Source organism: Streptomyces sp. NPDC007863 (assembly GCF_040633895.1).
Lineage (GTDB): Bacteria > Actinomycetota > Actinomycetes > Streptomycetales > Streptomycetaceae > Streptomyces.
Genome location: NZ_JBEYEI010000018.1, coordinates 56113 through 221421, shown reverse-complemented (window position 1 = coordinate 221421; position 165309 = coordinate 56113). Strand labels below are relative to the sequence as shown.

Sequence of the window (165309 nt, the reverse complement as noted above, 5' to 3'; positions counted from 1 at the left end):
GAGAACCAGCGCGTCTCCGTCGCCGTCGTCGACCGCAACGGCAACACGATCGTCACCCTCCGCGGCGACGGCGCCGGCCCGCAGTCCTACGAGTCCGCCGAGAAGAAGGCCTACACCGCCGTCTCCTGGAACGCCCCCACCACCGAGCTGGTCAAGCGCCTGGAGCAGGCCCCCAACCTCAAGGACATCCCCGGCACCCTCTTCCTCGGCGGCGGCGCCCCCGTCACGAGCAAGAACGCCCCCATCGCCGGCATCGGCGTCGCCGGCGCCCCCTCCGGCGACCTCGACCAGAAGTTCGCCCAGGCCGGCGTCGACGCCCTCGCCAAGTAACACCACCGGGCCACCGATGCGCACCCCCACCCCCGCACGGCCCCCGCTGCTCGACCCCGCCCGGCTCCGTGCCGGGGTCCGGGCCGGGTTCGCGGTGGCCGTGCGGACGGGCATCAGGACCGCCGCGCACGCGCTGCGCCGCCCGCCCTTCCCGAGGAGGAACCCCATGACCGCCGCCGACCTCGCCCTCCGGGCCGCCGTACGCGCCGACGACGCCGACGCCGTGCGCGAGGCGCTCGCCGGCGGCGCGGGGATCGAGCACCGCGACGAGCACGACCGCACCGCGCTGCTGCTCGCCGCGGCCGAGGACCGGGTCACGGCCGCCGCGGCGCTGGTCGCCGCCGGCGCCGACCCGAACGCCCGGGACGACCGCGAGGACACCCCGTGGCTGGTCACCGGCGTCACCGGAAGCGTCCCGATGATGCGGGTGCTGCTCACGGCCCGCCCCGCCCCCGACGTCACGCTCACCAACCGCTTCGGCGGCACCAGCCTCATCCCGGCCGCCGAACGCGGCCACGTCGACTACGTACGGGCCGTGCTCCGCGCCACCGACACCGACGTCGACCACGTCAACAGGCTCGGCTGGACCGCCCTGTTGGAGGCGGTGATCCTCGGCGACGGCGGCCCCGCGCACCAGGAGATCGTGGAGCTGCTGATCAGCGCGGGGGCCGCCCCGCACCTCCCGGACCACGACGGCGTCACCCCGCTGCGGCACGCCGAGCGGCGCGGCTTCGCGGAGATCGCCGGGCTGCTCGCCGCCGTCCGCTGAGCCCGCGCCTGCGGCCGGTCCGGCCGGCCGGTCAGGCCGGCCGGTCCAGGACGCCGGTCACGACGGCGTGCAGATGGCGGCGGAAGCGGTCGAGCGTGGGCAGGTCGTGGGCGCCCCGGCGGCGGCCCGAGGCGTCGAGGACGCCGGCCTGGCCGAAGGAGTGCGCGGTCCACACGACGGTGAAGACCAGCAGCTCGACGTCGGCTCCCGCGCCGAGACCGGCGCGGTCGAGGACCGTGCGGACGGCGGCGGCGACCTCGGCCACCAGCGGGCCGGCGAACTCGGTCTCGATCTCGGCGAGTTCGCCGCCCTCCGCGAGCCAGCGGCGCGTCCACAGGGCCGGGACCTCGGGGTGGTCGAGACAGAAGGACAGGTAGGAGTCGACGAAGCCGAGGAGCGCCGCGCGGGTCTCCTCCGGCGTCGGGCCGCACGCGGACAGCCGGTGCAGGGCTGCTGTGACGGCCTCCCGCTGGGCCAGGTGGGCGCGGCGCATCACGGCCCGGTACAGCTCGGGCTTGGCGCCGACGTGGTAGGCGACCGTGGCGATGTTGAGGCCGACGGCCTCGCCGATCGCGCGCGTGCTGGTGGCGTCGTAACCGCGCTCGGCGAACAGCCGGGTGGCGGCCGCCAGGATGCGTTCGCGGCTGTGGCCGTCGTCGGGCTGGCTGCTCATGCGCCCGAGGCTACCGTACGTGTCCGCAGCCGTTCAATCAGCTGTTGGAGAAGAAAAGAGCAGGTCAGAGACGATTGCGCGGCTCTCCATCATTCGATTGAATGAGCGCCCTCGAAGGAAGGGAGGGCGCTCTCATGGGCATGTCCATGGGCAGGGGAGGAAGCACCGGTACGGGCGGCGGCTCGACGAGGGTGGCCGTCGTCGGCGCCGGGGCGGCGGGACTCGCCGCGGCCAAGGCGCTGCTCGACGAGGGGCTGGACGTCACCGTACTGGAGCGGGGCTCGCGCCCCGGCGGCCTGTGGGCGGGCGACGGCGCGGGGGCCGGCGGGTCCCCCGCGTACGACAGCCTGCACCTCAACACCAGCAAGGGCCGGACCCAGTTCGCCGACTTCCCCATGCCGGAGCGGTGGCCGGACTACCCGTCGGCCGCGCTCGTCGCGGAATACCTCGCCGAGTACGCCGACACGTTCGGGGTCACGGCCCGCACCCGGTTCGGCGCCGAGGTCACCTCCGTGCGGCGGGCGGGGGCGCACTGGGAGGTGACCGCCGGCGGTGTCACGGAGGCGTACGACGCCGTGGTCGTCGCCAACGGCCACAACCGGGACCCGAAGTGGCCCTCGCCCGCCTACCCCGGGTCCTTCGACGGGGTCCAGATGCACGCGCACGACTACCGGAGCCCCGAGGTCTTCGCCGGGCGGCGGGTGCTCGTCGTCGGCATGGGCAACTCGGCCATGGACCTCGCCGTCGACGCCTCGTACGTCTCCGAGGGGCCGGTGCTGCTGTCGGCCCGGCGCGGCACCCACATCGTCCCCAAGTACCTCTTCGGACGGCCCGCCGACGCGACCGGCGGCGCGCTCGCCGTGCTGCCCTGGCGGCTGCGGCAGACCGTCGCGCAGACGGTGCTGCGGCTCGCGGTGGGCACGCCCGAGCGGTACGGGCTGCCGCGCCCCGCCGAGGGGCTCTTCCAGGACCATCCGACGATCAGCGACACGATCCTGCACCGGCTCACCCACGGCGAGGTCGTCGCCCGGCCGGGCGTCGAACGGCTCGACGGCGGCCGGGTGGTCTTCACCGACGGCTCCGCCGAGCCCGTCGACACCGTCGTGTGGGCGACCGGCTACCGCGTCACCCTCCCCTTCCTCGGCCCCGAGTGGACCGGCGACGACCCCGAGGAACTCCCCCTCTACCAGCGGGTCTTCCACCTCGACGAGCCGACGCTCGCGTTCGTCGGACTGATGCAGTCCACCGGCGCGGCGCTGCCCGTCGTCGAGGCGCAGGCCAGGCTCGCCGCCGCCTGCCTCGGCGGCCGGTACGCCCTGCCGTCGCCCGCGGAGCGGCGGGCGGCCGTCGCGCGCGCCCGCGCCGCCGCCGTGCGGCGGTGGGGGAACCGGCGGCCGATGATGCGGGTCGACTTCGACCGGTACGTCGCCGCGCTGCCCCGCGAGCTCCGGGCGGGGGTCCGCCGGGCCGCCCGCGGCGCCGCCGTCCACACCCCGGCCACGAAGGCGCAGGCTTCCGCATGACCTCCCTCTCCCTTCCCCGCGGGCTCCACTCGCCGCGCGGCCGGCGCGTCCTCGTCACCGGCGCCTCGGGCACCATCGGGCGCGCGCTCGGCGAGCGGCTCGTCCGGGCCGGTGCGCGGGTCGTCGGGCTCGATCTGCGGCCGACGGGTGACGAGCCGTTCCCGGTGATCGGCTGCGACGTCACCGACGACGCCTCGGTGGCGTCGGCCGTCGCCGAGGCGCTGGAGCTCCTCGGCGGGCTCGACGTGCTGGTGAACAACGCCGGGACCGGCGGGCCCGCGCCCGCCGAGTACGCGCCCGGGGACGAGGTCCGGCGCCAGCTGGAGCTCAATCTGCTCGGCACCTGGCGGGTGACGGCGGCGTGCGTCGGTGCGCTGGTCGCGGCGCGCGGCCGGGTCGTGATGGTGGCCTCCCGGATGGCGGTGATGCAGCTGCCGCTGGCCGCCGCGTACGGCGCGTCGAAGCGGGCGATGGTGGCCTACGCCGACGCGCTGCGCCTGGAGCTCGGCACGCACGTGTCGGTCAGCTGTGTGTACCCGTCCGCGGTGCGCAGCCCCATCCACGACTCGACGCGGGCGGCGGGGCTCTCGCTGGAGGGGATGAGCGTGTACGAGCCGCTGGAGGGCGTGGTCGACGCGCTGGAGCGGACGGTCCTGGCGGTGCGGGCGCGGCGGGACGTGACGACGACGCGGAAGGGCGCGGTGGAGTTCTTCCTCGCCCGGCACCTGCCGTCGCTCACCGACCGGATCGTGGCGCGGACGCTGGCCGCGCGGGCGGCGGGCGGCGCCTTCGCGGGCGCGGCGCTCGCGGCGGGAGTGGTGGAGCGGCACGGGGGCCGGCCGTGACCGCCCCGGCCGGGTCCCCGCCCCTGGCGCGCGCCGGCCGGGGGACGCTCGCGCTGTACGCCTCCGGATCGGTCGGCATGGGCGTGTGGGTGACCGTGCCCGGTCTGCTGCTGCTCTACTTCCTCACCGACGTCCTCGGGGTGCCGGCCTTCCTGGCGGGTCTGACGCTGCTGCTGCCGAAGGTGGTGGACGTCGTCGTGCATCCGCTGCTGGGTTCGCGGTCCGACCGGGAGGCGCGGCGTCTCGGGCACCGCCGCCGGATGATGCGCGCCGGGCTGCTGCTCGGGATGGCGATGGCGGCGATGTTCAGCGTGCCGGCGGCGCTGTCCGGGGCGCCGGCGGCGCTCTGGGTGGGCGGCTGGTTCATGGTGGGGAACCTGCTCTTCGCGGGTTTCCAGGTGCCGTATCTGACGACCCCTTCGGATCTGCGGGTCGGCTATCACGAGCGGACCCGGGTCTTCATGTTCCGGATGGTGCTGCTGACGCTGGGGCTGCTGGGGGCCGGGGTGGCCGCGCCCGCCCTGGTCGCGGCCGGCGGGCGGGGCGACTACGCGCGAATGGCGCTGCCGCTCGCGGCGGTGATGGGGGTGTCGGCCGCGGTGGCGCTGGTCGGGGTGCGGCGCCTCACCGGGGCGTGCGGCTTCCGGGTGCCGGACGGGCGGGCCGGGCACGCGGCCCTGGCGGACCTGCGGGTGGCGTGGCGGGACCGGGACTACCGGGCGCTGGTGGTGTCGTACCTCTTCACCGGCACGACGACGCACCTGTTCCTGGCGGCGCTGCCGTACATGACGGCGTACGTCTTCGACGACACCCGGCTGACGGCGCTGTTCATGGGGCTGTTCCTCGCTCCGGCGCTGTTCGCGAGCCCGCTGTGGACGGCGTGGTCGCGGCGGTTCGGGAAGCAGCGCGGGCTGCTGCTGTCGCAGGCGGTGTTCGCGGCGGGCTCGTTGGCGCTGCTGCCGGGGGCCTCGCTCGGCGGGACGGCCGGTGTCATCCTGACGGCCGTGGTGGTGATGGTGATGGGCGTGGCCTTCGCGGGGCTCCAGCTCTTCGCGTTCTCGATGGTGCCAGACGCGGTCGCGGCGGCGGAGGCGGCGGGTTCGTCGAAGGCGGGGGCGTACACCGGGGTGTGGACGGCGACGGAGGCGACGGGCACGGCGGTCGGGCCGTACCTGTACTCGGCGGTGCTGGCGCTCGGCGGTTTCGCGGCGAGCACGGAGGCCGAGCCGGTCGCGCAGTCCGGTACGGCGCTGGGCGCGCAGCTCGCCGGCTTCACCGTGCTGCCGGCGGTGCTGATGGCGGTGGCCCTCCGGTTCCAGCGGCGCTACACCCTGGACCCCGCCGCGTGACCGGGATGGAGGTGCTCGCGGTCGCGGCCGTGGCGGTGGGCGCGTTCGCGCAGGCGGCGACCGGGATGGGGTTCTCGCTGGTGGCGGCCCCGGCGCTGGTGGCGCTCCTCGGGCCGCAGCGGGGCGTCCCGACGGTGCTGCTGCTCGCCGTGCTCGCCTCGCTGCTGCCGCTGTCCCGGGGCCGGCGGCACGCCCGCCTCCGGGACGCCGGGCGGCTGCTCGTCCCGGCGCTGCTCGGGATGCCGGTGGCGGCGTGGCTGCTGCGCGGAGTGGACACCCGGGTCCTGGCGGTCGCCACCGGCTGCGCGGTCCTCGTCGGGGTGGCGCTGCTGGCCCGGGGCGTGCGCTCGCCGTTCCTGCGGCGGCCGGCGGGCGCGTGGTGCGCCGGGCTGGCGAGCGCCGGGCTCAACGTGCTCGGCGGGGTCGGCGGCCCGCCGATCGGCCTCTACGCGGCGAACGCGGGCTGGCCCGGGCACGAGTCCCGGGCCACCCTGCACGCCTTCTTCCTCATCCAGAACGTGGCCACCGCCGCCGTCCTCGGATTCGTCCCGCCGTCCTGGCCGGCCGTGGCGGCGCTCGTCTGCGGCGCGGCCGCCGGGATGGCGCTGGCCCCCCGGATCGCGCCGGCCGCCGCCCGCACGGGTGTCCTCGCGGTGTCAGGGGCCGGGGCGCTCGCCCTGATCGGCGGCGCGCTGGGCTGACGGGGAGCCGACCGGCCCGCCGGAGGCCCCGGGGTGTCCGGTTCGTGATGCGCGGGGGTCTGTCGCCCGGAGCTACCCGACGGTAACGTGCGGGGCCGTCCACAGCCTTGGGGGAAACACATGGGTGTCGTCACGACGTTCGATCCGGTGGCCGAGCACGAGCGGACGCGGGCCGCGCTGGAGGGCGCGGTCGGGCGCCTCGTGGACCTGGCCGACGGGATCGAGGCCTGGGAGGTGCCGTCCGGGGTGCCGGTGTGGTCCGTGGGGGACGTCGGCGCGCACCTCGCCGCCGTGTACCTCGCGTACCGCTCCGCCGTCACCGACGACGGGGGTATCGACTGGGACGGGCTGCTCACGGGCCGGGAGGGGGCGACGTTCGGGGAGCGGATCGCCGCCGTGAACGCGCTGTCCATCGGGCTCATCGCCGGGGAGGAGCGCAAGCGCCTGGGCGCGATCCTCGCCGAGCGGAGCGCCGCCTACCTGCGGGACTCGGCGGGGCTCGCGCCCGACACGCCGGTCCCCGCGCCCTGGTACGGGCCGGGGCGGACCGTCCCGCTCGCGGCGGCGACCGGGCTGATGCTCAGCGAGACGCTCGTGCACGGGCTCGACATCGCCCGGGGCGCGCGCCGGCCGTGGACGATCTCCCCGGCGGAGGCCTCGCTGGTGATCGGGCAGGCGATGGTGACGATGATGCCGCTCGCGCTCGACCCGGAGCGGGCGAAGGACGCGCGGATCGCCTTCGACCTGGTCCTCAAGGGCGGTCCGCGGCTCGCCGTCGACGTGCGGGACGGGGCGGCCACCGTCACCCGGGACGCGGGGCCGCGCGCGTACGACTGCCGGATCGTGGCGTCGCCGACGGCGTTCCTGCTCGTCTCCTTCGGCCGGCTGCCGATCTGGAAGGCGATCGCGCTGGGCCGGATGCGGGCCGGCGGACCCCGGCCGTGGCTCGCGACGCGGCTGAGCCGGCTGATCACCGCCCCCTGACAGCGCGTCAGGCGCCGGTTCCGGTCCGGGTTCCGGCGCCGGGCCCCGTTCCGGTGAACGGCCAGGACTCGATGTCCCGGTAGCGGACCGGGGCGGGCCCGCGGGCGTCGTCGCTGCCGACGAGGTGGAGCCGCGCGGTCGGCCACGCGCGGCCCTCGAAGCCGTCGAGCACCCCGGCCGCCTCCGGCACGCCGGCGAGGTCGCCGCGACGGGCCCGGGCCAGCGTCAGGTGCGGCCGCAGCGGACGTCCCTCGTAGGCGATCCCGGCCTCCTTGACGAGTCCCCGCACGTCGTCGGCGAGCCGGTGCAGGCCGGGGACGTCGCCCGCGATCCCGCTCCACAGGACGCGGGAGTCGAACTGCCCGCCCCCGCGGAGCGAGAGCTCCAGCGGCCCGCGCTCCGCCGCGAGCTCCGCGAGCGGAGCGCGCAGCCGGGGCACGACCGTCACCGGCAGCTCGCCGAGGAAGGCGAGGGTGATGTGCCAGTCCTCGATCCGGTTCCAGCGCATCCCGGGGTGCGCCGCGTAGGCCGGCGCCAGCGCCCGGGCGAGCTCGTCCTTGGCGTCGTCGGGCGGCGCCAGGGCGATGAAGACGCGGATGGCGGCGGGGGCGGCGGCGGGGCGGGACGTGTCGTTCACGGAACGATTCGTACCGTGCCGGGCCCGGGGCCGTGCGGGCGGGTCCCGTTACGCGGCGGCCGGCGCGGCCGTCCCGTGCCGGGGCCCGCCCGGCGGGTTCACCAGTCGCCGTCGGCGACCGGGGCGCCCGGCGGGGGCGGCGGCGGGCCGAGCGGCTTGACCTGCCACGGGGCCGGCGGGGTCCACGGGTCGAGGTCGTCGCCCAGCCACTCGCCCACCGGCTTCACGTCGGCGAGGGTGCCGGACGGAGCGAGGTCGGTGCCGTCGGGGTCGTCGTAGTCGTACCAGGGGAGGCCCGCGCGGGTGTAGGCGGCGCGGTCGGCGGGCGACGGCGGGGGCTCCTCGCCGGTGATGCGGCGCCACTCGGGGGGCGTCACCAGGTGGACGAAGACGCGGGCCTCGGGGGTGTCCGACCAGTCGCGGGAGGCGCGGTCGTCCTTGTAGACCTCCTGCCGCATGGTGCCGCCGGCGCCGATGCCCATGGCCGCGCCGGCGGGCGGCGGGCCCGCGGGGGCGGCCATCGGCATCGGCGGCGGGCCGCCGTAGCCGCCGTACGACGGCGGGGACGGGGGCGAGGCCGCGAGCCGGCGGGCCCGCTCCTCGGCGAGGCGCCGCTGCTCCGCGCGCCAGGCGGCGCGGAGCTCCGGGTTGAGCGGGAAGGCCTGGAGCTGGAGGCCGCCGACGGTCTCCTCGCCGGTGACCTGGCCCTCGACGGTCGCGCCCATGCCGAGCGGAACCGCGACGAACTGGCGCACCGTGCCCTTGCCGGAGTTGATGCCGTCGAGCCACGGCTGGCGGGGCAGCACCACGTAGTTCTGCGGGCGGCGGGAGAGCTTGCCGGTCCACTTCTCGCCGGAGACGGCGCAGACCTTGCCGACGCCGATCTGGAGCGCGGTGGGCTCCGGGCTGCCGGCGAAACTCAGCCACATCGCCTCGCGGAGGTAGACCGGCAGCATCACGCCGCCCTTGGCCAGCCACTGCTCGGGCACGGTGTCGGGGTAGTCCTCGACCCGGCGTAGCGGAAAGGTGCCGAGGCCCGGCGGCAGCCGGTGGGTGCCGTTCTCCGGGAGCCGCAGCGTCCGCACGAAGCGGACCCGCACCCCGTCCCCCAGCACCAGTGTGTCCCCGTCGATCCTGGTCGCGTTCGCGGTCACCACGTCTCCCCTCGTCTCGGCGCCGTCCCCCGTAACACGTCCGGCCGGAGCGGCCGGTTCCCGTCGGGTGGTGGCTTGTCGGCGACGCCTCGCGGCAGTATCTTGCATTGCATGGTTCCTGGTAACGCAAAGAACGACGACGCCGGGGGGAGGGTCCCCAGCCAGCTCCGCAAGGGCGTGCTCGAGCACTGCGTCCTCGCGCTGCTCAGGGACGAGCCGAAGTACGGGGTCGAACTCCTCGCCGAGCTCGCCTCGGTCAGCGTGATGACCACCAGCCAGGGCACGATCTACCCCCTCCTCTCGCGGCTGCGGCGGGAGGGTTTCGTCGACACCGAGCTGCGCGAGTCCCCCAGCGGGCCGCCGCGCCGCTACTACGCGCTGACGGCCCTCGGCCGGACCGCGCTCGCCGAGTTCGCCGGGGCGTGGCCGCACTTCCGGGACGCCGTCGACCATTTCCTCAACGACCCGCAGGGGGACACCACATGAACGCCATCGACCACCCGCTCGTCGCGGCCTACCTCGACGCCGTGGCCCGCGAGACCGCCGGACTCCCCGCCGAGCGCCGGGCCGAACTCCTGGCGGACCTCCGCGAGCACATCGAGGTGAGCGAGGCCCACGACGACGACGCGGTCCGCGCCGTCCTCGCCGGACTGGGCGAGCCCCGCACGGTCGCCGCCTCCGCGCTCGCCGAGGAGGGGACCCCGGCCCCCGCGGCCACCGCCGCGCAGGCCGGGCCGCTCGCCGGCCGTCAGGCCGCCCGGATCATCGCGGCCCTGCCCGCCCTCGGCGGGCTGCTGATCCTGGGCTCCCCCTACGCGGGCACCCTGGTCCTCGCGATCGGGCTCGCGCTGCTGTGGAAGACGCCGCTGTGGGACGCCCGACACAAGCGGATCGGTACGGCCACGGCCGTGGCCGTACCGGTGCTGCTGCTCCTCGGCGGGCTGTTCCTCGCCGGCGGCGGGATCGGCCCGGTGGAACTCCTGGTGATCGGCGTGTTCTCGATCGGCGTGCCGGTCTCCGGCGCGCTCGTCCTGACGCGGGCGCTGCGCGCCTGACTCCCCGCGCCGCTACTCCTCGCGGGCGGCCTCGGCCACGGCGCGTTCCTCGTCGAGGTCGGCCTGGGCGTGGGTGTAGAGGTCGCGGACGAACGACCTGGCGTCCTCCGCGGAGATCCCGGCACCGAGGCCGAGCAGTCGTGCGGTCCAGGCGGCGAGCGGGTCGCCCTGCTCTTCGGCCATGACGTCACTCCTTCAGCCCCCTGCCCCCATCGTCCGCCCCGCCGTGACCGCCCGCAATTCCGCTCCGGGCGTGCCGCGCACCCGGCGGGCCGTGTCGCGCAGCCAGTGGGCGCTGCGCTTGGGCGTGCGCGTCTGGGTCGGGTAGTCGACGCGGACGAGTCCGAAGCGCTGGGCGTAGCCGTACGCCCACTCGAAGTTGTCGAGGAGCGACCAGGCGAGGTAGCCGCGGACGTCGGCGCCGGCCTCGCGGGCGCGGGCGACGGCGGCCAGGTGGGCGGAGAGGTAGGCGGTGCGGTCGCGGTCGTCGACGTGTCCGTCGGCGTCGGGGACGTCGTCGTAGGCGGCGCCGTTCTCGGTGACGACCATGGGGGTGCCGGGGTAGTCGCGGGCGATCCGCAGCAGCAGGGCGGTGAGGTCGTGGGGCATGACCTCCCAGCCGAGCCCGGTGACGGGCAGCCCGCCGTGCGGGAGGCCCCGGGTGACGGGGCGGCCCTGGGCGTCGGTGCCGGCGCCGTGCTCGTCGGTTCCCGAACTCCGCATCGAGCGGTAGTAGTTGACGCCCAGGGTGTCGATGGGGGTGGCGATGGCGGCGAGGTCGCCGTCGCGGACCGGGATCTCGACGCCGTGCGCCGCGAGGTCGGCGATCAGGTCGTCGGGGTAGCGGCCCCGCAGGATCGGGTCGAGGTAGAAGCGGAAGCCGAAGGCGTCGGCGCGGCGGGCGGCCTCATGGTCGGCGGGGCCGTCGCCGGCGGGGGCGCTGGTGCCGAGCAGGTGGGTGACGGCGAGGTCGAGCGGGTGCCGGGCGTCGGCGCGCAGTCTCCGGGCGGCGAGGCCGTGGGCGAGGTGCAGGTGGTGCACGGCGGCGACGCCGTCGGCGAGGGAGCGTCCGCCGGGCGCGTGGACGCCCTCGACGTGCCCGAGGACCGCCGAGCAGAACGGCTCGTTGAGGGTGGTCCAGTGGGTGACGCGGTCGCCGAGCCGGTCGTGGACGAGCGCGGCGTAGTCGGCGAAGCGGTGGGCGGTGTCGCGGGCGGGCCAGCCGCCGGCGTCCTGGAGCTCCTGGGGCAGGTCCCAGTGGTAGAGAGTGAGCCAGGGGGTGATGCCCCGGCCGAGGAGTTCGTCGACGAGCCGGTCGTAGAAGGCGAGTCCCTTCGCGTTGGCCGGGCCGCGCCCGCCGGGCTGGACGCGCGGCCAGGAGACGGAGAAGCGGTACGTGTCGAGTCCGAGGTCCGCCATGAGCGCGACGTCCTCGGGCATGCGGTGGTAGTGGTCGCAGGCGGTGTCGCCGGTGTCGCCGTTGTCGATCGCGCCGGGCACGCGGCAGAAGGTGTCCCAGATGGAGGGGGTCCGGCCGTCCTCGGCCACCGCGCCCTCGATCTGGTAGGCGGAGGTGGCGGCGCCGATGCGGAAGCCGGGCGGGAGGCGGGCGATCAGGGCGTCGTCGGCGGGGAAGCGGGCGTCGGCGGTCATGGGCGTGCTCTCCGGTGGCAGGGGTACGGGGGCGGCCCGGGCGCCGCGACGGGCGTCCGGGCCGCCCCGTACGGGGTGGAAGGGGGTCAGGGCAGGACGTGGTCGGCGTTCAGCACCGTGCCGCGCTCGGGGCGGTACAGGTCGAAGCCCCGGGTGTCGCACTGGAGACCGCCGTTGATGCAGTGGTCGACCAGGGCCTTGAGGGTGCGCTCCTCCCACGCGTTGAAGAAGTCGTAGTGGAAGGAGTAGCCGCGGCCGCTGGCCAGGCGGACCTGGCTCATGTCGCCGTTCACCGGCCAGGCCATCTTGAACTCGATCATCGGCAGGGCGACCGGGTGGGACGCAGGGCACATGTTGTCGTTGGTGCCGGGCTTCACGACGGGGTACGCCATGTGGCTCTGGTGGTCGGGGGTGTCGAGGTGCAGGCCGTTCCAGCAGCTGGGGGCCTGCATGCGGAGGTTGAGCTGCACGTCGGGCCGGGCCGGGCAGTTCGCCGGGATGTCGGTGTTGAAGAAGCTGTCACCGCATTCCCAGCCCTCGACGAAGCCCTTGTGGGCGCGGAACTCCTGCTCGGTCTGGGTCGGCTTGCCGACGACGAACCGCAGCCCCTTGGGGAAGGGACGCACGCTGCGGTAGTCGGTGACGCCGGCCTTGTAGTAGATGACCTGCGGGCCGACGGGCAGGATCTTCTGGTCGCCCTTGTACAGCGAGGGCATCCAGTACGCCGAGGCGTCCGCCGGCGCCTTGCAGGTGGTGGCGCCTCCGTAGAGGGAGGCGGTGGTGCTGGCGGCGTTCGTCGAGGTGTTGCCCATGAACGTGTGGTCGTGGGACTTGCCGAACTGGCCGGGGTAGACGATCGGGTCGTCCGGCGCGGTGTGGGTGACGGAGCAGCCGGCCTGGAACTCGTGGTGGTAGGCCGGGGGCGGGGTGTCCGTGGACGGGGTGACGCCGGTGACCGGCGGGACGGCGGGGATGTATCCGTCCCCGTCGGCGTCGTCGCCCGACGCCTGGGTGGAGGCGGCCATCTGGTGCCCGACGTGGTTCTCGGCCGCGGCGACGGCGGGCGGGATGCCGACGGCCGGGTCGGTGGCCTGGGCCATCGTGCCGATGCCGAGGGCGCCGGCGATGAGGGCCGTACTGACGAGGAGTACGGAGAGCCGCTTCGGACTCGATCTCATGGGGATCTCCTCAGTGGGGTGGGAGGAAGGGGTGGTGCGGGCCGGTCAGCTGTAGACGCCGAACTCGTGGAGGGAGTAGCCCCAGCCGGTGCCGCGTGCGGTCAGGTGCAGGCGGACGTGGCGGGCGGTGGCCGCTGCCTCGATGGTGTCGATGTCACCGTTGCCGGCGGTCTGGGTGTGGATCGTGCGCCAGTTCTGGCCGTCGTCGGAGACCTGGACCTCGTAGGCGCGGGCGTAGGCCGGGTCCCAGACGAGCTGGAGGCGGGAGAAGGCGCGGACGGAGCCGAGGTCGACCTGGATCCACTGGGGGTCGGCCCAGTCGCTGGCCCAGCGGGTGTTCGGGTTGCCGTCGGTGGCGTTGCCGGCCGGGCAGGGGCAGTCGCCGTAGGACGCCTGGAAGGAGGAGGCGGTGGCGGGCCGGCCCTGGGCGATGTTCGTGCCGCTGACGGGCGGGGCGACGACCTTCATCGACTTCGTCTCGATGCCGGCGTTGCCGCGGCCGTCCTCGGCCTGGACGTACACCTTCCACACGCCGAGCTTCTCGGGGGCGGTGACGGTGAGGGAGCCGTCGGCGTTGCGGCGGTGGGGTGTTTCGAGGAGCCGCTTGTCGCCGTTGGCGTAGTTGCCGCTGAGGAAGACCTTGGTGGTGACGGCGTCGCCGTCGGGGTCGCGGACGTCGGCGCGGATCGTGAACTCGCCGCCGGCCGGGGCGGATCCGGACGGGGTGACGGTCATGTTCGAGATGACGGGCGGGGTGTTGTCGCCGGCGGTGCTGCCCGTGTACGCCTTCTTGAGGGCGTAGTAGGAGAGCCGCTTGAGGCCGTCGGGCAGGAGGTTGAACCAGACGCCGCCGAAGTCGTGCTCGGTGCCGTAGTGGAAGACCGTGGCGCCGAGCGCGACGCCCTGGTGGCCGGTGACGCAGTTCCAGGCGCGGGTGTAGCCCTCGGCCTTCTGCACGTCGGTGGGCTCGTCGGCGACGCCGTTGGCGTCCTTCGGGGTCTCCCACTCCCCCGCCGGGCCGGTCTCGGTGATGAGGTACGGCTTGGTGTAGCCGCCCTGCTCCCAGTCCTCGCGGACGCCGCACATGTCGCCGTAGGCGTTCATCGAGTACAGGTCGAGGTCGGGGGCGTTGCGCTTGTAGTAGGGCCAGGCGCCGGTCCACGCGTCGGTGGAGGTGACGGGGTGGTCGGGGTCGATGGTGTGGATCTTCTTGGCGACGTCGTTGACGAAGCTCGTGTAGGCGTTGCGCTGGTCTTCGAGCTGGGTGCCGGAGTAGCAGTTCTGGAGGCCGAGGACGGATTCGTTGCCGACGTTCCACATGAGGGTGGCGGGGTGGGACTTGTACTCCTGGACCCACTTGGCGAACTCGTTCAGCATGTTCGTCTTGTACGTCGTGTCGTTGACGTAGTCGGCGCAGCCGCCGGAGCCGGGGCCGCCGCCGGGCTGGAGCCAGAAGCCGTTCATGACGCGGATGCCCTGGGCGGCGGCCGCGTCGAGGAGCGGCTTGGTGGAGCCGTCGGTGCCCCAGGTGCGGATGGTGTTGACGCCCAGCGACTTCACGTCGGGCATGTAGCGCCCGGCGTCGGCGACGGCCGGGCCCCAGGTGACGCCCTTCACGGTGTAGGGCTGTCCGCCGACGGTCAGCTGCCAGTTCCCCTGGCTTCCGGTGACGCGGACGGCGCCGCCGGACTGGGGCGGGGTGCCGCCCTCCTCGCCGTACACCTTGAACTCCCAGAGGGAGAGGCCGTATCCGCCGGCGCGGGTGACGCCCTGGAGGCGGACGTGGCGACCGGTGCCGGAGACGGCGATCTCGTCGGTGCCGCCGTCGGAGCCGGTCACGGACTTCACGGTCCGCCAGTCCGTGCCGTCGTCGGAGAGCTGGATGTCGTACGCGGTGGCGTGGGCGGCCTCCCAGTTCAGCACGATCCGGCTGACGGTGGCGGTGCGGCCGAGGTCGACCTGGATCCACTGGCCGTCGGTCCACTGGCTGGCCCAGCGGGTGCCGGGGTCGCCGTCGACGGCGGCGGAGGCGGGGAAGCCGGCGCCCTCGGTGGAGGAGGCGGTGGCCGTCCTGCCCTGGGAGAGCAGGGCCTCGGCGGCGGAGGCGGGGGCGGCGGTGAGCGCGGTCAGCGAGCCGGCGAGCAGGGCGCCGAGCGAGACGATCGAGGCGGCGGTGCGGGTGTGGGGGCGGATCGGCCGGACGGGTCCGGCGGTGGTGTGCGCGGGCATGACGGCTCCCTTACGGGCGCGAGGGGGGGAAGAGGATGTGCCTTCCGGGCGGCGCAGCGGGACGGATCGCCGCCCGGAAGGGGCGGGAGGGCCGGGGCGCGGCGGCGGGCGCCGCACCCCGGCGGGTCGTCACGGGAAGCTGACGACGGTGGAGGGCACGGTCGAGGTGCCGGCGGGGATGGTGGAGGCCCCGGTGTCGTTGATGACGTGGTTGTAGTGGCCCATGCCGCCGAGGGACACCACCAGGAGGCTGTGGAACTTCACCCCGGGCTTGACGGGCGCCTTGAAGCCGTGGTCCTGGACGATGGTCGGGTCCACGTTGTAGTTGCAGTAGCTGCCGAGTCCCCACGCCTCGTGGGTGTTCACCGAGTCGTCGACGCGGTAGGCGGCGTAGCCCTTGGTGGCGCCGTTCTGGATGGCGGCCTGGTTCGGGGCGTCGTACGCCTTCTCGTTCTGGTAGAAGATGGTGCGGCCGCGCTCGCCGTACCACTCGACGTCGTACTTGTTGAAGTGCTCGACGAAGAGGCCGGTGGCGAGGACGTCGTCGCCGTACACGCGGACGCCGTAGTCGGCGCGGTTGGTCTCCCAGCCGACCCCGTCACCGTGGTCGGCGCGCCAGACCCAGGTGTGGTCGACGACGACGTCGTCGCTGTGGACGGCCATGCTGGTGGTGGCCTTGCCGGGGCCGGCGCCGCCGACGCGGATGTAGACGTCCTGGACGGTCGTCGGGTTGGCGGCGTGGTCGGCGGCGGAGTTCTGCGGGCCGAGCTCCAGGAGGACCGGCGAGTTGACCGGGCCCGCGTCGATGAGGAAGCCGGCGAGGCGGACGCCGTCGACGTCGGCGACCTTCATGGCGGCGACGCCGTTGTCCGGGATGACCGTGGCGAGGCCGAGGCCGAGGACGATCGTGTTGGCGCGGTTGATCTCGATCGGCCGGTCGACGTGGTAGACGCCGGGCGTGAAGAGCAGGTGCAGGCCCTGCTGGACGGCCTGGTTCATGGTCGCGGCGGTGGTGCCGGGCTTGACGACGTAGAACTGGCTCAGCGGGATCTTCTCGCCCTGCGGGGTGCCGTTGGCCCAGGTGGTGCCGCGGGCGTTGGTCCGCTTGGCCGGGGAGAAGACCTTGTACTGGTTGTCCTCCCAGATCAGGTACGGCTTCTCGCGCGAGATCGGGGTGGTGTCCAGGGTGGTGTAGCGCGGCTCGGGGAAGGAGGTCGCGGGCGCGCCCTCGGTGCCGGAGAAGGTCTGGTTCCAGACGCTGTTGGACCAGCCGCCGATCGTGCTGTCGCGGGTGTACCACTGCTGCTGCGAGTAGTTGCCGACCTGGCCGTCGATCTTTGAGTCGGCGATGTAGCCGCCGGAGGCCCAGCCGTAGCCGTTCGGGGCGAGGTTGAGGTTGCCCTTGACGTGCATGCGGCGGAAGGAGGAGGCCTGGGAGACGGCCCAGCGGTCGGTGCCGTTGACCGGGTTGAGGGTGAGGCCCTCGGCTCCGCGCCAGAAGTTCTGGGTGGCGTTGCCGTTGAACCAGCCGGCGTCGACGGTGACGTCGCCGTTGATGCTGGTGTCGCCGGGACGGACGCCGAGGCCGGCGATCTGAGTGTAGAAGCCGAGCTGGGCGTTGAGGCCGTCGTACGTGCCGGGCTTGAGGAGGAAGGCGTGGCGGCCCGCGCCGAACTGGGCGGACTCCTGCTCCTGGAAGACGGCGTCCAGCTTGGCCTGGAGGCCGGGCGTGGAGGGGTCGTAGACGTGCACGTTGGGGCCGAGGTCGCCGCCGCCGGGCAGCGTCGGGCCGGTGCCGTCGGTGGAGCCGTACACCTGGAACTCCCAGAGGGAGTAGCCGTATCCGGTGGCGCGGGTCAGGCCGTTCAGGCGGACGTAGCGCCCGGAGCCGGAGAGGGCGACCTCGTCGGTGCCGCCGTCGCCGGCGGAGACGGCGGTGACGGTGCGCCAGTCGGTGCCGTTGTCGGAGGCCTGGATCTCGTAGCTCTTGCCGTAGGCGGCCTCCCAGGTGAGGACGGCCCGGCTGAGCTGCCGGCTGGTGCCGAGGTCGACCTGGAGCCACTGGGGGTCCTGCCACTGGCTGGCCCAGCGGGTGCCGAGGTCGCCGTCGACGGCGGCGGAGGCGGGGAAGACGGCCCCTTCGAGGGAGGAGGCGGTGGCCGTCTTCCCCTGGGAGAGGAGGGCCTCGGCGGCCTGGGCCGCGGTCGTGGGGACGACCGCGAGCAGGGTGCCGGCCAGGGCGGCGACGAGGGCGCCGGCCGTGGAGCGGCGGAGTGTGGGGGTGGGGCGCCGGCGAGCCGGCGGGGACCCAACGGAGGACATAAGTCTCCTCGGTGATACATGGCGGACACGTGGGAGAGCGCTCTCCCGAAACCTTGCACGGCCCCGGAGTTGACGGTCAAGCCATACGACACGACTTTTCTTTTGACTTGCATTAAGCATCGATCGCCGAGGGGGGCCGGGGAGCGCCTCCGTGCCGACCACCGGACGGACCGCACCGATAAAGTGCGTGGATGGGGAATCGAGGACCCACCCTTGAGGACGTCGCGCGCGAGGCGGGGGTGTCGCGCGCGACCGTGTCCCGGGTGGTCAACGGCGTGCGGAACGTGGCTCCGGAGATCCAGCGGGCGGTACGCGAGGCCATCGACCGCACCGGATACACGCCGAACCAGGCCGCCCGCTCCCTGGTGACCCGGCGCACCGGCGCCGTCGCCCTGGTGCTGTCGGCGACGGGCGGCTCGTTCACCGCCCGGCTCTTCTCCGACCCCTTCTTCGGACGGGTCGTCGACGGCGTCCTCCCCGTGCTCCGCGAGCGCGCCGTGCAACCCGTGCTGCTGGTCGCGGAGTCCGAGCCGGCCCGGGCGCAGCTGGTCGACTACCTGCGGCGCGGCGGGGCCGACGGCGCCCTGGTGGTGCCGCTCGACGAGGACGACCCGCTGCCCGGGATGCTCGTCGCGGCCGGACTCCCGACGGTGCTCTTCGGCAGCCCCGGCGCCGGCGTCGGCTACGGCTGGGTGGACCTGGACAACGCGGCGGGCGCCCGGCTGGCCGCCGAGCGCCTGTGGACGTCCGGGCGGCGGCGCCCCGCGACGATCGCGGCGCCCGTGACGGCCCCGGCCGCGCGCGCACGGCTCGACGGCTTCACGGCGGCGCTCACGGCCCGGGGCGTGACGGACGTGCCGGTCGAGCACGGGCTCTTCACCGAGGAGAGCGGCCGGGAGGCGATGGCCCGGCTGTGGCGGCGCGACCCGGGGATCGACGGGGTCTTCGCGGCGAACGACCTCATGGCGCGGGGCGCCTGCCGCTTCCTCGCGGAGCGGGGCGTGGCGGTCCCCGACCGGGTGGCGGTGATCGGCTTCGACGACTCGGTGGCGGCGCGGGCGGCCGCTCCCCCGCTGACGACCGTGCGGCAGCCGGTGGAGGAGATGGCCTCGGCGATGACCCGGCTGCTCCTGGCCCGCCTGGACGCGGGCACGCCGGAGACCGGTTCGAGGGTCTTCGAACCGGTCCTGGTCGTACGGGAGTCGGCCTGACCCCGGAGGGCCGGGCCGGCCCGGAAGACCGCCCCCCTGACGGCAGGGGCGGCCTTCCGGGCGGTCGGTGGTGGGTCAGCCTCGCAGGTCGCGGTGGGCGCGGATGAGTTCGGCGTAGCGGCGGCCGCTGGTCTTCACGGTGCGCTTCTGGGTGGCGTAGTCGACGTGGACGAGGCCGAAGCGCTTGTCGTAGCCGTAGGCCCACTCGAAATTGTCCAGGAGCGACCAGGCGTAGTAGCCGGCGAGCGGGGCGCCCTTGCGGACGGCGCTCGCGCAGGCCGCGAGGTGCTGCTCCAGGTAGCGGGTGCGGTCGGGGTCGTGGACGGCGCCGTCGGGGCCGGTGGCGTCCGGGAAGGCGGAGCCGTTCTCGGTGACGTACAGCTCGCGGACGCCGTACTCCTCGGTGAGCCGCAGCAGCAGGCTCTCCAGGCCCGCCGCCTCGATCTGCCAGTCCATGCCGGTGCGGGGCACCTCGGGGAGGCGGACCTCGCGGGCGTACGGGACGGGGCCCTCGGGGTCGTCGGCGACGGTCACCGGGAAGTAGTAGTTGAGGCCGTGCCAGTCGAGGGGGGCGGCGATGGTCTCCAGGTCGCCGGGCCGCTCGGGGAGTTCGACGCCGTACAGCTCGCGCATGTCGGCGGGGAAGCCGCGCCCGTACACCGGGTCGAGCCACCAGCGGTTGCTGTGTCCGTCCATGCGGGCGGCGGCGGCGAGGTCCTCGGGGCGTCCGGAGGCGGGCGTGACCGTGGAGTGGTTGGTGACCAGGCCGACGCGGGCGCCGGGCGCGGCGGCCCGGATCGCGGCCGTGGTGAGGCCGTGGCCGAGGAGGAGGTGGTACGAGGCGCGGACGGCGGCCGTCAGGTCGGTGAGGCCCGGCGCCATCCGGCCCTCCAGGTGGCCGATCCAGCCGGAGCAGAGGGGTTCGTTGAGGGTGGCCCAGCGGGTGACGCGGTCGCCGAGCCGGTCCGCGACGACGGAGGCGTAGGCGGCGAGGTGTTCGGCGGTCTCGCGGGAGGTCCAGCCGCCCCGGTCCTGGAGGGCCTGCGGCAGGTCCCAGTGGTAGAGGGTGACGGAGGGGGTGATGCCGGCGTCGAGGAGGCCGTCGACGAGCCGGTCGTAGAAGTCGAGTCCGGCGGCGTTGACGGGCCCGTCGCCGCCGGGGACGACGCGGGGCCAGGCGATCGACATCCGGTAGGCGTCGGTGCCGAGCTCCTTCATCAGGGCGATGTCCTCGGGCCAGCGGTGGTAGTGGTCGCAGGCCGTGTCGCCGTTGTCGCCGTTGTCGATCGCGCCGGGGACGCGGGAGAAGGTGTCCCAGATGGAGGGGGCGCGGCCGTCCTCGGCGACGGCTCCCTCGATCTGGTAGGCGGAGGTGGCCGTGCCCCAGGCGAAGGAGGGCGGGAAGGCCGCCAGGTCGAGGGGCGCGTCGATGGGGTCGGACACGGGGTGCCTTTCTGCGGTACGGGGCTGGGAGGACGTCACTTGACCGCACCCGCGGTGAGGCCGGCGACGAGGTAGCGCTGGAGGAGGAGGAACCCGACGACGACGGGGACGCTCACCACGAGGGAGGCGGCCATCACCTGGTTCCAGTAGACGTCGTTGAGGGTCGCGTAGCCCTGGAGGCCGACGGCGAGCGTGCGGGTGGTGTCGTTGGTCATGACGGAGGCGAAGAGGACCTCGCCCCAGGCCGTCATGAAGGCGTAGATCGCGACGGCGACGATGCCGGGGCGGGCGGCGGGCACGATCACCCGGAACAGCGCCTTGACCGGGCCGCAGCCGTCGACCTTGGCCGCCTCGTCCAGCTCGCGCGGGATCGAGTCGAAGTATCCGGTGAGCATCCAGATGGAGAACGGCAGCGAGAAGGTCAGATAGGTGAGGATCAGACCCTCGCGGGAGCCGAACAGCGCGATGCCGGTGGCGTTGCCGAGGTTGACGTAGATGAGGAAGAGCGGCAGCAGGAAGAGGATGCCGGGGAACATCTGCGTCGACAGGACGGTGACGGTGAAGACCCGCTTGCCGCGGAAGGTGTAGCGGCTGACGGCGTAGGCGGCGAAGATCGCGACGATCACCGACAGGACCGTGGCCCCTCCCGCGACCACGATCGAGTTCACGAAGTAGTCGGCGAGGGGAACCGTCTCCCAGATGTCGAAGTAGGGCGCGACGGTGAGCCCGGAAGGGATCCACTCGAACGTGCCCGACACGTCCTCCAGCGGCTTCAGGGAGCTGGAGACCATCACGTACACCGGCAGCAGGACGAAGCCGGTGAGGAGGGTGAGGACGATCCGCCGGGTCCAGAGGAAGGAGCGGGGCGGGGCCATCGGGGAGCGCGGCCGGGCCGTGCGGGCGTGGGCGGCGTCAGACATCGGAGGTCTTCCTTCCGCGGGTGGTGAGCAGGAGGTAGACGCCCGTGACGAGGAGGAGGAAGAGCAGCAGGAGCACGGACATGGCCGAGCCGGTGCCGAAGTTCCACGTCTGGAAGGACGACTGGTAGATGTGGAGCGAGATGAGGTCCGCGGCTTCCGGTGCCGCCTCGCCGAAGAGGACGAACGGCGTGTTGAAGTCGTTGAAGGTCCACAGGAAGAGGACCAGGACGAGGACCTGGTTGACGGAGCGCAGGGACGGCAGGGTGATGTGCCGGATCTGCTTCCAGACGCCGGCCCCGTCGAGGGAGGCGGCCTCGTACATCTCCCGGGGGATGTTCTGGAGGCCGGCCATCACGGTGAGGAAGGCGAAGGGCCAGCCCTTCCAGACGGAGACGACGAGCAGGGCCCAGAAGCTGTTGTCCCCGATGAGCCAGAAGGCGGGGCTGTCGCCGATGCCGAGCTGGTCGTGGAGGAGGTGGTTGATGACGCCGTTGTCGCGCTGGAACATGAACGCCCAGGTGATGACGGCGGCGTAGACCGGCAGGGCGTACGGCACGAGGAAGAGGGTGCGCAGGACGCCCCGGCCGCGGAACTTCTCCTGGAGGAGGACCGCGGCGGCCGTGCCGAGGAGCCAGCACAGGCCGACGGAGAGCACGGTGAACTGGCAGGTCGTCAGGAAGGACTTCAGGAGCGACTTCCCGACGGCCGCGTCGAAGTCGAGCGCGACCGAGAAGTTGTCCGGTCCCGACCAGGGAGCGGTGGCCCAGTCGCGGATGTAGAACTGCGTGAGTTCCTTGAAGCTCATGGCGATGCCCATGAGCATCGGCACGAGGTGCACCAGGAGTTCGAGGAGCAGGGCGGGCAGGAGCAGCAGGTAGGGCAGTGCGAGACGGCGACGCCCGGAGCGGCGTGCGGTGCGCGCCCCTCCGGGTGTGGCCTTGCGCACCGCCGGCTCCCGTGCGGGGGTGACGGCGGTCTGGGTCATGGTACCGGCGCCTACTTCTTCGGCATCTGCTGCTGGGCCTTGTCGAGCCTGGCCTTGACGGACTCGGTGGTGACCGGCCGGCCGGCGGCGGCGTCGGCGAAGAGCTCCTTGACGGCGGTGCCGACGACGGTCTCGAACTGCGACTCCTCCGGGACCTGCGGGAGGGCGGCGGCGCTGGTGGCGAGGGTGTCGCGGATGACGGCGAGGGACGGGCCGGAGAAGGCCTTGTCCTTCTGGGCGGTCTTGACCGGCGGCACGGAGCCGTAGGTCTTGTTGAGGGCGATCTGCTCCTCGTCGCTGGTCATGAACTTCACGAACTTCAGGGCGCCGTCGAGGTTCTTGGTGTTCTTGAAGACGGCCATGTTGATGCCGGCGACCATCGAGTTGGTGGCGGTGCCGGTGCCCGGCTTGCCCGAGGGGACGGGGGCGGGGACGACGCCCCACTCGTCCTCGCTCATGCCCTGGGAGGCGAAGGTCTGCGACGGGGTCTGCCAGAGGACCATGCCCGTCTTGTCCTTGGCGAAGTCGCTCAGGGACTGGTTCTGGGCGTACTCGGCGTTGCCCGGGGCGACGATCTTGTGGGTGGCCATGAGGTCGACGTACTGCTTGACGGCGGCGACGGCTCCGTCGGAGGTGAAGTCGGGCTTGCCGTCGGCGGTGAAGAAGTCGGCGCCGTGCTGCTTGCCGAGGACGAAGACCTGGTGGATGTTGTTGGAGAGGTTGGAGCCCTCGACGCCGATGCCGTTCTTGCCCTTCTCGCCGAGCTTCTTGCCCGCGGCGACCACCTCGTCCCAGGTCGTCGGCGGCTTGGCTATGCCGGCGTCCTTGAACAGCTGCTTGTTGTAGTAGAGGGCGTAGGCCATCGAGTAGAGCGGGACGGCGGCCGGGTCCTGGCCGGGCACGCCGGTGGAGCCGAGGGCGGAGTCGACGAAGCGGTCCTTGCCGCCGATGGCGTCGAGGTTCTCGGCGTCCCAGGGGAGGAGGGCGCCGGTGGCCTGGAGGGAGGCGCTCCAGGTGTTGCCGATGTTGAGGACGTCCGGGCCCTGGCCGGAGGTGGTGGCCGTGAGGATCCGGTTGAGGAGGTCGGACCACGGGATCACCTCCAGCTTCACCGTGATGCCGGTGCGCCGCTCGAACTCGTCCAGCTCGGGCTGGAGGACCTTCTTGTCGACCTCCAGGCTGGAGCCCTGGTTGGAGGCCCAGTAGGTGAGGGTCTTCGTCGCCTGGCCGCCGCCGTCCTCCCCGCCGCCGCCACAGGCGGTCGCGGTGAGCACGAGGGAGAGGGTGACGGCACCCGTGACGGCGGCTCTGATTCTGCGCATGGCTCCTGGTCCCTTTCAGGGAAGGCGGGAGGACCGACAGGGGGAGCGCCCGGACCGCTCTCCGCCGCGTCGGCTTAATTTAGGATGTGAGTTAAACCCCATGAGAAGGTCGCGTCAAGGCTTGTCGTGCGGGTATGTTGCAGCGGACGACTACGAGGGGCGGGGACGAGAGTGCACGCGAAGAGTGGCCGCACGGTGCGCGACCTGCGGCGCGAGAACCGGGCCGCGGTGCTGCGGAGGCTCTACTTCGACGGGCCGATGAGCCGGCTGATGCTGGGCCCCGCGACCGGCCTCTCCTCCGGCTCGATCAGCAACGTGGTCGCGGAGCTGGTCGCCGAGGGGCTCGTCGAGGAGGCCGGCAGCGTCGACTCCGCGGGCGGACGCCCCCGCACCCTGCTGCGGATCGCCCCGGGCAGCGGCTGCATGATCGGCGTCGACATCGGCGAGACGCGGGTCCGCATCGAGCTGTTCGACCTCGCGCTCACGGAACTGGCGCGCACGGAACGCCCGTTGGCGACGTCGGGACCACGGACGGGGCGGTACGAGGTCGGGGTCGTCGTCTCCCACCTCCGGGACGGCATCGCGGAGGTCCTGCGCGCGGCGGAGGTCCCCGCGGAGCGGCTGCTCGGGGTCGGGATCGGCGTCCCCGGCATCGTCGAGCACACCGACGCGGACGGGGCGGTCGTGCACGGCCAGACCATCGGGTGGGACGCCATCCCGCTGGAACGGCTGCTGCGCGAGGCGGTCGACCTGCCGCCGGAGGTCCCGTACCGCATCGACAACGGCGCCAAGACCCTCGGCCAGGCCGAGATGTGGTTCGGCGCCGGCCGGGGCGCCCGCAGCGCCGTCGTCGTCCTCTTCGGCTCCGGCGTCGGCGCCTGCGTCGTCACGGACCCGCTGGGGCCCGGACGCGCCCTGGAATGGGGCCACCTCACGGTCCGCGTACGCGGCCGGCGCTGCCGCTGCGGCGCGCAGGGCTGCCTGGAGGCGTACGCGGGCGCCGAAGCACTCCTCGAACGCTGGCGCGAGGCCGGCGGCCGGCCACCGGCGGGCGCGGACGAGGAGACGGCACTGACGGCGATGCTCGCGGCGGCGTATCCGGCACCTGCCGGACCCCACCGGGCCGCCGGCGGGGCGGAGCCGGCCGGGGCCGGGACCGGTGCGGCCGGAGTCGGGGCGGGGCCCGATGCGGCGGCGGTGGTCGTGCTCGACGAGACCGCCGAGTATCTCGGGGCCGGGCTGGCCGATCTGATCAACCTGTTCCAGCCCGAGCGGATCCTCGTGGGTGGCTGGGCCGGGCTCCAGCTCGGGTCGCGGTTCCTCGCGGCCGTGTCCTCGTACGCCCGCGCGTACGCGCTGCGGCACCCCGGCGGACGGACGGAGATCGCGCTCGGCACGCTCGGGCCCGAGGCGGTGACGGTCGGGGCCGGGCTCCTGCCGCTGGTCGACTTCTTCGCCCAGGGCGGGCGCCGCCCCGAGCGGGCGCCGAGCATCCCGGCGCCCGCCTGGCAGACCGCGCTGCGGGACCGCGTCTCCACCTGAGAGACGCCCCCGCACCGGCTACGCGTAGGGGTCGAAGGCGATGCCGGCCGGCTTCGCCTTGGCCAGGTGGTCGGCGAAGCTGCCGTCCTTCAGGCCGAAGTGGGCGCTGCCGAAGTCCGCCTGGCTGAGCTTCTCGCGGATGCCGGCCGGGTAGCCGTCCCAGCCGACGAGCGCGGGGAACTGCCAGGTGCCCTGGTGGTTCTCCGGCGGCTCGTCGTTGCCGTTGGCGGCGCGGAAGCAGTGCGTGCCGATGCCGTCCTTGTGGTAGACGACCTTCGGGTGGGTGCCGTCCCAGCGGATGGCGTCACGGCCGTGGACGGTGAAGGACCCGTGGTTCGAGGTCGACACGTACTGCGCCTGTCCGTTCTGGATCCAGACGACGACGTGCTCCCAGTCGTGGCGGTGACCGCCGAGGCCGCTGCCCCAGACCGCCTGGTCCTTCTCGAAGTACAGGCCGTAGAGGACCGCGCACCAGCCGTTGTCGCACCGGGCGCGGGAGTAGCCGTTGGTGTTGGTGAGGTCCCAGGAGTCCCTGCACTGGCTGTTGACCGTGCCGGAGGGGTTGAGCCCGGGGTTGAGGGTGCCGTCCGGGCCGATGGCGGCCGTCGAGTAGCAGCCGTCGGTGTCGTAGTCGTACGCCGGCTGGTAGGTCTGCTCCAGGGCGGACGCGTTCGCGGGCAGCGCCGGCGGCGGGGCGGCGAGGGCGGTGCCCGGGACCGCGAGGAGGAGGGCGAGGGCGCTGCCGAGGACGGCGGCCCCCTTCGTGACGCGACGCGAGGTCTTCAACTCCGGCTCCCTGGTGGGGTCGAGGTGATGGGGGGTGAGGGGTCGCACCGTGTGCCGGACGGTGGACCGGAGGATCGCGCGCTGACATGCCCACTCCAAGTCGCCCTCAAACGGCCCGCAACCGCCCGACCGTCGGAAACGTCCTGATCAGAGGTGCCGGGGGAAGACCGGGGAAAGGACGGATGGCGGTGGCGGGGCGGACAGGGAAACCGAGGGCGCGATGGCCGCGGCGGAAGCCGGGGGGCGAGCCCCGGCCCGGCCGGCTGCTCGCCGCTCTCGGCGTGGCGACCGCCGCGCTGCTCGCGCTGCACCGCCACGTGCCGAACACCCCGGGGCGGCTGGGCAGTCTGCTGGAGACCTTCCTGTTCTGGCTCGGCCCGCTCACCGCGCTGCTCCTCCTCGCCGCGGCGGTGCGGCGCGCCCGCACGGCCCTGGTCGTCCTGCTCCTGCCGGCCGTGGTCTGGGCCGCCGTCTTCGGTCCGCGGCTGCTGCCCGCGGGGCCGCCCGGTCCGCGCGAGCTGACCGTCGTCCAGCACAACGTCGCCGACGACAACGCGGATCCGGCCGCTACGGCCCGGGCGCTGGCGGACTCCGGCGCCGACCTGATCGCCCTCCAGGAGCTGGTCGACCCGGCCCTGGCGGTCTACCGCCGGGAGCTCGCGCCCCGCTACCCGTACCACTCCGTGCGGGGCACGGTCGGCCTCTGGTCCCGCCACCCGCTCGGCGCCGCCCGGGCGCTGGACATCAGACCGCGGGACATCACGGAGCCCTGGCAGCGGGCGCTGCGGGCCGAGGTGCGCACACCGTACGGAGAGGTGGCGGCGTACGTCGTCCACCTGCCGTCCGTACGCCTCGGGGCCACCGGCCTCGCGTCGGCCCGGCGCGACGAGAGCGCCGCCCGCCTGGGACGGATCCTGGCGACGGAGCGCTCCGCGCGGGTGATCCTGGCCGGCGACCTCAACGGCACCGTCGACGACCGCGGCCTGGCCCCGCTGACCTCACGCCTCGACGCCCCCGAGCGGGGCCTCGCCCTGAGCTACCCCGCCGCCCTCCCGGCGGCCCGGATCGACCAGGTCCTCGCGCGCGGTGGACGCGTGCCCGCGATCCGCGCCCTCCCTGCCACCGGAAGCGACCACCTGCCGGTGCTGGCCCGCGTCGCACTGGACGCGGACGCGTAGCCGATCCGCGCGGTCCGGGCGGGCCGGGCGGTCCGGCGGTCCCGGCTCATGCGGCGGCGTGGTGGACGGCGTCGAGGGCGGCCAGTCCGTCCTCGGAGAGGCGCAGCGCGCCGGCCGCCACGTTCTCCTCCAAGTGGCCGAGGTCGCCGGTGCCGGGAATGGCCAGGACGTGGGGGCCGCGGTGCAGCGTCCACGCCAGCCGGACCTGGGCGGTGCTCACCCCGTGGGCGCGGGCGACGGCCTCCACCGTGCCGTGGTCGCGCGCGGGTGCGCCGGCCTCCCGTCCGTCGCCGGCGATCGAGTAGAACGGCACGAAGGCGATGCCCTGTTCGCCGCAGAGCCGCAGGAGCGCGTCCCGGTCGGGCGAGAAGCCGATGCCGTGGACGTTCTGGACGCAGACGACCGGTGCGATGGCCTGGGCCTCGGCGAGGTGGTGCGGGTGGATGTTGGACAGTCCCAGGTGACGGATGAGACCGGCGTCGCGGAGTTCGGCGAGCGCGCCGAAGCGGTCGGCGATCGAGTCGGTGCCGACGATGCGGAGGTTGACGACGTCGAGGTGGTCGCGGCCGAGCCGGCGCAGGTTCTCCTCGACCTGGCCGCGCAGCTGCCCGGGGGTGGCGTGCGGCAGCCAGTGGCCCGAGGGATCGCGGCCCGGTCCGACCTTGGTGGCGATGACGAGGTCGTCCGGGTAGGGCGCGAGGGCGTGGTTGATCAGCTCGTTGGCGCAGCGCAGCGACGAGAAGTAGAAGGCGGCGGTGTCGAGGTGGTTCACGCCGAGGTCGACCGCCCGGCGCAGTACCGCGATCGCCTGGTCGCGGTCGCGCGGGAGGGAGCCGGGGGCGAACGCCGCGCCGTGCTGCGGCAGGCGCATCGTGCCGAATCCGATGCGGCGGACCGTGCGGTCGCCGAGCTGCCAGGTGCCCGACGCGGACGCGTCGGTCGTCTGTGAGGTCATGGCGGGATGATCCACGCGCGGTAGCCTGTCAGGCCATTGATTCACGCATGTCCGAATCCACAGGGGGGCCGTGTGGCGGAGCTGGCGTTCTCGGCGAACGACCTCGCGCAGGTGCGGTTCGCCGTCTCGCCGATGTGGGAGGTCGCGCCCAGCTTCCGGCTGCTCGCGTCCGACACGGCGCATCCGGTCCACCGCGCCTGGGCCGAGCAGGTGCGTCCCCGGGTCGTGGCCGCCGGGCTGGACCGGGGGTGGCTGGCCGAGCTGATCGGCCCGTCCGGCTACGTGCCCGACTTCCTCAACCCGGCCCCCTCGGGGCCCGCGCCCACCGCGGCGGACGAGTGGGACGCGATCTCGGCGACGCCCGTCGACCGCGTGCGCCAGGACCTCGACCACCTCGCCCGCCACCAGGGGCGGCTCGGCCCCCGGCTTTCCGGCCTGCACGCCGATCCGGCCGCCCGGCTGCCCCGGCTCGCCCAGGAGCTCGCGACGTACTGGGACCTGGCACTCGCCCCCTACTGGGCCCGGATCAGGGCGGTCCTGGACGCCGACGTGTTCCACCGGGCCCGCACCCTCGCCGAGCACGGCGCCGGCCGGCTCTTCAACGACCTGCACGCCTCGGTGAGCTGGGACGACAACGCGCTCACGCTGACCCGCCGCAAGCGCGGCATGCCCCGTCGGTCCGCGGGCGCGGGCCTGCTGCTGCTCCCCTCCGCGTTCACCGGCCCCGGTCTGCGCACCCGGGTGCGGCCGCCGGACCCGCCGCAGCTCGCCTATCCGGCGCGGGGTGTCGGCGCCCTGTGGGAGACGCGGCCCGCGACCGGTGCCCGCGCGCTCGACGCGGTCCTCGGCCGCTCACGGACGCTGCTGCTGACCGAACTGGGGTCGCCGGCCTCCACCACCGAACTGGCCCGCCGCACCGGACTCTCGCCGGCCGGGGTGTCCCAGTGCCTGACCGCCCTGCGCGACGCCGGCCTGGTCAGCGCGCACCGCGCCGGCCGCTCCGTCCTCTACGCCCGCACCGCCGCCGCCGAAACCCTCCTCCAGGCCGCCTCCGGCTGAGGCGGTGCCCCCGAGGAGGATCCGGGGGCGGCCGTCCGGGCCGGGGCGGGCGGTGGCGGTGAGGGTGGCGGGCCGGCCGAGGGAGTCGCCCATGTCGACGGTGAGGGCGATCCGGCGGCCCGGCCCGGCGAGATGGGCGGCGAGGCAGGCCGTGCCGTTGGCGTTCGCGATGTCCTCGTCCACGCCGATCGAGGGGGCGAACATCCGGGCGGCGACGGCGCCTTCGCGCGTCGGCGCGGAGTAGGCGTACACGCCGAGCAGCCCGAGCCGGTCGCAGACGGCCCGGAGGTGCCCGAAGTCGGGGGCGAGCGCGGCGAGTTCGGCTCGGTCCGCCACCGGGAGCAGCAGCCGCGGGCGCCCGACGGAGGCGACGCGGCCCGGACCGGCGGGACGGCGGCCGAGACCCAGGGCGGGCAGGAGGAGGGCGTACGCGGCGGGGTCCGGCTCCCGCAGCTCCACGGGTCCGGGGTCGAAGGCGGCGTGGACCAGCCCGTCGGCCCGGCGCCGGGCCCCCGCGGCGAAGACCCGCCCGGCGGCGCGCAGGAGTCCGTCGAACTCCCCGGTGCGGCCGGCGATACGGGCGAGGGCGGCGATGGTTCCGTGCCCGCAGGCGGGAAGCTCCCCCGCGGAGGTGAAGAACCGCAGGGCGTGGGCCGGCGTGCCGGGCGGGCCGGGCGGCAGCGGCGTGACGAAGACGGCGTGCGAGGCCCCGGTGAGCCCGGGGATCCGCCGCCGCTCGTCGTCGTCCGGCGGCGTCACCGGACCCCGCCCGATCGGCACCGGACCCCGCCCGCCCGGGACCGGGCGGCCCTCCGCGCCCCGGGCCGGGGCTCGGCCGTCACCGTCGGCTCCGGGGCCCGGGGGGCCGGTGGCGCCGGGGCCCGAGCGGCGTTCGGCTCCGGAGCTTGATGGGCCGCCGACTCCAGGGCCCGAGGGGCCGCCGACTCCGGGGCCCGAGCGGCCGTCGGCTCCGGGTTCTTCGACGACGGCCGTGGGGCTGCCGCCCCCGTCGCCGCGCAGGCAGGCTCGGACGATCGTCGTGGATCGGGTCACCCGGCCACCGTAACCTCCCGAACGCGCCCGGCCCCATGGGCCGTTGTACGAGCCGTCAGGGCGGGCGGCCGCTTCGGGAGTTGGAGGCGGGAGGGGTTGACGGGGGCTCGGCGCCTCCATAAGTTCACAGCTTGATAAAAGGCTTGCCGCCTTGTGGGACACGTGTGGACTCGGGCGGGCCGGGTCCGTACGGCAGCGCGGCACCGCCTCGACGAAAGGGTTGTCAGGTGCAACTCAAGCTTCTACGGGGTGCACGTCCCCGGTCCCTCGCCGCCCTCCTCACCGGCGCCCTCGTGGCGACGGGCCTGGTCCTCACCGCGCCCGGCACCGCGCAGGCGGCCGGCGAGCGGGTGGACGTCTGGCTGACCACCACCTCCGACGCCGGAGGCCGTACGGTCACGCGGGGACTCGCCCCGCAGGCCCCGCTCGCCTTCGGACCGGCCGGCGGCGGCGCGAGCCACACCATCACCGTCGACGAGTCCACCACCTACCAGCAGTTCGAGGGCGGCGGCGCCTCGATCACCGACACCACCGCCCACCTCTTCCGCGGCGGGGCGATCAGCGCCGCCACCCGCGACGAGGTGATGCGCAAGCTCTTCTCCCCCACCGACGGCATCGGGCTCTCCTTCGTCCGCAACCCCATCGGCGCCTCGGACCTCTCCCGGCCGGGGAACGTCTCCCTCGACGACACCTGCTGCGACCTGAACGACTTCGGCGCCAACGGCTACGACACGAACGTGCGGCTGCTGACCGCGCAGGCCAAGCAGCTGAACCCGGCGCTGCGGGTCAAGGGCGTGCCGTGGAGCGCGCCGGGCTGGATGAAGGACAACGGCCGGATGGACCAGATGGGCTGGCTGAAGTGGGAGCACTACCCCACGTACGCCCAGTACCTGGTCAAGTACATCCAGAGTTACCAGGCGGCCGGCGTCAAGGTCGACTACCTCTCGGTGCAGAACGAGCCGAACTGCTGCCAGGCCGGCAACCCCACCGCCATGAACTACCCGGGCATGAGCTGGAACCCGTCCGGGCTCGTCGAGTTCACCAAGAACCACGTCTACCCGGCCTTCCGGGCCGCCGGGATCACGACCAAGGTCCTGGTCCACGACTGGAACTACGGCGACTACGCGAACTTCGGCGCGGCGGTCCTCGGTGACGCGGGCGTCCGGAACGACCCGCTCTTCGGCGGCATCGCCTGGCACGGCTACTTCGGCGACCCCGCCGTCGGCAGCCAGGTCCACGACCAGTACCCGGCCGTGCGGCAGTTCAGCACCGAGCACTCCGGCGGCACCTGGATCGGGAACCAGCACAACGAGGACCTCAAGGACATCGTCTCCTACGCCCGCAACTGGAGCAGCAGCCTGGTCAAGTGGAGCCTGGCGCTCAACCAGGACATGGGCCCGCACAACGGCGGCTGCGGCACCTGCACCGGTCTGGTCACCGTGCAGGAGGGCGGCGCCCGGGCCGGGCAGGTCGACTACACGGTCGAGTACTACACGACCGGTCACCTCACCAAGTTCGTGAAGCCGGGGGCGTACCGGATCGCCTCGACCGACAACGCGACCGTGCAGAACGTCGCCTGGCGCAACCCCGACGGTTCCAAGGCGCTGATCGCGCACAACGGCGGCGGCTCCGCGCAGTCCGTCCGCGTCGACTGGGGCGGCCAGTCCTTCACGTACACCCTGCCCGCCCGCACCACCGCCACCTTCACCTGGGCGGGGACGCCGGGGGCGGGCGCGCCGGCCGGGGCGCTGACCGGGCTCGCGGGCAAGTGCCTGGACGTGGCCGGCGCGTCGAGCGCCGACGGCACCGCCGTCCAGCTGTACACCTGCAACGGCACGTCCGCCCAGCGGTGGACGCTCGCCGCGGACGGCACGGTCCGCGCGCTCGGCAAGTGCCTCGACGTCACGGGCGGCGCCACCGCCGACGGGACCAAGGTGCAGCTGTACACGTGCAACGGAACCGGTGCCCAGCGGTGGAGCTACGACCCCACCACCCACGACGTGGTGAACACCGCCGCCGACAAGTGCCTGGACGTCACGGGCAACACCTCGGCCGACGGCACGCGGGCGCAGATCTGGTCCTGCACCGGCGCCGCCAACCAGAAGTGGACCCACCAGCCGTCCTGACCGCCTCCCCTTCCCCCCGTCCTCAGGAGGACCCATGCCGCACCAGCACCACCGGCGCAGAGCGCGCCGCCACCGCACCCTGGCCGCCACCGCCGTCACCGCCCTGATCGCCGGGCTCGTCGGGGCCGTCCCCAGCGCCGCCGCGCCCGTCGCCGACGAGCCGGCCCCCCGGGCCGTCGACCGCTTCGAGGGCGAGGTGCCCTTCGCGAACCCGCCCGCCGAGGGGATCTTCACCTGGGGCAGCGACACCGACGACCATCCGGCGCTCACGCTCGCCGCGCGGGCCGACGCCCCCGAGGGGAGCAAGGTCCTCGAAGGCCGCTACGACATCAGCGGCTGGGGCGGCTTCACCCATGACTTCGCCTTCGACCAGCCGGCCCAGGACTGGACCGCCCACGGCGGCATCCGCTTCTGGTGGTACGGGCAGAACACCGCGCCGCTGCCGCCCGGTTCGGGCAAGCGGATCGCCTTCGAGCTGAAGGACGGCGGTGCGAACGGCGAGGCGTCCGAGCTGTGGACGACCTCCTTCACCGACGACTGGGAGGGCTGGCACCTCGTCGAACTCCCCTTCTCGTCCTTCCGGTACCGCGCCGACTACCAGCCGGTCGGCGGCATCGACCAGATCCTCGGCCTCGACCGGATGTGGGGGTACGCGCTGACGCTGCCGACGGGCGCGCCGGGCTCCTTCGCGCTCGACGGGGTGGAGCTGTACGGGAAGGCCGAACCGGCGCTGACCACCCAGGTGGTCACGGGGGCGGCCGTGCACCCGGTGGCGGAGGGCTCCGCCGCCCGGATCGACGTCACCGTGAACACGACCGGGGCGGTGCCCACCGGCGAGCCGGTCACCGTCACGTACGCGACGGACGACTCCGGTCCGGCCGCGGCGGGGAAGGACTACCGGCCGGTGGCCGGCAGCTTCGTCCTGCCGGCCGGGACACCCTCCGGCACCACCCGCTCGATCACCGTGGAGACGCTGAAGGACCGCGCCGGCGAGGCCGCCGAGACCATCCCGGTGAAGCTCACGGTCGAGGGCGCCAAGGCGCCCGCCGAGGACCCGGTCGTCGTGGTGGACGCGCACGGCCTTCCGTACCTCGACAAGCGGCTCCCGGTGGAGCGGCGGGTCGCGGACCTGCTGTCCCGGATGACGCTCGCGGAAAAGGCCGGACAGATGACCCAGGCCGAGCGGAACGCGCTGCGGGCCCCTGGCGACATCGCCGGGTACGCGCTCGGCTCGCTGCTCTCCGGCGGCGGCTCGGTGCCCACCCCGAACACGCCGGAGGCGTGGGCGCGGATGGTCGACGGCTACCAGCTGCGCACCCGCGCGACCCGGCTCCAGATCCCGCTGGTCTACGGCGTGGACGCGGTGCACGGGCACAACAACGTCGCCGGGGCGACGGTCATGCCGCACAACATCGGGCTCGGTGCCTCCCGCGACCCCGCGCTCGCCGCGCGGACCGGCGCGGTCACCGCGAAGGAGGTGCGGGCGACCGGCGTCCCGTGGGACTTCGCGCCGTGCCTCTGCGTGACCCGGGACGAGCGCTGGGGGCGGTCGTACGAGGCCTTCGGCGAGGACCCGGCCCTGGTGACCGCGATGGAGACGGTCATCGACGGCATGCAGGGCGCGGCCGACGGGCGCGACCTGGACCGCAACGACAAGGTGCTCACCAGCGCCAAGCACTTCGTGGGCGACGGCGGCACGGAGTTCGGGTCGTCAACGACGGGCTCGTACACGATCGACCAGGGCGTCACCCGGGTCACCCGTGAGGAGCTGGAGGCGGTGCACCTGGCGCCGTTCGCGGAGGCGGTGAAGCGCGGCGCGGGCACGGTCATGCCCTCGTACTCCTCGGTCGACATCATCGGGGACGGCCTCGGCCCGGTGAAGATGCACGCCCACGCCGAGCTGATCAACGGGGTCCTGAAGGACCGGATGGGGTTCGAGGGCTTCGTCATCAGCGACTGGCAGGCCATCGACCAGATCCCCGGCGACTACCCCAGCGACGTGCGGACCTCGGTCAACGCGGGCCTCGACATGATCATGGTGCCGACGAACTACCAGGAGTTCACCCGGACCCTGGTCGCCGAGGTCGAGGCGGGCCGGATCCCGGTCTCCCGGATCGACGACGCGGTGGCCCGGATCCTCACCCAGAAGTTCCGGCTCGGGCTGTTCGAGAAGCCGTACGCGGACACCACCCACCTCCCCTCGGTCGGCTCGGCCGAGCACCGCGCGGTGGCCCGCGAGGCGGCGGCCGCCTCCCAGGTGCTGCTGAAGAACGACGGCGGAGTGCTGCCGCTGAAGGCGGAGCAGAAGGTGTACGTGGCCGGCTCCAACGCCGACGACCTGGGCAACCAGACCGGCGGCTGGACGATCAGCTGGCAGGGCTCCTCCGGGAAGCGGACCACCGGCACGACGATCCTCGAAGGGATGCGGAAGGCCGCGCCCGGGCTGACGTACTCCCAGGACGCCACCGCGCCGGTGGAGGGGTACGACGCCGGGGTCGTGGTGGTCGGCGAGACGCCGTACGCGGAGGGCGTCGGGGACGTCGGCAACGGCCACGACCTGGAGCTGAGCGCCGCCGACCGGGCGGCGGTCGACCGGGTGTGCGCGGCGATGCCGTGCGCGGTGCTCGTCGTCTCCGGGCGGCCGCAGCTGATCGGCGACCGGCTGCCGGGCATCGACGCCCTGGTGGCGTCCTGGCTGCCGGGCACCGAGGGCGACGGCGTCGCCGACGTGCTCTTCGGCCGGAAGCCGTTCACCGGGCAGCTGCCGGTGACCTGGCCCCGCTCGGAGGCGCAGCTGCCGATCAACGTCGGCGACTCCTCGTACGACCCGCAGTTCCCGTACGGCTGGGGGCTCACCACCCTGACGGCGGCGCCGAAGGGCGGCGAGACCGCGCTGAAGGCGCTCGGGCTCACGGCCCGGGTGCTCCAGGCGGCCGGCCGGGGCGATTCACCCGAGGCGCGGCGTCTGGTGGCCCGGGCCCGGCTGCTGGTGCAGGATCGCATCGGGCAGCGGGTCACGGCGGCGGTGGCGAAGCCCTTCGCCGAGGCCGACCACCGGCTGCTCTCCGGTGACCCGGCGGGCGCGGTGGCGAAGCTGACCGCGGCCTACCGCGCGGCCGGCTGAGCGCGGGGCCCGGTGGACCGGCCTCGCGCGAGGCCGGTCCACCGGGCCCGTCCCGGGCCGCCGCGGTCCGTCACCGAGGCCGTCACCGAAGCCCTGCATTGCATAGCCATGCGGATTCATGCATACTATTGCCATGTCCAAGGTTCTCACCTCCCTTCCCGTCGGCGAGCGCGTCGGCATCGCCTTCTCCGGTGGTCTCGACACCTCCGTCGCGGTCGCGTGGATGCGTGACAAGGGCGCGGTGCCCTGCACGTACACCGCCGACATCGGCCAGTACGACGAGCCCGACATCGCCTCGGTGCCCGGGCGCGCCAAGACCTACGGCGCCGAGGTGGCCCGCCTGGTCGACTGCCGCGCCGCGCTGGTCGAGGAGGGGCTCGCCGCCCTCACCTGCGGCGCCTTCCACATCCGCTCCGGCGGCCGCGCCTACTTCAACACCACCCCCCTGGGCCGTGCCGTCACCGGCACCCTCCTGGTGCGGGCGATGATGGAGGACGACGTCCAGATCTGGGGCGACGGCTCGACCTTCAAGGGCAACGACATCGAGCGGTTCTACCGCTACGGCCTGTTGGCCAACCCGCACCTGCGGATCTACAAGCCGTGGCTGGACGCCGACTTCGTCACCGAGCTCGGCGGCCGCAAGGAGATGTCGGAGTGGCTCGTCGCCCACGACCTCCCCTACCGGGACTCCACCGAGAAGGCGTACTCCACCGACGCCAACATCTGGGGCGCCACGCACGAGGCGAAGACCCTGGAGCACCTGGACACCGGCGTCGAGACCGTCGACCCGATCATGGGCGTGCGGTTCTGGGACCCGTCGGTCGAGATCGCCCCCGAGGACGTCACGATCGGCTTCGAGCAGGGCCGCCCGGTCACCATCAACGGCAAGGAGTTCGCCTCCGCCGTCGACCTGGTCATGGAGGCCAACGCCATCGGCGGCCGCCACGGCCTGGGCATGTCCGACCAGATCGAGAACCGGATCATCGAGGCCAAGAGCCGCGGCATCTACGAGGCCCCCGGCATGGCGCTGCTGCACGCCGCCTACGAGCGCCTCGTCAACGCCATCCACAACGAGGACACCCTCGCCCAGTACCACAACGAGGGCCGCCGGCTCGGCCGCCTCATGTACGAGGGCCGCTGGCTGGACCCGCAGGCGCTGATGATCCGCGAGTCGCTCCAGCGCTGGGTCGGCGCCGCCGTCACCGGCGAGGTCACCCTGCGGCTGCGGCGCGGCGAGGACTACTCGATCCTCGACACCACCGGCCCCGCCTTCAGCTACCACCCGGACAAGCTGTCCATGGAGCGCACCGAGGACTCCGCCTTCGGCCCGCTGGACCGGATCGGCCAGCTGACCATGCGGAACCTCGACATCGCCGACTCCCGCGCCAAGCTGGAGCAGTACGCCGGCATCGGCCTCATCGGCACCGGCGGCCCCGCCATCGGCGCCGCGCAGGCCGCCGCCACGGGCCTCATCGGCTCGATGCCCGAGGGCGGCGCCGAGGTCATCGCCTCGCGCGGCGAGACCCCCGACAACGAGGAGAAGGCGCTCGACCGCGCCGCCATGGAGACCGGCACCGACTAGTCCCCGGCACTCCGAGCACCACCCGAGGAGGGGCGGCCCCAGGCCGCCCCTCCTCCGCGTGCACCGCCGCCCCCTTCCTCCGCGCCCCCTCCTCCGCGCCGCCCCCTCGGCGCCGCACTTCCCGGTCAGCGGGAAACGGCTCCTGCGCCCGGCCGCCCCGCCTGCGAGGCTCCCCTCCGTCGTGGATCCACGCAACGAGGACGGGACGGATCATGAGGGGCGCCGAGACTCTGGCCAGGCTCGCGGACTGGGCGGCGGAGAGGTACGGGGACGAGGAGGCCCTCGTCTCCGGCGGGGACCGCTGGACCTTCCGGGAACTGCGCGACCGCGTCGACGAGGCGGCGCGCGCGGTGATCGCGCGGGGCGTGGGCCCCGGCGACGCGGTCGCCGTGTGGGCGCCGAACAGCGCCCGCTGGGTGGTGGCCGCGCTCGGCGCGGTGGCCGCCGGGGCCGTCCTCGTCCCCGTCAACACCCGCTACCGGGCCACCGAGACCGCCGACATCCTGCGCCGCTCCCGCACCCGGCTGCTCTTCACCGAACACGACTTCCTGGGCACCGACTACCGCGCGCTGCTCGCCGGCTCGGGCGAGGAACTCCCGCTCCTGGAGCGGACGGTGGCCCTGCACTCCGACGACTGGCCGGAGTTCCTGGCGGCCGCCGGACGGGTCACCCCCGCCGAGCGCCTCGCCCGCTCGGCCGCCGTCCGCCCCGGCGACCCCGCCGACGTCCTCTTCACCTCCGGGACCACCGGCCGCCCCAAGGGCGTCCCCACCACCCACGGACAGAACCTGCGGGTGTACGACGCCTGGGCCCGCACGGTCACCCTGCGGCGCGGCGACCGCTACCTCCTGGTCAACCCCTTCTTCCACACCTTCGGCTACAAGGCGGGCGTCCTCGCCTGTCTGCTGCGCGGGGCCACGATCGTCCCGGAGCCGGTCTTCGACGCGGCGACGGTCCTGCGCCGGATGCGGGACGAGCGGATCTCCGTCCTCACCGGGGCCCCCACCGTCTTCACCTCGCTCCTCCACCACCCCGACCGCGCCGCGTACGACCTCGGCGCGATGCGCATGGCGGTCACCGGCGCGGCGAACATCCCGACCGCGCTCATCGAGCAGATCAGGAACCTCCTCGGCGCCCGGTCCGTCTCCACCGCCTACGGCCTGACGGAGGCGACCGGCGTGGTCGCGATCTGCCCGCCGCACGAGTCGCCCGAGACCCTCGCCCACACCTCCGGCACCGCCCTGGAGGGCACCGAGCTGCGCGTCGACGCCCCGCCCGGCGAGCCCGGCGAGATCCTCACCCGCGGCTTCCACGTGATGAGCGGCTACCTCGACGACCCCGGGGCCACCGCCGAGACGGTCGACGCGGACGGCTGGCTGCGCACCGGCGACGTCGGCGTGCTCGACGCCCGCGGCTTCCTGCGGATCACCGACCGGCTGAAGGACATGTTCGTGGTCGGCGGGTTCAACGTGTACCCGGCGGAGGTCGAGCAGGTCCTGCGGAGCCATCCGGCCGTGCTCGACGCGGCCGTCGTCGGGGCGCCCGACGGACGGCTCGGCGAGGTCGGCGTCGCGTACTGCGTGCCCGCCGCCGGCGCCCGGATCGACGCCGCCGAACTGACCTCGTACACCCGTGAGCGCCTGGCCAACTTCAAGGCCCCGCGCGCCTTCCACACGCTCCCGGCCCTCCCCCACAACGCGGCGGGGAAGGTCGACAAGGGCGCCCTGCGACGGCTGGCGGGGAACCCCGCCGGCGGATGAGGAGCACGCACGTGAACGACAGCACCACCACCCCCACCGACGTCGACGCGGTCGTCGTCGGAGCCGGCGTCACCGGCCTGTACGCCGTGCACCGGCTGCGCGGCCTCGGCCTCCGGGTGCGCGGCTTCGAGCGCGGCGACGACGTCGGCGGCGTCTGGTACTGGAACCGCTACCCCGGCGCCCGCTGCGACGTGGAGTCCGTGGACTACTCGTACTCCTTCGACGAGGAGCTCCAGCAGGAGTGGGACTGGAGCGAGAAGTACGCCACCCAGCCCGAGATCATGCGCTACCTCGGCCACGTCGCCGACCGCTTCGACCTGCGCCGCTCCTACGCCTTCGGCACCTCGGTCGTCTCGGCGGAGCTCGACGAGGCGACGCTGACGTGGACGGTCACCACCGACCGGGGCGAGACGGTGACGGCCCGGTTCTGCGTCTTCGCCGTCGGCTGCCTCTCGGCCACCCACCACCCGTCCCTCCCCGGGGCGGAGCTGTTCGCCGGGCGGACCCTCCACACCGGGGCGTGGCCGCACGAGGGCGTCGACTTCACCGGCCTGCGGGTCGGCGTCATCGGCACCGGCTCCTCCGGCATCCAGGCCGTGCCGCTCGTCGCCGAGCAGGCGGCGCACCTGACGGTCTTCCAGCGCAGCGCCAACTACAGCGTCCCGGCGGGCAACCGCCCGCTGGACGGGGCGACGCGCGCCGCGCAGAAGGCCGGGTACGCCGAGCGGCGGCGGCTCTCGCGGCTGAGCGGCGGCGGCTCCCCGCACCAGGCCCACCCGGCGGGGACCTTCGAGGTGTCCGAGGAGGAGCGGCGGGCGGCGTACGAGGAGCGGTGGCGGCTGGGCGGGGTGCTGTACTCCAAGACCTTCCCCGACCAGCTCACCGATCCGGCGGCCAACGACGCGGCGCGCGCCTTCTGGGAGGAGAAGGTCCGGGGCATGGTCGAGGACCCGGCCGTCGCCGACCTGCTGATCCCCACCGACCATCCGATCGGCACCAAGCGGATCGTCACCGACTCCGACTACTACACGACCTTCAACCGTCCCGACGTGCGGCTCGTCGGCCTGCGCGGGAACCCGATCGAACGGATCGAGAGCCGCGGCGTGGTGCTCGCCGACCGCACCCTCGTGGAGCTGGACGCGCTGGTGTTCGCCACCGGCTTCGACGCGATGACGGGGGCGCTGGACCGGATCGAGATCCGGGGGCGCGGCGGGCGGCTGCTGCGGGACGACTGGGCCGCGGGGCCCCGGACGTACCTGGGGCTCGGGGTGGACGGCTTCCCGAACCTGTTCGGTCTGACCGGGGCCGGCAGTCCGTCCGTGATGGCCAACGTGGTGCTCTGCGCCGAGCAGCACGTGGACTGGCTGGTGGAGTGCCTGCGCCACCTCGACGCGCACGGGCACCGGGCGATCGAGGCCCGCGCCGAGGCCGTCGAGAAGTGGGTGGCGGAGTGCCGCGACCGGGCGGCGGCCACCCTGTTCATGGCGGCGGACTCCTGGTACCTGGGTGCCAACATCCCCGGGAAGCCCCGGGTGTTCATGCCGTTCATCGGCGGCTTCGGGGTGTACGGGGAGATCATCGCCGGGGTCGCTGCCAACGGCTACGAGGGGTTCGACCTCATCGGCCCGTGAGGCCGCCGGGCCGCGGGTTCCCCGGGCCTCCGGGGCCCCGCGGCCCTCTAGGCCCGGGAGGCGTCGAGCGCGGCGCGCAGGACCGCGAACGCCGTCTCCCGGGCCGCGGCGCCCTCGGGCAGGGCGCCCGCCATGGAGAGGAAGCCGTGGAACATGCCCGGGTAGTGGTGGGTCTCCACGGGCACCCCGGCGGCGGCGAGCGCCTCGGCGTAGGCGATCCCCTCGTCGCGCAGCGGGTCGAGGCCGGCGGTGACGACGTGCGCGGGCGGCAGGCCCGCGAGGTCGGCGTGGGCGAGCGGCGCGGCGTGGGGGTGGACGCGGTCGGCGGGGTCGGGGAGGTAGGCGTCCCAGTACCAGCGCAGGTGGTCGGCGGTGAGGAAGTACCCCTGGGCGTTCTCCCGGTGCGAGGGGCGCGAGCGGGTGGGGTCCAGCATCGGGTAGTAGAGCGCCTGGAAGGCGAGGCGGGGACCGCCGCGGTCCCGGGCGAGCAGGGCGGTGACCGTGGCGAGGTGGGCGCCCGCGCTGTCCCCGGCGACGGCGATCCGCCGCCCGGGGCGGGTCCTGGCGGTCCACAGGAGTGCGGTGTAGGCGTCCTCGGGGGCGGCGGGGAAGGGGTGCTCGGGGGCGCGCCGGTAGTCGGCCGCGACGACGGTGGCGCCGGTGGCGCCGGCGAGGGCCCGGCAGAAGGCGTCGTGGCTGTCGAGGTCGCAGAGGACGAAGCCGCCGCCGTGGCAGAAGAGGATCACGGGCGCGTCCGGGCGGTCGTCGGGCTCGTAGACGCGGACGGGCACGCCGTCGGCGTCCGCGTCGGTGACCCGGGCGACCGGGAGCGGCGGGACCGCGGGCCGGGGGCGGGCGGCGAAGAAGGCACGCACCTCGGCGATGTCGGTCATGGTGGTGCCCAGCGGCGGGAACTGCGCGGCGGCCAGGTCGATGAGGGCCCGGACCTCGGGCTCCGGGAGGGTCACGCGTCGGTCTCCTTCGCGGTCAGGAGGGGCATCCGGCCGGCCGACGCGCCGCCGTCCACGGCGAGTTCGGCCCCGGTGAGGTACGAGGAGTCGTCGGAGGCGAGGAAGGCGACGAGCCGGGCGACCTCGTCCGGCCGTCCCACCCGTCCGAGGGGCGCGGCGGGGTGGGAGCCGGTGCCGAGGTGGGCGGTCATGGCGGTGGCGATGGCGCCGGGGTGGACGGAGTTGACGCGGATGGCGTCCGGGCCGAGTTCGAGGGCGGCGGTCTTCGTCAGTCCGCGCAGCCCCCACTTGGCGGCGCCGTAGGCGCCGTGGCCCCAGATGCCCTGGAGGCCGGCCTGCGAGGAGATGTTGACGATGGATCCGCCGCCGCTCGCGCGCAGCGCCGGAGCGGCGGCGCGGATGCCGAGGAAGGGTCCGACGAGGTTGACCCGGAGGAGGGCGTCGAGGCGGGCCGGGTCCTCGTCCTCGATGGGGGACGTGGAGTAGATCGCGGCGTTGTTGACGAGGACGTCGAGGCGGCCGTGGGCGTCGAGGGCGGCGGCCACGGCGGTGTTCCAGGAGGCCTCGTCGGTGACGTCGTGGGGGACGAAGCGGGCGGCGGGGCCGAGCGAGGCGGCGGTCTCCTCGCCCTCGGCCTCGCGCACGTCGGTGAGGACGACGCGGGCGCCGAGCGCGGTGAAGAGGCGGGCCTCGGCCTCGCCCATGCCGCGCGCGGCGCCGGTGATCAGCGCGACCTTGCCGGTCAGGTCGACGGGCATCAGCGGTCCTCCTGTCGGGGGTTCCTGGGGGCGGGTCCTGCGGTCCAGCCGCCGTCGACGGCCAGTTCGGCCCCGGTGACGTACGCGGCGGCGGCGGAGAGCAGGAAGACGACCGCGTCGGCGATCTCCCGGGGTGCGCCGACGCGTCCCATGGGGGTGTCCGGGTAGCCGCCCTCGCCGTCGGGGATGCCGAGGTGGGCGGTCATCGGGGTGTGGATCATGCCGGGGTGGACGGAGTTGACCCGGACGCGGTCGGCGGCGAGCTCCACGGCGGCGATCTTGGTGAGGCCGCGGACGCCCCACTTCGCCGCCCCGTATCCGGCGGTTCCGGCCAGGCCCATGAGGCCGGCGGCGGAGGAGACGTTGACGATCGAGCCGCCGCCGTTCCCGCGCAGCGCCGGGACGACGGTCCGCAGGCCGAGGAAGACACCGGTGAGGTCGATGTCGACGACCCGGCGGAAGTCCGCCGCGGTCTGCTCCGTCACGGCGTGCGAGCCGCCCGAGATCCCGGCGTTGTTGACCAGGCCGTCGACCCGCCCGAAGGCGGCGGTCGCGTGCGCCACGACCGCCCGCCAGTCGTCCTCGGAGGTGACGTCGTGGCGGAGGAAGCGGGCGCGGTCGCCGATCCGCCCGGCGACCGCGCGGCCCTCCTCCTCCAGGAGGTCGGTGAGCAGGACGCGGGCGCCGGCCGCGGCGGCCGCGTGGGCGGCCGCCGCGCCGAGTCCCCGGGCCCCGCCGGTGACGATCACCGCGCGGTCGCGCAGCACCGCGTCCGGGGGCGGGACGGGGGCGGGGGCGGTCACGCGCGGGCCTCGGCGATGGCGTTGACGGCGAGCCAGCTGAAGGTCATGGCGGGGCCGATGGTGGCGCCGGGCCCCGGGTAGGTCTCGCCCATGACGGCGGAGGAGACGTTGCCGGAGGCGTACAGGCCGGGGATGGCGGTGCCGTCCTCGCGCAGCACCCGGGCGGTGGCGTCGGTGAGGAGGCCGCCCTTGGTGCCGATGTCGCCGGGGTGCACCGGGATCGCGTGGAAGGGGCCCTTCTCCAGCGGCGCCAGGTTGGGGTTGGGCAGGGTCGGGTCGCCGTAGTAGCGGTCGTAGACGCTGTCGCCCCGGTGGAAGTCCTCGTCCCTGCCCGCCCGTGCGAAGCCGTTGAAGCGGTCCACCGTGGCGCGCAGCCGCTCCGGGGCGGCGCCGATGAGACCGGCGAGCTCCTCGACGGTCGCGGCCTGCTTGACGAAGCCGCTCTCCCGCCACGGCCGGGGGAAGGCCTGGCCGGGGAAGAGTCCCATGAAGAGGTAGCGGGACTTCGCGGTGGCGTCGAGGATCAGCCAGGACGGTACGGCGGTGGCGCCGCCGCGCGCCTGGTGCGCGTACATGGCGTCGACGAACTCGTGGTAGGGCGCGGCCTCGTTGGCGTACCGCTCCCCCGCCGAGTCGACGATCACCATGCCGGGGATGCCCCGGTCGGCGACGAGGAAGAACGGCTTGGCGTCGGGGGGTACGACGGTGGGGGCGCCCCACACCTTGTCCATGAGGTCGACGGCGGCGCCGAGCGCGAGGGCGGGTTCCAGGGCGTCGCCGGTCTGGCCCTCGGCGGCGGCGCTCCAGTGGGTGGAGGTGGGGCCGGGGAGGTGCTTCTCGCGCAGGGCCTGGTCGTGGGAGAAGCCCCCGGAGGCGAGGACCACGCCGCCGGTGGCCCGGACGGCGAGGTCGCGGCCGTCCTTGCGGATCCGGATGCCGGTGACCCGGCCGTCCTCCTCGACCAGCGCGGTCATCGGCGCGGAGAGCCAGAGGTCGCCGCCGAGCCGGTCCAGGGAGTACCGCATGCGGGCGATCAGGGCCTCGCCGAGGGAGAGCGGCTTCCGGCGGGTGAGCAGGGCCTTCGCGGCCCGGGCGCCGACCTTGACCGCCGTGCGCCGGCCCGCCCAGGTGCGGCCGACCATGTTGAGGTCGCGGAAGTCCTTGGAGGTGATGGTGAGGCCGTACGTGGGGAGGCCGGCGCGGCGCATGGTGGCGCGGCGCTCGGGGGCGAGCCTGCCGAAGTCGAAGACCCGCGGTTCGATGGAGCGGCCCTGCGGGTAGCCGCCGAGGCGCTCCGGGTAGTAGTCGGAGTAGCCGGGGGTGTACATGAAGCGGACGTCGGTCCGGTCGTGGAACTCCCGGACCATGCGCGGCCCGTGGGCGAGGTACGCGTCCTTGCGGTCGCCGGTGACGCGGTCGCCGACGGTGGCGTCGAGGTAGGCGCGGGCCTTCTCGGGGGTGTCGCCGAGCCCGGCCTCGTCGAGGTGGAAGTTGTTCGGCACCCAGATGGCGCCGCCGGACAGGGCGGTCGAGCCGCCGTAGGCGTCGGTCTTCTCGACGACGAGGGCGGTCAGTCCGCGCAGCCGGGCGGTGAGCGCGGCGGCGAGGCCGGCGGAGCCGGAGCCGACCACGACCACGTCGTAGGTGTGGTCCCACGTGGTGTCCAACGCTTGCTCCTTCGAGGGGTGGGTCAGCGGCCCGTGACGAGGGCGTCGGTGAGGACGGGCGCGTCGTCGCGGTCCGCGGCGGTGGCGGTCAGCAGAGGGCCGTCGTCGGTGTGCCAGATCCGCAGCCGGAGCGTCTCGCCGGGGAAGAAGACCCCGGCGAAGCGGGTGCGGCAGCCGGTGACCGCGGCGGCGTCGCCGTCGTACAGCCGGTCGGTGACGGCCTTGACGGCCATGCCGAAGGTGCACAGTCCGTGCAGGACCGGCCGGTCGTAGCCGGCCTCGCGGGCGGTCGCCGGGTCGGCGTGCAGCGGGTTCCAGTCGCCGGTGAGCCGGTAGAGCAGGGCCTGCTGGCGGAGGGTGGGGAGCTCGACGACCAGGTCGGGCGCCCGTTCGGGGGCGGGCGGGCGGCGGGAGGGGCCGCGGTCGCCGCCGAAGCCGCCCTCGCCGCGGACGAAGATCTCGTTGCGCTGGGTGAGGAGGGGCGCGCCGTCCTCGCCGAGGAGGGTGGACTCCTGGACGAGGACGGCGGCCCGCCCCTTGTCGTACACGTCGGTCACGCGGGTGACGGCGGTGGCGCGGGCGGCGGCGGGCAGGGGGCGGTGGACGGTGATCTCCTGGCCGCCGTGGAGGACGGCGGCCAGGTCGATGTCGATCCCCGGGTGGTCGAAGACCTGGAAGCCGACGCCTCCGGTGCCGCCGGCGACGACGCCGAAGGTGGGCAGGGGCCGCAGGCCGTCCTCGTGGCCCTCGTACACGTAGCGCAGTTCGCGCGGGTCGGTCTCGGGGACGCCCGCGCCGAGCGCCAGGTGGTAGAGGCGCACGGCGTGGGAGTCCCAGGAGACCTCGGTCCGCACCGGCGGGGCGGCCTTCGCCTTCTCGGGGTCGAGGGGCATCAGAAGGCCCCCACGGCGTAGCGGCTGCGGTAGTAGAGCAGTGGCCTGCCGTCCTCGCCGGCGTCGAGGGCGACGACGTGGGCGGTGACGAGGTGGTGGTCGCCGGCCTCGTACACCTCGTGCAGCTCGCACTCGATGTGGGCGAGGGCGCCGTCGATCCGGACGGTGCCGTGGTCGCCGGCCCGCCAGGGCACGCCGGCGAACTTGTCGGCGCCGCCGCGGCCGAGGGCGGCGCAGGTGGTGCGCTGGTCCTCGGCGAGGACGTTGACGCAGAAGCGGCCGGCCCGCCGGATCCTCGGCCAGCTGGTGGAGGAACGCCCGACGGCGAGCATCACCAGCGGGGGGTCGAGGGAGAGCGAGGCGAAGGACTGGCAGGCGAAGCCGACGGGTTCGCCGTCGTCCTGGGCGGCCACCACCGTGATGCCGCTGGCGAAGCGGCCGAGGACGTCCCGGAAGCGCGCCGGGTCGATCAGCCGTTCCACTGGTGGCCCCAGACGCTGTCGGCGGTGATCTCCTTGGCGACCCAGGTGGCCGGGTCGACGACCAGGCCGTCCCAGCCGTACTCGACCTGGAAGCCGCCGGGGGCCTGGGCGTAGAAGGAGACCATGCGGTCGTTGGTGTGCCGGCCGAGGCTGGAGGCGATGGGGATGCCGGCGGCCTGCATGCGGTCGAGGCCGAGGCCGACGTCGTCGAGGGTCTCCAGCTCCACCATGAAGTGGACGATGCCTGGCGGCAGGGCACCGGGGTAGAGGCCGAGGCTGTGGTGGCGGCGGTTGGGGCTGAGGAAGTGCATCCAGTGGAAGTCGCGCTGCTCGGCGGCGGTGGGCACGGCCTGCGGCGGCAGTTTCATGGAGTCGCGGAGCTGGAAGCCGAGGAGGTCCTCGTAGAAGCCGAGGGCGGCCTCGATGTCGGGGGCGGGCAGGACGACGTGGCCGAGGCCGAGGTCGCCGGTGACGAAGCGGTTGCCGTAGGGGGTGGCGAGCGGGGTGTGGTCCTGGGCCTGGCCCCAGTAGAGCTCCAGCGGGTTGCCGCAGGGGTCGGTGACGTGGAGCAGGCCCTGGACGCGGCGTTCGTCGAGTTCGGCGGCGTCGGCGGTCTTGACGGCGACTCCGGCCGCCTCCAGTGCGGCGGCGGCCTCGGCGAGGGCGGTGGCGTTCGCCACCTCCCAGCCGGCGGCGAGGAGCCGGTCGCTCTCGCCGGCCTGGAGGGCGATGCGGTGGGCGCGGTCGTCGAGGCGCAGCAGGAGGGTGGTGTCGGTGGAGCCGGGGGCTTCCGCCATGCCGAGGATGTCGAGGGTGTAGCGGCGCCACTCGTCGAGGCGGGTGGTCTCCAGGCGCAGGTAGCCGAGAGCGCGGATGTCCATGGTGTGCACCTCTTCGGTGAAGGTTCGCGGTGGGTCTCAGTGGGAGAAGAAGTCGACGGCGAGGCGGTTGAACTCGTCGGCCCGCTCGGTCTGGGCCCAGTGGCCGCAGTGCGGGAAGACGTGCAGGCGCGCGTCGGGGATGGTCTTGAGGGCGACGAGCGCGCCGTCGAGGGGGTTGACGCGGTCCTCGCGGCCCCAGGTGAGGAGCACCGGCTGGGTGATCCGGTGGGCCTCGCGCCAGAGCATGGTGGCCTCGGCCCAGGCGGGGTTCGCGAAGGAGGCCCCCATGCGGGCGCTGCCGAGCCGGGTGTCCGGGTCGGTGGCGGAGGCCCAGCGTTCCTCGACGAGTTCGTCGGTGACGATCGCGGGGTCGTACGCCATGGCGCCGAGGAAGGCGCGGAGCTGCTCCCGGGTGGGCTCGGGCGAGGCGTTGAACGCGAAGAGCCGCTTGATGCCCTCGGTCGGGTCGGGTGCGAAGAGGTTGACGGAGACGCCGCCGGGACCCATCAGGAGGAGCTTGCCGGCCCTGTCCGGGTGGTCGAGGGCGATCCGGACGGCGGTGCCGCCGCCGAGCGAGTTGCCGACGAAGTGGGCGCGCTCGATGCCGAGTTCGTCCATGAGGGCGGTGACGGCACGGGCGCTGTAGCTGAAGTAGTCGCGGTCGGGCTCGGGCTTGTCCGAGCGGCCGAAGCACGGCTGGTCGACGAGGAGGGTGCGGAACTCCCTGGCGAAGAAGGGGAGGTTGCCGCCGAAGTTGCTCCAGCCGGAGGCGCCGGGCCCGCCGCCGTGCAGCATGATCACGACGGGGGCGTCGGGCCGGTCGGCGGGACCGGCCTCGTGGTAGTGGAGGGTGAGGCCGGCGGCCTTGGCGGTGCGGGAGGTGGAGGCGTGGGTGAGCTCGGTCATCTGCGGCTGCCTCTCAGGCCATGGTGTCTTGGATGTCGATGCCGAGGGCGCACTGCCCGTACATGACGAGGGCGCGCTCGGGGTCGTTGGCGGCGTGGCCGCGCCCGGTGTGGGCGTCGCGCCAGGCGCGCTGGACGGCGTGGGTGCCGGTGCGCATGGCGTTGCCGCCGGCGTTCTCCATGAGCAGGTCGACCGCGGCCACCGAGCGTTCGGTGGCGAGCACCTGGTCGCGGCGGGTGCGGGTGCGCAGCTCCATGGGGATCTCCTCGCCGCGCTCGGCGAGGGCGTACATGGCGCCGATGTTGCGGGAGAGCTGGAGCCAGGCGGCGTCGATGTCGCCGGCGGCGCGGGCGATGCGGACCTGGGCGAAGGGGTCCTCGGCGACCTGCTGGCCGTAGGAGACGCGGAACCGCTTCCGGGTGGCCTCGGTGTAGGCCTCGTAGGCGCCCTCGGCGATGCCGACGATCGGGGTGGCGATGGTGGTGGTGAAGACGCCGGCGTACGGCAGCCGGTAGACGGGCTCGGGGTTGAGCGCGTGGCCGGGCACGTCGAGGGCGGTGACGGGGCCGAAGCTGAGGGCCCGGTGGTCGGGGACGAAGACGTCGTCGACGACGACGTCGTTGCTGCCGGTGCCGCGCAGGCCGACGGTGTCCCAGACGTCGTCGACGCGGTACTCGGCGCGGGGCACGAGGAAGGTGCGCATGTCGACCGGGTTGCCCTCGGCGTCGGTGACGAGGCAGCCGAGGAGGGCCCAGCGGGCGTGGTCGCAGCCGGAGGAGAAGTGCCAGCGGCCGGAGAGCCGGAACCCGCCGTCGACGGCGGCGGCCTTGCCGGTGGGGGCGTACGAGGAGGCGATGCGGGTCCTGGGGTCGGTGCCCCAGACCTCCTGCTGGGCGCGGGGGTCGAAGAGGGCGACGTGCCAGGGGTGGACGCCGACCACGGAGGCGACCCAGCCGGTCGACCCGCAGGCCTTGGCGATCTCCTTGACGGCCGTGTAGAAGACGACCGGATCGGCGGCGGCGCCGCCGAAGGCCTTCGGCTGGAGCAGCTGGAAGAAGCCGGTGTCCTCCAGTTCCTTGACGGAGGCGTCGGGCACGCGGCGCGACTCCTCGGCCTCGGCGGCGCGTTCGCGCAGCACGGGTGCGAGGTCGCGGACGGCTGCCAGGACGTCGTCGGCCATGGGGCATCCCCTTTCGGGTCGTGGTGGGGGAATGCCAGGACGGTACGGCGAGCCGTACGGCCGGGAGAACGCGTCGCTCCCACTGAGCGGGAAGGCGGTCGCGGAGGCCGGGACGCGCGGCGCCCGCGGTCAGAGCATGGGGTCGTGGACGTCGAGGCCGACGGCGTCCCGGCCGAAGAGGAGGAGGGCCCGCTCGACGTCGTTGGCGGCCTGGCCGCGTCCGGTGTGGAGGTCGCGCCAGGCCCGGTCGAGGACGTCGTCGCCGCCGCGCAGGGGGCTGCCGCCGGTGTTCTCGCGGAGCAGGTCGACGGCGGTGAGGGCGCGTTCGGTGGCGAGGGCCTGGTCGCGGCGGGCGCGGGCGCGCAGCGCGCGGGTGGGTTCGCCGCCGGCCACGGCCGTCGCGTACAGCTCGGCGGTGGTGCGGGCGAGCTGGAGGCGGGCGGCGTCGATCTCCCCGGCGGCGCGGGCGATGCGGACCTGGGCGAAGGGGTCCTCGGCGGCGCGCCGCCCGGGTGCGAGGGCGGGGTGGGCGCGGGCGGAGTCGACGTGGTGCTCGTAGGCGCCCTCGGCGATGCCGACCATGACGGTGGAGATGGTGGTGGTGAAGAGGGCGGCGTACGGCAGCCGGTAGACGGGTTCGGGGTTCGTCTCGTGGCCGGGGCAGCGGAGCGCGGTGACGGGGCCGTAGCCGAGGGAGCGGTGGGCGGGGACGAACGCGTCGTCGACGACGATGTCGTTGGCGCCGGTGCCGCGCAGCCCGACGGTGTCCCACACGTCGTCCACCCGGTAGTCGGTCCGGGGCACGAGGAAGGTGCGCATGTCCTGGGGGCGGCCTTCGGCGTCGGCGACGAGGCCGCCGAGCAGGGCCCAGCGGGCGTGGTCGGCGCCTGCGGCGTGGTGCCAGCGGCCGGAGAGCCGGTGGCCGCCGTCGACCGGGGTGACGGTGCCGGTGGGGGCGTGCGAGGAGCAGATCGGGGCGGTGGGGTCCGCGCCCCAGACGTCCTGCTGGGCGCGGGGGTCGAGCTGGGCGACGTACCAGGGGTGGACGCCGAGGAGGGCGGCCGTCCAGCCGGTGGAGCCGCAGGCCCGGGCGATCTCGTGGACGGCGGCGTGGAAGACGTCGGGGGCGGCGGCGAGTCCGCCGTGCGCCCGGGGGCGCAGCAGCCGGAGGAAGCCGGCGTCGTCCAGTGCGGCCAGGGAGGCCTCGGGCACCCGGCGCAGCTCCTCGGTCCCGGCGGCGCGCTCGCGCAGGGCGGGGGCGAGGGCGCGGACGGCGGTGAGGACGTCGTGGTCGCGCATGGGGTGCCTCTCGGATCCGGGCCCGGATCATGGCATCCTCCGGGGTGACCCGAGGCAACCTACGCGTTACCGTTCCGAGACGGAACACCCCCTTCCCGGATCCCGACCCCTCTGGCACTCTCCACGCAATACCGGAGATTACGGACGCGGCTGGGCTCTCGCCCGTCGCGCCGTCCGTGGGGGAGGTGTCGATGACGACCCATGCCGCCGAGCTGACCGGGGCCGAGGCCGCGGCCGCTCCGCTGTCGCTGCTGGAGAAGGCGGCGAAGGTGCTCGCCGCGTTCCAGAGCGGCGGACCGCGCCTGACGCTCACCGAGGTCGTGCAGCGGTCGGGGATCCGGCGCTCCTCCGCCCACCGCATCCTGGACCAGCTGGTGCAGCTGCGCTGGCTGGAGCGGGAGGGCCGCGACTACCGGCTGGGCATGGGCATGCTGGAGCTCGGCGCGATGGCCTCGCACCACAACCGGCTGCGCCGGGCCGCCCTGCCGCATCTGCACGCCCTGCACGAGGCGACCGGCCATCTGGTGCACCTCACCGTCCTCGACGGCCCCGAGGTGGTCTATCTGGAGCGCATCGGCGGCTCCGACGACTCCGCGGTGCCGTCGCGGACGGGCGGCCGGCAGCCCGCGTACTGCACCGCGTCCGGCAAGGCGATCCTGGCGTTCAGCGACGCAGCCGTGGTGGAGCAGGTGATACGCGGCGGGCTGCGGCCCCGCACGCCGCGGACGATCACCCGCCCCGACCCCTTCCGCGCCGAGCTGGCCCTGGTCCGCGAGCGCGGGGTCGCCTTCGACCAGGAGGAGGGGTTCCGGGGCGTCTTCTGCGTCGCGGCCCCGCTGCGCGGCGCGGGCCGGGCCGTCGCGGCGGTCTCGGTCTGCGGTCACGGCGTCCACCGGGAGATGGAACGGATCGCGCCGGTGGTGCGCGGCTGCGCCCGCGCGGTGTGGCAGTCCATGTTCGGCCCCGGCCGGCTGGCCGAGCAGCGCGCGCAGCCGCCGGCGGCGGCCGCGGCGCCCGGGGTGCCGCAGCCGTCGATGGACAACATGATGACCTGGCTGCGGTTCAGCGAGTGGATGTGAGCCGTTCCGCCAGGGCCCGCAGGCCGGTGGCGTAGACGCCGTCGCCGAACCGGGCCTCGACCTGGGCCGCCACCTCGTCCGTGGCCCGGTAGGCGGCGGACCAGCGGACCTCGGCGCCGTCGGGGTGCGGATGGACGGCGAGGGTGGCGACGTACTCGTCCACGGGCAGCGCGAGCGGTTCGAGGAGCGTGTAGCGGTAGCGGCGCGCGGCGGGTTCGTGGGCGAGCAGCAGCTCGCGGGCCACGACCGCGCCGTCCACGGCGAAGACCCGGACGGCGCCCGGCACTTCGGGGTCGGCGCCGTCCTCCAGGCCGGCCGGCGGAAGGTGCGGGTGCCAGTCGGCGAGGCCGGCGAAGCCGCCGGCGATCGCCCACACGGCCTCCGGGTCCGCGGCGATGACGAGGGAGCGTTCGAGGGTGCGCGGGCGCATCGGGGCCTCCGGGGGCGGGGTCCGGCGTCACCAGGTGCGGTCGCCGCGCAGGACGGCGTCGGCGCCGCCGTCCGCGAAGACGACCTGTCCGGTGACGAGGGTGTTCTCGGGCGAGGTGAGCCAGGCGATCAGCGGGACGAGCTGCTCGGGCCGGGAGTGGCCGTGCAGCGGCATGGGGACGGCCCGTTCGACGAGGGCCCGGGTGACGGGGTCGTCGAGGAGGGGCCGGGTCAGCGGGGTGAGGACCACGCCCGGGGCGACGGCGTTGAGCGGGATGCCCGCGCCGGCCCAGGCGGGCTCGGGGGCGGCGCGGCGGACCCAGCGGGAGACCGCCGCCTTGGAGGAGGAGTAGACGAGGTGTCCCTCGCCCCGGTCGGCGGCGGCCTGGGCGGCGGTCACCGCGGCGGCCTCGTCGTCCGCGTCGGCCGCCGCCAGGATCTCCGGGTCGGTGGGGTGCACGGCGTCGACGGAGCCGACGACCAGGGCCCTCGGGTGGGTGCCGGCGGCGAGGAGCGGGCGCAGGCCCTCCAGGGTGGCCACGGCGCCGAAGTGGTTGACGCGGATCGTGACCGGGTCGAAGCGGGCGACGCCCGCGCAGGCGACGACGGCGTCGAGCCGGCCGCCGGTGAGCTCGCGGGCGCGGGCCGCGAGGGCGGCCCGGCCCGCCGGGGCGGACAGGTCGGCGGCGATGTCGCCGCCCTCCAGGTCCGCGGTGAGGACCGTGTGGCCCTGCTCCCGGAGGAGGGCGGTGGCGGCCGCGCCGATGCCGGACGCGGCGCCGGTGACCAGGTACGTACGGGGCATGGGGAGGCTCCTCGGGAGGGTCGGGGTCCGGGCCGGTCAGCTGTACGTGATCCCGACGCGGTCGGTGAGCGGCAGGGCCTGGCAGGCGAGGACGTAGCCGTCGGCGACGTCCCGGTCGTCCAGGACCTCGTTGCGGGCCATCCGCACCTCGCCGGTGACGACCCGGCAGGTGCAGGCGCTGCACGCGCCCTCGCGGCAGGAGTACGGGGCGTCCACCCCGGCCGCGAGGAGCGCGTCGAGCAGCGGCGCGCCCGGCGGCCAGGGGACCGTACGGGTCTCGCCGTCGAGGTCCACGGTCACGGCGGCGCCCTCCCCCTCGGCCGCCGTCTCCGGGCCGGGCGCGCCGAAGACGTCCCCGGAGAGGGAGAAGAACCGCTCGCGGTGGATGCGGTCGCCCGGTGCGCCGAGGGTGCGCAGCGCCTGCTCGACGGCGTCCATGAGCGGGCCGGGGCCGCAGACGAAGGCCTCGCGGCCGGCGTACGGCGCGAGCGCGGCGGCGAGCCGGTCCGGGGCCGGCAGGCCCTGGAGCGTCTCCAGCCAGTGGACGACCAGGAGCCGTCCGGGGTGGGCGGCGGTCAGGGCGCGCAGCTCGTCGCGGAAGATGACCGAGCGCTCGTCGCGGTTGGCGTACAGCAGCGTGATCCGGCCGCGGCCCGCCGCGAGGACGGACTTGGCGATGGAGAGGACCGGGGTGATGCCGCTGCCGCCGGCGACGAGCAGCAGGTCCTCGTCGAGGGAGTCCGGGGTGAAGGTGCCGGCCGGGGGCAGCGCCTCCAGCTCGTCGCCCGCGGCCAGGTGGTCGCAGACCCAGTTGGAGCCGTACCCGCCGGCGACCCGCTTGACGGTGACCTTCAGGGGTTCGCCGGTGTGCGGCGAGCTCGCCAGCGAGTAGCAGCGGGCGACGGGGACGCCGTCCGGTCCGGGCAGCCTCAGGGTGAGGAACTGTCCCGGCCGGTGGGCGAAGCGGGCCGCGCTCTCCGGGGCGGGCCGCAGGACCAGGCTGCGGGCGTCGGGCGTCTCGGTGACGACCTCGACGATCCGCAGCCGGTGGGTACGGCTCCCGGCGGGGGCCGCCGCCGGCTCAGACGTCGACACGGACATCGCCGACCTCCAGGGTGCCGTCGGCGACCGCCCGCTCGATGCCGGCCCGCAGCGACCGGCAGGTCCGTATCCGGGCGCTGCTCGCGCCCCGGCCGGCCTGTTCGCGGAACTCGGCGCAGGCGACGGCCGCGTCGGCGGTCCACTGCACGGAGGTGTGGGCCGGGGAGAACTTCTCGCAGAGGACCTGGTTTCCGCAGGCCGGGCACTGGACCGGTCGCATGTCAGGGGGCTCCGGCTTCCGTCGCGGCCGCCGCGCGGCGGGCGAGGTTCTCGTCGACCTCGGCGCGCCAGGCGGTGTTGGCCCGCTGGGTGTCGATCTCGAACTCGAAGCGCCGGGTCATCTCGTCCTTGACGTCGGCGGCGTCGACGTAGAACTGCTCGTACCAGCGCCGCAGTTGGTAGACGGGGCCGTCCTCCTCGGTGAGCAGGGGGTTGTCGATGCGGGTCTTGTTCCGCCAGATCTCGACGTCCTGCTCGAAACCGACGGTGGCGCCCTCGGCGGTCGCCGCGGCGGCCTCGGCGGCCTGCTCGTCGGTCATGCCGGGGAGCCGCCTGACGATGGCGCCGTACTGGAGCACGAAGCTGTCGGCGTCCACCGGGTAGTGGCAGTTGATGAGGACGATCTCCAGCTCCAGGCCGCCGCCGACGTCGCTGTAGAGGTGGTCGATCATGTAGGAGGGGCCGTAGTAGGAGGCGTCGGAGCGGAGGTTGCCGGAGCTGAGGGTGCCGAGCTCCATGTCGCCGCGGGGGCTGCTCTCCATGTACTGGGTGGCGACGTGGCCCTCGAAGACGTTCTTGAAGTACTCGGGGAAGGCGTAGTGGACGTAGTAGAAGTGCGCCATATCGACGACGTTGTCGACGATCTCGCGGCAGTTGGCGCCCTCGACGCGCAGCGTCTTCCAGTTCCAGTCGCTCCACTCGCCGGCGTCGGGGCCGTGGATCCCGGCGATCTCGGGGACGGTGACCTCGGGGGGCGGCGGGTTGCCCTCGGGGTCGTGCCAGACGAAGAGCTGCCGGTTGCGCTCCAGGGTCAGCCAGCTGCGGGTGCGGGCGCGGGGCGGAACGCGGCGGGCGTACGGGATGCCGGCGCAGCGGCCGTCGCCCGACCAGCGCCAGTCGTGGAAGGGGCAGGCGACGGCGTCGCCCTTGACGGTGCCGTGGGCGAGGTTGCCGCCCATGTGGGGACAGTAGGCGTTGAGGACGTGGAGCGCGCCGTCGTCCTCGCCCTGGAAGACCACGAGCTTGGTGCCGAAGGCCTCGATCTCGTGGGGCGCGCCGTCCTTGAAGGCGTCGGCGAGGCCGAGGCAGTGCCAGCCGCGGGCGAAGCGGGTGGGCGGGCGGCCGGCTTCGATGACCCGGGCCTCGTCGTCGAGAGCAGTCATCACGTTCTCCTCGGGTGTGGTGGGTTCAGTTCCGGGCGGCGGCGAGTTCGAGGGCGATGTCGATGAGCTGGTCCTCCTGGCCGCCGACCAGGCGCCGTTCGCCGGCCTTCAGGAGGATCTCGGCGCCCGGGACGCCGTACCGCTCGGCCTGCCGGTAGGCGTGCTTGAGGAAGCTGGAGTAGACGCCCGCGTGACCCATGAGGAGGGCGAGCCGGTCGAGGCGGCACTCCTCGTCCATGACGGGGCGGACGACGTCCTCGGCCGCGTCGATGATCTTCAGGACGTCGATGCCGGTGCGGATGCCCATCTTGGCGCAGACGGCGACGAAGGCCTCGACGGCGGTGTTGCCGGCGCCGGCGCCGAGCCGGCGGGTGGAGCCGTCGATCTGGAGGGCGCCGGCCTTGACGGCGGCGACGGAGTTGCCGGTGCCGAGGGCGAGGTTCTCGTGGCCGTGGAAGCCGACCTGGGCGTCGCCGCCCAGCTCGGCGACGAGGGCCTGGACGCGGTCGGTGACGTCGTCCATGACCATGGCGCCGGCGGAGTCGACGACGTACACGCACTGGCAGCCGGCGTCGGCCATGATCCGCGCCTGCCGGGCGAGGTTCTCCGGGCTCGTGGAGTGGGCCATCATCAGGAAGCCGACGGTCTCCAGGCCGAGCTCGCGGGCGAGTCCGAAGTGCTGGACCGCGATGTCGGCCTCGGTGCAGTGGGTGGCGATCCGGCAGATGCCCGCGCCGCTGTCGCGGGCGGCACGGATGTCGTCCTTGACGCCGAGCCCGGGCAGCATGAGGAAGGCGATGGTGGCCCGCCGGGCGGTCTCCACGGCGGCCCTGATGAGCTCCTGCTCGGGGGTCTTCGAGAAGCCGTAGGTGAACGAGGAGCCGCCGAGCCCGTCGCCGTGCGTCACCTCGATGACGGGGACGCCGGCGTCGTCGAGGGCGGCGACGACGGACCGCACGTCGGCGACGGTGAACTGGTGGCGCTTGGCGTGCGAGCCGTCGCGCAGCGAGGAGTCGGTGATCCGGATGTCGAGCGCGTCCGAGTACGGGGTGTGGGACATGGCAGGGGCTCCTTAGGCGCCGGGGGCGAGGAGCGCCCGGGCGAACTCCTCGCCGACCTTCGTGGCGGCGGCGGTCATGATGTCGAGGTTTCCGGCGTACGGCGGCAGGTAGTCGCCCGCGCCCTCGACCTCCAGGAAGATCGCGACGCGCGCCATGCCGCCGTTCTCGGGGCTCGGGTCGTCGAACTGAGGCTCGCCGCGCAGCCGGTAGCCGGGGACGTACGAGGCGACCTGCTCGGCGACCTCCTTCACGGAGAGCGCGATGGCGGCGCGGTCGGCGTCCTCGGGGATCGCGCAGAACACCGTGTCGCGCATGATCACGGGCGGGTCGGCGGGGTTGAGGATGATGATCGCCTTGCCGCGCGCGGCGCCGCCGATGGTCTCGATGCCGCGGGCGGTGGTGCGGGTGAACTCGTCGATGTTGGCGCGGGTTCCGGGTCCTGCCGAGACGGAGGCGACCGAGGCGACGATCTCGGCGTACGCGACCGGGACGACGCGGGAGACCGCGTACACCATGGGGATGGTGGCCTGGCCGCCGCAGGTGATCATGTTGACGTTGGGCCGGTCGAGGTGGGCGCGGAGGTTGGCGGGCGGGACGACGGCCGGGCCGACGGCGGCCGGCGTCAGGTCGATCGCCCGGATGCCGAGCTCGGCGTAGCGGGGGGCGTTGGCGCGGTGCACGTAGGCGCTGGTGGCCTCGAAGACGAGGTCGGGCCTCTCGTCCTGGCCGAGCAGCGCGTCGACGCCCTCGTGGGTGGTCTCCAGCCCCAGTCCGCGGGCCCGGGCGAGACCGTCGCTGTCGGGGTCGACCCCGACCATCCAGCGGGGCTCGACGAGCTCGGAGCGGAGCAGCTTGTACAGGAGGTCGGTGCCGATGTTGCCGGAGCCGACGATGGCGGCGGTCGCCTTGGTCTTGCGGGTCATCATCACCTCAGGTGAAGGAGAGGGAGACCGGGCCCAGCCCGGTGAAGTCGGCGGTGAAGGTCGCGCCCGGGACGACGTCGACGGCGCGCGTGCACGAACCGGGCAGCACCACGTGCCCCTTCTTCAGGGGCACGCCGAAGCGGGCGACGGTCCGGGCGAGCCAGGCCACCGAACGGGCCGGGTCGCCGAGCACGGCGTCCCCGCGGCCCTCGGCGAGCCGCTCGCCGTCACGGTCGAGCCGTGCCTCGACCGCCTTCAGGTCGAGCCCGCGCGGGGACCGGCCCTCGCCGATGACGAATCCGGCGGAGGAGGCGTTGTCGGCGATGGTGTCGGCGATCGTGATCCGCCAGTCGCGGATGCGGCTGTCGATGAGCTCCAGGGCGGGCACGACCCGCTCGGTCGCGGCGAGCACGTCGGCGGGGGTGCAGTCCTCCCCCGGCAGGTCGTCCCCGAGGACGAACCCGATCTCGACCTCGACGCGCGGCCGGCAGTACCGGTGCGTGGGCACGGCCTCGCCGGGGCCGAACTCCATGTCCTGGAGCAGATGCCCGTAGTCGGGCTCGTCCACCCCCATCATCCGCTGCATGACGGGCGAGGAGAGCCCGACCTTGTGACCGCGCACCTCGGCGCCGGCGGCGAGCCGGTGCCGGATGTTCACGAGCTGGATCTCGTACGCGTCCTCGGCGTCGATCCCGGGATACGCCTCGCTCAGCGGGGCGATCGGCACGACGCCGTGTTCGGCGGAGCGCAGCAGCTCGGCCGCCTCGTGTCGCTGACGGTCCGTGAGCATGACGGTTCCTCCTGGGACGCTCGGGGCTGTGTCCGACGAAGCTAGGCCCGCGCCCCGCACCCCCGTGAGCCCCCGCTCCCACTGACCGGGAAACCCGTCGCCGGGTCGGCCCGGGCCCGGGCCGACGCGGCGGGCGTGTCAGTTCGCGCCGTACACCGGGTGCGGTGGTTCGGCGGCGGCGAGGAGCTTGAGGGCGGTCTCGCCCGCTTCCGCCGGGCTCCAGCGGGCACGCTTGTCGGCCGTGGGCCCCGGCCGCCAGCCCTCCATGACCGTGATGCGGCCGCCCTCCGTCTCGAAGACCCGCCCCGTCACCCCCGCCGCCGCGTCGGAGCCGAGCCAGACGACGAGCGGCGAGACGTTCCCGGGCGCCATGGCGTCGAACCCGGCGCCCTCGGGCGCGGCCATCGCCTCGGCGAAGGCCCCTTCGGTCATCCGGGTCCGCGCCGCGGGGGCGATCGCGTTGACCTGGACCCCGTACCGTCCCATCTCCGCCGCCGCGACGAGCGTGAGGCCGACGATCCCGGCCTTGGCGGCGGCGTAGTTGCCCTGGCCCACGCTGCCGAGCAGCCCCGCTCCCGAGCTGGTGTTGATCACCCGGGCCCGGGGGGTGCGCCCGGCCTTGGACTCGGCGCGCCAGTACGCCGCCGCGTGCCGCAGCGGGAGGAAGTGGCCCTTGAGGTGGACGCGCATGACGGCGTCCCAGTCGTCCTCGCCGAGGTTGACGAGCATCCGGTCGCGGAGGAACCCCGCGTTGTTGACGAGCGTGTCGAGGCGGCCGAAGCCGTCGACGGCGGCGGCGATCAGCGAGGCCGCGCCCTCGGTCGTGGCGATGTCGCCGCCGTGGGTGACGGCCTCGCCGCCCGCCGCCGTGATCTCGTCGACGACCTCCTGGGCGGGGCCCGCGCCCCCGCCCGTGCCGTCGAGTCCGACGCCGAGGTCGTTGACGACGACCCTGGCTCCTTCCGCCGCGAAGGCGAGCGCGTGGGCGCGCCCGAGTCCGCGGCCCGCTCCGGTGACGGCGACGACGCGTCCCGCGCAGAGTCCGGTCATGGGGGTCCTGCCTTTCAGGGGTGGTTGACGGTGGCGGCGTCGAGGAACGCGGGGCGTTCCCCTCCGCCGTGGACGTGGAGGGCCGCGCCGCTGACGTACGCGGCCCGTTCGGAGGCGAGGAAGACGCAGGCGTCGCCGATGTCGGCGGGCGCGGCGAGCCGCCCGAGCGGCACGGTGCGGCCGACGGCGGCGATGCCGTCCTCGTCGCCGTAGTGGAGGTGGGACAGTTCGGTGCGGACCATGCCGAGGACGAGGGTGTTGACCCGGACGAACGGGGCCCACTCCACGGCCATGGAGCGGGCGAGGTTCTCCAGCGCGGCCTTGGCTGCGCCGTACGCGGCGGTGCCCGGCGACGGGCGGGTGCCGCTGACGCTGCCGACCATGACGACGGAGCCGCCGGCCGGCTGCCGGCTCATCACCCGGTACGCGGCGAGCGAGGCGTTCAGCGGGGCGACGAGGTTGAGTTCGACGACCCTGGCGTGCTGGGCCGGGTCTCCGTCGGCGAGGGTGCGGTAGGGCGTGCCGCCCGCGTTGTTGACGAGGGTGTCGAGGCGGCCGTGGTCGTCGCGCACCCGCTCGAAGAAGGCCGTGACGGCGTCCGGGTCGCGCAGGTCGACGGGGAGGAAGCGGGCGGTGCGGCCCGCCGCCGTGACGGGTGTGCCGGGAGCCCGCCGGGCGCAGGTCACGACCTCCGCCCCGGCTTCGAGCAGGGCTCGGGTGATCCCGGCGCCGACGCCCCGGGTGCCGCCCGTGACGACGGCGACGGAGCCGGACAGATCGATGGTCACTGCCAAGGGACACCTCCCGCAGCGGGCGAACCGCTGCTATCTTCCACCTAACAAACGTTTGGTGGAAAGGTAGCTGATCTGCTCATGGGTGTCTCCACCTCCGCACCGGACGACGGCGTCACCGTCGTCACCGTCGACTTCCCCCCGGTCAACGCCCTCCCCGTCCAGGGCTGGTACGACCTCGCCGCCGCCGTCCGGTCCGCGGGCGCCGACCCGAAGACGCGCTGCGTGGTGCTCACCGCCGGCGGCCGGGGCTTCAACGCCGGCGTCGACATCAAGGAGCTCCAGCGCGCGGCCGGCCCCGAGGCGATCCTCGGCGCCAACCACGGCTGCGCCGAGGCCTTCTCCGCCGTCTACGACTGCGCCGTCCCGGTCGTCGCGGCCGTGCACGGCTTCTGCCTCGGCGGCGGCATCGGCCTGGTCGGCAACGCCGACGCGATCGTCGCCTCCGAGGACGCCGTCTTCGGCCTGCCCGAGCTCGACCGGGGCGCCCTCGGCGCCGCCACCCACCTCGCCCGGCTCGTCCCCCAGCACCTCATGCGGACGCTGTACTACACCTCCCGCACGGTCACCGCCGAGGAGCTGCACCGGCACGGCTCGGTCTGGCGGGTCGTCCCGCGCGCGCGGCTGCACACGGCCGCCCTGGAGCTGGCCCGGGAGATCGCCGCGAAGGACGGCCGGCTCCTGCGCCTCGCGAAGGCGGCGATCAACGGCATCGACCCGGTGGACGTGCGGCGCTCCTACCGCTTCGAGCAGGGCTTCACCTTCGAGGCCAACCTCAGCGGGGTCGCCGACGAGGTCCGCGACACCTTCGGCACGGACAAGCAGGAGGAGCAGGCGTGAGCAGGGACAAGACGATGACCGCCGACGAGGTCGTGGGGCGGCTGAGCAGCGGGATGACGATCGGCATCGGCGGCTGGGGCTCCCGGCGCAAGCCGATGGCGCTGGTACGGGCGCTGCTGCGCTCGGACCTCACGGACCTGACCGTGGTCTCGTACGGCGGACCGGACGTCGGGCTGCTCGCCGCGGCGGGGAGGATCCGCAAGCTCGTCGCCGCCTTCGCCACCCTGGACTCCGTCCCGCTGGAGCCGCACTTCGTCGCGGCCCGGCAGCGCGGCGCCTTCGAACTGGTCGAGCTGGACGAGGCGATGATGATGTGGGGGCTCACGGCCGCCGTGCACCGGCTGCCGTTCATGCCCATCCGCGCCGGGCTCGCCTCGGACGTGATGACGGTCAACCCCCAGCTGCGGACGGTCACTTCGCCCTACGGCGACCGCGAAGAGCTGGTGGCCGTGCCCGCGCTGCGCCTCGACGCCGCGCTCGTCCACCTCAACCGCGCCGACGTCCACGGCAACGGCCAGTACCTGGGCCCCGACCCGTACTTCGACGACCTGTTCTGCGAGGCCGCCGACACGGCGTACGTCTCCTGCGAGCGGATCGTGGAGAGTTCCGAGCTGCTCAAGGACGCGGGGCCGCAGACGCTCCTGCTGAAGCGGGCCTTCGTCGACGGGGTCGTCGAGACGCCCGGCGGCGCGCACTTCACCTCCTGCGTCCCCGACCACGACCGGGACGAGGCCTTCCAGCGCCACTACGTCGAGGCGGCCCGCGACCCGGAGAAGTGGCCGGAGTTCACCGCGCGGTTCCTGTCCGGCGACGAGGACGCGTACCAGGCCGCCGTGGCGGCGTTCCACGAGGAGGAAGCATGAGCGGCACCGACACCGGCACCGGCATCGGCACGACCGGGGCCACGACGGCGGCGGCCACCCGGGCCGAGTACTGCGTGGTCGCCTGCGCGGAGGCCTGGCGGAACGCCGGCGAGGTGCTCGCCAGCCCGATGGGGACGGTGCCGACGATCGGCGCCCGGCTCGCCCGGCTCACCTTCGCCCCCGACCTGCTGCTCACCGACGGCGAGGCGCTGCTGATGGGCGACGTCCCGGCGCTCGGCGCGGCGCCCGGGGTGGTGGAGGGCTGGCTGCCGTACCGGCAGCACCTGGCCCTCGTCGCCACCGGCCGGCGGCACGTGATGATGGGCGCCAGCCAGCTCGACCGCCACGGCAACCAGAACATCAGCTGCGTCGGCGCCTGGGAGCGGCCGGCCCGCCAGCTCCTCGGTGTACGCGGCGCCCCCGTCAACACCCTGAACAACCCGACGAGTTACTGGGTGCCCCGGCACTCGCCCCGGGTCTTCGTCGAGCGGGTCGACATGGTGTGCGGCGTCGGCTACGACCGGGCCGCGGCGGCCGGCCCCTCCGCCACCCGCCACCACCGGATCCCGGACGTCGTCACCGACCTCGGCGTCTTCGACTTCGAGACCCCGGACCGCACGATGCGGCTGCGTTCGCTGCACCCGGGCGTCACGGTCGAACAGGTGCGGGAGGCGACCGGCTTCGCGCTCGTCGTCCCCGGGGAGGTGCCGTACACCCGGGAGCCCACGGCGGAGGAACTGCGGCTGATCCGCGAGGAGATCGACCCCCGGGGGCTGCGGGACCGCGAGGTCAGGGCATGAGCGACGCCACGATCGCCACCCCCCTGACCGCCCTCGTCGGGGTGCGGCACCCGATCGTGCAGACGGGCATGGGGTGGGTCGCGGGGCCCCGCCTCGTCTCGGCCGCCGCGAACGCGGGCGCGCTGGGCGTCCTGGCCTCGGCGACCATGGGCGTCGAGCAGCTCAGGTCCGCCGTGCGCGAGGTCAAGTCCCGTACGGACGCGCCGTTCGGCGTGAACCTGCGGGCGGACGCGGGCGACGCGGCCGAGCGGGTCCGGATCATCATCGACGAGGGGGTGCGGGTCGCCTCCTTCGCGCTCGCGCCCTCCCGCGAGCTGATCGCCCGGCTGAAGGACGCCGGGGTCGTCGTGATCCCCTCGATCGGCGCCCGCAGGCACGCGGAGAAGGTCGCCGCGTGGGGCGCCGACGCGGTCGTGGTGCAGGGCGGGGAGGGCGGCGGCCACACCGGCAGCGTCGCCACCACCGTCCTCCTCCCCCAGGTGGTGGACGCGGTCGACATCCCGGTGATCGCCGCCGGCGGCTTCCACGACGGCCGGGGTCTCGTCGCCGCGCTCTCCTACGGGGCGGCCGGGATCGCCATGGGCACCCGCTTCCTCCTCACCTCCGACTCGACCGTGCCCGACGCGGTCAAGGCCCGCTATCTGGCGGCGGCGGTCGGGGACGTCACCGTCACCACCAAGGTCGACGGGCTGCCGCACCGGATGCTCCGCAGCGAACTGGTCGACGCCCTGGAGCGCTCGGGGCGGGCCGCCTCGCTGCTGCGGGCCGTGCGGCACGCGGCGGCGTTCCGCCGCGAGTCCGGCATGAGCTGGTCCCAGATGATCAGGGACGGGATCGCCATGAAGCACGGCAAGGAACTGACCTGGAGCCAGATCCTGCTCGCCGCCAACACCCCGATGATGCTGAAGGCGTCGATGGTGGACGGCCGCACCGACGCCGGGGTGATGGCCTCGGGCCAGGTCGCCGGCCTCATCGACGACCTGCCGTCGTGCGCGGAGCTCGTCGACCGCGTGATGGCCGAGGCGGCGGCCGCGCTCCGCGCCCTGCCCCGCGCCGGCTGAGCGGCCCGCGCGCACGACGTCCGCCGGGGTGACGGCCACCCCGGCGGACGTATCGTGCTGCCGCCCCCCGCGCCGAACCGACGCCTCCACGACCCACCGAACGACCCACCGAACGAACGGACCACCCGCATGCCCATCCAGCGGCTGAACCACGCCGTCCTCTTCGTCTCCGACCTGGACCGCAGCCTCGCCTTCTACCGCGACGTCCTCGGCTTCCGGCCGCTGCCCGGCGCCTTCCCCGGCGCCGTGTTCCTCCAGGCGGCGGGCTCCGCCAACGACCACGACCTCGGCCTCTTCCAGTCCCCCGCACCCGGCTCCGGCGCGGGCCGAGGCCGGGTCGGCCTCTACCACCTGGCCTGGGAGGTCGACACGCTCGCCGAACTCAAGGCGATGCGCACCCGCCTCACCGGGGCCGGGGCGCTGACCGGGGCGAGCGACCACGCCACGACGAAGGCCCTGTACGCCCGCGACCCCGACGGCATCGAGTTCGAGGTGTGCTGGCTGGTCCCCGACCACGCCGTGGCCGCCGAGCTCGCCGCGATGACCTCGCCCACCCGCCCGCTGGACCTCGACGCCGAGATCGCGGCGTACGGCGCGCAGACCCCGGGAGGCCCCCGCGCCACTCCCCCGCAGTCCCCTACAGCCGCTCGATGATCGTCACGTTGGCCTGGCCTCCGCCCTCGCACATGGTCTGGAGGCCGTAGCGGCCTCCGGTGCGCTCCAGTTCGTGGAGGAGGGTGACGGCGAGCTTGGTGCCGGTGGCGCCGAGGGGGTGGCCGAGGGCGATGGCGCCGCCGTTGACGTTGACCTTCCCGGGGTCGGCGCCGGTCTCCTTGAGCCAGGCGAGGACGACGGGGGCGAAGGCCTCGTTGATCTCGACGAGGTCGATGTCGTCGAGGGTCATGCCGGCCTTCTTCAGGGCGTACGCGGTCGCCGGGATCGGCGCGGAGAGCATCCGGATCGGGTCCTCGCCGCGCACCGAGAGGTGGTGGATCCGGGCGCGCGGGGTGAGCCCGTGCTCGCGGACGGCGCGCTCGCTGGCGAGGAGCATCGCGGAGGCGCCGTCGGAGACCTGGGAGGAGACGGCGGCGGTGATCCGGCCGCCCTCCACCACCGGCTTCAGGCCGGCCATCTTCTCCAGGGAGGTGTCGCGGCGCGGCCCCTCGTCGGTGGTCACCTCGCCGTAGGGGACGATCTCGCGGGTGAAGCGGCCCTCGTCGATCGCGCGGATCGCGCGCTGGTGGGAGCGGAGCGCGAACTCCTCCATGTCGCGCCGGGTGATGCCCCACTTCTCGGCGATGAGTTCGGCGCCGTGGAACTGGTTGACGGGCTGGTCGCCGTAGCGGGCCCGCCAGCCGGCCGAGCCGGCGTAGGGGCCCTCGGTGAGGCCGAGGGGCTCGGCGGCCTGGCGGCTGGCGAAGGCGATGGGGATCATCGACATGTTCTGCGTGCCGCCGGCGACGACGAGGTCCTGGGTGCCGGACATGACGCCCTGCGCGGCGAAGTGCAGGGCCTGCTGGGAGGAGCCGCACTGCCGGTCCACGGTCACGCCCGGCACCTCCTCGGGGAGCCCGGCGGCGAGCCAGCAGGTGCGGGCGATGTCGCCGGCCTGGGGGCCGACGGTGTCGAGGCAGCCGAGGACGACGTCCTCCACGGCCGCCGGGTCGACGCCCGAGCGTTCCATCAGGGCCTTCAGGGCGTGCGCGCCGAGGTCGGCGGGGTGGACGGCGGAGAGTCCGCCGTTCCGCCTGCCGACCGGGGTGCGGACCGCTTCGACGATGTAGGCCTCGGCCATGGTGACTCCTCATGCGTACGGTTCGGGTGTCCGGTGTCGGTCGCGGAGGGCGATCCCCTCCAGCACCATCGAGAGGTACTGGCGGGCGATCTCCTCCGGGCTGTGCTGTCCGCCCGGCCGGTACCAGGACGCGGCGACCCAGACGGTGTCGCGCACGAAGCGGTAGGTGAGCCGGACGTCGAGGTCGGTGCGGAAGGCCCCGGAGGCCACGCCGGCCTCCAGGGTCCTGAGCCAGGCCCGTTCGAACCGCCGCTGGGCGTCGGCGAGATAGCCGAAGCGCGGCTGGTCCGTGAGGTGCCGGGACTCCTTCTGGTAGATGGCGACGGCGGCGCGGTGCCGGTCGATCTCCCGGAACGACGCGGTGACGAGGGCCTCCAGGGTCTCCCGGGGACCGAGCCGGGCCGCGAGCACGGCGTCGTACCGGGTCCACAGCTCGTCGAGGAAGCCGGAGAGGATCTCGTCGAGCATCGACTCCTTGGAGTCGAAGTGGTAGTAGAGGCTGCCGGCGAGCAGGCCTACGGAGTCCGCGATGCGGCGGACGGTGGTGGCGTCGTACCCCTGCGCGGCGAAGACCTCGGCCGCCGCGTCCAGGAGCTGGCGGCGCCGCTCGGGCGCCGGTCTCACGGGTGCTGGCTGCTGACCGAGAGGACCTCGCCGGTGAGGTAGGAGGCGTAGCCGCTGGCGAGGAAGACGATCACGTTCGCGACCTCCCAGGGTTCGGCGTACCGGCCGAAGGCCTCCCGGGAGGTGAGCTCCTCCAGGAGTTCGGGGGTGGTGACCTTGGCGAGGTGGGGGTGCATGGCGAGCGACGGGGAGACGGCGTTGACGCGGACGCCGTACGCGGCGGCTTCGAGCGCGGCGCAGCGGGTCAGGGCCATGACTCCGGCCTTGGCGGCGGCGTAGTGGGACTGGCCCTTCTGGGCGCGCCAGCCGATCACGGAGGCGTTGTTGACGACGACGCCTCCCGCGCCCGCGGCCTTCATGCGGCGCAGGGCGGCCCGGGTGCAGCGGAAGGTGCCGCCCAGGGTGACGTCGAGGACCTTGTCCCACTGTTCGTCGGTCATGTCGACGAGGTCGGCGGTGCCGCCGAGTCCGGCGTTGTTGACGACGATGTCGAGGCGGCCGTGGGTCTCCTCGGCGCGGTCGAAGAGGGCGGCGACCTGCGTCTCGTCGGTGACGTCACAGGGGAGGGCGGCCACCCGGTCGGCGCCGAACTCGGCGGCGAGCTCGGTCTCGGACTCCTTGAGGCGGCGGGCGTGGGCGTCGGAAAGGAGGACGCGGGCGCCTTCCTCCAGGAGGCGGCGGGCGGTGGCGCCGCCGATGCCGGCGCCCGCGGCGGCGGTGACGACGGCGGTGCGGCCGGCGAGCAGCCCGTGGCCGGGGACGTAGGGGGGCGGGGTGCCGGTCACGGGCGGGCCTCCTTGGGCAGGCCGAGGACGCGCTCGGCGATGATGTTGCGCTGGATCTCGTTGGATCCGGCGTAGAGGGTGTCGGCGCGGGAGAAGAGGTAGAGCCGCTGCCAGTCGGTGAGGTCGTACGGTTCCCCGGCGGCGAGCATGCCGTCGGCGCCGCTGACGTCCATGGCGAGTTCGCCGAGTTCGCGGTGCCAGGTGGCCCAGAAGATCTTGTTGATCGAGGCCTCGGGTCCGGGGGCTCCGGCGGCGACGCCGCCGAGCATCCTCAGGGCGTTGAAGCGGATGGTCTCCAGGCCGGTCCAGGCGCGGGCGATGCGGTCGCGGACGATCGGGTCGTCGGCGGCGCCGTTGCGCCGGGCCAGGTCGATGACGGCTTCGAGTTCGCGGCGGAAGCCGACCTGCTGGCCGAGGGTGGAGACGCCGCGTTCGAAGCCGAGGGTGGCCATGGCGACCTTCCAGCCGTCCCCGGGCGCGCCGACGATGTGGGCGGCGTCGGTCCTGGCCGCGTCGAAGAACACCTCGTTGAACTCGGAGGTGCCGGTGAGCTGGACGATGGGCCGGATCTCGACGCCGGGGGCGTCCAGCGGGACGAGCAGGTAGGAGAGGCCGTGGTGGCGGGTGGAGCCGGGTTCGGTGCGGGCGACGACGAAGCACCAGTCGGCCTCGTGGGCGCCTGAGGTCCACACCTTCTGTCCGGTGACCACCCAGGTGTCGCCGTCGCGTTCGGCGCGGGTGCGGACGCCCGCGAGGTCGGAGCCGGCGTCGGGCTCGGAGTAGCCCTGGCACCACAGTTCGTCGACGGCGACGATCCGGGGCAGGAAGCGGGCGCGCTGCCCGGGGGTGCCGAAGGCGATGAGGGTGGGTCCGAGGAGCTGTTCGCCGATGTGGCCGACGCGGGCGGGGGCGTCGGCGAGGGCGTACTCCTCGTGGAAGGCGACCTGTTCCTCCAGGCTCGCGCCCCGGCCGCCGTACTCCTTCGGCCAGCCGACACAGGTCCATCCGTGGGCGGCCATGTGCCGTTCCCAGGCGAGGCGTTCGGTGTGCGCCTCGTGTTCGCGTCCGGGGCCGCCGCGGCCTCGCAGGGACGCGAACTCGCCGGTGAGGTGGGCCCGCAGCCAGCCGCGGGCCTCCCTGCGGAACTCCTCGACGTTGCTCATGGCCGTACGTTAACCTACCAAACACTTGTTAGGGGAGGAGGGCGGATGTCCACTGCCCGCACCACGTCCACCGGGCCCGTCCGCTACGAACGGCGCGGCCCCGTCGCCGTCGTCACCATGGACCGGCCCGAGTACCGCAACGCCCAGAACTCCGCGATGACCTACGCCCTGGACCGCGCCTTCTACCGCGCGGCCGAGGACGGCGAGGTCAAGGTCGTCGTCCTCGCCGGTGCCGGCGAGCACTTCTCCGCCGGCCACGACATCGGCACCCCCGAACGCGACGCCCACCTGCCGTTCGAGCGGAAGGCCGGCCTCTGGTGGGACCACTCCGACAAGGAGGGCGCCGAGAGCCGCTTCGCCCGCGAGTCCGAGGTCTACCTGGGCATGTGCCGCCGCTGGCGCGAACTGCCCAAGCCGGTCGTCGCGTCCGTGCAGGGCGCCTGCGTCGCCGGCGGCCTGATGCTCGCCTGGATCTGCGACCTCATCGTCGCCTCCGAGGACGCCTTCTTCGCCGACCCGGTGGTCCGCATGGGCATCCCCGGCGTCGAGTACTTCGCGCACCCCTGGGTGATGCCGCCCCGGATCGCCAAGGAGTTCCTCTACACCGGCGACCGGATGAGCGCCCGCCGCGCCCACGAGGTCGGCATGGTCAACCGCGTCGTCCCCCGCGCCGAACTCATGGACAGGACCCTGGAGTTGGCCGACCGAATCGCCGAGATGCCCCGGATGGGCCTGGCGCTCACCAAGCGCGCCGTCAACCAGGCCGAGGACCTCCAGGGCCTGCACACCGGCATGGACTCGGTCTTCGGACTGCACCACCTCGCGCACGCGCACAACGCCGAGACCGCCCGCGACGCGCTCGGCGGCATGGACATCCGCACGATGAAGGCGGCGGGAGCCTGATGGACCTCGACTTCTCACCGGCCGACGAGGCCTTCCGGGCCGAGGCCCGCGCCTGGCTCGCCGCCCACGTGCCCGCCGCCCCGCTGCCCTCCCTGGAGACCGCCGAGGGCTTCGCCGCCCACCGCGCCTGGGAGGCCGAACTGGCCGCCGGCCGCTGGTCGGCGGTCTCCTGGCCCGAGGAGTACGGCGGCCGGGGCTCCTCCGTGCTGCGCTGGCTCGTCTTCGAGGAGGAGTACTACGCCGCCGGCGCCCCCGGCCGGGTCGGCCAGAACGGCGTCAACCTCCTCGCCCCCACCCTCTTCGAGCACGGCACCGACGAGCAGCGCGCCCGGATCCTGCCGCGGATGGCCTCCGGCGAGGTCGTCTGGGCGCAGGCCTGGTCCGAGCCCGAGTCCGGCTCCGACCTGGCGAGCCTGCGCTCCACGGCCGTGCGCACCGACGGCGGCTGGCTGCTCGGCGGCCAGAAGACCTGGTCCTCGCGGGCCGCCTTCGCCGACCGCGCCTTCGGCCTCTTCCGCAGCGACCCGGACGCGGACCGGCCGCACCGGGGGCTCACGTACCTGATGTTCCCGCTCGACGCCGAGGGCGTGACCGTACGTCCCGTGGGCCGGCTCGACGGCAAGCCGGCCTTCGCCGAACTCTTCCTCGACCAGGTCTTCGTCCCCGACGAGGACGTGATCGGCGCCCCCGGCGACGGCTGGCGGGTCGCCATGAGCACCGCCGGGAACGAGCGCGGCCTCACCCTGCGCAGCCCCGGCCGGTTCACCGCCGCCGCCGAGCGGCTCGCCGCGCTCTGGCGGGAGACCGCCGACCCCTCCGACACGGCCGTCCGCGACCGGGTCGCCGACGCCCTCATCGGCGCCTCCGCCTACCGCCTCTTCACCTACGCCAACGCCTCCCGGCTCGCCGCCGGCGGCTCGATCGGCGCCGAGTCCAGCCTCAACAAGGTCTTCTGGTCGGAGCTGGACATCGCCCTCCACGAGACCGCCCTCGACCTCCTCGGGCCGTACGGCGAACTCTCCGACGAGGCCGCGGAGGCACCCGCGCACGGCGGCTGGGCCGAGGGCCACACCTTCTCGCTCGCCGGGCCGATCTACGCCGGGACCAACGAGATCCAGCGCGACATCATCGCCGAGCGGCTGCTCGGCCTGCCGAAGGGACGCCGGTGATGCGGTTCCTGCTCGACGACGAACAGCGGGACTTCGCCCGCACCCTGGACACGATGCTGGCGGCGTCCGACACCCCCCGGGCGGCGCGCGCCTGGGCCGCCGGCGACCACGCCCCCGGGCTCGCGCTCTGGTCCCGGCTCGCCGAGGCGGGCGTGTTCGCGCTCGCGGTGCCGGAGGCGCACGAGGGACTGGGGCCGCTGCCGGTGGAACTCGCCGTCGCCTTCACCGAGCTGGGTCGGCACGCCGTCCCCGGCCCGCTGGTCGAGACGGTCGCCGCGGCAGCCCTCCTCGGCCGGCTCGCCGAGAGCGAGGGCCGTGTGGACGGTGACGGCGGTGCCGGCCGGGAAGCCGCCGCCTGGCTGCCCCGGATCGCCGCCGGCAAGGCGACCGTCTCGCTGAACGTCCCCGAGCTCACCGGCCCCTACGCGCTGGACGCCGACACGGCCGACGCCGTGCTCGTCGTCGCGGACGACACCGTCCGCCTCGCCGCCGCCGGCGGCCCCGTCCAGCCCTCGGCCGATCCGGTACGCCGGCTGGCCCGGCCCGCCGCCGCGGGCACCGTCCTGGCCCGCGGCCCCCGGGTGGCCGCCGCCCGCGCGTACGCCGTCGAGGTCGCCGCCCTGGCGACGGCCGCCCAGTCCCTGGGGCTCGGCCGGGCGCTGCTCGACCGGACGGTCGCGTACGTGCGGCAGCGCACCCAGTTCGGCGTCCCGATCGGCTCGTTCCAGGCGGTGAAGCACCGGCTGGCCGACACGCTGATCGCCCTGGAGTTCGCCCAGCCGCTGCTGTACGCCGCCGCCCTCGCCCTCGCGGGACGCGGCACGGCGCCGCACGAGATCGCCGCGGCCAAGGTCACCGCGGGCGAGGCCGCCCACGCCGCGGCCCGCACCGCCCTCCAGCTCCACGGCGCCGTCGGCTACACCGAGGAACTCGACCTCTCCCTGTGGATCCGCAAGGCCCGCCCGCTCCGCGACGCCTGGGGCACCCCCGCCGCCTGCCGCGCCCGCGTCCTCGCCCCCTGAACCCCCGGCACCTCCCCCTCCCCACCGCACCCCGGAGCCCCATGACCCCCGCACCGTCCCCCGACCCTGCGCTGCTGCGCCGGGTGGCGCTGTCGAGCCTCCTCGGCACCGTCATCGAGTACTACGACTTCCTGCTGTACGGCACGATGGCGGCGCTCGCCTTCGGACCGCTGTTCTTCCCCGGCGGGGATCCGGTCACCGGCACCGTCGCCGCCTTCGGGACGCTGGCCGCCGGCTATGTGGCCCGGCCGCTCGGCGGCGCCGTCTTCGGCCACTTCGGCGACCGCCTCGGCCGCAGGTCGATGCTCGTCCTGACCATGGCGCTGATGGGCGTCGCGAGCTTCCTCATCGGCGTGCTGCCCACGTACGAGACGATCGGCGTCGCCGCGCCGGTCCTCCTGGTCCTCTTCCGCGTCGTCCAGGGCCTGGCCATCGGCGGCGAGTGGGCGGGCGCGACCCTCATGGTCGTGGAGCACGCCGACCCCCGCCGTCGCGGGCTGTGGAGCGGTCTGATGCAGATGGGCTCGCCGCTCGGCTTCCTGCTCTCCACCGTCGCCGTCGCGCTGGTGTCGCTGCTCCCCCGCGCCGCCTTCCTGGAGTGGGGCTGGCGGCTGCCGTTCCTGTTCAGCGCGGTGCTCCTCGCCGTCGGCCTGTACGTCCGGCTCTCCGTGACCGAGAGCCCGCTGTTCCGGCGGGCGGTCGAGGAGTCGCCCGCCGGGCAGCCGGCCGGGGTGCCGCTGGTGCGAGTCCTGCGCAGGCCCCGCACCCTGCTGCTGGCCTGCGGCGTCGGCATCGGCCCCTTCGCGCTGACCGCGCTGATCAGCACGTACATGCTCACGTACGCCACCGGGATCGGGTACACGACCTCGCAGGTGATGACCGGGCTCGTCTTCACCTCGCTCGCCGGGCTCGTCTCCATCCCGCTGTTCTCCGCGCTCTCCGACCGCGTCGGCCGCCGCGCCGTCGTGCTCGGCGGCGCCGCGGGCGTCGTCGCGCTGGCCTTCCCGGTCTACGCCCTCGTCGACACGGAGGTGCCGGCGCTGCTCGTCCTCGGCATGGTCCTCGGGCAGATCGCGCAGTCCGCGATGTACGCCCCGCTCGGGCCGCTGCTCCCGGAGCTGTTCGGCACCCGCGTCCGCTACACCGGCGCCTCGCTGGGCTACCAGCTGGCCGCGCTCGTCGGCGGCGGCTTCACCCCGCTCCTCGCCGGCGCGCTCCTCGCGGACCGCCCCGCGAGCGCCCCCCTCGCGGTCCTCGCCGTCGTCTGCGGCCTGGTGACCGCGCTCTCGATCCGGCGCACCGCCGAGACCCGCGGCCGGGACCTCTCCGAGGAGGACCCGCAGACCCCCGCCGCAACCCCCGTCGAGAAGGGAGCAGAGGCATGAGGTTCACCGAGGAGCAGGAGGAACTGCGCACGGCCGTGCGGCAGTTGCTCCGCCGTCACCCGGGCGAGGAGGCCTGGTCGCCGCTGGCCGAGCAGATCGGGGTGGCGGGGCTCGCCGTCCCGGAGGAGTACGGCGGCGCCGGCTGCGGGGCCGTGGAGGCGCACGTGGTGATGGAGGAGCTGGGCCGGGAGCTGAGCCCCGTCCCGTACCTCGGATCGGCCGTCCTCGCGACGCAGGCGCTCCTCGCCTCGGAGTCCGGCCCCGAGCGCGCCGCGCTGCTGCCCGGCCTGGTGGCGGGCGCGACGACGGCGGCCCTCGCCTGGGCGGAGGCCGGCTCCTGGGACCCGGAGGCGATACGCGCCGAGGCCGTCCCCGGGCCCGGCGGCGGATGGCTGCTCACCGGCGTGAAGGAGCACGTCCTCGACGGGGCCCGCGCCGACACGCTGCTGGTGGCGGCGCGCACGCCCGCCGGGGTGTCGCTCTTCGCGGTGCCCGGCGAGGGGCCGGGGGTCGGCCGCGAGGCGACCGTCCCGATGGACGCCACCCGGGCGCAGGCGCGGGTGGTGCTCCGCGGCGCCGAGGGCGGGCTCGTCGGCGCGGACGGCGACGGCGGCCGGGTGCTGCGGCGCGTCCTCGACCTCGGGTGCGCGGCGCTCGCCGCCGAGCAGGTCGGCGCGGCCGCGCGGTGCCTGGAGCTCACGGTGGCGTATGCCGGGGAGCGGGTGCAGTTCGGGCGCCCGATCGGCTCCTTCCAGGCGGTGAAGCACCGGCTCGCGGACGCCTACGTCCGCGTCGAGTCGGCCCGCTCCGCCGCGCTCGGCGCCGCCTTCGCGGCGGCGGGCGGCGCGCGGGGACCGGAGCTGACCCGGCTCGCCGCCACCGCCAAGTCGGTCTGCTCGGAGGCCTTCTCCGAGGTGGCGGGCGAGATGATCCAGCTGCACGGCGGGATCGGCATCACCTGGGAGCACGACGCCCACCGCTACTTCAAGCGGGCGCACGGCTCGTCGCGGCTCTTCGGCCCGCCGCACTGGCACCGCGCCCGGCTCGCCGCCACGCTCGGACTGCCCGGGCCCGTGCCCGTCAGCCGTTGATGGAGAAGAAGATGGTGTCGTGGGTGTACCAGTCGTATCCCCGCGCCTTGGTCGACTCCCATTCCTCGTGCTCGAACTCCAGCTTCTCGGTGAGGAGATCGAGGTCGTACAGGAAGTCGGGGTCGATCTTGTCGCGGACCGCCCGGTAGGCGTCCACGGCCGGCTTGGCCTTCTCCAGCGGCAGCATCCCGATGTCGGGGCCGTCGATCGCGTAGGGGATGGGGAAGGGGATCTCGTCCGGCGGGCCGGAGAAGAGGTAGCCGTGCGGCAGCAGGTCGGCGGGGACGCCGTGCTGCCGCAACTGCTCGTCGAGGAGGCCGAAGAAGGTGCTCGGCCTGGAGTACACGCCGAGGTCGGAGGGGTCGGATCCGCAGTAGTCGATGACGTGCTGCAGGGCCCGGGCGTAGGCCTTGCCCGCGTACGTCCCCGGCGCGTCGGCGCGGCCCTCGATGAGGTGCTCCAGGGCCTCGGGAACGGTCAGGTCCCAGTCGAGGTCCTGGTGGTCCAGGTCGCGCTGGCTGGCCTCGGCCCGCTCGCGCATCATCGGGAGCACGCGCCGCTGTTCGTCGGTGAGGCGCTGCGCCGCTCCGAGGTAGGCGACGGCCTCGGCGCGGTCGCCGGTGGTGTACGAAATGATTCGGCTCATGATCGACATGGTGCCATCCGGCACTGACAGCGCCCCCTCGGCCGGAGCCGAGGGGGCGCTGTCGGGTGGCGTGGTGACGCGGGGTCAGCCGGCGAGCAGCTGCAGGGTGTCGATGACGCGGTTGGAGAAGCCCCACTCGTTGTCGTACCAGGCGACGACCTTGACGTGGCGGCCGTCGACCCGGGTGAGGGCGGCGTCGAAGATGGAGGAGTGCGGGTTGCCGGTGATGTCGGAGGAGACCAGCTCGTCCTCCGAGTACTCCAGGACACCGGCGAGCTTGCCCTCGGCGGCCTTGCGGTAGGCGTCGAGGATCTCCTCGCGGGTGACCTCGCGGGCGACGGTGGTGTTCAGCTCGACGATGGAGCCGACCGGCACGGGCACGCGGATCGAGTCGCCGGCGAGCTTGCCGTCCAGCTGCGGGAGGACCAGGCCGATGGCCTTGGCGGCACCGGTGCTGGTGGGCACGATGTTGACGGCGGCGTTGCGGGCGCGGCGGGCGTCGCGGTGCGGGCCGTCCTGGAGGTTCTGCTCCTGGGTGTAGGCGTGCACGGTCGTCATGAAGCCGTGCTCGATGCCGGCCAGCTCGTCGAGGACGGCGGCCAGCGGCGCGAGCGCGTTGGTGGTGCAGGAGGCGTTGGAGACGATCGTGTGCAGCTCGGCGTCGTACTTGTCGCTGTTCACGCCGTAGGCGAGGGTGACGTCGGCGCCGTCGGACGGGGCGCTGACGAGGACCTTCTTGGCGCCGGCGTCGAGGTGCAGGCGGGCGTCCTTGGCGCTGGTGAAGCGGCCGGTGGCCTCCAGGACGATGTCGACGCCCAGCTCCGCCCAGGGGAGGTTGGCGGGCTCGCGCTCGGCGAGGACCTTGATGCGGTGGCCGTCCACCACGAGGGTGTCGCCGTCGACGGAGACCGGGCGGCCGAGGCGGCCGGAGGTGGAGTCGAAGGCGAGGAGACGGGCGAGCGCCTTCGGCTCGGTGAGGTCGTTGACGGCGACGACCTCCAGCGCGGTGTCGCGCTCCAGCAGGGCGCGGAGCACGTTGCGGCCGATGCGACCGAAACCGTTGATGGCGATGCGAGTCATGATGCGGTGTCCCTTCCGTTTCTTCGTCACCCAGCCTCGCCTGCCATGGCGCCGCGTGGCAGGGGCGAGATCGCCATGGTCCGCAAGGATCGCGCCAAGATCCTGGCGATACGGCCAGGTGAGGGGCTCAGTCACCCTGTGTGAAGGTGCGCCGGTAGTCGCTCGGGGTGGTGCCGAGGATCCGCTGGAAGTGCATCCGCAGGTTGGCGCCGGTGCCGAGGCCGGTCTCGGCGGCGATCTGCTCGACGCCGAGTTCGGAGCGTTCGAGCAGTTCGCGGGCGCGGTCGACGCGGGCGCGCAGCAGCCACTGCATGGGGGTGTAGCCGGTCTCCTCGACGAAGCGGCGGGAGAAGGTGCGGGGCGAGACGGCGGCGTGCCGGGCGAGGACGTCGAGGGTGAGGGGCTCGTCGAGGTGGTGGAGGACCCATTCGCGGGTGGCGGCGAAGCGTTCGCCGTGGGGTTCGGGGACGCTGCGGGGCACGTACTGGGCCTGGCCGCCGCTGCGGTAGGGGGCGGCGACGAGCCGGCGGGCGGCGTGGTTGGCGGCGCCGACGCCGAGGTCCCCGCGGAGGATGTGGAGGCAGAGGTCGATGCCGGAGGCGGCGCCCGCGGAGGTGAGGACGCTGCCCTCGTCGACGAAGAGGACGTTCTCGTCGACCTGGACCAGGGGCCACTTCTCGGCCAGGGCGCGCGCGTAGTGCCAGTGCGTGGTGGCGCGCCGGCCGTCGAGGAGGCCGGTGGCGGCGAGCGCGAAGGCCCCGGTGGAGATGGCGGCGAGCCGGGCCCCGCGCGCGTGGGCGGCGATCAGCGCCTCGACGACGGCCCGCGGCGGGTCCTCGCGGTCGGGGAAGCGGTAGCCGGGGACGAAGACGATGTCGGCCCAGCCGAGGGCGTCGAGCCCGTGGTCGACGTTGTACGACAGCCCGTCGCCGCCCGCGACGAGACCGGGGGTGGCGCCGCAGACGCGCACCTCGTAGGGCATGCTCGCGCGGGTCGTGAACACCTGGGCGGGGATCCCGACGTCGAGGGGTTTGGCACCTTCGAGGACGAGGACGGCGACGCGGTACAGACGGGTGGGTGGCACGCCACGAGCCTACGTGGCACCCCGGGCCGTCCCGGCGGCGTCCGGGCACGCGCGCGTGGGGCGGGGTCAGCCGTTCGGCAGGATCACCGCGCGGCCGTCGACCCGGCCGGCGTGCAGGCGCTCGTACGCCTCGGGGGCCTCGTCCAGGCCGTAGGTCTCGACGTGGACGTCGACGGCGCCCGCGCGGGCCAGGTCGAGGACCTCGATGAGCTCGGCGCGGGTGCCCCAGTAGGGGGAGGAGACGGAGACCTCGTACGGGAGGGCGCCGAAGCCGACCGGGAGGGTGCCGCCGCCGAGGCCGACGATGGTGACGTCGCCCTCGACCGCGGCCATGGCCCCGGCGGAGGCGGTGGTGGGCGGGGCGCCGACGAAGTCGAGGACGACCTCGGCGCCGCGCCCGTCGGTGAGCTCGCGGACGGTACCGGCGGCGGAGGAGTCGGAGAGGACGGTCTCGTGGGCGCCGACGGCCCGGGCGAGGGCGAGTTTCTCCTCGGCGACGTCGAGGGCGACGACCCGGGCGGCGGTCAGGGCGCGCAGCAGCTGGACGGCGACGTGCCCGAGGCCGCCGGCGCCGATGACGACGGCGGTGGAGCCGGGCACGAGCTTCGGCAGGGAGCGCTTGATCGCGTGGTAGGGGGTGAGGCCGGCGTCGGTGAGCGGCACCGTCTTCACCGGGTCGAGTTCGCCCAGCGGGACGAGGTGGCGGGGGCTGTCCACGAGCAGGTACTCGGCGATGGCGCCGGGCGCGCCGAGTCCGGGCGGGCGGATGCCGAGCTCGGCGGCGCGCAGGCAGTAGTTCTCCTTGCCCTGGGCGCACATGAAGCAGTTCCCGCAGCCCCAGGGGCCGTAGACGGCGACGGAATCGCCCTCGGCGAAGCCGGAGACGCCGTCGCCGAGGGCGGCGACGGTGCCGACGCCCTCGTGGCCGAGGGTGAGGGGCAGCGCGAAGGGCAGCTGCTCGGCGGGCCAGCTCATGACGGCGATGTCGGAGTGGCAGACGCCGGCGGCGGTGACCTTCAGGAGGACCTGGCCGGGGGCGGGCTCCGGGTCGGGGACGGTGACGACCTCGGGGGCGGCGCCCACGGTGCGGTACTGCAGGGCCTTCATGACGGCTTCCTCTCCGGCGCCGCCGTGGCCCGCGGCGGCGCCGGGGCGGGCGGGCACGCCTCCTCCAGGGTGCGGCCGGAGCGCGGCGGGCGCGCGGCGGCGGTCCGCAGGACGCGGGCGGGAGGTCAGGCGCGCAGCGTGTACCAGGGGCGCTCGGCGTGCTCGGCCGGGGTCCCGTCGAGGATCCGCGCGGTGCGGGCCGCCGGGTCGAGGAGGACGGTGGCGAGGCTGGCCCAGCGGCGGCCGAGCGGGGCCTCCGGGTCGGGCACGCAGCTGACGGGCGGCTCGCCGGGGCCGGTGACCAGGAGCCGCAGCAGGTCGTCGTGGCCGGTGGCGGGCGCGCGGTCGAGGCGGTCGCTGAGGAAGGCGTACCGCTCGCCGGAGTCGGGCTGGTAGAGCCAGGTCTTCTCGCGGCGGGCGGGCCCCGGGGTGAGGAAGTGGTTGGTGCGCAGGAGGGTGCCGTCGGCCGTCGGCGGCACTTCGGAGACGCCGTCGGGGCTGAGGTCGAGCAGGACGGCCCGCCGCCGGTCGAAGAGGAGGAAGGAGCCGGAGGAGGCGAGCGGCGCGGAGCGGATCGGCTCGACGGCGTGGGCGGCGTCGTCGGCCTCTTCCAGGACGAGGGCGGCGAGCACGTGCACCGGGAGGCCGCCGGCACGGTCGTCCCGGTGGCCGAGGATGTTGAAGTGGAGGGCGAGGCCCGCGCTGTTGACGCCGATCTTGGCGAGGATGCCGTGTTCGGTGAGGCCGACGTAGCGGTGGGCGCCGCCGGCGGAGTCGACGGTGTGCCAGGCGTGGCCCAGTTCGACGTGCCAGTCCCAGGTCTGGACGCCGAGGTGGGTGGTGCCGCCGCCGGGTGCGGGGACGCGGCGGACGACGGTGGAGCACTCGCCGGGCGGGACGGCGCGGCTCCGGGCGAGGATCTCGGTGCGGGCGTTGAGCGCGGCGACCCGCCAGGGTTCGGCTCCGGCCCCCTCCGCGATCCCCTCGATCTGCTCGCGCAGGGCGGGCCGGAAGGCGTCGATCGCGTCCAGGGCCCGGCGGGCGTCGTCGCGGACGGTCGTCCCGGGGATCTCCGCGAGGGCGAACAGCCGGTCGTAGACGTCGAGGGCGGTGTGCAGTCCCTCGGCGAGCCGGGCGCCCCGCCGGCGGCCGCGCTCGCGCGGGTCGGCGGCGTCGACGGCGACGTGGAGCCGGTGGTCGGGGCGGGGGACGGCGGTGAGGGACATGGGCGGGCTTCCTGCGCGACGACGGGACGACGGGACGACGGGACGGCGGGACGACGGGACGGTTTTATTGGCCGTCCGACCAATAACCCCTTCCGCTCATCCAACAACCTGCCCGCACCACCGTCAAGCCCACCCCTCCCCCGCTCCCGGACCCCCCGTCAGAAGCCCGCCGGAGCAGCCCTGTCAGTGGGCTGCGGCAGACTCGGGACCATGCTCACGGGGATCGACGACATCGACTGGACCGGGCTCCAGCACGCCTACGGGGACGCCTCCGACGTGCCGGACATGCTGCGCGGGCTGCTGTCCGCCGACGCGGACGAGCGGGAGCGGGCCCTGGACGCCCTCCACGGGACGGTCCACCACCAGGGGGACGTGCACGACAGCGCGGTCGCCTGTCTCCCCTTCCTCTTCGAGATCGCCACCACCCCCGGCCCCGGGGGACGCGGCGAGGTGGTGGAGCTGCTGCGGAGCATCCACGGCGACGGACGCGACCCCGAGGTGATGGACTTCTGGTCGGACGACGAGGAGGAGTACGAGGAGTGGCGCCGGCTCCTCGCCCGGGCCGAGGCGGACGTCCGCGACCGCGCCGGGAGCCTCCTGCCGCTCCTCGCCGACCCGGACCCCGGGGTCCGGCGGGCCGTGCCGGGGGCGCTCGTACAGCTGCTGCCCGACCCGGAGGGCGTGCGGGCCGCCCTGACCGGACGGCTCACGGCGGAGGCGGAGGCGGACCCGGCCGTGCTGCGCGCGCTGGCCGCGGCCCTGGGCGACCTGGGAGTACGCCACTCCGGGCTCGCCGGGGCTGCGGCCGACGCGCTGCTGCCGCTGCTCGACCGGCCCGGCGGCGGCCTCCCCCTCGCCGCGCTCACCGCCCTCGCGCGGTGCGCCCCGGACCGCCTCCCCGAACCGGGCGTCACGGCCCGGCTGGCGGCGGCGGAGCTGCGGACGGCCCTGGAGGGGCCGCCCGAGGCCGAACCGGCCCCGACGGGGACCACGGACACCCTGACCGGCTACCTGCGCCGGCTGCGCGCCGAGCACACGGCGGGCGCCCGGGCGCCCTGGGCCACCGACCTCCTGGGCGAGCTGCACTTCGCCCTCGGCGACCGGGTGGAGGCGCGGTTCGCGCTCGTCGCCGACCAGCTGGGCAGCCCTGAGCGGGGACAGCGCCGCGAGGCGGTGAACGCGGCCGGGACCCTGCTCACCGGCTGGCGGGGGCCGCACGAGGAGCCCGTGCGGCTCCTGGGCGGGCTGGCCCTCGGCGCCGACCCGGTCCTCGCCCGCGAGGCGGCCTCGGAGCTGTGCCGGCTCGCCGTCATCGGGGCACCGGCGGCCGGGGCGCTGGCCGAGCGCGTGGCGCGGGGGCCAGGGCTGCCGCCGCAGGCGCGCTGGCACGAGACGAGTTACGGGGCGGCGCTCTGCGCGCTGGCGGCGCAGGGCGACCGGCGGGCCGTCCCCGGACTGGCCGAGGTGCTGCGCTACGGACACGTGCCCGAGGAGCTGCCGGAGTGGCTGGCGCGCATGGCCCCGGCGACGGCCGCCCTGCTCGCCCCCGCCCTGACCGCCCGGCTGGCGGCGATGGTCGGCGCGGGCCGGAGCTCCTTCGCCGCACAGCTCCTGGGCGCGGCGACCGTGGCCGCGCCGGAGGCCGCCGTCACGGCCGCGGTCGGCTATCTGGGCCTGGCGGGCAAGGCCCGGCTCCGCTCCCGGGGAGCGGCGCTGCGCACCCTCGCCGGTCTCGGCTCCGCGGCGCGGCCCGCGCTCCCGGTCCTGCGCTCCCTCGTCGGGGAGGCCGCCGGGCCCGGGCTCGCGGCGGCGCTGTGGGCGGCGGGCGGCGACGCGGAGGCCGAGCGGGCCCTGACGATGCTGGCGGCGGGGCTCGACGCCGGGAACTCCGGGAGCGCGGGCGCCGAGCGGTACGAGGCCCTGCGCGCGCTCGCGCGTGCGGGGACGGCGGCGGCGCCCCTGCTGCCCGCGCTGCGCGGGCTCGCCGCGCGCCCGGAGGAGGTCGACGCCTGGCACGCGGGCGCGCTGGCGGAGGCCCTGTGGCGGGTGGGCCGGGACCCCGGGGAGACGCTGGCTGCGACCCGGCACGCGTGGGACCGGAGCCGCGCCGACCGCCCCGACATGACGGAGATCTGGGCGGGCCTCGGCCCGGCCGCGGCCCCCGTCCTCCCACTGCTGCGAGCCGAGGCGGCCGCGCCGCGCCGCCACGACAACGAGGGCGGCCGGCGCGGCCGGACGCGCTTCCGCGTCGCGCGGGACGAGCGGCTGCTCCGGCACGCGCGGACCGTCCTCGCCGCGTGCGGGGCCCCGGACCCGGGGCCCGGGGATCAGGCCGAGCAGTTCGGGCAGAGACCCCGGTAGGTGACGTCGACCTTGGAGACGGTGAAGCCGTAGCGCTCGGAGTCGGGGAGGACGGCGAGCGGGTCGCCGTCGGGGTGGACGTCCCGGATGGTGCCGCACTCCACGCACACCAGGTGCTGGTGGGCGTGGCGGGCGTTGGGGTCGTACCGCTTCGCGCGGCCGTCGGTGGAGAGCTCCACCACCTCGCCGAGGGTGACCAGTTCGCCGAGCGTGTTGTAGACGGTCGCCCGGGCGATCTCGGGAAGTCGCTCCACGGCGCGTGCGTGCACCTCGTCGGCGGTGAGGTGCACGTGCTCGCCGTCGAGGACCTCCGCGACGACACGCCGCTGCGACGTCATCCGCCAGCCTCGGGCGCGCAGCCGCTCCAGCAGGTCACTCATAGGGGCTACCTGTTTCCTTCTCGGCGAAGGGGCGGGGCGCGAGGCGTCCTGCCCCCGGGCCCCGCACCTCCACTTTGGCGTTGTTCTTGACTTGGACTTCGTCCATTGTAGGATCAGTTTTGTTGATGGCCAAGGGACAGGAAGAGCTCATGTCTGAGAACCTCGATGCACACGGCGGAGACGCGAAGGCCGCGGGCGGCGGCTGCCCCGTCCCCCACGGGCAGCGCGCCTCGCACCCCACCCAGGGCGGCGGCAACCGCCAGTGGTGGCCGAACCGGCTGAACCTGCGGATCCTGGCCAAGAACCCGGCCGTGGGCAACCCGCTCGGCGAGGACTTCGACTACGCCGAGGCCTTCCAGGCGCTCGACCTCGCCGCCGTGAAGCAGGACATCGCCGAGGTCCTCACCACCTCGCAGGACTGGTGGCCGGCCGACTTCGGGCACTACGGCCCCTTCATGATCCGCATGGCCTGGCACAGCGCGGGCACCTACCGCATCAGCGACGGCCGCGGCGGCGCCGGCGCCGGCCAGCAGCGCTTCGCCCCGCTCAACAGCTGGCCGGACAACGGCAACCTCGACAAGGCCCGCCGTCTGCTGTGGCCCGTGAAGAAGAAGTACGGCCAGGCCCTCTCCTGGGCCGACCTCATGATCCTCACCGGCAACGTGGCCCTGGAGTCGATGGGCTTCGAGACCTTCGGCTTCGCCGGCGGCCGCGAGGACGTCTGGGAGGCCGACGAGGACGTCTACTGGGGCCCCGAGACCACCTGGCTCGGCGACGAGCGCTACTCCGGCGACCGCGAGCTGGAGGAGCCCCTCGGCGCGGTCCAGATGGGCCTCATCTACGTCAACCCCGAGGGCCCCAACGGCAACCCGGACCCGATCGCCGCGGCCCGCGACATCCGCGAGACCTTCCGCCGGATGGCGATGAACGACGAGGAGACCGTCGCCCTCATCGCCGGTGGCCACACCTTCGGCAAGGCGCACGGCGCCGGCCCCGCCGAGAACGTGGGCGCGGACCCGGAGGCGGCCCCGATCGAGGCGCAGGGCTTCGGCTGGGCGAGCAGCTACCGCTCCGGCAAGGGCGCCGACGCCATCACCTCCGGCCTGGAGGTCACCTGGACCACCACGCCCGCCCAGTGGGGCCACGACTTCTTCAAGCACCTCTTCGAGTACGACTACGAGCTGACCAAGAGCCCCGCGGGCGCCCACCAGTGGGTGGCCAAGGACGCCGAGGCGATCATCCCGGACGCGTACGACCCGGCGAAGAAGCACCTCCCCACCATGCTCACCACCGACCTGTCGCTCCGCTTCGACCCGGTCTACGAGCAGATCTCCCGCCGCTTCTACGAGCACCCGGAGCAGTTCGCCGACGCGTTCGCCCGCGCCTGGTACAAGCTGACCCACCGTGACATGGGCCCGGTCGTCCGCTACCTCGGCTCCGAGGTCCCCTCGGAGGAGCTCGCCTGGCAGGACCCGCTGCCGGCCCGCACCCAGGAGCCGGTCGACGCGGCGGACATCGCCTCCCTCAAGGAGAAGATCCTCGCCTCGGACCTGACGGTCGCCCAGCTGGTCGGCGCCGCCTGGGCCGCCGCCTCCTCCTTCCGCGGCAGCGACAAGCGCGGCGGCGCCAACGGCGGCCGCATCCGCCTGGAGCCGCAGCGCGGCTGGCAGGTCAACAACCCGGACGACCTCGCCCAGGTGCTGCGCGTCCTGGAGGGCGTCCAGGAGTCCTTCAACGCCGGCCGGACCGACGGCAAGCAGGTCTCCCTCGCCGACCTCGTGGTCCTCGCGGGCTCCGCGGCCGTCGAGAAGGCCGCCGCCGCCGCGGGCCGCACCGTCGAGGTGCCCTTCACCCCGGGCCGCGTGGACGCCTCCCAGGAGCAGACGGACGTCGAGTCCTTCGCCGCCCTGGAGCCGCAGGCGGACGGCTTCCGCAACTACCTCGGCAAGGGCGTCCGCCTCCCCGCCGAGTACCTGCTGGTCGACCGCGCCAACCTGCTCACGGTCAGCGCCCCCGAGCTCACCGTCCTCGTCGGCGGCCTGCGCGCCCTGGGCATCACCCAGCCGGGCACCTCGCTCGGTCTGCTCACCGCCACCCCCGGCACGCTGACGAACGACTTCTTCGTCAACCTGCTGGACCTGGGCACCACCTGGTCCCCGACCTCCGGCGACGCGAACACCTTCGAGGGCCGCGACGACGCGACCGGCGAGGTCAAGTGGACCGGCACCCGCGCCGACCTGGTCTTCGGCTCGAACTCGGAGCTCCGCGCCCTCGCCGAGGTCTACGCGAGCGACGACGCCCAGGACAAGTTCGTGACGGACTTCGTCGCCGCCTGGACCAAGGTCATGGACCTGGACCGCTTCGACGTCCGCTGACCCACCCCCGCCGGGGCGGCCGCCGTGAGCCGGCCGCCCCGCACCCCCCGCGCCCCCGTGACCCCGCCCCGGTCACGGGGGCGCACCCCTGTCCGGGGTCAGCGGGGGTCGAGCACGCCGAGCAGGTGGGTGACCGCCTCGGCGACCGCGACGCGGGCCGGGGTGAGGTACCGGCGCGGATCCACGTCGGCCGGGTGGGCGGCGAGGTGGCCGCGGACGGCGCCGGTGAAGGCCTTGTTGAGGTGCGTGGAGACGTTCACCTTCGTCATGCCGGCGGCCACGGCCCGCGCGAGCAGCGGGTCGGGGACGCCCGAGGAGCCGTGCAGGACGAGGGGGACGTCGACGGCGGCCCGGAGCCGGGCGACGAGGTCCAGGTCGAGGACGGCGTCCCGGGTGACCATCTGGTGGACGCTGCCGACGGCGACCGCGAGGGCGTCGACGCCGGTGGCGGCGACGAAGGCGCGGGCCTCGCCGGGGTCGGTGCGGACTCCGGGGTCGTGGGCGCCGCCCTTGCCGCCGACCTCGCCGAGCTCCCCCTCGACCCAGACGCCGTGCCGGTGGCAGAGGTCGACGACCTCCCGGGTGGTGGCCACGTTCTCCTGGTACGGGAGCCGCGCGGCGTCGAACATGACGGAGCCGAGGCCGAGCTCCACGGCCTCGCGCACGAGGTCCGGGTTCTCCGCGTGGTCGAGGTGGACGGCGACGGGCGTCTTGGCGGCGCGGGCCAGCGCGAGCGAGGCGAGCGCGACGGGTTCGAGGCCGCCGTGGTAGCGGACGGTGTTCTCGCTGATCTGGAGGACGACGGGCCGGTCGGCCCGCTCGGCGCCGGTGACGATGGCCTCGGCGTGCTCCAGCTGGAGGACGTTGAAGGCACCCACGCCGGTGCCGTCGGCGTGCGCCCGCCGGACGATCTCGTGGGTCGGGGTCAGTGGCATGGTCCTGCTCCGGGGACGAAGGGGTGGGTACGGGGCCGGCGGGCGGGCCGGGTCAGGCGCCGGTGTCCGCGAGGACGACGGAGCGGGTGAGGTTGCGCGGCCGGTCGGGGTCGAGGCCGCGGGCCTCGGCGACCGCGACGGCGAGGCGCTGCGCGAGGACCAGTTCGGCGAGCGGGTCGAGGCCGCGGGCCACGAGGGTGCCGCCGACCGCGCGGATCTCCTCGGCGAGGCCCCCGGGCAGCGGCCCGAAGCTCCAGGCGACGCGCCCGGGACCGGTGATGCTGATGGGCCCGTGGCGGTACTCCATCGCCGGGTACGCCTCCGTCCACGCACCGGCCGCCTCCCGCATCTTGAGCCCCGCCTCCTGGGCGAGGCCGTAGGTCCAGCCGGTGCCGAGGAAGGTGAACTGCCCGGCCTCGCGGACCGCCTTCTCCAGCGGCTCGACCAGGGCGAGTTCGGCGTCGTCGGCGGCCCGGGCGACGGTGCCCACGCCCTCGGGCAGCGCGCCCTCGGCCTCCAGGTGGGCGCGGAGGAGGGCGAGCGCGGTGGTGGCGAAGCGGGTCTGGACGACCGACTCCTCGTCGGCGAAGTCGAGGACGGCGACGGCGTCGGCCAGCTCCCTCACGGGGGTGGCCGGGTCTGCGGTGATCGCCCCGGTGGCGACGGTGCCGGAGAGCCGGGCGAGGACGGCGAGCACCTCGCTGGTGGTGCCGGAGCGGGTGAGGGCGACGACCCGGTCGTAGCGGCGGCCGAAGGGGAAGCGGGAGGCGGCGAAGGCGTCGGTCTCGCCGTGGCCGCCGGCCTCGCGCAGGTCGGCGTAGGCCTGCGCCATGAACCAGGAGGTGCCGCAGCCGATCACGGCCACGCGCTCGCCGCGCCGGGGCAGGGCGTCCACGTGCCGCGGCAGCGTGCGGGCGGCTTCGCGCCAGGCCTCGGGCTGGGTGGCGATCTCGGCGGTGGTACGGGAGGGGGTCATGCGCACTCCTTGCACGGAAGTGACAGAGTCAATGCGTGAAGATGCTCGGAACGCTTCTCATTCAAGCAGAATCACTCATCCGGCTGCCAGGTACCGGCGCCCGGTCGACGTAGGATCGGAGCCGTACCCACGGGAGGATCGGTCTGGCATGTCCAAGCACGAGCGGTGGAACGCGCTCCTGGAACTCCTGGCGTCCGCCGGAAAGGTGGAGGTCGAGGAGGCGGCGGCCACCCTGGACGTCTCCGCCGCCACGATCCGCCGCGACCTCGACGAACTGGCCGAGCAGCGCCTCCTCGTCCGCACGCGCGGCGGGGCGGTCGCGCACGGCGTCTCGTACGAGCTGCCGCTGCGCTACAAGTCGGGCCGGCACGCCGCCGAGAAGGCCCGGATCGCCGCGGCCGCGGCCGAGCTCATCGCCCCCGGCGAGGTCGTCGGCCTGAACGGCGGGACGACGACCACCGAGGTCGCGCGGGCGCTCGCGCTGCGCTTCGCGGGCGAGCGCGCCGAGACCGGAACCCCGACCACCGCCTCCGGCCCGGCCCTGACGGTGGTCACCAACGCGCTGAACATCGCCGCCGAGCTGGCGGTGCGCCCGCAGATCAAGATCGTGACGACCGGCGGGGTGGCGCGCCCGCAGACGTACGAACTGGTGGGCCCGCTCGCCGCCGGGGTCCTGGGCGAGGTCGTCCTCGACACGGTGGTGCTCGGGGTGGACGGGATCGACCCGGAGCTCGGGGCGATGGCCCACCAGGAGGAGGAGGCGAGCATCAGCCGACTCTTCGCGGAGCGCGCGAGCCGGGTCGTGGTGGTGACCGACGCGTCGAAGCTGGGGCGGCGCGCCTTCGCCCGCATCTGCGGCCTGGACCGGGTCGACCTGCTGGTGACCGACACCGGGATCGACGCCGGGACGGCGGACCGGCTCACGGAGGCCGGCGTCCGCGTCCACACGGTCTGACGGGCCCTCGTCACCGCGCGGAGCGGGGCGTCCGACACCCTATTGGTCGGACCTCATACCCATCCCGCACTGGTCCGACCAGGATGAACAGGCCCGACCCGGCTGTTCACCAAGCCCTTGCCGCACGGGTGTACACCTTTGCGAACCGCTCCCCCATCATGTCCCCGACGTGCCGCGAGGGCACACCGTGACAGGAGGGGCGGGCATGCTTCCCATCAGCCGCAGGGGGTTCGTCGGGATCGGCGCGGGACTCGGCGCCGGACTCGTCACCGGGGCCGCGCCGCCCACCGCGACGGCCTCGGACGCCACGACGGCCTCGGCCGCCGCGCGGGCCGCGACCGGCACCCTCACCGACGTCCGGCACGTCGTGGTCCTCATGCAGGAGAACCGCAGCTTCGACCACTACTTCGGCACGCTCCGCGGGGTCCGCGGCTTCGGCGACCGGGCGGCGGGCAACATCCCCGGCGGCTGGAGCACCTTCCAGCAGCCCAACTGGGGAGGCAGGCAGTTCCCGTGGAAGCTCGCCGACACCCCGCCGGCCGGCGGTGTCGACGGCGAGACCCTCGCCCAGTGCAACGGCGACCTGCCGCACAGCTGGACCTCGCAGCACGCCGCCTGGAACAAGGGCCGGCTCGACAACTGGGTGACCGGCGTCGGCAACACCCGCACCCTCGGCCACCTGGACCGCGCCTCCATCCCCTTCCACCACGCCCTCGCCGACCACTACACGGTCTGCGACGCCTACTTCTGCTCCGCGCTCAGCGCCACGGGCCCCAACCGCACCTTCCTGTGGAGCGGACGGATCGACGGCTCCAGCAAGGACGGCGGCGAGGAGTCGGGGCTGACCTGGGAGACGTACGCGGAGGCGCTGCAGCGGGCCGGGGTGAGCTGGAAGGTCTACCAGAACGCCCAGGACAACTACGGCGACAACGGCCTCGCGTACTTCAGGAAGTTCACCGACGCCCGGCCCGGCGACCCGCTGTACGACCGGGGCATGGCCTCGGTCCCGAAGGTCACCGGCTCGACCCCGGACGACATCGCCGCCGCGATCCGCGCGGACGTCGTCGCCGGCACGCTGCCGCAGGTGTCGTGGGTGGTGGCGAACGAGGCGTTCTCCGAGCACCCGTACGCGCCGCCCGGCGACGGCGCCCACTTCGTCGACCTCGTCTACCGCGCCCTGACGGCGGACCCCGAGGTCTTCGACTCCACGGTGATGATCCTCAACTACGACGAGAACGACGGCTTCTTCGACCACGTGCCGCCGCCGGTCGCCCCGCCCGGGACCCCCGGCGAGTACCTCGACGGCGTCCCGATCGGCCTCGGCTTCCGGGTCCCGATGCTGGTCATGTCGCCGTGGACGCGGGGCGGCTGGGTCAGCTCCGAGGTCTTCGACCACACCTCCGTGCTGCGCTTCCTGGAGACCTGGACCGCCGCCCTCGGCACTCCGGCGGCCTGCCCGAACATCAGCGCCTGGCGCCGGAAGGTCACCGGCGACCTGACCGGCGTCTTCGACTTCGCCCGCCCGGTGTACGGGGTCCCCGCCGGCCTGCCGTCGACGGCGAAGGTCATCGGCATGGACACCTGCGCCCCGCTGCCCAACCCCGCCCCGCAGAACAACGCCCTGCCCGCCCAGGAGCCCGGAACCCGGCCCGCGCGGGCGCTCCCCTACCAGCCGAACGGCAACCTGGACCGCTTCGAGTTCGGCGCCGCCGGCAAGATCCTCGCCTGGTTCTCCATGACCAACCAGGGCCCGCAGGCCCACCGCGCCGCCCACTTCTCGATCCACCCGCACCAGCACCGCGACACCGCCGCGTGGCAGTACACGGTCGACCCGGGCACCACGGCCACCGACTACTTCAACATCGGGCTCGGCTCGGGCTCGGGGAAGTACGACATCTCGATGATGGGCCCGAACCGCTTCCTGCGCCGCTTCATCGGCGACGCCTCGAAGGCGGGCAAGGCGATCGAGGTGGCGGCGCGGTACGCCACGGAGCCGGGCACCGGCAAGACGGCGGTCTGGTTCCGGATGACCAACGCCTCCGGCGGCCCGGTCACCTTCACCGTCCGCTCCAACGCCTACCGGACGGACGGCCCGTGGACGTACACCGTCGCGGCGAACTCCTCGCGGGAGGACTTCTTCAACGCCGTGGCGTACGCGGACGGCTGGTACGACTTCACGATCCTGGCCGACATCGACGGCACCTGGTCGCGCCGCTACACCGGTCACATCGAGACGGGCGCGCCGAGCGTCACGGGCTGACGGCCCGGCGGGCCCTCACCTCCCGGCCAGGGACGCGCGCCGGATGGTGGCGTCGAGGAGCGCGAGCGCGTCCTCGGCGGTACGGCCCGGCGCGCGGTTCCAGGGGCCGATGAGCCCGTGCCACCCCCGGGACCGCAGCTCGGTCATGATCCAGGCGCCGGACTCGTTCATGGTGGCCGCGCTGCCGTGGCCGAGCCGGTGGGCGGCGAGCAGGGCGCCACAGAGACAGCGGGCGCCACGCGCGTCGCGCAGCTTGTACGGGGTGTTCTGCCAGCCCCACTCGGTCAGCACCCGGCGCGCGTACGCCAGGTGGACCGAGGGGCGCACGTCGGCCCGGCCGATCCTGCGCCAGACGTGCAGCCGGTCCGGGAGGACGGCCCCGACGCGGCCCGGCAGCGGGCGCTCGGCGGGCGGGGACGGGGGCAGCGCGTCGAGCGCGCCCAGGGCGTCGGCGACCAGCCGGTCCACGGGGACGGAGAGGAGGGCCCGCCAGGCCTCGGGGGCGGCGCCCTCGTAGAGGCGGGCCGCCTCGCGGTCGAGGGCGTCGAGGGCGTCGGGGGTGTCGGGGATGTCGAAGGCGTCGGGGTCGAGGGCGTCGGCGTCGACCAGCAGGGCGAGGGGTGACATTCCCCCATAATTAGCCACATATGTCTGCTTTGCGCGTTATGCGCCACCCGTTCCGCACTCAAGTCGGCGCACAATTCCCCTAAAGGCGCCAGTCGCCCTATTCGGACATTGCGCACCCCGTGACGTGACTCACTCGCCGCGATCCACAGGCGGCCCCTCGTCCGTCACCACCCGTGCGGGACAAGGGATTCGGGAACGGTCGCCGAAACGGTAGATCTTGAATTCCGCGCGTTCGATCTTCGGTTTCGCTTTTCCGGTGCATTCACGTCTTGTTCCCCGCCGCATTTCTCGCCTACGGTCACCTCCATTCGGACGGACGCCTAATCCTGCCACCGCCCGAAAGACCTCCCATTGCACCCGACGGCAGGAGCGGGGGACCCACCACACCGCCGGTCCGGTAGCCCGGAGCGGCTCGGGGTGAAGCCGCGTGCGCGCGGCCGGACAGCTCCAGTCCGAACCCGACAGCTCACCTCGCAGGCGCCGGAGAGGAAACCGTCATGCCCGCTCACGGCAAGCACCGCCGCCCCCGACGCCGCCCCGTCTCCCGAGGTCTCGCCTTCGCCGGAACCGGCGGCGTGGCCCTCGCCCTGCCCCTGGTCGTGCCCGCCACGGCCGGCGCCGAGCCCGTCGCGCAGCCGGCGGCTCCGACCGCCGCCGTGGCCGCCCCGGCCGCCCTGGCCGCCGCGCCCGCGAAGGCGCCCGCCGCCCCCGCCACTCGCGCGTACACCGTCGTGAAGGGCGACTCCCTTTCCCTGATCGCCCACCGAAAGGGAATTCAGGGCGGCTGGAAGTCGCTTTACCAGGCGAACAAGGAGGCCGTGGGTGACAATCCGTCACTCATTCACCCGGGCCTCGAACTGACGATTCGTCGGGATTCCGCGAAGCCCGCCGCGCAGACCGCCCCGAAGACCTCCGCGAAGAACGGCGACAAGCCGGCCGCGAAGCCCGCGAAGTCCGCCTCCGCCGGTTCCGCCGAACGGGCGAGCCGGTCCTCCGCCCGTGCCGCGGTCCCGGCCGTCCAGGCCCGGCCGGCCGCCGCGAAGGCCGCGCCCGCCGCCGCCGTCCAGTACGCCGACAACCTCGACGGCTGGATCCGCGAGTCGCTCGACGTCATGGCCCGGTACGGCATCCCCGGCTCGTACGACGGCATCCTCCGCAACGTGCTGCGCGAGTCCTCCGGCAACCCCCGCGCCGTCAACCTCTGGGACTCCAACGCCGCGAAGGGCACCCCCTCCAAGGGCCTGCTCCAGGTGATCGACCCGACCTTCGCCGCGTACCACGTGCCGGGCACCTCGCTCGACCCGTACGACCCCGTCGCGAACATCACCGCCGCCTGCAACTACGCGGCCGACCGGTACGGCTCCATCGACAACGTCAACGGCGCCTACTGATCCGACCCGTTCACGGCCGCCGCGAAGTGGCCGGTGAACCACTCCGTCGCCAGCGCCGCCACCTCCTCCAGGGCCCCCGGCTCCTCGAAGAGGTGACCGGCGCCCGGCACGACCTCCAGGCGGCTCTCGCAGCGCAGCAGTTCCCCGGCCCGCCGGTTGAGGTCGACGACGAGGCCGTCGGCGCCGCCGACGATCAGCAGCGTGGGGGCCCGCACCCCGGCGAGCCGCTCCCCCGCCAGGTCGGGCCGGCCGCCCCGGGACACCACGGCGGCCACGTCGTCGCCCGCTTCCGCCGCCGCCCACAGGGCGGCGGCCGCCCCGGTGCTCGCCCCGAAGTAGCCGCGCGGCAGACCCTCGGTGCCCGGCCGCCCGGCCGTCCAGGCGGCGGCGCGGCCGAGCCGTCCGGCGAGCAGCGGGGTGTCGAAGATCCGCGCGTGGTCGGTCGCCTCGGCCTCCGTGAGCAGGTCGAAGAGGAGGGTGGCGAGCCCGGCCTGGTTCAGGGCGGCGGCCACCGCTCGGTTCCGCGGGCTGTGCCGGCCGCTGCCGCTGCCGTGGGCGAAGAGGACCAGGCCCGCGGCCCCGTCGGGCAGCGCGAGCTCGCCCGGCAGCTCGGGCCCGCCGCCCGGGACGCGTACCGCCGTGTGGCGGACGGCCGGACCGCGCGCCGCCCGGCTCCGGTCGAGGCGGGCCACCACCTCCGCGTCCGGCGTCTGGTCGAACTCCCGGTAGTACTGCCCGACCGCGTAGAAGCCCTCCGGGGTGTGGACGGCGACCGTCTCGTCGGCCTCGCCGCCGAGCCGGGCCGTCCAGCCGTACGGCGCCACCGGCACGGCCAGCACGATCCGGGCGGCTCCTGCGGCCCGCACCGCCCGGCAGGCGGCGAGCGCGGTCGCGCCGGTGGCGAGCCCGTCGTCGACGACGACCGCCGTACGCCCCTCCAGCGGCACCTGTCGGCGGCTGCCCCGGTAGGCGCGGGACCGCTCGGCCATGACCAGCCGCTCGCGCTCCTCTGCCTCCTCCAGCTGGCGCCGGGCCACGCCCGCGTCCCGCACCACCTGCTCGTTGACGACCCGGACGCCGCCCTCCCCGATGGCCCCCATGGCCAGCTCGGGCCGGCCCGGCACGCCGAGTTTCCGCACCAGACAGATGTCCAGCGGCGCGTCGAGCGCCTCGGCCACCTCCGCCGCCACCGGCACCCCGCCGCGTGGCAGCCCGAGGACGACGACGTCGGACCCCTGGAGATGGCCGAGCCGGGCGGCGAGCTGCCGCCCCGCGTCGGCCCGGTCGGCGAAGTACATGGCACGCCGCCTTCCCGATCGGCGACCCCCTCGGGCGCGGGCCCTCGGACCCGGCCCGTACCTCCAGGGTCCCACCGGCGGGGGCGTCGCCGCCCTGCCCGGCCTCAGACCACCCCGTGCCGCACCACGACCACCGGGCATGCGGCGTGGTGCAGCAGCGCCTGGCTGACGGAGCCGAGGAGCAGCCCGGCGAAACCGCCGCGCCCCCGGGCGCCCATGACGAGCAGCTGCGCGGTCGCGCTCTCCTCCAGGAGGACCTCGCGGGGCCGGCCGCGTACCAGCCGGGCTTCGGCCTCCGTCCCGGGGTGCCGGCCCGCGGCCCGGGCGAGCGCCGTTTCGAGGACGCGGGCGGCCTCCGCGTGCACCTCCTCGGCACCGGCGAAGAGCGGCGTCAGGTCGCCGGGGCCCGAGCGCGGGGCCCAGGCGTGGACGGCGACGAGGCCGGTGCCGCGCGCCCGGGCCTGCGCGTAGGCGAAGTCGACGGCCGCGTCGGAGTCCGGCGAGCCGTCGACGGCGAGGAGCAACGGCCCCTCCGGCTCGTCCCGGCCGCGCACCACGAGGACCGGGCAGGCGGCGTGGGCGGCGAGGTGGACGGCGACCGAGCCGACGACGAGGCCGGTGAAGGCGCCGGTGCCGCGGCTGCCGACGACGACCAGCTCCGCGCCGCGCGACCGGGTCGCGAGGACGACGAGCGGTTCGCCGGTGATGAGCTCGCCGGAGACCTCGGTGCCCGGGGCGACCGCCCGCGCCCGGGCCACGGCCGTGTCCAGGACGATCTCCGCCTGCCGTCGCAGTCCGCTCTCGGTGGGGCCGTACACCGAGGGCTCCAGGTCGACCCGGAACATCGGCCAGGCGAAGGCGTGCACGACGACCAGGCGCGCACCGCGCGTCCCGGCCTCCCGCGCCGCCGTCCCGACCGCCCCGAGCGCCGACGGTGAGCCGTCCGTCCCGACGAGGACGAACGGCCCGCCGGCCGTCGTGGTCTCCGGTGCCGTGGCCGGTTCCTCGCTGCGCCCCATCGCTCTTCCGTCCTTCCGGTCGTGCACCGCCGGTCGCGGGTGCCCTCGTGTCGAGTACACCCGTCGGCTGCCCGCACGACCGGGCGCCACGCGGGCCGGACGTCCCGACCGGCCCCGCCGAAGGTCCCGAGGGGCCGCCCGGGACCTCCGGCGGGGTTGGGCGGGGTTGGGGTCGGGTCAGGCGGCCAGGAAGGCCTCGATCGCCCGGGCGAGGTCCTTGGGGGTCTCCTCCGGCGGGTAGTGCCCGGCGTCCGCGAGGACTTCGAGGCGGGCGTTGGGGTACCAGCGCAGCCAGGTCGCCTCCATGGCCTCGGCGCCGAGCGCCGGGTCGTGGGCGCCGACGACGAGCAGCACGGGCGTGGGGTTGTCGCGGACCCGCTCGTGGAAGTCGGTGCCGGACCAGGAGTCGAGGTAGGAGCGGAAGGCGGCGGTCGTGGAGCGGCTGACCGAGCGGTCCACGAGGGCGTCCAGCCACGGGGCGCCGTGCCGGCCGCCGGTCGTGTGGTCGATGATCGCCCGGCGCAGCGCCGGGTCGTCGACGGCGCCCGAGAAGAGCTGCCGGCTCTCCTCGTCGAGCGGGAAGCCGGCGGCGGAGACGGGCGAGATCCCGACGATCGAGCGGACCCGGTCGGGCGCGTCGAGCAGCATGAGCTGGGCGGCCTTGCCGCCCATGGAGTGGCCGATGACGGAGAACGAGTCCCAGCCGAGGTCGTCGGCGACGGCCAGCGCGTCGGCCGCGACCTCCTCCATGGTGTAGGCGCCTTCGGCGTCCCTGGCCTCGCCGTAACCGCGGCAGTCGACGAAGGCGTAGCTGCCGGCCGAGGCGTCGAGGTGCTCCCGGAGCGGGTCGAAGCTGCTGCGGTCCCCGAACCAGTTGTGGAGGACGAGGGCCCTCCCCGGGCCGTCGCCGTGGACGTCGTACGGAAGTACCCGGCCGGTCATGGTGCCCCCTGCGTGCGAGGTGGTGATGAGGGTGGTGGTCGTCGTCCGCCCGCCGCCGCGGCGCCGGTGGACGACGACCGAGTGTGACGGCCCGCACGCGCCCGGTCAACAGGCCGGGGTGTCGCCCGGGCGTGTCCCGGGCGCCACGGGCGCGTGCCGGGTGGCCGGCGGAAGGCCTCCCCCGGCCCGGGGAGCTGCCGCGCCGGGATGCGGCGGCTTTCCCGGCGGGCGCATGCTGACTGTGTGACCCCGCACGGCCCGGGCCCCGGCCCGCCCCAGGGCCCGGCCCCGGGCCCACCCCCCGGCACGCCGTCGCAAGCCCTGACGCAGGCGCTGGCGGAGGCGGCGACGGACGCCGTGGAGGCGGTCGGCGGCTACGCAGGCGGGGTGTACCTGCGCTCCGGTACGGAGGGGCTGCTGCGCCTGTCGATGCTGGCCGGGCTGCCGGGCGAGCTGTTCCGGCCGTGGTCGCGGATGCACACCAACCGCCCCTTCCCGGTAGCCGAGGTCCACCGCTCCGGGCAGCCGGTGCACCTGGCGGACGTCGAGGAGTCGATGCGGCGCTTCCCGCAGCTGGTGGCGAGCCTGCCCTTCCCCTTCGCGTCCCTGTACGCCCCCGTGGTCTCCGGCGGGGAGCGCTTCGGGGTCCTCGTGGTGCTGCGCCCGCCGACGCCGGGGCTGCCGGTCGGGGCGCGGGACCGGGAGCGGATGACCCGGGCCGGGCTGCGGCTCGGCGAGGTGCTCGCGGAGCTCTCGGCGCGCGGCACCGGCGTGTGGTGGCCGGGCGACCCGGTCTGCGTGCAGCTGCCGTCGGGGGCGGTGCCGCCGGTGCGGTTCGGTTCCTTCGACTGGGACCTGGCGGCCGGGACGGTGACGATGGACGACGGCCTGCGGTCGATCCTCGGCGTCCCGGACGCCTCCCTGCTGCCGATCGAGGCGCTGACCTCACGGCTCGATCCGGAGGACGGGTACGCGCTGTGGGCGGCGGCCCGCAGGACGGGCACGGCGGACGACGGCGGCGGGGTGCGGCGGCTGCGGCTGAAGGGGCCGGACGGCGGGCTGCACCTCCTGGAGGTGTCGGCGCGCTCGCGGTTCGTCGGGGCGGACGGGCACCGGCACCTGGCGGGCAACCTGGTGGACCTGGGCACGGGCCTGGTCGGCTCGGACGCCACGGACCGGCTGCCCCGGGCGATCCTGGCCATCGACCGGCTGGGCCGGGTGACCTACGTCAACGAGCGCACCGAGCGCCTCCTGGGCCGCCCGCGCGGGGCGCTGGCCGGGCGGCCGCTGTGGGAGGCGCTGCCGTGGTTCGGACTGCCGTTCCACGAGGAGCAGCTGCGGGCGGCGCTGCTGTCGACGGAGCCGGTGCGCTTCCTGGCCCGCCCCGAGCAGGGGCGGTGGCTGTCGGTGTCGCTGCACCCGGGCCGGGACGGGGTGACGATGGTCCTCGTCCCGGAGGAGGAACCGGCGCCCGGGTCCGCCGTACCGCCGCCTCCTCCCACGCCGTCCGTGCGCGCCGGAGACGGGCTGGGCTCGGAGGCCGCGCGGGCGGCGTCGCTCTACCGGCCGGTGGCGCTGGCGATCGCGCTGACGGAGGCGGTGACGGCGCGGCAGGTGTCGGCGGTGGTCACGGAGGAGCTGCTGCCGGCCTTCGGCGGCCGGCAGCTGGCGATCTACCTGCTGAGCGAGCGGCGGATGTACCTGGCGTGGGAGACGGGTTTCCCGCCGGGCTTCCTCGACCCCTTCGACGGGGTGGCGCTCGACGCCCACGTGCCGGGCGTGGACGTGCTGACGTCCGGCCGGGCGATGTTCTTCGAGTCGATGCAGGTGCTGCACCGGGCCTATCCGGAGCTGCCGCTGGACGCGGAGACGGGCGCGCGGGCGTTCCTGCCGCTGATCGCCTCGGGCCGGCCGGTGGGCTCGTGCATCCTCGGCTTCGACCGGCCGCGCGACTTCGGGCCGGAGGAGCGGGCGGTGCTCACGGCGCTGGCCGGGCTGATCGCCCAGGCGCTGGAGCGGGCGCAGCGGTACGACACCGAGGCCGCCGTGGCGCGGGGCCTCCAGGACGCGCTGCTGCCGCACCGGCTGCCGGTCCGGGAGGGCATGGAGACGGTGGGCCGCTATCTGCCGGGCACGCAGGGCATGGACGTGGGCGGGGACTGGTACGACGTGCTGGAGACGGCCGGCGGCGAGCTGGCGCTGGTCATCGGCGACGTGCAGGGGCACGGGGTCGCGGCGGCGGCGACGATGGGTCAGCTGCGGAGCGCGGTGCGGGCCTTCGCGCTGAGCGGCCTGCCCCCGCAGGAGGTCGTGCGCGGCACCAACCGGCTGCTGATCGACCTGGACCCCGGTCAGTTCGCCAGCGCCTGCTACGTCCTGCTGAACACCAGGACCGGCGACGTACAGGCGGTGCGTGCGGGGCATCCGCAGCCGCTGCTGCGGCGGCCGGACGGCGTGGCGGAGCTGCTGGACATCGCGGGCGGGGTGGTGCTCGGGGTGGACGACCGCGCGGCCTATCCGGTGACCCGGCTGCGCCTTGAGGAGGGCGCGGTCCTGGCGCTCTTCACGGACGGCCTGGTGGAGCGCCCGGGCGCGGACATCGACGAGGGCGTGGAGCGGCTGCGCCGGATCCTGGCGTCGACGGGCTCGCTGCCGCTGCCGGAGGCGGCGGACCGCCTGATGCACAAGGCGGTGCGGTCTTCGGACCGCCCCGACGACATCGCCCTGCTGCTCGCGTCCCGCTGGCGTCGGCACGGCGGCTAGGCCGGGTGCCGGGGGGCTCACCCGGTCGGGTCAGCGGCGCTGGTCGGCGGGGGTGGGCGCGGCGAGGCTGGGGAGGGTCCGGCCGTCCGGGCCGGACGAGAACCGGGTGGGCGCGCGTCGGCCGCCCGAGGCGAGGAGGTCCCGTGCAGCAGGACAAGCAGCCCGACTACCGGCCGGTGGTCTTCCGCGACCGCTCGGCGGGGTACGCCTTCCTGACCCGGTCGACGGCGACGAGCGAGTCGACCATCGAGTGGGACGACGGCAACACCTATCCGGTGGTCGACGTCGAGATCTCCTCGGAGAGCCACCCGTTCTTCACGGGGAAGGCGCGCTCGGTCGACCCGGAGGGCCGGATCGCCAGGTTCGAGCGCCGGTACGGCGAGGACGGCTGAGGCGTCCGGAGGACCCGGGCGGGGCGGGGTGTCGTCGTGGTGACGTCACCCCGCCCGCGCCGTTCCGTCCCGGTCCGTGAGGGACCGCGCGGGGGTGGGTCAGGCCTCGACGACGCCGGACTTGGCGATCTTGATGGAGGCCTTGGTGGCGCCGGAGGCGGAGCCGAGGGCCTCGATCTTCTTGACGATGTCCTGGCCCTCGACGACCTCGCCGAAGACGACGTGCTTGCCGTCGAGCCAGTCGGTGACGATCGTGGTGATGAAGAACTGCGAACCGTTGGTGTTCTTGCCCGCGTTGGCCATCGAGAGCAGGAACGGGCGGTCGTGCTTCAGCTTGAAGTTCTCGTCCTCGAACTTCGCGCCGTAGATGCTCTTGCCGCCGGTGCCGTTGTGGTTGGTGAAGTCACCGCCCTGGAGCATGAAGGCGGGGATGACGCGGTGGAAGCCGGAGCCCTCGTAGCCGAACCCCTTCTCGCCCGTGGCGAGCTCGCGGAAGTTCTGCGCCGTCTTCGGGACGACCTCGTCGAACAGGGTGAAGACGATCCGGCCGGCCGGCTGGTCGTCGATGGTGATGTCGAAGAAAACGTTGTTGCTCATGGGGACATCCTGTCATTACCCGCGCACCGCGCGCGCCCGGGCCGCCTCCCGGCGGGTCACGACGCACCGGTGCCCCGCGCCGACAGGGACGCGGGGCACCGGAGACGGTGGGCGAGGCTCAGCCGAGTCCGTTCCCGGCGCCGTCGGCGACGGCGCCCTCCACGGTCGTGACGGTCTCGTGGAGCACGGCCCCGGCGCCGTCCTCCTGGAGGAGCCCGGTGGCCCCGCCGAGCGGGCTCTCCGCCGCGCTGGCCTGCGGCGGCGGGGTGACGAGGGCGGTGACGACGCCTGCGGCGAGGGAGGCGATGGCGAGCATGCTGCGCTTCTTCATGCCCTGGTCAACTGCCGGGACGGAAAAGAGTTACGGCCGCCCCGCCGCCGATGGGCACCGGCCCCCGGCGCGCGGGGCGACGGGGCCTGTCATCCGTCAACTCGCTCCGGGGGCGCGGAGTCCCCGGTGGCGACGAGACCGGCCTCGTAGGCGAGGATCACGAGGTGGACCCGGTCGCGGGCGTCGAGTTTGGCGAGGAGCCGGGTGACGTAGGTCTTCACGGTGGCGAGGGTGATGTGGAGCTCCTCGGCGATCTCCGTGTTGGACAGGCCCCGGCCGACGAGGGTGAGGACCTCACGCTCGCGTTCCGTGGTGCGTCCGGCGACGTGCCGGGCGGCGGGGGCCGGTCCGTCCGGCGCGGCGGCGCGGCCGTCGCGGGGGCGGCGGGTGAACTCCTTGATGAGCCGTCCGGTGACGGCGGGGGCGATGAGGGCGTCGCCGGAGGCGACGACGCGGACGGCGGCGAGGATGTCGTCCATCGCCATGTCCTTGACGAGGAATCCGGACGCGCCGGCGTGCAGCGCGCCGTAGACGTGGTCGTCGTCGTCGAAGGTCGTCAGGACGACGACGCGGGCGCCTGACCGGCCGGCGGTGATCCTCCGGGTCGCCTCGATGCCGTCCGTGCCGGGCATGCGCAGGTCCATGACGACGACGTCGGCGCCGGTCTCCTCGACGAGCCGCACGGCCTCGGCGCCGTCGGACGCCTCGCCGGCGACGCGCAGGTCCTCGGTCTCCGCCATGACCATGCGCAGGGCGGTGCGCACCAGCGGCTGGTCGTCGGCGAGGACGACCCGGACCGGGCGCGGGGCGGGGGCGGTGGTGTCGCTCATGCGGGGGCGTCTCCTGGTGGGACGGGCAGGTGGGCGGTGACGCGGAAGCCTCCGCCGGGGCGGGGCCCCGCGGTGAACTCGCCGTGGAGCAGGCCGACGCGCTCGCGCATGCCGACGAGGCCGTAGCCGGAGCCGCCGCCGCTCGGCGCGCGCCGGCGGCCGGGGGCGGCGGCGGGGTTCTCGACGGTGAGGGCGAGGACCCCGGGGTCGCGGTGGTCGACGGTGACGGTGCAGTGGTCGGCGCCGGAGTGGCGGACCACGTTGGTGACGGACTCCTGGAGGACCCGGAAGGCGGAGAGGTCGACTTCGGGCGGCAGGCGGCGCGGGCCGCCGACGCGGCGGACGGTGACGCGCACCCCGGCGGCGCCGGTGGTCTCGGCGAGCCGGTCGAGGGCGGCGAGCCCGGGCGGCTCGGTGGGCGCGGGGTCGCCGGTCGTGCCGGGCGCGTCGGCGCCGCGCAGGGCGCCGAGCATGCGGCGCAGGCCCGCGAGGGTCTCCCGGCTGGCGGCCTCGATCTCGTCGAGCGCGTCGCGGGCCAGTTCGGGGCGCTTGTCGATGACGAGGCGGGCGGCTCCGGCCTGGAGGGCGACGATGCCGATGCTGTGGGCGACGGTGTCGTGCATCTCCCGGGCGATCCGCAGCCGTTCGGCGGTGACCGCCTGTTCGGCGGCGCGGCCGCGGGTCTCCTCGGCGTGCAGCCGGGTCTGGCGGGCGGAGCGGCCGAGGAGCCAGACGGCGCCGGCGGTGGCGACCACGGCGAGGGCCGTGGTGGTGCCCGCGGTCCAGCCGGCGAGGGCCCGCACGCCGAGGTGGCCGAGGACGACGCCGGCCGCGAGGACGAGGGCGCGTTCGGACTCCTTCGCGGGCCGCCGGTCGGCGATGACGTAGAGGGCCACGTCGACGGCGACGTACTGGGCGAGCGGGATGGCGGTGACGCCCAGCGGCGTGGAGCCGAGGACCGCGGCGGCGAGGAGGTGGCCGAGGGCGGCGGTGGGCCGGCGTTCGAGGAGCGCGCTGCCGCGCAGGGCCAGGGCGGTGGCGAGGCCGAGCATCGTGAGCCCGTCCCAGCGGAGGAAGACGACGCCGGCAAGAACGTCGGCCTCCTGCTGGCCGGGCAGCCGCAGCCGGAGGAGCACGGTGAAGAGGAGCCCGGCGAGCCAGGCGAGCGCGGCCCACCAGCCGGGGGTGACCCGTGTGCGGAGGGGCGCTGGCGCGGTCGCTGACATCCGGTGATCGTAGAGCGCGGCGCCGGGCCGTGGCATCGACCCCTGGTCGTACGACCGGGGTCGACGGTGGTTCGCGTCGCTGTCCGTCCTGGTCGGATGCCCGGGGGCGGGTCCGTTCGGCACCGTGGTGGACATGATCGAAGTCAGGGAACTCACGAAGCGCTACGGCGCCACCACCGCGGTCGACGGACTGACGTTCACCGTGCGGCCGGGCCGGGTCACCGGCTTCCTCGGGCCCAACGGCGCGGGGAAGAGCACCACCCTGCGGATGGTCCTCGGGCTGCACGCGCCGACGAGCGGGGCGGTGACGGTCGGGGGCCTGCGGTTCGCGGACCGGCCGCGCGGGCTGCGGCACGTGGGCGCGCTCCTCGACGCCTCGGACGCGCACGGCGGGCGGACCGCCCGGGCGCATCTCGCGGCCCTCGCGCGGAGCAACCGGATCCCGCTCGCGCGGGTCGACGCGGTGCTGGCGGAGGTCGGCCTGGCCGGCGCGGCGCGGCGGCGGATCGGCGGTTTCTCGCTGGGGATGCGGCAGCGGCTCGGCATCGCGGGCGCGTTGCTGGGCGATCCGCCGGTGCTGCTGTTCGACGAGCCGTTGAACGGGCTCGACCCGGAGGGCGTCCGCTGGGTGCGGGGGATGTTCCGGCGGCTCGCGGCGGAGGGCCGGACGGTCTTCGTCTCCAGCCATCTGATGAGCGAGATGGAGCACACCGCCGACGACCTGGTGGTGGTCGGCCGGGGACGGCTGATCGCCGAGGAGAGCCTGGCGGAGTTCGCGGCGCGCGGGGCGCGGCCGAGCGTCGAGGTAGGGACGCCGGCCCCCGGGGTGCTGACGCCGCTGCTGCTCGCCGCGGGCGCGGAGGTGGTCGCCGAGGAGGGCCGGCTGACGGTGACGGGGCTGAGCGCGGCCCGGATCGGCGAGCTGGCGGCCGGGCACGGGGTGGTGCTCGACGGGCTGACGGCCCGCGGGGCCTCCCTGGAGGAGGCGTTCATGGAGCTGACGGCGGAGAGCGCCGACTACACGGCGGGGGATGCGCGATGACGACGATGATCGCTTCGGTGGTGGAACCGCGGGCGAGGTTCCGGGACCTGGTGGCCTCGGAGTGGCTGAAGCTGTGGTCGCTGCGTTCGACGGGCTGGTCGCTGCTGCTCGGCACGCTGGCGGTGGCCGCCTTCAACGTGGGCGCGGCGTGGGACCACTGGCGGTACTGGTACGCGTACGACGAGGCGGCGCGGGCGGCGTTCGTGACGGACGGCATGGCGCTCGGGGACGCGTTCACGGGGAACGCGGCGACGGTGCTGGTGCTGTGGTGCGCGGCGATGGGCGCGGTGGCGGTGGTCGGCGAGTACGGCAGCGGGCAGGTGCGGACGACGTTCGCGGCGGTGCCGGCGCGCGGGGCGCTGGTCTCGGCGCGGGCGCTGGTCCTCGCCGGGGTGTACACGGGGTTCGGGGCGGTGGTCGCGGGCGGCTCGTTCTGGGCCACGCAGGCGGTGCTGTCGCTGCGCGGGGCCGGGGTGCCGCTCGGACATCCGGGGGCGGTGCGGCTCGTGGTGGCGTCGGCGCTGCTCGCTCCGGTGAGCGTGCTGGCCGGGATGGCGCTGGGGGCGCTGCTGCGGCGCGGGGCGGCGGCCGTGGTGGGTGCGGTGGTGGTGCTGCTCGTGCTGCCGATGGTGCTGAGCGAGGAGCGGCGGCCGACGGCGGTGCTCGCGCACGCGACGCCGTTCCGGGCGTGGCACCGGCTGGCGGGGGACGGCGCGGTGGGGCCGTACCCGTGGACGACGGGCGGGGCGTGGCTGGTGTACGGCGCCTGGGCCGTGGCCTCGGTCCTGGTGACGGTCGTGGTGGTGCGCCGGCGGGACCAGTGAGGCGGGTCAGCGGGGGTCCGGCCGGGTGAGGCGGCGGCGGACGAGGGTCTCGTGGACGAGGCGGCCGACGAGGGCGCCGCCGTAGACGACGAAGCCGACGCCGACGAGCCAGGACTGGAGGACGAGGACGGTGCCGAACTGGCCGTAGGTGACGGCGTTGGAGGCGATCAGCGGGGAGAAGACCAGCTGGGAGAAGATCCGCAGCCCGAGGAGGCCGAGGGCGGTGAGCACGGCGCCGGGCAGCAGGGCCCGCCAGCGGAGGCGGCCGCAGAGGAGGAAGCGCTGGGACCACCAGAAGAAGAGGAAGGTGCCGAGGAGGTCGCCGAGGGCGACGAGGACGGTGACGCCGGCGGGGGCGTGTTCGGGGGTGGGGAAGGCGACGAAGAGGAGGAGGGCGGCGACGAGGACGGCGAGCCAGACGACGTGGCGCCACATGGTGTGCCAGCGGGCGGTGGGGAGGTCCCAGACGCGCTCGTACCCGGTCTGGACGGCGGAGCCGAAGGTGACGCCGAAGGCGGCGAGGGCGGCGAGACCGAAGGCGGTGGTCCGCTGGAGCGCCTGGCCGGGCTGGCCGAAGAGCTGCTCGACCTCCTCCTCGGAGACCTCGGTGACGCCGAGGCCCTGGATGAGCCAGCGGGCGAAGCCCTGGCCGCGGGAGAGGTCGGCGGCGGCCACGACGATGAGGAGGGGGACGAGGGTGAGGAGGCTGAGGGCGGCGAATCCCATGGCGCGGTGCATGAGTTCCACCGCGCGGCCCCGGTTCCAGATCAGCCCCGCGTTCGACTCGGCCAGGCGGACGCGCAACCGCTGGAACCAGGGGGCGTGTTCGGGCGGCGGCGGGTCGCTCGGCGTCTCCGGGGTGGGGGGCATGTCAGGTGCGGTACCCGCCGGAGGGCCGGGTCCCGCAGCGATGCGGCCGAACGGGTGGGTGCGGACCCGGTCAGGGGAGGCGGCGGGCGCCGGGGCCGGGGGTGGCGGTGACCTCGCGGGCGGTGAGGACCTCGGCGTCCTCGCCGGCGCACTGGACGACGACCCGGACGGGGGAGCCGCAGGCGGTGTGGCGGATGTCCAGGACGGGGCCCTCGGGGTCGCCGGTGTGGGTGTCGCCCCACTGCTTGAGGGCGAGCATGACGGGCCAGAGGTCGACGCCCTTGGGGGTGAGCCGGTACTCGTGGCGGGTGCGGGTGCCGGGTTCCCGGTAGGGCACGCTGCTGAGGACTCCGGCGGCGACGAGTTTGCGGAGCCGGTCGGCGAGGACGGCCTCGGAGAGGCCGATGTGGCGGCGGAAGTCGTCGTACCGGCGGACGCCGTTGAAGGCGTCGCGCAGGATGAGCAGGCTCCACTTCTCGCCCACCAGGTCCAGGGTGCGGCGGACCGAGCAGTTCTCGGTGTCGATCTCCAGCCACTTCATCGTCCCACCATAGCCACCTGGCTCTGTCGTTGACAGTCAGCTGACGGCAGGGCTAGCTTCGATGAAGAGAGTCAGCTGCCGGGACGGCGGCGGGGAACGACGGAGCGGAGTGGTCATGGGGCGGTCACGGACGGTCGAGTGGGAGGACGCCGGGGCCACGGCGCGGGCGGCGGCCTCGATGGCCGGGCTCGACTTCCTGCGCGAGATGATCGCGGGCCGGCTGCCGGGACCACCGATCGCGGCACTGCTCGGCTTTACCCTGGCGGAGGCCGAGCACGGGCGGGCGGTCTTCGTCCTGGAGCCCGGCGAGGAGCACTACAACCCGATCGGCAGCGTGCACGGCGGCGTCTACGCCACGCTCCTCGACTCGGCGGCCGGGTGCGCGGTGCACACCACGCTGCCGCTGGGGACCGCGTACACCTCGCTCGACCTGCAGACCCGCTTCCTGCGGCCGATCACGATGGACACGGGCAAGGTGCGGGCCGTCGGCACGGTCCTCTCGCAGGGGCGGCGCACCGCCCTCGCCGAGGCCGGCCTGTACGACGAGGAGGACCGCCTCCTCGCGCACGCCACCAGCACCTGCATGCTCTTCCCGGTTCCCGGCCGGGAGACGGGCGCCGGCGCTCGCGCCTGACGCCCGGCGCGCGTCCGTCCGGTCAGCGCTGCGCGAGGACCGGGCGGGCGCGGGTACAGCGGTCGGGGGCCGCGTCGGGAGCCGCGGTCGCCTGGAGGGCGGCGCTGACCAGGGTGGCCAGCAGGTCGATGTCGGAGCCGGCGTCGAGCCGCACCGTCACCCAGCCGGAGCCGGCCCGGAGCCGTACCGCGGTCGAGTTCTGGAGGGCGGGGCGCAGCCGGGCGACCATCGCCCGGGTGAGATGGACGTCGGCCTCGTGCTCGCCGTGGAAATGGACGATCTCCTCCGTCGCCGTCCCCAGGCCGAGTTCCGCACCGCAGTGCGTACGGCCACGGGTCAGCGAGGGCCAGCTCATCAGACGTTCACTGGCATGCCTGGCCGTGTTCATACGAGGAGCGTGCCGGGCTCCGGGGCCCTGCACAAGCGTCCTGGCGAAAGAATCCCGTCGAGACCGGAAACGGACTGCCGAAGAGGGCGATGTGACGGTTTGTCACCACGGTGGGTGGGGTCCGGGGAGCACTCCGTCACCGCCCTCGGGCCGGCTCGCCGGGCGGGTGCGGACCCGGGCGGCGAGGACGGCGACGTCGTCCTCGGCGTGGCGCGCGTCGAGCCGGCGGAGGACCTCCTCGACGACCCCGTCGGGCCCGGGGTCCGGCGGCAGGCGCAGTCCGGCCAGCCGGGCCAGCGAGACGTCGATGTCCTCGCCCCGCCGTTCGACCAGGCCGTCGGTGAAGAGCAGCAGGGTGTCGCCCTCGCCGAGCGGCCGGGTGGCGGGTTCGTAGCCGCCGACGCCGGTGCCGAGCGGCGGGCCGACGGGGAGGTCGACGAGTTCGGCGGAGCCGTCCCGGCCGAAGACCGCGGGCGGGAGGTGGCCGGCGCTGGCGAAGGTGGCGGTGCCACGCCCCGGGTCGACGCGGACCAGCAGACAGGTGGCGGGGCGGCGGGCGCCGTCCTCCGCGACCACCGCGTCCAGGTGGCGCAGCACCCGGTGGGGCGGGAGGTCGGTGGAGGCGACCTCGCGGAGGGCGGAGCGGTAGGCGTTCATGTCGACGGCGGCGTCGAGACCGTGGCCCATGACGTCGCCGACGACGAGGAGGCTGCGGCCGAAGTGGAGCCGTACCGTCTCGAACCAGTCGCCGCCGACCAGGGTGCGCGGGCCCGCGGGCAGATAGCGGCCGGAGATCTCCAGATTGGGGTGCGGCCGGCCCGGTTCGGCGACGAGCGCCCGCTGGAGGTGGAGCGCGACGGACTCCGTGGCGGCGAGCCGCCGGGCATGCCGGATGTGCCGGGCGGCGAGCCGCGCCGCCTGCTCCACGACGACCCGGTCGTCGTCGGTGTACGGGGGCGCGTGCCGGCTCAGGGTGACCGTGCCGAGCGAACGCTCCCGACCCACGGCGAGCGGGGCGGAAAGGGCGTGGACGGCGCCCTCGGCCGCAGAAACCCCGCCTGCAGAGCCCTCCCCCGGGGCGCCCTGGCCCGCGACGCCCTCGCCCGCGACGCCCGGAGCCTCGGAGCGCGGGGCACTGACGTCTGGACCGGCGGAACCAGGACCGCCGGCCTCCGGACCGGCGGAGCGCGGGCCGGCGGTGTCCGGGGCGGTCTGGCGGTCGGCGTCGGTGGTGAGGGTGACGACGGCGGTTCCGCCGGGGTGCCGGGTGAGGAAGGCGGTGAGTTCGTGGCGGGTGGTGGCCTCGTCCAGCGTGGTCCCGATGGAGCCGATCGCGGCCTCCAGGACCTCCGCGAGGGGCCGCGGCCCCTCGCGGGCCGGGGTGGGCGCCTCTTCTCGTTCCGCCACGACACCTCCACCGCCGTGCGGCCACCGGGCGGGCGGCGGGCGCCCGCTCACCCCCATTGCACCAGCGGGCGGCGTTCCGCGCGCGGCGCGAGCCGACGCGGGAACGGTTGTGCGGTGGTGCGGGATCTGATCAAGTACAGCCAGAGGCTACCGGCCAGTACGAATCTTCGCTCCCCGGGGGGACAGCCATGACGAACGGGTTCTTCGGCTCCGTCGACGAGGTCACGGAGCGGCTCGCGGCCACCGGCTACCTCGCCTCCCCCGCCATCGCCACCACCGTCTTCCTCGCCGACCGGCTCGGCAAGCCGCTCCTGGTCGAGGGTCCCGCGGGCGTCGGCAAGACGCAGCTGGCCAAGGCCGTCACCGAGGCGGCCGGCGCCCGGCTCGTCCGGCTCCAGTGCTACGAGGGCGTCGACGAGGCCCGCGCGCTGTACGAGTGGAACCACGCCAAGCAGCTGCTGCGGATCACGGCGGGGCGCGGCGAGTCCTGGGACGAGGCCCGCACCGACATCTTCAGCGAGGAGTTCCTCCTCCCCCGGCCGCTGCTGACCGCGATCCGCTCCGAGGAGCCGACCGTGCTGCTCGTGGACGAGACCGACAAGGCCGACGTCGAGATCGAGGGCCTGCTCCTGGAGGTCCTCGGGGACTTCCAGGTCACCGTGCCCGAGCTGGGCACGATCACCGCCGCCCGGCGCCCCTTCACGGTCCTCACCTCCAACGCCGCCCGCGAACTGACCGAGGCGCTGCGCCGGCGCTGCCTCTTCCTGCACATCGGCTTCCCCGAGGAGGAGCTGGAGCGCCGGATCGTGACGCTGAAGGTGCCCGGCCTCGACGCGGCCCTCGCGGCCTCGGTGGTCCGGGTCGTGGGGGCGCTGCGCGCGATGGACCTGCGCAAGGTGCCGTCCGTGTCGGAGACGATCGACTGGGCGCGGACGCTGCTCGCGCTGGGCGCGGACCGGCTGGACGAGCGGGTGGTCCGGGAGACCCTCGGCGTGCTGCTCAAGCACCAGGACGACATCGTGCGGGCCGCGGCCCTGCTCGACCTGGACGCGGTGTGAGCGGCACCGGCACCGCGACGGCGGCCGGGCCGGTCGCGCGTCTCACCGGCTTCGTGGCGGCACTGCGCGACCACGGCTTCGGCATCGGGACCGGTGAGACCGTCGACGCCGGGCTCGCGCTGGAAGCGGTCGGGTTCGCCGACCGGGAGCGGATGCGGGAGGCGCTCGCCGCGACCCTGCTGCACGGGGAGCGGCAGCGTCCGGTCTTCGACCGGGTCTTCGACCTGTACTTCCCCGCCGTCGTCACCGTCCCCGACCCCGGGACCGACGGCTGGTCCTCGTACCAGACGCTCTCCCGGCTCCGCCCCGAGACGCTCCTGGCCCGGGTGCGGGCCGCGCGCACGGCGGCCGGGCGGGAGCCGGACTTCACCGACCGGCTGCTCGACGACGAGATCCGCCGGGCCGTCGAGGGCTTCCGCGAGCGGGTGCGGACCGAGGCGCGGCGGCGGGTCGCCGAGGTGCGGGGCCGCGACGAGGTGGCCCGGCGGGCGGTCGCCGTGACGGCGGACCGGGTGGACTTCCTGCTGGCCGGACGGGAGCAGCTGGAGGAGCTGCGCCGCACGGTGCGGCCGCTGGCGCGGAAGCTGGCGACCCGGCTCGCGGCCCGGCGGCGGCGGGCCGCGCGCGGCGAGATCGACCTGCGCCGGACCCTGCGGGGCTCGCTGTCGACGGGCGGCGTGCCGGTGCGGCCGGTGCTGCGCCGGCGCCGGCCGGGCCGGCCGGAGCTGGTGCTGCTGTGCGACGTGTCGGGTTCGGTGGCGGGTTTCGCGCAGTTCACGATGGTGCTGGTGCAGGCGCTGCACGACCAGTTCAGCCGGGTGCGGGTGTTCGCCTTCGTCAACCGGTGCGACGAGGTCACCGGGCTGCCGGCCCCGGGCGCGGCGGATCCCGTCGGGCTCGGCGAGCGGATCCTCGCCGGGGCCCGGCTGACCGGCTGGCACGGGCAGAGCGACTACGGGACGGCGCTCGACGAGTTCGCCGAGCGGTACGCGGACGCCGTCGGCCCCCGCACGGTCGTCTTCGTCCTCGGCGACGCCCGCACCAACAACGCCGACCCCCGCCCCGAGGCGCTGCGGCTGATCGCGGAGCGGGCCCGCCGGGTCCACTGGCTCAACCCCGAACAGCCCGCCCTGTGGGGCACGGGCGACTCGGTGGCGCCGCTCTACGCGGAGCTCGTGGACATGCGCCCCTGCCGCAACGCCCGCCAGCTCGGCGAGCTCATCGCCCGCCTCCTTCCCGTCTGAACGGCTCCGGCCCCGTCCGAGCCGCGCCCCGCCCCGTCCGAGCCGCGCCCGGGAGCCGGGCGCGGCCGGCCCGCCCGTGGCAGGATCGGGCCATGGCCCCGACCGGATCCGACCGTCCCGAGACCGACTTCCCGCGCGGTATCGGCGCGCCCGCGACCCGTGCGCTCGTCGCCGCCGGGTACACCGGGCTCGACCGGCTGGCCGGGGTGCCGGCCGCCGAGCTCGCCGCGCTGCACGGGGTGGGCCCGAAGGCCCTGCGGGTACTCGCCGAGGCCCTGGCCGAGCGCGGCACCGCACTCGGCTGACCCCGGCTGTACCGACCTCGGCTGTACTGCCCCGGGGCGGGCGTTCTAGCGTGGGGGCCATGGAACTCCTGGGAGACATCACCCCCGACCGCCCGCTGCTCGTCCTCGCCGTCAAGGAGGAGGCGCAGTTCCTGGACACGTCGCTGCCCGTGCTCCTCACCGGCATAGGCAAGGTGAACGCCGCGAGCGCCCTCGCCCTCACCCTGGCCCGGGGCCCGCGCCCCACGGGTGTCGTCAACCTCGGCACCGCCGGCGCGCTGCGCGCCGGCTGGACGGGCACGCACGTCGTCGGCACCGTCGTCCAGCACGACCTGGACGGCGAGCTCCTCGCGCGGCTGACGACGGGCGAGACGTTCGGGGCGCCGATCTCCCTCCCCGACGGCGGGGACGTGGTGCTCGCCACCGGGGACGCGTTCATCTCCGACGAGGCCTCCCGCGCCCGGCTGGCCGAGCGGGCGCCGCTGGTCGACATGGAGGGGTACGCCCTGGCCGCCGCCGCGGAGCTCGCCGGGGTGCCGCTGCGGATGGTGAAGCACGTCAGCGACGAGGCGGGCGCCGGCGCCGACCGCACCTGGCGCGAGTCGGTCGCCGCCTGCTCCCGCGAGCTGGCCGACTGGGCGGCGGCCCACATCCCGGCGTACAGCCTCTGACCGGCACCGCCCGGCCGCTCAGCCGAGCGGCAGTTCCAGGAACGACGCGGCCTCGGGCGGCGAGCCGATCTCGGTCTGCGTCCAGGTGACGGAGGCGTCGCCGTACAGCGGGTCCTTGCTGTCGACGACGAGCATCAGCCGGTGGCCCGCCGGGACGTCGTACGCGGCCGCCTGCAGGCGCCAGGTGACGGTGGTGTCCCGGTCGGGCTTCAGGTCGTAGGCGTTGAGCGGCTCGTGGGTGACGATCCGGGCCGTCCCGTCCTCGGCGACGTCGAAGAGGTGGGCGACGAGGCAGGCCGTGGTGACGGTGGAGCGGACGCTGAGGCGCAGCCGCGGGACGCCGCGGACGCGTCGGCCGACGGTCCCGCCGTCGGCCGCCACGAGGGGTTCGGTGGTCCAGGCGAGGGCGTGGCGCCGGTCGATCTTGCGGGTGTCGTAGATCTTCGGGCTGCCCTTCCACTCCTCCTGGCCGGTCCTGAGCGGCTCGCCCATCGCGGTGGCCTCGGTGTCGACGCCCGCGAGGAAGGTGCGGCGCCACCCGGTCGCCGGCCCGCCCGTCCCGTCCTCGCCGACGGGCACGAGCCCGCCGTCCGCGCCGCCGGCGCCCTCGCCGGTGAGGGCCAGGACCTCGTGGCCGACGGTGACGTCCCGCCAGGTGGGGCGGGACTCCCGGGCCGCGGGTTCGACGATCCGCCGGGCTCCGGTGGGCTGTCCGGTGACCGGGTCGGCCACGGGCTCGGTGACGTAGGTGAACATCACCTGGGCGCAGACCTCGTCCCAGTCCTCCACGCCGTTGCGCTCGCCCTTGAGGTGGTGGTCGAGCCAGGCGTACGCCTCGTCGAGGACGGGGTCGGGGGCGCCCGGCCGGGTGCCGAGGAGGCCGGCGCCCTCGGGGGCGGCGTGGTCGCCGATCCAGAGGTTGAGCCGCTTGGGCACCCGGAGCCGGTCGAAGGCGTCGACGGTCTGGTTCACCGCGAAGAGGCTCTCGTGCCAGGTGTGCGAGCAGAAGGTGGGCGTGCCGTGGTCGTCGGTGAGGTCGGTGTACGTCTCCGGGGAGCGACGCTCGGCCCAGCGGACGACGGCGTCGAGGTTCCGGTCGTTCAGGAAGTCGTCGAGGATCCTCCGGTTCTCCTCGTCGAACTTCTCCTCCACGGGCCCACCGGTGAAGCCGATGAGCGCCTTCACGGCGGCGAGGTGCCGGGTCCGGTTGTCGTAGAGGCTGGTGGCGAGGTTGCCCCAGGTGCTGAGGGCGACGACGGCGGCGACGCGTTCGTCGTGGGCGGCGACGAGCCGGCTGATGCCGGAGCCGTAGGACTCGCCCATGAAGCCGGTGACGGCGGGGGCGAAGTGCTCGACGGCGAAGTCGATCACGGTCGAGCCGTCGGCGACGTCGTGCGGGCCCGCGACGTCGACGTGCCCCTCGGAGGTGGTCGGCAGGCCGGGGATGCCGAGGCCGCGCGGGGTGTAGGCGAGGACGTGGTAGCCGCGCAGGGCGAGCGCGACGTACGCGCCGGGGAAGAGGCCCCAGCCGAAGGGGGTCCAGCCGGAGGGGAGGACGACGAGGGGGTGCGGGCCGGGGGCGAGCTGCCGCAGGCTGAAGGCGGAGAGGCGGTGGCCGTCGGTGGTCTCGATGCGGTGGTAGCCGGGCAGGGCCAGGCCGCGGACCCGGGCGACGCGTTCGGCCAGCGCGGCGGGGAGCGTGCCTTCCGGGAGCGCCCCGTCGTCGAGGAGGGCGGTGGCGACGGTCTGGCCGAGGCGGACGGCCTCGGGGTGGACCGTGCCACCGGAGGCCCACAGGCCGTCGTCGGCGAGACGGTCCGTGTCGGCCTGGGTGAGGGCCGCGCCGATGCCGGGGAATCGCGGGAACTCCTCGGACGCGCCGTCGGTGGTGGGGTTGGGCTGGGGCACGTGCACCCGTTCCTCTCGACTGGGGCGTGACGGTCCGTCACACACGGACCCACGCAAGCCTCACGTATCGGGAAGGGAGCGGCCAGAGCGCACGAAGGGCGCACGGATCACGCAAGGGGGCGGGAACGACCCAGGCGGCCGCGCAGTCGACGTTTGGGAGCGGACGAAGCCGTTCCGCAAGGTCGGCCCTGACTGTCCGGCACCGCCCGGCACCGCTGTCAGCGGGGGTCCTCCGCCGCGGCCGGCGCTCCGGTGCGGACGACGAGGAGCGCGGCGACGTCGTCGTCGAGACCGCCGTCGCCGTAGGCGGCGAGGTCCCGGTGGAGGAGCTCGGGGACCTGGTCGGAGGGGGCGCCGGCCCACTGGCGGGCGCGCTCTTCAAGCGGGTAGAAGACGCCGGCCCGGTCGCGGGTCTCGCTGACGCCGTCGGTGTAGAGCAGCAGCCGGTCCCCGGGGCCGAAGGGGAACTCCTCCACCCGGTGGCGGGAGTCGGCGAGGCCCGCGAGGTTGAGCGGCAGCGAGGGGTCGGCGACGTCCACGGTGACGACCTCGGTGCCGTGCTGGAGGAGCGGGGCCGGGTGGCCGCAGTTGAGGAGGCGGGCGGTGTCGCCGGCGTCGGGGAGTTCGACCAGGACGACGGTGGCGAAGCGTTCGGCGGCGTCGGACTCGGGGTCCCAGGCGGCGTAGCGGGCCAGGCCCTCGTCGAGCCGGTCGGCGAGCGCGGGCAGGTCGGGGGCGTCGTAGGCGGTGGAGCGGAAGGCGCCGAGGAGGACGGAGGCCGTCTCGACGGCGCCGAGGCCCTTGCCCTGGACGTCTCCGAGCATGACGCGGACGGCGCCGGGGATCTGGACGGCCTCGTAGAAGTCGCCGCCGATGCGGGCCTTGGCCGCGGCGGCCACGTACAGCAGGTGGAGCTCGACGGGGCCGAGCCGGGGCGGGGGCGGGCGGAGCACGACCCGCTGGACGACGTCGGCGACGGCGGTGACCTCGGCGAGGTCCCGTTCGCGGCGGGTGCGGACCGCGCTGACCCAGGCGGAGGCGGCGGTGACGCCGAGGATGATGCTCTCGCCGGCGAGGAGGTCCCCGACCTCGGGTCCGCCCCGGCCGACGACGAGCAGCGCCCTCAGCGCCATGGCCACGAGGCCCATGCCGATGGTGCCGCGGACGCTCCAGGTGGCGGCGGCGAGCGCGGGCACGGTGATGAGGAGCCGGTCGAGGCGCTCGGCGTCCGGGGTGATCAGGTCCGCGACGACGACCAGGGCCATGACCAGGACGGGCAGGGCGCGGCCGAGGGTGACCTGGGTCCGTGTAGCGGGGGCGAGCCGGGGCCGGGGCCGGGGACCAGCTGCGTGCATTTCATGATCGTACGCAGAACGGGCGGCGGGACCGGCGCGCGGCGCCGGGCTGGCGTGTCCCCCCTCTCCGCCCGCCGGCCCGGTCGCCGCCCGCCGCCGGGAGGGCGAGGGAGGCCGGCAGCGTGAGGGCCGCGAGCAGCGCGAGGGCGGGCAGCGCGGCCCCGTGCGCGGGGACGAAGCCGCCGCCGGGCACGAGGGCGAGGAGCGCGGCGGCGGTGGCGACGCCGAGGGCCGGGCCGGTGTTCATGGCGGTCTGCTGGAGCCCGCCGGCGACCCCGGCGTGCGCCTCGGGGGCGTGGCGGACGATCGCCGCGGTCGCGGTGACCATCAGGGTGACGAAGCCCGCGCCGAGGAGCGCGGCGCCGGTCCCGGTCGCCACGGCTCCCGCGCCGCCGTCGAGGCGGGCGAGGACCAGGACCCCGGAGGTGAGCAGGGCGCCGCCGGCGAGGGCCGCGCCCCGGGGTCCGAGCCGCCGCTGGAGCGGCGGGCAGAACGCGGCGCCGAGCACCATCAGGACGGCGAGCGGCAGGAAGCGCACCCCGGCGTCGAGCGGGTCGAGCCGCTGCGTCTCCTGGAGGAAGTACGTGGTCACGAAGAGGGTGCCGGAGAGCGCGGCGGAGGCGGCGAGCAGCGCGGCGAGCCCGGCGGCCACGGGGCGGCTCCGCAGCAGCGCGGGCGGCAGCAGCGGGTCCGTGGCCCGCCGTTCGTGGCGTACGAGGGCGAGCGCGGCGGTCGCCGAGGCGGCGAGGGCGACGGCGGCCCGCCCGCCCGCGCCGGGGTGCGGGAGCGTGACGAGCCCGTGCACGAGGAGTCCGAGCGCCCCGGCGAGCAGCAGGGCGCCGAGCGGATCGCCGCCGGCACGCGCGCGTGCGGGCTCCGTCCGGCGGGGCTCGCGGACGGTGAGGGCGAGGAGGCCGACGGCCAGGGTCGGGGGCACGCCGAGGAGGAAGACCGCGCGCCAGCCGTGGGCGGAGACCAGCGCGCCGCCGAGGAGGGGCCCGGCCGCGGCGGCAAGACCGATGGCGCCGGTGCGCAGCGCGATGGGGCCGGTGAGCCGGTCCGGCGGGTAGGCGGTGCGGAGCATGCCGAGGGTGGCGGGCTGGAGCAGCGCCCCGCAGACCCCCTGGAGGACCCGGAGCAGGATGACGGCGCCGATGCCGGGGGCGAGCGCGATCCCGGCTGAGGCGGCCGCGAAGCCGAGGGCGCCGAGGGCGAAGACCCGGTGGTGGCCGTGGCGGTCGCCGAGCCGTCCGGCGAGGACGAGGAGGCTCGCGACGGCGACGAGGTAGCCGGTGCCGGTCCACTGGACCTCGGCGACACCGGCGTGCAGGTCGCGCTGGAGGGCGGGCTGGGCGAGCGTCAGGACGGTGCCGTCGAGGGCGACGACGGCGGCTCCGGTGACGCTGCACACGAGGGTGCGGACGGGGGCGCGGACGGGGGCGCGGACGGGGGTGGCCGGGGCGGCGCTCACCGGGCCGGATCCGTCGGGCCGAGGTGGGCGTCGAGGGTGGCGCGGACGAGGGTCTCGGGGTCGTCGGAGCCGGTGGCGAGGGCGAGGCTGCCCCAGTGGCGGAGCTGGGCGAGGCCGTGGAGGTTCGCCCAGAGCGCGCCGGCGGCGGTGACGGGGTCGACGCCGGTGACGGCCGCGGGGCGGAGTTCGGCGACGAGGGCGGTCAGCCGGGCGAACAGCGGCAGGCTCGTCTCCCGCAGCCCCAGCCGGCCGCTCTCCAGCAGGTCGTGGCGGAACATCAGCTCGTACATGCCGCGACGCTCGGCGGCGTACGCGAGGTAGCGGCGGGCGAGGAGTTCGGCGCGCGCCCGGGGACCGGCGTCCGTGCGGTCGGCCTCCCGCTCGGCCTCGGCGACCGTGGCGGCGAGTTCGGCGAAGCCCTCGCGGGCGATGGCCGAGAGCAGGTCGAGGTGGGTGGGGAACCAGCGGCGGGGCGCGCCGTGGGAGACGCCCGCGCGGCGGGCGATCTCGCGGAGCGTGAGGGCCTGGGCCCCCTCGGCGTCGACGAGGGCCACACCGGTCCTGACGAGCAGCTCGCGCAGCTGCGGCCGGCCGTGCGGCTGAACGCCCGGCCGGCTCTGGGGCTGATCCTGAGGTGCAGAGTGAGACATAGACACTGTCTACCAGGTGGCGTAGACATCGTCTACGCCCCTGGGGGCCCATCGGTTACACTGGTGGACAGCGAAGGGGAGTAGCCCTGCGAACCGGTCGTCGACACACTGGAACCCCCGGGTTCCCGGTGACCGGGTCCGCGCACGACGCGGACGGGCGAGACCTTCGGCCAGGCATCACCACGTCCACAGCATCGTGGGCGTGGTCCGTCATGCCGGGCCGAGTGGTCCTCCCGTCGCCCACCGAGGTGTCGTGCGGAGCCATGGGGCCCGGACCGAGCAGAGAGCGCCGGTATGCACCTCGACCCCTTGGCGATCGTCACCGCCTTCGGGCTCATCTTCCTCGCCGAGCTTCCCGACAAGACGATGTTCGCGTCGCTCGCCATGGGCACGCGCATGCGTCCCCTGTACGTCTGGTTCGGCACCTCCGCGGCCTTCGCGGTGCACGTCGCCATCGCCGTCGGCGCGGGCAGCCTCCTCGGGCTGCTCCCCGGCTGGACCGTCAAACTCGTCTCCGCGCTGATGTTCGGCTTCGGCGCGTTCGTCCTGCTGCGGGCCGGGGGCGACGACGAGGAGGACGACGCGGGCGGCAGGACCGTCACCGGCTTCTGGCCGGTGTTCTCCACCGCCTTCACGGCCGTCTTCATCAGCGAGTGGGGCGACCTGACCCAGATCACCACCGCCAACCTCGCCGCCACCAACGGCACCGCGTCGACCGCGATCGGCTCCTTCCTGGCGCTGACCTCGGTCTCCGCCCTGGCCCTCGTCGCCGGCCGCTTCATCGCCAAGCGCGTGCCGCTCAAGACGGTCCAGCGCGTCGGCGGCGTCTGCATGGCGGGCCTCGCGATCTGGTCCCTCGTCGAGGTCTTCACCGGCTGACGCGCCCCGCCCGATCCGGCCCGGGGCCGTACCCGCACACGCGTGGGTACGGCCCCGGAGCCGTACCCGCCCCGTCGTCCCCGCGGAATCCCGCCCCGCCGTCGGTCACCGGTGCGATCATGCGTGGATGGCCACCACCTCCGAGCCGGCCGACCGCCTGACGGCGTTCGGGAACCAACTCGTCCACGTCCACCTCTGGCTCCGCGAGGAGCTCGCCGCGCTCCGCTCCGGCCTCGACGACCACCTGTCCGGCAGGGCCGACCGCCCCCGTGAGCTGCGGGCGCACTGCCTCGCCTTCTGCACCGCGCTCACCCGCCACCACACCGCGGAGGACGGCGGCGTCTTCCCGGCGCTCGCCGAGGCCCACCCCGAGCTGCGCCCCGTCCTCGACGAACTGGCCCACGACCACCTCCAGGTGGAGGAGCTCCTGGCGCGCCTCCAGGCCCTGCTCGACGGCCTGCCCGACGCGCCGGCCGAGCCGCTCGGCCCCGAGGCGGCGCGGAGGCTGAGCGGCGAGCTCGACGGGCTGATCGCGCTCGTCGAATCGCACTTCACCTACGAGGAGAAGAAGCTGGTCGCGGCCCTCGACGCGCTCTCGACTCCGCTGCCCGACGACTTCGCTCTGCGCGACCTCACGGACGGCTGACCGGGTCGCCTCCACCCACCCGTCACGCCGTACCCGCACGCCCGCACGCCCGCACGCACGCACCCAGGAGAGGACGCCCCATGAGTGACGATCCGGTCCACGGCGAGCTCGACCGGCTGGCCGGGGAGGTCTCCCCGCGGGTGGTCTCCTGGCGCCGGCACCTGCACCGGCACCCGGAGCTGTCCAACCGGGAGGCGGAGACGGCCCGCCTGGTCGCCGGTCATCTGCGGAGCCTGGGCCTCGACGAGGTCCGTACCGGCATCGCCGGGCACGGGGTGGTGGGCGTGCTGCGCGGGACCGCCGCCGGGGGCGACGGCCGGGTGGCCGCGCTGCGGGCGGACATGGACGCGCTGCCGGTGCGGGACCTGTGCGGGGTCGGCTTCGCCTCGACGGTGGTCGACGAGAAGTACCCCGGCGGCCCGTTCCCGGTCTCGCACGCCTGCGGCCACGACTGCCACACGGCGATGCTGATGGGCGCGGCGACCGTCCTCGCCGGGGTGCGCGACCGGCTGCCGGGCACGGTCCTGTTCGTCTTCCAGCCCGCCGAGGAAGGGCCGCCGGTCACCGAGACCGGCGGGGCGCTCGCCATGGTCGACGCGGGCGCCTTCACCGACCCGGTGCCGACCATGGCCTTCGGGATGCACGTGACGCCGCACCCCAAGGGACACGTGGGCTACCGCGTGGGCAACCAGTACGGGGCCTCGGTGATGGTCGGGATCACGATCACCGGCGAGCAGGTGCACGGCTCCACGCCGTGGCAGGGCGTGGACCCGATGCCGGCGGCCGGGGCGGTGCTCACGGGGATCGGACAGCTGTACCGCCAGGTGTCCGCCTTCGACCCGGTCACCGTCACCATCGGGCACATCGAGGACGTCGGCCGGTTCAACATCATCGGACAGACGGTGACGCTCTGGGGCACCATCCGCTGCGCGCGGGAGTCCGACATGGACGACGTGCGGCGGCGGCTCCGGCGGCTCGCCGAGCACTCGGCCGCGGCGTACGGCGCCACGGCCGAGGTGCGCTACCTCCAGCCGGTGCCGCCCGTGCACAACACCGGGCCGTGGGTGGCGGCCGGGCTGCCGACCTTCCGGCGGGTGGCCGGCGAGGAACGCGTCACCGAGACCGGGCAGACCCTCGGGTACGACGACGTCTCCGAGTTCGTCCGGCTCTTCGGCGGGCTGTACGTGATCCTCGGCGTGCAGGACACGGTGCTCGGCCCGGGCGGACTGGTGCCGGAGGACGGCGGACGGGGTCTCGTCACCAACCACCATCCGCGCTTCTACGCCGATGACGACACCCTCGTCACCGGCGTCCGCCTCCACGCGCACGTGGCGTACGACCACCTCACGGGGGCGCTGCTGCCGGCGGAGTAGACGGCGCGCCGGCCCCGAGTTGCGTCCTCGCGCGCAGCCGCGAGGCTGGGGGTATGAACCTGGACCTCACCGCCCTCGCCGACGAGCACCTGGCCGCCGCCCGGACCGCCCCGCACGGTCGCAGCGCCCATCTGGTGCTGCACGACGGCGTGCTGCGGCAGACCGTGATCGCGCTGACGGCCGGCACGGCCCTGGACGAGCACAACGCTCCCCCGGCGGCCAGCCTCCAGGTGCTGACCGGCAGGGTGCGGCTGACCAGCCCCGACCGGACGCACGAACTGTCCGCGGGCGAGCTGCGGGAGATCCCCAAGGTGCGCCACGGGCTGACCGCCGTGGAGGACAGCGTGGTGCTCCTGACGGCCGTCAACGACTGACGGCGGGCCGGTTCCCCGGAAGCGGGGCAAAGGAGCGAAGCACGGAGCGGAGCACGGAGCGGACACGGAGCGGGCACGCCGGGGCGGCCACGGAGCCGGGCGGGAACGGGGGCTGACGCCCCGTCGCTCCCGTCCGGCCCGCCACGCGCCCCCCTGTTAACGTTCACGAATGCGGCTTCTGTCCCGATTCGATGTGCGCGATCTCGCGCGGCGCGCGGCGGCGCTGCGGCCCCGGCGGCGGACCGGCACGGTCACCCTGCCGGAGGACGACACCGCAGACCGGGAACGGCTCCGGGACCTCGCCTCGCTCCTCTGCGAGCTCGGCTCCGATCTGCTGCGGGCCGCCGAGCGCAGCTCGGAGGTCGAGCGGACGCTGCACGACATCGCCGCCCGCTACGGCACGAGGGCCCGCTGCTTCGTCGTCCCCACCGGGCTGTTCGTCCGGGTCGGCGGCGGGCCGGACGGGCGCGGCGGCGAGCTCGACTTCGCCCCGGTCGAGGGGCCCGACCTCCGGCTCGACCAGGTGGAGGCGCTCCAGGCGCTGGTCGGCCGGATGCTCGCCGAGGAGGTGCCGTTCGGCGAGGCGCGGCGCGCGCTGCGGGAGAACCGGGAGCGGCCGGACCGGTTCAGCCCGGCCGCCACCGTCTTCGGGTACGTGCTCCTGACGGTCGGGCTCGGCACCATGCGGCACGCCACCGTGCCCGCCGTCGCCGGGTACGCGGCGCTCGGCGCGGGCGTCGGTCTGCTGCGCCTCTTCGGCGACCGGCTGCCCGCGGCCCGTACCGCCCTGCCGGTGGTCACCGCGATCCTCGTCACCGCCGCCGCGCTGCGCTTGGCGGGCCCCCTCCTCCACGAGAACCCCGCCGTCCTCTACATCCCGCCGCTCATCGCCTTCCTGCCCGGCGCGGCGCTCACCCTCGGCGCCATCGAACTCGCCACCGGGGCCGCGCTGTCGGGGCTCTCCCGGCTGGCCGGCGCGCTGACCGTCCTGCTGCTGCTCTCGCTCGGCATCCTCGTGGGCTCCGAGCTGATGCGGCCGCACCCCTCCGGCGGGAAGGCGGCCGAGACGCTCGGGGAATGGGCGCCCTGGGTGGGAGTGCTGCTGCTCGGCTTCGGCTTCCTGCTGTACTTCTCCGCCCCGCCCCGGGTCACCGGCTGGCTGCTCGGCGCGCTCCTGGTGGAACGGCTGGTGCAGTCGGCCGCCTCCGATCTGGCCGGGGCGGCCTTCGGCGCCTTCGCCGCCGGGGCCCTCCTGCCGCCGATGGCGACCTGGATCGAGAAGCGCTCCCGCACCCCCGACCAGGTGGTCTTCCTGCCCTGCTTCTGGCTCCTGGTCCCGGGCGCGGTCGGGCTCACCAGCGTCTCGGAGATCATCGTCGAGAAGGACACCGACGGCGGTCTGAACAGTCTGGTCGGCACGGTGATCACGGTCGCCGCGATCGCCCTCGGGGTGCTCGTCGGAGCCGGACTCCAGCGCCGTCCCCGGCTGATGATCGGCGAGCCCGTGCCGAGCACCCCCGAGCCCGTCCCGGCCGGGGACCGGGCCGACCCGGCGAAGACGCCGGGCGGCGCCGGGGGCTGAGCCGCCCTCAGAGCGCGGGGCGCAGCGGGCCGGCGGCGTGGCCGGGCGTGCGGGCGCCGAGGGCGCTGCCGCGCAGCCACTCGGGCCAGCCGAGGTTCCAGTCGCCGTAGCCGTTGTCGAAGGGCGTCATCAGGGCGCCGTACCCGTGGACGACCCGGACGAGGTCGCCCTCGCGGACCGTGCGGTAGAACCAGCGGGCTGCCTCGGTGGACATGCCGGTGCAGCCGTGGCTCACGTCGGCGCTGCCCTGCGCGTCCAGGGACCAGGGGGCGGCGTGCAGGTACTCGCCGCTCCACGTCACCCGGGTGGCCCAGCGCACCTTGAGGTCGTAGAACTCGCGGCTGCCGCGGGCGATGCCGATCGAGTCGCCGCGCATCCGGACCAGGGATTCCTTGCCGAGGACGACCTTGGTGCCGACCCGGGTGCGGAAGCCGCGCTTGCCGGTGGTGACGGGGATGACGCGGAGCAGGCGGCCGTCGCGGTAGACCCGCATCTCGTGGGCGGCGACGTCGGTGACGGCCTCCACCCGGGCGCCGGTGGCGAAGGTGAGGGGCCGTGAGGGGCCGCCGTGGAGCAGGTCGGTGACGCGGGCCCCGGCGAGTCCGGACCGGACCCGGACGGTGGCGCCGGACGGCCAGTAGACCCGCGGCCGGTAGTGCAGGGTGTCGGCGTCCACCCAGTGCCAGGCCCCCTCGACCCGGGGTTCGCTGCGCACCTCCAGGGAGCGTTCCACGGTCCGCCGGGCGGACCGGTCGTCGGCCGGGACGGGGTGGCTGAGCTCCGCGGTGACCGGCTGGCCCACCCCGTACGTACGGCCCCGGCGGCCGTCCCCGGGGCCGAAGACCACGGTGAGCCGCTCCCCCGCCGGGGCCTTCGCGGTGCGCACGGCGAGCCGCACGGTCCGGCGGCGCGGGCCGTCGCCGCCCGGCTCCTCCACGACGAGCCGGGCGGTGTACGTGCCTCCGGCGGGCAGCGCGACCTCGCTGGTCCAGCGGGTGCCGTCGGCGCCGGTGCGTCCGGCGATCCGCCGTCCGCGCCGGTCGGTGACGGTGACGTCGGTGAGCCGGCCGGGACTGCGCAGGGCGAGGTCGACGGGGCCGGTGGCGGCGCGGGGCAGGGCGACGGTGGCGAGGGCGGGGGCGGGGGCGTCGAGGGTCACGGTGGTGGGGTACAGCCGGCACAGTCCGACGGCGGCGGGGCAGACGCCGACCGTGACGACGGCGGGCGCCCGGACGGCCGCCACGGTCGCGCCGCCGGGCACGGGTGCCTGCCCGGCGGCGGTGGTGACGAGCACGGCCCCGACGGCGAGCGAGAGCGCTCCCCACCCCTGTACGTATCGGCGTGACGGCACGTCGGGCACACTCCCGTTTCGTCGCTGACCGGTGCTGACCGGTGCTGACCGGCCGGAGGGTCGGCGCACGGGCGCCGACCGGAGTATCAGAACCGACGAGAGGAGAAAAAGATGATCAAGAGCGCGGGCGTGGCGTGCGAGAGGTCCGCGAGACGACTCGAATGGGTCAGCGGGGCGGTTCCGGGAGCTCCTCGCCGGTCTCCAGGAGGGACTTCAGACTGGAGACGATCGCCGGCCAGCCCTCCCCGATGAGTCCCCGCATGATGCCGTCGGGCTCCAGACCGCCGTGCGTGACCGTCAGCCGGACCGTGTCACCGGAGGGTTCGACGGTGAAGGCGACGGTGGAGCGGCGCTCGCGGGCGAGGCGCGCGTACACCTCGTCGTCCAGGCCGACGGCCCTCGCCCATTCGGGGGTGAAGGTGTGCCAGGTGTACGCGAGCCGGCGCCCCGGCACGGCCTCGACGACGACCTGCTCGGGGTCGGCCGTCCGGCGGTTGCCCTCGTCCCAGACCATCGGCGCGCCGGGGGTCCACTCCGACTCGAAGGCCACGCCCCAGTAGCGCCGGGTCAGTTCCGGCTCGGTGAGCGCCTTCCACAACTCGTCCGGGGTCGTCCTGATGTAGCTGGTGTAGACGTACGCGTCGGTCTCCATGGCGCTGCTCGCTCCTCCGGTCCCCGGTCGTCTCCCCCGTGGTGTCGTGATGATCCAGCCTAGGCAGGGGCGGGGCAGGGTGCCAGGCAGGACCGGGCGGCCGTGGATCCTCCGGCCGTGGATCCTGCGGCCGTTGAATAGGTGCGGAGGAAACTATTCAACGGACTGCTAGCGTGTCCTGATGTCGCTCAAGCACGCCGTCCTCGCAGCTCTCCTGGAGGGCGAGGCATCCGGATACGACCTCGCCAAGATCTTCGACGTGTCCGTCGCCAATTTCTGGGCCGCCACCCCCCAGCAGCTCTACCGCGAGCTCGACCGGCTCTCGGAGGCCGGGCTGATCGCCGCGCGCGTGGTCGAGCAGGAACGGCGTCCGAACAAGCGGATGTTCAGCCTCACCCCGGAGGGCCGGCGGGACCTCGACGCCTTCACCTCGGTCGCACCGCGGCCGACGGCGGTGCGCGACGAGCTGATGGTGCAGGTGCAGGCGTGCGACGGCGGTGACACCGAGGCCGTACGGGGCTTCGTGGCACGGCACATGGAGGTCTCCCGGGACAAGCTGGCCCGGTACGAGCGGCTGCGGCAGTGGCTGCTCGGCGGCCGCGACGAGGAGACGTACCTGCGCGAGGCGGAGCGCGTCGGCCCGTATCTGACGCTGATGCGGGGCCGGCTCCTGGAGGAGGAGAACCTCCGCTGGGGCGAGCGCGTGCTCGCGGTCCTGGACGCGCGGATCGCCGCGGGTCCCGGCGGGGGCGGGGACGGCCTCGGGGTGACGCCGGCTCCTACCCTGCGGTAGAACTCTCGGGTAGTCCGTCGGGGTGGCCGGCGGGCACGGACCGGGCGGACGCCGGGAGACCGGGCGCCCGACGAAGGGGCGGACCCCATGAACGTCGGCGATCTCGTCGAGGACTTCACCCTTCCGGATGAGACCGGCGCCCCGCGCTCCCTCTCCGGGCTGCTCGCCGAGGGGCCGGTCGTCCTCTTCTTCTACCCGGCGGCGATGACGCCCGGCTGCACCGCCGAGGCCTGCCACTTCCGCGACCTGGCCGCGGAGTTCCGCGCGGCGGGCGCCCTGCCGGTGGGCATCAGCGGCGACGAGGTCGAGAAGCAGAAGGAGTTCACCGAGCGGCACTCGCTCGGCTATCCGCTGCTCTCCGACCCCGAGGGCGGCGTACGGGAGCGCTTCGGCGTGCGGCGCGGGTTCTCGCTCGCGCCGACGAAGCGGGTCACGTTCGTGATCGGTCAGGACCAGCGGGTCAAGGAGGTCGTCCGCAGCGAGCTGCGGATGAGCGCCCACGCGGACCGCGCGCTGGCCGCGCTCGCGGCGCTGCGCACGGCCTGACGGCCTGACCGGCACACCGACTGACGGCTTGACCGGCCGACCGGCTCACCGCCCGGCCGACCAGGCCCGGGCCCGTCCGCCCGGGCCCGTCCTCCTCGGGGTCAGACCCCGAGGAGCTTGGCCTTCGCCGCGGCGAACTCCTCGGGGGTGAGCAGTCCTTCCTGGGCGAGCGCGCCGAGCCGGGCCAGCTGTTCCGTCAGACCGCCGGTGTCGGCCTGCCCGCCGGGCCGGGGTGCCGCCGGGGCCTGCGGAGGCGGGGGCGGCGCGGCGGGTGCCGCCTGCGGGGGCGGCTGCTGGGTCTGCTGCTGGTACTGGAGGTCGGCGATGGCCTGCTCCTGGTCCTGCTCGCGGCGTGCGCTGCGCGCGGCGCTGCGGCCGGCGGCGTACGCGGCTCCGCCGACGAGGGCACCGCGCAGCAGCGGGGCTCCGGCGGGGCGGACCACAGGACGGACGAGGGGGCGGCGGCGCATGAACATCGGGCGTCAGCTCCTTCCCGCGGCGGCGGCGACCGCCTGCTCGTAGGCGGCGCGCGCCTCTTCGACATGGGCGTCGGGGATGGGCACCCGGGCCGCGACGCGGCCGCCCGCCTCCCGGATGGCCTCGGCGGCCCGGCCGGCCCAGATGTGTTCGACGAGCAGCATCAGCGCGCAGGAGCCCGGTTCGAGGGACTGGGCGACCTCGGCCGCGTCCTCGGGGCCGAGCAGGTTGGCCTCGGGGCCGATCTCCGCGGTGGCCTCGTCGTACTCGTCGTACTCGATCAGTTCGGAGGTGGTGACCTCGCCGGCCGGAGAACGTACGACGACGAGCGAGTCGATCAGCCGGACCTGCCCCTCCTTGCGGAGTTCGGCGATCGCGGCGACGGCCGCCACCTTCAGCCGCTCGCCCGGAAAGGCGAGCACCACACATTCCACCGGTCCCATGGCTCTCCGCTCCTCGGCGGCGGGGCCGCCGTCCGCGTACGGGATCTCCATGCGACCACGGCGGAGTCCGGCCCGCACGCCGAGCCCGGACGGGCCGCCACGACATGCGGGTTCGGGCCGGACGGGTGAGACTCGCTCCAACGCGCGGCCTCCCGGCCGGCGGGAACGGAGTGTGCGGGAATGGACGACTATCCCCTCCTGAACGTCTTCTGGACGATGCTGTGGTTCTTCCTCTGGATCATGTGGCTCTTCCTGCTCTTCAAGGTGATCACGGACGTCTTCCGGGACCACGAGCTGAGCGGCTGGGGCAAGGCGGGCTGGCTGATCTTCTGCATCCTGCTCCCCTACCTCGGCGTGCTGGTCTACGTGATCGCCCGCGGCAAGGGCATGGGGCTGCGTGACGCCAAGCAGGCGAAGGACGCGGAGGCCCGTTTCCAGGAGTACATCCGGCAGACGGCCGGTACCCAGGCAGCCGCGGCCGCGCCGAGCGCCGGCGACGAACTGGCCCGGCTCGCCGAGCTGAAGGAGAAGGGCGCGATCTCCGAGGAGGAGTTCCAGCAGGCGAAGGCCAAGGTCCTCGCCTGACCCTGCCCCTGCCCCTGCCCCGCCCACGCCCGCCCCTCGCGGGCGGCCCCGTATCCCGGACACGCACCCTTAATGCGAGTCCGGGATACCGCTTTGATACGGTCGTACCGTGAGGTTGACCAAGTTCACCGACCTGGCCCTGCGCGCCGTGATGCGCCTGGCGGTCGCCGAAGACGAGGAGCCCGTCACCACGCGCGTGGTGGCGGAGGAGATGGCGGTACCGCACGCCCACATGGCGAAGGTGGTCACCCGTCTCCAGCACCTCGGCGTGGTGGAGGCGCGGCGCGGGCGCGGGGGCGGACTCGCCCTCACGGACTTCGGCCGGCGCTCTTCGGTGGGCTGGCTGACCAGGACACTGGAGGGCGAGGAGGAGGTCGTCGGCTGCGAGGGCGATCCGCCGTGCCCGCTGCGGGCGGCCTGCCGGCTGCGGGGCGCGCTGCGGGAGGCGCAGGACGCCTTCTACCGCACGCTCGACCCGCTGACGGTGGCGGATCTCGTACGGTCGCCGACCGGTCCCGTCCTGCTCTCCCTCACCCCGCGCGCCCCCTCCTGACCCCTCGCACCCCGCCCGTGCGGCCCCTCGCCGCACGGGATTCCTCACGCTTTAAATGCGTAGATCACCTACCAGATTGAGAGTTCCGATGCTGTCCGAGCAGGCCGTACCCGTCGTCCGCGCCACGCTGCCCGCCGTCGGCGGGGCACTCGACCAGATCACCGAGCGCTTCTACGGGCGGCTCTTCGACGCCCACCCCGAGCTGCTGCGCGACCTGTTCAACCGCGGCAACCAGGCCAACGGCGACCAGCGCAAGGCCCTCGCCGGCTCCATAGCCGCCTTCGCCGTCGCGCTCCTGGAGCACCCGGACACCCGTCCCGACACCCTGCTCTCCCGCATCGCGCACAAGCACGCCTCGCTCGGCGTCACGGCCGACCAGTACAAGATCGTGCACGAGCACCTCTTCGCCGCCATCGTCGAGGTGCTCGGCGAGGCCGTCACCCCCGAGGTCGCCCAGGCCTGGGACGAGGTGTACTGGCTGATGGCGAACGCGCTCATCGCGCTGGAGAGCCGCCTCTACCAGGAGGCGGGCGTCGAGGACGGCCAGGTCTGGCGCCCGGTGCGGATCTCCGAGCGGCGCGAGGAGACCGCGGACACCGTCTCCCTGACCCTCACCGACCCCGACGGCGCGCCGCTGCCGCCCTTCCGGCCCGGCCAGTACGTGAGCGTGCGCGTCGCCCTCCCGGACGGCGCCCACCAGATCCGCCAGTACAGCCTCTCCAGCGCCCCGGGCCGCCCTGCGTGGCGGATCACCGTGAAGCGGGTCGACGGCGACCCGGCGGGCGAGGTCTCGAACCGGCTCCACGCCCACGCGGCCGCCGGCGACGTCCTGGAGGTCTCCGCGCCCTTCGGCGACCTGGTGCTGCCCGAGGGCGACGGGCCGCTGCTGCTCGCCTCCGCCGGCATCGGCAGCACCCCGATGCTCGCCATGCTCGACCACCTCGCCGCCACCGGGGCCGAGCGCCCGGTCGTCGTCGTGCACGCCGACCGCTCCCCCGAGGCGCACGCCCACGCCGAGGAGCTGCGCGCGCTCGTCGGCCGGCTGCCGCAGGGCAGCCTGCACCTCTGGTACGAGGCGCCGGGCGCGTCCGGCGCGCGCGAGGGCCGCGCCGACGTGACCGGCCTGGAACTCCCGGCCGGCACGCACGCCTACCTCTGCGGCCCGCTCCCCTTCCTGCGCGCGGTCCGCGGTGACCTCGTCGCCACCGGCGTGGCCGCCGCCGACGTCCACTACGAGGTCTTCGGCCCGGACCTCTGGCTCGGCACCGCTGCCTGACCTTCGATCCCCAAGCGCCGTAGCGTTCCTGCAGCGGATCCTGCATAGTGTGGGCGCGGATCGGCCTCGCAATCAGCGGGGCCGACAGGGAATGGACGGAAGCGATGGGATCGTACGGAGCGGGTGGCACCCACCTGGACGCGCGGCGGCCGGTGCGGGGGATCGCCCTCGACATCGGCAGCTCTCGGACGCGGGCCTGGGCGCCGGGGGCGGGCGTCTTCGCGGACGTGCCGAGCACGGCGGTCCGGCGCGGCCGGGTGTCGGACGACTCCGCCCAGTTGCTGCTCCTCAAGCGGCTGGCCGCCTCCGCCCCGGGCGGCGAGAGCCACGACACCGTCGTGATGCTGACCCATCCGGTGCTCGCCGCCCCGGCCGAACGCGAGGCGGCCCGCCGGGTCGTCGCCGGTCTCGGGCCGGTCCGGGTGATCGCCGTGGACAGCGCCCGGGCCGCCGCGGCCTACGCGGCTCCGCACGGCGGCGGCCCGCTGCTCGTGGTCGACCTCGGTGCCCGGCTGACCGAGGTCACGCTCGTCGTGGACGGACGGGTGCAGGACGCGCGGCTCGCCGAGCTCGGCGTCGACGACCTGCCGCCGCACGGCGGGGTGCCGGACGCGGTGGTGGGCACCGCCGCCGACATGGTCAGCGACATGTGGCGCGAGGACGCGACCGGCGCGGTGCGCGGAGCGCTGCGCCGGGGAGTCCTGGTGACCGGCGGCGGCGCGCTGCGGCTCGACGTGACCGCGCGACTGGCCCAGGTGCTGCGCGGCCGGGTCCGGCTGGCCAACGACCCGGCGACCAGCGTCGTCCGGGGCGCCGGACTGATGCTCGCCTCGGCGCTGCGCCACCCGGGGGCCCGGCGCACCCCGTGACCGGGGCGCGCCGGGCGAGGTGTCAGCAGCCGGTCGCCCAGATGTGGGAGTCGCCGCGGTCGTTGGCCGCGCCGTTGTACCCCACCTCCTGACCGGGGGCGAGGCAGATGGTCATGCCACCGCCCTGCCAGGCGCTCTCGTAGACCCGCACGTGGTCCTTGATCCCCGGTCCGGAGATGCCGTGGTTGGCCCACGAGGAGTCGGCGTCGGAGATCCAGCTCTCCCACCAGCCGTCGTCGCCGCTCCAGTTGGCCCGCTGTCCGCCGAAGTTCGAGTCCTCCCAGGCACAGAAGTGTCCGGAGGGGCATTCGGCGGCGGTGGCGGGGCCTGCGGCGGCGAGGCCGGTGGTGAGGACGGTCGTGAGGGCGAAGAGGGCGGCGGCCGCAGTGGCCGGGAAGCGCTTCACGAGGTGGCTGTGCCTTTCGGTGGTGGGGTGGGCGCGGGCAGCAGGACCGCCCGCCGCAGCGCGCTGTCGCGCAACTGCCGGTAGGTGGTGAGCTCGTCGCGGTGCAGGGCGCGCACCTCGGTCAGCTCGGCGCGCTCCAGTCGGGCGCGGGTCTCGTCGAGTCCGGTCTCCCGGGCGCAGCGGGCGGCTGTCGCCGGGGCGGGGCGCTCGGGGCGGGGGCGGCCCGGCGGGGCGACGCACCGCGTCCAACGGGCGAGGGCGCAACGGTGCGCGGGGTCGTCGCGGTAGCGGGCCTGGGCCTCGGCGCGGAGGTTGTCGACGACGACCTGGACCCGGAACCAGCGGCGCTGGTCGCCGTAGAGCCGGTCCTTGGCGGCGGCGAGGCAGCCGTCGCTGTGGGCGGTGACGGTGGCGCCGGTGGCGAGCGTCACGGAGAGTTCACGGGTCCCGGTCCCGAACAGGGCGGCCTGGAGGGCCCTGTCTCCGGCGGGGGCGCGCGGTTCGGCGCCGGCCCGGATGCCGCGGTCGGCGAGGCAGTCGTCGACGAGCCGACGCTCGGCGGCCCTGAGGAGCGCGTCCTGCGCGGCGCGCCCCGTGGGCGGTTCCGGCACGTCGGGGTGGACGGAGGTGCAACCGGTGAGCAGCGCGAGCGCGGCGGCGGCCGGCAGGGCCCGGCGGGCGAGCGGTGTGATGGCGAGCGGCATGGGTCCCCCTCGGCGCGGTGGCGCGGTGCCTGGTCGGCGGGCCGGAGGATGATCACCGACCGGCCCGAGCGATCACTGCCCGTGACGGCGGCGGCCATGCATGAGCTCACTCGAACGGGTCGAACGCGCCGTCACACGCGCCCCTCACGCGCTGTGCGCCGGTCATGCGCGTGACCACCCTGGACATGGCGAAGCCCCGGCTGGACGGGGGGTTCCAGCCGGGGCCACTCACCGTGACGGGCGAAGAGCGGTCACCTCTGAGGGGGGGACCTTGGGGACCGGACCCCTTCGGCGTCACATAAGGGTGAACGGTGAACGATTGCCCTGTGTTCCGGACGCTCCGGGGTGAACGGTGTGAGTCGGGTCACCCACCGTTCCATCGATCTTCGCGGTCAGTCCTTCTCGGGCCGGTAGACGGCTCCGGCGCGCGCGGTGCCGGGGGCGAGCAGTTCGGGGACGGTGACGAAGGTGTAGCCGCGGTTCTGGAGCTCGTCGATGATCCCGGGGACGGCGGGAACGGTGCCGTCGTATATGTCGTGGAGCAGGATGATGCCGTCGCGGTGCGCCTGGTCGAGGACGCGCTTCTCTATCAGGGCGGAGTCGGTCGTCGAGTAGTCCTTGGCGGTGATGCTCCACAGGATCTGGGCGAGGCCGAGCTCCTTGCTGACGTCGCTGACCATGGAGTCCGTACGGCCCTGGGGCGGGCGCATCAGGACCGGCTTGCGGCCGGTGATCCTCTCGACGGCGTCCTGGGTGCGGGACAGCTCCTCGCGGACCTCGTTCTCGTCGAGGTCGGTGAGGATGCGGTGGGACCAGGTGTGGTTGGCGACCTCGTGGCCCTCGTCCGCGATCCGCTTGACGATCTTGGGATAGCGGTCGACGTGCTTGTGGCCGAGGAGGAAGAAGGTGGCGGGGACCCGCTTCTCCTTCAGGACGTCGAGGAGGTGCGGGGTGTCCTTGCCCGGTCCGGCGTCGAAGGTGAGCGCGATGCACTTCACCTTGGCGCAGTCGACCCGGCGGGAGTCCGTGCCCGCCTTCTCGTCGCCGCCGGACTCGGCCCGCGCCGCCTGCGGCGTCAGCGGGTCCACCCCGCAGCCGCCGAGGGTGAGCATGAGCGTGGCGGCGGCGAGCACGGCGGCGGTCCTCCCACCGCGACGGCCCAGGCTGGATCGGAACATGGCGGTACCCGCTTTCCCCGGTTTCGTGTGTGACACGGCCCCCTCCCACGCCTGGTCAGGGCGCGGGAGCCGAAAGGCCGACGTGAACTCTACACACGGTGTATACCGAGGTCGGAAGGGGGTCTCCCCCTCCCCGCCCTCTTCACTCCCCCTCCCCTCCGCGGGCACGACTCCGCCCCGGACGGAGCCCGTCCGCTCCGTCCGGGGTGTGGGGGATGTAGGGGCTGTAAGGGGGCTGTACGGGGTCTCCGTGGTGGTTCAGCGGGAGGCGAGGAGCAGTCGCGCCTCGGTCTCCTGGTCGCCCGAGACCGCCTGGAGGGACTCGATGTCGAAGTCGGCGGCGAGCACCTTCTCGACCTCGGCGACGGCGTGGTACCCGCCGGTCAGGACGGCGGCCACCTTCCCTTCGAGGGCGGGGGGCGGCGTGCTCTCCCGCCGGCCGCCGGAGGTGTCGAAGGTGGCCATCCAGACGGTGGCGGCCGGCCCTGTCTCCGCCGGGGCCGCAGGCTCGACGTCCTCCAGCCGGTAGTAGCGGTCGAGGACGTCGAAGACCGCCCGGGCGTCCGCCCTGCGGCAGTCGCTCAGCTGGACGTTGACGTCCGTGTCGATGTGCAATTCGTACACGTCGCTCATCTCCTCGCGGCCCACGTGCCACTCTTCCAGCATCCCCCTCCCTCGCGCGTACGTCGACGGCTCGGGCCCCGCCGCCGTCACCCCTCGGCGCGGAGGGTGTCGACGGTGTCGGCCTCGGCCGCGGTCTTGTCGGGACGGTGGCGCAGCACGCGGGCGAAGCGGAGGGTGATGCCGGCGGGATAGCGGGTGGAACGCTGAAGGCCGTCGTAGGCGATCTCCACCACCAGTTCGGGCCGGACCCGCACCGTGTAGCCGTCGTCCTCGACGGCCAGTTCCCCGAGCCGGTCCGTCTGCCAGCGGAGCATGGCGTCCGTGAGGCCCTTGAACGTCTTTCCCACCATCACGAAGCCGCTGCCGTCCGCCGCGCGGGCGCCGAGGTGGAGGTTGGAGAGGTAGCCGGTGCGGCGCCCGTGGCCCCGTTCGACGGCGAGGACCACGAGGTCGACGGTGTGCACGGGTTTCACCTTGAGCCAGGTCCGCCCGCGCCGCCCGGCCACGTAGGGCGCGTCGAGGGCCTTGACCAGGACGCCCTCGTGCCCCCGGGCCAGGGTGTCGGCGAAGAACCGCTCCGCCGCCTCCCGCCCCGCCGGGTCCTCGGGGTCGGCGACCTCCAGGCGGCGCACCCGGCGGTGCTCGGGCAGGAGCCGGACGAGGACCGCGTGCCGCTCGCGGCCGGGCCGGTCGACGAGGGCCTCCCCGTCGGCGGCGAGGACGTCGAAGAAGACGGGGGTGAGGGGGAGCGCGGCCCGGGCGCCGTCGACGTCCGCGCGCGAGCCGACCCGCCCGGCGATGGACTGGAACGCCGCCGGCCGCCCGCTGCCGGGATCGAGGGCGATCAGCTCGCCGTCCAGGATGAACGACTCCGACGGCACCTCCCGGGCGACGGCCACGACCTCGGGCAGGCGGCCGGTGATGTCGTCCAGCGAACGGGTGTGGACCCTCACCTCCTCCCCCTCCCGGTGCACCTGGATCCGGATGCCGTCCAGCTTCTCCTCCACCACACACGGCCCGAGCGCCGCCACCGCCTCACCGACGGAACCGGCCGTGTGCGCGAGCATCGGCTGCACGGGCCGCCCGACCCTCAGGGTGAACCGGCCGAGTGCGGCGCTCCCGTCCGCGAGGACCGCCTGGGCCACCGGCGGCAGCGAGCCCTCCAGCATCACCGCGCGCCGCAGTGCGGTGGCGGGCACGTCGGCGGCCTTCGCGACGCCCTCCAGCGCCACGGCGTCCAGCGCCCCCTGCCGCACCTCCCCCGAGAGCAGCCGCACCAGCAGCTCCTGCTCCTCCACGGTCGCCGCCGCGCACAACTCCCGGACCCTACGGGCCCGTTCCGCCTGCGACCCCGGCCCCGCGACGCCCGCGAGCCCGTCCATCGCCGCGTCCACCCCGGCCAGCGTCAGGGCGGGCACGGCGACCGGCGGAACGGCGGGCGGGACGACCTCCTTGAGGGTGCTCCAGCCGACCCCGATCCGGCCCTGCGGCAGCCGGCCCGAGAGATAGGCGATGACGAGCGGACTCTCCTCGGGCGTGGCCTCCGCGAACAGTTCGGCGAGCAGCGCGATCTTCCGCGACCGCGCCGAGGTCGCGGCGACCTCCCGGGAGACCTCGGCGACACGGGCCAGCAACATGCCCCCATCGTCACCGCCCGCCCCGACGGCCGCACCCGCACCGCACCCGCAGCGGCACCCGCATCCGCACCTCCGCCCCCGGCTCCTCCCCCTCAGCTCCAGTCGCGGCCCTCGCCCCACCCCCCGCTCGCGATCGCCCCGCCCGGCAGGGCCCGCCGGATCCGGCCCAGCAGCCCCGGACGCCGCCGGGCACCCGCCGCCCGCCCCGGCGGTGGCGCGCCCCGGCCGCCGCGCGGACGACCGGGCGGGCCCGGAACCGGCCGGGCCGCGGGCCCGACCTCGCGCTCCGGTTCCGCTCTCCCCGGCGCTTGCGCCGCCGGAGGATCCTCGGGCGCGGGCGCCTCCATGAGCGACGGTTCCGGCGCCGGTCGTCGGCGCTCGCCCGGATACGGCGCCTGGCGCGCGGCGCGGGCCTCGTCCAGGGCCAGGGCCAGGCTCATCCGGTGCCACAGGATCTCGTCGGGGTCGTCGGCGCGGACGAGACGGACGGCGGTCTCGTGGGTCGCGCCCGCGACCGGGACGCCCGGTGGCGGAGACGGGCGCAGCCGGTCGAGGTAGGTGCGCTCGTAGGGGTCGTCGACGACCTCCGCGACCTGGACCGGGTCGAGCAGGGAGGCGATCGCCGCCGCGCGGGCCCAGGGGTCGTCGGTGCCGCGCAGGAGGAGCGACAGGTGCCGGGAGCGCCAGTTCCTGGCCCGCAGGTCCTCGCCGGCGGCGTCCCGCTCGCGCACCTCGGCCGGGAGCCGGCCGGTGAGCAGTCCGGGATTCTCCTCGCCGAAGGCCGCGACCTCGGCCGCCAGGTACAGCCAGACCACCGCCCGGTAGCGGTTGAGGTAGAAGCGGACCGGGCTCAGGTGGCCGGTGCGGGCCAGCCGGTTGAAGCGGTCGTAGGCGATGGAGAGGAGCCCGGCGGCCTCTCCCGCGCCCACGGCCCGCACGCGCTCCCGCAGGCCGTCGGGGAAGTCCGGCGCCGCCATGAGCCGGTCGAGCTCGGAGCGCGCGACCGGGCGTCGCTCGGGCGACCGGTCCCGGTGCGCTCCCCGCGGGTCCGGGACCGCGGCGGGGTTCGGGACGGTCCTGACGAGGCCCATCCGGACGGCGAGCCGGAACTCGTCGCGCTTCAGTTCCAGCTCTTCCGCCGCTCGGACCGGTGCCACCGTCCGTGTCGTGTCGTCCACCGTCATGGCGTCCGCCGCCTCCCCCGCTCGCTCGCGCCGGCCTGCCGACCGGTCCGGGTCCACACGAACCCGACACCCACGAATGTAACGGAGAGTGACGACATGTGCGCCACCTGTGGACGACCGCCTGTGGAAAACTCAGGCGGTCGGTCCGCCCGGCTGCCGCGCCGCGACGCCCAGGTGTTCCCCGACCCGGTTGACCAGCAGCGTCATCTCGTACGCGACCTGGCCGACGTCGGCCTCCGCGTCACTGAGCACGGACAGACAGCTGCCCTCGCCCGCCGCCGTCACGAACAGCAGCGCCTCGTCGAACTCGACCATCGTCTGCCGGGCCCGGCCGGCCCGGAAGTGCCTGCCGGAGCCGCGCGCGAGGCTGTGCAGCCCGGAGGAGACCGCGGCCAGGTGTTCCGCGTCCTCCCGCGCGAGTTCGCTGCTCGCGCCCGTCACCAGGCCGTCGTTCGACAGCACCAGCGCGTGCCGTATGGGTCCGACCCGCCGGGTCAGATCGTCCAGGAGCCAGTCGAGCCCCTTGTCCAGCGCCATGCGGTGTCCTCCCCCTCTTCGATGCGGTCGCGCCGGCCGGGCCCCGTGCCCGCGTGCGCCGTACGGACCGCGTGTCGCGGCAAGCCTTACGCACTGTCGTGGACAGGGCAAGCACCCCGATCCGCCCGGTGTGCCGCCGTACGCCCGGGACGTGCCGATCCGGTCCGCCGGGCCACCCGGTCCGGTCCGCCGGGCACCCGGTCCGGCGCCCGCCGACCCCGTTCAGCCGGCCGTGTCGAGGAGTCGGGCGGTGTGCATCCGTCCCGCGTACTCGACGACGCGGATGAGGACCTCCTTGCCGGAGTCCCGGTCGCGCGCGTCGCAGAGCAGCACCGGTGTGCCCACGTCCAGGTCGAGGGCGCGGGACACCTCCTGCGCCCCGTAGGAGCGGGCGCCCTCGAAGCAGTTGACGGCCACCACGAACGGGATCTTCCGGTGCTCGAAGTAGTCGACCGCCGGGAAGCAGTCCTCCAGCCGACGGGTGTCGGCGAGGACGACCGCGCCCAGGGCGCCCTGCGAGAGCTCGTCCCAGAGGAACCAGAAGCGGTCCTGTCCCGGGGTGCCGAAGAGGTACAGCGAGAGGCCCGCGCGGATCGTGATGCGGCCGAAGTCCATGGCCACGGTCGTGGTGGTCTTCCGGTCCACTCCCCCGGTGTCGTCGACGAGTTCGCCGGCCCGGCTGAGGCGTTCCTCGGTGCGCAGGGGCCGGATCTCGCTGACCGACCCGACCAGGGTGGTCTTGCCGACGCCGAAGCCGCCGGCGACGAGGATCTTCAGGGCGAGAGCGTCGGCACCGCCGTCCGCGCCGGTGCTGTCAGAGCGCTCGTAGGCCATCGATCACTTCTCTCAGGATGCGTTCGTCGGGGAGCTGCGCGGGCGGTACGGGTCGGCTGACGCGTACGAAGCCCGATTCGAGGAGGTCGCCGAGGAGGACCCGGACGACGCCCACGGGAAGGTCGGCGTCGGCTGCGAGTTCGGCCACCGACTGGGTCTCGGCCCGGCAGAGCGAGAGCAGGGCGCGGTGTTCGGGGCCGAGCAGGTCCTCCTCGGCCCGGCCCGGTGGGTCGTCGTCGACGACGACCAGGGCGATGAGGTCGAACCGGACGTTGCTGGGGCCGGGCTTGGTGCGTCCGCCGGTCATCGCGTACGGCCGGACGAGCGGGCCGGCGTCGGCGTCGTACCACTGGCTGGTCATGGGGCGGGTCTCCGGTCAGCCGGCGGCCGGTGGGGTCGCGGCGAGCCGCGGCGGGGTGTGCAGGTGCTCGCCGACGCGCTTGACGAGCCGGGCCATCTCGTAGGCGATGAGGCCGATGTCGGCGCTGACGGAGCTGAGGACGGCCAGGCAGGAGCCGTCGCCGGCGGCGGCGACGAAGAGGAAGCCGTCGTCCATCTCGACCATGGTCTGGCGGACCCCGCCGGTGTGGAACTGGCGTCCGGCACCCTTGGCGAGGCTGTGGAAGCCGGAGGCGATGGCGGCGAGGTGTTCCGCGTCCTCTCGGCTGAGCCCGCTGGAGGCGCCGACCGGGAGGCCGTCGCTGGAGAGCACAACGGTGTGCCGGACCTCGCGGACCCGGGTGACCAGATCGTCGAGGAGCCAGTCGAGTTCGCCGGAGCGGTGGTGGGAGATCCTCTCGTGGTCGATCATGCGTCGTCTCCTTCGGGTCGGGTGGCCTGGGGCGGGTTGGGGCGGGCGCCGAAGTACGGGCCGAGGTCGGTACGCGCGCGTGCGTCGCGGCGGGGGTCGCGCGGGTCGTCCGGGGCGGTCTGCGGGGCCGTGGGCGGTGCCGGGGCCGGCAGTCCGGTGTCGCCGTACGGGCGCGTACCGGTGTCATGGCTGTCGGTACCGGGGTGCGCGGCGCTCTCGGACCGCGCGATGCCCGCCGAGGCACCCGTCGAGGGGGCGCCGGCGCCGAGCGGGCGTCGGGCGCCCGGGGCGGGACCGCCACCGCGCTGCCAGCCGTCGCGGTAGGCGGCCATCCGGTCGCGCACCCGCTCGGGCGTCCGCTCCGGCGCACCGGCGACGGCGGGCGCGGGCAGCGGTTCGGACGCGGGCGCCGCGCGCAGCTGCGGGACGAGGCTCGCCTGACGGATCCGGCGGGGCAGTCCGCCGTCGGCGTCCGTGTCGTCGGAGCCGGGGACCGGGTCCTTGCCCGTCGCCGCTCCCGCCGCCGGCGGCGGTACGGCGGCGTGCCCACGGGGGCGCAGGGCGGTGACACCGGCCGGTACGGAGGCGGGGGCGGCGGCCGGGGCGGTCGCGGGAGCGGGGCCGAGCGCGGGGACGGCCGTGGGGCGCGGCAGGGGGCTCGGCGTGGACCGGGGCCGGGCCGGGGCCCGTTCGGAGCCCGGGGGCGGGGTGGCGGAGGTCCGCGGCGCCGTCCCGGGCACGGCCGGGCGGCCGTGCCCGGCACCCGCGGCGCCGTCCGCGGCCGGGGTCTGCGCGCCGGCACCCGCTCCGGCGGTACGGGGGTCGGCCGGGGGACGGGCGAAGCGGCGGGCCTCCGCGCGGTGGGCCTCCGCGCGCTCACGGGCGGCGCGTTCGTCGACCCGGGACGCCGGGTCCTGGGGCGAGCCGGTACCGGGTTCGGCGCCGTGACCTGCCTCCAGGGCGCCCTGGAGGAGGTCGGTGGGCAGGAGGACGACGGCGGTGGTGCCGCCGTACGGGGACGGCCTCAGGTGGACCTTGATCGCGTGCCGGGCGGAGAGCCTGCTGACGACGAAGAGGCCGAGGCGGTCGCTGTCGAAGAGGTCGAGGGCCTCGGAGCGGTCGATGCGGGCGTTGGCCTCGGCGAGGCTCTCCTTGCCCATGCCGAGCCCCCGGTCCTCGATCTCCAGGGCGTAGCCGTTCCCGACGGGCTCGCCGCTGACCCGGACCTTGGTGTGGGGCGGGGAGAACTGTGCCGCGTTCTCGATGAGTTCGGCGAGGAGGTGGGTGAGGTCGGCGACGGCGGCGCCCGCGACGGCGGTCTCGGGGAGCCGGCGCACCTCCACGCGCGCGTAGTCCTCGATCTCGGAGACGGCGGCGCGGACGACGTTGGTCAGCGGAACCGGCATGCGCCAGGCACGGCCCGGCGCGGCGCCGGAGAGGATGATCAGGCTCTCGGCGTGGCGCCGCATCCGGGTCGTGAGGTGGTCGAGCCGGAAGAGGTCGCCGAGCTCGCCGGGGTCGTCGGCGCGGCGCTCCATGCTGTCCAGGAGGTTGAGCTGGCGGTGGACGAGGACCTGGCTGCGGCGGGCGAGGTTGACGAAGACGCCGGAGATGCCGCTGGCCAGTTCGGCGCGTTCGACGGCGGCGGCGAGCGCGGCCCGGTGGACGGTGGTCAGGGCTTCGCCGACCTGGCCGATCTCGTCCTGGGGGGCGGGTCCCGGCGGGGCCTCGGCCCGGACGTCGATCTCCTCTCCGGCGCGCAGCCGGCCCATGGCGGCGGGGAGCTTGCGACGGGCGATGCCGAGGGCGGTGTTGCGGAGGCTGACGAGCTCGACGACGAGCCCGCGGCCGATGCGCACCGAGATGACGAGGGAGGCGGCGACGGCGACCAGACCGAGGACGACGGCCGCGCCCGCGGGGCTGAGGATCCCGCCCGCGAAGGGGTCGGTGGACTCGGCGGCGGCCGCCCGCGCGTCGTTCTCGACGGCGGTGAGCCCGGCGCGTACGGCGGCGCGGGCGGCGTCCCATTCGGCGGAGGGCGCGGCCTGGGCGGCGGGCCGGCCGTCGGCGGCGCGGGCCACCCGGTCCTCGGCGCCGGTGAGCCGGGCGTGGTCGGGGCCGCCGGCCAGCCGGGACCAGGCGGTCCGGCCGGCCGGGGGCAGGTCGGCGGTGGCCGAGGCGAGGAGGGTGCGCCGGGTCTCGGCCGCGCCGGCGAAGGCGCGCTGGTGGTCGGCGGTCAGCCGGCCGGTGAGGTGGGCGGAGGCGAGGAGGGCGTCCTCGCGGGCGAGCATCTCGCCGGCGCGGGCGAGTTCGAGGAGCACGCGCGCGTGGGAGCCCTGTCCGGTGTCCTGGATGCCGGTGAGGGCGCCGCCGACGGCGAAGCCCGCCGAGACGGCGGCGGTGTACGCGTCGTACACCCGGTCCCAGTCGCCGCGGCCTTCGACGGCGCCGGCGCGGAGCCGGGCGAGGCCCTGCGCCTCGCCGACGAAGGCGCCGACGCGGTCGGCGCCTTCGTCGGCGGGCAGGTCTCCGGAGTCGCCGACGGTGTGCCCGCCGCCGAGTCGCAGCCGGGCCACGGCCTCGTCGGTGCGGCGGATCCGGTCCTTGAGCTCGGCGGCCCGGCCGGCGCCGGGGGCGGCGAGCTGCCGTGCGGCGGCCCGGCGTTCGTCCTGGAGCGCGGCGACGGCGGCGGTCACGGGCTGCCGGATGTCGGCGTCGACGCGCTGGAGCTGGCGGAGCCGGGCCATGTCCTGCGCGGTGGTGACGGTGGCGAAGCCCCAGAGGGCGAGGAGCGAGACGACCGGGACCATGAGCAGCGAGACGATCTTCGCGCGCACGGTCCGGGGCCGCAGCCCCCGGCGGCGGGCCCCCGTGCCGGACGCGGGCTCCTGAAGGGGAACGGGGGCGGGCTCGGATGCGGCGGCGGAGCCGTCCTCCTCCCCGGCCGGAGCGGCGGAGTCCGACGGCGTCGTCTCGGCTCCCGTCGCGGCGGTCCGTGGTTCCGGTTCGTCGGCGGGCGGCCCGGCGTGCGCGCGCCGCCCGCGTGCGGTCGCCGGCGGCGCGGGCGCCGCGGCGTCCTGGTTCTTGCGGGGAGTACGCATGGGCTCCTCGTTCCGGCAGTTCTACAGCTGGGGGTGCACGCACGCGTGCAGGGGGTCTGGGGGCTTGCAGGGGCGGGCTTGCAGAGAGGCTTGTCAGGGCGCGGGCGACCGCAGGGGGTCGCGCCCGGCGTGGAAGCCCGAGGGGGCCACGTGGACCGCTCGCTCGTCCGGCTCGGTGAGGCGTTCGGCGGACGCGTACGCGGCGCGTTCCCTGGCGGTCGGGGAGAGGGCGACGAACGCGGAGGTGATGAAGAGGTACGAGCCGAGGCCGACGGCGAGCGGGAAGATGAACTGCATGACGGTGGCACCGGGGAGGTCCGCGGCGGAGGGGGCGACCTCGACGCGCACCGCGAACATCCCCGTGTAGTGCATGCTGCTGACGGCCGCTCCCATGACGAGCGAGGCGAGCGCGACCGCGATCGGGGCGTGGATGTTGAGGGCCGCCCAGAGCGCCGCGGTGGCGGCGACGACCGCGATGACGACCGAGAGGGCGACGAGCACGGGGTCGTAGTGGACGGTGCCGTGGAGACGGAGGGCGGCCATGCCCATGTAGTGCATGCTGGCCACGCCGATCCCGGTGGTCAGTCCGCCGATCAGAAGTGATCGGACCCGGTCGCGTCCATAGCCGACGGCGAACACGCCGACCCCCACCACGCCCATCGCGATGACGAGGCTGAGGATGGTGAGCGGCACGTCGTAGCGGATGTCGGTGCCGGTGACGCCGAAGCCGAGCATGGCCACGAAGTGCATGGTCCAGATGCCGGTGCCGATCGCGGAGGCGGCGGTGAGCAGCCAGTTCCGCCGCGAGCGGCCGGTCGCGTCGAGCGCGCGTACGGTGCAGCGCAGCCCGAGGGCGGCGCCGATGCAGGCCATCGTGTACGACAGCACAGGTGTCAGCCAGCCGAAGGCGGCGTGGTCCAGGTGTCCCATGACTCGGGGACGCTAGTGCGCACTGGGGGGCGCATCAGGGGCGCATTTCGAAAGCTGTTGGAATATGACGGAGAGAACTTCCAGTTCGATCGAGCATCGTTCGAACGTGCACACAGAACGTTCACACTCACGGGTAGGCGATCATGAGTCCATGAGCGATGACCCCACAGATGTCCGAGCGTTTTTCGCCATCCGCGCCGCCGACTGGGACCGCCGCTTCCCCGACGACGGGCCCGCCTACGCCGCCGCCGTGGCGGACCTGGGACTGCGCCCCGGGGACGCCGTACTCGACGCGGGCTGCGGCACCGGCCGCGCGCTGCCCCCGCTGCGTGCCGCCGTCGGCCCGTCGGGCACCGTGCTCGGCGCCGACCTCACCCCGGAGATGCTCGCCGAGGCGGTACAAAGCGGGCGACGCGGCCCCGAGGGCGCCTCCGCCCTGCTCCTCGCCGACGTCGGCCGGCTGCCCCTGCGGGACGGCGCGCTCGACGCCGTCTTCGGCGCGGGCCTCGTCTCCCACCTCGCCGATCCCGTCGCCGGCCTGCGCGAACTCGCCCGCGTGGTACGGCCCGGAGGGCGACTGGCGCTCTTCCACCCCATCGGCCGCGCCGCCCTCGCCGCCCGCCACGGCCGTCAGATCACCCCGGACGACCTGCGCGCCGAACCCCGACTGCGCCCCGTCCTCGCGGAGGCCGGCTGGCGGCTCGACTCGTACGTGGACGAGGACGCTCGCTACCTCGCGCTGGCGGTACGGGAGGGCTGAAGCTCGGCTCCCTGATCCCTGATCCAGACCCCTGGAGGGTGGATCCGAACTCCAGGATCCCGGATCCAGACCGCTGGATGGTGGATCCACCCTCCAGGATCCTGGATCCAAGCTCCCGGATCCTGGATCCAGACGCCTGATCTTGAACCTTGGATCCAGACGACTGGATCTTGGATCCAGACTCCCGGATCCGGCGCTCGGATATTGGATCCGGGAGTCTGGATCCCCACACCCATGCGGAGCACACCCGCCCCGGACACCCCGCCAGCCAGGGTGATTCTCCGGACGATCCAGTGATCACATCATCGGATCAAGGAACCCTCCCTCTCGTTTCAGCAGGTGAGCCCGGCGAGCCGCGGACGACGCGGCCGCCCCGGGGAAACAGGAGGAAGAGATGGCCCGCTACAGATGGACGGGCGGTGCGGCCCTCGGAGCCATGGTGCTGGGGGTCGGCACCGTCACCGGGTTCGCGCCGCCGGGCGCGGGCGACGGGTCCGGGGCGGCCGCACGCGAGCGCGCGGAGCGCGCGGCCGTGGCGGCGGGGGCGTTCAGCCCGGACGGCGGCGAGCGCGCCACGAACAAGGGCGCCGGCCGGCCGCGTACCGGAGCGGCCGGGGACGACGCGGCGGAGAGCTTCGGTGCGGAGTTCGTCCGTGGCCGGATCGCGCGGGTGATGCCGGCGGCCCTGGCACCCGTGTGCGGCACCGGATACGGCCGGGAGGCGACCTTCCCGCTCTTCGGAGACGTGGTCGTCCAGGCGGTGGAGGCGACCCGCAGCACCATCGGCTCCACCCTGGTCTGGCACGGCCGGGTGGCCGGCGCGGTCGATCAGCACGTGGTCCTCACCCTGGACGGCGGCTGCGACAAGACGCCCGGGAACGAGGTCCTCAGCGGTCAGTTCATGCTCGGCGGCGATCTGTACGCGATCCGTCCGGCAGGTCCCGGCCGCGTCCTCATCTCCCAGGGCACCCCGCTGACCGACGAGGACGAGCCCCGGCCCGAGGAACCCCAGCCCGCCGAGCCCCCCGCCGCCACCACACAGGCCGCCGCCACCACGCACGCCGCCGTCACCGCGCAGGCCACGCCCGCCACCAAGGCCGCCGCCTGCAAGGGCGGCGCGGGTTACGCGCTCGTCGACGTGCTGGTCGGCTACACCCCCGGCGCCCGTACCGAGGCCGGCGGCGACGCCCAGATCAAGGCGCTCGCCGCGCAGGGCATCGCCCTGGGCAACGACGCCTTCTCCGCCAGCGGCACCAAGGTCCGGCTGCGGCTGGTCGGCACCACGCTCGTCTCCGTCCCTGCCTCCCTCGACGGCGTCACCAACAGCCTCCTGAGCGCGGTCGCCCTCCCCGGCGACGGCGTCGCGGACGCCGTCGCCGCGCAGCGGGACCAGCACGGGGCCGACGTCGTCTCCGTCCTCGCCGCCGGCCGGGCCGCCGGCGGCCTCGGATACACGCCGCCGGACCCCGGCCCCGCCACCGCGCCCTGGGGCTACAACGTCGTCGGCCGGGCCGCCGTCACCAACTACTCCATGGGCCACGAGATCGGCCACAACATGAGCGCCGACCACGACCGCGTCACCCAGCCGGTCCAGCCCGACAACGGCGCCACCGGCTACTTCCCCGCCAAGGGCGACTGGTCGACCGTCATGGCGTACGAATCCAGCTGCCGCAAGGCCACCAAGGGCGTCTGCACCCGCGTCAACCGCTTCGCCAACCCCCACCAGACCTACCGCGGCGAGCGCCTCGGCGTCCCGCTGGGCGACACGGACTCGGCCGACACCGCCGACGTCCTGAGCACCACCGGCAAGGCCGTCGCCGCCTACCGGGCCGCCAAGACCTCCGACGCGCTGTGCGCCGTGACCACCTCGGTCACCCCCAAGGACGCCGGCACCGTCAGGGCCGCGCAGCCCGGCCCGTACCCCCAGGGCACCCAGTCCACCTACTCGGCGACGGCCGCGAAGGGGTACGTCTTCAGCGGCTGGAAGCTCGACGGCAAGGCCGCCAAGGGCGGCGCCTCCGGCTTCCGCGTCCCCGCCGGCGACCACACCGTCGTCGCCGTCTTCAAGAAGGGCACCGCGCCGACCTCCACGGTGAGCACGAAGAGCAGCGGCCAGGGCACGGTCAAGAAGGCCCCGGCCAAACGCGCCGAGCAGGAGGGCGCCGACGTGATGTACGAGGCCGTGCCCGCGCCCGGCTGGGACTTCGCCGGCTGGCGGCTCGACGGCTCGCACACCGGGGACGACGACAGCATCGCCCTCCGCGTCGGCCAGGACGACATGGAGCTCACCGCCCTCTTCGAGCAGCGGCGCCACGAGCTGAGGGTCGAACAGCGCGGTCACGGCAGCGTGGAACTCTCGCAGGCGGGCCCGTACTCGGACGGCGACACGGTGGCGGCGACGGCCGTGCCCGCGCCCGGATACGTCTTCACCGACTGGCTGCTCGACGGCGAGCCGTACGGCGGCGACGAGGAGAACGCCAAGGGCGAGACCGCCGTCCACTTCGAGGAGACCGGCCATACCCTGACGGCGGTCTTCACCCGCGCCGCCGGCCACCCCGACGCGGAACAGGGCTACGGCACCGACTCCGGGTCCCCCGCACCCTAGGCCCGGACGAGCCCTGGGTCCGGACGGGCCCCGGTCCCGGACGAGACCCAGGCCCCGGACGAGACCCAGGCCCCGGACGGGCCCTCAACGCCCCCTTCTGTCCCGGCACTTCACTGTCTACCGTGGAAGTGCCGGGCAGTCGTGCCCGGGGAAAGGCGGCCGGCCGTGGCACGGATAGCGGAACGCATGCGCAAGCTCCTCCCCTCCGCCCGACGCGCGTCCGGGAGCGGGGCCACCGCTCCCCCGGCCCGCTCCGGACGCCAGGGCCACAACCTCTTCGAGGCGGCGGCGGTGTACGTGGCCGCCTGCGCCGAGGACGACCAGGAGCGGATGGACGAGGCCGCGACCTGGGTCTCCCCGGGGCAGCTCAGCTTCGGCGTCAACGAGCTGGCCTGCCGCGCCCTGCTCACCCTCGCGCGGGAGCGCAACCAGACCCCCGAGACCGTGGCCCGCGCGCTGCTCGGGATCAAGGGGCGCTGAGTCTCACACTCCGAAGGCCCTCGACGCACGGATTACTCGGTAGTAGGGTGCGCCGACGATCCGATGGCGAGCGAGTGAGGGAGCGTGTGGTGGCGGCTACGGAACCGGCGGCGGGCGACGACGCGCTGTACGTGCTGACCGCGTGTCTGCTGACGCCCGCGCGCTTCCCCAGCGTGCTCGGCGACGACTATCCGGCGGCCTGCGCGGCCCTCGGGCTCGAACCGTACGAGCAGGGGTACGGGCTCGTCTTCGGCCAGGACGGGCTCGGCGCGCGCTGGACGGTCGTCATCGACGACGTCTCGCTGGTCGCCGTGGCCATCGCCTCCTGGGACTGCGGCATGGCGTACGACCTCTCCCCCGACGAGGAGTCGGTCGTCGCCGGGCTGCCCGGCTGGCCGCTGCCCGTCGCGACGCAGGCCCCCGGCATCCCGGACCCGCACGACCCCGAGCCGGAGGAGGGCGACCCCGCCCCGCTGGCCCCGCCCGCCGAGGACGCGTGGACCCCCGCCCACCGGCGGCTGGGCGCCGACGAGGTGGCGCTGCACTGGAACGCGTGGCGGGAACAGATCGCCCCCCGGCCCGCCGAGGCACCGACGGCGGAGTCGCCCGCCGCCGCGGCGGAGCCGACGGCCGCGCCCTCCGACGGCGCCGCGCCCGATCCGTACGCCGGTGTCCGCCGGGCCATGGACGAGCTGCACGGCTATCTGGAGACGCCGCCGCCGGTGGGCCGGGTGCGGTCCGACACGACCGGCGAGAGCGCGCGGACGCTCCGCGCCGACGGCCCCGGCTGGTCGCTGGTGGCCCGCACCGACGACATGGCCTTCTTCCTCCTCGACGAGCTTCCCCACGAGGTCCTCCCGGTGGCCCCTGGCCCGCGGCTGCCCGCGCTGCTCGAAGGGCTCGACGCCATCGCCGTACGCCCTTCCTAGGGCCGTGCGCCCTTCCCCGGGGCCGGACGCCCTTCCCCTAGGGCCCGGACGCCCTTCCTGGGGCCGGACCCGCGCGGGCAGGGCGTCAGACGCGCTCCAGCGGGCGGTGCGGCTCCGCCGGCAGTTCGACGCGGACCGGGTCGCCCGGGCGCACCTCGCCGCCGGTCAGGACGATGCCCATGATCCCGGCCTTGCGGACGAGCTCGCCGTCGGCGTCACGGCCGACGACCTGCTTGAGCAGGCCGTGGCGGAAGCCGTCGATCTGGGCGCAGGGGTTGCGCAGGCCGGTGATCTCGACGACGGCCTCCGCGCCGAGGTGGAGGCGGGCGCCGGCGGGCAGGGCGAGGAGGTCGACGCCGCGGGTGGTGACGTTCTCGCCGAGGTCGCCGGGGGCCACCTCGAAGCCGGCCTCGGCGACCTCGTCGAAGAGTTCGGCGTGGATGAGGTGGACCTGGCGGAGGTTCGGCTGGGTCGGGTCCTGGGCGACGCGCGAGCGGTGCTTGACCGTGACGCCGGCGTGGACGTCGCCCTCGACCCCGAGCCCGGCGAGGAGCGTGATGCTCTCGCGGTTGGGCTTGGTGAAGGAGTAGGTGCCGTTGCTGCTGACCGTGGTGACGGTGCCTTCGTCCATGTGCGGACCCCCCTGGTGCGCGGTACTGGCCGGATTCGCGTTCGACCCTACTCCGGGCGGTCCGCGTGCTCCTCGCGGAGGGTGGCACCGACGTCGTGGAGGTGGCCGAGGGCCTGCCGGTAGGAGTCGACGAAGCCGGTCTCGGTGTACGGGATGCCCAGGTCCCGGCAGTGGGCGCGGACGGCGGGCTGGGCGAGGCGCAGGTGGGGGCGGGGCATCGACGGGAAGAGGTGGTGTTCGACCTGGTAGTTGAGGCCGCCGAGGAACCAGTCGGTGAGGGCGCCGCCCCGGATGTTGCGGGAGGTGAGGACCTGGCGGCGCAGGTGGCCCCAGCTGTCGCCGTCCTCGTGCTCGTCGGGCCGCTCCATGCCCTTGTGGTTGGGGGCGAAGGCGAGGCCGAGGTGGACGCCGAAGAGCATCTGGTGGACGAGCGCGAAGACCAGGGCCTGGACGGGCGTGAGGGCGGTGAGGAGCAGCGCCGCGTATCCGGCGAAGTGGAGGACGAGCAGGGCGGCTTCGGTCAGGCGTGCGCGGCGGGTGCGGTACGGGCCGTCCTTCGCGAGCAGGGCCTGGACGCCGTACAGCTTGAGGGCGAGGCCCTCCAGGGTGGTCAGCGGGAAGAAGAGCAGGGCCTGGTGGCGGGTGAGGAAGCCGCGCAGGCCGGTGCGGCCGGCGGTCTGGTGCTCGGCGAAGACGAGGACGTCGGCGGCGACGTCGGGGTCCTTGTCGAGGTGGTTGGGGTGGGCGTGGTGGCGGTTGTGCTTGTCGTTCCACCATTCGCGGCTCATGCCGAGGAGGAGGTTGGCGTGGACGAGCTGGATGACGCGGCCGGCCCTGCGGTCGGCGGTGATCTGGGCGTGGCCGGCGTCGTGGGCGAGGAAGGCGGCGCGGGCGGAGAGCAGCGCGAGGGGCACGGCGAGGAGGACGGACCACCAGGCGGGGCCGGTGAGGAGGAGGGTGACGGCGACGGCGGCGAAGCCGAGGAGGGTGAGGGCGATGTCCCGGGCGTACCAGCCGGGCCGGTGTTCGAGCAGTCCCTGGCTCCGCACCAGGCGGAGGAGCGGGGAGAACTCGCTGCCGGCGGCCCGGTTCCGTGCGGCGGGCGGCGCCGGGGCGGGTGCGAGGGCGGTGGCCTGGGACATGGGCGGGCTCCGGCTTCTGTGAGGTGGGCTGTCGCCGTCCGCGCCGAGGGCCGGTGACAGGTCTTCACCGTAGGAATCCGTGACGGGCCGGAGCCATGGCGTCACCACCCGTCCGTGGGCGGGGGCGGACCGGGGGCCGGGGGTGGGGTGTTCCCCACCCCCGGCCGAGGCACGGGTTCTTGCGCCGCGGAGGCACGGGGTTCCCACGCCGCCGAGGCACGGGATCCCGCTCCGGCCAAGGCGGTGCGCATGTGTCGGGTGTCACGCACGGATGTGCGTGGTCGGGGGCTCGGGTGGGGTAGGGTCGGCCGCTCCGTCTCGCAGGTAGTCATATGTGGGGAATGTGTTGACGTCGTCGTTCCGCTCCTCCGGCCCCGGTTCCGAATCCTCCGTCCCGCCCGTCGCAGCCGTCCCGGCGCCCGTCGCCTCCGCTCCGGCCGCCGTCTTCCTCCCCGCCGACCCGCCCCGGGCGGGCCGGATCGCGCTCTGGTCGCCCGCCGGCGAGCCGCTGTCCGCGCCGCCGGGGGCGGTCGAGGACGTCCTCACGGTGGTGGACGGTGCGGACCTGCGGCCCGTGTCCGTCCCCGCGGCGCTGTTGCCGGTACGGGACGCGCTGCCGTTCCTCGCCGCCGCCCGGCTCGCGGACGGGGCTGACCCGGCGGCCGCGTTCTGGGGCGGTGCGGCGCTCCTCGCCCTGGACCTCGTCGCGCGCGGCCTGCTGCTGCCCGGGGTGACGGCGGACGGTCACGACGCGTGGCGGGCCGGGCCGTTGGGGCCGGAGGAGCTGGACCGGCTGCGTACGCTCGCCGCGTCGATGCCGCCCACCGCGCACGCCGTCCCGTCGGCCCCGGTGGAGGAGGCGGAGGACTGGCTGCTGCCCGAGCCGGAGGAGCTGCTGCGGGCCTTCCTCGACGCGGTCGCCGACACCCTCCCCCGTACCCCGGCCGCCGCGCTCGCCGCCGGCGGCCCCGCGTTCGCGGCCGAGGAGGCGCGGTCCGTGCCCGAACAGCGGGCGTGGGCCGCCGATCTGGCGGCCGGTCACGACGCGGGCGTACGGCTGTCGCTCCGCCTCGAACTGGTCGGCGGCGACACGGCCGGGGCGACGGCGCCGGGCTTCCGCGCGGTGCTCCAGCTGCACTCCGCCGCCGATCCCGCGGTGGTCGTGGACGCGGCCGACGCGTGGTCGGGCACCGGACCCGCGGCGGCGGGACTGGGTCCGCGCGCCCGGATGGACGCGCTGCTCGCGCTGCGGCGGGCCGCCCGCGCCTGGCCCGCGCTCACCCCGCTGCTGACGGCCGCCGTGCCCGACTCGATGGAACTGGCCGACGAGGAGCTGGTGGAGCTGCTCGGCCCGGCGTCCCGTGCGCTGGCCGCGACCGGCATGCGGGTGCACTGGCCGCGGGATCTGACGGACCGGCTGACCGCGCGCGCGGAGATCGGTCCGGTGGACGCGGCGCCGGGAGCCGGTGCCGCGTCCACCGGCCCCCTGACCGGCCCCCTGACCGCCCCTCTGACCGACCCTCTGACCGACCTCTTGACCGGTGCCGCGACCGGTCCCGTGACCGACGCCCCGTACGGCGAGGACGGGAACGACGGCGGAAGCGGGGGCGGGGGCGGCGTTCCGTCGTTCCTCTCCGCCGACGCGCTGCTCGCCTTCAACTGGCGCTTCTCCCTGGGCGACCGGGAGCTGACCCGCGCGGAGCTCGACCGGCTCGCCGAGGCCGGGCGGCCGCTGGTGCGGCTGCGTGACCGGTGGGTGCTGGTCGATCCGGCGGAGGTGCGGCGCGCCCGGGAGCGGCAGGACCGCAAGGTGACGCCGGTCGACGCGCTCGCCGCCGTGCTCACCGGCACGACCGAGGTCGACGGCCATCGGTTCGAGGTCGTCGCGAGCGAGGCGCTGGAGCGGCTGCGCGAGCGGCTCGCCGACCCCGAGGGCGGGGCCCGTGAGGTGGCGCAGCCGGCCGCGCTCGCCGCCACCCTGCGCGACTACCAGCTGCGCGGCCTGAACTGGCTGCACCGGATGACCTCGCTCGGCCTCGGCGGCTGTCTCGCCGACGACATGGGGCTCGGCAAGACCATCACCGTCATCGCGCTCCATCTGCACCGGCAGGACGAGCCCGCCACCGCGGGACCCACGCTCGTCGTCTGCCCGACCTCGCTGATGGGCAACTGGCAGCGGGAGTACGAGCGGTTCGCCCCCGGCACGCGCGTGCGCCGCTTCCACGGCGCCGGCCGCGACCTGGACGGGCTCGGTGCCGGGGACGTCGTCCTCACCACGTACGGCACCATGCGGCTCGACGCCGAGCGGCTCGCCGCCCGGACGTGGGGGCTGCTGGTCGCGGACGAGGCCCAGCACGTGAAGAATCCTTACTCCGCCACCGCCCGCCGGCTGCGCACGATCGGTGCACGCGCGCGTGTGGCGCTGTCCGGCACTCCGGTGGAGAACAACCTCTCCGAGCTGTGGGCGATCCTCGACTGGACGACGCCCGGGCTGCTCGGCGGGCTCGGTGCCTTCCGGCGGCGGTACGCGGCCGCCGTCGAGGGCGGCGGCGACCCGGCCGCCGCCGAGCGGCTCGGCGCGCTCGTCCGCCCGTTCCTGCTGCGCCGCCGCAAGTCCGACCCGGGCATCGCGCCCGAGCTGCCGCCGAAGACCGAGACCGACCGGGCCGTCTCCCTGACGCCGGAACAGGCCGGTCTGTACGAGGCGGTGGTGCGCGAGAACCTGCTGGCCATCTCGGCGGCCGACGGGATGGCCCGGCGCGGTCTCGTGGTGAAGCTGCTGACCTCGCTCAAGCAGATCTGCAACCACCCCGCCCAGTACCTGAAGGAGGAGCGGCCCCGGATCGCCGGCCGTTCGGGGAAGCTCGAACTGCTCGACGAGCTGCTCGACACGATCCTCTCCGAGGGGGCGAGCACCCTGGTCTTCACCCAGTACGTGGGGATGGCCAGGATCCTGGAGGCGCATCTGGCGGCGCGCGGGGTGCGGACGCAGTTCCTGCACGGCGGCACCCCGGTGGCGGAGCGGGAGGCGATGGTCGAGCGGTTCCAGGAGGGCGAGGTGCCGGTCTTCCTGCTGTCGCTGAAGGCGGCCGGGACGGGGCTCAACCTCACCCGGGCCGAGCACGTGGTGCACTACGACCGCTGGTGGAACCCGGCGGTGGAGGCGCAGGCCACCGACCGGGCGTACCGGATCGGGCAGACGCGTCCGGTGCAGGTGCACCGGCTCGTCGCCGAGGGGACGGTCGAGGACCGGATCGCGGCGCTGCTCGAACGCAAGCGCGCGCTGGCCGACGCGGTGCTCGGCGCGTCCGGGGACACGCCGGCGGAGCTGACCGAGCTGACCGACGCGGAACTGGCGGAACTGGTCTCCCTGCGCGGGGACGACGTCGCGAACGGGGACGGACGATGAGCGGATACGGGTCGGCGGACGGCCACGGGTACGGGACGGCGGGCCGGGGTTCCGAGGAGCTCACCTTCACGGCGGCGCCGCCGGTGCGCGGCGGGGCCTTCACCCGCACCTGGTGGGGCCGGGCGTGGCTCCAGGCGCTGGAGGACACGGCGCTCGACGGCCGGCAGGTGAAGGAGGGCCGGAGGCACGCGCGGGCGGGGGCCGTCGGCGCCGTGTCGGTGCGGCCCGGGCGGATCACCGCCGTCGTGCAGGACCCCGACGGCACGGCGTACCGCAGCGACGTGCTGGTGCGCACCCTGACCGACGAGGAGTGGGACCGGCTGCTCGACCTCGCCGTCGACAGCGCCGGGCACATCGCCGCGCTCCTCGACCACGAGATGCCTCCGCACCTGGTGGAGGACGCGGCGGGGGTCGGCGTCGACCTGCTGCCGGGCATCGGGGACCTGGAGCCGGAGTGCGGCTGCGAGGCGTGGGACCACTGCCCGCACACGGCGGCGCTCTGCCACCAGGTGGCGCGGATCCTGGACGAGGACCCCTTCGCGCTGCTGCTCCTGCGGGGGCGGGGGCAGCAGGCGGTGGTGGACGCGCTCCAGGCCCGCAGCGCCGCCCGCGCGGGCGGCGGGACGGCGACCGGCGCGCCGGAGGGCGCGGAGGGCGCGGCCGGGGACGGCGGCGGGCCGCGGGGCGTGTCGGCGGCGGAGGCGTACGCGCTGCGGGACATCCTGCCGCCGCTGCCCGCGGTGCCGGTGCCGGACGCGGCGCCCGGGGAGCCGCCGGCCCTGGACACGGAGACGGACCCGGAGCCGGGGGTGGAGCCCGCCGCCCTGGAGTTCCTGGCCGCGGACAGCGCGGCCCGCGCCCACCGGCTGCTGACCGAGCTGCTCGCCGGCCGGCCGGCCGCCCCGGCCGGTGCGGCGTGGGGCCTGTCGGTCGCCGAGGACGCGGTGCGGCTCGCGGCCGGCCGGCCGCCGGCGTGGGTCGCGGGGCGCCTGGCCTCGGGCACGGGGCGTTCGCGTGCGGAGCTCGACGTGGCCACGCGCGCGTGGCGGTGGGGCGGGGCCGCGGCCCTCGCCGTACTGGAGGGGTCGTGGACGCCGGACGAGGAGGCCCTGGCCCTGGCGGAGGCCCGGCTGGCCGAGGCGTGGGAGGACGGCGAGGCTCCGGAACTGAGCCGGTCCGGGGCGCGGTGGACGGCGGCGGGCGAGGGGGCTCAGCTGCGGCTCGGCGAGGACGGCCGCTGGTGGCCGTACCGCCGGGCGGGCGGCGGATGGGTTCCGGTGGGTCCGGCGGACCGGGATCCGGCGGCGGCGCTCACGGCGGCGACGGTCGAGGGCGAACGGGACGACGAGCCGGAGGGCGCGAACTCCGGCTCGCGCGGCCTTTCGGAATGACCGGTAAAACCCTCGCAGTCTGATCACTTGTTGTCATTTTCGATACGTATTCCTGCCCTCTTATAGGGCCAGTTTGATTGATAGAACCCTTCCTTCCATCGAGGTCACACGCCAATCGCGAACTGACTATGCTCCGCAGATGTGTTGCGCCGCGCTCACAGCGAGTCATGAACGCTGGGAGCGGGCGCCGACGGAGCACGGCCGCGAGGGGATGTTTCGAGCACCTGTGCGTGATCGATCGCATGTCCGCTCTTTTTCCTGACGGTACGTCGCCCCACTTCAGTCCTTTCCCATTTCCGGACGTCGAGGGAAACCGTTGATGGTACGCGCAGGTTCAACTTCCAGAGCCAGGCCGGGTGCGATGGCTCCGGTGTGGCTCGTCCCGCCGGGGGTACTGGCCGCCCTCTTCGCCATAGGGCTGCTGTTCGCGCCTGCGCAGATACGGACACCGGTCGCCTGGTACGGCTTCGCCGCGGTCTCCCTCACGCTCGGCAGCACCGCCCTGACCGTGCGCCTGGCCCGGGCGGCCGAGGAGGCCCGGCACACCGGGGCGCTCCGGGCGGCCCGGCAGGCCCACGCGGAGACCGAGGCCGCGCTGCTCGCGCGCCTCGCCGACCAGCGGACGGCCACGGTGTGGATGGCCGACGAGCTGCTCCCCGCTGCCGTCGCCCGGCTCCAGAAGGGCGACTCCACCTCGGAGATCGTGAACTCGGTGCGGCTCGGCGCGCACCTCGACGACGGCTTCACCGAGGCGCTCAAGGGCGCGCTGAGGACCCTGCTGCTCGCCGTCGAGGCCGAGGAGAACACCCGGGACTCCTCCCAGCGCGCCCTGGTGGCCGTCGCCCGCCGCGTCCAGGCGATCGTGCACCAGCTCGCCAAGGACCTCCGCGAGATGCAGATGGTCCACGGCACGGACCTCGTCCTCGCCCGCGGCCTGCAGGACGTCGACCACCGCAACGCCCTGATCGGCCGGCTCGCCGCGAGCATCGCCGTCCTCGGCGACGCCCGCCCCGGACGCCAGTGGTCGAAGCCCATCCCCCTCTACGACGTGCTGCGCGGCGCCATGTCACGCATCGTCGACTACCCCCGGGTCAAGCTCCAGTCGGTCACCGAGGCCGCGGTCATCGGCCCCGGCGCCGAGCCCCTGATCCACCTGCTCGCCGAACTCCTCGACAACGCGACGACGTTCTCGCCCCCGCACTCCCCCGTGGAGGTGAGCGCCGTCGAGGTGCCCTCGGGCATCGCCATCGAGATCGAGGACCGGGGCGTCGGCCTCACCGAGGAGGTCCGCCAGCGCATCAACCGCGTGATGACGGACTCGGCCTCCGGCCTCTTCCTCGCCGGTCTGGGCGAGGTGACCCAGCTCGGACTGCCGGTGGTGAGCCGGCTGGCCCGCGAGTACGGCTGCGACGTCGACCTGCGCCCCTCCGCCTACGGAGGCGTACGGGCCGTGATCCTCGTACCCCGGCGCCTGATCACCACGGTGGAGAAGCCCGTCGTGAGAACTCCCGAGCCCGCCCGGAAACGCACGCCCGGGCCCATCCGGCCCCTGCCGTCGCGCGGCGGCGCCCCGGTGCCGCCGCCGGCCCCCGAGCCACTGCCCGTGCCGCCGCCCACCCCCATGCTCCCCACCTCCTTCGACGAGGGCGCGGCGCCCTACATCGACGGGACGACCCTCAACGGTCTGCCCCGCCGCCGCCGCGACTCCCCCGTCCCGACGCCGGTCCTGCGCACCGGCCCCGAGCCCGCCCCCGCCCCCACCTCCGCGCGCCAGCCGGGGCTGATGTGGGAGGCCTTCAACGGCACCAAGCGCTCGGACTCCGCATCCCCCACTCCGCACAGCCAGCCGTCTGATGAGGTCGAATAACATGCAGCCACTGCCCAACATCGACTGGATGCTCACCGAGCTCGTGGGCGGCGTTCCGCACGTACGACACGTGGTCGTCCTCTCCGCGGACGGTCTCAGCATCGGCCAGGCCAACACCGCTCCCGACACCGCCGACGCGATCGCCGCCGCCTGCTCCGGCATCCAGAGCCTCGCCCGGGCGATCGCGAAGATGTTCCCGCACGGGAACGGCACCACCCACATGGTCGGGATCGAGGCCGACGGCGGCTACTTCTCCCTGATGGCGGCCGGCCCCGGCGCGTACCTCGCCGTCCTCGCCGACGCGGAGGTCGACGCGGGGCTCCTCGGCGACCGCATGCGGACGCTCGTCACCAGGATCGGCCGGCACATGACCAGTCCGCCGCGTGAAGACGTCCGGCAGGCGATGTGACCTCGGACAATCCGAAGCCCTGGGAGGAGGGCACCCCCGTACCGCTGTACGTCATCACCGGCGGCGAGGGGTCCTCGGCCAAGACCTTCGACCTGGTCACGCTGATCGCGACGAGGGCCGTGCCGGACCCCTCGATGCAGCCCGAACAGGCATCCATCCTCACCATGTGCGAGTACCCGCTGTCGGTGGCCGAGGTGTCGGCCTACCTCAGCCTTCCGTTCAGCGTCGTCACCGTGCTGCTGTCCCAGCTCGTCGACGACCAGCGCGTCGAGGCGATTGCACCCGTCCCCGTCGCGGCCTTCCCCGACCGGGGTCTTCTGGAGGCGGTGATCCATGGACTACGCAGACTCTGACACGCTCAGGGCACCAGGGCGGCGCGAGACCGACCTGTTCCTTCCGCACGGCGCCCGGGGCGTCAAGGTCGTGGTCGTCGGCGGCTTCGGCGTCGGCAAGACCACGATGGTCGGAGCGGTGAGCGACATCCCGCCGCTCACCACCGAGGAACGCATGACGCAGGCCGGTGTCGGGATCGACCACAACCCCGGCGTCACCGGCAAGAACACCACGACGGTCGCGATGGACTTCGGCCGCATCAGCATCAACGAGGAACTGATCCTCTATCTGTTCGGCACCCCCGGGCAGGAGCGCTTCTGGTTCCTGTGGAACGGCATCTTCGAGGGCGCGCTCGGCGCCGTGGTCCTCGTCGACACCCGCAGGATCGAGGTCTGCTTCGAGATCATCACGCGCCTGGAGGACCGCCGCGTCCCCTTCGTGGTGGCCGTCAACACCTTCCCCGAGGCCCCTCAGTACCCGCTACCCGAACTGCGCACGGCCCTGGCCCTCAGCGACTCCGTCCCCCTGGTCACCTGTGACGCCCGCGACCGGGCGTCCTGCCGGGACGCCCTCCTCTCGCTGATGGTCTACCTGTGCACCCTCGCCGCCCAGGAGACCGCATGACCCTCCCCGCCCACGAGCACACGACACCGGCCACGGGGCTCGTCCCGCCGCCCGGCTGCCCGGCCCACGTGGCCACCGGCCCCGGCGGAGCGACCCGGCTCTACGGCCCCGCCGCCGAGACCGACCCCATGGGCCTGTACGAGGAACTGCGCGCCGCCCACGGTCCGGTGGCGCCCGTCCTCCTCGACGGCGACGTCCGCGCCTGGCTCGTCCTCGGCTACAACGAGAACCGCGACGTGGCGACCCGCGCCACCCAGTACTCCCGCGACCCGAGGGTCTGGCACGGCTGGAGCACCGGGGAGATCGACCCCGCCACCTCCCCGCTGATGCCGATGATCGGCTGGCGCCCCGACTGCGTCTGCGCGGACGGCGAGGAGCACCAGCGGCTGCGCAGCGCGGTCACCGCCTCGCTCGACCAGTTCGACCACCGGGGCATCCGGCGCCGCATCAACCGCTTCGCCCACGAGCTGATCGACACCTTCTGCGAGGACGGCGAGGCGGAGCTGGTCGACCGTTTCACCGAGCACCTGCCGATGCTCACCCTCATCCACCTGCTCGGCATGTCCGACGAGGCGGCGCCGAAGCTGGTGCAGGCCGCGCGCGACCTCTTCAAGGCGACCGAGACCTCGCTCGCGAGCAACGCCTTCGTGGTCGCGAGCCTGGAGGAGCTGGTCCGGGAGAAGCGGCGGAGCCCGGGGATGGACATCGCCTCCGCGCTGATGTCGCACCCGGCGGGGCTCACCGACGAGGAGGTCGTGCACCACCTGCGGCTGATCCTGCTGGCGGGCTACGAGACCACCGCCAACCTGATGTCGAACGTGCTGCGCATGGTGGTCACCGATCCGCGGTTCCGCGGCTCGCTGGCCGGCGGTCAGATGACGCTGCCCGAGGCGGTCGAGCAGGTCCTGTGGGACGAGCCGCCGCTGATGGTCTGCCCGTCCCGCTACGCCAACGGGGACACCACGCTCGGCGGTCAGCGGATCATGGCCGGCGACATGCTGCTACTCGGTCTGGCCGCCGGGAACATGGACCAGGTGGTACGCCCCGATCCCGCGGCGCCCGTGCACCACAACCGCGCGCACCTCTCCTTCAGCGCGGGCAGCCACGAGTGCCCCGGGCAGGACGTCGGCCGCATCATCGCCGACACCGGCATCGACATCCTGCTCACCCGGCTGCCCGACATCGCCCTGTCGATCCCGGAGGAGGAGCTGAGCTGGCGCTCGTCCACCTGGGCGCGGCACCTGACGGCGCTTCCGGTCGCCTTCGCGCCGCGGGCTCCGAGGGGCATGCAGTACGAGGAGCCGCTGCCGGCGGCCCCGGCGCCGCACACCGCCGAGGTTCCCGGGCCCGCGACGGCACCCGAGGAGGCGGCCGCGACCCCGACGGCGGCCGAGGCCGGGCCGTCGGGTCCCGGGCCGGCCGCGCGGCCCGGGGCGTCGTCGTCCTGGTGGGACAGGCTGCTGCGGCTGGTGCGACTGCGGTAGTTCCCTCATGGCTCGGCGTCGTGGCCGAGTCCGACGGTGGAGGGGGGTACGGCCGCGTGCCGGCCGGACCCCCTTCCGCACCACTCCCCGGAGGCGGCGGGCAGTCGCTGCTCCGGGACGGCCGGGTCGGCGGGGACGTACCGGGGGGCGCCGGTGTACCAGGCGTGGAGCCCGGAGAGGAAGCTGCACGCCCCGCCGAGCCAGGTGTCGAGGCCCGCCTGTTCCTCGGGCGTCAGCCCGGCCCTGCGGGCGAGCAGCGGCACGTCCTCCTCGCGGAGCTGCTCGAAGTCGCGCATGCGGGAGTTGACGAGGTGGACGGAGGCCGGGACGGCCTCGCGGAGGGGGATCCCCAGGGAGGTGCCGAGGACGACGACGAGGTTGTTCACGTCGTGTTCCTCGTGGACCTCCCGCTCGTAGGAGGCGATGTCGTTCGCCAGTCCCATGACGTCCATGAACGCGGCGACGAGTCCGCGGACGGTCCGGTGGCGTCGGATCCGTTCCGGTATTCGGGCGCCCGTGGCGAGCTCCACCGAGTAGGGCGCGGTGTGGGCGGCGAAGCTCTCGCGGCGGAAGGGGGCGTAGTCGATGAGGTGGGGGACGCGCCCGGTGCGGCTGTTGGCGAGCTCCTCGACGCCCGCGTCGACGTAGCGGGCGAGGGCCCGGCTGAACTCCTGGCGCCAGTGGGCGAGTCGGGGCGGGAAGAGGTGTCCCTGGAGATCGGCGATGCCGCGCTCGACGGCGTTGACGGGCTCGGGGAAGCGGGCGCCCTCCTCGGTGCGGAGGAAGGCGTGGAGCCGCACGGTGAAGTCGTGGGCGCCCTGGAGGTCACTGGTCCGCTTGAAGGAGTGGGCGAAGTAGTCGTCCCAGGCGAGCGCCCAGATGTTGAAGCGGTGGTTGAGCCGGAGGGCTGCGGGCGAGGCGTCGGGCAGGGTCCAGGCGGTGAGCAGGTCCACCGTCATGGCGCGGAACTGGGCCGGGGTCCAGATCGGCCGGCTGTCGGCGCGTCCGTCGCCGGTGTCCAGCATGCCCATCTCGCGGGCCCAGGTCTCGCTCTCGGCCCGCAGGCCCGGCAGGTGCGGGTTGACTCTGAGCGGATGAGGCATCCACAACTCGGGGATTTCGACGGCATGCAGGGGCATGGTCGCTCCACCTCCTTCAGTCCTCGGAATCCGTCTGTATCTTGCCGCTGTCACTGACGGCCGACAATTCCCGCCACGCGACGCTGCAAACCTGCCCGCCCGAACCGGCCCACAACCCCCGGACCGGACGGGTCCGATTCACGGTAACCCTGGCGTCTTGCTGGGCAGTTGTGTTCTCCTGAAGTCTCGGGGCCCGGTACGGAACGCTGCCGCGCGGTCTCCGGCGGCCCTGACGACCATGGCCAGTTCCGGCTTCCCAGGAGTCCCGGGCGCGGGGTCAGTCGACGCCGCGCGGGCGGAACTGGACGCTGATGCGGGGCCCCACGGCCCGGCTGGTCTTCGGCACCGCGTGGTCCCAGGTGCGCTGACAGGAGCCGCCCATCACGACGAGGTCGCCGTGGCCGAGCGGGAGGCGGAGGGCGACGGGACCGCCGCCGCGCGGGCGCAGCGCGAGGTCGCGCGGATCGCCGAGCGAGAGGATGGCGACGATCGTGTCGTGGGCGGCGGAGCGGCCGGTCCGGTCGCCGTGCCAGGCGACGCTGTCCCGCCCGTCCCGGTAGAGGCAGAGCCCGGCGGTGGCGAACCCCTCGCCGAGCTCGGCGGCGTAGTGCGCGCCGAGGGCGTCGCGGGCCTCGGTCAGCGCGGGGTGCGGAAGGGGCTCGCCCTCGCGGTAGTGCGCGAGGAGGCGCGGTACGGCGACGACGTCGTCGTACATCCTCCGGTGCTCGGCCCGCCACGGCACCCGCCGCGCCAGCTCCTCGAACAGCGTGTCGGCCCCCTGGAACCATCCGGGCAGGTGGTCCACCCAGGCGCCGCCGGCCAGCGGCGTCCGCCGCAGCCCGTCCAGGGCCCCGGGTCCGGGCTCGTCCCCCTGGTCGAACAGGGAGCCCTGGAGGCCGGGGAGGTCCGGTGGTGCGCTGGTCATGGATCCAGGATAACCATGAAACCGAACAGATGAGCGATTCCGGGATGGGTGAGAAGCAGGGATGGGCCGGGTAGGTCGGGGAGGTGCCGGGCGAAGGGCCGGGGATGATGGGGGCATGATGACGCTCGCCGAGGTGGACGCGCTGGCCGACCGCGCGCATGCCGGACAGGTCGACAAGATCGGCGTCCCCTACGTGGCACACGTACGGGCCGTCGCCGCCGGGCTCGCGCCGCTCGGGACCGAGCTGGCCATGGCGGGGCTGCTCCACGACGTCGTCGAGGACACGGAGTGGACGGCGGAGGAGCTCCGGGCGGCCGGGGTGCCCGAGCGGGTCGTCCGGGTCGTCCTGGCGGTCACCAACGAACCCGGCTGCCCGTACGAGGAGAAGATCCGGCGCGTCGCCCGGGACCCCGACGCCACCCTGGTGAAGATCGCGGACAACGCCCACAACAGCCGCGCGGACCGGGCGGCGGCGCTCGCGCCGGAGCAGCGCGCTCGGCTCGCCGCCAAGTACCGGGCGGCGCGGCGGGTCCTGTGGGCCGCTGCGGACCCGGAGCGGGTCGCGACGATCCTGCGGATCGTCAACCCCGACCTGCTGCCCGAGCTGACGGGGCCGTAGGGCCCGCCGGCGTTCAGAGGGCCGGCGGGCCGGCCTCGGCGCGCCGGAGCACGGGGGCGAGCCGGTCCAGGTCGGGGCCGCCCTGGACCGGCGCCGGAGCACGGGGGCGAGCCGGTCCAGGTCGGGGCCGCCCTGGACCATCCGCTCGTCCCACCAGGTGGCGCCGGCGTCCCTCAGCGGCCCGACGACGTCACGGGCCCCGGCCGGGTCCGCGGGCGTGGCCCCGCCGAGCACGAACTCGAACGGGCCCTCCGCTCCGGCCTCCGCCCGCCGCGCGCGGACGTGGCCGACCAGCTCGCGCACCTCGGCCGCGTCCGGGACGTGGCCGTGCCGGGCGGTCTCGAAGAGGGGCACGGCCCCGTCCCAGCGGGCGGCGCGGCGCATCGGGGCGCGGCGCGGCCAGAAGCCGCCGATCCAGACCGGCGGCGAAGACGACGCGGCCGCCGCTCAGCCGGTCCAGGGTCGCCACCTGGCGGGCGAGCCGCTCCGGCCGGTAGCGGGGCACCGGGGTGAGGAGGCAGCCCAGGCGGATCCGCGAGGTCGCGAGCGCGGCCGCCGTCAGCAGCATCCAGGGGTCGCCGAAGGGGCGCCCCTGGTGCCGCCGGTGCAGGACGTGGTCCCAGACGAAGAGTCCGTCCCAGCCCGCCTGCTCGGCGGCCACCGCGACGGTCGCGACGTTGCGGGGGTCCGCGAAGTCGCCGAAGTTCGGGATGTTGAGGGAGTGGCGCATCCGGGCAGGATCGTGCGGCCCGGAGGCGCGGGGCAACGGATTTCGGGGCCGGTCAGGCGCGGCAGCGCAGGAGTTCCAGCGGCGGGTGGGCGAGGAGGTCGGCCCAGAAGTCCTCGTCGTAGGCCTCGTACCCCTCGGCGGAGATCGTCATCGGCACCCACTCCACCTCGGTGAAACCGGCCTTGGCCAGGGCGTCCTCGTAGACCTCGCGGCGCGGGGCGGAGCCCACGATGGTGATGGGGTGCGGGTCGAGGAGGGCGGTGACGCGGACGCGCGGGCCCGTCTCGATCTCCTCGCCGGTCGGTTCGCAGCGGAAGCCGTACGTCTCCAGGGAGGCGCAGTCGAAGGCGTAGTCGGGCTTCTGCGCGAAGACGTAGAGCCGGCCGCCGGGGACGAGGCCGCGGTGGATGTTGGCGCACATCCGCTCCAGCTCGGCGACGGACCCGGCGTAGTTGAGGCACTGCACGGCGAGCGCGAGGTCGAACGGTGCGGCCGGCGCGGCCAGTTCGGCGACGTCGCCGACCTCGTAGCGCAGGCCGAGGGGGTCGCGGGCCTCGATGGAGCGGGCGGCGGCGATCATCTCGGAGGAGATGTCGACGCCGAGGACGTCGGAGGCGCCGCGCCGCTTGAGTTCACGGCTGTAGAAGCCCGTGCCGCAGGCGAGGTCGAGGACGGACTTCCCGGTGACGTCCCCGACCAGTTCCAGGACGCTGGGCACCTCTCCGTAGCGGGTGATGGGCAGGGCCTTGAAGCCCTCGAACGCCTCGCCGATCCCGTCGTACTGCTGCACCGTCATCGTGCTTCCCCCTCGTGGCCGTCGGGTGGTGGTTCCGTCGGGCACCGAGTCTGCGCCGCCCGCGCCCGCCCGCCGTACTGTCGGATGCCACGAGATGCCGGGCGGCGCACGCTCGTATCCCCCAAGGAAACGTCCTGATCAGGGAGTTGATCGCCGGAGGACGGGGCGGGGTCAGCCGGCGTCGAGCGCGCCGACGAGGCTCGCCACGGTCACGGTGTTGAAGACGAAGGCGACGATCGCGTTCGCCGAGACGGTCCTGCGCATCTCGCGGGAGGTCACGTCCACGTCGGTGGTGCCGAAGGTGGTCATGACGGAGAGGGCGAAGTAGACGTAGTCGGCCCAGAGCGCGGGGCCGTCGCCGGGGAAGTCGAGCGCCCGCTCGTCCTCCACGAGGTTGTCGGCGTGGAAGGAGACCGCGAAGGCGGTGAGGACGCAGACCCAGGCGGTGACGACGAGCGCCAGCGCCATGACGACGCGGACGCCCGTGGGGAGGTGGGTGCCGAGGTGGCCGGGGCGCCAGACCACCGCGACCAGCAGGGCGGCCGCGGCGATGGAGAGGGAGACGCCGGGGCCGGGGGCGCTGCCGAGCACGTACCGCTGGAGCACCGTGCCGCGCTCCTCGCGGCGCCCGGCCCAGGCGCGGATGGCCTCGGGGGTGGCGGTGGAGAAGGCGGTGAGGGTGACGGCCAGGTAGGTGGACAGGTACGAGAAGAGGACGATCACGCCGACGTCGGCGGTGGAGAGGCGCTCCGTGTCGTCGAGGATTAGGAGCAACAGGACCGTGACGCAGCCCGCCACGATCCAGCTCACCGTCGAACGGGGGCGCTCGGGGAGCCAGGAATGCACCAGGGGCACGACGGGACCCTCTCGTCGCGGCGACGAACGACAGGGCCCCAAGGTACGACATGTCGGGTGCGGAACGCGGGTCAGGCCTTCTTGACCACGCTCGACTTGAGCTGCATGGGGCCGAAGCCGTCCACCTTGCAGTCGATGTCGTGGCCGTCGACGCCGTCCACGAGCCGGATGTTGCGGACCTTGGTGCCGGCCTTGATGCCGGTGGGGCTGCCCTTGACCTTGAGCGTCTTGACGACGGTGACGGTGTCGCCGTCGGCGAGCACGTTGCCCACGGCGTCCTTGATCACCTTGGGGCCGCCGGCCTCGGCCTCGGCGGCGGCCTCACCGCCCGCGGGCCACTCGTGGCCGCATTCGGGGCAGACGTACAGCGCACCCATCTCGTAGGTGTAGACGCCGGAGCATTCGGGGCACGGGGGCAGGTTCTCGTTCACTCCTCGATCCTACTGAGCGTTGTGACCAATTGCGAAAATTCGCAATCCGGGGGTCGCGCGCCTTCAGCTCCGGAGGTACGAGGCTCCGTTGAGGTCCAGGATCGTGCCGGAGGCCCATTCGGCGGCGGGCGAGGCGAGCCAGAGGACCGCGGCCGCGATCTCGGCCGGGTCGGCGACCCGGCCGAAGGGGCTCTGGGCTCGGATCGCGTCGCCCTCGGCGCCGGTGAGGCGGGACGCGACCCGCTCGGTGGCGAAGAAGCCGGGGGCGACCGAGGCGACGCCGATGCCGTGCGGGCCGAGGGAGACGGCGAGGGACTGGCCGAGGGCGTGCACGGCGGCCTTGGTCGCGCCGTAGGCGGGGTGGTCGGGCTCGCCCCGGAAGGCCCCCCGGGAGCCGATGTTGACGATCCGGCCCGCCGCCCCCCGGTCGATCAGCCGGCGGGCGACGAGGTGGCTCAGGTTGGCCGTGGCGAGCAGGTTCACGGAGACGTGCCGCTGCCAGAGGGCCGCCCACTCCTCGTAGGGGGTCTCCGCGAGGGGGTGCGGGAGGTTGACGGCGGCGTTGTTCACGAGGACGTCGATGCCGCCGCCGGCCCCGCCGAGGACCTCCGCCGCCTCGTCGACGACCCGGGCCGCGTCCCCGGGGTCCGCGAGGTCGCCGCCGATCAGGACGTGTCCGCTCCCCTCCAGGGAGGCGAGGGTGGCGCGGGCCTCGTCGGCGCGGGTGCCGTAGTGGACGGCGACCCGGTCGCCGTTGGCCGCGAACGCCCGGGCGACGGCACGGCCGAGACCTCGGGAGGCGCCGCTGACGAGGACGCCGCGGCCGGTTTCGGAGAGCTGCACGGGGGACCTTCCACCTGGGGACGTACCGAACGGTCCGTCATTCTGCCGCGACGGGAGGGGTGATGGGTGCGAGGAGGGGCGCGGGGAGCGGCGCGGGGAGTCCGACGGGCGGACACGAACGGACCCGACGCGGAATCAGCGACTCCCATTTGGAAGGTTTTGTGTCACTCCGGATACCGATCCAGTCAAGTTGAGTTTCGAACCGATCAACAACGCCTCTATAGTGCGGTCGTTCCGAACGTCCCCTGTGCTTGCCTCTCGAGAGTCCGGTTGATGTCGGCGTCGCCCACCCCGTTCCGCCCTGCCCTGATCACCTCGCTGCTGACCCTCGCCGCGGGCGGTGCGCTCACCGCCGCCGCGACGAGCGCCGCACCGACCGAAGTCCGGTCCTCGCTGGCCTGGTTCGCGGCCTGCGGCGTGCTGCTGCTCGCCGCCGCCACCTTCGCCGTCACCTGGTACGCGCGCACCGCCCGCGGACTCGCGAAGCAGACCGAACGGCTGACCGCGCAGGTCGCCTCCCAGGACACCTACGCCGCCCAGCGCCAGGCCGCCGCCGAACGCGAGGCCGCGGCCCTGAAGGAGCGTCACGAGGCTCAGGCCGCGGCGGAGACGGCCGCCCACACGGCCCGTGCCGACGAGCTCGTGCGCACCCAGCGCGCCGAGGCCGAGCGGCTCGCCGCCCGCCACGCGGCCGCGGTCGCCGGTCTCGAGCAGCGGCTGCGCCGCGCCGAGTCCGCCCGCTCCGCCGCCCTCGCCGCCGCCGCCAACGCGGCCGGCCGCATGCAGGCGCTGGCCACGAGCATGATGGCCGACCTGCGCGAGATGGAGCACCGGCACGCCGACGAGGACGTCCTCGCCGACCTCCTCCACCTCGACCACCGCACCGCGCAGGCGGGCCGGCTCGCCGACTCCGTCGCCGTGCTCACCGGCGCCCGCTCCGGCCGCCGCTGGGCCCGGCCCATCGTCATGGAGTCGATCCTGCGCGGAGCCATGGGCCGCATCGCCGGGTACCAGCGGGTCCGGCTGCACTCCAAGTGCGAGGCGGCCGTCGCCGGCCACGCCGCCGAGGGCGTCATGCACGCGCTCGCCGAGCTCCTCGACAACGCCGCGAACTTCTCCCCGCCGAGCGCCGAGGTCCACGTCTACGTGGAGGAGGTCCCAGCCGGTGTCGTCATCACCGTCGAGGACAGCGGCCTGACCATGAGCGACGTCCAGCTGCGGCGCGCCGAGGCCGCCGTCGACGCGAGCACCCAGGACCTGGCCGGCCTCTCCGGCACCCGTCTCGGCCTCCACGTCGTCGGCCGGCTGGCCCGCAAGCACAACCTGTCGGTCTCCTTCCGGCCCTCCGCCCGCGGCGGCACCGGCGTCGTCCTGATGATCCCCCAGGAGATCGTCAGCCGCGGCGCCGAGACGGCGGCGCAGCCCGCCAAGGCCGCCTCGCCGCTCCCCCTGCCCGCCCCCCGCACCGCCCCCGACGCCACGCCGGCCGCCGCCCCGGAGGCCGACCCCGAGACCCCGGCCGTCGGCGACGGCGACGGGACCCTGCTGCCGCGCCGCCGGCGCGGCCGGACCCTCGCCGCCCACCAGGAGAAGGCCCCGGCCGAGCCGCCCCGCCCGGCCGCGCCCCGCACCGGCGAGGCGTCCCGTGCCTCGGCCCGCTTCGGCGGCTTCCAGAGCGCCCTGCGCGGCACCGAGCCGAAGCCGGGCGGCACCCCCGCCCCGGGCCCCGCCGCGGCGGCCGGCCCCTCGGCGGAACAGACGACGCCGTCCTCGAACGACCCCCATTCGGAAGGCAATCCGCGATGACCGGCACGACCACCGACGACAAGCTCAGCTGGCTCCTGGAGGGTCTGCTCGAACGGACCCCGGGCACCCGGCACGCCCTGGTGCTCTCCCGGGACGGCCTGAAGCTCTGCCGCACCTCCGGGCTCTCCGTCGACCAGGCCGACCAGCTCTCCGCCATCGCCGCGGGCATCCAGAGCCTGTCCCACGGCGCGTCCGTGGAGTTCGGCGACGGCACCGGCGGGGTCCGCTCCGCGATGGCCGAGTTCTACGGCGGGATCCTCTTCATCGTCGAGGCCGGGGAGGGCGCCCACCTCGCGCTCGTCGCCGACGAGGACGCCGACGCCGGGCTCGTGGGGCACAACATGACCGAACTGGTCGAGCAGCTGGGCGAGCACCTCGTCGCGAGGCCGCGGGGATGAGCCGCGCCAGGCCGGGTCGCGACGACTCCCCCGACCGGCTCTACACCCTGACCGGCGGCCGCAGCAGCTCCGGGTCCACCGCCTTCGACGTGGTCACGCTCGTGGTCGCGGAGAGCGATCCGGTGCCCGGCATGCAGTCCGAGCACGCCGCCATCCTGCGGATGTGCCGCTTCCCCACCGCCGTGGTGGAGGTGGCCGCCGGGCTCGGGCTGCCCGTGTCGATCACCAGGATCCTCCTGGCCGATCTGCACGACACCGGCCGGATCAGCGCGCGGCACCCGCGCCCCGCCTCGTACCGCCTTCCCGATCACGACATCCTGGAGCAGGTGCTCGTTGGACTCCGCAATCTCTGAGCAGCAACCGGCCCTGAGCAGCACCGCCGACAACGGCCTGAAGATCGTCGTCGTCGGCGGCTTCGGAGTCGGCAAGACGACCCTGGTCCGCTCGGTCAGCGAGATCCGTCCGCTGAACACCGAGGAGACCATGTCGCAGGCGGGCGAGGACATCGACGACACCGTCGGCGTCGCCGCCAAGACGGCCACGACGGTCGCCTTCGACTTCGGCCGGATCTCGCTCGACGCGCACAACGTGCTGTACCTGTTCGGCGCGCCCGGGCAGGAGCGGTTCTGGTTCCTGTGGGACCGGCTCTTCTCCGGGACGCTCGGGGCGGTCGTCCTGGTCGACACCCGGCGGATCTCGGACTCCTGGTACGCCGTGGACCGCCTGGAGCACCACGGCACCCCGTTCGTCGTCGCCTGCAACGACTTCGGCGGGCCCGCGCACACCGCCGCCGAGATCCGCGACGCCCTCGACCTCTCCGACGAGGTCCCGCTGGTCTTCTGCGACGCCCGGTCCCGGGAGTCCAGCAAGCAGGTCCTCATCGCGCTCGTCGAACACCTGAAGCACGTCGTCGCCGCCGACCCCGAGCGCGGTCGGCGGCCCGTCCCGGAGCCCGCCCCGTGAACCCTGCCGAGCCCGCGCCGGTCCCGCTGAGCGGTCCGCGCTTCCACACCGACCCGGTCGAGCTGTACCGGCGCATCCGGCGGGACCACGGGGCGGTCGCCCCGGTCGTCCTCGACGGCGACGTGCCCGCCTGGCTTGTCCTCGGCTACCGAGAGCTGCACCAGGTCACCAGCGACCCGGTGCTCTTCTCGCGCGACTCCGACCTGTGGAACCAGTGGGACGCGATCCCCGCCGACTGGCCGCTGCTGCCGATGATCGGCCGCAAGCAGCCGTCGATCCTCTACACGGTGGGCGAGCGCCACCGCGAGCGGGCCGGGATGATCTCCTCCGCCCTCGAATCCGTCGACCCCTTCGAACTGCGGCGGCGCGCCGAGCGGTTCGCCGACGAGCTCATCGACGGGCTGTGCGGCAAGGGCGAGTGCGACATCATCGCCGAGTACGCCATGCTGCTGCCGGTCCGGGTGCTCGCCAGCATCTACGGCTTCGCCGACGAGCAGGGCCCGGGGCTCGTGACCGCCATGAACGACATGATCAACGGCGGTCCCGGCGCGCTGGCCGGGCAGCGGCACCTCGCCGAGTCGATGGTGGCGCTGCTCGCCGCCAAGGCGGAGACGCCCGGGGACGACGTCGCCTCGCGGATGCTCGGCAACACCGCCGGGTTCACCGCCGAGGAGGTCGCCCAGGACCTCATGGTGATGATGGCCGCCGGCCACCAGCCGACCGCCGACTGGATCGGGAACTCGCTGCGCCTGATGCTGACCGACGACCGCTTCGCCGCCTCGCTCTCCGGCGGCCGGCACAGCGTCGGCGAGGCGATGAACGAGGTGCTGTGGGAGGACACGCCCACACAGAACGTCGCCGGCCGCTGGGCCTCGCGCGACACCCACCTCGGCGGCCGCCAGATCGGCCGCGGCGACCTGGTGCTGCTCGGGCTCGCCGCCGCCAACGCCGACCCGCACGTCCGGGCCGACGCCGGCGCCCTCACCGGCGGCAACAACGCGCACCTCTCCTTCGGCCACGGCGAGCACCGCTGCCCGTTCCCCGCGCAGGAGGTCGCCGAGACCGTCGCCAGGACCGGCATCGAGGTGCTGCTCGACCGGCTGCCGGACGTCGACCTCGCCGTCGCCGAGACCTCCCTGACCCGTCGCCCCTCCCCCTGGCTGCGCGGCCTCTCCGCGCTGCCGGTGACGTACACCCCGACCCCCGCCCTTGGAGGGACCGCATGACCTGCCCCATCGACCACACCGCGGGCGGCGAGCCCGTCGTCCTCGACCCGTTCGTCACGGACCTCGACGGCGAGGGCGCCCGCCTCCGCGAGGCCGGTCCGCTGGCCCGCGTGGTCCTGCCCGGCGGCGTGTCCTGCTACGCCGTCACCCGGCACGCCGAGGCCCGGGCGCTCCTCACCGACGCCCGGCT

The 165309-nt window shown here is 74.6% G+C and carries 158 protein-coding genes, 2 pseudogenes and 1 riboswitch (1 of these 161 only partly in view); of the genes and pseudogenes, 72 read left to right on the top strand and 88 right to left on the bottom strand.

What is annotated here, in order from left to right:
- Positions 1 to 330 (top strand): heme-binding protein (locus tag ABZ621_RS27225; protein WP_360608961.1); only part of this gene is annotated, 330 nt, incomplete at its 5' end.
- Between the two features lie 166 nt (positions 331 to 496).
- Positions 497 to 1099 carry an ankyrin repeat domain-containing protein gene (locus tag ABZ621_RS27220; protein WP_360608995.1) on the top strand — a complete coding sequence of 201 codons (603 nt, stop codon included), beginning with the start codon at positions 497 to 499 and terminating at the stop codon, positions 1097 to 1099.
- Between the two features lie 31 nt (positions 1100 to 1130).
- Here the strand turns inward: ABZ621_RS27220 and ABZ621_RS27215 are convergent, their stop codons facing one another.
- Positions 1131 to 1772: a TetR/AcrR family transcriptional regulator gene (locus tag ABZ621_RS27215; RefSeq protein ID WP_360608959.1), complete on the bottom strand. Its 642-nt coding sequence runs from the start codon at positions 1770 to 1772 to the stop codon at positions 1131 to 1133.
- Between the two features lie 101 nt (positions 1773 to 1873).
- Between ABZ621_RS27215 and ABZ621_RS27210 the strand changes: the two genes are divergently transcribed.
- The 5 genes from ABZ621_RS27210 to ABZ621_RS27190 all read left to right on the top strand — a co-directional run bounded on the left by ABZ621_RS27210 (position 1874) and on the right by ABZ621_RS27190 (position 7174).
- On the top strand, positions 1874 to 3295 hold the full coding sequence (locus ABZ621_RS27210) for an NAD(P)-binding domain-containing protein (protein WP_360608957.1): 1422 nt from the start codon (positions 1874 to 1876) through the stop codon (positions 3293 to 3295).
- Positions 3292 to 4140 carry an SDR family NAD(P)-dependent oxidoreductase gene (locus ABZ621_RS27205; RefSeq protein WP_360608955.1) on the top strand — a complete coding sequence of 283 codons (849 nt, stop codon included), beginning with the start codon at positions 3292 to 3294 and terminating at the stop codon, positions 4138 to 4140. Before ABZ621_RS27210 ends, ABZ621_RS27205 begins: the two co-directional genes overlap by 4 nt.
- Entirely contained in the window at positions 4137 to 5489 is a 1353-nt protein-coding gene (locus ABZ621_RS27200) for an MFS transporter (protein WP_360608953.1), read from the top strand. The genes ABZ621_RS27205 and ABZ621_RS27200 overlap by 4 nt, the downstream gene beginning before the upstream one ends.
- Before the next feature lie 5 nt (positions 5490 to 5494).
- The gene (locus ABZ621_RS27195) at positions 5495 to 6190 is read left to right on the top strand and encodes a TSUP family transporter (protein WP_360608993.1); all 696 of its coding nucleotides are present in this window, start codon (positions 5495 to 5497) and stop codon (positions 6188 to 6190) included.
- A gap of 120 nt (positions 6191 to 6310) precedes the next feature.
- Positions 6311 to 7174: a maleylpyruvate isomerase N-terminal domain-containing protein gene (locus tag ABZ621_RS27190; RefSeq protein WP_360608951.1), complete on the top strand. Its 864-nt coding sequence runs from the start codon at positions 6311 to 6313 to the stop codon at positions 7172 to 7174.
- Positions 7175 to 7181: 7 nt separating this feature from the next.
- On the opposite strand, the gene thpR is transcribed toward ABZ621_RS27190, so the two are convergent.
- Complete coding sequence (gene thpR / locus ABZ621_RS27185) at positions 7182 to 7811, bottom strand: RNA 2',3'-cyclic phosphodiesterase (RefSeq protein ID WP_360608949.1); 630 nt, start codon at positions 7809 to 7811, stop codon at positions 7182 to 7184.
- A 98-nt stretch (positions 7812 to 7909) separates the two neighbouring features.
- Positions 7910 to 8965: a hypothetical protein gene (locus tag ABZ621_RS27180; RefSeq protein WP_360608947.1), complete on the bottom strand. Its 1056-nt coding sequence runs from the start codon at positions 8963 to 8965 to the stop codon at positions 7910 to 7912.
- Between the two features lie 111 nt (positions 8966 to 9076).
- Between ABZ621_RS27180 and ABZ621_RS27175 the strand changes: the two genes are divergently transcribed.
- Together ABZ621_RS27175 and ABZ621_RS27170 are read left to right on the top strand one after the other, a co-directional pair.
- On the top strand, positions 9077 to 9451 hold the full coding sequence (locus tag ABZ621_RS27175) for a PadR family transcriptional regulator (RefSeq protein ID WP_360608945.1): 375 nt from the start codon (positions 9077 to 9079) through the stop codon (positions 9449 to 9451).
- Positions 9448 to 10020 (top strand): hypothetical protein, encoded by a 573-nt coding sequence (locus tag ABZ621_RS27170; protein WP_360608943.1) that lies wholly within the window; start codon positions 9448 to 9450, stop codon positions 10018 to 10020. The genes ABZ621_RS27175 and ABZ621_RS27170 overlap by 4 nt, the downstream gene beginning before the upstream one ends.
- A gap of 12 nt (positions 10021 to 10032) precedes the next feature.
- Here the strand turns inward: ABZ621_RS27170 and ABZ621_RS27165 are convergent, their stop codons facing one another.
- From ABZ621_RS27165 to ABZ621_RS27145, 5 genes are all read right to left on the bottom strand, one after another.
- Entirely contained in the window at positions 10033 to 10203 is a 171-nt protein-coding gene (locus ABZ621_RS27165; protein WP_360608941.1) for a hypothetical protein, read from the bottom strand.
- 12 nt (positions 10204 to 10215) lie between these two features.
- Positions 10216 to 11673: a GH1 family beta-glucosidase gene (locus ABZ621_RS27160; protein WP_360608939.1), complete on the bottom strand. Its 1458-nt coding sequence runs from the start codon at positions 11671 to 11673 to the stop codon at positions 10216 to 10218.
- 86 nt (positions 11674 to 11759) lie between these two features.
- Complete coding sequence (locus ABZ621_RS27155; RefSeq protein WP_360608937.1) at positions 11760 to 12851, bottom strand: DUF1996 domain-containing protein; 1092 nt, start codon at positions 12849 to 12851, stop codon at positions 11760 to 11762.
- A 45-nt stretch (positions 12852 to 12896) separates the two neighbouring features.
- Positions 12897 to 15080, bottom strand: coding sequence for a discoidin domain-containing protein (locus ABZ621_RS27150; protein ID WP_360608935.1), 2184 nt, complete (start codon positions 15078 to 15080; stop codon positions 12897 to 12899).
- A gap of 129 nt (positions 15081 to 15209) precedes the next feature.
- Positions 15210 to 17402, bottom strand: a complete 2193-nt coding sequence (locus tag ABZ621_RS27145; protein ID WP_360608933.1) for a discoidin domain-containing protein — start codon at positions 17400 to 17402, stop codon at positions 15210 to 15212.
- Between the two features lie 191 nt (positions 17403 to 17593).
- Between ABZ621_RS27145 and ABZ621_RS27140 the strand changes: the two genes are divergently transcribed.
- Complete coding sequence (locus ABZ621_RS27140) at positions 17594 to 18613, top strand: LacI family DNA-binding transcriptional regulator (RefSeq protein ID WP_360608931.1); 1020 nt, start codon at positions 17594 to 17596, stop codon at positions 18611 to 18613.
- A 75-nt stretch (positions 18614 to 18688) separates the two neighbouring features.
- On the opposite strand, the gene ABZ621_RS27135 is transcribed toward ABZ621_RS27140, so the two are convergent.
- Genes ABZ621_RS27135 through ABZ621_RS27120 form a run of 4 tightly spaced genes read right to left on the bottom strand, consistent with a single transcriptional unit; the run spans position 18689 to position 23283 of the window.
- A complete protein-coding gene (locus ABZ621_RS27135) occupies positions 18689 to 20044 on the bottom strand; it encodes a GH1 family beta-glucosidase (protein ID WP_360608991.1) in 1356 nt (451 codons plus the stop codon).
- A 47-nt stretch (positions 20045 to 20091) separates the two neighbouring features.
- On the bottom strand, positions 20092 to 20976 hold the full coding sequence (locus tag ABZ621_RS27130) for a carbohydrate ABC transporter permease (RefSeq protein ID WP_360608929.1): 885 nt from the start codon (positions 20974 to 20976) through the stop codon (positions 20092 to 20094).
- On the bottom strand, positions 20969 to 21961 hold the full coding sequence (locus ABZ621_RS27125; protein ID WP_360608927.1) for a sugar ABC transporter permease: 993 nt from the start codon (positions 21959 to 21961) through the stop codon (positions 20969 to 20971). Before ABZ621_RS27125 ends, ABZ621_RS27130 begins: the two co-directional genes overlap by 8 nt.
- An 11-nt stretch (positions 21962 to 21972) precedes the next feature.
- Positions 21973 to 23283, bottom strand: coding sequence for an extracellular solute-binding protein (locus ABZ621_RS27120; RefSeq protein WP_360608925.1), 1311 nt, complete (start codon positions 23281 to 23283; stop codon positions 21973 to 21975).
- A gap of 171 nt (positions 23284 to 23454) precedes the next feature.
- Between ABZ621_RS27120 and ABZ621_RS27115 the strand changes: the two genes are divergently transcribed.
- A complete protein-coding gene (locus ABZ621_RS27115; protein ID WP_360608923.1) occupies positions 23455 to 24825 on the top strand; it encodes an ROK family transcriptional regulator in 1371 nt (456 codons plus the stop codon).
- An 18-nt stretch (positions 24826 to 24843) separates the two neighbouring features.
- Here the strand turns inward: ABZ621_RS27115 and ABZ621_RS27110 are convergent, their stop codons facing one another.
- Positions 24844 to 25611 (bottom strand): NPP1 family protein, encoded by a 768-nt coding sequence (locus tag ABZ621_RS27110; protein WP_360608921.1) that lies wholly within the window; start codon positions 25609 to 25611, stop codon positions 24844 to 24846.
- A 263-nt stretch (positions 25612 to 25874) separates the two neighbouring features.
- On the opposite strand from ABZ621_RS27110, the gene ABZ621_RS27105 reads away from it, so the two are divergent.
- Complete coding sequence (locus ABZ621_RS27105; RefSeq protein ID WP_360608989.1) at positions 25875 to 26789, top strand: endonuclease/exonuclease/phosphatase family protein; 915 nt, start codon at positions 25875 to 25877, stop codon at positions 26787 to 26789.
- A 46-nt stretch (positions 26790 to 26835) separates the two neighbouring features.
- Here ABZ621_RS27105 and ABZ621_RS27100 read toward each other — a convergent pair whose 3' ends face one another.
- Positions 26836 to 27744 (bottom strand): aldo/keto reductase, encoded by a 909-nt coding sequence (locus ABZ621_RS27100; protein WP_360608919.1) that lies wholly within the window; start codon positions 27742 to 27744, stop codon positions 26836 to 26838.
- A gap of 132 nt (positions 27745 to 27876) precedes the next feature.
- On the opposite strand from ABZ621_RS27100, the gene ABZ621_RS27095 reads away from it, so the two are divergent.
- Positions 27877 to 28803: a DUF5937 family protein gene (locus ABZ621_RS27095; protein ID WP_360608987.1), complete on the top strand. Its 927-nt coding sequence runs from the start codon at positions 27877 to 27879 to the stop codon at positions 28801 to 28803.
- A 12-nt stretch (positions 28804 to 28815) separates the two neighbouring features.
- Here the strand turns inward: ABZ621_RS27095 and ABZ621_RS27090 are convergent.
- Positions 28816 to 29976: pseudogene (locus ABZ621_RS27090) on the bottom strand (PhzF family phenazine biosynthesis protein); the annotation flags it as partial.
- Between the two features lie 173 nt (positions 29977 to 30149).
- Between ABZ621_RS27090 and ABZ621_RS27085 the strand changes: the two are divergent.
- From ABZ621_RS27085 to ABZ621_RS27065, 5 genes are all read left to right on the top strand, one after another.
- On the top strand, positions 30150 to 31982 hold the full coding sequence (locus ABZ621_RS27085; RefSeq protein ID WP_360608985.1) for a ricin-type beta-trefoil lectin domain protein: 1833 nt from the start codon (positions 30150 to 30152) through the stop codon (positions 31980 to 31982).
- 34 nt (positions 31983 to 32016) lie between these two features.
- The gene (locus ABZ621_RS27080) at positions 32017 to 35106 is read left to right on the top strand and encodes a glycoside hydrolase family 3 N-terminal domain-containing protein (protein ID WP_360608917.1); all 3090 of its coding nucleotides are present in this window, start codon (positions 32017 to 32019) and stop codon (positions 35104 to 35106) included.
- 133 nt (positions 35107 to 35239) lie between these two features.
- Entirely contained in the window at positions 35240 to 36688 is a 1449-nt protein-coding gene (gene argG, locus ABZ621_RS27075; RefSeq protein WP_360608915.1) for an argininosuccinate synthase, read from the top strand.
- A gap of 212 nt (positions 36689 to 36900) precedes the next feature.
- Positions 36901 to 38448, top strand: a complete 1548-nt coding sequence (locus ABZ621_RS27070; protein WP_360608913.1) for a FadD3 family acyl-CoA ligase — start codon at positions 36901 to 36903, stop codon at positions 38446 to 38448.
- An 11-nt stretch (positions 38449 to 38459) separates the two neighbouring features.
- On the top strand, positions 38460 to 40079 hold the full coding sequence (locus tag ABZ621_RS27065; protein ID WP_360608912.1) for an NAD(P)/FAD-dependent oxidoreductase: 1620 nt from the start codon (positions 38460 to 38462) through the stop codon (positions 40077 to 40079).
- A gap of 47 nt (positions 40080 to 40126) precedes the next feature.
- On the opposite strand, the gene ABZ621_RS27060 is transcribed toward ABZ621_RS27065, so the two are convergent.
- The 10 genes from ABZ621_RS27060 to hsaA (ABZ621_RS27015) form a co-directional block, all read right to left on the bottom strand.
- Positions 40127 to 41047 carry an alpha/beta hydrolase gene (locus ABZ621_RS27060; protein ID WP_360608909.1) on the bottom strand — a complete coding sequence of 307 codons (921 nt, stop codon included), beginning with the start codon at positions 41045 to 41047 and terminating at the stop codon, positions 40127 to 40129.
- Positions 41044 to 41808 carry a glucose 1-dehydrogenase gene (locus ABZ621_RS27055; protein WP_360608908.1) on the bottom strand — a complete coding sequence of 255 codons (765 nt, stop codon included), beginning with the start codon at positions 41806 to 41808 and terminating at the stop codon, positions 41044 to 41046. The genes ABZ621_RS27060 and ABZ621_RS27055 overlap by 4 nt, the downstream gene beginning before the upstream one ends.
- The gene (locus ABZ621_RS27050; RefSeq protein ID WP_360608906.1) at positions 41808 to 42611 is read right to left on the bottom strand and encodes a glucose 1-dehydrogenase; all 804 of its coding nucleotides are present in this window, start codon (positions 42609 to 42611) and stop codon (positions 41808 to 41810) included. The genes ABZ621_RS27055 and ABZ621_RS27050 overlap by 1 nt, the downstream gene beginning before the upstream one ends.
- A complete protein-coding gene (locus ABZ621_RS27045) occupies positions 42608 to 44278 on the bottom strand; it encodes an FAD-dependent oxidoreductase (RefSeq protein WP_360608904.1) in 1671 nt (556 codons plus the stop codon). Before ABZ621_RS27045 ends, ABZ621_RS27050 begins: the two co-directional genes overlap by 4 nt.
- Positions 44279 to 44301: 23 nt before the next feature.
- Positions 44302 to 45171 carry a MaoC/PaaZ C-terminal domain-containing protein gene (locus tag ABZ621_RS27040; protein ID WP_360608902.1) on the bottom strand — a complete coding sequence of 290 codons (870 nt, stop codon included), beginning with the start codon at positions 45169 to 45171 and terminating at the stop codon, positions 44302 to 44304.
- Positions 45171 to 45653 (bottom strand): flavin reductase family protein, encoded by a 483-nt coding sequence (locus tag ABZ621_RS27035; protein ID WP_360608900.1) that lies wholly within the window; start codon positions 45651 to 45653, stop codon positions 45171 to 45173. The genes ABZ621_RS27040 and ABZ621_RS27035 overlap by 1 nt, the downstream gene beginning before the upstream one ends.
- Entirely contained in the window at positions 45641 to 46534 is an 894-nt protein-coding gene (locus ABZ621_RS27030; RefSeq protein ID WP_360608898.1) for a VOC family protein, read from the bottom strand. Before ABZ621_RS27030 ends, ABZ621_RS27035 begins: the two co-directional genes overlap by 13 nt.
- 36 nt (positions 46535 to 46570) lie before the next feature.
- The gene (gene hsaD, locus ABZ621_RS27025) at positions 46571 to 47440 is read right to left on the bottom strand and encodes a 4,5:9,10-diseco-3-hydroxy-5,9,17-trioxoandrosta-1(10),2-diene-4-oate hydrolase (RefSeq protein ID WP_360608896.1); all 870 of its coding nucleotides are present in this window, start codon (positions 47438 to 47440) and stop codon (positions 46571 to 46573) included.
- Positions 47441 to 47453: 13 nt separating this feature from the next.
- Positions 47454 to 48620 carry a 3-hydroxy-9,10-secoandrosta-1,3,5(10)-triene-9,17-dione monooxygenase oxygenase subunit gene (gene hsaA / locus ABZ621_RS27020; RefSeq protein WP_360608894.1) on the bottom strand — a complete coding sequence of 389 codons (1167 nt, stop codon included), beginning with the start codon at positions 48618 to 48620 and terminating at the stop codon, positions 47454 to 47456.
- Positions 48621 to 48749: 129 nt separating this feature from the next.
- Positions 48750 to 49919, bottom strand: a complete 1170-nt coding sequence (gene hsaA / locus ABZ621_RS27015; RefSeq protein WP_360608892.1) for a 3-hydroxy-9,10-secoandrosta-1,3,5(10)-triene-9,17-dione monooxygenase oxygenase subunit — start codon at positions 49917 to 49919, stop codon at positions 48750 to 48752.
- 191 nt (positions 49920 to 50110) lie between these two features.
- On the opposite strand from hsaA (ABZ621_RS27015), the gene ABZ621_RS27010 reads away from it, so the two are divergent.
- Positions 50111 to 50998 carry an IclR family transcriptional regulator gene (locus ABZ621_RS27010; RefSeq protein WP_360608890.1) on the top strand — a complete coding sequence of 296 codons (888 nt, stop codon included), beginning with the start codon at positions 50111 to 50113 and terminating at the stop codon, positions 50996 to 50998.
- Here the strand turns inward: ABZ621_RS27010 and ABZ621_RS27005 are convergent.
- The 10 genes from ABZ621_RS27005 to ABZ621_RS26960 form a co-directional block, all read right to left on the bottom strand.
- Entirely contained in the window at positions 50982 to 51428 is a 447-nt protein-coding gene (locus tag ABZ621_RS27005; RefSeq protein ID WP_360608888.1) for an SRPBCC family protein, read from the bottom strand. The two genes, ABZ621_RS27010 and ABZ621_RS27005, sit on opposite strands and share 17 nt — an antisense overlap.
- 27 nt (positions 51429 to 51455) lie before the next feature.
- A complete protein-coding gene (locus tag ABZ621_RS27000) occupies positions 51456 to 52232 on the bottom strand; it encodes an SDR family oxidoreductase (RefSeq protein WP_360608886.1) in 777 nt (258 codons plus the stop codon).
- A 36-nt stretch (positions 52233 to 52268) separates the two neighbouring features.
- Positions 52269 to 53327 (bottom strand): ferredoxin--NADP reductase, encoded by a 1059-nt coding sequence (locus tag ABZ621_RS26995; protein WP_360608884.1) that lies wholly within the window; start codon positions 53325 to 53327, stop codon positions 52269 to 52271.
- The gene (locus ABZ621_RS26990) at positions 53314 to 53553 is read right to left on the bottom strand and encodes a hypothetical protein (RefSeq protein WP_360608882.1); all 240 of its coding nucleotides are present in this window, start codon (positions 53551 to 53553) and stop codon (positions 53314 to 53316) included. Before ABZ621_RS26990 ends, ABZ621_RS26995 begins: the two co-directional genes overlap by 14 nt.
- Before the next feature lies 1 nt (position 53554).
- Positions 53555 to 54715 (bottom strand): Rieske 2Fe-2S domain-containing protein, encoded by a 1161-nt coding sequence (locus ABZ621_RS26985; protein WP_360608880.1) that lies wholly within the window; start codon positions 54713 to 54715, stop codon positions 53555 to 53557.
- 25 nt (positions 54716 to 54740) lie between these two features.
- Positions 54741 to 55775: a 4-hydroxy-2-oxovalerate aldolase gene (dmpG, locus tag ABZ621_RS26980; RefSeq protein WP_360608878.1), complete on the bottom strand. Its 1035-nt coding sequence runs from the start codon at positions 55773 to 55775 to the stop codon at positions 54741 to 54743.
- Positions 55776 to 55787: 12 nt separating this feature from the next.
- Positions 55788 to 56699, bottom strand: coding sequence for an acetaldehyde dehydrogenase (acetylating) (locus tag ABZ621_RS26975; RefSeq protein WP_360608983.1), 912 nt, complete (start codon positions 56697 to 56699; stop codon positions 55788 to 55790).
- Positions 56700 to 56706: 7 nt separating this feature from the next.
- Positions 56707 to 57489, bottom strand: coding sequence for a 2-keto-4-pentenoate hydratase (locus ABZ621_RS26970; RefSeq protein WP_360608876.1), 783 nt, complete (start codon positions 57487 to 57489; stop codon positions 56707 to 56709).
- A gap of 138 nt (positions 57490 to 57627) precedes the next feature.
- A complete protein-coding gene (locus ABZ621_RS26965; protein ID WP_360608874.1) occupies positions 57628 to 58539 on the bottom strand; it encodes an SDR family oxidoreductase in 912 nt (303 codons plus the stop codon).
- Between the two features lie 14 nt (positions 58540 to 58553).
- Positions 58554 to 59333, bottom strand: coding sequence for an SDR family oxidoreductase (locus tag ABZ621_RS26960; RefSeq protein WP_360608872.1), 780 nt, complete (start codon positions 59331 to 59333; stop codon positions 58554 to 58556).
- A gap of 78 nt (positions 59334 to 59411) precedes the next feature.
- On the opposite strand from ABZ621_RS26960, the gene ABZ621_RS26955 reads away from it, so the two are divergent.
- The 5 genes from ABZ621_RS26955 to ABZ621_RS26935 all read left to right on the top strand — a co-directional run bounded on the left by ABZ621_RS26955 (position 59412) and on the right by ABZ621_RS26935 (position 63548).
- On the top strand, positions 59412 to 60170 hold the full coding sequence (locus ABZ621_RS26955) for an enoyl-CoA hydratase family protein (protein WP_360608870.1): 759 nt from the start codon (positions 59412 to 59414) through the stop codon (positions 60168 to 60170).
- Positions 60171 to 60184: 14 nt separating this feature from the next.
- Complete coding sequence (locus ABZ621_RS26950; RefSeq protein ID WP_360608981.1) at positions 60185 to 61033, top strand: CoA-transferase; 849 nt, start codon at positions 60185 to 60187, stop codon at positions 61031 to 61033.
- Complete coding sequence (locus ABZ621_RS26945) at positions 61030 to 61833, top strand: CoA-transferase (RefSeq protein WP_360608868.1); 804 nt, start codon at positions 61030 to 61032, stop codon at positions 61831 to 61833. The genes ABZ621_RS26950 and ABZ621_RS26945 overlap by 4 nt, the downstream gene beginning before the upstream one ends.
- Positions 61830 to 62894, top strand: a complete 1065-nt coding sequence (locus ABZ621_RS26940) for a nitronate monooxygenase (protein WP_360608865.1) — start codon at positions 61830 to 61832, stop codon at positions 62892 to 62894. Before ABZ621_RS26945 ends, ABZ621_RS26940 begins: the two co-directional genes overlap by 4 nt.
- A 129-nt stretch (positions 62895 to 63023) precedes the next feature.
- On the top strand, positions 63024 to 63548 hold the full coding sequence (locus ABZ621_RS26935; protein WP_360608863.1) for a VOC family protein: 525 nt from the start codon (positions 63024 to 63026) through the stop codon (positions 63546 to 63548).
- On the opposite strand, the gene ABZ621_RS26930 is transcribed toward ABZ621_RS26935, so the two are convergent.
- Genes ABZ621_RS26930 through ABZ621_RS26915 form a run of 4 tightly spaced genes read right to left on the bottom strand, consistent with a single transcriptional unit; the run spans position 63532 to position 67261 of the window.
- Positions 63532 to 64689, bottom strand: coding sequence for an acetyl-CoA C-acetyltransferase (locus ABZ621_RS26930; protein ID WP_360608861.1), 1158 nt, complete (start codon positions 64687 to 64689; stop codon positions 63532 to 63534). The genes ABZ621_RS26935 and ABZ621_RS26930 overlap by 17 nt on opposite strands.
- A gap of 9 nt (positions 64690 to 64698) precedes the next feature.
- Complete coding sequence (locus tag ABZ621_RS26925; protein WP_360608859.1) at positions 64699 to 65313, bottom strand: TetR/AcrR family transcriptional regulator; 615 nt, start codon at positions 65311 to 65313, stop codon at positions 64699 to 64701.
- Positions 65310 to 66098, bottom strand: coding sequence for an SDR family oxidoreductase (locus tag ABZ621_RS26920; RefSeq protein ID WP_360608857.1), 789 nt, complete (start codon positions 66096 to 66098; stop codon positions 65310 to 65312). The genes ABZ621_RS26925 and ABZ621_RS26920 overlap by 4 nt, the downstream gene beginning before the upstream one ends.
- Positions 66095 to 67261 (bottom strand): acyl-CoA dehydrogenase family protein, encoded by a 1167-nt coding sequence (locus ABZ621_RS26915; RefSeq protein ID WP_360608855.1) that lies wholly within the window; start codon positions 67259 to 67261, stop codon positions 66095 to 66097. The genes ABZ621_RS26920 and ABZ621_RS26915 overlap by 4 nt, the downstream gene beginning before the upstream one ends.
- Before the next feature lie 45 nt (positions 67262 to 67306).
- Between ABZ621_RS26915 and ABZ621_RS26910 the strand changes: the two genes are divergently transcribed.
- From ABZ621_RS26910 to ABZ621_RS26890, 5 genes are read left to right on the top strand one after another with little or no spacing between them, the layout of a single operon-like run.
- A complete protein-coding gene (locus tag ABZ621_RS26910) occupies positions 67307 to 68164 on the top strand; it encodes an enoyl-CoA hydratase (protein ID WP_360608853.1) in 858 nt (285 codons plus the stop codon).
- Positions 68164 to 69333 (top strand): acyl-CoA dehydrogenase family protein, encoded by a 1170-nt coding sequence (locus tag ABZ621_RS26905; RefSeq protein ID WP_360608851.1) that lies wholly within the window; start codon positions 68164 to 68166, stop codon positions 69331 to 69333. The genes ABZ621_RS26910 and ABZ621_RS26905 overlap by 1 nt, the downstream gene beginning before the upstream one ends.
- Positions 69333 to 70355, top strand: a complete 1023-nt coding sequence (locus tag ABZ621_RS26900) for an acyl-CoA dehydrogenase family protein (RefSeq protein WP_360608849.1) — start codon at positions 69333 to 69335, stop codon at positions 70353 to 70355. Before ABZ621_RS26905 ends, ABZ621_RS26900 begins: the two co-directional genes overlap by 1 nt.
- A gap of 41 nt (positions 70356 to 70396) precedes the next feature.
- On the top strand, positions 70397 to 71740 hold the full coding sequence (locus ABZ621_RS26895; protein ID WP_360608847.1) for an MFS transporter: 1344 nt from the start codon (positions 70397 to 70399) through the stop codon (positions 71738 to 71740).
- Positions 71737 to 72831, top strand: a complete 1095-nt coding sequence (locus tag ABZ621_RS26890; protein WP_360608845.1) for an acyl-CoA dehydrogenase family protein — start codon at positions 71737 to 71739, stop codon at positions 72829 to 72831. The genes ABZ621_RS26895 and ABZ621_RS26890 overlap by 4 nt, the downstream gene beginning before the upstream one ends.
- Here ABZ621_RS26890 and ABZ621_RS26885 read toward each other — a convergent pair.
- The 5 genes from ABZ621_RS26885 to ABZ621_RS26865 all read right to left on the bottom strand — a co-directional run bounded on the left by ABZ621_RS26885 (position 72821) and on the right by ABZ621_RS26865 (position 77974).
- Positions 72821 to 73477: a hypothetical protein gene (locus ABZ621_RS26885; protein ID WP_360608843.1), complete on the bottom strand. Its 657-nt coding sequence runs from the start codon at positions 73475 to 73477 to the stop codon at positions 72821 to 72823. The two genes, ABZ621_RS26890 and ABZ621_RS26885, sit on opposite strands and share 11 nt — an antisense overlap.
- 84 nt (positions 73478 to 73561) lie before the next feature.
- Positions 73562 to 74557 carry a type I glyceraldehyde-3-phosphate dehydrogenase gene (gene gap, locus ABZ621_RS26880; protein ID WP_360608841.1) on the bottom strand — a complete coding sequence of 332 codons (996 nt, stop codon included), beginning with the start codon at positions 74555 to 74557 and terminating at the stop codon, positions 73562 to 73564.
- A gap of 127 nt (positions 74558 to 74684) precedes the next feature.
- Entirely contained in the window at positions 74685 to 75641 is a 957-nt protein-coding gene (locus ABZ621_RS26875; RefSeq protein ID WP_360608839.1) for a helix-turn-helix domain-containing protein, read from the bottom strand.
- 66 nt (positions 75642 to 75707) lie between these two features.
- Entirely contained in the window at positions 75708 to 76748 is a 1041-nt protein-coding gene (locus ABZ621_RS26870; protein WP_360608979.1) for an NAD(P)-dependent alcohol dehydrogenase, read from the bottom strand.
- A gap of 125 nt (positions 76749 to 76873) precedes the next feature.
- Positions 76874 to 77974, bottom strand: a complete 1101-nt coding sequence (locus tag ABZ621_RS26865; protein WP_360608837.1) for a C45 family peptidase — start codon at positions 77972 to 77974, stop codon at positions 76874 to 76876.
- 210 nt (positions 77975 to 78184) lie between these two features.
- On the opposite strand from ABZ621_RS26865, the gene ABZ621_RS26860 reads away from it, so the two are divergent.
- Positions 78185 to 80335: a hypothetical protein gene (locus ABZ621_RS26860; protein WP_360608835.1), complete on the top strand. Its 2151-nt coding sequence runs from the start codon at positions 78185 to 78187 to the stop codon at positions 80333 to 80335.
- Here the strand turns inward: ABZ621_RS26860 and ABZ621_RS26855 are convergent.
- The gene (locus tag ABZ621_RS26855; protein ID WP_360608833.1) at positions 80302 to 80715 is read right to left on the bottom strand and encodes a Fur family transcriptional regulator; all 414 of its coding nucleotides are present in this window, start codon (positions 80713 to 80715) and stop codon (positions 80302 to 80304) included. The two genes, ABZ621_RS26860 and ABZ621_RS26855, sit on opposite strands and share 34 nt — an antisense overlap.
- 149 nt (positions 80716 to 80864) lie before the next feature.
- Here ABZ621_RS26855 and katG point away from each other — a divergent pair, with 149 nt between their 5' ends.
- On the top strand, positions 80865 to 83090 hold the full coding sequence (gene katG / locus ABZ621_RS26850; protein WP_360608831.1) for a catalase/peroxidase HPI: 2226 nt from the start codon (positions 80865 to 80867) through the stop codon (positions 83088 to 83090).
- 98 nt (positions 83091 to 83188) lie between these two features.
- Here the strand turns inward: katG and ABZ621_RS26845 are convergent, their stop codons facing one another.
- Both ABZ621_RS26845 and ABZ621_RS26840 read right to left on the bottom strand, forming a co-directional pair.
- Entirely contained in the window at positions 83189 to 84025 is an 837-nt protein-coding gene (locus ABZ621_RS26845; protein ID WP_360608829.1) for a class II fructose-bisphosphate aldolase, read from the bottom strand.
- A gap of 52 nt (positions 84026 to 84077) precedes the next feature.
- Positions 84078 to 85001, bottom strand: coding sequence for a sugar isomerase (locus tag ABZ621_RS26840; RefSeq protein WP_360608827.1), 924 nt, complete (start codon positions 84999 to 85001; stop codon positions 84078 to 84080).
- A 148-nt stretch (positions 85002 to 85149) separates the two neighbouring features.
- Between ABZ621_RS26840 and ABZ621_RS26835 the strand changes: the two genes are divergently transcribed.
- Positions 85150 to 85956 (top strand): DeoR/GlpR family DNA-binding transcription regulator, encoded by an 807-nt coding sequence (locus ABZ621_RS26835; protein ID WP_360608825.1) that lies wholly within the window; start codon positions 85150 to 85152, stop codon positions 85954 to 85956.
- A gap of 205 nt (positions 85957 to 86161) precedes the next feature.
- On the top strand, positions 86162 to 88216 hold the full coding sequence (locus ABZ621_RS26830; protein ID WP_360608823.1) for a phosphocholine-specific phospholipase C: 2055 nt from the start codon (positions 86162 to 86164) through the stop codon (positions 88214 to 88216).
- Between the two features lie 15 nt (positions 88217 to 88231).
- On the opposite strand, the gene ABZ621_RS26825 is transcribed toward ABZ621_RS26830, so the two are convergent.
- Positions 88232 to 88843 (bottom strand): hypothetical protein, encoded by a 612-nt coding sequence (locus ABZ621_RS26825; protein ID WP_360608821.1) that lies wholly within the window; start codon positions 88841 to 88843, stop codon positions 88232 to 88234.
- A 307-nt stretch (positions 88844 to 89150) separates the two neighbouring features.
- Positions 89151 to 89336: riboswitch (cyclic di-AMP (ydaO/yuaA leader) on the top strand.
- Between the two features lie 4 nt (positions 89337 to 89340).
- Between ABZ621_RS26825 and ABZ621_RS26820 the strand changes: the two genes are divergently transcribed.
- Positions 89341 to 90234, top strand: coding sequence for a LysM peptidoglycan-binding domain-containing protein (locus tag ABZ621_RS26820; RefSeq protein WP_360608819.1), 894 nt, complete (start codon positions 89341 to 89343; stop codon positions 90232 to 90234).
- Here the strand turns inward: ABZ621_RS26820 and ABZ621_RS26815 are convergent.
- From ABZ621_RS26815 to ABZ621_RS26805, 3 genes are all read right to left on the bottom strand, one after another.
- The gene (locus ABZ621_RS26815; protein WP_360608817.1) at positions 90228 to 91532 is read right to left on the bottom strand and encodes a phosphoribosyltransferase family protein; all 1305 of its coding nucleotides are present in this window, start codon (positions 91530 to 91532) and stop codon (positions 90228 to 90230) included. The two genes, ABZ621_RS26820 and ABZ621_RS26815, sit on opposite strands and share 7 nt — an antisense overlap.
- A 104-nt stretch (positions 91533 to 91636) precedes the next feature.
- Complete coding sequence (locus ABZ621_RS26810) at positions 91637 to 92551, bottom strand: universal stress protein (protein WP_360608815.1); 915 nt, start codon at positions 92549 to 92551, stop codon at positions 91637 to 91639.
- Between the two features lie 177 nt (positions 92552 to 92728).
- Positions 92729 to 93493 (bottom strand): alpha/beta hydrolase, encoded by a 765-nt coding sequence (locus ABZ621_RS26805; RefSeq protein ID WP_360608812.1) that lies wholly within the window; start codon positions 93491 to 93493, stop codon positions 92729 to 92731.
- A 207-nt stretch (positions 93494 to 93700) separates the two neighbouring features.
- Between ABZ621_RS26805 and ABZ621_RS26800 the strand changes: the two genes are divergently transcribed.
- On the top strand, positions 93701 to 96256 hold the full coding sequence (locus ABZ621_RS26800) for a SpoIIE family protein phosphatase (protein WP_360608810.1): 2556 nt from the start codon (positions 93701 to 93703) through the stop codon (positions 96254 to 96256).
- Between the two features lie 143 nt (positions 96257 to 96399).
- Positions 96400 to 96648 (top strand): type B 50S ribosomal protein L31, encoded by a 249-nt coding sequence (locus ABZ621_RS26795; RefSeq protein ID WP_360608808.1) that lies wholly within the window; start codon positions 96400 to 96402, stop codon positions 96646 to 96648.
- A 99-nt stretch (positions 96649 to 96747) separates the two neighbouring features.
- Here the strand turns inward: ABZ621_RS26795 and ABZ621_RS26790 are convergent, their stop codons facing one another.
- The 4 genes from ABZ621_RS26790 to ABZ621_RS26775 all read right to left on the bottom strand — a co-directional run bounded on the left by ABZ621_RS26790 (position 96748) and on the right by ABZ621_RS26775 (position 99632).
- The gene (locus tag ABZ621_RS26790) at positions 96748 to 97245 is read right to left on the bottom strand and encodes a peptidylprolyl isomerase (protein WP_360608806.1); all 498 of its coding nucleotides are present in this window, start codon (positions 97243 to 97245) and stop codon (positions 96748 to 96750) included.
- 118 nt (positions 97246 to 97363) lie between these two features.
- On the bottom strand, positions 97364 to 97576 hold the full coding sequence (locus tag ABZ621_RS26785; RefSeq protein WP_360608804.1) for a hypothetical protein: 213 nt from the start codon (positions 97574 to 97576) through the stop codon (positions 97364 to 97366).
- Positions 97577 to 97665: 89 nt separating this feature from the next.
- Positions 97666 to 98406, bottom strand: coding sequence for a response regulator transcription factor (locus ABZ621_RS26780; RefSeq protein ID WP_360608802.1), 741 nt, complete (start codon positions 98404 to 98406; stop codon positions 97666 to 97668).
- The gene (locus tag ABZ621_RS26775) at positions 98403 to 99632 is read right to left on the bottom strand and encodes a histidine kinase (RefSeq protein ID WP_360608800.1); all 1230 of its coding nucleotides are present in this window, start codon (positions 99630 to 99632) and stop codon (positions 98403 to 98405) included. The genes ABZ621_RS26780 and ABZ621_RS26775 overlap by 4 nt, the downstream gene beginning before the upstream one ends.
- A gap of 133 nt (positions 99633 to 99765) precedes the next feature.
- Between ABZ621_RS26775 and ABZ621_RS26770 the strand changes: the two genes are divergently transcribed.
- Both ABZ621_RS26770 and ABZ621_RS26765 read left to right on the top strand, forming a co-directional pair.
- Positions 99766 to 100674 carry an ATP-binding cassette domain-containing protein gene (locus ABZ621_RS26770; RefSeq protein ID WP_360608798.1) on the top strand — a complete coding sequence of 303 codons (909 nt, stop codon included), beginning with the start codon at positions 99766 to 99768 and terminating at the stop codon, positions 100672 to 100674.
- Positions 100671 to 101498 carry an ABC transporter permease gene (locus ABZ621_RS26765; protein ID WP_360608796.1) on the top strand — a complete coding sequence of 276 codons (828 nt, stop codon included), beginning with the start codon at positions 100671 to 100673 and terminating at the stop codon, positions 101496 to 101498. The genes ABZ621_RS26770 and ABZ621_RS26765 overlap by 4 nt, the downstream gene beginning before the upstream one ends.
- A gap of 6 nt (positions 101499 to 101504) precedes the next feature.
- On the opposite strand, the gene ABZ621_RS26760 is transcribed toward ABZ621_RS26765, so the two are convergent.
- Both ABZ621_RS26760 and ABZ621_RS26755 read right to left on the bottom strand, forming a co-directional pair.
- The gene (locus ABZ621_RS26760; protein ID WP_360608794.1) at positions 101505 to 102368 is read right to left on the bottom strand and encodes a YhjD/YihY/BrkB family envelope integrity protein; all 864 of its coding nucleotides are present in this window, start codon (positions 102366 to 102368) and stop codon (positions 101505 to 101507) included.
- Between the two features lie 70 nt (positions 102369 to 102438).
- Complete coding sequence (locus ABZ621_RS26755; RefSeq protein WP_360608792.1) at positions 102439 to 102909, bottom strand: helix-turn-helix domain-containing protein; 471 nt, start codon at positions 102907 to 102909, stop codon at positions 102439 to 102441.
- A gap of 115 nt (positions 102910 to 103024) precedes the next feature.
- On the opposite strand from ABZ621_RS26755, the gene ABZ621_RS26750 reads away from it, so the two are divergent.
- Positions 103025 to 103543 (top strand): PaaI family thioesterase, encoded by a 519-nt coding sequence (locus tag ABZ621_RS26750; protein WP_360608790.1) that lies wholly within the window; start codon positions 103025 to 103027, stop codon positions 103541 to 103543.
- Positions 103544 to 103565: 22 nt separating this feature from the next.
- Here ABZ621_RS26750 and ABZ621_RS26745 read toward each other — a convergent pair whose 3' ends face one another.
- Positions 103566 to 103931 carry a luciferase family protein gene (locus ABZ621_RS26745; protein ID WP_229851483.1) on the bottom strand — a complete coding sequence of 122 codons (366 nt, stop codon included), beginning with the start codon at positions 103929 to 103931 and terminating at the stop codon, positions 103566 to 103568.
- 102 nt (positions 103932 to 104033) lie between these two features.
- Positions 104034 to 105338, bottom strand: coding sequence for a SpoIIE family protein phosphatase (locus ABZ621_RS26740; RefSeq protein WP_360608787.1), 1305 nt, complete (start codon positions 105336 to 105338; stop codon positions 104034 to 104036).
- 188 nt (positions 105339 to 105526) lie between these two features.
- On the opposite strand from ABZ621_RS26740, the gene ABZ621_RS26735 reads away from it, so the two are divergent.
- The 4 genes from ABZ621_RS26735 to ABZ621_RS26720 all read left to right on the top strand — a co-directional run bounded on the left by ABZ621_RS26735 (position 105527) and on the right by ABZ621_RS26720 (position 108595).
- The gene (locus ABZ621_RS26735) at positions 105527 to 106396 is read left to right on the top strand and encodes a MoxR family ATPase (RefSeq protein WP_360608785.1); all 870 of its coding nucleotides are present in this window, start codon (positions 105527 to 105529) and stop codon (positions 106394 to 106396) included.
- A complete protein-coding gene (locus ABZ621_RS26730; protein WP_360608783.1) occupies positions 106393 to 107640 on the top strand; it encodes a VWA domain-containing protein in 1248 nt (415 codons plus the stop codon). The genes ABZ621_RS26735 and ABZ621_RS26730 overlap by 4 nt, the downstream gene beginning before the upstream one ends.
- Before the next feature lie 92 nt (positions 107641 to 107732).
- Positions 107733 to 107945: a DNA-binding protein gene (locus ABZ621_RS26725; protein ID WP_360608781.1), complete on the top strand. Its 213-nt coding sequence runs from the start codon at positions 107733 to 107735 to the stop codon at positions 107943 to 107945.
- 59 nt (positions 107946 to 108004) lie between these two features.
- Positions 108005 to 108595 carry a nucleosidase gene (locus ABZ621_RS26720; protein WP_360608779.1) on the top strand — a complete coding sequence of 197 codons (591 nt, stop codon included), beginning with the start codon at positions 108005 to 108007 and terminating at the stop codon, positions 108593 to 108595.
- 18 nt (positions 108596 to 108613) lie between these two features.
- Here the strand turns inward: ABZ621_RS26720 and ABZ621_RS26715 are convergent, their stop codons facing one another.
- From ABZ621_RS26715 to ABZ621_RS26700, 4 genes are all read right to left on the bottom strand, one after another.
- Entirely contained in the window at positions 108614 to 110503 is a 1890-nt protein-coding gene (locus ABZ621_RS26715; protein WP_360608777.1) for a CocE/NonD family hydrolase C-terminal non-catalytic domain-containing protein, read from the bottom strand.
- A gap of 218 nt (positions 110504 to 110721) precedes the next feature.
- On the bottom strand, positions 110722 to 111858 hold the full coding sequence (locus tag ABZ621_RS26710; RefSeq protein ID WP_360608775.1) for a PP2C family protein-serine/threonine phosphatase: 1137 nt from the start codon (positions 111856 to 111858) through the stop codon (positions 110722 to 110724).
- A 1-nt stretch (position 111859) separates the two neighbouring features.
- A complete protein-coding gene (locus ABZ621_RS26705) occupies positions 111860 to 113329 on the bottom strand; it encodes an MFS transporter (protein WP_360608773.1) in 1470 nt (489 codons plus the stop codon).
- On the bottom strand, positions 113326 to 113979 hold the full coding sequence (locus ABZ621_RS26700; RefSeq protein WP_360608771.1) for a WHG domain-containing protein: 654 nt from the start codon (positions 113977 to 113979) through the stop codon (positions 113326 to 113328). Before ABZ621_RS26700 ends, ABZ621_RS26705 begins: the two co-directional genes overlap by 4 nt.
- 294 nt (positions 113980 to 114273) lie before the next feature.
- On the opposite strand from ABZ621_RS26700, the gene ABZ621_RS26695 reads away from it, so the two are divergent.
- The 5 genes from ABZ621_RS26695 to ABZ621_RS26675 all read left to right on the top strand — a co-directional run bounded on the left by ABZ621_RS26695 (position 114274) and on the right by ABZ621_RS26675 (position 118833).
- On the top strand, positions 114274 to 114858 hold the full coding sequence (locus ABZ621_RS26695) for a TMEM165/GDT1 family protein (RefSeq protein ID WP_360608769.1): 585 nt from the start codon (positions 114274 to 114276) through the stop codon (positions 114856 to 114858).
- A 127-nt stretch (positions 114859 to 114985) separates the two neighbouring features.
- Positions 114986 to 115504 (top strand): hemerythrin domain-containing protein, encoded by a 519-nt coding sequence (locus tag ABZ621_RS26690; protein WP_360608767.1) that lies wholly within the window; start codon positions 114986 to 114988, stop codon positions 115502 to 115504.
- An 80-nt stretch (positions 115505 to 115584) separates the two neighbouring features.
- Positions 115585 to 116877, top strand: a complete 1293-nt coding sequence (locus ABZ621_RS26685) for an amidohydrolase (RefSeq protein WP_360608765.1) — start codon at positions 115585 to 115587, stop codon at positions 116875 to 116877.
- Between the two features lie 53 nt (positions 116878 to 116930).
- Positions 116931 to 117251 carry a cupin gene (locus ABZ621_RS26680; RefSeq protein ID WP_360608763.1) on the top strand — a complete coding sequence of 107 codons (321 nt, stop codon included), beginning with the start codon at positions 116931 to 116933 and terminating at the stop codon, positions 117249 to 117251.
- Between the two features lie 169 nt (positions 117252 to 117420).
- The gene (locus ABZ621_RS26675) at positions 117421 to 118833 is read left to right on the top strand and encodes a threonine/serine exporter family protein (RefSeq protein WP_360608761.1); all 1413 of its coding nucleotides are present in this window, start codon (positions 117421 to 117423) and stop codon (positions 118831 to 118833) included.
- A gap of 7 nt (positions 118834 to 118840) precedes the next feature.
- Here the strand turns inward: ABZ621_RS26675 and ABZ621_RS26670 are convergent, their stop codons facing one another.
- Positions 118841 to 120184, bottom strand: coding sequence for an Ig-like domain-containing protein (locus tag ABZ621_RS26670; RefSeq protein WP_360608759.1), 1344 nt, complete (start codon positions 120182 to 120184; stop codon positions 118841 to 118843).
- Between the two features lie 166 nt (positions 120185 to 120350).
- Positions 120351 to 120836, bottom strand: coding sequence for an SRPBCC family protein (locus ABZ621_RS26665; RefSeq protein ID WP_360608757.1), 486 nt, complete (start codon positions 120834 to 120836; stop codon positions 120351 to 120353).
- 181 nt (positions 120837 to 121017) lie between these two features.
- Here ABZ621_RS26665 and ABZ621_RS26660 point away from each other — a divergent pair, with 181 nt between their 5' ends.
- On the top strand, positions 121018 to 121629 hold the full coding sequence (locus ABZ621_RS26660) for a PadR family transcriptional regulator (protein WP_360608754.1): 612 nt from the start codon (positions 121018 to 121020) through the stop codon (positions 121627 to 121629).
- Positions 121630 to 121716: 87 nt separating this feature from the next.
- On the top strand, positions 121717 to 122175 hold the full coding sequence (locus ABZ621_RS26655) for a peroxiredoxin (RefSeq protein ID WP_360608752.1): 459 nt from the start codon (positions 121717 to 121719) through the stop codon (positions 122173 to 122175).
- Between the two features lie 101 nt (positions 122176 to 122276).
- Here ABZ621_RS26655 and ABZ621_RS26650 read toward each other — a convergent pair whose 3' ends face one another.
- Complete coding sequence (locus ABZ621_RS26650) at positions 122277 to 122651, bottom strand: SHOCT domain-containing protein (protein ID WP_360608750.1); 375 nt, start codon at positions 122649 to 122651, stop codon at positions 122277 to 122279.
- Positions 122652 to 122657: 6 nt separating this feature from the next.
- Positions 122658 to 123146, bottom strand: a complete 489-nt coding sequence (locus ABZ621_RS26645) for a DUF6325 family protein (RefSeq protein ID WP_360608748.1) — start codon at positions 123144 to 123146, stop codon at positions 122658 to 122660.
- A 129-nt stretch (positions 123147 to 123275) separates the two neighbouring features.
- On the opposite strand from ABZ621_RS26645, the gene ABZ621_RS26640 reads away from it, so the two are divergent.
- The 4 genes from ABZ621_RS26640 to ABZ621_RS26625 all read left to right on the top strand — a co-directional run bounded on the left by ABZ621_RS26640 (position 123276) and on the right by ABZ621_RS26625 (position 126378).
- Entirely contained in the window at positions 123276 to 123680 is a 405-nt protein-coding gene (locus ABZ621_RS26640) for an SHOCT domain-containing protein (RefSeq protein ID WP_360608746.1), read from the top strand.
- Between the two features lie 109 nt (positions 123681 to 123789).
- Positions 123790 to 124233 carry an Rrf2 family transcriptional regulator gene (locus tag ABZ621_RS26635; RefSeq protein ID WP_360608744.1) on the top strand — a complete coding sequence of 148 codons (444 nt, stop codon included), beginning with the start codon at positions 123790 to 123792 and terminating at the stop codon, positions 124231 to 124233.
- Between the two features lie 88 nt (positions 124234 to 124321).
- The gene (locus ABZ621_RS26630; protein ID WP_360608742.1) at positions 124322 to 125509 is read left to right on the top strand and encodes a globin domain-containing protein; all 1188 of its coding nucleotides are present in this window, start codon (positions 124322 to 124324) and stop codon (positions 125507 to 125509) included.
- Positions 125510 to 125613: 104 nt separating this feature from the next.
- Positions 125614 to 126378: a rod shape-determining protein MreC gene (locus ABZ621_RS26625; protein ID WP_360608740.1), complete on the top strand. Its 765-nt coding sequence runs from the start codon at positions 125614 to 125616 to the stop codon at positions 126376 to 126378.
- A 22-nt stretch (positions 126379 to 126400) separates the two neighbouring features.
- Here ABZ621_RS26625 and ABZ621_RS26620 read toward each other — a convergent pair whose 3' ends face one another.
- The 12 genes from ABZ621_RS26620 to ABZ621_RS26565 form a co-directional block, all read right to left on the bottom strand.
- Positions 126401 to 126784: a peptidase inhibitor family I36 protein gene (locus tag ABZ621_RS26620; protein ID WP_360608738.1), complete on the bottom strand. Its 384-nt coding sequence runs from the start codon at positions 126782 to 126784 to the stop codon at positions 126401 to 126403.
- Complete coding sequence (locus tag ABZ621_RS26615; protein ID WP_360608736.1) at positions 126781 to 127488, bottom strand: hypothetical protein; 708 nt, start codon at positions 127486 to 127488, stop codon at positions 126781 to 126783. Before ABZ621_RS26615 ends, ABZ621_RS26620 begins: the two co-directional genes overlap by 4 nt.
- A gap of 392 nt (positions 127489 to 127880) precedes the next feature.
- Positions 127881 to 128666 carry a polysaccharide deacetylase family protein gene (locus ABZ621_RS26610; RefSeq protein WP_360608734.1) on the bottom strand — a complete coding sequence of 262 codons (786 nt, stop codon included), beginning with the start codon at positions 128664 to 128666 and terminating at the stop codon, positions 127881 to 127883.
- A gap of 258 nt (positions 128667 to 128924) precedes the next feature.
- Positions 128925 to 129332: a hypothetical protein gene (locus tag ABZ621_RS26605; protein WP_360608733.1), complete on the bottom strand. Its 408-nt coding sequence runs from the start codon at positions 129330 to 129332 to the stop codon at positions 128925 to 128927.
- 44 nt (positions 129333 to 129376) lie between these two features.
- Complete coding sequence (locus ABZ621_RS26600; protein WP_360608731.1) at positions 129377 to 130927, bottom strand: ATP-dependent DNA ligase; 1551 nt, start codon at positions 130925 to 130927, stop codon at positions 129377 to 129379.
- A 92-nt stretch (positions 130928 to 131019) separates the two neighbouring features.
- Entirely contained in the window at positions 131020 to 132111 is a 1092-nt protein-coding gene (locus ABZ621_RS26595) for a DUF6397 family protein (RefSeq protein WP_360608728.1), read from the bottom strand.
- Between the two features lie 132 nt (positions 132112 to 132243).
- Complete coding sequence (locus ABZ621_RS26590; protein ID WP_360608726.1) at positions 132244 to 132648, bottom strand: roadblock/LC7 domain-containing protein; 405 nt, start codon at positions 132646 to 132648, stop codon at positions 132244 to 132246.
- A 222-nt stretch (positions 132649 to 132870) separates the two neighbouring features.
- Entirely contained in the window at positions 132871 to 133482 is a 612-nt protein-coding gene (locus ABZ621_RS26585; protein WP_360608724.1) for an ATP/GTP-binding protein, read from the bottom strand.
- Positions 133463 to 133843, bottom strand: coding sequence for a DUF742 domain-containing protein (locus ABZ621_RS26580; RefSeq protein ID WP_360608722.1), 381 nt, complete (start codon positions 133841 to 133843; stop codon positions 133463 to 133465). Before ABZ621_RS26580 ends, ABZ621_RS26585 begins: the two co-directional genes overlap by 20 nt.
- Positions 133844 to 133858: 15 nt before the next feature.
- Positions 133859 to 134293 (bottom strand): roadblock/LC7 domain-containing protein, encoded by a 435-nt coding sequence (locus ABZ621_RS26575; RefSeq protein ID WP_360608720.1) that lies wholly within the window; start codon positions 134291 to 134293, stop codon positions 133859 to 133861.
- Positions 134290 to 137394: a nitrate- and nitrite sensing domain-containing protein gene (locus ABZ621_RS26570; RefSeq protein ID WP_360608718.1), complete on the bottom strand. Its 3105-nt coding sequence runs from the start codon at positions 137392 to 137394 to the stop codon at positions 134290 to 134292. Before ABZ621_RS26570 ends, ABZ621_RS26575 begins: the two co-directional genes overlap by 4 nt.
- A gap of 93 nt (positions 137395 to 137487) precedes the next feature.
- Positions 137488 to 138324, bottom strand: coding sequence for an MHYT domain-containing protein (locus tag ABZ621_RS26565; protein WP_360608716.1), 837 nt, complete (start codon positions 138322 to 138324; stop codon positions 137488 to 137490).
- Positions 138325 to 138475: 151 nt separating this feature from the next.
- Between ABZ621_RS26565 and ABZ621_RS26560 the strand changes: the two genes are divergently transcribed.
- The 4 genes from ABZ621_RS26560 (at position 138476) to ABZ621_RS26545 (ending at position 143098) form a co-directional block, all read left to right on the top strand.
- Positions 138476 to 139084, top strand: coding sequence for a methyltransferase domain-containing protein (locus ABZ621_RS26560; protein ID WP_360608714.1), 609 nt, complete (start codon positions 138476 to 138478; stop codon positions 139082 to 139084).
- Between the two features lie 394 nt (positions 139085 to 139478).
- A complete protein-coding gene (locus ABZ621_RS26555; RefSeq protein WP_360608712.1) occupies positions 139479 to 141689 on the top strand; it encodes a reprolysin-like metallopeptidase in 2211 nt (736 codons plus the stop codon).
- Positions 141690 to 141875: 186 nt separating this feature from the next.
- On the top strand, positions 141876 to 142169 hold the full coding sequence (locus ABZ621_RS26550; protein ID WP_360608710.1) for a hypothetical protein: 294 nt from the start codon (positions 141876 to 141878) through the stop codon (positions 142167 to 142169).
- 89 nt (positions 142170 to 142258) lie between these two features.
- The gene (locus tag ABZ621_RS26545; protein WP_360608709.1) at positions 142259 to 143098 is read left to right on the top strand and encodes a hypothetical protein; all 840 of its coding nucleotides are present in this window, start codon (positions 142259 to 142261) and stop codon (positions 143096 to 143098) included.
- An 85-nt stretch (positions 143099 to 143183) separates the two neighbouring features.
- Here the strand turns inward: ABZ621_RS26545 and ABZ621_RS26540 are convergent, their stop codons facing one another.
- A complete protein-coding gene (locus tag ABZ621_RS26540; RefSeq protein ID WP_360608707.1) occupies positions 143184 to 143729 on the bottom strand; it encodes an MOSC domain-containing protein in 546 nt (181 codons plus the stop codon).
- Between the two features lie 47 nt (positions 143730 to 143776).
- Complete coding sequence (locus tag ABZ621_RS26535; protein ID WP_360608705.1) at positions 143777 to 144871, bottom strand: acyl-CoA desaturase; 1095 nt, start codon at positions 144869 to 144871, stop codon at positions 143777 to 143779.
- A 478-nt stretch (positions 144872 to 145349) separates the two neighbouring features.
- Between ABZ621_RS26535 and ABZ621_RS26530 the strand changes: the two genes are divergently transcribed.
- From ABZ621_RS26530 to ABZ621_RS26500, 7 genes are all read left to right on the top strand, one after another.
- Positions 145350 to 148280, top strand: coding sequence for a DEAD/DEAH box helicase (locus ABZ621_RS26530; RefSeq protein WP_360608977.1), 2931 nt, complete (start codon positions 145350 to 145352; stop codon positions 148278 to 148280).
- Positions 148277 to 149671 carry an SWF or SNF family helicase gene (locus ABZ621_RS26525; protein ID WP_360608703.1) on the top strand — a complete coding sequence of 465 codons (1395 nt, stop codon included), beginning with the start codon at positions 148277 to 148279 and terminating at the stop codon, positions 149669 to 149671. The genes ABZ621_RS26530 and ABZ621_RS26525 overlap by 4 nt, the downstream gene beginning before the upstream one ends.
- Before the next feature lie 361 nt (positions 149672 to 150032).
- Entirely contained in the window at positions 150033 to 151538 is a 1506-nt protein-coding gene (locus ABZ621_RS26520; protein ID WP_360608701.1) for an ATP-binding protein, read from the top strand.
- 1 nt (position 151539) lies between these two features.
- On the top strand, positions 151540 to 151947 hold the full coding sequence (locus tag ABZ621_RS26515; protein WP_360608699.1) for a roadblock/LC7 domain-containing protein: 408 nt from the start codon (positions 151540 to 151542) through the stop codon (positions 151945 to 151947).
- Positions 151944 to 152300, top strand: a complete 357-nt coding sequence (locus tag ABZ621_RS26510) for a DUF742 domain-containing protein (RefSeq protein WP_360608697.1) — start codon at positions 151944 to 151946, stop codon at positions 152298 to 152300. Before ABZ621_RS26515 ends, ABZ621_RS26510 begins: the two co-directional genes overlap by 4 nt.
- On the top strand, positions 152281 to 152904 hold the full coding sequence (locus ABZ621_RS26505; protein WP_360608695.1) for an ATP/GTP-binding protein: 624 nt from the start codon (positions 152281 to 152283) through the stop codon (positions 152902 to 152904). Before ABZ621_RS26510 ends, ABZ621_RS26505 begins: the two co-directional genes overlap by 20 nt.
- Positions 152901 to 154388, top strand: coding sequence for a cytochrome P450 (locus ABZ621_RS26500; protein WP_360608693.1), 1488 nt, complete (start codon positions 152901 to 152903; stop codon positions 154386 to 154388). The genes ABZ621_RS26505 and ABZ621_RS26500 overlap by 4 nt, the downstream gene beginning before the upstream one ends.
- 5 nt (positions 154389 to 154393) lie before the next feature.
- Here ABZ621_RS26500 and ABZ621_RS26495 read toward each other — a convergent pair whose 3' ends face one another.
- Together ABZ621_RS26495 and ABZ621_RS26490 are read right to left on the bottom strand one after the other, a co-directional pair.
- Complete coding sequence (locus ABZ621_RS26495; RefSeq protein ID WP_360608691.1) at positions 154394 to 155527, bottom strand: hypothetical protein; 1134 nt, start codon at positions 155525 to 155527, stop codon at positions 154394 to 154396.
- Between the two features lie 277 nt (positions 155528 to 155804).
- Entirely contained in the window at positions 155805 to 156452 is a 648-nt protein-coding gene (locus tag ABZ621_RS26490; RefSeq protein ID WP_360608689.1) for an alpha-ketoglutarate-dependent dioxygenase AlkB, read from the bottom strand.
- 115 nt (positions 156453 to 156567) lie between these two features.
- On the opposite strand from ABZ621_RS26490, the gene ABZ621_RS26485 reads away from it, so the two are divergent.
- Positions 156568 to 157071, top strand: a complete 504-nt coding sequence (locus ABZ621_RS26485) for an HD domain-containing protein (protein WP_360608687.1) — start codon at positions 156568 to 156570, stop codon at positions 157069 to 157071.
- Between the two features lie 90 nt (positions 157072 to 157161).
- Here ABZ621_RS26485 and ABZ621_RS26480 read toward each other — a convergent pair.
- The 5 genes and pseudogenes from ABZ621_RS26480 to ABZ621_RS26460 form a co-directional block, all read right to left on the bottom strand.
- Positions 157162 to 157801 (bottom strand): annotated as a pseudogene (locus ABZ621_RS26480) (LLM class flavin-dependent oxidoreductase); the annotation flags it as partial.
- Between the two features lie 52 nt (positions 157802 to 157853).
- Positions 157854 to 158597, bottom strand: coding sequence for a class I SAM-dependent methyltransferase (locus tag ABZ621_RS26475; protein WP_360608685.1), 744 nt, complete (start codon positions 158595 to 158597; stop codon positions 157854 to 157856).
- 171 nt (positions 158598 to 158768) lie between these two features.
- Complete coding sequence (locus ABZ621_RS26470; RefSeq protein ID WP_360608975.1) at positions 158769 to 159443, bottom strand: DUF1345 domain-containing protein; 675 nt, start codon at positions 159441 to 159443, stop codon at positions 158769 to 158771.
- 80 nt (positions 159444 to 159523) lie between these two features.
- The gene (locus ABZ621_RS26465) at positions 159524 to 159883 is read right to left on the bottom strand and encodes a zinc ribbon domain-containing protein YjdM (RefSeq protein WP_360608683.1); all 360 of its coding nucleotides are present in this window, start codon (positions 159881 to 159883) and stop codon (positions 159524 to 159526) included.
- Positions 159884 to 159946: 63 nt separating this feature from the next.
- Positions 159947 to 160726 carry an SDR family oxidoreductase gene (locus tag ABZ621_RS26460; RefSeq protein WP_360608681.1) on the bottom strand — a complete coding sequence of 260 codons (780 nt, stop codon included), beginning with the start codon at positions 160724 to 160726 and terminating at the stop codon, positions 159947 to 159949.
- A 273-nt stretch (positions 160727 to 160999) separates the two neighbouring features.
- On the opposite strand from ABZ621_RS26460, the gene ABZ621_RS26455 reads away from it, so the two are divergent.
- The 6 genes in view from ABZ621_RS26455 to ABZ621_RS26430 are tightly spaced (each overlapping or abutting the next) and all read left to right on the top strand, a layout consistent with a single transcriptional unit that may run on beyond the window.
- The gene (locus tag ABZ621_RS26455) at positions 161000 to 162532 is read left to right on the top strand and encodes an ATP-binding protein (protein WP_360608679.1); all 1533 of its coding nucleotides are present in this window, start codon (positions 161000 to 161002) and stop codon (positions 162530 to 162532) included.
- Complete coding sequence (locus ABZ621_RS26450) at positions 162529 to 162930, top strand: roadblock/LC7 domain-containing protein (protein ID WP_043225763.1); 402 nt, start codon at positions 162529 to 162531, stop codon at positions 162928 to 162930. Before ABZ621_RS26455 ends, ABZ621_RS26450 begins: the two co-directional genes overlap by 4 nt.
- On the top strand, positions 162927 to 163283 hold the full coding sequence (locus tag ABZ621_RS26445) for a DUF742 domain-containing protein (RefSeq protein ID WP_360608676.1): 357 nt from the start codon (positions 162927 to 162929) through the stop codon (positions 163281 to 163283). Before ABZ621_RS26450 ends, ABZ621_RS26445 begins: the two co-directional genes overlap by 4 nt.
- Positions 163264 to 163893 (top strand): ATP/GTP-binding protein, encoded by a 630-nt coding sequence (locus ABZ621_RS26440; protein WP_360608674.1) that lies wholly within the window; start codon positions 163264 to 163266, stop codon positions 163891 to 163893. The genes ABZ621_RS26445 and ABZ621_RS26440 overlap by 20 nt, the downstream gene beginning before the upstream one ends.
- The gene (locus ABZ621_RS26435; protein WP_360608672.1) at positions 163890 to 165119 is read left to right on the top strand and encodes a cytochrome P450; all 1230 of its coding nucleotides are present in this window, start codon (positions 163890 to 163892) and stop codon (positions 165117 to 165119) included. The genes ABZ621_RS26440 and ABZ621_RS26435 overlap by 4 nt, the downstream gene beginning before the upstream one ends.
- On the top strand, positions 165116 to 165309 hold the 5' end (the start) of the coding sequence (locus ABZ621_RS26430; RefSeq protein WP_360608670.1) for a cytochrome P450. It continues 1045 nt past the right edge of the window; 194 of the gene's 1239 nt are visible here — the first part of the coding sequence; it begins with the start codon at positions 165116 to 165118; the stop codon falls past the right edge of the window. The genes ABZ621_RS26435 and ABZ621_RS26430 overlap by 4 nt, the downstream gene beginning before the upstream one ends.

Coding starts and splice junctions, on each gene's coding strand:
- ABZ621_RS27220 (WP_360608995.1), top strand. CDS start 497: ATGACCGCCGCCGACCTCGCCCTCCGGGCCGCCGTACGCGCCGACGAC.
- ABZ621_RS27215 (WP_360608959.1), bottom strand. CDS start 1,772: ATGAGCAGCCAGCCCGACGACGGCCACAGCCGCGAACGCATCCTGGCG.
- ABZ621_RS27210 (WP_360608957.1), top strand. CDS start 1,874: ATGAGCGCCCTCGAAGGAAGGGAGGGCGCTCTCATGGGCATGTCCATG.
- ABZ621_RS27205 (WP_360608955.1), top strand. CDS start 3,292: ATGACCTCCCTCTCCCTTCCCCGCGGGCTCCACTCGCCGCGCGGCCGG.
- ABZ621_RS27195 (WP_360608993.1), top strand. CDS start 5,495: ATGGAGGTGCTCGCGGTCGCGGCCGTGGCGGTGGGCGCGTTCGCGCAG.
- ABZ621_RS27190 (WP_360608951.1), top strand. CDS start 6,311: ATGGGTGTCGTCACGACGTTCGATCCGGTGGCCGAGCACGAGCGGACG.
- ABZ621_RS27175 (WP_360608945.1), top strand. CDS start 9,077: ATGGTTCCTGGTAACGCAAAGAACGACGACGCCGGGGGGAGGGTCCCC.
- ABZ621_RS27170 (WP_360608943.1), top strand. CDS start 9,448: ATGAACGCCATCGACCACCCGCTCGTCGCGGCCTACCTCGACGCCGTG.
- ABZ621_RS27165 (WP_360608941.1), bottom strand. CDS start 10,203: ATGGCCGAAGAGCAGGGCGACCCGCTCGCCGCCTGGACCGCACGACTG.
- ABZ621_RS27160 (WP_360608939.1), bottom strand. CDS start 11,673: ATGACCGCCGACGCCCGCTTCCCCGCCGACGACGCCCTGATCGCCCGC.
- ABZ621_RS27155 (WP_360608937.1), bottom strand. CDS start 12,851: ATGAGATCGAGTCCGAAGCGGCTCTCCGTACTCCTCGTCAGTACGGCC.
- ABZ621_RS27150 (WP_360608935.1), bottom strand. CDS start 15,080: ATGCCCGCGCACACCACCGCCGGACCCGTCCGGCCGATCCGCCCCCAC.
- ABZ621_RS27145 (WP_360608933.1), bottom strand. CDS start 17,402: ATGTCCTCCGTTGGGTCCCCGCCGGCTCGCCGGCGCCCCACCCCCACA.
- ABZ621_RS27140 (WP_360608931.1), top strand. CDS start 17,594: ATGGGGAATCGAGGACCCACCCTTGAGGACGTCGCGCGCGAGGCGGGG.
- ABZ621_RS27130 (WP_360608929.1), bottom strand. CDS start 20,976: ATGTCTGACGCCGCCCACGCCCGCACGGCCCGGCCGCGCTCCCCGATG.
- ABZ621_RS27125 (WP_360608927.1), bottom strand. CDS start 21,961: ATGACCCAGACCGCCGTCACCCCCGCACGGGAGCCGGCGGTGCGCAAG.
- ABZ621_RS27120 (WP_360608925.1), bottom strand. CDS start 23,283: ATGCGCAGAATCAGAGCCGCCGTCACGGGTGCCGTCACCCTCTCCCTC.
- ABZ621_RS27100 (WP_360608919.1), bottom strand. CDS start 27,744: ATGACCTCACAGACGACCGACGCGTCCGCGTCGGGCACCTGGCAGCTC.
- ABZ621_RS27095 (WP_360608987.1), top strand. CDS start 27,877: ATGTGGGAGGTCGCGCCCAGCTTCCGGCTGCTCGCGTCCGACACGGCG.
- ABZ621_RS27080 (WP_360608917.1), top strand. CDS start 32,017: ATGCCGCACCAGCACCACCGGCGCAGAGCGCGCCGCCACCGCACCCTG.
- argG (WP_360608915.1), top strand. CDS start 35,240: ATGTCCAAGGTTCTCACCTCCCTTCCCGTCGGCGAGCGCGTCGGCATC.
- ABZ621_RS27070 (WP_360608913.1), top strand. CDS start 36,901: ATGAGGGGCGCCGAGACTCTGGCCAGGCTCGCGGACTGGGCGGCGGAG.
- ABZ621_RS27055 (WP_360608908.1), bottom strand. CDS start 41,808: ATGCCCGTCGACCTGACCGGCAAGGTCGCGCTGATCACCGGCGCCGCG.
- ABZ621_RS27040 (WP_360608902.1), bottom strand. CDS start 45,171: ATGCCCCTCGACCCCGAGAAGGCGAAGGCCGCCCCGCCGGTGCGGACC.
- ABZ621_RS27030 (WP_360608898.1), bottom strand. CDS start 46,534: ATGGACATCCGCGCTCTCGGCTACCTGCGCCTGGAGACCACCCGCCTC.
- hsaD (WP_360608896.1), bottom strand. CDS start 47,440: ATGACCGAGCTCACCCACGCCTCCACCTCCCGCACCGCCAAGGCCGCC.
- hsaA (WP_360608894.1), bottom strand. CDS start 48,620: ATGGCCGACGACGTCCTGGCAGCCGTCCGCGACCTCGCACCCGTGCTG.
- hsaA (WP_360608892.1), bottom strand. CDS start 49,919: ATGCGCGACCACGACGTCCTCACCGCCGTCCGCGCCCTCGCCCCCGCC.
- ABZ621_RS27010 (WP_360608890.1), top strand. CDS start 50,111: ATGACGACCCATGCCGCCGAGCTGACCGGGGCCGAGGCCGCGGCCGCT.
- ABZ621_RS27005 (WP_360608888.1), bottom strand. CDS start 51,428: ATGCGCCCGCGCACCCTCGAACGCTCCCTCGTCATCGCCGCGGACCCG.
- ABZ621_RS27000 (WP_360608886.1), bottom strand. CDS start 52,232: ATGCCCCGTACGTACCTGGTCACCGGCGCCGCGTCCGGCATCGGCGCG.
- ABZ621_RS26990 (WP_360608882.1), bottom strand. CDS start 53,553: ATGCGACCGGTCCAGTGCCCGGCCTGCGGAAACCAGGTCCTCTGCGAG.
- ABZ621_RS26985 (WP_360608880.1), bottom strand. CDS start 54,715: ATGACTGCTCTCGACGACGAGGCCCGGGTCATCGAAGCCGGCCGCCCG.
- dmpG (WP_360608878.1), bottom strand. CDS start 55,775: ATGTCCCACACCCCGTACTCGGACGCGCTCGACATCCGGATCACCGAC.
- ABZ621_RS26975 (WP_360608983.1), bottom strand. CDS start 56,699: ATGACCCGCAAGACCAAGGCGACCGCCGCCATCGTCGGCTCCGGCAAC.
- ABZ621_RS26970 (WP_360608876.1), bottom strand. CDS start 57,489: ATGCTCACGGACCGTCAGCGACACGAGGCGGCCGAGCTGCTGCGCTCC.
- ABZ621_RS26965 (WP_360608874.1), bottom strand. CDS start 58,539: ATGACCGGACTCTGCGCGGGACGCGTCGTCGCCGTCACCGGAGCGGGC.
- ABZ621_RS26955 (WP_360608870.1), top strand. CDS start 59,412: ATGGGTGTCTCCACCTCCGCACCGGACGACGGCGTCACCGTCGTCACC.
- ABZ621_RS26950 (WP_360608981.1), top strand. CDS start 60,185: ATGACCGCCGACGAGGTCGTGGGGCGGCTGAGCAGCGGGATGACGATC.
- ABZ621_RS26945 (WP_360608868.1), top strand. CDS start 61,030: ATGAGCGGCACCGACACCGGCACCGGCATCGGCACGACCGGGGCCACG.
- ABZ621_RS26940 (WP_360608865.1), top strand. CDS start 61,830: ATGAGCGACGCCACGATCGCCACCCCCCTGACCGCCCTCGTCGGGGTG.
- ABZ621_RS26935 (WP_360608863.1), top strand. CDS start 63,024: ATGCCCATCCAGCGGCTGAACCACGCCGTCCTCTTCGTCTCCGACCTG.
- ABZ621_RS26930 (WP_360608861.1), bottom strand. CDS start 64,689: ATGGCCGAGGCCTACATCGTCGAAGCGGTCCGCACCCCGGTCGGCAGG.
- ABZ621_RS26915 (WP_360608855.1), bottom strand. CDS start 67,261: ATGAGCAACGTCGAGGAGTTCCGCAGGGAGGCCCGCGGCTGGCTGCGG.
- ABZ621_RS26910 (WP_360608853.1), top strand. CDS start 67,307: ATGTCCACTGCCCGCACCACGTCCACCGGGCCCGTCCGCTACGAACGG.
- ABZ621_RS26905 (WP_360608851.1), top strand. CDS start 68,164: ATGGACCTCGACTTCTCACCGGCCGACGAGGCCTTCCGGGCCGAGGCC.
- ABZ621_RS26900 (WP_360608849.1), top strand. CDS start 69,333: ATGCGGTTCCTGCTCGACGACGAACAGCGGGACTTCGCCCGCACCCTG.
- ABZ621_RS26895 (WP_360608847.1), top strand. CDS start 70,397: ATGACCCCCGCACCGTCCCCCGACCCTGCGCTGCTGCGCCGGGTGGCG.
- ABZ621_RS26890 (WP_360608845.1), top strand. CDS start 71,737: ATGAGGTTCACCGAGGAGCAGGAGGAACTGCGCACGGCCGTGCGGCAG.
- ABZ621_RS26885 (WP_360608843.1), bottom strand. CDS start 73,477: ATGAGCCGAATCATTTCGTACACCACCGGCGACCGCGCCGAGGCCGTC.
- gap (WP_360608841.1), bottom strand. CDS start 74,557: ATGACTCGCATCGCCATCAACGGTTTCGGTCGCATCGGCCGCAACGTG.
- ABZ621_RS26870 (WP_360608979.1), bottom strand. CDS start 76,748: ATGAAGGCCCTGCAGTACCGCACCGTGGGCGCCGCCCCCGAGGTCGTC.
- ABZ621_RS26865 (WP_360608837.1), bottom strand. CDS start 77,974: ATGTCCCTCACCGCCGTCCCCCGCCCCGACCACCGGCTCCACGTCGCC.
- ABZ621_RS26860 (WP_360608835.1), top strand. CDS start 78,185: ATGCTCACGGGGATCGACGACATCGACTGGACCGGGCTCCAGCACGCC.
- ABZ621_RS26855 (WP_360608833.1), bottom strand. CDS start 80,715: ATGAGTGACCTGCTGGAGCGGCTGCGCGCCCGAGGCTGGCGGATGACG.
- katG (WP_360608831.1), top strand. CDS start 80,865: ATGTCTGAGAACCTCGATGCACACGGCGGAGACGCGAAGGCCGCGGGC.
- ABZ621_RS26845 (WP_360608829.1), bottom strand. CDS start 84,025: ATGCCACTGACCCCGACCCACGAGATCGTCCGGCGGGCGCACGCCGAC.
- ABZ621_RS26840 (WP_360608827.1), bottom strand. CDS start 85,001: ATGACCCCCTCCCGTACCACCGCCGAGATCGCCACCCAGCCCGAGGCC.
- ABZ621_RS26835 (WP_360608825.1), top strand. CDS start 85,150: ATGTCCAAGCACGAGCGGTGGAACGCGCTCCTGGAACTCCTGGCGTCC.
- ABZ621_RS26830 (WP_360608823.1), top strand. CDS start 86,162: ATGCTTCCCATCAGCCGCAGGGGGTTCGTCGGGATCGGCGCGGGACTC.
- ABZ621_RS26825 (WP_360608821.1), bottom strand. CDS start 88,843: ATGTCACCCCTCGCCCTGCTGGTCGACGCCGACGCCCTCGACCCCGAC.
- ABZ621_RS26820 (WP_360608819.1), top strand. CDS start 89,341: ATGCCCGCTCACGGCAAGCACCGCCGCCCCCGACGCCGCCCCGTCTCC.
- ABZ621_RS26815 (WP_360608817.1), bottom strand. CDS start 91,532: ATGTACTTCGCCGACCGGGCCGACGCGGGGCGGCAGCTCGCCGCCCGG.
- ABZ621_RS26810 (WP_360608815.1), bottom strand. CDS start 92,551: ATGGGGCGCAGCGAGGAACCGGCCACGGCACCGGAGACCACGACGGCC.
- ABZ621_RS26805 (WP_360608812.1), bottom strand. CDS start 93,493: ATGACCGGCCGGGTACTTCCGTACGACGTCCACGGCGACGGCCCGGGG.
- ABZ621_RS26800 (WP_360608810.1), top strand. CDS start 93,701: ATGCGGCGGCTTTCCCGGCGGGCGCATGCTGACTGTGTGACCCCGCAC.
- ABZ621_RS26790 (WP_360608806.1), bottom strand. CDS start 97,245: ATGAGCAACAACGTTTTCTTCGACATCACCATCGACGACCAGCCGGCC.
- ABZ621_RS26785 (WP_360608804.1), bottom strand. CDS start 97,576: ATGAAGAAGCGCAGCATGCTCGCCATCGCCTCCCTCGCCGCAGGCGTC.
- ABZ621_RS26780 (WP_360608802.1), bottom strand. CDS start 98,406: ATGAGCGACACCACCGCCCCCGCCCCGCGCCCGGTCCGGGTCGTCCTC.
- ABZ621_RS26775 (WP_360608800.1), bottom strand. CDS start 99,632: ATGTCAGCGACCGCGCCAGCGCCCCTCCGCACACGGGTCACCCCCGGC.
- ABZ621_RS26770 (WP_360608798.1), top strand. CDS start 99,766: ATGATCGAAGTCAGGGAACTCACGAAGCGCTACGGCGCCACCACCGCG.
- ABZ621_RS26765 (WP_360608796.1), top strand. CDS start 100,671: ATGACGACGATGATCGCTTCGGTGGTGGAACCGCGGGCGAGGTTCCGG.
- ABZ621_RS26760 (WP_360608794.1), bottom strand. CDS start 102,368: ATGCCCCCCACCCCGGAGACGCCGAGCGACCCGCCGCCGCCCGAACAC.
- ABZ621_RS26755 (WP_360608792.1), bottom strand. CDS start 102,909: ATGAAGTGGCTGGAGATCGACACCGAGAACTGCTCGGTCCGCCGCACC.
- ABZ621_RS26750 (WP_360608790.1), top strand. CDS start 103,025: ATGGGGCGGTCACGGACGGTCGAGTGGGAGGACGCCGGGGCCACGGCG.
- ABZ621_RS26745 (WP_229851483.1), bottom strand. CDS start 103,931: ATGAACACGGCCAGGCATGCCAGTGAACGTCTGATGAGCTGGCCCTCG.
- ABZ621_RS26735 (WP_360608785.1), top strand. CDS start 105,527: ATGACGAACGGGTTCTTCGGCTCCGTCGACGAGGTCACGGAGCGGCTC.
- ABZ621_RS26725 (WP_360608781.1), top strand. CDS start 107,733: ATGGCCCCGACCGGATCCGACCGTCCCGAGACCGACTTCCCGCGCGGT.
- ABZ621_RS26720 (WP_360608779.1), top strand. CDS start 108,005: ATGGAACTCCTGGGAGACATCACCCCCGACCGCCCGCTGCTCGTCCTC.
- ABZ621_RS26710 (WP_360608775.1), bottom strand. CDS start 111,858: ATGCACGCAGCTGGTCCCCGGCCCCGGCCCCGGCTCGCCCCCGCTACA.
- ABZ621_RS26700 (WP_360608771.1), bottom strand. CDS start 113,979: ATGTCTCACTCTGCACCTCAGGATCAGCCCCAGAGCCGGCCGGGCGTT.
- ABZ621_RS26695 (WP_360608769.1), top strand. CDS start 114,274: ATGCACCTCGACCCCTTGGCGATCGTCACCGCCTTCGGGCTCATCTTC.
- ABZ621_RS26690 (WP_360608767.1), top strand. CDS start 114,986: ATGGCCACCACCTCCGAGCCGGCCGACCGCCTGACGGCGTTCGGGAAC.
- ABZ621_RS26685 (WP_360608765.1), top strand. CDS start 115,585: ATGAGTGACGATCCGGTCCACGGCGAGCTCGACCGGCTGGCCGGGGAG.
- ABZ621_RS26680 (WP_360608763.1), top strand. CDS start 116,931: ATGAACCTGGACCTCACCGCCCTCGCCGACGAGCACCTGGCCGCCGCC.
- ABZ621_RS26675 (WP_360608761.1), top strand. CDS start 117,421: ATGCGGCTTCTGTCCCGATTCGATGTGCGCGATCTCGCGCGGCGCGCG.
- ABZ621_RS26665 (WP_360608757.1), bottom strand. CDS start 120,836: ATGGAGACCGACGCGTACGTCTACACCAGCTACATCAGGACGACCCCG.
- ABZ621_RS26660 (WP_360608754.1), top strand. CDS start 121,018: ATGTCGCTCAAGCACGCCGTCCTCGCAGCTCTCCTGGAGGGCGAGGCA.
- ABZ621_RS26655 (WP_360608752.1), top strand. CDS start 121,717: ATGAACGTCGGCGATCTCGTCGAGGACTTCACCCTTCCGGATGAGACC.
- ABZ621_RS26650 (WP_360608750.1), bottom strand. CDS start 122,651: ATGTTCATGCGCCGCCGCCCCCTCGTCCGTCCTGTGGTCCGCCCCGCC.
- ABZ621_RS26645 (WP_360608748.1), bottom strand. CDS start 123,146: ATGGAGATCCCGTACGCGGACGGCGGCCCCGCCGCCGAGGAGCGGAGA.
- ABZ621_RS26640 (WP_360608746.1), top strand. CDS start 123,276: ATGGACGACTATCCCCTCCTGAACGTCTTCTGGACGATGCTGTGGTTC.
- ABZ621_RS26630 (WP_360608742.1), top strand. CDS start 124,322: ATGCTGTCCGAGCAGGCCGTACCCGTCGTCCGCGCCACGCTGCCCGCC.
- ABZ621_RS26625 (WP_360608740.1), top strand. CDS start 125,614: ATGGGATCGTACGGAGCGGGTGGCACCCACCTGGACGCGCGGCGGCCG.
- ABZ621_RS26615 (WP_360608736.1), bottom strand. CDS start 127,488: ATGCCGCTCGCCATCACACCGCTCGCCCGCCGGGCCCTGCCGGCCGCC.
- ABZ621_RS26610 (WP_360608734.1), bottom strand. CDS start 128,666: ATGTTCCGATCCAGCCTGGGCCGTCGCGGTGGGAGGACCGCCGCCGTG.
- ABZ621_RS26605 (WP_360608733.1), bottom strand. CDS start 129,332: ATGCTGGAAGAGTGGCACGTGGGCCGCGAGGAGATGAGCGACGTGTAC.
- ABZ621_RS26600 (WP_360608731.1), bottom strand. CDS start 130,927: ATGTTGCTGGCCCGTGTCGCCGAGGTCTCCCGGGAGGTCGCCGCGACC.
- ABZ621_RS26595 (WP_360608728.1), bottom strand. CDS start 132,111: ATGACGGTGGACGACACGACACGGACGGTGGCACCGGTCCGAGCGGCG.
- ABZ621_RS26590 (WP_360608726.1), bottom strand. CDS start 132,648: ATGGCGCTGGACAAGGGGCTCGACTGGCTCCTGGACGATCTGACCCGG.
- ABZ621_RS26585 (WP_360608724.1), bottom strand. CDS start 133,482: ATGGCCTACGAGCGCTCTGACAGCACCGGCGCGGACGGCGGTGCCGAC.
- ABZ621_RS26580 (WP_360608722.1), bottom strand. CDS start 133,843: ATGACCAGCCAGTGGTACGACGCCGACGCCGGCCCGCTCGTCCGGCCG.
- ABZ621_RS26575 (WP_360608720.1), bottom strand. CDS start 134,293: ATGATCGACCACGAGAGGATCTCCCACCACCGCTCCGGCGAACTCGAC.
- ABZ621_RS26570 (WP_360608718.1), bottom strand. CDS start 137,394: ATGCGTACTCCCCGCAAGAACCAGGACGCCGCGGCGCCCGCGCCGCCG.
- ABZ621_RS26565 (WP_360608716.1), bottom strand. CDS start 138,324: ATGGGACACCTGGACCACGCCGCCTTCGGCTGGCTGACACCTGTGCTG.
- ABZ621_RS26560 (WP_360608714.1), top strand. CDS start 138,476: ATGAGCGATGACCCCACAGATGTCCGAGCGTTTTTCGCCATCCGCGCC.
- ABZ621_RS26555 (WP_360608712.1), top strand. CDS start 139,479: ATGGCCCGCTACAGATGGACGGGCGGTGCGGCCCTCGGAGCCATGGTG.
- ABZ621_RS26550 (WP_360608710.1), top strand. CDS start 141,876: ATGCGCAAGCTCCTCCCCTCCGCCCGACGCGCGTCCGGGAGCGGGGCC.
- ABZ621_RS26540 (WP_360608707.1), bottom strand. CDS start 143,729: ATGGACGAAGGCACCGTCACCACGGTCAGCAGCAACGGCACCTACTCC.
- ABZ621_RS26535 (WP_360608705.1), bottom strand. CDS start 144,871: ATGTCCCAGGCCACCGCCCTCGCACCCGCCCCGGCGCCGCCCGCCGCA.
- ABZ621_RS26525 (WP_360608703.1), top strand. CDS start 148,277: ATGAGCGGATACGGGTCGGCGGACGGCCACGGGTACGGGACGGCGGGC.
- ABZ621_RS26520 (WP_360608701.1), top strand. CDS start 150,033: ATGGCTCCGGTGTGGCTCGTCCCGCCGGGGGTACTGGCCGCCCTCTTC.
- ABZ621_RS26515 (WP_360608699.1), top strand. CDS start 151,540: ATGCAGCCACTGCCCAACATCGACTGGATGCTCACCGAGCTCGTGGGC.
- ABZ621_RS26505 (WP_360608695.1), top strand. CDS start 152,281: ATGGACTACGCAGACTCTGACACGCTCAGGGCACCAGGGCGGCGCGAG.
- ABZ621_RS26500 (WP_360608693.1), top strand. CDS start 152,901: ATGACCCTCCCCGCCCACGAGCACACGACACCGGCCACGGGGCTCGTC.
- ABZ621_RS26495 (WP_360608691.1), bottom strand. CDS start 155,527: ATGCCCCTGCATGCCGTCGAAATCCCCGAGTTGTGGATGCCTCATCCG.
- ABZ621_RS26490 (WP_360608689.1), bottom strand. CDS start 156,452: ATGACCAGCGCACCACCGGACCTCCCCGGCCTCCAGGGCTCCCTGTTC.
- ABZ621_RS26485 (WP_360608687.1), top strand. CDS start 156,568: ATGATGACGCTCGCCGAGGTGGACGCGCTGGCCGACCGCGCGCATGCC.
- ABZ621_RS26475 (WP_360608685.1), bottom strand. CDS start 158,597: ATGACGGTGCAGCAGTACGACGGGATCGGCGAGGCGTTCGAGGGCTTC.
- ABZ621_RS26455 (WP_360608679.1), top strand. CDS start 161,000: ATGTCGGCGTCGCCCACCCCGTTCCGCCCTGCCCTGATCACCTCGCTG.
- ABZ621_RS26450 (WP_043225763.1), top strand. CDS start 162,529: ATGACCGGCACGACCACCGACGACAAGCTCAGCTGGCTCCTGGAGGGT.
- ABZ621_RS26445 (WP_360608676.1), top strand. CDS start 162,927: ATGAGCCGCGCCAGGCCGGGTCGCGACGACTCCCCCGACCGGCTCTAC.